Source organism: Methylobrevis albus, assembly GCF_015904235.1.
Lineage (GTDB): Bacteria > Pseudomonadota > Alphaproteobacteria > Rhizobiales > Pleomorphomonadaceae > Methylobrevis_A > Methylobrevis_A albus.
Map to the genome: position 1 here is coordinate 1 of NZ_JADZLT010000056.1, position 198,998 is coordinate 198,998.

Annotated in this window: 175 protein-coding genes and 2 tRNA genes; 59 read left to right on the forward strand and 118 right to left on the reverse strand. The window is 69.6% G+C overall.

The genetic code is table 11. From position 1 onward, the window contains the following. The 5 genes from I5731_RS17455 to chvE form a co-directional block, all read right to left on the reverse strand. The coding region (locus I5731_RS17455; RefSeq protein ID WP_197312702.1) for an aldehyde dehydrogenase family protein at positions 1 to 1,385 on the reverse strand (1,385 nt) is incomplete at its 3' end. 322 nt (positions 1,386 to 1,707) lie between these two features. Further along, entirely contained in the window at positions 1,708 to 2,700 is a 993-nt protein-coding gene (gene araD1, locus I5731_RS17460; protein WP_197312703.1) for an AraD1 family protein, read from the reverse strand. A 167-nt stretch (positions 2,701 to 2,867) separates the two neighbouring features. Then, on the reverse strand, positions 2,868 to 4,064 hold the full coding sequence (gene mmsB / locus I5731_RS17465; protein ID WP_197312704.1) for a multiple monosaccharide ABC transporter permease: 1,197 nt from the start codon (positions 4,062 to 4,064) through the stop codon (positions 2,868 to 2,870). After that, on the reverse strand, positions 4,061 to 5,596 hold the full coding sequence (gene mmsA, locus I5731_RS17470; RefSeq protein ID WP_197312705.1) for a multiple monosaccharide ABC transporter ATP-binding protein: 1,536 nt from the start codon (positions 5,594 to 5,596) through the stop codon (positions 4,061 to 4,063). Before mmsA ends, mmsB begins: the two co-directional genes overlap by 4 nt. 108 nt (positions 5,597 to 5,704) lie before the next feature. Beyond that, positions 5,705 to 6,751 carry a multiple monosaccharide ABC transporter substrate-binding protein gene (chvE, locus tag I5731_RS17475; RefSeq protein ID WP_407941860.1) on the reverse strand — a complete coding sequence of 349 codons (1,047 nt, stop codon included), beginning with the start codon at positions 6,749 to 6,751 and terminating at the stop codon, positions 5,705 to 5,707. A 268-nt stretch (positions 6,752 to 7,019) separates the two neighbouring features. On the opposite strand from chvE, the gene I5731_RS17480 reads away from it, so the two are divergent. Further along, positions 7,020 to 8,009 carry a LysR substrate-binding domain-containing protein gene (locus I5731_RS17480; RefSeq protein ID WP_197312707.1) on the forward strand — a complete coding sequence of 330 codons (990 nt, stop codon included), beginning with the start codon at positions 7,020 to 7,022 and terminating at the stop codon, positions 8,007 to 8,009. A gap of 31 nt (positions 8,010 to 8,040) precedes the next feature. On the opposite strand, the gene puuE is transcribed toward I5731_RS17480, so the two are convergent. Next, positions 8,041 to 8,952 (reverse strand): allantoinase PuuE, encoded by a 912-nt coding sequence (puuE, locus tag I5731_RS17485; RefSeq protein ID WP_197312708.1) that lies wholly within the window; start codon positions 8,950 to 8,952, stop codon positions 8,041 to 8,043. A gap of 251 nt (positions 8,953 to 9,203) precedes the next feature. Here puuE and I5731_RS17490 point away from each other — a divergent pair, with 251 nt between their 5' ends. Next, positions 9,204 to 9,443 (forward strand): hypothetical protein, encoded by a 240-nt coding sequence (locus tag I5731_RS17490; protein ID WP_197312709.1) that lies wholly within the window; start codon positions 9,204 to 9,206, stop codon positions 9,441 to 9,443. A 79-nt stretch (positions 9,444 to 9,522) separates the two neighbouring features. Here I5731_RS17490 and pssA read toward each other — a convergent pair whose 3' ends face one another. From pssA to I5731_RS17510, 4 genes are all read right to left on the reverse strand, one after another. Continuing rightward, on the reverse strand, positions 9,523 to 10,413 hold the full coding sequence (pssA, locus tag I5731_RS17495; protein ID WP_197312710.1) for a CDP-diacylglycerol--serine O-phosphatidyltransferase: 891 nt from the start codon (positions 10,411 to 10,413) through the stop codon (positions 9,523 to 9,525). Between the two features lie 4 nt (positions 10,414 to 10,417). After that, positions 10,418 to 11,149: a phosphatidylserine decarboxylase gene (locus I5731_RS17500; RefSeq protein WP_268926592.1), complete on the reverse strand. Its 732-nt coding sequence runs from the start codon at positions 11,147 to 11,149 to the stop codon at positions 10,418 to 10,420. A 96-nt stretch (positions 11,150 to 11,245) separates the two neighbouring features. Next, complete coding sequence (locus I5731_RS17505; RefSeq protein WP_328839108.1) at positions 11,246 to 12,082, reverse strand: tetratricopeptide repeat protein; 837 nt, start codon at positions 12,080 to 12,082, stop codon at positions 11,246 to 11,248. Positions 12,083 to 12,546: 464 nt separating this feature from the next. Then, entirely contained in the window at positions 12,547 to 13,641 is a 1,095-nt protein-coding gene (locus I5731_RS17510; protein ID WP_197312712.1) for a hydantoinase/oxoprolinase family protein, read from the reverse strand. Positions 13,642 to 13,718: 77 nt separating this feature from the next. On the opposite strand from I5731_RS17510, the gene I5731_RS17515 reads away from it, so the two are divergent. After that, entirely contained in the window at positions 13,719 to 14,444 is a 726-nt protein-coding gene (locus I5731_RS17515) for a HisA/HisF-related TIM barrel protein (protein ID WP_197312713.1), read from the forward strand. A gap of 359 nt (positions 14,445 to 14,803) precedes the next feature. On the opposite strand, the gene fae is transcribed toward I5731_RS17515, so the two are convergent. The 7 genes from fae to I5731_RS17550 form a co-directional block, all read right to left on the reverse strand. Then, a complete protein-coding gene (gene fae, locus I5731_RS17520) occupies positions 14,804 to 15,310 on the reverse strand; it encodes a formaldehyde-activating enzyme (protein WP_197312714.1) in 507 nt (168 codons plus the stop codon). A gap of 197 nt (positions 15,311 to 15,507) precedes the next feature. Next, entirely contained in the window at positions 15,508 to 16,350 is an 843-nt protein-coding gene (locus I5731_RS17525; protein ID WP_197312715.1) for a triphosphoribosyl-dephospho-CoA synthase, read from the reverse strand. Positions 16,351 to 16,360: 10 nt separating this feature from the next. Next, positions 16,361 to 17,335, reverse strand: a complete 975-nt coding sequence (locus I5731_RS17530) for a RimK family alpha-L-glutamate ligase (protein ID WP_197312716.1) — start codon at positions 17,333 to 17,335, stop codon at positions 16,361 to 16,363. Then, complete coding sequence (mch, locus tag I5731_RS17535; protein ID WP_197312717.1) at positions 17,319 to 18,293, reverse strand: methenyltetrahydromethanopterin cyclohydrolase; 975 nt, start codon at positions 18,291 to 18,293, stop codon at positions 17,319 to 17,321. The genes I5731_RS17530 and mch overlap by 17 nt, the downstream gene beginning before the upstream one ends. After that, the gene (locus I5731_RS17540) at positions 18,290 to 19,456 is read right to left on the reverse strand and encodes an ATP-grasp domain-containing protein (RefSeq protein WP_197312718.1); all 1,167 of its coding nucleotides are present in this window, start codon (positions 19,454 to 19,456) and stop codon (positions 18,290 to 18,292) included. Before I5731_RS17540 ends, mch begins: the two co-directional genes overlap by 4 nt. Continuing rightward, positions 19,422 to 20,315 (reverse strand): NAD(P)-dependent methylenetetrahydromethanopterin dehydrogenase, encoded by an 894-nt coding sequence (locus tag I5731_RS17545; protein WP_197312719.1) that lies wholly within the window; start codon positions 20,313 to 20,315, stop codon positions 19,422 to 19,424. The genes I5731_RS17540 and I5731_RS17545 overlap by 35 nt, the downstream gene beginning before the upstream one ends. Before the next feature lie 225 nt (positions 20,316 to 20,540). Then, on the reverse strand, positions 20,541 to 21,557 hold the full coding sequence (locus I5731_RS17550; protein ID WP_197312720.1) for a beta-ribofuranosylaminobenzene 5'-phosphate synthase family protein: 1,017 nt from the start codon (positions 21,555 to 21,557) through the stop codon (positions 20,541 to 20,543). 204 nt (positions 21,558 to 21,761) lie between these two features. Between I5731_RS17550 and I5731_RS17555 the strand changes: the two genes are divergently transcribed. From I5731_RS17555 to I5731_RS17615, 13 genes are all read left to right on the forward strand, one after another. Continuing rightward, entirely contained in the window at positions 21,762 to 22,139 is a 378-nt protein-coding gene (locus tag I5731_RS17555; protein WP_197312721.1) for a 4a-hydroxytetrahydrobiopterin dehydratase, read from the forward strand. A gap of 254 nt (positions 22,140 to 22,393) precedes the next feature. Then, a complete protein-coding gene (locus I5731_RS17560) occupies positions 22,394 to 23,473 on the forward strand; it encodes a molybdopterin-binding domain-containing protein (RefSeq protein WP_197312722.1) in 1,080 nt (359 codons plus the stop codon). Next, positions 23,473 to 25,110: a formylmethanofuran dehydrogenase subunit A gene (locus tag I5731_RS17565; RefSeq protein ID WP_197312723.1), complete on the forward strand. Its 1,638-nt coding sequence runs from the start codon at positions 23,473 to 23,475 to the stop codon at positions 25,108 to 25,110. The genes I5731_RS17560 and I5731_RS17565 overlap by 1 nt, the downstream gene beginning before the upstream one ends. After that, a complete protein-coding gene (gene fhcD / locus I5731_RS17570) occupies positions 25,107 to 26,015 on the forward strand; it encodes a formylmethanofuran--tetrahydromethanopterin N-formyltransferase (RefSeq protein WP_197312724.1) in 909 nt (302 codons plus the stop codon). The genes I5731_RS17565 and fhcD overlap by 4 nt, the downstream gene beginning before the upstream one ends. Next, entirely contained in the window at positions 26,015 to 26,821 is an 807-nt protein-coding gene (locus I5731_RS17575; RefSeq protein WP_197312725.1) for a formylmethanofuran dehydrogenase subunit C, read from the forward strand. Before fhcD ends, I5731_RS17575 begins: the two co-directional genes overlap by 1 nt. Before the next feature lie 332 nt (positions 26,822 to 27,153). Then, the gene (folP, locus tag I5731_RS17580; RefSeq protein WP_197312726.1) at positions 27,154 to 28,032 is read left to right on the forward strand and encodes a dihydropteroate synthase; all 879 of its coding nucleotides are present in this window, start codon (positions 27,154 to 27,156) and stop codon (positions 28,030 to 28,032) included. Then, positions 28,029 to 28,397, forward strand: coding sequence for a dihydroneopterin aldolase (gene folB, locus I5731_RS17585; protein ID WP_197312727.1), 369 nt, complete (start codon positions 28,029 to 28,031; stop codon positions 28,395 to 28,397). Before folP ends, folB begins: the two co-directional genes overlap by 4 nt. Beyond that, positions 28,390 to 28,872 carry a 2-amino-4-hydroxy-6-hydroxymethyldihydropteridine diphosphokinase gene (folK, locus tag I5731_RS17590; RefSeq protein ID WP_197312728.1) on the forward strand — a complete coding sequence of 161 codons (483 nt, stop codon included), beginning with the start codon at positions 28,390 to 28,392 and terminating at the stop codon, positions 28,870 to 28,872. Before folB ends, folK begins: the two co-directional genes overlap by 8 nt. An 81-nt stretch (positions 28,873 to 28,953) precedes the next feature. After that, entirely contained in the window at positions 28,954 to 29,679 is a 726-nt protein-coding gene (locus I5731_RS17595) for a (5-formylfuran-3-yl)methyl phosphate synthase (RefSeq protein ID WP_197312729.1), read from the forward strand. Next, positions 29,676 to 30,287: an amino acid kinase family protein gene (locus tag I5731_RS17600; protein WP_197312730.1), complete on the forward strand. Its 612-nt coding sequence runs from the start codon at positions 29,676 to 29,678 to the stop codon at positions 30,285 to 30,287. The genes I5731_RS17595 and I5731_RS17600 overlap by 4 nt, the downstream gene beginning before the upstream one ends. Continuing rightward, entirely contained in the window at positions 30,284 to 30,844 is a 561-nt protein-coding gene (locus tag I5731_RS17605) for a flavoprotein (RefSeq protein WP_197312731.1), read from the forward strand. The genes I5731_RS17600 and I5731_RS17605 overlap by 4 nt, the downstream gene beginning before the upstream one ends. Continuing rightward, entirely contained in the window at positions 30,841 to 32,340 is a 1,500-nt protein-coding gene (locus tag I5731_RS17610; RefSeq protein ID WP_235981890.1) for a DUF6513 domain-containing protein, read from the forward strand. The genes I5731_RS17605 and I5731_RS17610 overlap by 4 nt, the downstream gene beginning before the upstream one ends. Next, positions 32,340 to 32,918 (forward strand): DUF447 domain-containing protein, encoded by a 579-nt coding sequence (locus I5731_RS17615; protein WP_197312732.1) that lies wholly within the window; start codon positions 32,340 to 32,342, stop codon positions 32,916 to 32,918. Before I5731_RS17610 ends, I5731_RS17615 begins: the two co-directional genes overlap by 1 nt. Before the next feature lie 424 nt (positions 32,919 to 33,342). Here the strand turns inward: I5731_RS17615 and I5731_RS17620 are convergent, their stop codons facing one another. After that, entirely contained in the window at positions 33,343 to 35,079 is a 1,737-nt protein-coding gene (locus I5731_RS17620; RefSeq protein ID WP_197312733.1) for a S8 family peptidase, read from the reverse strand. 427 nt (positions 35,080 to 35,506) lie between these two features. On the opposite strand from I5731_RS17620, the gene I5731_RS17625 reads away from it, so the two are divergent. Together I5731_RS17625 and I5731_RS17630 are read left to right on the forward strand one after the other, a co-directional pair. Continuing rightward, positions 35,507 to 36,367 (forward strand): MBL fold metallo-hydrolase, encoded by an 861-nt coding sequence (locus I5731_RS17625; RefSeq protein ID WP_197312734.1) that lies wholly within the window; start codon positions 35,507 to 35,509, stop codon positions 36,365 to 36,367. Next, positions 36,348 to 37,010 carry a FecR family protein gene (locus I5731_RS17630; protein WP_235981892.1) on the forward strand — a complete coding sequence of 221 codons (663 nt, stop codon included), beginning with the start codon at positions 36,348 to 36,350 and terminating at the stop codon, positions 37,008 to 37,010. Before I5731_RS17625 ends, I5731_RS17630 begins: the two co-directional genes overlap by 20 nt. Before the next feature lie 4 nt (positions 37,011 to 37,014). Here the strand turns inward: I5731_RS17630 and I5731_RS17635 are convergent, their stop codons facing one another. From I5731_RS17635 to I5731_RS17645, 3 genes are all read right to left on the reverse strand, one after another. After that, a complete protein-coding gene (locus I5731_RS17635; RefSeq protein WP_197312735.1) occupies positions 37,015 to 38,862 on the reverse strand; it encodes a CHASE2 domain-containing protein in 1,848 nt (615 codons plus the stop codon). Further along, on the reverse strand, positions 38,859 to 39,554 hold the full coding sequence (locus tag I5731_RS17640; RefSeq protein WP_197312736.1) for a Crp/Fnr family transcriptional regulator: 696 nt from the start codon (positions 39,552 to 39,554) through the stop codon (positions 38,859 to 38,861). The genes I5731_RS17635 and I5731_RS17640 overlap by 4 nt, the downstream gene beginning before the upstream one ends. 91 nt (positions 39,555 to 39,645) lie before the next feature. Next, positions 39,646 to 39,888 (reverse strand): hypothetical protein, encoded by a 243-nt coding sequence (locus I5731_RS17645; RefSeq protein ID WP_197312737.1) that lies wholly within the window; start codon positions 39,886 to 39,888, stop codon positions 39,646 to 39,648. A gap of 213 nt (positions 39,889 to 40,101) precedes the next feature. Between I5731_RS17645 and I5731_RS17650 the strand changes: the two genes are divergently transcribed. Continuing rightward, positions 40,102 to 40,404 carry a putative quinol monooxygenase gene (locus tag I5731_RS17650; protein WP_197312738.1) on the forward strand — a complete coding sequence of 101 codons (303 nt, stop codon included), beginning with the start codon at positions 40,102 to 40,104 and terminating at the stop codon, positions 40,402 to 40,404. A 63-nt stretch (positions 40,405 to 40,467) separates the two neighbouring features. On the opposite strand, the gene I5731_RS17655 is transcribed toward I5731_RS17650, so the two are convergent. Further along, positions 40,468 to 40,559 (reverse strand) — tRNA-Ser (locus I5731_RS17655). Positions 40,560 to 40,663: 104 nt separating this feature from the next. Continuing rightward, positions 40,664 to 40,933 (reverse strand): SEL1-like repeat protein, encoded by a 270-nt coding sequence (locus I5731_RS17660; protein WP_197312739.1) that lies wholly within the window; start codon positions 40,931 to 40,933, stop codon positions 40,664 to 40,666. Between the two features lie 396 nt (positions 40,934 to 41,329). Between I5731_RS17660 and I5731_RS17665 the strand changes: the two genes are divergently transcribed. Further along, positions 41,330 to 41,743 (forward strand): DUF2147 domain-containing protein, encoded by a 414-nt coding sequence (locus I5731_RS17665; protein ID WP_197312740.1) that lies wholly within the window; start codon positions 41,330 to 41,332, stop codon positions 41,741 to 41,743. A gap of 46 nt (positions 41,744 to 41,789) precedes the next feature. Here the strand turns inward: I5731_RS17665 and I5731_RS17670 are convergent, their stop codons facing one another. The 6 genes from I5731_RS17670 to fabD all read right to left on the reverse strand — a co-directional run bounded on the left by I5731_RS17670 (position 41,790) and on the right by fabD (position 47,722). After that, entirely contained in the window at positions 41,790 to 42,635 is an 846-nt protein-coding gene (locus tag I5731_RS17670; protein WP_407941857.1) for a DUF2459 domain-containing protein, read from the reverse strand. 126 nt (positions 42,636 to 42,761) lie between these two features. Next, positions 42,762 to 44,048, reverse strand: coding sequence for an endolytic transglycosylase MltG (mltG, locus tag I5731_RS17675; protein ID WP_197312742.1), 1,287 nt, complete (start codon positions 44,046 to 44,048; stop codon positions 42,762 to 42,764). Positions 44,049 to 44,158: 110 nt separating this feature from the next. Then, positions 44,159 to 45,424, reverse strand: coding sequence for a beta-ketoacyl-ACP synthase II (gene fabF, locus I5731_RS17680; RefSeq protein ID WP_197312743.1), 1,266 nt, complete (start codon positions 45,422 to 45,424; stop codon positions 44,159 to 44,161). Positions 45,425 to 45,509: 85 nt separating this feature from the next. Next, positions 45,510 to 45,746 carry an acyl carrier protein gene (locus tag I5731_RS17685; protein ID WP_197312744.1) on the reverse strand — a complete coding sequence of 79 codons (237 nt, stop codon included), beginning with the start codon at positions 45,744 to 45,746 and terminating at the stop codon, positions 45,510 to 45,512. Between the two features lie 253 nt (positions 45,747 to 45,999). Continuing rightward, complete coding sequence (gene fabG / locus I5731_RS17690) at positions 46,000 to 46,737, reverse strand: 3-oxoacyl-[acyl-carrier-protein] reductase (RefSeq protein ID WP_197312745.1); 738 nt, start codon at positions 46,735 to 46,737, stop codon at positions 46,000 to 46,002. 40 nt (positions 46,738 to 46,777) lie between these two features. Next, a complete protein-coding gene (gene fabD, locus I5731_RS17695) occupies positions 46,778 to 47,722 on the reverse strand; it encodes an ACP S-malonyltransferase (protein ID WP_197312746.1) in 945 nt (314 codons plus the stop codon). 360 nt (positions 47,723 to 48,082) lie between these two features. Between fabD and rpsF the strand changes: the two genes are divergently transcribed. The 7 genes from rpsF to gltA all read left to right on the forward strand — a co-directional run bounded on the left by rpsF (position 48,083) and on the right by gltA (position 55,449). Continuing rightward, positions 48,083 to 48,532, forward strand: a complete 450-nt coding sequence (gene rpsF, locus I5731_RS17700) for a 30S ribosomal protein S6 (protein ID WP_197312747.1) — start codon at positions 48,083 to 48,085, stop codon at positions 48,530 to 48,532. Then, on the forward strand, positions 48,532 to 48,777 hold the full coding sequence (rpsR, locus tag I5731_RS17705) for a 30S ribosomal protein S18 (RefSeq protein ID WP_210336353.1): 246 nt from the start codon (positions 48,532 to 48,534) through the stop codon (positions 48,775 to 48,777). Before rpsF ends, rpsR begins: the two co-directional genes overlap by 1 nt. 197 nt (positions 48,778 to 48,974) lie before the next feature. Next, the gene (locus I5731_RS17710) at positions 48,975 to 49,928 is read left to right on the forward strand and encodes a hypothetical protein (RefSeq protein ID WP_197312749.1); all 954 of its coding nucleotides are present in this window, start codon (positions 48,975 to 48,977) and stop codon (positions 49,926 to 49,928) included. Between the two features lie 70 nt (positions 49,929 to 49,998). Continuing rightward, positions 49,999 to 50,556 carry a 50S ribosomal protein L9 gene (gene rplI, locus I5731_RS17715; protein ID WP_197312750.1) on the forward strand — a complete coding sequence of 186 codons (558 nt, stop codon included), beginning with the start codon at positions 49,999 to 50,001 and terminating at the stop codon, positions 50,554 to 50,556. A gap of 331 nt (positions 50,557 to 50,887) precedes the next feature. After that, complete coding sequence (locus tag I5731_RS17720; RefSeq protein WP_197312751.1) at positions 50,888 to 52,375, forward strand: replicative DNA helicase; 1,488 nt, start codon at positions 50,888 to 50,890, stop codon at positions 52,373 to 52,375. A gap of 284 nt (positions 52,376 to 52,659) precedes the next feature. Beyond that, positions 52,660 to 53,811, forward strand: coding sequence for an alanine racemase (alr, locus tag I5731_RS17725; RefSeq protein ID WP_197312752.1), 1,152 nt, complete (start codon positions 52,660 to 52,662; stop codon positions 53,809 to 53,811). A gap of 342 nt (positions 53,812 to 54,153) precedes the next feature. Continuing rightward, positions 54,154 to 55,449, forward strand: a complete 1,296-nt coding sequence (gene gltA, locus I5731_RS17730; protein ID WP_197312753.1) for a citrate synthase — start codon at positions 54,154 to 54,156, stop codon at positions 55,447 to 55,449. 106 nt (positions 55,450 to 55,555) lie between these two features. On the opposite strand, the gene lpxB is transcribed toward gltA, so the two are convergent. From lpxB to pyrH, 12 genes are all read right to left on the reverse strand, one after another. Further along, complete coding sequence (gene lpxB, locus I5731_RS17735; RefSeq protein ID WP_197312754.1) at positions 55,556 to 56,782, reverse strand: lipid-A-disaccharide synthase; 1,227 nt, start codon at positions 56,780 to 56,782, stop codon at positions 55,556 to 55,558. After that, positions 56,779 to 57,630, reverse strand: a complete 852-nt coding sequence (locus I5731_RS17740; protein WP_197312755.1) for an LpxI family protein — start codon at positions 57,628 to 57,630, stop codon at positions 56,779 to 56,781. Before I5731_RS17740 ends, lpxB begins: the two co-directional genes overlap by 4 nt. Further along, on the reverse strand, positions 57,627 to 58,442 hold the full coding sequence (gene lpxA / locus I5731_RS17745; protein WP_197312756.1) for an acyl-ACP--UDP-N-acetylglucosamine O-acyltransferase: 816 nt from the start codon (positions 58,440 to 58,442) through the stop codon (positions 57,627 to 57,629). Before lpxA ends, I5731_RS17740 begins: the two co-directional genes overlap by 4 nt. 8 nt (positions 58,443 to 58,450) lie before the next feature. Beyond that, positions 58,451 to 58,882, reverse strand: coding sequence for a 3-hydroxyacyl-ACP dehydratase FabZ (fabZ, locus tag I5731_RS17750; protein ID WP_197313103.1), 432 nt, complete (start codon positions 58,880 to 58,882; stop codon positions 58,451 to 58,453). Positions 58,883 to 58,929: 47 nt separating this feature from the next. After that, positions 58,930 to 59,982, reverse strand: a complete 1,053-nt coding sequence (lpxD, locus tag I5731_RS17755) for a UDP-3-O-(3-hydroxymyristoyl)glucosamine N-acyltransferase (RefSeq protein ID WP_197312757.1) — start codon at positions 59,980 to 59,982, stop codon at positions 58,930 to 58,932. Between the two features lie 159 nt (positions 59,983 to 60,141). Beyond that, on the reverse strand, positions 60,142 to 62,523 hold the full coding sequence (bamA, locus tag I5731_RS17760) for an outer membrane protein assembly factor BamA (RefSeq protein ID WP_197312758.1): 2,382 nt from the start codon (positions 62,521 to 62,523) through the stop codon (positions 60,142 to 60,144). A gap of 177 nt (positions 62,524 to 62,700) precedes the next feature. Continuing rightward, positions 62,701 to 63,822, reverse strand: a complete 1,122-nt coding sequence (rseP, locus tag I5731_RS17765) for an RIP metalloprotease RseP (protein WP_197313104.1) — start codon at positions 63,820 to 63,822, stop codon at positions 62,701 to 62,703. 149 nt (positions 63,823 to 63,971) lie between these two features. Beyond that, on the reverse strand, positions 63,972 to 65,201 hold the full coding sequence (locus tag I5731_RS17770; RefSeq protein ID WP_197312759.1) for a 1-deoxy-D-xylulose-5-phosphate reductoisomerase: 1,230 nt from the start codon (positions 65,199 to 65,201) through the stop codon (positions 63,972 to 63,974). Next, positions 65,198 to 66,046 carry a phosphatidate cytidylyltransferase gene (locus I5731_RS17775; protein ID WP_197312760.1) on the reverse strand — a complete coding sequence of 283 codons (849 nt, stop codon included), beginning with the start codon at positions 66,044 to 66,046 and terminating at the stop codon, positions 65,198 to 65,200. Before I5731_RS17775 ends, I5731_RS17770 begins: the two co-directional genes overlap by 4 nt. Next, entirely contained in the window at positions 66,043 to 66,810 is a 768-nt protein-coding gene (locus I5731_RS17780; RefSeq protein ID WP_197312761.1) for an isoprenyl transferase, read from the reverse strand. Before I5731_RS17780 ends, I5731_RS17775 begins: the two co-directional genes overlap by 4 nt. Before the next feature lie 163 nt (positions 66,811 to 66,973). Next, entirely contained in the window at positions 66,974 to 67,537 is a 564-nt protein-coding gene (gene frr, locus I5731_RS17785) for a ribosome recycling factor (RefSeq protein ID WP_197312762.1), read from the reverse strand. 107 nt (positions 67,538 to 67,644) lie between these two features. Beyond that, positions 67,645 to 68,361 carry a UMP kinase gene (gene pyrH / locus I5731_RS17790; RefSeq protein ID WP_197312763.1) on the reverse strand — a complete coding sequence of 239 codons (717 nt, stop codon included), beginning with the start codon at positions 68,359 to 68,361 and terminating at the stop codon, positions 67,645 to 67,647. A gap of 273 nt (positions 68,362 to 68,634) precedes the next feature. On the opposite strand from pyrH, the gene hemB reads away from it, so the two are divergent. Continuing rightward, on the forward strand, positions 68,635 to 69,690 hold the full coding sequence (hemB, locus tag I5731_RS17795; RefSeq protein WP_407941861.1) for a porphobilinogen synthase: 1,056 nt from the start codon (positions 68,635 to 68,637) through the stop codon (positions 69,688 to 69,690). A 27-nt stretch (positions 69,691 to 69,717) separates the two neighbouring features. Here the strand turns inward: hemB and I5731_RS17800 are convergent, their stop codons facing one another. The 3 genes from I5731_RS17800 to panC all read right to left on the reverse strand — a co-directional run bounded on the left by I5731_RS17800 (position 69,718) and on the right by panC (position 71,895). Then, complete coding sequence (locus I5731_RS17800) at positions 69,718 to 69,999, reverse strand: DUF1467 family protein (protein WP_235981894.1); 282 nt, start codon at positions 69,997 to 69,999, stop codon at positions 69,718 to 69,720. 98 nt (positions 70,000 to 70,097) lie between these two features. Beyond that, on the reverse strand, positions 70,098 to 70,928 hold the full coding sequence (gene panB, locus I5731_RS17805; protein WP_197312765.1) for a 3-methyl-2-oxobutanoate hydroxymethyltransferase: 831 nt from the start codon (positions 70,926 to 70,928) through the stop codon (positions 70,098 to 70,100). Between the two features lie 115 nt (positions 70,929 to 71,043). Beyond that, the gene (gene panC, locus I5731_RS17810; RefSeq protein ID WP_197313106.1) at positions 71,044 to 71,895 is read right to left on the reverse strand and encodes a pantoate--beta-alanine ligase; all 852 of its coding nucleotides are present in this window, start codon (positions 71,893 to 71,895) and stop codon (positions 71,044 to 71,046) included. A gap of 274 nt (positions 71,896 to 72,169) precedes the next feature. Between panC and I5731_RS17815 the strand changes: the two genes are divergently transcribed. Together I5731_RS17815 and I5731_RS17820 are read left to right on the forward strand one after the other, a co-directional pair. Continuing rightward, positions 72,170 to 73,165 carry an aldo/keto reductase gene (locus I5731_RS17815; RefSeq protein ID WP_197312766.1) on the forward strand — a complete coding sequence of 332 codons (996 nt, stop codon included), beginning with the start codon at positions 72,170 to 72,172 and terminating at the stop codon, positions 73,163 to 73,165. Between the two features lie 28 nt (positions 73,166 to 73,193). Further along, a complete protein-coding gene (locus tag I5731_RS17820) occupies positions 73,194 to 73,631 on the forward strand; it encodes a hypothetical protein (protein WP_197312767.1) in 438 nt (145 codons plus the stop codon). 28 nt (positions 73,632 to 73,659) lie between these two features. Here the strand turns inward: I5731_RS17820 and I5731_RS17825 are convergent, their stop codons facing one another. The 13 genes from I5731_RS17825 to I5731_RS17885 form a co-directional block, all read right to left on the reverse strand. After that, on the reverse strand, positions 73,660 to 74,490 hold the full coding sequence (locus I5731_RS17825) for an amino acid ABC transporter permease (protein ID WP_197312768.1): 831 nt from the start codon (positions 74,488 to 74,490) through the stop codon (positions 73,660 to 73,662). A gap of 5 nt (positions 74,491 to 74,495) precedes the next feature. Beyond that, a complete protein-coding gene (locus I5731_RS17830; protein ID WP_197312769.1) occupies positions 74,496 to 75,290 on the reverse strand; it encodes a transporter substrate-binding domain-containing protein in 795 nt (264 codons plus the stop codon). Positions 75,291 to 75,900: 610 nt separating this feature from the next. Next, positions 75,901 to 77,367, reverse strand: coding sequence for a siroheme synthase CysG (gene cysG, locus I5731_RS17835; protein ID WP_197312770.1), 1,467 nt, complete (start codon positions 77,365 to 77,367; stop codon positions 75,901 to 75,903). Beyond that, entirely contained in the window at positions 77,339 to 80,116 is a 2,778-nt protein-coding gene (locus I5731_RS17840; RefSeq protein ID WP_197312771.1) for a nitrate reductase, read from the reverse strand. Before I5731_RS17840 ends, cysG begins: the two co-directional genes overlap by 29 nt. Positions 80,117 to 80,302: 186 nt before the next feature. After that, positions 80,303 to 80,656 carry a nitrite reductase small subunit NirD gene (nirD, locus tag I5731_RS17845; RefSeq protein ID WP_197312772.1) on the reverse strand — a complete coding sequence of 118 codons (354 nt, stop codon included), beginning with the start codon at positions 80,654 to 80,656 and terminating at the stop codon, positions 80,303 to 80,305. Next, positions 80,653 to 83,100: a nitrite reductase large subunit NirB gene (gene nirB, locus I5731_RS17850; RefSeq protein WP_197312773.1), complete on the reverse strand. Its 2,448-nt coding sequence runs from the start codon at positions 83,098 to 83,100 to the stop codon at positions 80,653 to 80,655. Before nirB ends, nirD begins: the two co-directional genes overlap by 4 nt. A gap of 35 nt (positions 83,101 to 83,135) precedes the next feature. After that, complete coding sequence (locus I5731_RS17855) at positions 83,136 to 83,933, reverse strand: ABC transporter ATP-binding protein (RefSeq protein WP_197312774.1); 798 nt, start codon at positions 83,931 to 83,933, stop codon at positions 83,136 to 83,138. Between the two features lie 26 nt (positions 83,934 to 83,959). Next, entirely contained in the window at positions 83,960 to 84,859 is a 900-nt protein-coding gene (ntrB, locus tag I5731_RS17860; protein WP_197312775.1) for a nitrate ABC transporter permease, read from the reverse strand. Positions 84,860 to 84,930: 71 nt separating this feature from the next. Then, the gene (locus I5731_RS17865; protein ID WP_197313107.1) at positions 84,931 to 86,229 is read right to left on the reverse strand and encodes a CmpA/NrtA family ABC transporter substrate-binding protein; all 1,299 of its coding nucleotides are present in this window, start codon (positions 86,227 to 86,229) and stop codon (positions 84,931 to 84,933) included. Between the two features lie 443 nt (positions 86,230 to 86,672). Next, a complete protein-coding gene (locus I5731_RS17870; RefSeq protein WP_197312776.1) occupies positions 86,673 to 86,936 on the reverse strand; it encodes a hypothetical protein in 264 nt (87 codons plus the stop codon). Between the two features lie 63 nt (positions 86,937 to 86,999). Further along, complete coding sequence (locus tag I5731_RS17875; protein ID WP_197312777.1) at positions 87,000 to 87,449, reverse strand: DNA polymerase III subunit chi; 450 nt, start codon at positions 87,447 to 87,449, stop codon at positions 87,000 to 87,002. A gap of 49 nt (positions 87,450 to 87,498) precedes the next feature. After that, the gene (locus I5731_RS17880) at positions 87,499 to 87,666 is read right to left on the reverse strand and encodes a hypothetical protein (RefSeq protein WP_197312778.1); all 168 of its coding nucleotides are present in this window, start codon (positions 87,664 to 87,666) and stop codon (positions 87,499 to 87,501) included. A 34-nt stretch (positions 87,667 to 87,700) separates the two neighbouring features. Beyond that, on the reverse strand, positions 87,701 to 89,194 hold the full coding sequence (locus I5731_RS17885; protein ID WP_197312779.1) for a leucyl aminopeptidase: 1,494 nt from the start codon (positions 89,192 to 89,194) through the stop codon (positions 87,701 to 87,703). A 279-nt stretch (positions 89,195 to 89,473) separates the two neighbouring features. Here I5731_RS17885 and I5731_RS17890 point away from each other — a divergent pair, with 279 nt between their 5' ends. From I5731_RS17890 to I5731_RS17920, 7 genes are all read left to right on the forward strand, one after another. Then, on the forward strand, positions 89,474 to 90,658 hold the full coding sequence (locus I5731_RS17890) for an LptF/LptG family permease (RefSeq protein WP_268926587.1): 1,185 nt from the start codon (positions 89,474 to 89,476) through the stop codon (positions 90,656 to 90,658). Next, positions 90,655 to 91,746 (forward strand): LPS export ABC transporter permease LptG, encoded by a 1,092-nt coding sequence (lptG, locus tag I5731_RS17895; RefSeq protein WP_197312781.1) that lies wholly within the window; start codon positions 90,655 to 90,657, stop codon positions 91,744 to 91,746. The genes I5731_RS17890 and lptG overlap by 4 nt, the downstream gene beginning before the upstream one ends. After that, positions 91,743 to 94,133, forward strand: coding sequence for an LPS-assembly protein LptD (locus I5731_RS17900; RefSeq protein ID WP_197312782.1), 2,391 nt, complete (start codon positions 91,743 to 91,745; stop codon positions 94,131 to 94,133). The genes lptG and I5731_RS17900 overlap by 4 nt, the downstream gene beginning before the upstream one ends. A 209-nt stretch (positions 94,134 to 94,342) precedes the next feature. Then, positions 94,343 to 95,302, forward strand: a complete 960-nt coding sequence (locus tag I5731_RS17905) for a SurA N-terminal domain-containing protein (protein ID WP_197312783.1) — start codon at positions 94,343 to 94,345, stop codon at positions 95,300 to 95,302. Between the two features lie 72 nt (positions 95,303 to 95,374). Further along, on the forward strand, positions 95,375 to 96,433 hold the full coding sequence (gene pdxA / locus I5731_RS17910) for a 4-hydroxythreonine-4-phosphate dehydrogenase PdxA (protein ID WP_197312784.1): 1,059 nt from the start codon (positions 95,375 to 95,377) through the stop codon (positions 96,431 to 96,433). A gap of 37 nt (positions 96,434 to 96,470) precedes the next feature. Continuing rightward, positions 96,471 to 97,322: a 16S rRNA (adenine(1518)-N(6)/adenine(1519)-N(6))-dimethyltransferase RsmA gene (gene rsmA, locus I5731_RS17915; RefSeq protein ID WP_197312785.1), complete on the forward strand. Its 852-nt coding sequence runs from the start codon at positions 96,471 to 96,473 to the stop codon at positions 97,320 to 97,322. A 137-nt stretch (positions 97,323 to 97,459) separates the two neighbouring features. Then, entirely contained in the window at positions 97,460 to 99,133 is a 1,674-nt protein-coding gene (locus I5731_RS17920; RefSeq protein WP_197312786.1) for a methyl-accepting chemotaxis protein, read from the forward strand. A 28-nt stretch (positions 99,134 to 99,161) separates the two neighbouring features. Here I5731_RS17920 and gmk read toward each other — a convergent pair whose 3' ends face one another. From gmk to I5731_RS17980, 12 genes are all read right to left on the reverse strand, one after another. Beyond that, the gene (gmk, locus tag I5731_RS17925) at positions 99,162 to 99,818 is read right to left on the reverse strand and encodes a guanylate kinase (RefSeq protein WP_197312787.1); all 657 of its coding nucleotides are present in this window, start codon (positions 99,816 to 99,818) and stop codon (positions 99,162 to 99,164) included. A gap of 20 nt (positions 99,819 to 99,838) precedes the next feature. After that, entirely contained in the window at positions 99,839 to 100,723 is an 885-nt protein-coding gene (locus I5731_RS17930) for a YicC/YloC family endoribonuclease (RefSeq protein WP_197312788.1), read from the reverse strand. Positions 100,724 to 100,997: 274 nt separating this feature from the next. After that, positions 100,998 to 103,832 carry a valine--tRNA ligase gene (locus I5731_RS17935; RefSeq protein WP_197312789.1) on the reverse strand — a complete coding sequence of 945 codons (2,835 nt, stop codon included), beginning with the start codon at positions 103,830 to 103,832 and terminating at the stop codon, positions 100,998 to 101,000. A gap of 474 nt (positions 103,833 to 104,306) precedes the next feature. Then, positions 104,307 to 105,683, reverse strand: coding sequence for a cation diffusion facilitator family transporter (locus tag I5731_RS17940; RefSeq protein ID WP_235981896.1), 1,377 nt, complete (start codon positions 105,681 to 105,683; stop codon positions 104,307 to 104,309). 159 nt (positions 105,684 to 105,842) lie between these two features. After that, on the reverse strand, positions 105,843 to 107,930 hold the full coding sequence (gene pbpC, locus I5731_RS17945; protein ID WP_197312791.1) for a penicillin-binding protein 1C: 2,088 nt from the start codon (positions 107,928 to 107,930) through the stop codon (positions 105,843 to 105,845). 268 nt (positions 107,931 to 108,198) lie between these two features. Next, complete coding sequence (locus I5731_RS17950; protein WP_197312792.1) at positions 108,199 to 113,673, reverse strand: alpha-2-macroglobulin family protein; 5,475 nt, start codon at positions 113,671 to 113,673, stop codon at positions 108,199 to 108,201. Positions 113,674 to 113,800: 127 nt separating this feature from the next. Further along, the gene (gene recJ / locus I5731_RS17955) at positions 113,801 to 115,639 is read right to left on the reverse strand and encodes a single-stranded-DNA-specific exonuclease RecJ (RefSeq protein WP_197312793.1); all 1,839 of its coding nucleotides are present in this window, start codon (positions 115,637 to 115,639) and stop codon (positions 113,801 to 113,803) included. Continuing rightward, positions 115,636 to 116,640 (reverse strand): class II fructose-bisphosphatase, encoded by a 1,005-nt coding sequence (glpX, locus tag I5731_RS17960; RefSeq protein WP_197312794.1) that lies wholly within the window; start codon positions 116,638 to 116,640, stop codon positions 115,636 to 115,638. The genes recJ and glpX overlap by 4 nt, the downstream gene beginning before the upstream one ends. Before the next feature lie 158 nt (positions 116,641 to 116,798). Continuing rightward, positions 116,799 to 117,095 carry a hypothetical protein gene (locus I5731_RS17965; RefSeq protein WP_197312795.1) on the reverse strand — a complete coding sequence of 99 codons (297 nt, stop codon included), beginning with the start codon at positions 117,093 to 117,095 and terminating at the stop codon, positions 116,799 to 116,801. Positions 117,096 to 117,245: 150 nt separating this feature from the next. Further along, positions 117,246 to 118,568, reverse strand: coding sequence for a homoserine dehydrogenase (locus I5731_RS17970; RefSeq protein ID WP_197312796.1), 1,323 nt, complete (start codon positions 118,566 to 118,568; stop codon positions 117,246 to 117,248). A gap of 37 nt (positions 118,569 to 118,605) precedes the next feature. Then, entirely contained in the window at positions 118,606 to 119,823 is a 1,218-nt protein-coding gene (locus I5731_RS17975; RefSeq protein ID WP_197312797.1) for an LL-diaminopimelate aminotransferase, read from the reverse strand. 177 nt (positions 119,824 to 120,000) lie between these two features. Further along, positions 120,001 to 120,354 carry a hypothetical protein gene (locus I5731_RS17980; RefSeq protein ID WP_197312798.1) on the reverse strand — a complete coding sequence of 118 codons (354 nt, stop codon included), beginning with the start codon at positions 120,352 to 120,354 and terminating at the stop codon, positions 120,001 to 120,003. Positions 120,355 to 120,620: 266 nt separating this feature from the next. On the opposite strand from I5731_RS17980, the gene phaC reads away from it, so the two are divergent. Further along, positions 120,621 to 122,438 carry a class I poly(R)-hydroxyalkanoic acid synthase gene (gene phaC / locus I5731_RS17985; protein WP_197312799.1) on the forward strand — a complete coding sequence of 606 codons (1,818 nt, stop codon included), beginning with the start codon at positions 120,621 to 120,623 and terminating at the stop codon, positions 122,436 to 122,438. A 30-nt stretch (positions 122,439 to 122,468) separates the two neighbouring features. On the opposite strand, the gene I5731_RS17990 is transcribed toward phaC, so the two are convergent. The 10 genes from I5731_RS17990 to I5731_RS18035 all read right to left on the reverse strand — a co-directional run bounded on the left by I5731_RS17990 (position 122,469) and on the right by I5731_RS18035 (position 129,689). Then, entirely contained in the window at positions 122,469 to 123,563 is a 1,095-nt protein-coding gene (locus I5731_RS17990) for an acyltransferase family protein (RefSeq protein ID WP_197312800.1), read from the reverse strand. Positions 123,564 to 123,848: 285 nt separating this feature from the next. Beyond that, positions 123,849 to 124,061, reverse strand: a complete 213-nt coding sequence (locus I5731_RS17995) for a hypothetical protein (RefSeq protein ID WP_197312801.1) — start codon at positions 124,059 to 124,061, stop codon at positions 123,849 to 123,851. 185 nt (positions 124,062 to 124,246) lie between these two features. Beyond that, entirely contained in the window at positions 124,247 to 124,651 is a 405-nt protein-coding gene (locus tag I5731_RS18000) for a hypothetical protein (RefSeq protein ID WP_197312802.1), read from the reverse strand. A gap of 192 nt (positions 124,652 to 124,843) precedes the next feature. Further along, positions 124,844 to 124,920: transfer RNA gene (locus tag I5731_RS18005), tRNA-Pro, on the reverse strand. A 94-nt stretch (positions 124,921 to 125,014) separates the two neighbouring features. Next, a complete protein-coding gene (locus I5731_RS18010) occupies positions 125,015 to 125,755 on the reverse strand; it encodes a MerR family transcriptional regulator (protein WP_197312803.1) in 741 nt (246 codons plus the stop codon). A 107-nt stretch (positions 125,756 to 125,862) separates the two neighbouring features. Next, the gene (locus tag I5731_RS18015) at positions 125,863 to 126,186 is read right to left on the reverse strand and encodes an integration host factor subunit alpha (protein ID WP_197312804.1); all 324 of its coding nucleotides are present in this window, start codon (positions 126,184 to 126,186) and stop codon (positions 125,863 to 125,865) included. 166 nt (positions 126,187 to 126,352) lie between these two features. Continuing rightward, positions 126,353 to 127,330, reverse strand: a complete 978-nt coding sequence (locus I5731_RS18020; protein ID WP_197312805.1) for a beta-ketoacyl-ACP synthase III — start codon at positions 127,328 to 127,330, stop codon at positions 126,353 to 126,355. Further along, complete coding sequence (gene plsX, locus I5731_RS18025) at positions 127,327 to 128,391, reverse strand: phosphate acyltransferase PlsX (RefSeq protein WP_197312806.1); 1,065 nt, start codon at positions 128,389 to 128,391, stop codon at positions 127,327 to 127,329. The genes I5731_RS18020 and plsX overlap by 4 nt, the downstream gene beginning before the upstream one ends. A 138-nt stretch (positions 128,392 to 128,529) precedes the next feature. Then, positions 128,530 to 129,111: a DUF177 domain-containing protein gene (locus I5731_RS18030; protein WP_197312807.1), complete on the reverse strand. Its 582-nt coding sequence runs from the start codon at positions 129,109 to 129,111 to the stop codon at positions 128,530 to 128,532. 29 nt (positions 129,112 to 129,140) lie between these two features. Beyond that, entirely contained in the window at positions 129,141 to 129,689 is a 549-nt protein-coding gene (locus tag I5731_RS18035; RefSeq protein ID WP_197312808.1) for a ubiquinol-cytochrome C chaperone family protein, read from the reverse strand. A gap of 203 nt (positions 129,690 to 129,892) precedes the next feature. Between I5731_RS18035 and I5731_RS18040 the strand changes: the two genes are divergently transcribed. After that, on the forward strand, positions 129,893 to 130,381 hold the full coding sequence (locus I5731_RS18040) for an outer membrane protein assembly factor BamE (RefSeq protein WP_197312809.1): 489 nt from the start codon (positions 129,893 to 129,895) through the stop codon (positions 130,379 to 130,381). A gap of 118 nt (positions 130,382 to 130,499) precedes the next feature. Here I5731_RS18040 and I5731_RS18045 read toward each other — a convergent pair whose 3' ends face one another. After that, positions 130,500 to 131,174, reverse strand: coding sequence for an invasion associated locus B family protein (locus I5731_RS18045; protein WP_197312810.1), 675 nt, complete (start codon positions 131,172 to 131,174; stop codon positions 130,500 to 130,502). Between the two features lie 295 nt (positions 131,175 to 131,469). Here I5731_RS18045 and I5731_RS18050 point away from each other — a divergent pair, with 295 nt between their 5' ends. The 4 genes from I5731_RS18050 (at position 131,470) to I5731_RS18065 (ending at position 136,602) form a co-directional block, all read left to right on the forward strand. After that, positions 131,470 to 133,374 carry an extracellular solute-binding protein gene (locus I5731_RS18050; protein ID WP_328839151.1) on the forward strand — a complete coding sequence of 635 codons (1,905 nt, stop codon included), beginning with the start codon at positions 131,470 to 131,472 and terminating at the stop codon, positions 133,372 to 133,374. A gap of 52 nt (positions 133,375 to 133,426) precedes the next feature. Beyond that, complete coding sequence (locus tag I5731_RS18055) at positions 133,427 to 135,082, forward strand: AMP-binding protein (protein ID WP_197312811.1); 1,656 nt, start codon at positions 133,427 to 133,429, stop codon at positions 135,080 to 135,082. A 96-nt stretch (positions 135,083 to 135,178) separates the two neighbouring features. Further along, on the forward strand, positions 135,179 to 135,823 hold the full coding sequence (locus I5731_RS18060) for a DsbA family oxidoreductase (RefSeq protein WP_197312812.1): 645 nt from the start codon (positions 135,179 to 135,181) through the stop codon (positions 135,821 to 135,823). An 89-nt stretch (positions 135,824 to 135,912) separates the two neighbouring features. Then, positions 135,913 to 136,602 (forward strand): hypothetical protein, encoded by a 690-nt coding sequence (locus I5731_RS18065; RefSeq protein ID WP_328839152.1) that lies wholly within the window; start codon positions 135,913 to 135,915, stop codon positions 136,600 to 136,602. A gap of 279 nt (positions 136,603 to 136,881) precedes the next feature. Here the strand turns inward: I5731_RS18065 and mfd are convergent, their stop codons facing one another. After that, positions 136,882 to 140,376, reverse strand: coding sequence for a transcription-repair coupling factor (mfd, locus tag I5731_RS18070; protein ID WP_235981897.1), 3,495 nt, complete (start codon positions 140,374 to 140,376; stop codon positions 136,882 to 136,884). A 39-nt stretch (positions 140,377 to 140,415) separates the two neighbouring features. Then, complete coding sequence (locus I5731_RS18075) at positions 140,416 to 140,712, reverse strand: FAD assembly factor SdhE (RefSeq protein ID WP_197312814.1); 297 nt, start codon at positions 140,710 to 140,712, stop codon at positions 140,416 to 140,418. 232 nt (positions 140,713 to 140,944) lie between these two features. Here I5731_RS18075 and I5731_RS18080 point away from each other — a divergent pair, with 232 nt between their 5' ends. Then, positions 140,945 to 142,732, forward strand: coding sequence for a diguanylate cyclase (locus tag I5731_RS18080; RefSeq protein ID WP_197312815.1), 1,788 nt, complete (start codon positions 140,945 to 140,947; stop codon positions 142,730 to 142,732). Between the two features lie 30 nt (positions 142,733 to 142,762). On the opposite strand, the gene I5731_RS18085 is transcribed toward I5731_RS18080, so the two are convergent. From I5731_RS18085 to I5731_RS18105, 5 genes are all read right to left on the reverse strand, one after another. Continuing rightward, entirely contained in the window at positions 142,763 to 143,614 is an 852-nt protein-coding gene (locus tag I5731_RS18085) for an aminotransferase class IV (RefSeq protein WP_197312816.1), read from the reverse strand. After that, entirely contained in the window at positions 143,611 to 144,189 is a 579-nt protein-coding gene (locus I5731_RS18090; protein ID WP_197312817.1) for an anthranilate synthase component II, read from the reverse strand. Before I5731_RS18090 ends, I5731_RS18085 begins: the two co-directional genes overlap by 4 nt. Then, positions 144,186 to 145,595: an aminodeoxychorismate synthase component I gene (pabB, locus tag I5731_RS18095; RefSeq protein ID WP_197312818.1), complete on the reverse strand. Its 1,410-nt coding sequence runs from the start codon at positions 145,593 to 145,595 to the stop codon at positions 144,186 to 144,188. Before pabB ends, I5731_RS18090 begins: the two co-directional genes overlap by 4 nt. 120 nt (positions 145,596 to 145,715) lie before the next feature. After that, complete coding sequence (locus I5731_RS18100) at positions 145,716 to 146,126, reverse strand: carboxymuconolactone decarboxylase family protein (protein WP_197312819.1); 411 nt, start codon at positions 146,124 to 146,126, stop codon at positions 145,716 to 145,718. 116 nt (positions 146,127 to 146,242) lie between these two features. Next, positions 146,243 to 147,070: a cyclase family protein gene (locus I5731_RS18105; RefSeq protein WP_197312820.1), complete on the reverse strand. Its 828-nt coding sequence runs from the start codon at positions 147,068 to 147,070 to the stop codon at positions 146,243 to 146,245. A gap of 202 nt (positions 147,071 to 147,272) precedes the next feature. Here I5731_RS18105 and rimO point away from each other — a divergent pair, with 202 nt between their 5' ends. After that, positions 147,273 to 148,622 (forward strand): 30S ribosomal protein S12 methylthiotransferase RimO, encoded by a 1,350-nt coding sequence (rimO, locus tag I5731_RS18110; RefSeq protein WP_197312821.1) that lies wholly within the window; start codon positions 147,273 to 147,275, stop codon positions 148,620 to 148,622. Between the two features lie 94 nt (positions 148,623 to 148,716). Then, positions 148,717 to 148,989, forward strand: coding sequence for a PepSY domain-containing protein (locus tag I5731_RS18115; RefSeq protein ID WP_197312822.1), 273 nt, complete (start codon positions 148,717 to 148,719; stop codon positions 148,987 to 148,989). A 366-nt stretch (positions 148,990 to 149,355) separates the two neighbouring features. Here I5731_RS18115 and I5731_RS18120 read toward each other — a convergent pair whose 3' ends face one another. After that, positions 149,356 to 151,029, reverse strand: coding sequence for a phosphoethanolamine transferase (locus I5731_RS18120; RefSeq protein WP_197312823.1), 1,674 nt, complete (start codon positions 151,027 to 151,029; stop codon positions 149,356 to 149,358). Positions 151,030 to 151,280: 251 nt separating this feature from the next. Here I5731_RS18120 and I5731_RS18125 point away from each other — a divergent pair, with 251 nt between their 5' ends. The 4 genes from I5731_RS18125 (at position 151,281) to I5731_RS18140 (ending at position 155,177) form a co-directional block, all read left to right on the forward strand. Then, on the forward strand, positions 151,281 to 151,820 hold the full coding sequence (locus tag I5731_RS18125; RefSeq protein ID WP_328839159.1) for a cytochrome b/b6 domain-containing protein: 540 nt from the start codon (positions 151,281 to 151,283) through the stop codon (positions 151,818 to 151,820). Between the two features lie 12 nt (positions 151,821 to 151,832). Next, entirely contained in the window at positions 151,833 to 152,510 is a 678-nt protein-coding gene (locus I5731_RS18130) for a response regulator (protein ID WP_197312824.1), read from the forward strand. Beyond that, positions 152,507 to 153,919 (forward strand): ATP-binding protein, encoded by a 1,413-nt coding sequence (locus I5731_RS18135; RefSeq protein ID WP_235981898.1) that lies wholly within the window; start codon positions 152,507 to 152,509, stop codon positions 153,917 to 153,919. The genes I5731_RS18130 and I5731_RS18135 overlap by 4 nt, the downstream gene beginning before the upstream one ends. A gap of 262 nt (positions 153,920 to 154,181) precedes the next feature. Then, a complete protein-coding gene (locus I5731_RS18140) occupies positions 154,182 to 155,177 on the forward strand; it encodes a TerC family protein (protein WP_197312825.1) in 996 nt (331 codons plus the stop codon). Positions 155,178 to 155,231: 54 nt separating this feature from the next. Here I5731_RS18140 and I5731_RS18145 read toward each other — a convergent pair whose 3' ends face one another. After that, positions 155,232 to 155,939: a glutathione S-transferase N-terminal domain-containing protein gene (locus I5731_RS18145; protein ID WP_197312826.1), complete on the reverse strand. Its 708-nt coding sequence runs from the start codon at positions 155,937 to 155,939 to the stop codon at positions 155,232 to 155,234. 194 nt (positions 155,940 to 156,133) lie between these two features. On the opposite strand from I5731_RS18145, the gene I5731_RS18150 reads away from it, so the two are divergent. Continuing rightward, complete coding sequence (locus I5731_RS18150) at positions 156,134 to 156,931, forward strand: TrmH family RNA methyltransferase (RefSeq protein WP_197312827.1); 798 nt, start codon at positions 156,134 to 156,136, stop codon at positions 156,929 to 156,931. Positions 156,932 to 156,962: 31 nt separating this feature from the next. Here the strand turns inward: I5731_RS18150 and I5731_RS20065 are convergent, their stop codons facing one another. The 3 genes from I5731_RS20065 to I5731_RS18165 all read right to left on the reverse strand — a co-directional run bounded on the left by I5731_RS20065 (position 156,963) and on the right by I5731_RS18165 (position 160,656). After that, on the reverse strand, positions 156,963 to 157,676 hold the full coding sequence (locus tag I5731_RS20065) for a PopZ family protein (protein ID WP_328839163.1): 714 nt from the start codon (positions 157,674 to 157,676) through the stop codon (positions 156,963 to 156,965). A gap of 328 nt (positions 157,677 to 158,004) precedes the next feature. Beyond that, positions 158,005 to 159,375: a TolC family outer membrane protein gene (locus I5731_RS18160; RefSeq protein ID WP_235981899.1), complete on the reverse strand. Its 1,371-nt coding sequence runs from the start codon at positions 159,373 to 159,375 to the stop codon at positions 158,005 to 158,007. Between the two features lie 627 nt (positions 159,376 to 160,002). Then, a complete protein-coding gene (locus I5731_RS18165) occupies positions 160,003 to 160,656 on the reverse strand; it encodes a protein-L-isoaspartate O-methyltransferase family protein (RefSeq protein ID WP_197312830.1) in 654 nt (217 codons plus the stop codon). Positions 160,657 to 160,933: 277 nt separating this feature from the next. Between I5731_RS18165 and I5731_RS18170 the strand changes: the two genes are divergently transcribed. The 5 genes from I5731_RS18170 (at position 160,934) to I5731_RS18190 (ending at position 167,381) form a co-directional block, all read left to right on the forward strand. Next, positions 160,934 to 162,409 carry a cryptochrome/photolyase family protein gene (locus I5731_RS18170; RefSeq protein WP_197312831.1) on the forward strand — a complete coding sequence of 492 codons (1,476 nt, stop codon included), beginning with the start codon at positions 160,934 to 160,936 and terminating at the stop codon, positions 162,407 to 162,409. Between the two features lie 38 nt (positions 162,410 to 162,447). After that, positions 162,448 to 163,734, forward strand: coding sequence for an NAD(P)/FAD-dependent oxidoreductase (locus I5731_RS18175; RefSeq protein ID WP_197312832.1), 1,287 nt, complete (start codon positions 162,448 to 162,450; stop codon positions 163,732 to 163,734). Next, positions 163,731 to 164,606: a DUF1365 domain-containing protein gene (locus tag I5731_RS18180; RefSeq protein ID WP_197312833.1), complete on the forward strand. Its 876-nt coding sequence runs from the start codon at positions 163,731 to 163,733 to the stop codon at positions 164,604 to 164,606. Before I5731_RS18175 ends, I5731_RS18180 begins: the two co-directional genes overlap by 4 nt. A gap of 251 nt (positions 164,607 to 164,857) precedes the next feature. Continuing rightward, the gene (locus I5731_RS18185; protein WP_235981933.1) at positions 164,858 to 166,024 is read left to right on the forward strand and encodes an SAM-dependent methyltransferase; all 1,167 of its coding nucleotides are present in this window, start codon (positions 164,858 to 164,860) and stop codon (positions 166,022 to 166,024) included. Further along, positions 166,011 to 167,381: an MFS transporter gene (locus I5731_RS18190; protein WP_197312835.1), complete on the forward strand. Its 1,371-nt coding sequence runs from the start codon at positions 166,011 to 166,013 to the stop codon at positions 167,379 to 167,381. Before I5731_RS18185 ends, I5731_RS18190 begins: the two co-directional genes overlap by 14 nt. On the opposite strand, the gene I5731_RS18195 is transcribed toward I5731_RS18190, so the two are convergent. The 8 genes from I5731_RS18195 to I5731_RS18225 form a co-directional block, all read right to left on the reverse strand. Continuing rightward, positions 167,359 to 168,141 (reverse strand): SDR family NAD(P)-dependent oxidoreductase, encoded by a 783-nt coding sequence (locus I5731_RS18195; RefSeq protein WP_197312836.1) that lies wholly within the window; start codon positions 168,139 to 168,141, stop codon positions 167,359 to 167,361. The genes I5731_RS18190 and I5731_RS18195 overlap by 23 nt on opposite strands. Before the next feature lie 241 nt (positions 168,142 to 168,382). Further along, positions 168,383 to 169,048 (reverse strand): ChrR family anti-sigma-E factor, encoded by a 666-nt coding sequence (locus I5731_RS18200; protein ID WP_197312837.1) that lies wholly within the window; start codon positions 169,046 to 169,048, stop codon positions 168,383 to 168,385. Between the two features lie 173 nt (positions 169,049 to 169,221). After that, on the reverse strand, positions 169,222 to 170,367 hold the full coding sequence (gene tgt, locus I5731_RS18205) for a tRNA guanosine(34) transglycosylase Tgt (RefSeq protein ID WP_197312838.1): 1,146 nt from the start codon (positions 170,365 to 170,367) through the stop codon (positions 169,222 to 169,224). A 21-nt stretch (positions 170,368 to 170,388) separates the two neighbouring features. Next, entirely contained in the window at positions 170,389 to 171,474 is a 1,086-nt protein-coding gene (queA, locus tag I5731_RS18210) for a tRNA preQ1(34) S-adenosylmethionine ribosyltransferase-isomerase QueA (RefSeq protein ID WP_197312839.1), read from the reverse strand. A 316-nt stretch (positions 171,475 to 171,790) separates the two neighbouring features. Continuing rightward, positions 171,791 to 172,987 (reverse strand): aminotransferase, encoded by a 1,197-nt coding sequence (locus I5731_RS18215; RefSeq protein WP_197312840.1) that lies wholly within the window; start codon positions 172,985 to 172,987, stop codon positions 171,791 to 171,793. 86 nt (positions 172,988 to 173,073) lie between these two features. Then, positions 173,074 to 173,349 (reverse strand): DUF7683 domain-containing protein, encoded by a 276-nt coding sequence (locus I5731_RS20110; RefSeq protein ID WP_456238114.1) that lies wholly within the window; start codon positions 173,347 to 173,349, stop codon positions 173,074 to 173,076. 70 nt (positions 173,350 to 173,419) lie between these two features. Next, positions 173,420 to 173,992 (reverse strand): Imm42 family immunity protein, encoded by a 573-nt coding sequence (locus I5731_RS18220; protein ID WP_197312841.1) that lies wholly within the window; start codon positions 173,990 to 173,992, stop codon positions 173,420 to 173,422. A gap of 69 nt (positions 173,993 to 174,061) precedes the next feature. Beyond that, positions 174,062 to 174,538 (reverse strand): YaiI/YqxD family protein, encoded by a 477-nt coding sequence (locus I5731_RS18225; RefSeq protein ID WP_197312842.1) that lies wholly within the window; start codon positions 174,536 to 174,538, stop codon positions 174,062 to 174,064. Positions 174,539 to 175,169: 631 nt separating this feature from the next. Here I5731_RS18225 and I5731_RS18230 point away from each other — a divergent pair. Both I5731_RS18230 and I5731_RS18235 read left to right on the forward strand, forming a co-directional pair. After that, complete coding sequence (locus I5731_RS18230; protein WP_197312843.1) at positions 175,170 to 176,798, forward strand: fumarate hydratase; 1,629 nt, start codon at positions 175,170 to 175,172, stop codon at positions 176,796 to 176,798. A 752-nt stretch (positions 176,799 to 177,550) separates the two neighbouring features. Continuing rightward, positions 177,551 to 178,156, forward strand: a complete 606-nt coding sequence (locus I5731_RS18235) for a L,D-transpeptidase (RefSeq protein WP_407941862.1) — start codon at positions 177,551 to 177,553, stop codon at positions 178,154 to 178,156. 241 nt (positions 178,157 to 178,397) lie between these two features. On the opposite strand, the gene mce is transcribed toward I5731_RS18235, so the two are convergent. The 18 genes from mce to I5731_RS18325 all read right to left on the reverse strand — a co-directional run bounded on the left by mce (position 178,398) and on the right by I5731_RS18325 (position 197,158). After that, positions 178,398 to 178,802 carry a methylmalonyl-CoA epimerase gene (gene mce / locus I5731_RS18240; RefSeq protein ID WP_197312845.1) on the reverse strand — a complete coding sequence of 135 codons (405 nt, stop codon included), beginning with the start codon at positions 178,800 to 178,802 and terminating at the stop codon, positions 178,398 to 178,400. Positions 178,803 to 178,836: 34 nt separating this feature from the next. Next, entirely contained in the window at positions 178,837 to 180,447 is a 1,611-nt protein-coding gene (locus I5731_RS18245; RefSeq protein ID WP_197313112.1) for a ribonuclease J, read from the reverse strand. A gap of 56 nt (positions 180,448 to 180,503) precedes the next feature. Beyond that, a complete protein-coding gene (locus tag I5731_RS18250) occupies positions 180,504 to 181,304 on the reverse strand; it encodes a biotin--[acetyl-CoA-carboxylase] ligase (RefSeq protein ID WP_197312846.1) in 801 nt (266 codons plus the stop codon). Beyond that, entirely contained in the window at positions 181,301 to 182,731 is a 1,431-nt protein-coding gene (gene nuoN, locus I5731_RS18255) for an NADH-quinone oxidoreductase subunit NuoN (protein WP_197312847.1), read from the reverse strand. Before nuoN ends, I5731_RS18250 begins: the two co-directional genes overlap by 4 nt. Before the next feature lie 130 nt (positions 182,732 to 182,861). Then, positions 182,862 to 184,373, reverse strand: coding sequence for an NADH-quinone oxidoreductase subunit M (locus tag I5731_RS18260; RefSeq protein WP_197312848.1), 1,512 nt, complete (start codon positions 184,371 to 184,373; stop codon positions 182,862 to 182,864). Further along, positions 184,373 to 186,463 (reverse strand): NADH-quinone oxidoreductase subunit L, encoded by a 2,091-nt coding sequence (gene nuoL, locus I5731_RS18265; RefSeq protein WP_197313113.1) that lies wholly within the window; start codon positions 186,461 to 186,463, stop codon positions 184,373 to 184,375. Before nuoL ends, I5731_RS18260 begins: the two co-directional genes overlap by 1 nt. A gap of 2 nt (positions 186,464 to 186,465) precedes the next feature. Next, on the reverse strand, positions 186,466 to 186,774 hold the full coding sequence (gene nuoK / locus I5731_RS18270; protein WP_197312849.1) for an NADH-quinone oxidoreductase subunit NuoK: 309 nt from the start codon (positions 186,772 to 186,774) through the stop codon (positions 186,466 to 186,468). Positions 186,775 to 186,826: 52 nt separating this feature from the next. Beyond that, positions 186,827 to 187,438 (reverse strand): NADH-quinone oxidoreductase subunit J, encoded by a 612-nt coding sequence (locus I5731_RS18275; RefSeq protein ID WP_197312850.1) that lies wholly within the window; start codon positions 187,436 to 187,438, stop codon positions 186,827 to 186,829. A 244-nt stretch (positions 187,439 to 187,682) separates the two neighbouring features. Then, the gene (nuoI, locus tag I5731_RS18280; RefSeq protein ID WP_197312851.1) at positions 187,683 to 188,171 is read right to left on the reverse strand and encodes an NADH-quinone oxidoreductase subunit NuoI; all 489 of its coding nucleotides are present in this window, start codon (positions 188,169 to 188,171) and stop codon (positions 187,683 to 187,685) included. 139 nt (positions 188,172 to 188,310) lie between these two features. Then, positions 188,311 to 189,360, reverse strand: a complete 1,050-nt coding sequence (gene nuoH, locus I5731_RS18285; protein ID WP_197312852.1) for an NADH-quinone oxidoreductase subunit NuoH — start codon at positions 189,358 to 189,360, stop codon at positions 188,311 to 188,313. 15 nt (positions 189,361 to 189,375) lie between these two features. Then, positions 189,376 to 191,463: an NADH-quinone oxidoreductase subunit NuoG gene (gene nuoG, locus I5731_RS18290; RefSeq protein ID WP_197312853.1), complete on the reverse strand. Its 2,088-nt coding sequence runs from the start codon at positions 191,461 to 191,463 to the stop codon at positions 189,376 to 189,378. Beyond that, positions 191,463 to 191,798: a pentapeptide repeat-containing protein gene (locus I5731_RS18295; protein WP_197312854.1), complete on the reverse strand. Its 336-nt coding sequence runs from the start codon at positions 191,796 to 191,798 to the stop codon at positions 191,463 to 191,465. The genes nuoG and I5731_RS18295 overlap by 1 nt, the downstream gene beginning before the upstream one ends. Positions 191,799 to 191,802: 4 nt before the next feature. Continuing rightward, the gene (nuoF, locus tag I5731_RS18300; RefSeq protein ID WP_197312855.1) at positions 191,803 to 193,095 is read right to left on the reverse strand and encodes an NADH-quinone oxidoreductase subunit NuoF; all 1,293 of its coding nucleotides are present in this window, start codon (positions 193,093 to 193,095) and stop codon (positions 191,803 to 191,805) included. Between the two features lie 75 nt (positions 193,096 to 193,170). Next, on the reverse strand, positions 193,171 to 194,325 hold the full coding sequence (nuoE, locus tag I5731_RS18305) for an NADH-quinone oxidoreductase subunit NuoE (protein ID WP_197312856.1): 1,155 nt from the start codon (positions 194,323 to 194,325) through the stop codon (positions 193,171 to 193,173). Further along, on the reverse strand, positions 194,325 to 195,509 hold the full coding sequence (locus I5731_RS18310) for an NADH-quinone oxidoreductase subunit D (protein WP_197312857.1): 1,185 nt from the start codon (positions 195,507 to 195,509) through the stop codon (positions 194,325 to 194,327). Before I5731_RS18310 ends, nuoE begins: the two co-directional genes overlap by 1 nt. Before the next feature lie 12 nt (positions 195,510 to 195,521). Then, on the reverse strand, positions 195,522 to 196,127 hold the full coding sequence (locus tag I5731_RS18315) for an NADH-quinone oxidoreductase subunit C (protein WP_197312858.1): 606 nt from the start codon (positions 196,125 to 196,127) through the stop codon (positions 195,522 to 195,524). A 96-nt stretch (positions 196,128 to 196,223) separates the two neighbouring features. Further along, positions 196,224 to 196,802: a NuoB/complex I 20 kDa subunit family protein gene (locus tag I5731_RS18320; protein WP_197312859.1), complete on the reverse strand. Its 579-nt coding sequence runs from the start codon at positions 196,800 to 196,802 to the stop codon at positions 196,224 to 196,226. Further along, the gene (locus I5731_RS18325) at positions 196,793 to 197,158 is read right to left on the reverse strand and encodes an NADH-quinone oxidoreductase subunit A (RefSeq protein WP_197312860.1); all 366 of its coding nucleotides are present in this window, start codon (positions 197,156 to 197,158) and stop codon (positions 196,793 to 196,795) included. The genes I5731_RS18320 and I5731_RS18325 overlap by 10 nt, the downstream gene beginning before the upstream one ends. Positions 197,159 to 197,712: 554 nt before the next feature. Between I5731_RS18325 and I5731_RS18330 the strand changes: the two genes are divergently transcribed. After that, positions 197,713 to 198,927 carry a threonine ammonia-lyase gene (locus I5731_RS18330; RefSeq protein ID WP_197312861.1) on the forward strand — a complete coding sequence of 405 codons (1,215 nt, stop codon included), beginning with the start codon at positions 197,713 to 197,715 and terminating at the stop codon, positions 198,925 to 198,927. Positions 198,928 to 198,998 lie beyond the last annotated feature (71 nt).

A 198,998-nucleotide genomic window follows, 5' to 3' on the forward strand; every position in this document is an offset into this window, starting at 1 on the left:
TAGCGGCCCTGCTCGCGCGAGCCGAAGCTCGAGCCCTTGCGGCCGCCGAAGGGGACGTGGAAGTCGACGCCGGCGGTGGGGAGGTTCACCATCACCATGCCGGCCTCGGCATTGCGCCGGAAGTGCGTGGAGTACTTCAGGCTGGTCGTGCAGATGCCCGACGAGAGGCCGAACGGCGTGTCGTTGGCAAGCTGCAGCGCCTCGTCGTAGTCCTTGACCCGGATCACGCTCGCGACGGGCCCGAAGATCTCCTCGCGCGAGATCCGCATCGCGTTGGTCGCCTCGGTGAAGAGGGCCGGCTGCAGGTAGAAGCCGGGCGTCTCGCGGTTCAGCCGCTCGCCGCCGAAGGCGAGCGTCGCGCCCTCTTTCCGGCCGATCTCGACGTAATCCTGATCCTGCGCGAGCTGGTTCGGGTCGACCACCGGGCCGATGTGGGTGCCGGCCTTCAGCGCGTCGTCGACGACGAGGCCTTTCAGCTTCTCCGTCACGGCGGCGACGAAGCGGTCGTGGATGCCCTCCGTCACGATGAGGCGCGACGAGGCGGTGCAGCGCTGGCCGGTCGAGAAGAAGGCGCCGTTGACGGCGCAGTCGACGGCGACGGCGAGGTCGGCGTCGTCGAGCACCACCAGCGGGTTCTTGCCGCCCATCTCGAGCTGGAACTTGCGCATATGCTCGACACAGGCCGCGGCGACGCGCTTGCCGGTCGCGACCGAGCCGGTGAAGGTCTGCGCGGTGACGTCGGGGCTGTCCAGCATCGCCTGGCCGACCACCGAGCCCTTGCCCATGACGAGGTTGAGCACGCCCTTCGGCAGGCCGGCCCGGTGGAGAATGTCGACGATGGCCCAGGCGCAGCCGGGCACCAGCTCGGCCGGCTTGAACACCACGGTGTTGCCGTAGGCGAGCGCCGGGGCGATCTTCCAGGCGGGGATGGCGATCGGGAAGTTCCACGGCGTGATGATGCCGACGACGCCGACCGGCTCGCGCGTCACCTCGATGCCGACGCCGGGGCGCACGCTCGGGATCGCCTCGCCGGCGAGCCGCAGCACCTCACCGGCGAAGAAGTCGAACACCTGCGCGGCGCGCACGGTCTCGCCGACGCCCTCGGCCAGCGTCTTGCCTTCCTCGCGCGACAGCAGCCGGCCGAGCTCGTCCTTCCGGGCGAGGATCTCGTCGGCGGTCTTGCGCAGGATCTGGTGGCGCTCGAGGATGCCGGAGCGCGACCACTTCGGAAACGCCGCCTTCGCCGCCGCGATCGCCGCCAGCGCGTCGTCCTTCGACGCCCGGGCGTATTCGCCGACGACGTCGTTGGTGTCCGACGGGTTGATGTTGGCGACACCCTCGCCGCCCACCCACGCGCCGTCGATCAGGTTCTGGTGCAATGTCACGTCAGGATCTCCTCGTGTGTGCCGCGCGGGATGGCCGCGCCTGGCCCACCGTCTCTGTCATTCGTCCGGCCCGCGCAATGGGGGCCGGCATGTCGGGGACCTCGGATCGGATCCCCGTGTGGCCTCCCCCCCTCCCTGTCCCTCCCCCGCTTCGCAGGAGAGGGGACGATCGGCGAGAGGGCCTTCGCAAAACGAAATCCGTGCCGAACCGCAGTGCCAGTGGGAAGACCGCCCTAACCTCCTGCGTCCCCTCTCCTGCGAAGCGGGGGAGGGACAGGGAGGGGGGAGGCCACTCGGCACGGACTCGCCTCGCCCTACCCCCTCAAAGCGCCTTCACCAGCACCCGTGCCTCCTGCGCCACCGCCAGCGGATTGCGCAGCGGCAGGCCGAAGTCGGGGGCGGCGATCTCGAACACGTCGCCGGGCGCCACCTTGACGCCGTCGGCGAACGAAAGGGTCGCGGTGCCGAACATGTGGATGTGAACGTCGCCCGGGCGGCGGAAGACGTCGTACTTGAAGTGGTGGTGCTCGAGGTTGGCGATGGTGTGGGACATGTTCGCCTCCCCCGACAGGAACGGCTTCTCCCAGATCACCGCGCCGCCGCGCAGAATGCGCGAAGTGCCGCGCACGTCCTCCGGCAGCGCCCCGACCAGGATTTCCGGCCCGAACGACGCGTTCCGCAGCTTGGAATGGGCGAGGTAGAGGTAATTGACCCGCTCGGTGACATGGTCGGAGAACTCGTTCGACAGGGCAAAGCCGACCCGCAGCGGCGTGCCGTCGTCGCCGATCACGTAGATGCCGGCGATCTCCGGCTCCTCGCCGCCGTCCTCGGCGAAGGAGGGCGAGACCAGCGCCGCGCCGGGCGCCACCACCATGTCGCCGTTGCCCTTGTAGAACCACTCCGGCTGCACGCCGACGCCGCCGTTCGCCGGCTTGCCGCCCTCGAGGCCCATGCGGAACATCTTCATGGAATCGGTCAGCGCCGTCTCGCCGGCCTCGTCCAGCTTCTTGTGCATGGCGTCGCGGGTCGAGGCCGAGCCGAGGTGGGTGAGGCCGGTGCCGGTGAGGTGCAGGTGCGCCGGATCGGGATGGGCGATCGGCGAGACGAGGCGGCCGTCCTTCGCCGCCGCCTCGAGGTCGACCGCCTCACCGAAGCCGAGGCGCTCGACGAACTCGGCGATGCCGACGCCGCTGCGCGCCGCCTTCTGGGCGAGCGAATAGACCGAGCGTGCGCCCTCGACGACCCGCGCCGTGCGGCCATTGCGGGCGACGACGTGGATCGTGCCGCCGCCGTCGGTGATCTGTGAAAGCAACATGCTGTAGCGCTCCCGTTCTGTCCGGCCGCCGGTTGGCCCGTCGGCCGCCGCCTTTGAAGGCATGGCTTCGCCGTCCGCTCGCGGAGCGGTGGCGCGGGCCCTGCCCGTCTTCGGCGCCTCCTAGATGAGACCGGCGCGACGCGCCGGTCGATGCACGCAAGTCCCCGTCACTTGTTCTTGTGGTAGACGTCGATGAACACGGCGGCGAGCAGCACCAGGCCCTTGATGACCTGCTGATAGTCGATGCCGATGCCGAGGATCGACATGCCGTTGTTCATCACCCCCATGATGAACGCGCCGATCACCGCGCCCATGACCTTGCCGACGCCGCCATAGGCCGAGGCGCCGCCGATGAAGCAGGCCGCGATCACGTCGAGTTCGAAGCCGAGGCCGGCCTTCGGCGTCGCGGTGTTGAGCCGCGCGGCGAAGATCAGGCCGGCGAGCGCCGCCAGCACGCCCATGTTGACGAAGGTGAAGAAGGTGAGCCGGTCGGTCTTGATGCCCGACAGCCGCGCCGCCTTCTCGTTGCCGCCGAGGGCGTAGACCCGGCGCCCGACCGTCGTGCGGTTGGTCACGAAAGTGTAGAACAGGATCAGCGCGAACATCACGACGAGCACATTCGGCAGGCCGCGATAGGTCGCCATCAGGTAGCCGATGTAGAGGATCGCGCCCGCGAACACGACGTTCTTGCCGATGAAGAAGGCGTAGGGCTCGTCCTCGACGCCATGCGCCTGCTGGTTCGAGCGGTGCCGCAGGTTGGCGATCACCAGGGCGGCCGCGAGCAGCGCCGCGATCAGCATCGAGGTGAGGCGCAACGTCTCGCCGCCGAAGACGTCGGGAATGAAGCCCGACGACAGCTTCTGGAAGGTCTGCGGGAACGGGCCGACCGACTGGCCGGCGAGCAGCGCCAGCGTCAGGCCCTTGAACACCAGCATGCCGGCCAGGGTGACGATGAACGACGGGATCTTGTGGAAGGCGATCCAGTAGCCCTGCGCCGCGCCGATCAGGCCGCCGGCGACGAGGCAGATGATTGTCGCGGGAATGAAGTGCACGTTGTACTGCACCATCATCACCGCCGCGAGGCCGCCGATGAAGCCGGCGACGGACCCGACCGAGAGGTCGATGTGCCCGGCGACGATGACGAGCAGCATGCCCAGCGCCATGATGATGATGTAGCTGTTCTGCAGCACCAGATTGGTGAGGTTCACCGGGCGCATCAGCGTGCCGTCGGTCATGATCTGGAAGAAGATCATGATCGCGAACAGCGACAGCATCATGCCGTAGTCGCGGAGATTGTTGCCGAGGAAGCCGGTGTAGGACTTCTTCGCGTTCGGGCCCTTGTCGGCCGCGGCTTCGTTGCTCATGCTGCGCGCTCCCCCGCCTTCACGATCGCCCGCATGATCTTTTCCTGCGTCGCCTCGGCGCCGCTGAACTCGGCGACGAAGACACCTTCGTTCATCACCAGGATGCGGTCGCACATGCCGAGCAGCTCGGGCATTTCGGAAGAGATCATCACCACGGCTTTGCCCTCGGCGGCGAGCTCGTTGATGATCGTGTAGATTTCATATTTGGCGCCGACGTCGATGCCGCGCGTCGGCTCGTCGAGGATCAGCACCTTCGGCTGCGCGAACAGCCACTTCGACAGCACCACCTTCTGCTGGTTGCCGCCGGAGAGGTTCACCGTCTGCTGGAACACGCTGGAACAGCGGATCCGCAGCTTCTGGCGGAAGCTGTTCGCGACTTTCAGTTCCTTGAGGTCGTCGATGACCCCGCCGGAGGAGACGCCGCCGAGGTTGGCGAGCGTCACGTTCTTCTTGATGTCCTCGCCGAGGACCAGGCCGTAGTGCTTCCGGTCCTCGGTCACATAGGCGATGCCGTTGTCGACGGCGCGGCCGATGGTCGAGACGTCGATCTCGCGGCCGTCCATCAGCACCTTGCCGGAAATGCGCTGGCCGTAGGAGCGGCCGAACACACTCATGGCGAACTCGGTGCGCCCTGCCCCCATCAGCCCGGCGATGCCGAGCACCTCGCCGCGGTGGACGGTGAGGTTGATGTTCTTGATCACGCGGCGTTCCGCATGGATCTGGTGATGCACGACCCAGTCGCGCACCTCCAGGATCGGCGCGCCGATGTCCGGCGTGCGCTTCGGGAAGCGGTGGGCCATGTCGCGGCCGACCATGGCGCGGATGACGCGGTCCTCGCTGATCGCCTCGGCGCGGCAGTCGAGCGTGTCGACGGTCGATCCGTCGCGGATCACGGTGATCGTGTCGGCGACCTTCGAGATCTCGTTCAGCTTGTGCGAGATCAGGATCGACGAGATGCCGTGCGCCTTGAATTCCAGCAGCAGGTCGAGCAGCGCGTCGCTGTCGGTCTCGTTGAGGCTGGCCGTCGGCTCGTCGAGGATCAGCAGCTTGACCTCTTTCGCCAGCGCCTTGGCGATCTCGACCAGCTGCTGCTTGCCGACGCCGATGTTGGTCACCAGCGTGTTGGGCGATTCCTTCAGCCCGACCTTGCGCAGCAGCTCCTGCGTGCGCCGGAAGGCGAGGTTCCAGTCGATGATGCCGTGCTTCGCCTGCTCGTTGCCGAGGAAGAGGTTCTCGGCGATCGAGAGCAGCGGCACCAGCGCCAGCTCCTGATGAATGATGATGATGCCGATCTTCTCGCTGTCGGCGATGTCGGCGAAGCGCCGCTCCTCGCCCTCGTAGATGATCTCGCCCGAATAGGAGCCGTGCGGGTAGACGCCGCTCAGCACCTTCATCAGCGTCGACTTGCCGGCGCCGTTCTCGCCGACGATCGCGTGGATCTCGCCGGCCTTCACCGTCAGGTTGACGTTCTCGAGCGCCTTGACGCCGGGGAACGTCTTGGTGATCCCGCGCATTTCGAGGATCGCATTCATGGCCGGGCCTTCACGCCTTCCTGGACAGGGCCCGGCCTTCGCCGGGCGTGACCGGCGGAGCGCCCGCGAGGATGCGCGCGCTCCGCCGTCCGTCTCGTTCGATATCGATTATTCGAACTGGCTGGCCTCGTAGTAGCCGCTGCCGATCAGCACTTCTTCCCAGTTGGAAGCGTCGACGCTGACGGGCTTCAGCAGGTAGGACGGCACCACCTTGACGCCGTTGTCATAGGTCGAGGTGTCGTTGATCTCGGGCTCGCCGCCCGACAGCACCTGGTCGATCAGCGCCGCGGTGACCTTGGCGAGTTCGCGGGTGTCCTTGAACACGGTCGAGGTCTGCTCGCCGGCGAGGATCGACTTGATCGACGGCACTTCGGCGTCCTGGCCGGTGACGACGGGCATGGCCATGTCACCGCTGCCGTAGCCGACGCCCTTCAGCGACGAGAGGATGCCGATCGACAGGCCGTCGTAGGGCGAGAGCACCGCGTCGACGCGCTTGTCGGTGTAGTAGGCCGAAAGCAGGTTATCCATGCGCGCCTGGGCGACGGCGCCGTCCCAGCGCAGCGTGCCGACCTTGTCCATGCCCATCTGGCCGGACTGCACGACGAGCTTGCCGCTGTCGATGTAGGGCTGCAGCACCGACATGGCGCCGTTGTAGAAGAAGAAGGCGTTGTTGTCGTCGGGCGAGCCGCCGAACAGCTCGATGTTGAACGGACCCGCGCCGCTCTTGAGGTCCAGCTTGTCTTCGATCGAAGAAGCCTGGATCACGCCGACCTGGAAGTTGTCGAAGGTCGTGTAGTAGTCGACGTTGCCCGAATCACGGATCAGGCGGTCATAGGCGACGACCTTGATGTCGCTGGCGGCGGCGTTCTCGAGCGCGTTCGACAGGGTGGTACCGTCGATCGCGGCGATGACCAGGACCTTGACGCCCTTGGTGATCATGTTCTCGATCTGGGCGAGCTGGTTGGGGATGTCGTCTTCGGCGTACTGCAGGTCGACGCCGTAGCCCTTTTCGGTCAGCGCCTTCACCATGTTGTCGCCGTCGGCGATCCAGCGGGCCGACGACTTGGTCGGCATCGAGACGCCGATGGTGCCCTTGTCCTGCGCGAAAGCGGATGCGCCCAGCGCGAAGACACCGACGGCCAGCGCCGTCGCAATCGTTTTAAGAACCTTCACGTTCCCTCTCCCCTTGGCTTCACTTCTTGTCGTTCCGGCCGAAGCGATCCCCTGCCCCCGAACGATCGACGAGGTCGATCGCACCATGGGTCGTAGCCGGCGGCTGACCGCCCGCGCTTCGTCGTGGGGCAAATTGAGCGCCGGCGACATAACTGTCAAATTCGCATTTGGCGAGTTATCATGCCAAATCTGGTATGCGTTACCGGCTCTGTCCCCCTGGGGCGGGCCGCCGGGCGAACGGGGGAAAGCGATGCCGCATCGGCACGACGAGAAAATCCACGGCGACGCGGCGCTGTCCTCGCCGTTCGAGGGCGACAAGCTGCTGCGCAGCGGGCTGAAGTTCGCGCATCTGAAAATGATCGTCGCGCTCGACGACAGCGAGCAGGTCAGCGCCGCCGCCTCGGTGCTCAATATCTCGCAGCCGGCGGCGTCGCGGATGATCGCCGAGATCGAGGCGCTGCTCGGGGTCGCGATCTGCGAGCGGCTGCCGCGCGGCGTGGAACTCACCGCCTACGGCCGGGCGTTTGCGCGGCGGGCGCGCTCGATCCTGCTCGAGGTGCGCGAGGCCGACCGGGAGATCCGGGATCTGAAGACGGGACGCGGCGGCTCGGTGTTTCTCGGGGCCGTGACGGCGCCGGCGATCGATCTCGCCGTGCCGGCGATCAACCGGGTCCGGGCCCGCTATCCGCGCATCGACGTCAACATCCAGGTCGACACCAGCATCGTGCTGGCGCGCGAGTTGCTCGCCTCGCGGCACGACTTCATCATCGCCCGCATCCCCGACGACCTCAATCCGCAGCTGTTCGACGCCCGTGTCATCGGCCTCGAGCACGCCTGCCTGATCGTGCGCCGGGGGCACCCGCTGATGCAGTCCGGTACGCTGCGGCTCGCCGAGCTCAACGGCTACGAATGGGTGTTGCAGCCGAGCGGCTCGCTGCTGCGCCGGACGATCGAGGGCCTGTTCCTGATGCAGGGCGTGGCGCTGCCCGAGCGGATCCTCAACACGACGTCGCTGCTGCTGACGATGGTGATGGTCGCGCAGACCGATTCGATCGCCCCGGTCGCCCGCGAGGTGGCGCAGTTTCTCGTCGGCGCCGACGGGATGGCCGGCGCGGTGTCGATCCTGCCGACCGACTTCGAGATCGTGGTGCAGCCCTACAGCCTGATCATGGCGCGCAACCGCCAGCTCTCGCCGGCGGCCAAGCTGCTCTACGACACGATTCTCGACGTGACGGCCTGACCGCCCGGCGCGATGCGCGGCGCCTTCGCCGTCACTTCGGCGGGTGGTGCTTCGACCAGTGCCACGCGATGTCGATGCGCCGCGGCAGCCAGACCTTGTCGTGCGACAGCACGTAGTCGATGAAGCGCGCGAGCGCCGCGGCGCGGCCCGGGCGGCCGGCGAGGCGGCAGTGCAGGCCGATCGACATCATCTTGGGGCTGCCGGCCGCGCCCTCGTCGTAGAGCACGTCGAAGCTGTCCTTCAGGTAGGCGAAGAACTGGTCGCCGGCGTTGAAACCCTGCGGCGTCGCAAAGCGCATGTCGTTGGCGTCGAGCGAATAGGGAATGACGAGGTGCGGCCCGTTCGGTCCCTCGACCCAATACGGCAGGTCGTCGGCGTAGGAATCGGAGGAATAAAGGAAGCCGCCCTCCTCCATCACCAGCTTCTGCGACTGCATCGAACTGCGGCCGGTGTACCAGCCGAGCGGCCGCGAGCCGGTCACCTCGGTGTGGATGCGGATCGCCTCCTCGAGGTGCGCGCGCTCCTCGGCTTCCGAGAAGTCCTTGTACTCGATCCATTTCAGGCCGTGGCTGGCGATCTCCCAGTCGGCTTCCTGCATGGCGGCGACGACGTCCGGATTGCGCTGCAGCGCGGTGGCGACGCCATAGACGGTGACGGGCACCGAGCGCCCGGTGAACAGGCGCCACAGCCGCCAGAAGCCGGCGCGCGAGCCGTATTCGTAGATCGATTCCATGTTCCAGTGGCGCTGGCCGACCCAGGGCTGCGCCCCGACGATCTCGGAGAGGAACGCCTCGGAGGCCGCATCGCCATGCAGCACGTTGTTCTCGCCGCCCTCCTCGTAGTTGAGGACGAACTGCACGGCGACATTGGCGCCGTCGGGCCAGGCCGCATCCGGCGGCGTGCGCCCATAGCCGATCATGTCGCGAGGATAGGTGTCCGACATGCGATTCTCCGTTGCCAGCCTGCGCCGGCAGGATGCTGCGGCGCACCGGGCCTTGGCAAGGTCGTCGGCTGTCTGGGCCGACGTCACGTGGTTGGTCTGTCAGGAAAATTTCCGGCGCGATGAAACCCGGCGGGCGCGGTTGCGTTCAAAGGTATGACCGATAACGGAAAGTGGTTCCTTTATTGGTGTTAACGGTCCGTATACGATTTTCAGCGAATCCTGAACGATACGCAGTTCAGGCGGAGGCGATCATGCCCGTAGCGTCGACGCGTGCCGAGTATCTTTCCAATGCCGCCAGCCCGGCCGAAGTGGCCGAGCAGGGTCGCAGCCGCGGTGAACCCGCGTTGCTCGACCGTCTCGAGGCGATGAAGGTGCATCTTCTCCGCGCTCGCCCGCACAGCGGCAACGACGCCTTGCGCATCCTGCGGGCGGCGTTTCCCGACGCACCGCTCGCCGAGCGCGTCCGCGTCATCGACGGCCTGCCGCGCTGAGGCCCAGCCTATGCCGGGCCGCCTCCGGCCCGGTGCCCCGGTGTAAAACCGGGGCGGACACCACGCGCGTCCCCCGCCTTCAAGGCTTCGACGGATCGTCCGCAGGGCGGATATCGTCATCGTCGTCCTTCGACGAGATGTCCAGCGTGACCTCTTCCTCGCGGGCGCCATGCGCCCGGGCGAGCCTGTTCCAGGCGCGCCAGCCGAAGGGCAGCGCGATCAGGTAGATCGACGTCAGGGTCGCCAGCACCTCGAACGGGTAGTTCACGGCGAGACCCGCGAACAGCACGAAGACGACGAACAGCGGCACGACGAGATCGCGCCGCACGCCGCCGAGCTTCTTGCCCGAGAATGTGGGCACCCGGCTGACCATCAGCACGCCGACCAGCACCGTGTAGAGCGCGACCAGCGGCGCCGCAAAATCGGGCAACACCAGGTCGCGATTGATCAGGCCGACCGTGATCGGCAGCAGCACGGCGATGGCGCCGGCGGGCGCCGGCACGCCGACGAAGAAGTTGCCCTGCCAGGCCGGCCGGTCGGCCGCGAGCAGCATCACGTTGAAACGCGCGAGGCGCAGTGCGGCGGCGATGGCGAACAGAAGGGCCGCGATCCAGCCGATCGAGCGCACTTCGTGCAACGTCCAGCCATAGAGCAGGATGGCCGGGGCGACGCCGAAGTTGACGAAGTCGGTCAGCGAATCGAGTTCGGCGCCGAAGCGCGAGGTGGACTTCAGATAGCGCGCCACCCGGCCGTCCAGCCCGTCGAGCACCGCGGCGAAGACCACCGCGCCGATCGCGAGATCGTAGCGGCCCTCCATCGCGAGGCGGATCGCGGTGATGCCCGAGCAGAGCGCCAGCAGCGTGATGAGGTTCGGCACCAGGTAGCGGATCGGCAGCCGGCCGATGCGGCGGCGGCCACGGCCCTCGGGCTTGGGTTCGAACGGCTCGAACGGCGGGAAAAAGGTGCTCATCGCGTCAGCTCACCCGGACCACGGGCGCGATCGGGCCGCCGGCGAGATCGGCGAGCACGGTTTCGCCGGCATAGGTGTGCTGGCCGACGGCGACCCGCGCGCCCGCCGTTTCCGGCAGGTAGACGTCGACGCGCGAGCCGAAGCGGATCAGGCCGAAGCGGTCGCCGATCGCCAGCGTCTCGCCTTCCCTGACGAAACCGACGATGCGGCGGGCGATGAGGCCGGCGATCTGCACGACGCCGATGTCGAGGCCGGCGGGGGTGGTGATCACCATGCCGCTGCGCTCGTTGTCCTCGCTCGCCTTGTCGAGCTCGGCATTGAGGAACTTGCCCGGCCGGTAGACGATCCGCGCCACCCGGCCCGCGACGGGGGCCCGGTTCACGTGGCAGTCGAAGACGTTCATGAAGACGCAGATGCGCAGGCGCGGCCGGTCGCCGAGGCCGAGCTCCGGCGGCGGCACGACCAGCGCGATATGCGAGACGCGGCCGTCGGCGGGGCTGATCACCAGGCCCGGCGCCACGGGGGTGACGCGGACGGGGTCGCGGAAGAACAGCGCGCACCAGATCGTCAACGCCAGGCCGATCCAGAACAGCGGCGTCACGAACCAGCCGACGATCAGCGTCACCACCGCGAAGATGGCGATGAACTTGTGACCCTCGGGATGGATCGGCGGGATGGCGTTTTCGATCGACTTGAGGATGGACATCGGCTCGGTGCGGTCTCCGCTGTGCGTCAGGGGCCGGAAGCCGGCCGATGCGTCACGTTTGGCATAGAGCCGCCGCGATGGAAAGCCGAACCGGTCCGCGCCCGTCGATCCGTCGCCGGATCGAGGTCACTGCGCGGCGACGGCCGTGCTTTCCTGATTGTCCTCGAGCCAGCGCGACGCCATCGTCATGGCGCGACGGCGCACGTCCTCGCTCGCCAGCGAGAAGGCCTGCTCGTGCAGGTCGCGGATCTCGGCGTCCGGCACGCCGAGAGCGCGGGCCCGCTTCATGGCGACGGTGAGCCACATCAGACCGTGCACGGGGCTCGGCTCGATCTCCGTGCCGAGGGTGAGCAGTTCGCCGAGGCGCACCTGCGCCTTGAGCTGGCCCTTCTTGGCCGCGAGCTGCAGCCAGCGCGCCGCCTGCCGCGGATCCTGCTCCCCGCCACTGCCGGTGAGATACATCTCCGCCAGCTTCAGCTGCGCGGTGGCGTCGCCGAAGTAGGAGGCGGCGTAGGTGAAGATCTCGCGGGCACGGCGGTCGTTGGCGCGGATCGTCGAGTTCTCGATGCCGGTGCGGTAGTAGGAGCCGATCTCGACGAAGGCGCTGGCGATGAAGGGCGCCTGCGGCGACTGCGGCGAATCGTCGGCGTGTTCGGCGACGATCTCGCTGAAATATTCGAAGGCCTGCAGATCGTTCTCGTCGACGCCGTCGCCGCGCGAGTACATGCGGCCGAGCTTCCACTTGGCGGCGGGATGACCGTTCTTCGCGGCGGCCATCAGGCCATCGAGGGCGGCGACCTTGTCGCCGGAGAAATAGGCGCGGGTGCCGTCGCGAAACGCCTCGTCGACCTGCTGCTCGCTCCAGGCGCCGTCCGGCACGGACTTCACGTCGAACGCATACGCCGGTGCGGAGGCCACCAGTCCCACGATCACGGCGATACCGAACTTCCGACCGACACTCACCGATCCAGCCACCATACGCTCGACTTTCAGCATGATCGCTCTGCACTCTCGGGGTCGCGACGCAAAACCGGCGCCCCCTGGTTCCCTACGCGCGTCGGAAAGCGCCGACGCTCGGTCTTTTCCGGTCCTCTCGCCGACCTCGGGTTTCGGTCGGCGCGACCGGTCATCATATCTCCCGAGCCACGATACTCGCGGCGGGTAAACGCGTCGTTGGCACCAAGGCCGGGCCTTCGACCTGGCACCCCCGTCCTGTCCGGACAGTCATGCCCCAGATTTCCGGCATCAATACGGCCATGCCGCAGGACGACGGAAACAGCGTTTCCTCGAGACGTTCTGGAAGCGGATCAGGCGATCGCCCGCTCCGGTGACGAGGACGACGGTCGTGCCGATTTATGGCTGAATAGCGGCGTCGCCCGCCTCCCTCGGGGGCGCGCCGCAGACTTGTCGGCGACGTTGCAGATTTGTCACGCGGCCGTGATCGGCCCGTTGCCGATCAGCGCGACGGCGACGGCCGGGGCACAAGCCGACGGCCATCCGCCGACGTCGGCCGCTGCCGGCAGCAGGGTGCCGAGGTCGAGGTAGGGCCGACCGAGTCGCCGGGCGAGTTCCTCGACCTGGGCGCGGCCGACGCCGCAGCCGACCACGGGTGCCGACGATCCGAGCGACCCGCCCTGCCCGGCCAGCGCCAGCAGCGCCCCATCGTGCATGCGGCGCAATTGCGCCTCCGCGAACCACGCCGCGACGGCGACCCAGGCCGCTTCGTGAACATCGTCAACGTCATGGCCGAGCATGCGGGCAAGCCGGGTCCGGCTTTCCGCCATCGTCTTGCCCTTGCCGTCGGCCGGCGGGTACTGGTCCGCTGCCTCGTCGAGGCGCCCGAGCAGGCGGTTCGCATCGGCCATGGTGGCGAAGTATTCCGCGGCGACGCCGACCCAGCGGCCGGAGACCGGCGCACGCTCGGCCACCGCCATCAGCGGCGTGCGTACCGCGCCGGTGTAGACGAGTTCCCCGGTCGCCATCCGTTCGGCATCGCTGTAGCCACGGGCCGCAGGCCGTCCGCCGACCACGGGAATGATATCTGTCGTGGTGCTGCCCATGTCGATCAGAAGTGCAGTCTGCATGCACTCGCCGACCAGGGTGGCGGTGGCGTGCCAGTTGGCTGAGGCGATGTCGTCGGCATGGCGTTCGGCGGCGTCGGCGCCCGTGAACCCGGCGCGGCCGGCGTAGATCCGGACGTCGGCGCCGAGGCGGGCCGACGCGACCGCCGCGATGGCGGCCACGCCCTCGCGGCGCGAGCCGAAGAGATCGACCAGTTCACCGGTCATGGTGATGCGATGAGTGGCGCCGGGGCCGAAGGCCGGCAGCATGGCGTCAAACGCCTTCTCGAGGTGCTTCAGTCCCATCCAGAGCGGCAACGGCGCCTGCCGCACCGCGACCACCCGTCCGGCCTCGATGCGGGCGGCCTTGAGGTGCGCACCGCCGATGTCCCAGCCGATCACGGCGCCGGGGGCCGGCGGCGCGTCACTGTGGTCTTGTGGTGGCGTCCGCGTCGGTGTCATGCTTCGCCTCGCTCCCGCGCCGGCCGGCGCACCCGTTCCCCGCAGCGCCCGCGAATCGCCCGACGCCGGAGACTTCTTTGCACATCGTTCCGGTGATCGACATCAAGCATGGCCTCGTCGTGCGCGCCCGGCTCGGCGACCGCGCGAGCTACACACCCATCGAAACGCCGCTGAGCCCGTCGCCGGCGCCGCAGGACGTGGTCGCCGGGCTGATGCGGCTCGGCGCCTTCACCCGGCTCTACCTCGCCGATCTGGACGGCATCGAGGGCCGGGGGCGCAACGACGACGTGGTCGCAGGGCTCGCGGCGGCGTGGCCCGGGCTGGAACTCTGGGTCGACAACGGCATCGCCGACGAAGCTGAGGCTGTGGCCTTCGCCGAATCCGGTACGGCGCGGCTGGTGCTCGGCAGCGAGAGCCAGGCGGGGCCGGAGACGCTGACACGGCTCGGCAACCGCGCGGTGCTCTCGATCGATTTTCGCGGCGACACCTATCTCGGCCCGGACGCGCTGCGCGACGACCCGGCGCTCTGGCCGGACGACGTGATCGTGATGACGCTCGGCCGGGTCGGCAGTGGCGCCGGGCCGGATCTCGCCCGGCTCGCTAATTTTCGCGCGAAGGCCGATTCGGCCGGACGTCGGCCTGTGCCCCGATTCTGGGCGGCGGGCGGTGTCCGGGACTTTGCCGACCTCGAGGCGTTGCACGATGCCGGCATCGCCGGGGCGCTGATCGCCACCGCCCTGCACGACGGCCGGATCGGGCCGGCCGAGATCGCGGCGGCGGCGGGTTTGAAACCCGCAGGTTGAGGCGATTCAGTGGGGGCGCGGAGCGCCGGCGCCTCGGCTTTTCCCTCGCCCTTCGAGACAGCCGCTGCGCGGCTTCCCCAGGATGAGGGAAAAGGACAAACGCTTTCAATCAATAGAGAATTTCTCGAAGGCCCATCCTGAGGAGGGCCGTCAGGCCCGTCTCGAAGGACGAGGCCGGGCGCGACATCCCCCGGCACTCACCAGATCGCACCGGCCACGTCCTCTCCCGAAACGAAAGCGGGGCGGCCCATGGGGCCGCCCCGTCGTATTCGTCAGCTTCCGAAGAACTTGGCAAACAACCGCTGGATCAGTGACTGCGGCATCGCCGGGGCATTGGTCTGCCCAGGGTTGTCTCGTATCTATGCACCAAACGGGTGCTTGACACTGTGCCGCTTCTCGGTCGCCTCAGCAGCGGTCGGCAGGCCCTTCACGGCGCGCTCGATCGACAGCTTGGTGGCCTCGTAGTTGTACTGCTGGATCTTCGCGTCGTCCTCGGCTTCCCAATGGATGAACACGCCGACCAGGATGTACAGGTCGTCGGCTTCTTCGATCGGGATGATGCCTTCGGCGACCGAGTCCTGCACGGCGAGCGCAACACCAGCCTGTGCCGGTCCGAACATCTGGACGGCCTGCTTGGCGCCCTTGATGGTGACCTTGTTGAACAGGATCGTGTTGGGCTTGCAGGGCAGGTTCGGCGCGATGACAGCGAGGAGCGACGTGAAGCCGTCCTTGTTGTTCGACAGCGAATTCACGAACGCGACTTCGGCAGCGCTGTTCCGCGGTCCGATCACGAGGTCGATGTGAGCGACCTCGTTGCCGTCGCCGACGAGCGCTTCGCCGAGCAGAACTTTGTTGATCTTCGCCATTTGGTAAAATCTCCCTAAGGAACTTGACAACCTCCCGGTGGCAACTCGGCCACCGTCCCCCCCGTCGGCCCCTATGTTATCTGCGTCTGACCTCAGCCAGACCGGTTTCTCGGACACGAGGTGATCCCAGGCGACGCGGAGCCTAATGCGGCCACTCGCCAGCGGCAAGGGACGGGGGGTAAGTAGTTATACGCACCTCACCTCAGTCGCGCCAGCAGCATGGTGCCGACTGTCAAATCGGCACTGGTGCCCGGGTTTACGCCACGGCGCTTCAGGTCGGCATCGAAGGCCAGCAGAGCCTCTGTGTCGAAGGGATGCAGATATTGCTTAAACGTCTGAAATTCCTTCATTATATCCTCCGCCAACACGGCCCCGTGCTTGCGCGCGACGTGGCTGTCTGGGAAGCCGGAGGTAAAGGAAAAATAGACCGCGGCGATCCGGACGTCCTCCGCGACTGCCCATAATTTAGTCGAATCAAACACTTCCAGCCCGGTTTCGAACAGGTCGAAAAAGCCGGTGACGTATTGTCGCGCGATCTGGTCGCGATGCGCGGCGGCGGCCATTGCCGCGCGCAGATCGACCGTCGGCGGCGCGGCGACGTCGTGCTCGGGCGCGGCGCCGAGTCCCCCCGGCGAGGCGATGCGGATCGCCTCGAACACGAGCGTCGCATCCTCGACGTCGAGGCTGCCGAGCACATCGCCGAGCGCGGCGCGCAGGTCGCCGCCGGCCTCGGCGGCGACCATGATCGGGGCGGCGAGCAGGACGATGCCGAGGTTGGTATTGGTGCCGACGGCAGCCGCCGTCGCGGCGACGGCGTCGCGCACGCGCCGGCCGACGGAAGCGCCCTTCCGGGCGAGATGCGGCGCGGCGGCGGCGGCGCTCACCTCGAAATCGCGCACCGTCATGCGGTGGCCGGGGGCATGGACGTGGACGTTGCCGGGCTTCAGCGCGGTCAGTTCGTCGTGGCAGGCGGCGACGAAGGCGTCCCGCAGCCGCTCGTCGACGTCGCTGGCGGCGGGGGGCGGCGGCGCGTCGGTCATCGCCGCGGGGTCAGCCGGCCGCGACCAGCGCAGGGCGGCTGGCGAGGCCCGCTGCGGCGAGAACGTCGCCGACGAGGACGTCCGCCACGTCGACCGACGCAACGCTCTGCAGGCCCTTCCAGGCCGGCATGCTGTTGACCTCGAGCACCATGAAGCCGCCCTGCCCGTCCGCGATCAGGTCGACGCCGGCAAAGGTCGCGCCGACCGAATCGGCGGCGGCGACGGCGAGGTCGCGGGCCTCGCGCGGCGCGGCGTAGGCGAAGGGCTTGGCGCCCTGGTGGACGTTGGTGATCCAGGTCGCGCTCTCGCGCACCATCGCATCGACGACCCGGCCGCCGGAGACGAACAGCCGGTAGTCGCGGAACACGCCGTCGGCGGGGGCGATGTAGCGCTGGAGGTAGTAGACGCCGCCGATGTCTTCGGGCTCGGGCAGCTCTTCCGGCCGGTCGATGCGGCGGATGCCCTTGCCCTGCGCCCCGAACAGCGGCTTCAGGACCAGCGACCCGGCAGCGTCGGCGACGAAGGCCGCGGCGCGGGGGCGGCTTTCAGTGACGAAGGTCGCCGGGGTCGGCAGGCCCCTCGCCGCGAAGATCAGGCTGGTGGCCGACTTGTCGACGCAGCGCTCGACGGCGCCGGCCGGGTTCCACACCGCGACACCCGACGCCTCCAGCGCGTGCAGCACGCCGAGGCGCATGGTGATCGCCTCGAAGGACCCGGCGGCGATGCCGCGGACGAGCGCGGCGCGTGGCACTTCGTCGTCGAAGCCCGGCACCCGCACGGCCGGACGCGCCGCGGTGTCGAACACCACGTCGCGCAGCGAGGCGATCACGGGCTGCAGGCCGCGGCTGGCGAATGCCGCTTTCAGGCGGCGGAGGTGCCAGTCGCGCCCGTCGGTGAACAGCACCACGCCGCCATGTTCGCCCGCCGGCCGCGTGGCGGCGGCGGGACGGCGCGGGGCCGTGGTCCCGTCAGGAGAAGGACGCATCGAGCAGGTCCAGCGCGACGGCGCCGCCGCGGAAACTGCGGCCGCTGTCGACCGCCGTCACCACCACTTCGGCCGGCGAGAACAGCATCGGGTCGATGGCGTAGAAGTCGCCGTTGAAGCGCGAGAACACCTCGGCGAACGGCGAGCCGTAGTCGCGCGAACCGCTCGACGGCAGCTTGGCGGCGAGCTCGCGGGCCTCGTCCTCGGGGCCGGTGACGTAGAGGTGGACGCGGCCGGCGTAGATGATCGCGTCGTTGGTGCGGCCCATCGCGGTGATGAAGTCCGGCGACGGCGGGCTGAGCGGCGCGATGCCGATGCCGTCGATGACGCGGTCCAGCGGGAAGTGCAGCGTATGCACCTTGTGCAGCGCGACTTCGAGCACGCGGCCAACGACCTGGGTGGCGCCGGCGAGGCTCTGGGTCGGGGCGTAGATGAAGGTCAGCGCGCCGGGGCGGCAGCCGGTGGCGTCCGCCACCTGCTTCACGACGCTTTCGGGCGGCGGGGCGGCGGTCTCGAGCACCAGCACGGCCGTGTCGGCGTTGTCGCGGTAGCCGATGTCGGCGTAGATGTCTTCCTTGGCGAAGGTGGCGCGGGCCGGGCCGGAGCCGAGCGCGAACCAGCCGCCGTCGTCCTCGCCGCCGGCGAGGCTCCAGCCGGCGTACTGGCTGCCGAGACAGGCGACGACGGGGTCGAGCGAGCTCACCTGGATCGCGAACGGCCAGGCCGGCGTCGACGGTGAGGGCACGATCGACACCCGGCCGAGACCGCCGAGGCATATTTCGGTCAGCCGGCGCCCGGCCTCGATCGAGCCGCGCACCGTGGCGCCGGCGTCGATCAGGCGGCAGCCGAGCGGGCCGGTCGAGACGGCAAGGCGCAGCTCGTCCGCCTCGGCTTTCAGCGCTTCGACAAGCGGAGAGGTGAGGCGTCCGACGCTCGGACCGGTCTTGGCAGTCGTCATTCTGGATTTCCCCCGACCATTTCTTCGATCTGCGCCGCTCGCCACCGGACGAGCGCCACCGCTTCCTGTTCCGTATCCGCCGCAGCCAGCGCCGTGGCGATCGGGGCTCCCGCCGGGATTGCATCCCCGGTCCCGGGCCGATCGGCCACCCAGCCGGGCCAATCCACCGCCGGCACCGCGCGAACCGGCCGCCCCGCGAAGGCGACGAGACTCGTCCGGATCGAGCCCCCTTCCACCGGCGGCGGGGGCAGCCCCAGGCCGCGGACGGCCGCGACATGGGCGCCGAACAGCGACACGGCGTTTTCCGTTCCGTTCCCGTCCAGCACGTCGAGCGAGGCGCCCGGCCGCGGATTGAGTTCGATCACCCACCAGCCGCCGGGCCCGACGATGACGTCGAGGCTCGAGAGGCCGACGACACCGAGATCCAGCGCCAGCGTCCGCGCCGCCGCCTCGATCTCGGCGGCCGGCGGCGGTGGCGCGATACCGCCAACGAGGCCGCCGAAGCGAAACGGCTGCGCCGGCGTCGGCGCCACGAGTTGCCGGCACCAGCCGATACTCACCGCAGCCGAGCCGTCGGATACCACCGTGACCGACAGCGGATCGCCGGCAACCTGCGCCTGCAAGTAGTGCCCCGCCGGTGCCGGACCACCGCCGTGCGGCCGGACGTGACTACCCCCGGCGCCGCCCCGGCGCTTCACCAGCCAGCCCGTCCCGCCCCCCGCCATCGCCAGGGCCGGGTGCGGCAGGCCGCGGGCGGCGCAGGCGGCGGCGAAGCCGTCCGGCGACTTCACCCGCTTGACGGTGGCGCCACTCGCCCCGAGCAGCGCAAACCGCGCCGCGATCGCCGCGAGATGGCCCGGCCGATCCTCGAACCCCGGCCCCGCCACGACGCCGATCGGCGCCACCGGCGACCGGTCCGCGAGTTGCTCGAGGGCCGCGATCACGGCCACCCGGCGCAGGCCGCAAGACAGTCCGCCGGGCACCCTTTCGACATCCGCCGCGATCGCTCGCGTATCGGCATCGGCGAAGAGGTCGGCGACGAGGGGCACGTAGCCGGCGCGCCGCGCGGCCGCGGCCAGCGCGCGGCCGGACTGCGCGGCGATCAGGACCGCCGCGCCGTTGCCGTCCTCAGGCGATGAACTTGCGCGCTTCCTCGAAGGCATCGCGGAAATCCAGGGACAGCGGCTTGTCGGTCGAGATCATGCGCTTCAGCAGCAGGTGCTGGGCCTGGTACTTGACGTTGCCGATGGCGAGCGCGCCGAGGGCGAGCCCCTTGCCGGAGCCGACCGGCTCGCCGTTGTCATGCACGCCGACGCCGGCGAGGCCCGCGGGCGGCACGGCGTTGACGTCGGCGGCGATCAGCAGGCCCTTCACGGACGCGACCTGCTCCTCGGTCAGGATCTCCTGACCGGCCGGGCCGGCGGAGAGGATGATGTCGGCGGAGTCGGCGACGGCGGAGCGGGCTTCGTGGTCCGAACCGTCGGCCGGATGCACGTCGACGCCGAAGCGGGTCTTCATGTCGGCGGCGATGCCGGTGACGCGGCGGGTGCCGTCGTAGCCGGCGAGAAAGACCTCGGCGCCTTCGGAGGCGGCGATCACGGCCGCCGAGAAGGCGACGACGCCGGTGCCGCCGAAGATCGCGACCTTCTTGCCCTTGAGGGTGGTCTGAAAGCGATCCTTCAGCAGCTTCTCGACGCAGGCCATCATGCCGGCGGCGGTGGTGAACGAGCCGGCCGGATCGGCGAACAGGTTGACCTCGAACGGCGGCACGAAGGATTCCTTCGCGGCCTGCAGCATGTCGAGCGCCTGAATGGCGTTCTTGCCGGCGAAGAAGATGCCGGTGCGGACCGCGTCGGCCGGCGAGCGCGAGAAGATCGCGTCCTGGACGAGGCCACGGACTTCCTCCGGTGCGACGTCGCGATAGGTGGCGATCACGTCGTATCCGGCATCTGCCGCCATGTTCACGTCGAACGGGCTCATGTGCTTGAGCGGCGTCAGCATGTGCAGGATGTTCTTCGACATTCTTGTTTCCTCGTCGTCTGGCGCAAACGCCCGGCTTCCGGCGCCCGCCCGTGCCCGCCGCGAAACCGCCCGACGAGACCGTCGCCCTTCTGTGGAGGTTCGCACTGAATTGGTTCGGTTCCGACGCCATGGAGCGGCATCGGAAGGCGGAGCCCGCCAGCCCTTCGGCAACCCGTCCGCCGCGGTGGCCGAAGCGAGAAGCACCGCCGCCCGACGCGAGATCCGTCAGGCGAGCGGCGTGATCAATGCTCCGCGGTTTCTGCCTTGTGTGATCAGGAACTGCAAGTCCGATCCTGTGTGACAGTTCATCACAACATAATCGACCAGCGCCCGCGCGGCCTTGGCCGACGGCACGATGGCAAAGCCCGTCGGGCCCCACGAACTCTGCCCGACGCCGGCGGCGCCCGCCGCGCGGCAGAGGCCGAGCACCTCGGTGACGGCGGGACTGACGAAGCGGCGGCCGCCCTGGGCCGGGGCGAAATGGTCGCCGAGCACCTCCTGGATCTCGGTGATCGCGGCGCCGAACTCGCCGATGTCCTCTTCGACCAGTCCGGGCAGCAGCTTCATCATGGTCAGCCGGCAGAGATGCGCGGCGCGCTCGGGCGGCAGCGGCGGCAACGACTTGAAGGCTTCCATCTCGTCGGTGCCGTGCGAGCCGACGAGGCCGGGGTCCATGACGAGCACGATGCGCCAGCCGCGCGGGAAGGCGATGCGCGCCAGCACCGGCGGCACCAGGCTCGACGGCCCCCTGCCGCCATCGACGACGAAGCCGCCGCGCTCGAAGGCGGTGAGGCCGACGCCGGAGCGCGCGCCGCGGTCGAGGTCGGCGGCGACCTTGGCCGCGTCGAATCTTGCGCCGGCGATCCGCGCCAGCGCCGCGGCGACGGCGAGCGCGAGTTGGGTGCCGGAGCCGAAGCCCGCATGCGCCGGGATCGCCCGCTCGACCGTGATCGCCACGTTCTCGGCGATGCGGCGGTCGAGGCCGAGCACCCGGGCGGCCGATTCGGCGTAGCGCGCCACCCGCGCCGCCTCGGCGCCCTCGACCGAGAAGCCGTGCGACAGGCGGACAGTGAGGTCGAGCACCGGTTCGTCGATGGCGACGCCGATCGAGCCGAAGCGCCGGCCGAGATCGCCCGCGAGATCGAGGAGCCCGAGATGCAGGCGCGCGGGCGCCTCGACGCGGACACCCGCGAGTAGCCCAGTCGTGCTCTCCGGCGTCGCGCCGACCTTCAGTTGGTTCATGCTGTCGCAGTCCGTTCCACTTAATTTCCCGACACGCGGCGACCGGGGACCGCTAGAATGGGTCCGACCGACGCGGCCATCCGGCCGGCGAACCGCCCGCTCGCTCCGACGAGCATAGAGCGCCGCGGAGCAGAGAGCGACCTTTCCGCCCCGCGCGACCGTAGAATTCCATCGCCGGGGCGAGCAGAAATCCGGGAGAGAGCGATGAGCGAGACCGTCTACACCCCCGCCGAAGTCGAGGCGCGGCTTGCCGCCGAGCTGCCGCGCTGGCGCTTCGAGGACGGCTGGATCCGGCGGACCTACCGCACCTCGAGCTGGAAGGGAACGCTGATGGTGATCAACACCGTCGGCCATCTCGCCGAGGCCGCCTGGCACCACCCCGACCTCACCGCGTCCTACGCCTGGGTCGAGGTGCGCCTGATGAACCACCATGCCAAGGGCATCACCGACAAGGACTTTTCGCTCGCGAAGAAGATCGAGGAGGTGGTGCAGTGGCAGCCGGGCAAGGAGGACGGCGGGCTGGAGGGCACGCCGCAGAAGGATCTCCGCTTCGCCTACGTGAAGTACGACGACGCGGAGTGAACCCCGCCCTGCGGGCCGGCACCGCCGGCCCGATTGAGGCGATGCGCCGCAGGGGCGGAACGCTATTGTCCCTGACCCGTCCGGCGTGAAATGATCGCTGAGTCGGTCCGTGGGCCATCCCTCAGGTTCCGGTCCGGCGAAGACGACCCTGTCGTTCGCGTGCGGGGCCTTCCGGACACCGGGTCCGGCTCATGCCACTGCGAAGCTTGCGGTTCGCGTTTGCGGATCGCCCGAAATGATTCCCGGGGGAAACTGTGTCGGCCGACACCAAAGAACAACTGGCCGGCCTCGACGAGCGCATTGCGCGCGCCGTCGGCCTACTCGCCAAGGCGAGACTGCCGCTGATTTCAGGATTGGGAGCCGACGTGGACGCCGTCCGCGCCGCCCTCCTGCTTGCCCAGAAGACGGGCGCCGCCGTCGATCACGCCGCGGCCGCCCACATCGCCGTCGAACTGCGCGTCACCGCCGACGCCGGCCACATGGCGACGACCTCGGCCGAAGCGCGCAACCGCGCCGACACCGTCGTCTTCGCCGGCCCCGGCGCCATCGACTTTGCCGACGACAGTGGCCTGTTTGCGACCGCCGAGACGCCCTACGACTGGCGCGGCGACCGCACGGTGCTGTGCCTCGGCACCGGCGGGCGGGTGCCGTCCTCGGTCGCCGCCGTCGCGGCGACGCATCTCGTTGGCGGGCCGCTCGCCGGCCGCCTCGGCGCGCTGAAGGCGATCGTCGCCGGCCGCACCGTCGCCGGCGCCGATGCCGCGCTCACCGCCGCCGCCGAGACGCTGAAGGCGGCCCGGTTCGGTGTCGTGGTGGTCGATCCGGCGGATCTCGACCGCTTCGGCTTCGAGCTGCTGCACGCGCTGGTGAAGGACCTCAACGACACGACGCGCTTCACGACGCTGCCGGTGCCGGCATCCCACCAGGGCCGCGGGGCCAACCTCGTCTCGACCTGGACGACCGGCGGCCGGCTGCGCGTCGGCTTCGGCCGCGGCTATCCCGAGCAGGACGACTGGCAGTTCGACGGCACGCGGCTCGCCGCCGCCGGCGAGGCGGACGTGCTGGTCTGGGTCGGGCCGCTCGGCCCCGGCCTGCCGGACTATGCGACCAACCTTCCGACGATCGCGCTGGTCCCGCCGGGCTCGGGCGCCACCGACTCCGCCGATCACGTCGTGATCGAGGTCGGCGTGCCCGGCGTCGACCACGGCGCCGTGCTGGCCGATACCGTCGTCGACGGCTTCAGCTTCGTCCCGGCGAGCGCCCCGTCCGCGCTGCCGACCGCCGCGGCGATCCTCGCCGCCATCACCGCCGGCCTAGCTACCGGAGCTTCCTGATGCTGATCCGTCTCAAGGGCGGCCGCGTCGTCGATCCGACGCAGGGGCCGTCATCCGTCCGTGACGTCTGGATACGCGACGGCCGCGTCATCGAAGCCCCGCAGGGCGACGAGCCGGCCGACGTCGTGCACGACGTGTCCGGCAAAGTCGTCATGGCGGGCGCCGTCGACGTCCACTCGCACATCGCCGGCGGCAACGTCTCGCTGGCGCGCCAGCTGCTGCCCGAGCTCCACGTCAGCGAGGACCCCGCGTCCGCCGCCCTGCCCTTCGGCACGGCGCGCTGGTCGAGCTGGGAGATCGGCCGACTCTACGCCGAGATGGGCTTCACCACCGTCGTCGAGCCGGCGCTGACGCCGACCGCGGCGCTGCACACCCATCTCGAACTCGCCGACATCCCGATCATCGATCGCGGCGCGCTCACCGTCGTCGGCAACGACGATCATTTCCTGAAACTGCTGCGCGACGGCGAGAGCCGCGACGCGATCCGTGACGCCATCGCCTATCACCTCAAGGCGACGCGCGGGCTCGGCATCAAGGTGATCAACGCCGGCGGCCCGGCCGCCTTCCACTCGGGCCTGCGCACCTTCGACCTCGACGACGTCGTGCCGCATTACGGTGCCACCTCGCGCCGGATCGTCGAGACGCTGCTGACGGCCGCCGCCGACATCGGCATCCCGCATCCGCTGCACCTGCACGCCAACAACCTCGGCGTTCCGGGCGCGGTCGACACGATCAAGGCGACGATCGCCGCGGCCGAAGGCCGGCCGCTGCATTTCGCCCACATCCAGTTCTACGCTTACGGCAAGGACGCCGACGGCGGCATGACCTCGGCGGCGGAAGAGATCTCGGCGGCGATGGCGGCAGCGCCCAACATCACCGCCGACGTCGGCCAGGTGATGTTCGGGCCGACGGTCACCATCTCGCTCGACCTGATGAAGCAGTGGTCCGGCAAGGCCTACGCCTCGCCGAAGAAGTGGACCATCTTCGACGGTGACGCCGAAGGCGGCGGCATCGTGCCGTTCCACTACAAGACGTCGAACTGGATCAATCAGTTGCAGTGGGCGATCGGCCTCGAGCTGTTCCTGCGCTCGGAAGATCCGGCGCGGATGCTGATGACCACCGACCATCCGAACGGCGGCCTGTTCACCTGGTATCCGACCATCCTCGCGCTGCTGATGGACAAGGAACTGCGCGACCGCTGGACCGCGGTGCTGCCCGAGCAGGCGAAGGCCCGCACCGGCCTCATGTCGCTCGAGCGCGAGTACACGCTGGAAGAGGTCGCGACCATGACCCGCTCGGCGCCCGCCAAGCTGCTCGGCCTGCCCGACCGCGGCCATCTCGGCCCGGGTGCCGTCGCCGACGTCTCGGTCTACGACGACAATCCGGACCGGGTGGCGATGTTCACCGGCGCCCGGCTGGTGCTCAAAGACGGCAACCCGGTGGTGCGCGACGGCAAGGCGCTCGGCTGGGCGATGGGCCGCACGCACCAGCTGTCGCCGGACTACGACGGCGCCATGGACCGGCGGATGACCACCTACCTCACCGACCGCTTCGGCGTCGGCCCGTCCGCCTTCGCCGTGCCCGACGCGGCATTCGGCGAACGCGAGAACTTCCAGGTCGAGGCGCTGCTGAAATGACCTCCCCCCTCGTCCTCAACGACGTCATCATCGACGACACCTTCGCCGAAGCCTTCGACATGGCCGCGACCGGCGCGCTGATCACCGCGCCGACCGCGAAATGGGCGGAGATCGCCGCCCGGACCGCGACCGGTTTTGCGACCTCGGTCATCGGCTGCGGCTGCGAGGCGGCGATCGACCGCTACGTGCCGCCGGAGGAGACCCCGGACGGCCGCCCCGGCTACCGGATCCTGATCTTCGCCTTCGATGCACCCGGCCTCGAGGCGCAGCTGATGAACCGGATCGGCCAGTGCGTGCTGACCAGCCCCGGCTCGGCCTGCTTCTCCGGCATGGACACCAAGCGGCGGCTGAAGCTCGGCGCGACGCTGCGCTACTTCGGCGACGGCAACCAGATCGCCAAGAAGCTCGGCAAGACGCGCTACTGGCGCGTTCCCGTGATGGACGGCGAGTTCCTGATCGAGCACACCACCGGCTTCATGGAAGGCGTGGTCGGCGGCGGCAACATCCTGATTCTGGGTCGCAGCTTCGACGAGGTGATCATCGCCGCCGAGGCCGCCGTCGAGGCGGCGTCGGCGATCAACGACGTGATCCTGCCGTTCCCGGGCGGAATCGTGCGCTCGGGCTCGAAGGTCGGCTCGAAGTATGCCGGCCTGCGCGCCTCGACCAACAATGCCTTCTGCCCGGTGCTGCGCGGCGATCCCGGCAGTGAACTCGCGGCCGATACCGAGTGCGTGCTCGAACTCGTCATGGACGGCCTGACGCCCGAGGCGGTCGCCGCCTCGATGAAGGCGGCCATGCACGCCGCCGCGTCGTTCGGTCCGTCGAAGGGCATCCAGCGCATTTCCGCCGGTAACTACGGCGGCATGCTCGGACGGCACCATTTCAAGCTGAAGGACCTCCTCTGATGGGCGCGCTCACCTTCACGCTGCGCGGCGCGGTCCCCGAGCGCCTCGACCTCTCGCCGCTGACGCCCGAGGCGCTCGCCGGAAAGAGCGTCGCGGAGATCGAGGCGATCACCGTAGGCACCACCCGGCTGGCGCCCACCGTCGGGGACCTCTTCACGGTATCGGGCGACGATGCCGCGACGATCCGCTTCGAGGGCGGCTCGGAGCGCTTCGACCGCATCGGCCGGGCGCTGAAGTCGGGCTCGATCCACGTCGAGGGCGACGTCGGCGCGCGGCTCGGCGAGGCGATGGCGGGCGGCGAGATCACCGTCTCCGGCTCGGCGCACGGCCCCTATGCCGCGGCGGCGCTCGCCGGCGGGCGCATCACCATCGAAGGCGACGCCGGCGACTGCGTCGGCGCGGCACTGCCGGCCGCGATGGCCGGCATGACGGGCGGCATCGTGCTGATCGGCGGCACCAGCGGCGCCGCCACCGGCGACCGCATGCGCCGCGGCACCATCGCCGTGCTCGGCGGCACCGGCTCGGAAGCAGGCGCGCGCATGATCGGCGGCACCATCCTCACGAAGAGCTTCGGGGCGAACGCCGGGCTGATGATGAAGCGCGGCACGCTGATCGCCACGTCCGGCAAGGCGCCGTCCGCCACCTTTGTCGATTCCGGCCACTACGACCTCGCCTTCCTCGGCCTGCTCGGACGCTGGCTGGTTGACGAACTCCCCCGCGCCGCCGATCTTCTCCCCTCCCGCGTCCGCCGCTTCCGCGGCGACATGGCGATGCTCGGCAAGGGCGAGCTGATGCTGGGGGGGTGATCGTCTCGATGGGTCTGACGGCGAGCTATTCCGTGGGGCTCACCCCTCTCCCTGTCCCTCTCCCACAAGGGGAGAGGGGACGATCGCTATCTGCGTCGTGCCCGGCTTCAGCATATCAAGGGACCACGGAGATCGGATCCATCTTCTCATCCTGTCCGGCTTGGTCCCCTCTCCCCCTGTGGGAGAGGGACAGGGAGAGGGGTGAGCCCCTATCTCCGCGCTTCGCCGTCGCCAACCCACCCTCGATCGCCACTCCCGCCGCCACCGGTGGCCCGTGCTGGTACGCCGACGATCTCCCATCCGCGTTCCGCGCCTGACCTGACGGATTGCCCATGACGCCTGCCTCCACGCCGCCCATCGCCTGCCTGCCGCATCTCGGCCTGAAGACGCTGGTCATGGGCATCCTCAACGTGACGCCCGATTCCTTCTCCGACGGCGGCCGCTTCGCGGCGGTCGAGAGCGCGCTGTCGCATGCCGCCAACCTGATCGCCGAAGGCGCCGACATCCTCGACATCGGCGGCGAATCCACCCGCCCGGGTGCCACCCCGGTGCCGGTCGACGAGGAAATCCGCCGTGTCGAGCCGGTAATCCTGGCGCTGGCGAAGCAAACCGACGTTCCGATCTCGATCGATACCTACAAGGCGCAGACGGCCGATGTCGCGCTGAAGGCTGGCGCGAAGATCGTCAACGACGTCTGGGGCCTGCAGCGCGATCCGGACATGGCGAAGGTGGTCGCGGACCACGGCGTGCCGGTGATCGTCATGCACAACCGCACGACCATCGATGCCGACATCGACATCATCGAGGACATGAAGGCGTTCTTCGGCCGCTCGATCGAGCTGGCGCTGAAAGCCGGTGTTCCGGAGCGCCACATCATCCTCGATCCGGGCGTCGGCTTCGGCAAGACCTTCCCGCAGCACCTCGCGGCGATCGGCCGGCTGCCGGAGATCCGCATGATGGGCTTCCCGATCCTGATGGGCACGTCGCGCAAATCGCTGCTCGGCATTCTCGCAGACCACAAGCTGGAGCCGAAGGACCGGATTCACGGCACCATCGCGTCGAACGTCGCGGCGATCATGCTCGGCGCCGACATCATCCGCGTCCACGACGTGCGCGCCCATATCGAGGCGGCGCGGGTCGTCGAGGCGATCATGGAGGCCGGCGAGCGGCCGGTGACGCACGCCGCGGCGCAGCCGGAGGGCCGCGCGTGACCGATCGTATCTTCCTCAACCGCCTCGCCGTGTTCGGCTATCACGGCCTGCTGCCGGAGGAAGCGCGGCTCGGCCAGCGCTTCTTCATCTCGCTCGAGGTGCGGATGGACCTTCGCCCGGCGGGCACCGGCGACGCGTTCGACAAGACCGTGAGCTACGCGACGCTCGCCGAGATCGCGCACGAGATCGCCACCATGCGCCGCTTCGAGATGATCGAGGCGCTGGCCGAGGCGATCGCCGGCGACATCCTCGGCCGGTTTCCGGCAATCGATTCGATCGTGGTGAAGGTGGAAAAACCCTCGGCGCCGATCCCCTTCCCGCTCGACAGCGCCGCCATCGAGATCGAGAGGTTCCGTCATGGCTAAGGCCTATCTCGGGCTCGGCGGCAACATCGGCGATGTGCGCTCCGCGATCGCCGCCGCGCTCGATGCGCTGGACAAGGGCGGCGCGACGCTGGTCGCCCGCTCTGGCGACTACGAAACGCCGCCCTGGGGCAAGCTCGACCAGCCGCCCTATGTGAACGCCGCCGCCATCGTCGAGACCGAGCTGACGCCGAAGGGCCTGCTCGCGCTCTGCCTCGACACCGAGCGCGAGCTCGGCCGGATCAGAATCGAGAAATGGGGGCCGCGGGTCATCGACATCGACGTGCTCGCCTACGAGAACGAGGTGATCGAGGACCCGAGCTTTCCCGCGCTCAACGTGCCGCATCCCTATATGCTGGACCGGGCCTTCGTGCTGGTGCCGCTCGCCGAAATCGCGCCGGACCTCGTCGTCCGCAACGTCCGGGTGGCGGATGCGGCCGCGGCGATCGACAGCGGCGGCATCAAGCGGCTCGGTTGAGCCGACTTCCGGGCCGGTCGACAGATCGGCGCCCGGCCACGCGAGCAGACCACGCCCGAACTTGAAAGCCGCAGCAGACCGATGACCGGACCGACTTCGCCCCTCCCGACCACCCGCCTGCTCGTCAGCGTCAGCGACGCCGCCGAGGCGCGGCTGGCGCTCGCCGCTGGCGCGGGGCTGATCGATGCCAAGGATCCGCGCGCCGGCGCCCTGGGGGCACTCGACCCGGCAGTAATCACAGAGATCCGCGATGCGGTCGCCGGTCGTGCCACCGTCACGGCCGTCACCGGTGACCACACCACCATCGAAGCCGCCGTCGCCGCGGCGGAACGCATCGCCGCGACCGGCGTCGACCTCGTCAAGATCGGCTTTCCCGCCGCGCTCGACGGTGCCGCGCTGGCCGACGCGCTGGAGAGCCTCGCCCGCCGGCACCGGCTGGTCGCCGTGCTGTTTGCCGACGAGGAACCCGACTTCGGCTTCATCCCGGTGCTGGCCCTCGCGGGCTTTGCCGGTGTGATGCTCGACACCGCGGGCAAGAGCGGCGGCCTGCGCCGGCATCTGCCCGACCCGGCGCTTGCCGCCTTCGTCGCGCGGGCGCATAGGCGCGGGCTGATGGCGGGCCTTGCCGGATCGCTGCGCGCCGAAGACCTGCCCGTGCTGGCCGCCTTCGGCCCGGACCTGCTCGGCATGCGCGGCGGCGTCTGCGAAGGCTACGACCGGACCCGGCCGCTCGATCCGGTGCGGGTCGCGGAAGCCGCCGGCCTGCTCGCCGCCCCCGCGGCGCTGCTTGCCGGAGGCGTTCGATGACGCCGGCCCGGCCGCTCGCCGTCGTCAAGCTCGGCGGCAGCCTGCTGACCGACCGCGCAGGGCTGGCGGCGATCATCGCCGGGCTCGCGGGCGCGCCGGCCCGCGTCGTGATCATCCCGGGCGGCGGGCCGCTCGCCGACGGCGTGCGGACGGCCCAAGCCGCGGCCGGCTTTTCCGACCGCCTCGCCCATCGCCTCGCCCTGCAGGCGATGGAACAGGTCGCCGACATCCTCGCCGACCTCTTTCCCGCCTGTCGCCCCGTCGCCGACAGCGCAGGGATCACGGCCGCGCATCAAGGCGGCATCCTGTCGGTCTGGCGCAACGCCGCCCACTTCCTGCGGCCGGGCATTCCGGAAAGCTGGGACGTCACCAGCGACAGCCTCGCCGCCGCCCTCGCCCGCGAGCTTGACGCCAACCGACTGCTGCTCGTGAAATCCGCCGCGCCGCCGCCGGGTGACGTCGCCGCGCTCGCCCGCGCCGGCTATGTCGACGCCGCCTTCCCGGGCTTCGCCGCGGCGTTCGGCCGGCCGGTGCACTTTGCCGGTCCGGACGATGTGAGCCGGATTGCGGATCTCCTTACCGACAGCCCCCGGAGGGCCGCCTCGTGAACACCCGCGCCACCCTGCCCCGGCTCGGCTGGGCCCTCACCGGCTCGGGCCACTATGTGCAGGAGACCATCGAGCTGATGCGGCGGATGCCGAAGCTCGACATCTTCCTCAGCAAGGCCGGCGACGAGGTGCTGCGCCAGTACGGCAAGGATCTCTCCGGCATGCAGGAAGGCACCCGCGTGTTTCGCGACGGCGCGGCGAGCGCGCCGCCGGTCGGCAACTTCTACAAGGGCCACTATCACTCGCTTATCCTCGGGCCGGCGACGTCGAACACGGTCGCAAAATGCGTCGCCGGCATCTCCGACACGCTGCCGACCAACGTCTTCGCCCAGGCCGGCAAGCAGCGGGTGCCGGCGATCGTGTTCGCCTGCGACACCCAGCCGATCATGGACACCGAAGCGCCCTCGGGCTGGTTCAAGGTCTATCCGCGCCCGATCGACCTCGAGAACACCGAGAAGCTGAAGACCTTCGCCTTCACCACCGTGGTCGAGACGCTGCCCGAGCTTGAGGCCGCCCTGTTCGCCCGCATGGCCGAGGTCGGCGAGGCGGTGTCATGACGACGGCGGCGCGCGAGCACATCGCCCTGTTGACCGGGCAGCTCGCCGAGGCGCGGCTGACTGGCACCATGAACGAGCTCGGCCGCGACGCGTTCGACTGGACCATCGTCGACGTCGGCGTGAAGGTCGCCGCGCTGATGACCGAGAAGATCATCCGCCGCCGCGTCACCCTGCCCGCCGGCATCACCCGCGTCGTGCTGCCCGGCCGCTGCCGCGCCGATCTCGCTGCGCTGGCCGAGCATTTCGCCGTGCCGGTCGAGCGCGGACCCGACGAGATCGTCGACCTGCCGCGCTATTTCGGCCGCGGCATGCGCCCTCCGGACCTGACGCGCCACGACTTGAGCATCTTCGCGGAAATCACGGAAGCGTCAGAGATTTCCGTCGCCGAGACGGTCGCGAAGGCGCACCGGCTGCGCGCCGCCGGCGCCGACGTGATCGACATCGGCGGCCTGCCGGACACGCCGTTCCCCCATCTCGGCGAGACGGTGCGGGCGCTGAAGGCCGAGGGTTTCCGCGTCAGCGTCGATTCGTTCAGCACAGACGAATTGCGCACCGGCGCCGCGGCCGGCTGCGACTTCCTGCTCAGCCTCAACGAGGAGACCTTGGCGCTGGCGCAGGAGTTTCCCGCCACCGTGCCGGTGCTGGTGCCGGCAAGGCAGGGCGACCTCGAGTCGCTGTTCCGCGCCGCGGCGCAGATGGATGCCTGGGGGCTCCGGTATCTCGCCGACCCGATCCTCGACCCGATCCACTTCGGCTTCGCCGCCTCGCTGGCGCGCTACCACGCCTTCCGCGCGCGGTTTCCGGACGCCGAGATGCTGATGGGCACCGGCAACCTCACCGAACTCACCGAGGCCGACACCTCGGGCATCACGGCGATGCTGCTCGGCGTCTGCTCGGAGCTTTCGATCCGCAACGTGCTGGTGGTGCAGGTCAGCCCGCACACCCGCCGCACCATCGAGGAGCACGACGCGGCGCGGCGGATCATGTTCGCGGCGAAACGCGACCACGCGCTGCCGAAGGGCTACAGCGGCGCCCTCGCCTCGCTGCACGACCGCGTGCCCTATGCGAACACGCCGGAGGGCGTGCGCATTGCGGCGGGTGGGGTGCGCGACCCGAACTACCGCATCGAGGTCGTCGCCGACGGCATCCACGTCTACAACCGCGACCGCCATCTCGTGCACACCGACGCCTTCGACTTCTTTCCCGAACTCGGCGTCGAGACCGACGGCAGCCACGCGTTCTACCTCGGCGCGGAACTCGCCCGGGCGGAGATCGCCTTCGCCCTCGGCAAGCGCTATGCGCAAGACAATCCGCTCGACTGGGGCGCCGCCGCCGATATCCGCACCGAGGACCTGACGCGGCTGCAGGAGGCCGGCCATACGCTGAAGTCGAAGCGGGCGCAGCAGGATGCCGAGCGCGCCGGGGGCGAGGCACCGGACCCGGTGGCTGCCGTGGCCGGCGACGCATCGGATCCGGTGCCCGGAGGCGAAGACTGATGCCCTTCGTGCTGGAAACCATCGTCGCGACCAAGAACGCGGACGGGACGTTCCACGTCCGCCCCTACGGCCTGCACCGCGACGGCTCCGACTGGCTGTTCATGCCGTTCCGGCCGTCGCCGGCGATCGAGAACCTCGCCAGCCACCCCTTTGCCGTTGTCTCAGCGCCCGCCGACGTGCGCGTCCTCGCCGGCTTCCTCACCGGCCGGGCCGACTGGCCGATGCTGCCGGCCGACAAGGTCGACGGCGTCCGCCTCGCCGACTGCTTCGGCCACATGGAGCTCGAGGTCGCCGACTTCACCGACCACGAGCTGCGCCCGCGCTTCCGCTGCCGGGTGGTGCACCAGGCGTCGCACCGGCCGTTCCTCGGCTTCAACCGGGCGCAGGCGGCGGTGCTGGAAGCGGCGATCCTCTCCACCCGGCTCACCATGCTGCCGCGCGAGAAGATCGAGAGCGAACGGGCCTATCTGCAGATCGCCATCGACAAGACCGCAGGTGACGCAGAACGCGAGGCCTGGAACTGGCTGATGGCGAAGATCGACGCGCATTTCGCGAGCGAACCACCGGCTGCTCTATGATGTCGCCCACGGCTTTCCGGTTCGGCGAGTTCCGTCGGACGTCGGGTTTCTCAGCCTCACAGCCGTCATCACCGGCCTTGAGCCGGTGACCCACTCGCCGTCCGGAACGGGATGGCGTTCGCGATGAAACTATCACCATAAAGCAAATTCTTGGATGAAGGATGCCGGACGGCCATTGGTTCGCCGGTTCAAGCCCGGCGATGACGATCGAGAGGTGGTTTGGCGGAACCGAAGTCCGGCGGGCCGAAAGTCCATACCGTGTCCGCGCAGGGCAACATCCCGGCCCGTCAACGCATCGATCGGCAGAATCCGGCACGACCGGACACCATCAGACATCGCCCGACTTTCCGAACGGCCCCCGACTGCCGAAGGCCGGCACCCGTGCGGGCGCCGGCCTCCGATTGTGTGCCGGCTCAGGACCGGATCAGCGCACCACCAGCCGCAGCCGGGCCGTGGCGCGGTCGTCGATCGCGTCGAGGTTCACGATGGTGACGTCGCGGTCGTAGGTGCCGATCGGCAGGCCGAAGGCGGCGAGGTTCGGCTCGAAGCGCAGCTGGAATGAGCCGCCGGCCGGGATGGTGCCGGAGGTCCGGTTCACCGACAGGAAGAACGGCACGTCGCGCACCTCGTAGCGGAACGCGGAGCCGGTGCCGCTGATCGTGAAGGTGCGCGACGCCGGCGAGAAGCTGACGAGGTTGAGCTTGGTGAAGGCCCGCCGCGAGGTCGGCGACACCGAGACGTCGGGGTTCACCGCGATGACGCGGGTCAGCGCCCGGCCGAGATCGATGCGGGGCCGCGTCAGCGTGCCGCCGCGGCGGAAATCGCGGACCTGGACGCCGGTCTGCGCCAGGGCGGTCTGGATGCGGCCGACGGTGGCGGTCGGCACCCGACTGCGGATGTCGGCGAAGGCGGCGGCGACATGCGGCGCCGCCATCGAGGTACCGTTCTTCGGGCTGAAGGCGTTGCCGGGAACCGACGAGGCGATCGCCCGTCCCGGCGCCAGCAGGTCGACCATCTGGCTGATGTTCGAGAAGCTCGAGACGTTGTTGGTGCCGGTATCGACCGACCCGACCGTGACGGCCGAGGAGATGCAGCCCGGCGAGCCGACGGCGTCGCGGAAATCGTCGTTGCCGCTCGAGATGACGGTGGCGACGCCCTTCGAGCGCAGATGGTCGATCTGCGACTTCATCGCGAAGAAGGCAAGATCGCAGTCGCCCTCGAAGCGACCGCCGCCGAGGCTCATGTTGACGGCCGCGATCGGGGCGCCGGTGATGTCGTTGCGGTTGACGCGCTCGATGACGAAGCCGAGGGCGTCGAGCAAATCGACCGGGGAGAAGACGACGCAGGGCGACGGCCGGTCGCCGCACTGCGTGGTGCGCGAGCCGGCCTGGATCGCGACGATCCGCGCCGACGGGGCGACGCCGGAGCGCGGGCCGGTGACGCCGGCGTTGCGTCCGGCGACGATGCCGGCGACGTGGGTGCCGTGGTCGCAGCCGTTTACCGCGGCGATGCAGTTGCGCCCGGCGCCGACGCCGATCTGGCTTTCGCCGCCGTTCGGGCACAGGCTCGAGAACAGCGCCGGCACGTTCGAGGAGAAGCAGGCCTCGCGGATGACCTTGCCGGTGAGAAAGCTGTGGGTGCGGTCGACGCCGGAGTCGATCACCGCCACCGAGCGCCCACGGCCGTCGGCGCCGCTCTGGATCGCCGGGGCGGCGTTGATCTGGGCGAGGCTGGCATTGAGGTTCGGATACATCGGCCGCTCGATCTTGAGGAGCACGACGTCCGGGTTGGCGCTGAGCTTGGCGAACTGGTCCGCAGTCACCGTCGCCGTAAATACCGGCGCGTAGAGGGAGCGCTGCACGGCGAGCTTCTGCGCGGTGGCGCCGGACAGTGCGGCGGGGCCGAAGATCGCGCGCAGCGCCGCCTGATGCGCCTTCTCGAGATCGGCGACGAGGCCGTCCGGCACGGTCGACCAGTGCGGCTTCTGCTTGCCGTCCCACGCGGTGACGAAGTGGACCTCGACCCGGACCGAGCCGCCGGTGGCGAGCGCGGTGCGGATCTCGGGCTCGCCGACGATGGTCGGGGCGGCGACGGCCGGGGCGGCGGCGAGGACGGCGACGGACACGAGGCCGGCGATCGCGAGTTTCTTGAGCGTCTTCATGGCGGCAATCTCCTGTTCGGATCCGGTCCGCATCGGGCCGGTGAAACGGAGATTGCCGGCGCGGCGCCGGCGCCGCTGTTCCCTGGGGCACACCCGGTATGGAAACGGTCGACGCTCTGCCGACGCCCCGGCTTTTCCCTCGCCCTTCGAGACAGGCGCTTCGCGCCTTCCTCAGGACGAGGGAAAAGAACAAACGCTTGCGGTGAAACGAAAAACTCATCGGAGGCCTCATCCTGAGGAGGCCCGCAGGGCCGTCTCGAAGGACGAGGCCGGGCGCACCGACCTCTCTCCGATAGCTAATCCGGACAGTCATGCGCCCGGCACCGCCGTCTTTCCCCCGCCCTGTGCCGCAGGGAACAGCGTCGGCGCGCCCCGAGCGCGATGGTCGGCTCCACGGGCGCAGCCAGCGCCCATCGGAGAGAGACCCATGCAGATCAGGTTCTGGGGCGTTCGCGGCAGTCTGCCGGTCGGCGGGGGTGCGTATCGCCATTTCGGCGGCGACACGGCGTGCATCGAGGTGCAGGCCGGCGGGCACGTGCTGGTGCTCGACCTCGGCTCGGGGGCGCGCCGGCTCGGCCAGCGGCTTGCCGGCTGCCCGCGGCCGGTCACGGTGCTGCTCAGCCATGGCCACTACGACCACGTCTGCGGCCTGCCGTTCTTCGCGCCGCTGCGCCGGCCGAACGGGCCGGTGCGGCTCGCCTCGGCGATCTCCGGCGGCACCCGTGGCTTCGTCCAGCGGCTGCTGGCGCCGCCGCTGTTCCCAGCCGTGCCGGACCTCGTCGACCCGGCCGTGCGCTGCCTCGATCTCGATCCGGCGGGCGTATTCCGGCCGGGCGACGGCATCACCGTCACCACCACGCCAACCCGGCACGACGGCGGCGCCGTCGCCTTCCGGATCGAGCACGGCGGCCGCAGCCTCGTCTACGGCGGCGACCATGAAGCGGGCGACGACGCGGCCGACGCGCGCCTCGTCGCCCTGATGGAGGGCGCCGACGTCGCGATCCTCGACGCCACCGGCGGCGCGCCACATGCAGCGGGCAGCGGCGGCCTTGGCCATTCGTGCTGGACCGATGCGATCGGCCTCGCCCGCCGCGCCGGCGTCCGCCGCGTGGCGCTCACCCATCATCACCCGGATTCCACCGACGCCGGGCTGGCGCGGCTCGATGCCGCCGTGCGGGCGCTGTGGCCGGGAGCCGCGCTTGCCCGCACCGGCCAACTCATCGAAACTGCGCCGCCCCGCGCCGCGCGTCCCCGCGAAGGAGCCTGTCATGCGAATTCGACGGCCTGACCATCTTCCCGCCGGCCGGTTCCCGGCGGCGCGGTTCTCCCGGCGGCGGATCGTCGCCGGGCTCGGCGCGGCCCCCATCGCTGCGGCGCTGCTCGGGACCGGCCCGGCGGCGGCCGCGACGCCCGTCGGCGCGGTCGAGGGCATGGAGGGCTCGGCGTTCGCCCGGGCAGCGGCCGTCCGTCGGCTCAGCGCCCGCGCCGCGATCCTGCTCGGCGACCTCGTCTGGACGGAGGCGCGCTCGCGCCTCACCCTCGGCCTCGACGGCGGCTCGCGCATCCACCTCGGGCCGGAGGCGCAGCTCGTCGTCGACCGCTTCATCGCCACGACCGGCGGCGAACTGCGCTTCGGCGCCGGTGCGCTGGTGTTCGATCGCGACGACGATCTCGACAAGATCGACCTCGAGATCCGCACCGTCTACGGCCAGATCGGCGTGCGCGGCACCCGCTTCTTCGCCGGTCCCTCCAACGGCGTCTTCGCCGTTTTCGTCGAGCGCGGCGCCGTCGCGGTCTCGGCCGGCGGTACGATTCGCCGGCTCGAAGCCGGCGAAGGCGTCGACATGACCGACCCAGCGACGCCGCCCGGCCCGGTCGCGCGCTGGAGCGCCGAGCGCACCGAGGCGGCGTTCCGCTCGGTTTTCGGCTGATCCATCAGCCCTCGGGGGAAAACAGCTCCAGCGGGCCGCGGCCGCGCACGTCGACGCTGCCGAGGCTGCGGAACCGCCGCGCGGGGCAGAGCGCGCGGCAGGCCGGGCCGACGATGATGCCGGTTCCCAGTGTTTTGCCCAGCGCCTCGAGCCGCGCGGCGGTGTTCACGGCGGAACCGTGCGCGGTGTAGTCGAGCTTGTCGCCGGCGCCGACGTCGCCGACCACGGCAATGCCGCTCTCGATGCCGATGCGCGTGCGCCCCAGCGCGAGGTCGCGGACGGAGGGCTCGGCGCGGAACGCCTCGGTCGCCGCCTGGATGGCGAGCCCGGCCGCGACGGCGCGGTCGGCGTGCTCGGCAAGGTCGAGCGGCACGTTGAACAAGGCGTGCACCGCGTCGCCGACGATCTTGTCGACCATGCCGCCGTGGGCGGTGACGATGGCGGTGACGCGGCCGAAATAGGCGTCGAGCAGCGCCACCAGCTCCTCCGCCGGCAGGCGCTCGGCGAGCGCCGTGAAGCCCTCGATGTCGGTGAACAGCGCCGTCACCATGCGCCGTTCGCCGCCGAGCTTGACGAGGTCGGGCCGCGCGACGATACGGGCGACCACTTCCGGCGCGAGGTGCTGCTCGAAGCGCCGGCGGATGCGGGCAGCGGCGCGGCGGGCCTCCAGCCCCAACATCGCCATCGCCGCCCCCGCGCCAGCGAGCACCACCAGCCCCGGCCCGAGCGGATCGAACACCAGGGCGGCGGCGAGGAACGCCGCCAACGCCGCGCCGGCGAGCGTCGCCGCTAGGCCCAGCGCCACCGCCGCCGTTGCCGCCGTGCCGAACGACAGCGCCGCGGTGACGGCCGGCAGCGCGGCGAGGAGGCCCACCAGCGGCTCGGCCCAAAGAGCCGCCGCCGGCCGGCGGGGCGCGGTGCCGGCGAGGATCGTCTCCACGGCGTCGGCCGCAATCTGCACCTGCGGCGTCACCGGGCCGGCCGCGCTCGGCCGGAGCGCGCCGAGGGCGGCGGCGCCGCCGCCGAGGAGAACGATGCGCCCGGCAAATCGGCCGGCCGGCACGTCGCCGCCGAGCACGGCCGCGGCCGACAGGGTGCGCTGCGGCCAGAGCGTGGCCGGCGCCGGCCGGATGCGCAGGTCGGCCGCCGGCGGCAGCGGCACGGCGAGGTCGGCGATGTGCAGCACTTCGCCGTCGACGATGAAGGCGCTGGCGCCGCGCGCCACCCGCACCGCCTCCGCGGCAAGGCCGGCGACGACGGTGTCACCCGCGCGGGCGAGCAGCGGGGCATGACGGACGATGCCGTCGGGATCGGCGGCGAGCGCCGCGAGGCCGATGGCGCCGGCGGCGGCGGCAATCGCCGGATCGGGCTCGACCAGCCCCGCCTCGCGCCACGGCGCCAGCCTCGGGTCGCGCTCACGCACCACGACGGCGGCGGGATGGCGCGGTGGCGGGCCATCCGGCCGGCCGGAGAACAGCGATGCGAGCACCACCGGCGCGGAGCCGACCGCCGCGACGAGCGCGGCATCGTCGGCGCCGGGTACGGCGAACAAGATGTCGACGGCGATTAAGGCCGGGCGATCGGCGGCGATCGCCGCAATCAAACGTGCCGTCATCGCGCGCGGCCACGGCCACGGCCCGAGGGCGGCGAGGCTGTCGGCGTCGATCTCGACCACGGTGACGTCGCCGGGCGCGGCGCTGATCAGGGCGACGACGTCGAGGGTCCGATCGCGCGCGGTGCGGGCCAACCCGCCGGGGTCGGCGGCGAGCAGGACGGCCGCGATCAGCGCCCCGGCGAGGCCGGCGAGGACCGCGCGGCGGCGGGCGACGGGCGGCAGGGCGGCGGCCGTCACGCGCCTCCGCCTTCGCCGATGGCGCGGAGCACGGCGAGGCGGCAGACGACGGCCGCGCCGGTGCGCTTCAGGGCGCCGGCATCCTCGAGCGCGGCGAAGGCGCCGTTCACCCGCGGCCGCGTCGCGCCGATCATGTCGGCGATCTCCGACTGGCTGAGCGGCAGTTCGATCGTCACCGTGCCGCTGTCGCCCGCCTTCTGGGCGCGCGCCAGCGCCAGCAGCATGCGGGCGAGCCGCGCTTCCAACCGGTAGAGCGCGATGCTCTCCATCTGGTCGGTGGTGTCGCGCAGGCGGGCGCAGAGATAGGCAATGCAGGATCGGAGGATCGCCGGCCGTTCGGCGGTGATGCGGTCGAGGTCGGCGCGCGCGATCACGAGACCGGCCGATTCGGTCACCGCCGTCGCGTCGGCGCTGCGCGGACTGCCGTCGAGCACGGCGAGTTCGCCGAGCGACGCGCCGGCCTCGGCGTGGCGCAGGCCGAGTTCGCGCCCGTCGGCCGAGAGGATCGACAGGCGGATGCGGCCGGCGGTGACGAGGATCAGGTCCTGCCCGGGGTCGCCGCGCTGGAACAGCATGGTGCCGGCGGACCAGCTGCGCCGCCGCGCCGCCGCCGCCAGCCGGGCGATGTCGTCGTCCCCTGCCCCGGCGAACAGCGCCTGCTGCCGCAGGACCGCCTCGATCTCCCCCGTCATCGCGCGCCGCGCCTCCCCGGCCCGACGATACAGAGCCGCCGGTGCCGCGTGCAATGGCCGTCGCTCCGCACCGGCGCCGGTGCCCGCCGGCTCAGTCGAGCGCGATCTCCGGCACGTCGCCGCGCCGGGCGATCACGCTCGGCTCGCCGAAGAAGTCGACCTGCGGGTCCTCCTGCTGGCGCAGCACGATGACGCCGCGCGCCCGTAGCATCATCGCATCCGCCGCCCGCATCGCCTCGGCCTCGGAACTGCAGCGGCGCGGTTCACCGGGCGCGAGCGAGCCCCGGGCCCCGGGTCTGAAGGGCGTGACGATGTAGACGGTCGCGGTCGACATGACGATCCTCTCAAGCAGCTTGTTCCTATAATGTTCTCTTTCGGGGTGGAGTCAACGGGTCGTCATGGACCCCGGTGACGAAATCTGTCGCGCCGTCGCGTCATGAGCCGATAGCCTCGGCTCATCGAGTCGCCGCGATCCGGCGACGCTGCAGCCGGCTGACCGGCGGGCGGCGCGGTCCGCTCCCGGCCCGGTCCTTTGGAGAGATGTTCGATGTCCGACGCGCCCCTCACCGTCATCGCGATCGCCACCGCAAAGCCCGGCATGGAGGCGGCGCTGCTGGCGGCGCAGGAGGTTCTGGTGGCCGAGACGCTCACCGAGGACGGTTGCCTGCGCTACGAGTTGCACCAGTCGCTCGACGACGGCCGGGTGCGGATCTTCGTGGAGAGCTGGGCGAGCGAGGCGGCGTGGCAGGCGCACATGGAGGGCGACGCCATCCGGCGCTTCCGGGCGAGCGGCGCCGGCGACCTCGTCGCCGATCTCGCGCTGCACCGCCTGGTGCAGGTGGCGGGCTGACGCGGCAAGACTTGCGACGCCACTTCAACAACGACCGGCAAGAACCGGCAGCGAAAGGGAAAGTGGCGGAGACGGAGGGATTCGAACCCTCGATACCCTTTTGGGGGTATGCTCATTTAGCAAACGAGTGCCTTCAGCCTCTCGGCCACGTCTCCGGCGACGTGGATGGCTAAAGGAACACGGGGCGTTGGTCAAGCACGGGTTTCCCGGCGCCGGCAAAGAGCGGCGGCGACGGTGGGGGTTGCGGCGGCTATGCGGCTCAATGCTGGGTGCTGAGCCATTCCCGGGCGGCGCGCTGGGCGGCGGCGATTTCGGCGGCCGACATGTCGGCGGCGATTTCCTGGCGATAGGCGGCGGCGTCGCGGTTGCCGCGGAAGGCGGCGAGGTTGAGCCACTTGTGCGCGGTGACGAGGTCGGCCTCGACGCTGCGGCCGATCGCGTACATGATTCCGAGCTGGTAGAAGATGTCGGCAGTCGCGGTCTGACCATCGACGACAAACTCATTGGCATTCAATTCAAGCCGGGCCATTGTCCACCTCATTTACTTGGAGACGAAACGTCTTTGTCTTGCTCCGGCCGGTTTTCCCCGGCTCATGACGCAATCTTGCTCCGGCGATTTGAATCGGCCGTTAAACGACGAGCTTAATTTTGCTCGAAGAAAGCTAAAATGAGATCTTAAATTGGCGTCCGGTTTACCATCGATTCCGCGGAGTCGCGCGGAAAGACCGCGTCTGGCCGCGACTCGTGTCTCGGATCGAATCAACCATTGCTTCACCACGCCGTGCGATCGCCCGTTTCGCCGGTTGACGGATCCGGCGGCGGACGCGCCGGGCGCGATCGGATATGATCGGGCGACGAGCGGAGTGACGCCCGGTCGCGGCATGCGGGAGCCGCCGCAGGGCGGCGGTTTTCAGGGAGACGGGAGATGCGGGGTCTCGGGGCTGCTGGGCTTGCCGTGCTGCTGCTGGCGGCGGGTGCCGAATCGGCTGCCGCCGAGCCGGTCGGCGTCTGGCAGCGACCGAGCGGCGAGGCGCACATGGAGATCGCCCCCTGCGGCGCGCATCTCTGCGGCACGCTGGTGCACCTCGACCAGGACTATACCGACGAACTCAATCCCGACCCGGCGCTGCGCGGCCGGCCGCTGCTCGGCACCCGCATCGTGCACGAGGCCGCCGCCACCGACCGTCCCGGTCGCTGGCGCGGGCAGCTCTACAACGCCGAGGACGGCCGCACCTATCAGGGCTTCCTGGTGCTCGAGGCCGCCGACGCGCTGCGGCTCGAGGGCTGCGTGCTCGGCGGGCTGATCTGCAAGGGCGAGACCTGGCAGCGCGTGCGCTGACCGGTGCCGCGAAGGCGGCAGCCCGGGGCCTTGCCGCCCTGCCCGCTCAGGAAGCGCCGGCGCGCCAGCGGAGGTTGGCCATCACGCCCGCCGACAGCGTGTCGGTGATGCGCGAGGTCGGCACCCCTGCGGCGCCGAGCGCATGCGCGATCCAGTGGTTGCAGTTGGTCAGCAGGCTGTAGTTGCCCAGCGCGGTGAAGAACAGGCTGTCGCCATAGCGGCCGGGGCCGATGTTCACCGGCGACCCGGTCTCGTCGACCTGGAAGCTCTCCTCGATGAAGGTCGCCAGCCGGCGAAAGCCGCCCTCGGAGAGCGGCAGCGTCGCGATTCGGGCCCGGCCGAACACGGTCGTCGGCGGGTCGTCGAGGCCGACGACGTGCAGCACGGTCGCGCGCTCGCCGCCGGCGAGGGCAACGCCGGCCTGGATCAGCGTCGCGACGTCGAGATTGCCGCTGGTGCGGTAGAAGTCGGCGTCGCCCCAGCCGATCTCGACCCAGCGATGCGCAAGGAAGCGCTCCGAGATTTCGATCAGCGCGGCATGGTCGTCGGTATAGGCGAACTGGCGCAGCCGGTCGGTCGGCACCACGAGGCCGGTATGCCAGCCGTGATCGACGACGGCGACCTCGATGGTCGCGGCGCCGGCGCGCGGCGGGAACATCACCGGGTCGTTCGGCTCGGCGGTGAAGAAGATCGCGGCGACGACGCCGGCGCCGATGATGAGGACATAGGCGAGCAGTACCCGCGCGGCCCGCACCAGGAACGGTGCCTCGGGCGGCGGAGGCGGCGGCATCTTCGGCCGCGGTGCCCGCTGGCGCGGTGCAGCGGCCGGCCGCTTCGCGCCGGCCCGCGAGGTTCCGCTCCTGGGCTTGCCGCCCGTCGCCGCCTTGGCCATTGCCGTCCCCCTCCGATTCGCACGGCGGCCATTATGCCTGCCGGGAGGTGAAGCAGTGCTGACCTGCCGACGAATGAATGCCGACGCCCGCGCCTTTTCGCGCCCGGCGCACGGCCGGGCGCCGCGTCAAGGCCGCGGCTGCGGCAGCAGCGGTTCGGCGGGGTCGCGCGCGGGCTCGCCGTCGCGCAGGTCGATCGCGTCGGCGGGTGCCGGCTCGCTGCCGGCAGGCTCGGCGTCGGGGAGTTCGTCGAGGGGCACCTGGTCGGTGGCGGCGGCCGCGGCGGCGCGCTCCATCTGGCGCAGCCGGGCGACGTTGCGGTTGTGCTCGGCCAGCGTCTGCGAAAAGGCGTGGCCGCCGGTGCCGTCGGCGACGAAGTAGAGCTCGTCGGTGTTCGACGGGCCGGCGACGGCTTCGAGCGCGGCGCGGCCGGGGTTGGCGATCGGGCCCGGCGGCAGGCCGTTGATGCGGTAGGTGTTGTAGGGCGTCTCGCGGTCGATCTCGCTGCGCCGGATCGGCCGGCCGAGCGAGCCCTGACCACCGACGAGGCCATAGATGATCGTGGGGTCGGACTGCAGCCGCATGCCCTGGCGCAGCCGGTTGATGAACACGCCGGCGACGCGCGGCCGCTCGTCGGCCCGGCCGGTTTCCTTCTCGACGATCGAGGCGAGCGTGACGAGTTCGGCGGGCGAGCTGATCGGCAGGTCCGGCCGGCGCCGCTCCCAGACCGAGGCGAGCGCCGCGTCATGCGCCCGGCGCATGCGCTCGACGATCACCGAGCGCTGGGCGCCGCGGGTGAACATGTAGGTGTCGGGCAGCAGCGAGCCTTCCGGCGGCACCTCGGCCACCTCGCCCTCGAGCAGCGGCTCCTCGCGCAGGCGGGCGATGATCTGCTGGCTGGTGAGGCCCTCCGGCACCGTGAACGGGTGCAGGATCGCCTTGCCCTCGACGAGCAGGTCCATGACCTCCTGCATGCTGATGCCGGCCTTGAAGCCGTATTCGCCGGCCTTCAGCCGCCGCTCGGTCTGGTAGGCGCGGACGCCGGCGCGGAACACCAGCGAACTCGAGATGACCCCCTCGTCCTCGAGCTTGGCGGCGATGTCCGATAGCGACGAATCGGCCTGGATGATCACGCTGCTCTCGGCGGTGAGCGGGCCGGGCGCGCTGAACTCGGACTTGCCCCAGTAGAGCACGCCGCCGACCGCCATGAAGGCGAGCACAATGATCATGATCAGCGCGTTGAGCGCGACCACCACCGGGTGGCGTACGCTGCGCGAGCGCGGCGGCGCGGGGGCCGGCTCGGGGGCCAGCGCCTCGCGCGGGCTCTTGGGATTGACGCGCTTTGACGGCGCGGGCTCTCCCGCAGCACCGCTTTCCGGCGGCTTCTCGCCGTTAGCGTCCGCATTCGAGTCCATGTCGTGCTCCGAAATCGCTCGTCAGCCCCCACCAGACGTTCAAGCCAGTTTGTGGCGAAACCACGGATCCCCGTCCGCGGCGGTCGCGGCGTGCCGTGGCACGCCGGACGTCAGTTTGCGTAGCGCCGGAAGACCAGCGATGCGTTGGTCCCGCCGAAGCCGAAGCTGTTCGACAGCGCGATGTCCACCGTCTTGCGCTTGGCGACGTTGGGCACGAGGTCGATCTCGGTCTCGACCGAGGGATTGGTCAGGTTGATCGTCGGCGGCACGATGCCGTCGCGGATCGTCAGCACCGAGAAGATCGCCTCCACCGCGCCGGCGGCGCCGAGCAGGTGGCCGGTCGCCGACTTGGTCGACGACATCGAGATCCCCGACGCCGCGTCGCCCACCAGCCGCTGTACCGCGCCGAGTTCGATCTCGTCGCCGAGCGGCGTCGAGGTGCCGTGGGCGTTGATGTAGTCGACCTCTGACGGGGTGACGCCGGCGCGGGCCAGCGCCGCCTTCATGCAGCGGTAGGCGCCGTCGCCGTCGAGCGAGGGGGCGGTGATGTGATAGGCGTCGCCGGACATGCCGTAGCCGACCACTTCGGCGTAGATCTTGGCGCCGCGGGCCAGCGCGTGGTCGAGTTCCTCGAGCACGACGACGCCGGCACCCTCGCCCATCACGAAGCCGTCGCGGTCCTTGTCGTAGGGGCGCGAGCCTTCGGTCGGGCGGTCGTTGAAGTTGGTGGAGAGCGCCTTGCAGGCGGCAAAGCCCGCGACCGAGATCCGGCAGACCGGCGATTCGGTGCCGCCGGCGACCATGACCTCGGCATCGCCGAGGGCGATCAGCCGGGCGGCGTCGCCGATCGCGTGCGCGCCGGTCGAGCAGGCGGTGACCACCGCGTGATTCGGGCCCTTGAAGCCGTATTTGATCGAGACGTGCCCGGAGGCGAGGTTGATCAGGCGGCCGGGAATGAAGAAGGGGCTGACGCGGCGGGGACCCTTGTCGCGCAGGGTGTAGCCCGCCTCGACGATGCCCGCGATGCCGCCGATGCCGGATCCGATCAGCACGCCGGTGCGGATCTGGTCCTCGTAGTCGGTGGGGGTCCAGCCGGAATCCGCGACCGCCTGGTCGGCCGCCGCGATGGCGAAGACGATGAAGTCGTCGACCTTGCGCTGTTCCTTCGGCTCGAGGTGCAGATCGGCATTGAACGTGCCGTCGCTGCCGTCGCCGCGGGGAATGACGCAGGCGATCTGGCACGGCAGATCATCCACCTCGAAGGTGTCGATCCGGCGTGCACCGCTCTTGCCGGCAAGGATTCGATCCCAGGTCGCCTCGACGCCGCTGGCGAGCGGCGAGACCATCCCAAGCCCGGTAATGACGACTCTTCTCATAGATCAGGAACTCCGACGGGGGTGGACCCCCGGGCCGGAGACCGGCCGCGGGGGCCGACCCCGCGGGCCGATCGAGGTCAAGTCCTCAGGCGGTCGCCTTGGTGAGGTAGGTGACCGCATCGCCGACCGTCTGGATCGTGTCGGCAGCGTCGTCCGGAATCTCGACGCCGAACTCTTCTTCGAAGGCCATGACCAGCTCGACGGTGTCGAGCGAATCGGCGCCGAGGTCTTCGATGAAGCTGGCCTCGAGGGTGACCTTCTCAGGATCGGCACCGAGGTTTTCGATCACGATCTTCTTAACGCGGTCGGCGATATCGCTCATTTCCAGAAGTCCTCAGTTCGATAGATGGGGCCCAGGGAAGATGTGACCCAGGGCTTGTCGTTTCGCCCGCGGCAGCCGCTTGACGCGCCAGGCGTCGAGGATACGGCGGCTGCAAGCCATTTTCCGGCATTTAACGCTGGAGATTCCGGCGAGTGTTGGCGGCTAGGTAACATACTTCGGTCCCCTTTGCCAGCGGCAGCGGGGGCGTCTTCCAGTCGCTCCGGCAGGACGCCGGGCGATCTGAATTCCTGTGTCAGATCATGGCCATGCCGCCATTCACATGCAAGGTCTGCCCAGTGGTGTAGGCGGCCTCGCGGCTGGCGAGATAGACGACGGCGGCGGCGATCTCGTCGCCGGTGCCGAGCCGGCCGGCCGGGACCTGCGCAAGCGTCGCCTCGCGCTGCTTGTCGTTCAGCACCTCGGTCATCGCGGTTTCGATGAAGCCCGGCGCCACGGTGTTGACGGTGACGTTGCGGGTCGCGACCTCCTGGGCCAGGGCCTTGGTCATGCCGATCATGCCGGCCTTGGCGGCGGCATAGTTACCCTGCCCCGCGTTGCCGGTGACGCCGACGATCGAGGTGATGCCGATGATGCGGCCGTAGCGGCGCTTCATCATGCCCTTCACCGCCGCCCGCGACAGGCGGAACGCCGAAGTGAGGTTGACGGCGATCACCTGGTCCCAGTCGTCGTCCTTCATGCGGATGAAGAGACCGTCGCGGGTGATGCCGGCGTTGTTGACGAGGATGTCGAGCCCGCCCATCGCAGCTTCGGCCGCCGGGACGAGGCCCTCGACCGCCTCGCGGTCCGAGAGATTCGCCGGCACGACGTGCACGCGGTCGCCGAGTTCCGCCGCCACCGTCTCCAGCGCCGCCGCGCGCGTACCCGACAGCGCGACCGTCGCGCCCTGGCCGTGCAGCGCCTTGGCGATGGCGCTGCCGATGCCGCCGCTCGCGCCCGTGACGAGGGCGGTCATGCCGGTGAGGTCGAACATGGCGTTTCCTTTTCGAAGCGGGGACCCGGGACGACGGACCTCAGAGGCCGAGGGCGGCCTTCACGGCGGCGATGTCGTCCGGTGCCCCGGCATTGAGGGTCAGCGCATCCTTGGCGATGCGCTTGACGAGGCCCGACAGTACCTTGCCGGCGCCGATCTCGACATAGCGGTCGACGCCCGCCGAGGACAGCCATTCGACGCTCTCGCGCCAGCGCACCGTGCCGGTGACCTGCTCGACCAGACGGCGGCGGATCTCGTCCGGATCGCTGATCGGGGCGGCGAGCACGTTGGAGACGACCGGCACCACCGGCGCCGACACCGTCACCGCCGCCAGCGCCTCGGCCATGCGGTCGGCGGCGGGCTGCATGAGGGAACAATGGAAGGGCGCGGAGACCGGCAGCAGCAACGCGCGCTTGGCGCCGCGGCCCTTGGCGATCTCCATCGCCCGCTCGACGGCCGCCTTGTGGCCGGAGACCACGACCTGGCCGGGCTGGTTGTCGTTCGCCGCGGCGCAAACCTCGTCGCCGGCCGCCTCCGCCGCCACCGCGACCGCCGCCTCGTAGTCGAGCCCGAGCAGCGCCGCCATGGCGCCCTCGCCCACCGGCACCGCCGCCTGCATCGCGTCGCCGCGAATGCGCAGCAGCCGCGCCGTATCGGCGACGCCGATCGCACCCGCCGCGGCGAGGGCCGAATACTCGCCGAGCGAATGGCCGGCGACATAAGACGCGACATCGGCGAGGCGGACGCCTTCGCTCTCCAGCGCGCGGAGCGCGGCGATCGACACGGCCATCAGCGCCGGCTGCGCATTGGCGGTCAGCTGCAGCGTCGCCTCGGGGCCGGTCCAGATGATGTCGGAGAGCTTCTGGCCGAGCGCCTCGTCGACTTCCTCGAACACCGCGCGCGACGCCGGGTAGGCATCGGCCAGCGCCTTGCCCATGCCGACGGTCTGGCTGCCCTGTCCAGGAAAGACGAATGCCGTCGACATGCTGGTCGCCCTCGTGCAGCTTCGCGCGGGACCGACGTCCGGCGCGCTCGTTGCGGCAGCCTATGCCCGCGCGGCCGCGGGCAAGTCAAGGGCGGGATCGGCTTGCGCCGCCCCACGCGGCTTGCTTTCCGGCGGTTTCCGTGTATAAGCCGCGCCTGTCGCTGAGAGCGACACCCGGCCGGGGGCTGAACGGAAGCTCGCGGTCGCTTTTTCCATTGGAGAAGGCGATTCGCGTGAGGGACCATCGCAAAGGTCCGTCTTCCCGTGTTCCCGCTCTCGAAACGCCAAGACTTCGTCGAGCCTTTCAGCAAGGGCATCGAAGGGGCTCCGCGCCGGGTCTAAACGGAAAGGCAAGATCACATGGCGCTCTACGAGCACGTGTTTCTGGCCCGACAGGACGTGTCGAGCCAGCAGGTCGACGGTCTCGTCGACCAGTACAAGACCATCATCGAGCAGAACGGCGGCAAGGTCGCGAAGGTCGAGAACTGGGGCCTCAAGGCCCTCGCCTATCGCATCCGCAAGAACCGCAAGGCCCATTACGTGCTCATCAACCTCGACGCGCCGCATGCGGCCGTCGCGGAGATGGAGCGCCAGATGCGCATCAACGAGGACGTCCTGCGCTTCATGACCGTTTCGGTCGAGGAGCTCGAGGAAGGCCAGTCGGCGATGCTGCAGAAGCGCGACCGTGACGACCGTCCGGGCGAGCGCGGCGACCGCGGTGAGCGCGGCGGCCGTTTCGGTGACCGTGGCGACCGTGGCCCCCGCCGCGACCGTGGTCCCCGCCGCGACGAAACCGGAGGTAACGAGTGATGGAAATCAGCCAGTCCCCCGCACGCCGTCCGTTCTTCCGTCGCCGGAAGACCTGCCCGTTCTCCGGCGCCAACGCCCCGAAGATCGACTACAAGGACGTGCGCCTGCTGCAGCGCTACATCTCCGAGCGCGGCAAGATCGTGCCCTCGCGCATCACCGCCGTTTCCGCGAAGAAGCAGCGCGAGCTCGCCAAGGCGATCAAGCGCGCCCGCTTCCTCGGCCTGCTGCCCTTCGTGATCAAGTAAGACCGGTCACCACTGCCAACGACCGGCCGCCCGCCCCGACCAGTCGGGTGCGGGCGGCACGGCCACCGGACCGGGACGCTGCGTCGCCCCGCTCCCTCATGCCGGCCCAGCCAGGTTGCGGCCGGTGACAGGATCGAACGTCAAGTTGGGGCGCCCGGTGCGGCGTCTCTAACCGCGACAGGCGGGACAGCGAACCCATGTGGACGAGCCTTGCGATCGGCGTTGCCGGCGGTGTTGCCGCGGCCATCCTGTTCGCCGCCATTCTCGGCGGCGGCGCATTCGCCTTGCCGCTCTCCCTGATCTCCCCGCTGCCCATCGCGATCGTCGGCCTCGGCTGGGGCACCCTGCCCGGGTTCGTCGCCGCCATCGTCGCGATCATCACCGTTTCCAGCGTGATGTCGCCGACCGTCGCCTTCGGCTTCGGCCTGGTGACCGCGCTGCCGATGGCCTACTACGCCTACCTCGCCGGCCTCGCCCGGCCGGCGGACGAGACGGGCACCGGTCCCGCGACCGCGGCCGAGTGGTATCCGATCGGCCGCATCGCCAGCCGCATCGCCTTCGTCACCGCCGCTTCGCTGGTCGTCGTCGGCTTCGTCGGCGGCTTCTCGATCGAGAGCTTCGTCGAGAGCTTCCGCCTGGCGCTCGCCGAGGCGATCGACGACCCGGCCGAAGTCGCCCGGCTGCAGGATGCCGACACCGACGGCATGATCCGGCTCTACGTCAGCCTGATGCCGCTGACGCTGGCGCTGTTCTGGACCGGCATGATGGCGCTCGACCTCTGGCTCGCCGCCATGGTTGTGCGGATTTCCGGCCGCTTCCTGCGCCCGAAGGACGACATCACCGTGCGCTTCCAGCTCGAGCCGTCGCTCGTCGCGGTTTTCGCCGTCGCCGTCGCGGTGTCGTTTGCGCCGGGCGAACTCGGCCTGGTCGCCCGGGCGTTCGCCGGCGCGCTCGCCATGGTGCTGTCGATCGCCGGCTTTGCCGTGGTGCATGTGCTGACGCGCGGCAACGCCGCCCGCGGCATCGTGCTCGCCACGATCTACGGCGTGACGCTGCTGTTCTTCTCGCTGCCGCTGCTGGTGATGACGGTGCTCGGCGCCGCCGACACGCTGCTCGGCCTGCGCCGTCGCAAGCTCGCCGGACCCGACTGAGCCGGCCCCGTTTCCAGTATCCCCGCGTATCCCTGATCAAAGACCAGACGAACCCCAAGGAGTAAGAAACATGGAAGTCATCCTGCTCGAACGCGTCGGCCGGCTCGGCAACATGGGCGACACCGTCCGCGTCCGCGACGGCTTTGCCCGCAATTTCCTGCTGCCGCAGGGCAAGGCGCTGCGCGCCACCAAGGCGAACCAGTCGAAGTTCGAGGCCGACCGCGCCAACCTCGAGGCCCGCAACGCCGAGCGTCGCGGCCATGCCGAGAGCCTCAAGGTCAGCATCGACCAGCGCAGCTTCGTCGTCGTCCGCCAGGCGGCCGAAACCGGCCAGCTCTACGGGTCGGTCTCCGCCCGTGACGTCGCCGACCTGCTCATCGCCGCCGGCTTCGACGTCAGCCGCAGCCAGGTCGACCTTGCCGCCCCGATCAAGGCGATCGGCGTGCATCCGGTCACCGTCGCTCTCCACCCGGAGGTCTCGGCCGTGATCACGATCAACGTCGCCCGCTCCGAGGACGAAGCCTCGCGCCAGGCGCGCGGTGAAGACCTCACCCAGCGCGACGAGGGCTTCGTGCGCGAAGTCGGCTCGATCCTCGACGAGGAAGACACCGAGGAAGACGAGGGCTGATCAGCCCCGTCGGCGGCGATTCGCGCGGCGAACCCGCCCTCCCGTTCCGACACGAAGGGCACCCGCGCGGGTGCCCTTTTTGCTTTTCCGGCTGAGGATTTTTCGTCGCCCGCGGCGGCGTCGCGGCGTTGCCGGATTCGTGTGAGTCAATGCAGCACCGCTCACAGCCCGGGCCTTTTTCGCGGCCCTGTTGATAGCGGGGTAAGCGGCGTAAAATCGGCCTTGCCCTCGGCGGCGCGCGTTAATGTCCGGTCAACCAAACCGGTCCATCACGGTCGCCCGGCGACCATGAACGCGGCCGGCAGCCCATTGGACCAGACCCCGAACATCCATGATCGCACCCGCTCGCAAACTCGAAGATCCGTCGGCGCTGTCGCGCGTCGCCCCGCACAACGTTGAGGCGGAGCGGCAGCTGCTCGGCGCCATCTTGATGAACAACGAGACGTTCTTCCGCGTCTCGGATTTCCTCGAGCCGCCGCATTTCTTCGTCGAGCAGCATCGCCAGATTTACGAGAAGTGCACGCAGCTGATCCGCGGCGGCAAGGTCGCCTCGCCGATCACGCTGAAGAGCTTCTATCCGGCCGACTACCAGATCGCCGACATGTCGGTGACGTCGTATCTGCTGCGCCTCGCCTCCGAGGCGACGACGATCATCAACGCCGAGGACTACGGCCGCACCATCCATGACCTCGCCGTCCGCCGAAACCTGATCCGGATCGGCGAGGACATGGTCAACATCGCCTTCGACGCGCCGATCGACATGCCGCCGCGCACCCAGATCGAGGACGCCGAACGCCGCCTGTTCGAACTCGCCGAGACCGGCCGCTACGACGGCGGCTTCCATACCTTCTCGGAAGCGCTGCGCGACGCCATCGACATGGCCGCCGCCGCCTTCCAGCGCGACGGCCATCTGTCGGGCATCTCGACCGGGCTCGACGACCTCGACCGCCAGATGGGCGGCCTGCAGCGCTCCGACCTGATCGTGCTCGCCGCCCGCCCGGCGATGGGCAAGACCTCGCTCGCGACCAACGTCGCCTTCGCCATCGCCCGCGCCTACCAGGCCGAGGAGCAGCCGGACGGCACGCTGAAGACGGTCAACGGCGGCATCGTCGGCTTCTTCAGCCTCGAAATGTCGTCCGAGCAGCTCGCGACGCGTATCCTCGCCGAGCAGTCGGAGATCTCTTCCTCCGACATTCGCCGCGGCGCGATCGACGAGGACCAGTTCGCCCGGCTCGCCACCGTCGCGCAGGAAATGCAGACGCTGCCGCTCTACATCGACCAGACCGGCGGCATCTCGATCGCCCAGCTCGCCGCCCGGGCGCGCCGCCTGAAGCGCCAGCGCGGCCTCGACGTGCTGATCGTCGACTACCTGCAGCTGCTGTCCGGCACCTCGAAGAGCGCGCAGGGCGGCCGCGTGCAGGAGATCACCGAGATCACCACCGGCCTCAAGGCGCTGGCGAAGGAGCTTTCGGTGCCGATCGTCGCGCTTTCGCAGCTGTCGCGCCAGGTCGAAAGTCGCGAAGACAAGCGGCCGCAGCTGTCGGACCTGCGCGAATCCGGCTCGATCGAGCAGGACGCCGACGTGGTGATGTTCATCTACCGCGATGAGTACTACTTGCAGTCGAAGATGCCGAAGGAAGGCTCGGAAGAGTACTTCAAGTGGCAGGCCGAGATGGAATCGGTGCACGGCGTCGCCGAGATCATCGTCGCCAAGCAGCGCCACGGGCCGACCGGCACCGTCAAGCTGCAGTTCGACAGCCACGTCACGCGCTTCTCGAACCTCGCCCGGGTGGACTACGCGCCGATGCGGATGGAGTAGGTCGAGCGGGGGGTGTGCCGTGTGGCCTCCCCCCTCCCTGTCCCTCCCCCGCTTCGCAGGAGAGGGGACGATGGGCGTGAGGTCTTCTGCACAACTGCGACGGCGCCATGGCGAAACACTGTTGATGGCGGCGCCCTTTCCTCCTGCGTACCCTCTCCTGCGAAGCGGGGGAGGGACAGGGAGGGGGCCGTCCCACGGCAAAGCCTAGGCAGGACAATCGAAGCCCCCTGCCCTCCACAGAATGCGCTGCATCGCGGCACGGGAATCGCTTAGCCTTCCCGACCATGATCTTCGCCCTGCCCGAGACCTCCCCCGCCGAACCGCTCGACCCGTCGCTCGCCGGCGGGCGGCTGACGATCGACCTCGGCGCGCTCGTCGCCAACTGGCGCGATCTCGGGGCCCGCGCGCCCGGCGCGGAGTGCGCGGCGGTGGTGAAGGCGGACGGCTACGGCCTCGGCATCGAGCCGGTGGTCGGGGCACTGTCGGGTGCCGGCTGCCGGACCTTCTTCGTCGCGCTGCCGAGCGAAGGCGCCCGCGCGCGCGCCGTGGCGCCGCACGCCGCGATCTATGTGCTCAACGGCCTGTTCGAGGGCGCGGCGCCGTTCTTCGCCGCGCACCGGCTGCGTCCGGTGCTCGGCAGCACCGACGAGATCGCCGAGTGGTCGGCGTTTCGCAGCGCCCAGGGCGGTGACCTGCCCGCGGCGATCCACGTCGACACCGGCATGAACCGGCTCGGCCTCAGCCTCGCCGAGGCCGCCGAGCTTTCGGGAGACGCCGCGGCGCTCGCCGCCTCCGGCGCCGTGCTGCTCGTCAGCCATTTCGCCTGCGCCGACGCACCCGAGCATCCGCTCAACGCGCTGCAACTCGCGCGCTTCGCCGCCGTCCGCGAACTGTTTCCGACCCTGCCGGCGTCGCTCGCCAATTCGGCGGGGATCTTCCTCGACAAGGCCGCGCATCACGATCTCCTGCGGCCGGGCATCGCGCTCTACGGCGGGTCGGCCGTGGCCGGATCGTCCAATCCGATGCGCGCGGTCGTCACGCTCGAGGCGCGGATCATGCTGGTGCGCGACGTGCCGGCCGGCGACGGCGTCGGCTATTCGGCCGTCTGGCAGGCGCCGCGCGACAGCCGCATCGCCATCATCTCCGTCGGTTATGCCGACGGTTTTTTGCGCGCCGCCGGCTCGCAGACCGGCCGGGCCGGGGCGGCGGCGGCCGTCGAGGGGCACCTTGCGCCGATCGTCGGCCGGGTCTCGATGGACCTGATTGCGCTCGACGTCACGGATCTGCCCGCCGATCTCGCCCAGCGCAGCGCCTTCGCCGAACTCTTCGGCCCGAACGTGCCGATCGACCGCACCGCGGCGCGCGCCGGGACCATCGGCTATGAGTTTCTCACCAGCCTCGGCACGCGTTTCCGCCGGGTTTTCATCGGCCCCTGACCCGCGCCGACGCCTGCCGCCCTCTCGACGTTTTGTGCATGTGCGTTCCCTTGCCGCACTGCACATTTTCCGATAGGCAATTGATACCTAAGGTTCTCGTGCCCGCCCCGAATGCGGCCGCTTCAAGGCGGCGCCGGACACCGGGGAAGGATTTTCGGGGCTCGGCCCTGGTCCGATGCTCCCCTTGTCCCTTCCCGGGCGATCGCGCCACCGGGCGCCGGCAGCCCTCGCCGGAGCGAACGGGAGCCTGGTTCCAGCCGGCGTCGCTGCGGCGCCCGGTCGCCGCGCCACCGTTCCGGACCCCGCGGGACGCAACATCATGAGATCAGGAGGTCGGACCGCATGAGCGAGACAAAATCAGCGTCCCTCACGCTCGGCAACGAGGCCACCAGCCTGCCCGTCAAGCAGGGCACCGTCGGCCCGAGCGTCATCGATATCTCGAAGCTCTACGGCCAGACCGGCCATTTCACCTACGATCCCGGCTTCACCTCCACGGCCGCCTGCGAATCCCGCATCACCTACATCGATGGTGACGAGGGCATCCTGCTGCACCGCGGCTACCCGATCGAGCAGCTCGCCGAGCAGGGTGATTTCCTCGAAACCTGCTACCTGCTGCTCTACGGCGAACTGCCGACGGCGGCGGAGAAGGCGGACTTCGACTACCGCGTCACCCGCCACACCATGCTGCACGAGCAGATGAACCGGTTCTTCTCCGGCTTCCGCCGCGACGCGCACCCGATGGCGGTCATGGTCGGCGTCGTCGGCGCGCTCGCGGCCTTCTATCACGACTCGACCGACATCTCGGACCCGCACCAGCGCATGGTCGCCTCGCTGCGCATGGTCGCGAAGATGCCGACGATCGCGGCGATGGCCTACAAGTATTCGATCGGCCAGCCGTTCGTCTATCCGGACAACAACCTCGACTACGCCGCCAACTTCCTGAAGATGTGCTTCAGCGTGCCGTGCGAGGAATACAAACCGAACCCGATCTTTGCGAAAGCAATGGACCGGATCTTCATCCTGCACGCCGACCACGAGCAGAACGCGTCGACCTCGACGGTGCGCCTCGCCGGCTCCTCGGGTGCCAACCCGTTCGCCTGCATCGCGGCCGGCGTCGCCTGCCTCTGGGGCCCGGCGCACGGCGGCGCCAACGAGGCGGCGCTCAACATGCTGGAGCAGATCGGCACGCCCGACCGCATTCCGGAGTTCGTGGCGCGCGCCAAGGACAAGAACGACCCGTTCCGCCTGATGGGCTTCGGCCACCGCGTCTACAAGAACTACGACCCGCGCGCCCGCATCATGCAGAAGACGACGCACGAGGTGCTCGGCCAGCTCGGTCTCTCCAACGATCCGCTGCTGCAGGTGGCGCTGGAACTCGAGAAGGTCGCCCTGTCGGACGAGTATTTCGTCGAGAAGAAGCTCTATCCGAACATCGACTTCTACTCGGGCATCACCCTGCGCGCTCTCGGCTTCCCGACCACGATGTTCACGGTGCTGTTCGCCGTGGCGCGCACCGTCGGCTGGATCGCGCAGTGGAAGGAAATGATCGAGGATCCGTCGCAGCGCATCGGCCGCCCGCGCCAGCTCTACACCGGCGCGCCGCAGCGCGAATACGTCGCGATCACCGACCGCGTCTGAGCGGCCCGGACTTCAAACGCAAGAACGGCGCGGCAGCCTCGGTTGCCGCGCCGTTCTGCTTTCTGGGACTGCCGAACCCGACGCGCCCGGGCTCCCGGCCGGGCCGTCAGCCCGTACGCGGCGGAATCTCGCCGGCGACGGCGAGGCCCTGGCCGCGGCGGGCCGCGATCCGGAGCACCACTTCGGCGGCGATGTCGCTCGGCTGCCGGTCGCCGGGCAAAGCCATGCGGGTGCGGAGGTCGGCAAAGGCGGTGCGCTGTGCCGCGGCGGCGCCCGTCGCCGGGTCGAGCAGATCGGCGAGCAGCGGCGCCAGGGTGTCCGGGTTGACGTCGTCGTCGAGGAATTCCGGCACGACGTTCGTTCCGAGAATGATGTTGGCGAGCACCATCGATTTTGCCTTGGCGATCGACGGGAACACCGTGGTGAGATCCTTCAGCCGGCGAAAGAACCAGTCGAGCCGATAGGCGACGACCATCGGCACGCCGGCGAGACCGAGTTCCAGCGTCACCGTGCCGGAGGCGGCCAGCGCCGCGTCGGCGCGCGCAAACGCCGCGAACTTCGCCGCCTCGCCACTGACGATCTCCGGCTGCACCGCCCAGTCCGCCGTCGCCGCGCGGATCTCGGCCTCGAGATGCGGCACCGCGGGCAGCACGGCCTCGAAGCGCACGCCGTCGGCGGCGAGCTTTGCCAGCGTCGCGCCGAACGGCTCCAGCAGCCGGCTGATCTCGCTGCGCCGGCTGCCCGGCAGCACGAGCAGCGTCGGCGTCCGCGCCGGGTCGGCGGGGCCACGCGCGGCGGCGGCCTTCAGCTCCGGCCGTTCGGCGAGCGGATGGCCGACATAGGTGCAGGCCGGGCCGCCGAGGCGGGCGTGCACCTCCGGTTCGAACGGCAGGATGGCGAGCAGGTGATCGACATAGCGCGCCATGCGCTCCGCCCGCCCCGGCCGCCAGGCCCAGACGCTGGGGCTGACGTAGCCGACGATCGGGATCGACGGATCGCGCCGCCGCACCCGCTTCGCCACCGCATGGGTGAAGTCGGGGCTGTCGATGATCACCAGGACATCGGGCTTTTCGGCGAGCACCGCGTCGACCGTCTCGTGCACGCGCCGGACGATCGACGGCAATCGCGCCAGCACGGCGGAAAGGCCCATCACCGCGATCTCTTCGAGCGGGAACAGGGAGACGACGCCACGCGCCGTCAGGCGCGTTCCGGCGAGACCGGTGACGGTGAGACCGTCACCGATACGGCCGCGCAGTCCGTCGACGAGGCCGGCGCCGAGCTGGTCGCCGGATTCTTCACCGACGACGACGAATAGCTTCAGGGGTCGGTTCACGGGTCTGAGGTCCGATGGCGGGCAACGAGAAAGACGCCGGCTTCGTCGGCGGTGCGGATCGTGAGCGCGCGGTCGAGAATCAGCACCCGGCCTGCCTCGATGACGATGCCGGCGAGGCCGGCCGCGGCGGCGGCCTCCACCGTGGCGGGGCCGATCGTCGGCATGTCGACCCGAAGGTCCTGCTGGGGCTTGGCCGCCTTGAACAGCAGGCCGGCGCGCCCGCTCCAGCGCAGCCGGCCGCGCTGGTGCAGCTCGCCGATGCGGCGGAGCAACTCGTCGGTGCCCTCGACGCCCTCGACGCCGACGACACGGCCACCGACGGCGACGACGGCCTGGCCGATGTCGAGCCGGCCGAGCATGCCGACCGCCTCGGAGGCGCTGGCGACGTCGTCCTCGAAGCGCCGCGGCACGGCGAGCCGGCCGATCGGGCCGGGACGGGCGACGATCTCGGGCACCACGTCGTGCGCGCCGACGATGCGAAAGCCCCGCTCCTCGAAGAAGCGCACCACGCGTTGCAGCACGGTATCGTCGCCGCCGACCATCATGGCGAGAATGCGCGGCAGGTTGACGATGGCGCCGAAGTCGAGCCGGATCGCGGTGAAGTCGGGCCGCGAAACCGCGCCGCAGATCACGATCTCCTCGACCTTCTCACGCGTGAGCAGTTCGAACAGCCGACCGATCTCGCCCCAGCGCACGCGGTGATGGCGAAATCGGGCGAGTTCGGCGTCGGCTTCGCCGTCGATGCCGAAGATCACCACGTCGCGGCCGTTCGCCGCCGCGCCGCGGGCGACCTCCGCCGGCAACCGGCCGCTGCCGGCGATGATGCCGAGCGGCGCGCTGCCGTTCATTCGGCGTCGGTCTCGCGTTCGCGCGGCGTGGTGATGGCGCGGTCGCCGCCGGCTTTCAGGAAGGCGACGAGACGGCCGACCAGCACGCTGTCGCCGGCGTCCGCCTCGAGCGCCGCAACGCGGGTGGCGAGCACGCCCTCGCCCGCAAACAGCGCTCGATAGGCGGCGCGCAGCGCGTGGATCTCTTCGCGCGGATAGTTGGCCCGGCGCAGGCCGACGAGGTTAAGGCCGCCGAGCCGTGCCCGGTTGCCGATCACCGAGCCGAACGGAATCACGTCGTTCTCGACGCCGCTCATGCCGCCGATGAACGCATGGTCGCCGATGCGCACCCATTGGTGCACGGCCGAGAGGCCGCCGAGGATGACGTTGTCGCCGATGTGGACATGGCCGGCCAGCGTCGCGTTGTTCGCGAAGATGACGTTGTCGCCGACGATGCAGTCGTGCGCGATATGGGTGCCGACCATCAACAGGCAGCGGTTGCCGACCCGGGTCAGCATGCCGCCGCCCTCGGTGCCGGCGTGCAGCGTGGCGTGCTCGCGGATCACCGTGTCGCTGCCGACGACGAGGCGGCTCGGCTCGCCGCGGTACTTCAGGTCCTGCGGCACCGCGCCGACGTTGGCGAAGGGAAACACCTGCGTCCGGGCACCGAGCTCGGTGCGCCCCGTGATGACCGCGTGGCTGTGCACCACGACGCCGTCACCCAGCACGACCTCGGGCCCGATCACCGCGAACGGGCCGATCGAGGCGCCCGCCCCGACGACCGCGCCCGGCTCGACGACGGCCGTGGGATGGACTGCGGCGGAAGACGTCATCGCCGCGGTCACTCGTCCACCAGCATGGCGCTGAGTTCGGCCTCGGCCACCTTGGTGTCCCCCACCCAGGCTTCGCCGGAATACCACCACATATTCGAGCGGTTGCGGGTTTTCTTCATGCGGTACTGGAGGACGTCCCCCGGCCCGACCGGGCGGCGGAACTTCACCTTGTCGACGGTCATGAAGTAGACCACCTTCGGCGAGCCGACCTGCGTCCGCGAGGCGACGCACATGGCACCGGCGGTCTGGGCCATGCCCTCGATCATCAGCACGCCCGGCATCACCGGCCGGTCCGGGAAATGCCCCTGGAACTGCGGCTCGTTGATGGTGACGTTCTTGATGCCGATGCCGGACCGATCGCTGTCGACCTCGATGATCCGGTCGATCAGCAGGAACGGATAGCGGTGCGGCAGGAGTTCGAGCAGCCGCCGGATCTCCATGATCTCCAGCGTCCGCGGTGCGGCGGGTGCCTCGGTGGCGGTGTCAGTCACGTGTTCTCTCCAGTATCCTTGTCCGCAGCCGCGAGCTTGCGCAAAGTCCGAACCTCGCGCAGATGCTGGCGCAGCGGCACGGCGGGCGTCCCCATCCAGCGCTCACCGGCGGGAACGTCGTCGGCGACGCCGCTGTGGCCGGCGACCTGGGCGCCGGAGCCGATGGTGAGATGTCCGGAAATACCGGCCTGACCACCGAGCGCAACAAAATCGCCAAGCCGCGAGCTGCCCGAAATGCCGACGTGGGCGACGATAACGCAATGGCGTCCGATCACCACGTTGTGGCCGATCTGCACCAGATTGTCGATCTTAGTGCCCTCGCCGATGATCGTGTCGCGGTTGGAGCCGCGGTCGATCGTCGTGTTGGCGCCGATCTCGACATCGTCCTGAATCACGACGCGCCCGACCTGCGGCACCTTGAGGTGGCCGCCCGGCCCCATCGCAAAGCCGAAGCCGTCCTGGCCGATCCGCGCCCCCGGGTGGATCGTCACCCGGTTGCCGATCAGGGCGAACAGGATGCTGGCCGCGGGGCCGACGTAGCAATCGCGGCCGATGCGGACGTCGTGGCCGATGACGGCGTTGGAGCAGACCACCGTGCCGCGGCCGATCTCCGCTCGCGGGCCGATGACGGCGCCCGGCTCGACCGTGACGTTGTCCTCGAGCCGCGCCTCGGGATGGACGTGCGCGCCGGGATGGACGCCCGGTTGCTCGAACTGACCGGTCAGCCGCGTCGCCGAGGGGAACAGCGCTTGCGTCACCAGCGCGGCGGCCCGATAGGGCGAGGCGGCGGTAACGATGGTGACGCCCTCGGGCGCGAGCGCGGCGAACTTCGGCGCGCAGATGCAGGCCGCGGCCCGGGTGCGGCGCAGCTCCTCGATATAGCGGGTGTTGTCGAGGAAGGTGACTTCACCCGGCCCGGCATCGCCGATCGGCGCAATGCCGCGGATCTCGACGCCGGCGTCGCCGGAAACGACCTTGCCGCCGACGAGGTCGGCGATCTCTGCCGCGGTCAGCGGTCTCGACGGCCTGAAAAACACGGGATCGGACATGGCGGGGTCTTATGCTGGTTGCGGCGCCGGGCGCCGTGCGGCCGATGCGGTGAAGCGGTTCGGACTATGCAATGCCCGATCCGGCCGCCGGCTGCCACCAAAATGAAACGGCCGCCGCAGAGCGGCGGCCGTGTGGTCGATTGCGGCGGATTTCGCCGATCAGAAGCGGGTACCAGCCGAGAAGCTGAACAGCTGCGTCTCGTCGGCGTCGTCCTTCAGCACCGGATAGGCGACATTGGCCCGCAGCAGGCCGAACGGCGACTGCCAGAGCACGCCGAAGCCGACCGAGGCGCGGATCGACGCATCGTCGCCGATCACGTCCGCACCCGTCGATGCGACGGTACCGCTGTCGACGCCCCAGACCGTGCCGGCGTCGGCGAAGAACGAGCCGAAGAAGCCGTAGTCGGAGGGCAGGATCGGCATCGGGAAGATCGTCTCGACGGTGCCGCCGACGTACATCTCGCCGCCGAGGGCGTAGCCCGAGCTGCGATCACGCGGGCCGATGCCGGCGTTTTCGAAGCCACGGACGAGGTCGCCGCCCATGCGGAAGGTGTCGCGGTAGCTGAGGTCCTGGCCGAGACCCATGACGTGACCCGCCTGGGCACCGACGTGGCCGATCACGCCCCACTCCGGCAGCAGCTCCTGGTAGTAGTCGACCTTCGCGGTCGTGCGCAGGAACTGCGCATCGCCGCCGACGCCGGCGCCTTCCTGGGCGAACTGGGCGTAGATGCCCTCGCGCGGCATCTGGAAGTTGTCGATCGTCGAGTAGGTCAGCGAGTAGCCGAGCGACGAGACGATGCGCGAGCCTTCCTCGATCAGATTCGGGTTGGTCAGGCTGATCGGATCGGTGCCGCTGGTGAAGCGGCCGCCGTTGGCGTCGCCGGCACCACGGATGTCGGTGATCTCCGATTCGAAGATCTTGTAGTTGAGGCCGAGGGTCAGTTCGTCGGTCAGCGGCACGCCGAGGCGCAGGCCACCGCCGGTGATGACCTCATCGAACGGGTGCAGGAGTTCCGAGTCGCCGATCGCGTTGCGATAGACGTCGAAGCCGGCCGACAGCCGCCGGTCGAGGAAGAACGGCTCGGTGAACGACAGGTCGTAGGTCTGGGTGTCTTCGCCGCGACCTGCCGCGACGCGCACCTGCTGGCCGCGACCGAGGAAGTTGCGCTCCGACAGCGAGACCTGGACGATGAAGCCGGCTTCGCTCGAGTAGCCGCCACCGACGGAGATCTCGCCGGTCGGCTGGTCTTCGACCTGCACGTTGACGACGACGCGGTCGGGCTGCGAGCCCTGCTCGGCCGTGATGCGAACGTTGGCGAAGAAGTTGAGGTTCTTCAGGCGGCGCTCGGCCTTGTCGATCAGCACCTGGTTGTAGGCATCGCCTTCGGCGATGTCGAACTCGCGGCGGATGACGTAGTCGCGCGTGCGGCTGTTGCCGACGATGTTGATGCGCTCGATGTAGGTGCGGGCGCCTTCGTCGATGAAGTAGGTGATCGAGATCGTGCGGTTCTCGTAGTCGCGCTCGCCGCGCGGCCGGACCTGGGCGAAGGCGTAGCCCTTGCTCGACACGGCCAGCGTCAGGTCCTCGAGGGTCTTCTCGACTTCCTCGGAGTTGTAGACGTTGCCGGCCCGCGTCCGCGCCGTGCCACTCAACTCGTCGACGTTGAGTTCCGGCAGCGTGGTCTCGACCGAGATGTCGCCGAAGGTGTACTGCGCGCCCTCTTCCACCGTGAAGGTGATGAAGAACGCGTTCTGGTCGCGATCGAAGTCGGCGACCGCCGAGATCACCCGGAAGTCGGCGTAGCCGCGCTTGTAGTAGAAGACGCGCAGCGCTTCCTGGTCGGCGTTGAGCCGGTCGGGATCGTAGTTGTCCGAGGTGCGGAACCAGCCGAACAGGCCGGACTCACGCGACTGGATGACGTCCTGCAGACGGCCGTCGCTGAACGCGGTGTTGCCGATGAAGGAGATCTTGGAGATCTCGGTGCGCGGACCTTCGTCGATGTTGAAGACGAGGGCGACGCGGTTCTGGCCGAGGTCGATCGTCTGCGGCTCGACGGTCGCATTGTAGCGACCGGTGCGGCGGTAGAGTTCCTGGATGCGCTGCGTGTCCGACTGGACCTTCGCCTGGGTCAGCACCGAGCGCGGCTGCAGCTCGACCGTCGCGCCGAGGACGCGGTCGTCGTGGCGGCTGTTCCCCTCGAAGGCGACGCGCGCGATGATCGGGTTCTCGGTCACGGCCACCACGAGACCGCCGGCCGAGCGCGAGATGCGCACGTCGGCGAACAGCCCCGTATCGAACAGTGCCTTGACCGAGGCGTCGATATCCGCGGCGCCGAAGTTCTGGTTGGGCCGGATCGTCAGGTAGGAGATGACGGTTTCGGCGTCGACGCGAGTGTTGCCGGTGACGCTGATGCGGCTGACCACATCGGCATGAGCGGGCGTGGCGCCGATCCCGGGCGTGCTATCGGCCACGACCGGGATCGCGGTGCCTACAACGGCCGCGACGGCCACGACCTTCATCGACTGGGAAAGTGATCGCATGAGATACTCGGACCCGCTGTTCAACTGTCGATCTTCCCGCCCGAAGTGTCCCCGACGGAATCTAGACAGTAGGTTTTTACAGTCTTTCAAACCCCTTGCAAGCGCGCGAGCGCGCTGCACAACAATTCGGACGACCACAGTGGCAAGCGGGCAACGCCCCGGCCCGCCAGCCCTGCCTCACCCGCGCGACACCAGTTGCGTGATGTCGTTCCACGTCGCAAAGACCATCAACATCAAAACGATGGTCATTCCGATCCGAAAGCCGATGCCTTGCGTGCGCTCCGACAGGGGCCGGCCGCGCAACGCCTCGACGGCGTAGAACATCAGGTGGCCGCCATCGAGCAGCGGCACCGGGAACAGATTGATCAGGCCGATGCTGACGGAGAGCATCGCCGCGAGGTTGATCAGCGCGACGAATCCGATGCTCGCCATCTGGCCGGAAAACTGGGCAACGCGGATCGGGCCACCGATCTGGTCGGCAGGCTCCTCGCCGATGACGACGTTGCGGAGGTAGCCCAGCGTCCGGGAGATGATGTAGCCGGTCTCGCTGACACCGGCGGCGACCGCGTCGATCGGACCGAGCTTCACCACTTCCACGTTCTCGCGATTGTGGGTGATGCCGAGCACCGCGAGACGGACGACATTGCCGAACTGGTCAGTCTGGTCGCGCCATTGCGGGGTCGCGGACAGCACGACCCGCTCGCCGCCACGATCGACGCTGACGGCGAGCGTCACGTTGCCGCTGGCGTTGACCGCGCGCTGCAGTTCCGAGAAATCGTCGATCGGGCGACCGTCGACCTCGGTGATGATGTCGCCGACCTGGAAGCCTGCCGCGGCAGCCGGGCTGTCGGGCATCACTTCGTCGACCCGCGGCGGCAGCACGGAGCGTCCGACCAGCGAGAAGAACAGCGCGAAAATGACGATCGCCAGCAGGAAATTCGCGATCGGACCAGCCGCGACGATGGCGGCGCGGCGCCCGACGCTCTTGCTGCGAAATTCGCCGTCGACGAACGGCGCACCATCGGCGCGGCCGCCGGCCGACGAAGCGTCGGCGTCGTCGATGAACTTGACGTAGCCGCCGAGCGGGATCGCCGCGAGGCGCCAGCGCGTGCCGTGGCGGTCATCGAAGCCGAAGAGCTCGGGCCCGAAGCCGATCGAGAACGTCCGGACCTTCACGCCGCAGAGCCGCGCCACGACGAAGTGGCCCAGCTCATGGACGAAGACGACGATGGTCAGCACGAACAGGAACGGCAGGAGATAGCCGAACACCGTGCTGCCTAAGCCTTCGACGATGGACATCGAATCCGCTCTTCCTGCGCACCGAGGACACGATACAAACCTGACGCAGTCGCCGCGGCGGTCCATTGTCCCGGTGGAGGAGACGAATGGCGCGCACCGCGCATCGCTATGATTGCGCCAAATCCTTCACAAATCTTATCTATCGAATCTCAACCATACGAATGGCCGACGACTTCGATGGCTATGTGCCGCGCGGTCCGGTCGAGGTCAAGCGCCGCGGCCAGGCTGGCGGGGCCCTCCGATAGCCCCATGACCTCGCAGCGCTCGAGCGTCGCCTCGACGACGGCGGCGATGCGCGCCCAGCTTATGCGATCCTGCAGGAAAGCCGAAACGGCAATTTCGTTGGCGGCGTTGAGCACGTTGGTCGCCCCGCCGCCCTGCCCCAGCGCCGCTTCGGCAAGGCGCAGGCAGGGGAAACGCTCGCGGTCCGGCGGCTCGAAGGTGAGCTGGCCGATCGCCGCGAGGTCGAGCGCGCGCACCGGCACCGGCATCCGTTCGGGGAAGGCCAGGCAGTGGGCGATCGGCGTGCGCATGTCGGGACTGCCGAGCTGGGCGAGCACGGAGCCGTCGGTGTAGCGCACCAGCCCGTGCACCACGGACTGCGGATGCACGAGCACGGAAAAGCGCTCGGCGGGAAAGCCGAACAGGTGGTGCGCCTCGATTAGCTCGAGCCCCTTGTTCATCATCGTCGACGAATCGATGGTGATCTTGGCGCCCATGCTCCAGTTCGGATGCTTCAGCGCCTCGGCCCGGGTGACGCGCGACAGCTCCTCGCGGCTGCGGGTGCGGAACGGCCCGCCCGAGGCCGTCAGCACGATTTCGGCAACCTGGTCGCGGTTGTGCCCTTCGAGCGCCTGGAAGATCGCGTTGTGCTCGGAATCGACCGGCAGGATGCGGCTGCCATGGGCGTCGGCGGTGCGCATGAACAGGGTGCCGGCGCAGACGAGGCATTCCTTGTTGGCGAGCGCCAGCGTCGCGCCCGATTCCAGCGCGGCGAGCGACGGCTCCAGCCCGGCGGCGCCGACGATCGCCGCGACGGTGATGTCGGTCGGACGGCGCGCCGCCTCGATCACCGCGGTGGAGCCTGCCGCCGCCTCGATGCCGCTGCCCGCGAGGCGGGTGGCGAGTTCGTCGAGGGCGGAGGGATCGGCGATGGCGGCGATCTCGGCGCCGAGCGCCAGCGCCTGCTCGGCGAGCAGCGCGGCGTTGGTGTTCGCCGTCAGCGCGACGACGCGGAAACGCTCCGGCATCCGCTTCAGAAGGTCGATGGTGCTGCAGCCGACCGATCCGGTCGAGCCGAGCACGCTGACCCGTCGCGGCACGCCGGTCCACGCCGGCAGATCCGGCGCCTCGGCCGGACGCGGCACCGGACCGGTCACCAGCGCACCAGCCCGGCGGCGACATCGAGGCCGCCCGAATGGGCGTAGCCGATCGCCGCGGCGAGGACGGCGGCGAACAGCAGCCCGTCGACCCGGTCCATGATGCCGCCGTGGCCGGGGATCAGGTCGCCGGAATCCTTGACCGCGAAGCGGCGCTTCACGGCGGATTCCGCAAGATCGCCGAGTTGGCTCGCGACCGACAGCAGGACGGCGACGAGGGCGGCCGCGAGGGTGACGCCGACGCCGGCGACGGCGAGGACACCGATGCCGACCAGGGCGGCCGAGACGACGCCGCCGGCGGCGCCCGACCAGGTCTTGCTCGGCGAGACCCGCGGCCAGAGCTTCGGCCCGCCGATGAGGCGGCCGGCGAAATAGGCGCCGCTGTCGGTCGCCCAGACGATGCAGAACAGGAACAGGATGGCGACGAAGCCGGCGCCGTCGTCGCCGCGCAGCAGGACGATCAGGATGCCCGGCACGGCGGCGTAGAGCAGGCCGGCGAGCAGCCAGGCGTAGTGGCGTTCGGCGAAGGCCATGGCGGCGGTGAAGCCGCCGATCGCGAGCAGCGCGAAGGCCGCCGCGTCGATCCCGCTCGAGGCGGCGAGGACGCAGAGGCCGCCGGCGACGGGCATCGCCCGCTTGAAATAGGCCGAGCCCGGCATGTCGGTCATGCGGATCCACTCGACCAGCACCAGCGCCGAGCCGGCGGCCACCACCGCCGCGAACAGCAGGCCGCCGATGTAGGCGACGACCACGAAGGCCGCGATCATGACGATGGAACTCAGCACCCGCAACTTCAGATTGCGCGAAAACAGCCGCGGCGCCGCGCCGCCCGGACCCTGCGTCATGCGCCGGCCTTCGCCGACAGCCCGCCGAAGCGGCGGTCGCGGGCGCGGAAATCGTCGAGCACGCGGTCGAAATCCTCGGGCTTGAAATCGGGCCAGAGCGTCGGGACGAAGGCGAACTCCGAGTAGGCCGCCTGCCAGAGCAGGAAGTTCGACAGCCGCTGTTCGCCGCTGGTGCGGATGATCAGGTCGGGATCCGGGATGCCGGCGGTCATCAGGTGGCGCGCGACCGTCTTCTCGTCGATCGATCCCGCGTCGAGCCGGCCGGCCGCGACCTCGGCGGCGAGCGAGCGGACGGCCTCGGCGATCTCGCCGCGGCTGCCGTAGTTGAAGGCGACGACGAGGGTCATGCGGTCGTTGCCGGCGGTCATCGTCTCGGCTTCGGCGATCAGCGCGGCGATGTCGGCCGGCAGCGAGCGGCGCTCGCCGATGACGCGGACGCGGATGCCGGCACGGTGCAGGTCGGCCAGGTCCTTGCGGATGAACATGCGCAGCAGCATCAGGAGGTCGTGCACCTCCTCGGCCGGCCGGCTCCAGTTCTCGGAGCTGAAGGAGAACAGCGTCAAGTATCCGATGCCGCGCTGCCCGGCGTGGCGGATGATGTCGCGCACGGTCTGCACGCCGCGGCGGTGGCCTTCGGTGCGCGGCAGGCCACGCGAGCGGGCCCAGCGGCCGTTGCCGTCCATGATGATCGCGACGTGGGTCGGCCGGCCGCCGCGATTCGCGTCCGCCGTCTGCTCGATCAGTGCGCTCGTTCCGACCGTCATGGCCCTGCCCCGCCCCAGCCTGCTTTCGCCCGGCGCCGGGGATGCCGCCCGCCGATCGAGGCTCGACGCTGCCGTGACTAAATCATTTCCGGACCGACACGCCACCGCCAAGCGCCGTATCCGGGGAACCGGGCCGCGCGACGCGGCAGCGCGGCCGCCAGGATCAAACCTGCATGATTTCCTGCTCCTTGGCGACAAGGAGCTTGTCGATATCGACGATGGCCTCGTCGGTCGACTTCTGGATCCGGTCGGCGAGCACGCGCGATTCGTCCTCGCTCGCCGTGCCGTCCTTTTCCGCCTTCTTCAGAAGGTCCATGCCGTCGCGGCGGACGTGACGGATGGCGACGCGGGCGGCCTCGGCATACTTGTGCGCGAGCTTGACGAGGTCCTTGCGGCGCTCGGTGTTGAGCTCGGGGATCGGCAGCCGCATCGTCGTGCCTTCGACGATCGGGTTGAGGCCGAGGTTCGATTCGCGGATCGCCCGGTCGACGGCGCCGACGAGCTGCTTGTCCCAGACCTGCACCGACAGCATGCGCGATTCGGGCACGCTGATGGTGGCGACCGAGGTGATCGGCATCGAGGCGCCATAGGCTTCGACCATGACCGGCTCCAGCAGGCCGGAGCTCGCCCGGCCGGTGCGCAGGCCCGCGAGTTCGTTCTTGAAGACGCCGATCGTGCTCTGCATGCGGCGCTTCAGGTCTTCGAGATCGGGCTTCTCTGCCGGCATGTTGGTCTACCTTCTTCGTTCGGGGCGCCGCCGCATGTCGCGCAATGGCCGCGACCCGGCTGCGCCGATCGGGGCGCAACGACGGGTCGATCCGGCCGCCGGCGGTCTCAGTCGCTGATGGTCGTCGAGCGGCCACGCCCGGCCAGCACCTCGACGAATGCCCCAGCCTCATGAATGGAAAAGACGATTACCGGAATACCGTTGTCGCGGGCAAGGGCAATTGCCGCCGCGTCCATGACCTGCAGGCCGCGGGCGAGCACCTCCTGGTGCGTCAGCGTCTCGTAACGGGTGGCGGTGGGGTCCTTCTTCGGATCGGCGCTGTAGACACCGTCGACCTGGGTGCCCTTGAAGATTGCGCCGCAGCCCATCTCCGCCGCGCGCAGCGCCGCGCCGCTGTCGGTGGTGAAGAACGGGTTGCCGGTGCCGCCGACGAAGATCACCACGGCGCCGTCCTCGAACGCCTTGCGCGCATCGCGCTGGGTGAAGGTCGAACAGACGACCGGCATCGCCACCGCCGAGAACACGCGGGCGCGGATGCCGTGGCGTTCGACGGCGCTGCGCACGGCGAGGCCGTTCATCACGGTCGCCAGCATGCCGAGATAATCGCCGGTGGTGCGGTCGCCGCCTTCGGCCGCCACCTTGACGCCGCGGAAGATGTTGCCGCCGCCGACGACGACGCCGACCTGGACGCCGAGCTGGTGGGCCTCGACGATCTCGGCGGCGATGCGCTCGACGACGCGGGGATCGATGCCGAACCCCTTGTCGCCCATCAGCGCCTCGCCGGAGAGTTTCAGCAGCACGCGGCGGTAGCGGGGCTCGGTCATCGGCGGGTTCCTCGTGTGGCGGTATCGCGCGCGCCACGGACGGCCGTCGCCGGCCCCGGGCTCGCGCGGGATCTGATGAAGGACGGTCTATCCGACCGCAGGGAGCCGGGCAACCGAACCGGCGGCCGGGCTGATGTGCACGGCCCGCCCTCCGGGACATGGCCCGCGTCCTCCCCCGCGTCCGCCTTCTCCGGCCCGGCGATTTGAAGCGGCCGGATGCCGGTGCTAATGATCGGTCAGCCGTTTCACTCCCAGCAGCCGAAAGCCGAGCCGATGACCTTCCAGCGCGGCACGCCGCCGTTCTCCGCCCTGCCCGCCGTCGGCTCCGTCGATCTTCCGGCGCTGTTGCAGGGCCGCCGCATGCGGCGCAACCGGCGCACCGCCTGGTCGCGCCGGCTCGTCCGCGAGACGCAGCTCGGCATCGACGACCTGATCTGGCCGATCTTCGTGGTGGAAGGCGAGCGCACCCGCCAGCCGGTGCCGTCGATGCCGGGCGTGTTCCGGCTGACGGTCGACGAGGCCGCGGCCGAGGCGCAGCGGGCGTCCGACCTCGGCATTCCGCTGATCGCGCTGTTTCCCTACACCGACCCGGCGCTGCGCGATCCGTTCGGCAGCGAGGCGCTGAACCCGGACAATCTCGTCTGCCGCGCGATCCGCGCCATCCGCGCCGCGGCCCCCGCGATCGGCATCATGACCGACGTCGCGCTCGACCCCTATACCAGCCACGGCCACGACGGCATTCTCGAGGGCGACCAGATCCTCAACGATCCGACCGTCGGCCAGCTCTGCCGGCAGGCGCTGATCCAGGCGGAAGCCGGCGTCGACGTGATCGGCCCGTCCGACATGATGGACGGGCGCATCGGCGCGATCCGGCGCACGCTGGACATGGCCGGTTTCGAGCACGTGCAGATTATGAGCTACGCGGCGAAGTACGCCTCGGCCTTCTACGGCCCGTTCCGCGACGCCGTCGGCACCAACGCGACGCTGGTCGGCGACAAGCGCACCTATCAGATGGATCCGGGCAATTCCGACGAGGCGATCCGCGAGGCCGAGCAGGACCTCGTCGAGGGCGCCGACATGATCATGGTGAAGCCGGGGATGCCCTACCTCGACATCCTGTTCCGGCTGAAGGACACGTTTCGGGTACCGACCTTCGCCTACCAGGTGTCCGGCGAGTACGCGATGATCGAGGCCGCCGCCGCCAACGGCTGGATCGACGGCGAGCGGGCGATGATGGAAAGCCTCAGCGCGTTCAAGCGCGCCGGCGCCGACGGGATCCTGACCTACTTCGCGCCGCGCGTGGCGGCGCGGATCAAGGCCGGGCTCTGACCCGGCCGCCGCGGCGATCTCCCGACGTCAGCGCAGCGAGGGCGGCGTCGGCAGCGGCAGGCTGTCGAGGCCGAAACCGTTGGCCCGCGCCAGCACGAGCGCGCCGAACACGGCGGCGGCGAGCAGCGTGTTGAGGGCGAGCTTCATCGGCAGGCGCGCCAGCATGGGCGCGCCGGGCTCGCTGCCCGGCACCACGGTGCCCGCCTCGCGCTGCGAACGGACGCCGATGGGCAGCACCATGAACAGCGTGACCCACCAGATCACGAAATAGATCGCGATACCGCTGCCGACGCCCATGCTGTCCTCCATCTGCGTTTCCGGCCGGGCGCTGTGCCGTGCCGGTCGACTGCCCCGGATATGGCCGCTCCGGCCCGCACGTCGAGGCCCGAACGATGCGCCGCGGCCGTTCAGTTCTTCGGCTTGACTGCGCCGAAGGTGTGTTCCGGCGCCGGGAAGCTGCGTTCGCGAACTTCCCGGGCATAGGTCTCGACCGCGTTCTCGACGATGCTGCCGAGTTCGGCATAGCGCTTCACGAACTTCGGCTTGAAGTCGGAGAACAGGCCGAGCATGTCGTCGGAGACGAGCACCTGCCCGTCGCAGCCGGCCGAGGCGCCGATGCCGATGGTCGGCACCGGGGACGCCTCGGAAATCTGCCGGGCGATCGGCTCCAGCGTGCCCTCGATGACGAAGGCGAAGGCGCCCGCGTCGACCACGGCTTCGGCGTCCTGAGTGATCTTGCGCACCTCCGCGTCGGTGCGGCCGCGCGAGCGGTAGCTGCCGAAGGCGTTGACGAGCTGCGGCATCAGGCCGATGTGGCCGAGCACGGGGATGCCGCGGTCGACGAGGAAGCGGATGGTGTCCGCCATCTCGGAACCGCCCTCCAGCTTGACGCCGTCGCAGCCGGTTTCGGACATCAGCCGGGCGGCGTTGCGGAACGCCTGCTCGGGCGTTTCCTGGTAGGAGGCGAACGGCATGTCGACGATGACGCAGGCGCGCTTGGCGCCGCGCATCACGGCGCGGCCGTGCGCGATCATCAGGTCCATCGTCACCGGCAGCGTCGACTCGAAGCCGTAGAGCACCATGCCGAGCGAATCGCCGACGAGCAGCAGGTCGACGTGCGGATCGAGCAGCTTGGCGATCGGCGTCGTGTAGGCGGTGAGGCTCACGACCGGCTGCTTGCCCTTCATCGCGCGGATGTCGGTGATGGAAAGCCGGCGCTGAACTCCTGAAACGCTCATGACCTGTCCTTTTCGGGGTCCGGTCGCCGTCGCGCCGGACATCGCTGCGGCTTGTTAGCACGAACCGTCGTTGTTGTGGCGCGGAGCGGCCATTCGCCGGCCCGCTCGGCGCGGCTCAGGCGCCGCCGATCACCCGGTTGTCGAGCAGCCTGGTCGCGCCGAAGCGCACGAAGAGGAGCAGCAGCACCGGGCCGTGGCCGAGCGTCGTCACCGGCTCCAGCGTCGCCGGATCGCGCACGGCGACCACCTCGGCGGTGGCGAGCGGCTCGGCGTCGATGAAGTCGCGCACCGCGGTTTCGAGCGCGGCCGGGTCGGTGAGGCCGCCGCGCACCAGGGCGTCGGCATGGTCGAGCGCCTGCGGCACCCGCACCGCCGCGGCCCGCTCGGCCGCCGTCAAATAGACGTTGCGTGACGAACAGGCGAGGCCGTCGGGCTCGCGCACCGTCGGCACGCCGACCACCTCGGTCGGCATCGCGAGGTCGGTCGCCATGCGGCGGATGATCTGGAGCTGCTGGTAGTCCTTCTCGCCGAAGAAGGCGTGGTCCGGCTGGACGATGTTGAAGAGCTTGCTGACGACGGTGGCGACGCCGGCAAAGTGCCCGGGGCGGACTTCGCCCTCGAGCCGGCCGCCCAGCGTCGGCACGTCGACGACCGTCTGCATCGGTTCGGGATACATGTCCGCGACGCCCGGCGCGAACAGCACGTCGACGCCGGCCGCCACCAGCAGCGCGCTGTCGCGGGCGAGATCGCGCGGGTAGCGCTCGAGGTCCTCGCCGGCACCGAACTGCAGCGGATTGACGAAGATGCTGACGACGACGACGTCCGCCCGCTCGCGGGCGCGGCGCACCAGCTCGAGGTGGCCCTCGTGCAGGTAGCCCATGGTGGGCACGAACCCGATCGTCCGTCCGGCCCGCCGGTCGGGGCCGAGACGCGCGCGCAACGCGCCGATGGTGGTCAGCGTCTCCAGGGCCCTGCCCTCCTTCAACGGCGGGTTCTGTTGGCGGCGCGCCTCGACGGCTGCCGCTTGCCGGGCCTTATAGAGAAGACGCCGGGTTTTTGCCATGCAACATGCGGCGGGCGCGGTGCCGCATGCCGCACAGCCGTGCGTTTTCCGGCGAACCTTGCGGTGCGCTGCGGCGTTGCATAAATCCGTCCGGCCGCGCCCTGCGCCGCCACCCGCCTTTTTTTTCGCGGCGCCCGATTCCGGCGCGACGCGCCCAGACCGCTTCCGGAGTAACCCCATGCAGCAGCGCAAGCTCGGCTCCGCCCTTTCCGTCTCCGCCATCGGCCTCGGCTGCATGGGCATGAGCCACGCCTATGGCGGCCAGGACGAGGCGACCTCGATCGCGACGCTCAGGCGCGCCGTCGATCTCGGCATCACCTTCTTCGACACCGCCGAGGTCTACGGCCCGTTCGTCAACGAGGAACTCGTCGGCAAGGCGCTGCGCGACCTGCGCGACGAGGTTGTGATCGCGACCAAGTTCGGCTTCCGGATCAACACCGACAAGTCGGACGCCGCGGCGATGTCCGGGCTCGACGGCCGGCCGGAGCAGGCCAAGAGCGTTGCGGAAGCCTCGCTGCGCCGACTCGGTACCGACGTGATCGACCTCTACTACCTGCACCGCGTCGACCCGGCGGTGCCGATCGAGGACACCGTCGGCGCGATGGCCGACCTCGTCGCCGAGGGCAAAGTGAAGGCGATCGGCCTCTCCGAGGTCACGGCCGACGAGCTGCGCCGCGCGCACGAGATCCACCCGATCACGGCGGTGCAGAGCGAGTACTCGTTGTGGACGCGCGATCCGGAAATGGGCGTGCTCGCCGCCTGCCGCGAACTCGGCGTCGGCTTCGTGCCGTTCAGTCCGCTCGGCCGCGGCATGCTCACCGGGGCGCTCACCTCGACCGACGCGCTCGGCCCGAACGATTTCCGCCGCGGCCTGCCGCGATTCCAGGGTGAGAACTTCGACCTCAACCGGTCGCTCGTCGCCGCCCTCGATGCCCTCGCCGCCGAAAAGGGCGTGACGCCGGCGCAGCTGGCGCTCGCCTGGGTCCTCAACCAGGGTGACGACATCGTGCCGATCCCCGGCACCCGCAGCGAGGTGCGCCTCGCCGAGAACATCGCCGCGGTCGACATCGTGCTCAGCGAACCCGAACTCGCCCAGATCGCCGCCGTCTTCCCCGCCGAATCCGTCGCCGGCGCCCGCTATGCCCCGACCGCGGCGCCCTACGTGGCGCGGTGACAGAATCGACGGCGGATCGAGAACGGCGATGGTCAGTCAGGAACTGATCGACGAGATCGATGCGACGCTTGCCTCGCAGACTTCGGTTCGCCGGCTCGCACGCGACGACGAGCTCGCCCTGATCGAAAATGTCGCGGCGAAGTTCATCGACGACAAAGACGCGCTGTGGTGGTGGACGTCGCTCAAGTCCCCGTCACAGCGTCATCCCTACCAGCATGACGGCTGGCGGGCGATCATCGGCAAGCTGACGATCGGCAGCCCCTCCGCCATACTGGTGGTGACGGACGACGAGTTCCCGCCATGGCCCGCCTATATCGGCCCGATTCCCGAACTTCTCGAGCTGATCTCGGAGACGAGGAGCTTCGAGTTCATGCTGGTCGGAGACGCCCTCGCGTGGCTGCTCTGCGACTGTCATTCGAATGAAATCGTCTTCTGCGGTGACAGGGAAGACGCGGTCGAGTTGTAGAATTCCGCCGGGCATTGCGCTCGAATTCTCAGCGCTGCTCCGACCGCCGCAACCGGCGTTCCAGCGCGCGGACGGCGAGGGACAGGCTCACGGTCATCGTCAGATAGATGAAGGCGACGATGCTGTAGGTTTCGAAGAACAGGAATGTCGAGGCAGAATAAACCTTGCCGAGCTGGCTGACGTCCTGCACGCCGAGCACCGAGACCAGCGACGAATCCTTCACCATCGCCACGAAATCATTGCCGAGTGGCGGCAGCACGGTGCGCAGCGCCTGCGGCGCCACCACGAGGCGAAAGATCTGGCCGCGGCGGAGGCCGAGGGCGCGCGCCGCCTCGACCTGTCCGCGCGGCACCGCCGCGATGCCGGCGCGAAAAATCTCGGCGAGGAAGGCTGAGTAGCTGAGCACCAGGGCGACGATCGCCCGCCACAGCAGGTCGAAGTCGCGCACCGAGGCCGGCATGGCAACGCCGAGATCAACGAGCGGCCGGATGGCGGCGTTGTAGAGCCAGACGAGGCCGGGGGCGGCGACGAAGGCGACGTAGAACAAGAGCACCAGCACCGGCACGCCGCGCAGGATCTCGACGTAGAACACGGCGAGCTCGCGCAAGATGCGCCACTTCGATTCCGCCGCCAGCGCCACCACGAGGCCGAGCAGCGCAGCCAGCAGAAACGCGACCAGCGAGACGAACACCGTGGTGCGAATGCCGGCGGCGAGCGCGAGGAAGATCGTGCGGTAGCCGTCGTCGGCGGCGATGGCATAGGCGAAGCCGACGGCGAGCCCGATCGCAGCGACCAGCCACCACGGCACGCGCTCGATCAGCGTCGGCGGCGCGCGGCGCCCGTCGCGCGGCGGGGTCATGGGGGTCAGTGGGCGCTCTTGTAGTCGAACAGCCACTTCTGGTTCAGCGCGTCGATGGTGCCGTCGTCCTTCATCGACTGCAGCGCGGCGTTGACCGGGGCGACGAGGTCGGAGCCCTTCTGGAAGATGAAGCCGAACTCCTCGGTGCCGAGCGGGCCGCCGATCACCTTGAACGAGCCCGGCGAGGCGCCGATGTAGCCTTTCGCCGAGGTGCTATCCATCAGCACGGTGTCGACGTCACCGGATTTCAGCGCCTGCACCGAGGCGCCGAAGGTCTCGAACAGCTTTATGCGCGGGTTCTGCTCGTTGCCGTCGAGGACGCTGTAGACGGCGACGTAGAAGTTGGTGGTGCCGGCCTGCGCGCCGACGAGGCCGTCGGCAAAGCCGGCAAAGCTCGCCGCGTCGCTGAAGCGATCCTCGTCGGCCCGCACCAGCATGAACTGCTCGGAGACCATGTAGGCGTCGGAGAAATCGACCTGAGCTTTCCGCTCGTCGTTGATCGTGATGCCGTCCATGCCGACGTCGAACTGGCCGTCGCGCACCGACTGGATCATCGCGTCCCAGCTCGACAGCTTCCACTCGACCTTGAAGTTCAGCCGCTTCGCGATCTCGTTGAAGGCGTCGTATTCCCAGCCGATGCCCTCGCCGGTCGCCGGATCGGCGAAGTTGAGCGGCGTATAGGCGTTCTCGGTGACGGCGACGACGGTGCGCCCGCCGAGATCGGGGAGCTCGGCGGCAAGGGCGGGAGTGGCCGTGAGGAGCGTGGCGAGGGCGGCGGCGGCAAGGCGCATTACGGTCATGGCGGGATTCCGATGGGGCGCCGGCAACCGGCGAGTCGGCCAGAGTGTCGGCCCGGAGCGGGGCGCTCGGCAAGATGGTTTTCGGGGGGGACGAGTGGGTACGGTCGCAGTTGTCCTGGACTGCGTAGGCGAGTTGGCCGGCTGACGACCGGGTGAACTTTGCCTGCGAGTGACGCCCGCCGACGCCTCGGCTTTTCCCTCGCCCTTCGAGACAGCCGCTGCGCGGCTTCCTCAGGATGAGGGAAAAGGACAACTGCCTGAGTTTACGAGCAAAACTCTCGGAGGCCTCATCCTGAGGAGGCCCGGAACGGGCCGTCTCGAAGGACGAGGCCGGGTACGTCGGCCGAAGCGGGGCGCTCGGCAAGATTGATTTCGGGGTGGGTGGCGCTCACGGCTTCAGTTGTCTTGGTCCGCGCAGGCGGACCATCCACGAGAGCCGCACGGCAAAGGGCTGGTCGTGGCCTCGTCGACGAAAACAAGCCAGTGACTCGGAACCGAAAGCACATCTCCCAGCCGCTTCGTGGGTGGTCCGCCTGCGCGGACCATGACGTCACGGGGTGTGATGTCAGTCAGGGTCGGCCCCTCTTCCGGCCATCCCTCAAAGCGCCCCCTACCCCCGCCCCTCCATCCGCTCCACCCCCACCGGCGCGGCCTCCGCCACCACCGCCCCCGGCCGGAACACCTCGCCGATGCCGATCAGCAGCGGCGCCTGCGGGGGGGCGACGGCGCCGCCTGCGAGGTCGGCGAGGATCATGTGGCGGATGCGCTGGTCGGGGCGGGAGACGGATTCGGCGACGACCACCGGGGTCGCCGGCGCGCGGCCCTCGGCGATCAGCCGGCTCGCGAGATCACGCGAGGTGCGGCCGCCCATGTAGACGACCAGCGTCGTCTCCTTGTCGGCGAGGCCGTGCCAGTCGAGCTTTTCCGGCAGGCGGCCGTCGCGGGAATGGCCGGTGACGAAGCGCACCGAATGGGCGAGGTCGCGGTGGGTGAGCGACACGCCGAGGCTGGCGGCGAGCGCGAGGCCGGAGGTGACGCCGGGCACGATCTCGACCGGGATGCCGGCGGCCTGCAGCTCGGAAATCTCCTCGCCGGCGCGGCCGAAGATCATCGGGTCGCCGGACTTCAGCCGCACGACATGGCGGCCCTGGCTGGCGAGCTGCACCATCAGCGCGTTGATGTCCTCCTGTTTGCACGATTCGCGGCCGCCGCGCTTGCCGACAAGCATCCGCTTCGCCTCGCGGCGGGCGAGTTCCAGCACGCCGTCGGAGACGAGGTCGTCGAACAGGATGACGTCGGCGCCCTGCAGCGCGCGCACAGCCTTCAGTGTCAGGAATTCCGCGTCGCCGGGGCCGGCGCCGACGATGGTGACGCGGCCGCCGCCGTGCGCCATGCCACCGGCCGCCGCGTCTTCGATGCGCCGCACGGTCGCGTCGGCGTCGTCGCCGGGGGCGGCGCCGAAGGCGAGGTCGGAGAAGCGCTCCCAGAAGCTGCGGCGCTCGGCGCCGGGCTTCAGGCGATGGGTGACGCGCTCGCGCACAGCGGCGGCGAGTTCGGCCCAGGCAGTCAGCGTCGGCGGCACCAGCGTCTCGATGCGGCGGCGGATCGCCTGGCCGAGGATCGGAGCGGCGCCGTCGGTGGAGATGCCGATCACCACCGGCGAGCGGTTGACGATCGAGCCGAACTGGAAGGCGCAGAAGGCCGGCTTGTCGATGACGTTGTGCGGCACGCCGGCGGCGCGGGCGGCGCAGGCGAAGGCCTGCGCCTCGGCGTCGTCGGCCGCGTCGCAGATCGCGATGGCAGCACCCGCGAAACAGTCGAGCGCCCAGGGGCGGACGTGCAGCACGAAGCGGTCGTCGCCTTCGACGAGTTGCAGCATCTCGGGTTCCGCGTCGGCGGCATAGACTTCGACGCGGGCGCCGGTGGCGGCGACGAGCTCGGCCTTCCAGGCGGCCGCGGCCGTTCCGCCGGCGATCACCGCGCGGCGGCCGTCGAGCCCGAAGAAGACGGGCAGCTTGGCGAGCCGGCCCATGCGGGCCGGCGCGGTCTCAGCCGGCCTTCTGGACGCGATGCGCATCGATGATCCTTCCGATTTCCGAGCGGCAGGAGCCGCAGTTAGTACCTGCCTTGAGCGCCGCGCCGACCGCCGCGACACTGATCGCCGCGCCCGACGTCACCGCCGCGACGATGGTGTTCACACCGACGTCGAAGCAGGAGCAGACGACGGCGCCGGTGTCCGGCTCCGCCGCGCCGCCGCGGCCGGCGAGCAGCCGCAGGCGGGCCCCGGCGCCGCTTTCCCGAGAACTAGCACGATCCGCATCCTCGCCGGAACGCGACACGTCGCATATGGCCGTTGCATCCCCGCGCGCAAGTTCGCCGATCACATAGCTGCGTGACACCGCCACCGGCCGGGGGCCGAGGAACAGCGCGCCGATGAGCCGGCCGGCACGGAAGACGGCGAAGCGGTGGATGCCCGCGGCGGCGTCCTGATAGCGCAGCACCTCGTCGCCCGGCTCCGGTGCGACGAGGCCGGCGAGCAGCTGCTCCGCATCGACCGGTGCGGCGCCGGCGAGTTCGACGCGAAAGCCGCCGCGGGCGCGGGCCAGCGCCCAGTAGTCCGCCGCGATGGTACCCGGCCGCGTCGCGGCCACGGCAAAGCCGTACCAAGACGCGGCGAACGGCGCGACGCGGACCGCCGTCGCCTTCAGGCCGGGCTGGCCGGAGACGGGGTCGGTCGCCGGGGCCACGACGGCGTCGATTCGGGCCGCCGAGGCGGTCTGGCCGGTCCAGTGCATCGGCACGAACACGGCGCCGGGGCGCTGGCGGTCGGTGACCAGGGCCCGCACCACAGCGCTGCCGTGCCGGCTCGCGATCCGCACTAGCCCAGCCGCATCGATGCCGAGCCGGGCGGCGTCGGCCGGGTGGATCTCGGCGAAGGGCTCGGCAATGTGGGCGGTGAGCCGGGCCGTCTTCCCCGTGCGCGTCATCGTGTGCCACTGGTCGCGGATGCGGCCGGTGTTCAGCACCATGTCGAATCCGTTCCCGGCGCCGAGGTCCAGCGGCCGGTGCGGCGTCGGCACGAAGCGGGCCTTGCCGTCCGGCGTGAAGAAGCGACCGTCGGCGAAGAAGCGTTTTGGCGCGGTGTCGCCCGGCTGGGAGGTCACCGGCACCGGCCATTGCACCGGTGCGAGGTCGTCGTAGCCGGCGTCATCGAGGCCGGCGAGACCGCCGATATCGAAGTCGCGGCTGCCTTGGTTGTCCGCGGCGGAGAGCGCGGCGTGTTCGCGGAAGATCGCCCCGGCGCCGTCCCAGCCGAAGGCGTCGGCAAAGCCCATGCGCCGGGCGACCTCGGCGATCTGCCACCAGTCGGGCCGCGCCTCGCCCGGCAACGGCAGGAAGCCGCGCTGGCGCGAGATGCGGCGTTCGGAGTTGGTGACGGTGCCGTCCTTCTCGCCCCAGGCGGCGGCGGGCAGCAGAACGTGGGCGAGCGCCGTGGTGTCCGTTTCGCGCACCACGTCGGAGACGACGACGAAGGGACAGGCGGCGAGCGCGGCGCGCACGGCGTCGGCGTCCGGCAGGCTGACCACGGGATTGGTCGCCATGATCCAGATCGCCTTGATCCGCCCGTCCGCAACCGCCTCGAACATCTCGACGGCCTTGAGGCCCGGCCGATCCGCGATCGTCGGCGCTTGCCAGAAGCGCTGCACCCGCTCGCGCGCGGCCGCGTCGCCGATGTCCATGTGGGCGGCGAGCTGGTTGGCGAGGCCGCCGACCTCGCGGCCGCCCATGGCGTTCGGCTGGCCGGTGACTGAAAACGGCCCCATGCCCGGGCGGCCGATGCGGCCGGTGAGCAGGTGGCAGTTGATGATCGCGTTGACCTTGTCGGTGCCGGTCACCGACTGATTGACGCCCTGGCTGTAGACGGTGACGACCTTCGCGGTGCCGGCGAACCAGTCGAAGAAGGTCTCGATCTCGGCTAGGGCGAGGCCGGTCGCGGCCGGCAGCTCGTCCGGGGAAATCGCCGCCGCGTCGATCGTCTCGGCGAGCCCATTCGTGTGGCGCGCGATGAAGCGGATGTCGGCGGCGCCGACGTCGGCGAGGTGGCAGAGCAGCGCACTGAACAGCGCGACGTCGCCGCCCGGCGCGATGGCGAGTTGGAGGTCGGCGAGTTCGCTGGTCGCAGTGCGGCGGGGATCGATGTTGACGATACGCAGCTCCGGCCGCGCTGCTTTCGCTGCGCTAAGGCGCTGGAACAGCACCGGGTGGCACCAGGCGAGGTTCGAGCCGACCAGCACGACGAGGTCGGCCTCCTCGAGGTCCTCGTAACAGCCCGGCACGGTGTCGCTGCCGAAGGCGCGCTTGTGGCCGGCGACCGAGGACGCCATGCAGAGGCGCGAGTTGGTGTCGATATTGCCGGAGCCGATGAAGCCCTTCATCAGCTTGTTGGCGGCGTAGTAGTCCTCGGTCAGGAACTGGCCCGAGACGTAGAACGCGACGCTGTCCGGCCCGTGCGCGGCGATCGTCTCGGCAAAGCGGCCCGCGACGAGGCCGAGCGCGTCGTCCCACGACGCGCGGGCGCCGCCGATCTCGGGGTGGAGCAGCCGGTCGTCCAGCGACAGGGTCTCGGCGAGCGCCGCGCCCTTCGAGCAAAGCCGGCCGAAGTTCGCGGGGTGCTCCGGATCGCCCGCGACCGAGACGACGCCGTCCGCCGAGGTGGTCGCGAGCACGCCGCAGCCGACGCCGCAATAAGGGCACGTGGTGCGCACGGTGGTCGAGGCCGGGAGCGGGTCGCTGGCGAGGGGGAAGGCGTCGGGGTCGCGTTTCATGGGCGGGGGGCTCGCGGGGCCGCGTTGATGCTGGCGGCGGTGAAAAGCGGTGAGTCCCCCCCTCCCTGACCCTCCCCCTCGAGGGGGGAGGGAACGGACAGGCCGAGGCCGTTGTCGTGTCGTCCCCTCCCCCCTCGAGGGGGAGGGACAGGGAGGGGGGGAGGTTCCGCGATCACAAACATCTCGTCAGACCCCCACCACCACCCCGACATCCAGCAACAACCGTCCCCCCTCGCCCACCCGCACCGGGAACGTCTTCACGCAGCCCTCGTCGGCGCCCTGCGCCTTGCCGGTCGCGAGATTCAGCACCCAGTTGTGCAGCGGGCAGGTGACGAAGTCGCCGTGGACGATGCCTTCGGACAGGGGGCCGCCGCGGTGCGGGCAGCGGTTGTCGATGGCGAAGATGCGGTCGTCGGCGGTGCGGAAGACGCCGATCTCGATCGCGCCGAAGCGCACGACGCGGGCGCCGCGGGCGGGCACGTCGGAGACGTGGCCGATGTCGGTCCAGTCGTGCAGCAGGGATGGGAACGGCGCGTTCATTCGGCGGCCTCCGCGAGGGGGATGCGGGCGATCGGGGCGAACTCGTGGGCGTCGGTGCCCGCGACGCGCTCGGCCCAGGGGTCGGTCTGGAAGAAGGTCTGCGAGTAGACGAAGCGCTCGACCAGCGCCTTGCGGCGGTCGGCGTCGTCGCAGATCAGGTTCCGCACCGTGTCGAGGCCGATGCGTTTCGCCCATTTGTAGATGCGTTCGAGATAGTGGCCCTGCTCGCGGTAGAGCTGCACCAGCGCGAGGCCGTATTCGATCGCCTCGGCCTCGGTATCGACGTGGCAGAGCACCTCGGTGCCCTTGATGTCGAGGCCGGCGGCGCCGGCGAAATGCAGGTCGTAGCCGCTGTCGACGCAGATGACGCCGAAGTCCTTGCAGGTCGCCTCCGCGCAGTTCCGCGGGCAGCCGGAGACGGCCATCTTGACCTTGGCCGGCGTCCACGCCCCCCACATCGCCTTTTCGAGCTTGATGCCGAGGCCGGTGGAATCCTGCGTGCCGAAGCGGCACCAGTCGGTGCCGACGCAGGTCTTCACCGTGCGCACGCCCTTGGCGTAGGCGTGGCCGGAGACCATGCCGGCCGCGTTGAGGTCGGACCACACCGCCGGCAGGTCTTCTTTCCGCACGCCGAGCAGGTCGATGCGCTGGCCGCCGGTGACCTTGACGGTCGGGATCTGGAACTTGTCGGCGACATCGGCGATGGCGCGCAGTTCCGCCGCCGTGGTGACGCCGCCCCACATGCGCGGCACCACCGAATAGGTGCCGTCCTTCTGGATGTTGGCGTGGACGCGCTCGTTGATGAAGCGCGACTGGTAGTCATCAGCGGCCTCGCCCGGCCAGTTGGCGATCATGTAGTAGTTGAGCGCCGGCCGGCACTTGTGACAGCCGCAGGAGGTCTTCCAGTTCAGCTCCTGCATCGCCGCCGGGATCGACTTCAGCTCCTTTGCGACGATCAGGCGGCGCACGTCGTCGTGCGAGAGATCCGTGCAGGTGCACATCGGCTTCACGGCCGAGACCTTGAAGCCGTCGCCGAGGGTGACGGCGAGCAGCTGCTCGACGAGGCCGGTGCAGGAGCCGCACGACGCCGACGCCTTGGTGTGGGCGCGCACGTCGTCGACAGAGCCGAGGCCCTTCGCCGTGATCGCGGTGACGATGGTGCCCTTGCAGACGCCGTTGCAGCCGCAGATTTCCGCACTATCCGGCAAGGCTGCAACGGCCGCCATAGGGTCCAGCGGGGCGCCTCCGGCGTAGGCGCGGCCGAAGATCAGCGTCTCGCGCAGCTCGGTGACGTCGCGGCCCTCGCGCATCAGGTCGAAGAACCAGCCGCCGTCGGCAGTCTCGCCGTAGAGCACGGCGCCGATGATGCGGTTGTCCTTCAGCACGATGCGCTTGTAGACGCCGCGGGCGGCGTCGCGCAGCACGATCTCCTCGCGGTCCTTCGCCTCGGCGAAATCGCCGGCGGAGAAGAGGTCGACGCCGGTGACTTTCAGCTTGGTCGAGGTGACGGAGCCGACGTAGGCGGCGTCCGTGCCGGTGAGGGTCTTCGCCGCCACCTTCGCCATCTCGTAGAGCGGCGCGACGAGGCCGTAGCAGAGGCCGCGGTGCTCGGCGCATTCGCCGACGGCGAGGATCGTTGGGTCGCTGGTGCGCATGGCGTCGTCGACGAGCACACCGCGGTTGACCTCGAGGCCGGCGCTTTTTGCGAGCGCCGCGTTCGGGCGGATGCCGACCGCCATCACGACGATGGCGCACGGGATCTCAGTGCCGTCGTCGAGGCGGACGCCGGTGACGTGGGTGTCGCCGAGGATCGCGTGGGTGTTGGCGCGGGTGCGGATCTCGATGCCGCGCCCGGCGAGCTCGCGCTCCAGCAGGTAGCCGGCCGAGGCGTCGAGCTGGCGCTCCATCAGCGTGGGAGCGATATGGAGCACGGTGACGTCCATGCCCTGCATCCGCAGCCCTGCGGCAGCCTCGAGGCCGAGCAGGCCGCCGCCGATGACGACCGCCCTGCCCCCGCCGGCCGCCGCCCGCCGCATCGTTTCGACGTCGTCGAGGTCGCGGAAGCTGACGACGCCGGGCAGCTTGTGGCCGGGCACCGGGATGATGAACGGCACCGAGCCGGTGGCGATCAGCAGCTTGTCATAAGGCGCGACGATGCCGTCTGCGGTCTCGACGGTCCGCAGGTCGCGGTCGATCGCGACGATCTCGCGGCCCTTGACGAGGTTGATGCGGTTGTCCGCGTACCAGGTGTCGGTATGGGTGACGATCTCGTCGAAGGTCTTCTCGCCGGCGAGCACCGGCGACAGCAGGATGCGGTTGTAGTTCACCCGCGGCTCGGCGCCGAACACCGTGACGTCGTAGGCGGTGGGGTCCGCCTCGATGAGGTGTTCGAGCGCGCGGCCGGCGGCCATGCCGTTGCCGATCACGACCAGTCTCTGTGCCATGGCACCAATCTCCGGAATGAGCCCGTTCGCGGCCGTCAGGCGGCTTCGACGAAGCGGTTGCGCTCGTAGAGGAATTTCAGCACCGCGGAGCGGCAGCGGAGGTAGGTCGGGTCGGTGACGAGATCGAGCCGGCGGCGCGGGCGGGCGAGCGGCACATCCAGCACCTCGCCGATCCGCGCCGAGGGACCGTTGGTGAGCATCACGATGCGGTCGGAGAGCAGCACCGCCTCGTCGACGTCGTGGGTGATCATCAGCACGGTGTTGCCGAGCGTCTGGTGGATCTGCATCACCTGGTCCTGCAGGTGGGCGCGGGTCAGCGCGTCGAGCGCGCCGAACGGCTCGTCGAGCAGCAGCACCTTCGGCTCCATGGCGAGCGCCCGGGCGATGCCGACGCGCTGCTTCATGCCGCCGGAGATCTCCGCGGGACGCTTGTCCTTGGCGTGGCCCATGTGGACGAGCTCGAGGTTGCGCATCGTCCACTCGTGCCGCTCGGCCTTGGAGCGGGTCTTGCGGAACACCTTGTCGACGGCGAGCGCGACGTTCTCGTAGACGGTGAGCCAGGGCAGCAGCGAGTGGTTCTGGAACACCACCGCCCGGTCCGGCCCCGGCTGATCGACGACCTCGCCTTCGAGGAACACGACGCCGGTGGTGGCGTCGGTGAGGCCGGCGACGATGTTGAGCAGCGTGGACTTGCCGCAGCCGGAGTGGCCGATGATCGAGATGTACTCGCCCTTGTCGACGTCGAGCGAGATGCTCTTCAGGACGTTGGTGCTCGCGCTGCCGCGGGTGAACGTCTTGTCGACCTGCTGGATCGAGAGATAGGCCTTGGACATGGGAATCCTCCTCGCATCCGGTCCGGTCAGGACTTGGCGGTGCCGCGGGTGATGCTGTTGGCGATGAGGGCGACGATGCGGTCGAGCAGGAAGCCGGTGATGCCGACGTAGACGAGGGCCAGGATGATGTCGCTCATCATCGAGGAGTTCCACGCGTCCCAGATGAAGAAGCCGATGCCGACGCCGCCGATCAGCATTTCCGCCGCGACGATCGCGAGCCAGGAGAGGCCGATGCCGATCCTGAGGCCGGTGAAGATGTACGGCGCGGCGGCCGGGATCATGATGCGGTGGAAGTATTCGAAGCCGTTTAGGCGCAGCACCCTGGCGACGTTGCGGTAGTCGTCCGGGATGTTGCGGATGCCGACGGCGGTGTTGATGATGATCGGCCAGACCGAGGTGATGAAGATCACGAAGATCGCCGAGGGCTGGCCGTCGCGGAAGGCGGCCAGCGACAGCGGCAGCCAGGCGAGCGGCGGCACGGTGCGCAGCACCTGGAAGATCGGGTCGAGGCCGCGCATCGCCCACTGCGACTGGCCGACCAGCACGCCGAGGCCGACGCCGAACACCACCGCGAAGGCATAGCCGAGCGCGACGCGCTGCAGCGACGCCAGCAGGTGCCAGCCGAGGCCCTTGTCGATGCCGCCGGCGTCGTAGAACGGGTTGGCGATCAGCTCCCAGGTGTCGGTCACCACCTGCGACGGCGGCGGCAGGCTGGCGCCGGGCGACGAGCACAGCATCTCCCAGACGAGCAGCATCAGGCCGAGCACGATCGCCGGCGGGACGACGGCGGTCGCAACGCTACGCAGCTTCGGCGCGAGGGTTTCGGCGAGGGTCGGGCGGGGCAGCGGGAAGGCCACCACGGCGGCGCGGCCGGCGCCGGCCGCGACGGGGGCGGCCTCGGTGGTCTTGAGGGCGGTCTTCGACATGGGATGATCTCCAGGAGCGTCGCGCGGTCGAGGCCCGGCGTCCGTGACGGACGCCGGGACGAAGGTCGCCGTCAGGCGACGCGCTTGATCGAGAGGCTTTCGAGATAGGCGGAGGGGTTTTCCGGATCGAAGCTCTTACCGTCGAAGAAGGTCTCGACGCCGCGGCTGTCGGTCGCCGGCACGTCGGCGATCCCGAGCGTCTTCGCCGCCTCGCGCCAGAGATCGGCCCGGTTCACCGCGGCGACCAGCGCGCCGATGTCGGTTTCGGGCGCGAACTTGCCCCAGCGGATGTCTTCCGCGAGGAACCAGGCGTCGTGGCTCTTGAAGGGGAAGGACGTGTGGTCCTGCCAGAACTTCATGTAGCCGGTGGAGGCAGCCTCGACCTTGCCGTTGCCATAGTCGTATTCGCCCTTGAGGCGGCCGACGATGTCCCGCGGCGGCACGTTGAACCAGGCGCGCTTGCCGACGATGCCGGCGAGTTCTTCCTTGTTCGCCATGTCGTCGCACCACTGCTGCGCTTCCATGACGGCCATCAGGATCGCCTGGGTGGCGACCGGGTTCTTCTCGACGAAGTCGGCGCGCATGCCGAGCGACTTCTCGGGATGCTTCGACCAGATCTCGGCGGTGTTGCAGGCGGTATAGCCGATGCCCTGATTGACGAGCTGGGCGTTCCACGGCTCGCCGACGCAGAAGGCGTCCATGGTGCCAACCTTCATGTTCGCCACCATCTGCGGCGGCGGCACCACGATGGTCTCGACGTCCTTGTCGGGGTCGATGCCGCCGGCGGCGAGCCAGTAGCGCAGCCAGAGGTCGTGCGTTCCGCCCGGGAAGGTCATCGCCACCTTGGCCGGGTTGCCCTCGGCGAGACGCTTGGCGAACGCCTCCTTCAGCACGCCGGCGTCGACGCCGGCCTTGAGCTCGGCGTAGGCGCTGGCGACCGATATCGCCTGGGCGTCGAGGTTGAGGCGGGCGAGGATGACCATCGGCAGCGGCTGGTTGTTCTGCGTCACCTTGCCGGCGGAGATCAGGTAGGGCATCGGCGTCAGGATATGGGCGCCGTCGATGCCGTTGCCCGCCGTGCCGAGCACGAGGTTGTCGCGCGTCGCGCCCCACGAGGCCTGCTTCAGGATCTCCATGTCCGGCAGGCCGTACTTCGCGAAGAAGCCCTTCTCCTGTGCGACGACCAGCGGCGAGGCATCGGTTAGCGCGATGAAGCCGAGCTTGGTGCCGGTGACTTCCGGGCCGGCCGAGGCGGCGAAGGCGCCGCCCGGGAAACCGGCCTTGATCGCCGAGAACAGCGCCGCGGTGCCTGCGGTCGCCGCCGTGCTGGCAAGGAAGCTGCGGCGGGACAGGCCGCCGGTGCTGGACATGTCGGTCTCGTTCTTCGCCATCGTGATCCCCTCTGGTGGCCGCCGGGCGGCTCTGGTCGATGCGGCCCCGCCCGGCGGTCCGGCGTCAGGGCAAAAAAAAACGTCGCCGGCCATCGAGGACACGCTGCACGGGAGGTCGTGCATTGCGTGGCCGAGGGCCTAGCGACGTCATTGTCTGGGATCGCCTCATGGGAGGCGCGTGTCCCAATCGCCGTTGACTGGGACGGCTTCTAGGAATGCACGCGCCGTGCCAATCTGGCGCCGACGCTGGAACTGGAATAATTTCAATCTGTTGATGGCGGATCGGCCGAAAGCCGATCTTCACGACTTGGTGAAAGTCGCGCCGCCCCGGCGCCGAACGATCGTGCAGGTGCCGAAGTTTTGTTCAGGCCCGGGTCGAGCGAACGCGCGGAAATCGCGGGTTGCCGACCGGAATTCCGGGGTTACGCGTAGGGCTTCTTGGCGTGGGAGTCGCCGATGTAGGCGGTGGCGACGGGCATCGGCAGGGGTTCGGGCTCGAAGTTGCCGCCGAAATCGCCGCGGGCGACTTTCAGCCGGATCTCGGATCCATTCTGGTGGATCACCACCGAAATGGCGTCCTTGTCGGCGAAGGTGATGTAGCCGGTCTTGCCCGGCACCAGCCCGTTCTTCGCCTTGTTGCGCAGCGTGTCGCGGACCTTGATCTTGGTCCCGGCGTCCAGACCCATCGCTTCCCCCTCCCCGCATCCGTGTCCCCGGATGTCTGCTTACGGTCCGCAGCCCGCTTCGCCTCAGGCCTTCTTTTCCCAGCCGCCGCGGGCGCCCTGCTGCCAGTAGGTCAGCGCGTGCCCGGCCGCCTTCTGCGTCTTCCAGTGTGCCCGCGCCTCGGCGACTGCCTCGGGGTCGTTGCCGTCGAACAGGAACACGCCGCGGATATAGGGCGAAAGATCGGGCGGCTCGGCGCGGTCGACCAGGAAGCGCACCACCGCGGCGTTGCGGTTGTCGCCGGTCCAGCCGATCAGCACCGGCTGGTCGGCGTCGACGCCGTCGCCGGAAAGGCCGTGCGGCAGGAAGCTGTCGTCGGCAAAGGTCCAGAGCAGCGTGTCGAGGGTGCGGGCGCGCTCCTCCGAGCCGGCCTGCACCGCGACGCGCCAGCCCCGCTCCAGCGACTTTGCCACCAGCTGCGGCAAGGCCGCCTCGAGGGGCTGGCGTTCGAGATGGAAGAACAGGATTTCGGTCATGGCCCCGGTCGTTCGCCTCTCGTGGCGGCGCCGCGTCCGCCGGCGCGGATCAGAAGCCCCACGTCACGTCGGCCGCGACGATGGCGAGCGCCACCGCCACGGTGCCGACGAGGAGTTCACTCGGGCGCGGCCGGCGGCCGGTCGCGATCCGGACCGCCGCCAGCGTCGCGAGGAACGCGACGATGATGACGAACACGATCTTGATCGCGAGCCGCATCGCCGCCGGTCCCCCGTTTGCCTCTCCGCTTGGCTCAGCTCTCGTAGACGTCGCGCACCAGACGGTCGAGCAGGCGCACGCCGTAGCCCGAGCCCCACGAGCGGTTGATCTCGGTGTCGGCGGAGGCCATCGCCGTGCCGGCGACGTCGAGATGCGCCCAGGGGCAGTCGTTGACGAAGCGCTTCAGGAACTGCGCCGCGGTGATCGAGCCGCCGTAGCGGCCGCCGGTGTTCTTCATGTCGGCGAAGCGGCTGTCGATCTGCTTGTCGTAGTCGGGGCCCATCGGCAGGCGCCAGAGTTTCTCGCCGGTCGCCTGACCGGCCTTGTAGAGGTTGTCGGCGAGGGTGTCGTCGTTCGAGAACAGGCCGGCATGCTGGGTGCCGAGCGCCACCATCACGGCGCCGGTGAGCGTCGCGAGGTTGATCATGAACGCCGGCTTGAAGCGGTCCTGCGTGTACCAGAGCGCGTCGGCGAGCACGAGGCGGCCTTCGGCGTCGGTGTTGATGACCTCGATGGTCTGGCCCGACATCGAGGTGAGAATGTCGCCGGGGCGATAGGCGTTGCCGTCGGGCATGTTCTCGACGAGGCCGATCACGCCGATGGCGTTGACCTTGGCCTTGCGGCCGGCGAGCGCGCGCATCAGGCCGGTGACGGCAGCCGCCCCGCCCATGTCGCCCTTCATGTCTTCCATGCCCGACGCCGGCTTGATCGAGATGCCGCCGGTGTCGAACACGACGCCCTTGCCGACGAAGGCGAGCGGGGCGTCCTTCGGCTTGCCGCCGTTCCAGGTCATGATCGCGAGGCGGGCCGGGCGGACCGAGCCCTGCGCGACGCCGAGCAGCGCGCCCATGCCGAGCTTCTTCATGTCCTTGTCGGTCAGCACCTCCACCTCGAGGCCGACCGAGGACAGATCCTCGGCGATCTTCGCAAACTCGACCGGGCCGAGCACGTTCGGGGCCTCGTTGACGAGGTCACGGGCGAGTTCGACGCCGGCCGCCACTTCCTCGGCCTCCGCGTAGGCCTTCTTCGCCTTCGGCACGTCGGTGGCGATCGTCACCTTCATCTTCGGCGCCGGATCGTCCTTCTTCTTGGTTTTGTGCTTGTCCCACTCGTAGAGGCGCAGCCGGAAGCCGAGGCCGAAGTCGGCGACGAGTTCGACGGACGGCTCGGCGATGCCCGGCACCTCGAACAGCACGGTGACCGTCTCGGCGCGCAGGTCCTTCAGCTTGCCGGCGACGACGCCGCCGAGCTTCAGCGCGGCGTCGGTGTCGAATTCCTCGGTCTTGCCGACGCCGACGACCAGCAGGCGGTCGAGCTCGAGGCCGGCGGGGGCGACGATGTCGAGCACCGACTGCGCCTTGCCCTTGAAGTCCGCCGCCTTGATCGCTCGCGCCAGTCCTCCGGCAGAGGCGTCGGCGAGCTGGGTGCCGAGCGGCCCGAAGGTGCCCTCGCCGTCGGTGAACACGACGGCGATCCCGGTGGCCGGGATGCTGGGCTTGGCTATGGCGATGGTCGGCGTCTGCGACATGATGGTTTCCTTAAGCCTTTTCGTTCAATTTGTTCGTCCCGGGAGGCGCATGGCCGGCCGGGACGTGGCCGTCCGATGGGCCGCGCGGCGGGAATCCGGGCGATTGGGATCCGGAGCGTTCGCCGGAAAGTGGCGCGTCGGCGCGCCGACCGCAAGCATCCTCTTGCGGCCGCCGCATTTAGCGGGGACATGTCTCGTCGGGATTCGGCGGTGCGCTCTTCGCAGTTGCGTGAGAGCATGCCGTAGCGGCGGGGGCCGGCGATTGGTTCGGGCGGTGTAATGCGGCGTATCGGCATTTACCTTTTCAGGCAGACGATGGGCTGGAGCATCGCGATCCTCGGCGTGCTCACCGGCATCGTCTGGGTCACGCAGGCGCTGCGCCGCTTCGACCTCGTCACCGCCAAGGGCCAGGCGCTGCTCACCTACCTCGCGATGACGCTGCTCGCGATCCCCTTCCTCGTCTCGATCGTCGCGCCCTTCGCGCTCGTCTTCGCGATGATCATCGTGCTCAACCAGATGCACGCCAACAGCGAGCTGATCGCGATCAACGCCGCCGGCCAGTCGCAGCGTCGCACGCTCGGGCCCTTCCTCGGCGCCGGGCTGCTCGCCAGCCTGTTCGTCGCCTGGATCGCGATGTGGGCCGGTCCGGCCAGCATGCAGAAGCTGCGCGACTACACCACCGCGGTGCGGGCCGACGTGATCGCCAACATCGCCCAGCCTGGACGCTTCGTCGAAATCGACGACGACTTCACGTTCCACATGCGCAACCGCGTCGGTGACGGATCGATCCGCGGCCTGTTCATCTACGATGCGCGCGACCCCGACCTCACCTACACTTACACCGCCGAGCAGGGCCGCTTCATCGAGGCGCTCGGCAAGACGCTGATGGTGATGGAGAACGGGACCATCGAGCGCCGCCGCGCCGATTCCGGCGCCAGCACCTTCGTCGCCTTCGGGTCCTATGCCTTCGACCTCTCGACGCTGCAGCCGGAAGTGAGCGACCGCCCCTACGAGGTCGGCGAGCGCACCTTCGTCCAGCTGATCGAAACGCCCGCCGACGATCCCTACCGGGCCGAGAATGCCGATCGCTTCACCGCCGAAATCCACAACCGCCTGACGACCGGGCTCTATCCCGTGGCGATGGTGCTCGCCGCCTTCTATTTCCTCGGCTTTCCGCGCAGCACGCGGCAGACCCGGTTCGTCGCGGTGATCACCGCCCTCTTCGCCGCCTGTCTCGTCCGGCTCGCCGGCTTCGGCGCTGCGGGCGTCGCCGCCAACAGCGTCGCCGCCGTACCGCTGCTCTACCTGCTGCCGCTGTCGCTGATCACGGTGTTCGCCTTCGCCATCGCCGCCGGCGTCGATCCGCAGCTCTCGCCGCGTCTCGATGGAATCCTGCGCTCGGCCGCGGCGCGCATTGCCGACCGCGTGCGCCGCTCGCCGCTGCCGGGCGGAGGCGCCCGATGATCGGCCGGACGCTGTTCCGCTACATCGCCGGCCTGTTCCTGCGCTGGATCCTCGGCCTGTTCGCCGGGATCATCCTGCTTACGTTCCTGATTGACCTGCTCGAGGTGCTGCGCTCCGCCGCCTCGAAGCCGAACTTCAACCTCGCCTCCGTCGTCGCCGTCTCGGCGCTGCGCATTCCGGCGCTGTCGGAACAGGTGCTGCCGTTCGCCGTGCTGCTCGGCTCGATGGCGAGCCTCGTCAACCTGTCGCGGCGGTCCGAACTCGTGGTCAGCCGCTCGGCCGGCCTGTCGGTCTGGCAGTTCAGCGCGCCGGGGGTGATCGTGGCGCTGGTGATCGGCATCTTCGCGACCACGGTCTACAATCCGATGGCGACCGCGATGAAGGCGCAATCGGACCGCATCGCGGCCGAGGCCGTCGGCCGCGTCAGTTCGATCCTCGGCGACGCCTCGAGCTCGACCTGGCTGCGCCAACACACCGAAGAAGGCGATTCGATCGTGCGCGTGGGCGGTGTCCTCGACGGCGGGCGTGTCATCCTTGCACCAGTCTTCTGGAACTTTGATGCGACGGGGCGTCTGGCCCGCCGCGTCGAGGCCTCGTCGGCCGAACTGGGCGACGGACGGTTCACGCTGACCGACGCGCGCATCTGGGACGTCGAGGGCGAGCCGCGGACCGCGGAACGGCTGGAAATTCCTTCCGCGCTGACGCCGCAGCAGGTCTCCGAGCGGCTGTCGTCGCCGACGGCGGTCTCGTTCTGGCGCCTGCCGACCGTGATTTCGCAGGCCGCGAACGCCGGCCTGCCGCCGTATCGATTCAGCCTGCAATATCATTCGCTTATTGCGCGCCCTGCCCTGCTCGCGGCCATGGTGCTGATCGCCGCCACGGTGTCGCTCGGCAGCAGCCGGATGGGCAACGGTGGTCGGATGATTCTCGGTGGCATCGCTGCAGGCTTCATGCTTTATGTCGGAACTGAAATCTTTCGCGATCTCGGCAGCGAGGGGCTTGTTCCGCCCATGCTCGCCGCCTGGGCGCCTGCCGCCATCGCGTTGTCGCTGGGATCGACGGTCCTGTTGTTCCGGGAGGATGGATGAGACTCGGTACGTCCCTCCCGGACGATCCGTCACCGGCCATTCGCACGAGGCGCCTTTCCGCAGGGGCCTCGCTGCTCGCCGGCGTTTCGCTGGCCGCCATGCTGATCGCGGGCCTGCCGGCCGCGGCGCAGGACGCGTCGGCCAACGGCTCGCTGGGTGACCTGCTCGCCACGCAAGCCGCCACCAGCGACCAGCGCATGGTGCTCGAGGCCGACACCCTCGTCTACGACATCGATACCGAGCAGGTCTCCGCCGTCGGCAACGTCGTGATCTATTACGGCGACTACGTGCTGGTCGCCGAGCGCGTCGAGGTCGATCGCCGGACGCAGATGGTCACCGCCATCGGCTCGGTCGAACTCACCGAGCCAGGCGGCAACATCGTTCGTTCCGAGCGCGTCGAGCTCGCCGACGACCTCAGCCGCGGCGTGGTCGAGGCGTTCGAGGTGGTCACCAGCCAGCGGACGGCGTTCCGCTCGGCACGGGCGACCCGCGAGGGCGACGACGTCACCACGTTCGAGGACAGCACCTACCTGCCGTGCGTCGACTGCGACGGGGTGAAGGGCAAGGAGCCGATCTGGCGCATCAAGGCGCGGCGGATCATCCACAAGCAGGGCGAGCAGACCGTCACCATGCGGGATGCGAGCTTCGAGTTCCTCGGCGTCCCGATCGCCTGGGTGCCCGTGCTGACGCAGCCCGATCCGACGGTGCGCCGCAAGACCGGCTTCCTCGCGCCGAGCCCGGTCTACAACGATGATCTCGGCCTCGGTGTCGTCGTCCCCTACTTCTGGGCGCTGGCGCCGAACATGGACCTGACGTTCCGGCCGGCCGTCTACTCGCGCCAGGGCTTCCTCGCCGACGCCGAGTTCCGCCACCGGCTGATCGACGGCGCCTATTCGATCCGCGTTGCCGGCATCCACCAGTCGGACCCGGACGCCTTCGACGGCACCTCGGGCGACGTGCAGAACCGCGCGGCGCTGTTCTCGACCGGCGAATTCAAGATCAACCAGCGCTGGAAATGGGGCTGGGATATCGCGGTCGCCTCCGACCGCTCGTTCCTCAATGACTACGACCTGCCGAAGGCGAGCAACGACGCGGCGATCTCCGATCTCTACCTGATCGGCGCGGGCAATCGCAGCCGCTTCGAGGCGCATGCCTACGGCATTCTGGTGCAGCAGGAGGACGAGGCCTTCAACGGCGTCGCCCTGCAGCCGCAGGACGTGGACCTGCAGGACAAGCAGCCCTTCGTTCACCCGGTCGTCGACTACTACAAGGTGTTCGACCAGCAGATCGCCGGCGGCGAGGTCAAGCTCGAGGGCAATTTCACCAGCCTGACGCGCCAGGAGGACGATATCTTCGCCTTCGGCGTCGGCGACGAGCGGTTTCGCGGCGTCGGCGGCACGTTCACGCGCGCCAGTGCCGACGTGTCGTGGCGGCGGCGCTTCGTCGATCCGCTCGGCCAGGTGTTCACGCCCTTCGCCGGCGTCAGCGGCGACGTGTTCTACTCGACCCTGCACGACGACAGCACCGCCAACATCGATGAAGGTGCGTTCGGGCGGGTGATGCCGCGGATCGGGCTCGAGTACAGCTATCCGATCCTCGCCCAGAGCGCCCTCGGCACCCAGGTGTTCGAGCCGATCGCCCAGCTCATCGTCCGTCCGGACGAGATGCTGCTCGGCGAGGTGCCGAACGAGGATTCGCAGAGCCTCGTGTTCGACGAAACGTCGCTGTTCGACATCGACAAGTTCTCCGGCTTCGACCGCGAGGAAGGCGGCACCCGGCTCAACGTCGGCCTGCGCAACACGACCAACCTCGCCATCGGCGGCTCGATCAGCGCGCTGATCGGCCAGTCGTTCCACCTCGCGGGGCGCAATTCCTACGCCGCCGACAACGTCTACGGCACCGGTCTCGATTCCGGCCTCGCCTCGGACAAGTCCGATTACGTCGCCGGCCTGTCGATTGCCACCGGCCAGGGCCTGCAGTTCGGCGCCCGCGCCCGCTTCGACGACGAGGATTTTTCCGTGCAGCGGGCGGAAGCCCAGTTGCTCGGCCTGTCGGGTCCGCTGACGGCCTCGCTCACCTACGCCTTCCTGCGCGAGCAGCCCGACCTCGGCATCACGACGAACCGCTCCGAACTGCAGAGCGCGGTCAGCCTGCGCCTCGACGCCAACTGGCGGATCTTCGGGTCGACCCGCTTCGACATCATCAACGACAACTTCGTGCGCGACGCGGTCGGCATCGCCTATGACGACGAGGCCTTCTCGGTGTCGCTGTCCTATGCCGAGGACCGGACGCGCGCCAACGGCGAGCCGATCGACCGGACGGTGTTCCTGCAGCTCGGCTTCCGGACGCTCGGCGACATTTCGGCCAGCGCCGACGTGCTGGACTGACCCGCAAACGGGACGGCGGATGCCGCCCCGATCGCCGGCGTGGCGCGGCCTGCGGCAACATGCTTTTGCCATATCGGCGCTTTACTTGACGTGATCGTCCGTCACGGTCGACACTCGGTGCCTATTCACGGCCCGCGCATTGCGTTAGACCGGAAACACGACCTGAAACGCCATTTCGTTCGTCAACGACAACAACGGTTACCGACAAGATGATTTTCGCTTCCGTCGCGCGCTCGATCCTCCGCCGCTGCAGCGTCGCCGTGATCGCGGTCGCCGTCGCCGCGCCGCTGCTCGGTGCCGCGCCCGTTTTCGCCCAGAGCGGGATCCGGGTCGTCGTCAACGACAGCGCCGTCACCAGTTTCGAGATCGCCCAGCGCGCCCGCCTGATCGAGGTGTCGCAGCGCTTGTCCGGCGCCGCCGCGCAGAAGGCCGCGACCGACGAACTCATCGACGATACGCTGCGGCTGCAGGAAATGAAGCGCGTCGGCATCGCGGTTCCGGATGCGCAGGTCGACTCGGCGATCGCCGAGATCGCCGGCCGGTCCAAGATGTCGCCGGCGCAGTTCACCCAGGCGCTCGGCCAGGTCGGCGTCAACATCAAGACCCTGCGCGAGCGCATCCGGGTCCAGATCGGCTGGGGCCGCCTGATCCGCGCCCGCCTGCAGCAGACGGTGCGGCAGGAGCGCAATGATCTGATCGCGCAGATGCGACGCGAAGAGAACGCCGGAATCGACGTCACTGCCGAAGATTTCGTGCTTCAGCGCGTCATCTTCACCCTGCGCAAGGGTGCACCCGACGCCGAGATCAGCCGGCGCCGCCAGGAAGCCGAGCAGCTTCGCGGCCGCTTCACCTCCTGTGACGCGGGACTCGCCACGGCGAAAACGCTGCGCGAGGTCGCAGTGCTCAACGTCGGTCGGCGGCTCGCGGGTGAGTTGCCGGAAAACATCGCCGCTCTCGTCAAGGAGACCGACGTAGGCCGCCTGACGAAGCCGGTGGTCACGCCGCAGGGCGTCGAGCTCTATGCCGTCTGCGGCAAGCAGACGGTGACCGGCGAGGCCGCCGTGACGGCCGGCGGCATGGACGCCGACCAGCTCAATGCGCAGGGCCAGCAGCTGTCGCAGACCATGATGCGCCAGCTCCGCCAGCGCGCCAGCATCACCATGCGCTGAGGCGCCCCTTCGCGCGCAGACGCCGGGCGGCCCCGCGCCTCCCGGCAAATTTCCTTCGACGGATATCCCCCGATGCCTGCCGGCGCCCGACGCTCCGACCTTCCCGCGCTGCCGCTTGCCGTCAGCATCGGCGAGCCCGCCGGCATCGGCGCGGAGATCGTCGCACAGGCCTGGCTTCGGCGGAGCGCGCTCGCGCTGCCGGCGTTCTATCTCGTCGGTGATGCGGGCTTCGTGGCGCGCCGGCTCGCCCGAGCTGGCCTCGACGTGCCGCTGGCGGAGGTCGAACCCGGCGCCGCGGCCGCGACCTTCGCCCGGGCCCTGCCGATCGTCGGCACCGGCCATCCCCTGCCCGACAGCCCCGGTCGCCCGGATCCGGTCGCCGCGCGCGGCGTGATCGCCGCGATCGAGCGCGGCGTCGCCGACATCGCGGCCGGCAAGGCGGCGGGACTGGTGACGGCGCCGATCCACAAGGCCGCGCTCTATGGCGCCGGCTTCGCGTTCCCCGGCCACACCGAGTTCCTCGGCCATCTCGCGGGCCGCTACTGGCCGGGACGGCCGGCGCAGCCGGTGATGATGCTGGCGGGGCCGGAGCTGCGCGGCGTACCGGTCACCATCCACATTCCGCTGGCGGAGGTTCCGCGGCGGCTGACGACCCAGGCGATCATCGAGACCGGCCGCATCGTCGCGCGCGACCTGACCCGGCGCTTCGGCATCGCCCGGCCGCGGCTCGCCGTCGCCGGCCTCAACCCGCATGCCGGCGAGGACGGGGCGATGGGCGGCGAGGACATCGCGATCGTCGCGCCGGCGATCGCCGCGCTGCGCGCCGAGGGCATCGACGCGACCGGGCCGCACCCGGCCGACACGCTGTTCCACCCGCGCGCGCGCACCGGCTACGACGCGGTGCTCGGCATGTACCACGACCAGGTGCTGATCCCGGTCAAGACGATCGCCTTCGACGAGACCGTCAACGTGACGCTCGGCCTGCCCTTCGTACGCACCTCGCCCGACCACGGCACCGCCTTCGACATCGCCGGCCGCGGCATCGCCCGCCCGGACAGCATGATCGCGGCGATCACCATGGCGGCGGAGATGGCGGCAACCGGGCAGCCGGCCGAGCCGGCGCTGTCATGAGCGCCGCAGGCCCGCTGCACGTGGCGGGACGGCCGCGATGAGCGCGATCGACGACCTGCCGCCGCTGTCCGAGGTGGTCAAGACGCACGGGCTCGACGCCCGCAAGGCGCTCGGCCAGAACTTCCTGTTCGATCTCAACCTCACCGCCCGCATCGCCCGCTCGGCCGGACCGCTCGCCGGGCACACCGTGCTCGAGGTCGGTCCCGGCCCGGGCGGCCTGACCCGGGCGCTGCTCGCGGCCGGAGCGGAGCGCGTCGTGGCGATCGAACGCGACCCGCGCTGCCTTCCGGCGCTCGCCGAAATCGCGGCGCGCTATCCCGGCCGGCTGGAGGTGATCGAGGGTGACGCCCTCGCCATCGACATGGGCGCGCTCGCCGGCGGCCCCGTCCGCATCGTCGCTAACCTCCCCTACAACGTCGGGACGCAGCTCCTGATCGGCTGGCTGTCGCTCGATCCGTGGCCGCCGTGGTGGGCGTCGATGACGCTGATGTTCCAGAAGGAAGTTGCCGAGCGCATCACCGCCGCGGCCGGCGACGACGCCTATGGCCGGCTCGGCGTGCTCGCGGGCTGGCGCAGCATTGCTACGCAGATGTTCGACATCTCGCCGCGCGCCTTCGTGCCGCCGCCGAAGGTGACCTCCACCGTGGTGCACTTCGAGCCGCACCCGGCGCCGCTGCCCTGCCGGCTCGGCGCCCTGGAAGCCGTCACCGCCGCCGCCTTCGGCCAGCGCCGCAAGATGCTGCGCCAGAGCCTGAAGGCGCTCGGCGTCGATCCGATCGCGTTGCTCGCTGCCGTCGAGATCGATCCGACCGCCCGGGCGGAAACGATCCCGGTCGCCGGCTTCGTCGCGCTCGCCAACGCCTTCGACGCCGCCACCGGCCGCGGCTGAGCGCGCAGCCGGGCGATCCCGCTCGTGGTAAACGGGTTTCGCCGAATCTCCATCGAAGTTTACGCAACCGCAACCGTTCACCGACGACTATCGCGCGCAACGGCCGTACTCGGCCTTTCCGACTCGGGGGCTGGGCGATGAAGGTTCAGGGCAAGATTTTCAGTGTGGTCGCCGTGCTGGGCGTGGCGGTGATCGTGACGGGCGCGATCGGCCTCGCGTCGATGAATTCGTTGAACGCGCAGATGGACCGCCTCGACTCGCTCGACCAGCAGGCCTATTTCGCCGAGCGGCTCAACGGCGCGATCACGGCGGTCAACGCTTCGAACCGCGGCATCACCTCGGCGCGCAATGCCGAGGAGAGCGCGGATTACCTGAACGAGATCAAGAAGAACCTCGAGACGCTCAACCAGTCGGTCGCCGACTGGCGCGGCGTCGTCGCCGCCGAGGACATGCCCCTGTTCGAGACGATGGCGCGCGACGTCGGTGCCTATGGTGCCCTGCGGCTCGAGCTCGCCGAATTCGGCGCTCGCGAGGGTGCCGCGGCCGGCATGGCGCGATTGAAGGAGCCCGACGTTCGGGCCAACCGTCAGGCGCTGCAGAAGAGCCTTTCGGAGAACATCGACAAGGTGCGCGGGGCGCTCGATCCACTGCGCGCCGAGAAGGCCGCGAACTACACGACCGCGTTCTGGACCATGCTCGCCTCGGCCGCCCTCGCGCTGCTCGTCGGCGTCGGCATCGCGATCTGGATCGGAACGGCGAAGATGGCCCGGCCGATGACCCGCGTCGCCTCCGCGCTGAAGCAGATGGCGGACGGCAACCTCGCCGTCGCCACCGAGCCGAAGCCGGGCAACGACGAGATCGGCGACCTCTGGCGCACGACGGAGCGCTTCCGCGTCGCCCTCGCCGAGGCCGACCAGCTGAAGCGCGAGCAGGAGGCCACCGAGGCGGCCCGCGCCGCCCAGCGCCGGCAGCTGATGCATCAGGTCGCATCCGACTTCGAACGCGCCGTCGGCGGCATCGTCCAGGGCGTCTCCGCCGCCGCGAACCAGCTCGAAGCCTCGGCCCGCGCCATGGCGCACAGCGCCGAAAGCACCTCCGGCCAGCTCGTCACCGTGGCGAGCGCCTCGGAAGAGGCCTCCGCCAACGTGCAGACCGTCGCCTCCGCCGCCGAGGAACTCAGCGCCTCGGTCGGTGAAATCGGCCGCCAGGTGATGGAATCGGCCCGCATCGCCACCTCCGCCGAAGGCAGCGCCCAGCAGACCTCGTCGAAGGTCGAGCGGCTGTCGGTCGCCGCGACGCGCATCGGCGACATCGTCGGCCTGATCACCACGATCGCCGAGCAGACCAACCTGCTGGCGCTCAACGCCACCATCGAGGCGGCCCGCGCCGGCGAGGCCGGCCGCGGCTTTGCGGTCGTCGCGCAGGAAGTGAAGAACCTCGCCACCCAGACCAGCAAGGCGACCAACGAAATCGCCGGCCAGGTCGCCGAGATCCAGACCTCGACCACCGAGTCGGCGACCGCGATCGGCGCGATCAGCGCGGTGATCAAGGACCTCAACGGCATCGCCACGGCGATCGCCGGCGCGGTGCGCCAGCAGGACGCCGCGACGCAGGAGATCGCCCGCAACGTGCAGGAGGCCTCGCGCGGCACGGGTCAGGTTACGGAGAGCATCGAGACGGTCAGCCGCGCGGCGAGCGACGCGAGTGCCGCCTCGGGTCAGGTGCTGTCGGCGGCCCGCGAACTGTCGCGCCAGAGCGACCTGCTCGGCTCCGAGGTGAACAAGATCCTCTCGACGATCCGCGCCGCCTGATCCTTCCGACCCGGGCGCGGTCGCCGCTTCAGCCGAGCAGTTCGGCGATGAAGTCGGCCACCGCGCCCGAAATCCGTTCGCGCTTCAAGCGCTCGGCGCGCAGGATCGCCTTCAGGTCCGTGAAGGCGCCATCGAGGTCGTCGTTGATGACGACGTAGTCGAAGCGCGGCCATTCCTGCAGTTCCGAGCGCGCGTTGAACAGCCGGCGCTCGATGGCGTCCTCGGGGTCTTCGGCCCGGCGATGCAGGCGCGAGCGCAGCTCGGCCATTGTCGGCGGCAGGATGAAGATCGCCGCGACGTCCTCCTCCATCCGCTCCCTGATCTGCGCCGCGCCCTGCCAGTCGACGTCGAACAGCACGTCGCGGCCGGCAGCCAGCGCCTCCTCGACCTTCGCCCGCGGCGTGCCGTAGTAGTTGCCGTGCACCTCGGCCCATTCGAGCAGGTCGCCGTCCTCGGCCATCGACAGGAAGCGGCGCTTCTCGATGAAATGATAGTGGATGCCGTCGATCTCGCTCGGCCGGCGCGGCCGGGTGGTCACCGACACGGAGAGCTCGATCTCCTTGTCCTGCTCGAGCAGCAGCCGCGACAGCGTGCCCTTGCCGGCGCCGGACGGTGACGAGATCACCATCATCACGCCGCGGCGGGCGAGCCGCGTGTGTCCCGTGGTCTGCACGCCTGCGGTCATGGTGGCCTCGCCTCTCGTCTTCATTCGACGTTCTGCACCTGCTCCTTGAACTGGTCCACCACCGCTTTGAGGGCGAGGCCGATCTCGGTCAGCCGGGTGTCGTTCGACTTGGAGCAGAGCGTGTTGGTTTCGCGATTGAATTCTTGCGCCAGGAAATCGAGCCGCCGGCCGACGGCACCGTCGGCGGCGAGCAGGCCGCGCGCCTGCGCGACATGCGCGCCGAGCCGATCGAGCTCCTCGCGCACATCCGCCTTGGCGGCGATCAGCATCGCTTCCTGGTTCAGCCGCTGCGGATCGAGTTCGGCGCGGCCGAAGAGGGCTGAAAGCTGGTCGGCGAGCCGCGCCCGGATCGCCTCCGGCTGCCGCGCGGGGCAGGCCTCGGCGGCAGCGGCGAGGCTCTCGATCGTGTCGATCTGGCCGGACAGAATGCGGGCGAGCGCCGCGCCTTCCTCGGCGCGCGACGCCTTGAACGCTGTGAGCGCCGTGTCGAAGGCGGCGACCAGCGCCGCGTCGCGCGCCGCCGTGGCGGCTTCGTCGGCGGCGACGGCAACTGGCTCGACCACGCCGCGGACGGCGAGCAGCCCGTCGATCGAGGCCCGGCGCAGGTGCTTCTCGCCCTCATAGCGCTTCGCGGTCTCGACGAGCAGGTCGAGCAGCGTCTGGTTGATCGCATAGCCGCTGGCGGCGCCGTCGCGCTCCAGGGTCAGCGTGCAGTTGACCGAGCCCCGCGCCAGCCCGCCCTGCAGCTTCGCCCGCGCCTGCGCCTCGATCGCCTCGGCGCCCGGCGGCAGCCGCAGGCGCAGGTCGAGCCCGCGGCCGTTCACCGACCGCAGCTCCCAGGCGAAGCGCCACGGGCCGACGTGGCCGTCGTGGCGGGCGAAGCCGGTCATGCTGACGATGGGCATTTTTGCGTTCCGTTCTTCTGTTGTCCGGGCCTGCACCGGACATAGGGCGCAGTCGAAGCGAGGCTTAAAAACCGCCCTCATCCTGAGGAGGCCCGCAAGGGCCGTCTCGAAGGACGAGGGCGGCCCCCATCGTCCGCCAGGTACCGCCCGCGACCGGGCCGCCTCGTCCTTCGAGACGCATCGCCTTCGGCGATGCTCCTCAGGATGAGGCGGGGATGGGTATGGCAGCACGGCGGGATGGCCCCAAGACCAGCCTGCGAAACAGCCCCCGCGCCTACTCCGCCCGCAGCCGCGCCAGCGCCTCCGCCACCTTGTCGCGGCGCTCGGCGTAGCCGTCGCGCTTCTCGCGCTCGGCCTCGACCACCTCTTCCGGCGCGCGGGCGACAAAACTCTCGTTGCCGAGCTTCTTGTCGATGCGGCCGATCTCCTCGCCGAGCTTCACGAGTTCCTTCTCGAGCCGCGCATGCTCGGCGGCGATGTCGACGACGCCGGCGAGCGGCAGGCAGGCGGTCGCCTCGCCGACCACGATCTGCGCCGCCTGCCCCGGCGCCCGGTCGGCGACCGAGACCTCCGAGAGGCGGGCGAGCCGCTTCAGCGCGCCTTCGTGGGTGCCGAGCCGCGCCCGGGTGACGTCGGACGCGCCGACCAGCACCAGCGGCACCAGCGTCGCCGGCGGCACGTTCATCTCCGCCCGCACCGAGCGGATCTCGGTGATCAGCGTCACCAGCCAGTTGATCTCGTCGGCCGCGACGGAGGCGACCACCGGCCGCTCCGGCCAGCGGGTGAGCGCCAGCACGCTCTCGCGCTGCGGGCCGCCGTTTTCGGCGGTGCGCGCCCAGAGTTCCTCGGTGATGAAGGGCATGAAGGGATGCAGCAGCTTCAGAATCTCGTCGATCGCCCACGCCGTCGTCGCCCGCACCTCGTCCTTCGCCGGCCCGTCCTCGGCGGTGAGGATGGGCTTTGCGAGTTCGAGGTACCAGTCGCAGAAGCTGTTCCAGACGAAGCCGTAGGCGACCGCCGCCGCATCGTTGAAACGGTAGGCGTCGACGGCGGCCGCGATGCCTTCGGCGGCCTTCGCCACTTCCACGACGATCCAGCGGTCGATGGTTTCGGTGACGGCGTCCGGATCGAAGCCGGCGGTGCGCACGCAGCCGTTCATCTCGGCGAAGCGCACGGCGTTCCAGAGCTTGGTGCCGAAGTTGCGGTAGCCGGCGACGCGGGCCGGCGCGAGCTTGATGTCGCGGCCCTGGGCGGCCATCGCGGTCAGCGTGAAACGCAGCGCGTCGGCGCCGTACTCGTCGATCAGGACGAGCGGGTCGAGCACGTTGCCCTTCGACTTCGACATCTTCGCCCCCTTCTCGTCACGGACGAGGGCGTGGATGTAGACGGTGTGGAACGGCTCCTCGTCCATGAAGTGGAGGCCCATCATCATCATCCGGGCGACCCAGAAGAAGATGATGTCGAAGCCGGTGACGAGCACGTCGGTCTGGTAGTAGCGCGCGAGCTCGGGCGTCTTGTCCGGCCAGCCGAGCGTCGAGAACGGCCACAGGGCGGACGAGAACCAGGTGTCGAGCACGTCCTCGTCGCGGGTGAGGAAGATCGCGCAGCGCTCCGGATCGCCGGCGAGCAGGCGCGCCTCCTCGTCGGTGAACATGCCGGTCGTCACATAGTGCGCCAGCGCCTCGCCGATCGCCTCGGCCTCGGTCTCGGCGACGAAGATGCGGCCGTCCGGGCCGTACCAGGCCGGGATCTGGTGGCCCCACCAGAGCTGGCGCGAGATGCACCAGGGCTGGATGTTCTCCATCCACTCGAAATAGGTCTTGTCCCAGTTCTTCGGCACGAAGTTGGTGCGGCCGGCGCGGACGCTGGCGATCGCAGGCTTCGCGAGTTCGTGGGCGTTGACGTACCACTGGTCGGTGAGGAACGGCTCGATCGGCACGCCGCCACGGTCGCCGTGCGGCACCATGTGGACGTGCGGCTCGATCTTCTCGAGGAAGCCGGCCTCCTCGAAGATCCGCACGATCAGCTTGCGCGCCTCGAAGCGGTCGAGGCCGTGCAACTGGTCCCAGACCCCGCGCTGCATCTCGGTCGGCTCGAGGCCGGCGAGGAAGTCCTCGTTGCCGTGGAGCACGACCTTGCCCTCGACGTCGAGGATGCTGATCGCGGCGAGGTCGTGCCGGCGGCCGACTTCGAAATCGTTGAAGTCGTGTGCCGGCGTGATCTTGACCGCGCCGGTGCCCTTCTCGGGGTCCGAATACTCGTCGGCGACGATCGGGATCAGCCGGCCGACGATCGGCAGCAGCACCTTGGCGCCATTGGCGACCAGCTCGCGGTAGCGGTTGTCGTCCGGGTGCACCGCGACGGCGGTGTCGCCGAGCATGGTCTCCGGCCGGGTGGTCGCGACGGTGATGTAGTCGCGCATCTCGAACTCGGTCGGGCTGCCGTCCTCGTCCCAGGCGATCGGGGCGGCATAGGTCGCGCCGTCCGCGAGCGGATAGCGGAAGTGCCAGAGGTTGCCCTTCACCTCGGTCTGCACGACCTCGAGGTCGGAGATCGCGGTGAGCAGCTTCGGGTCCCAGTTGACGAGGCGCTTGTCCTTGTAGATCAGCCCCTCGCGGTAAAGCTGCACGAACACCCTGGCGACGGCCTTCGACAGGCCCTCGTCCATGGTGAAGCGCTCGCGCGACCAGTCGCACGAGGCGCCGAGGCGCTGCAGCTGGTTGACGATGGTGCCACCGGATTCGGCCTTCCAGCTCCAGACCTTGTCGACGAAGGCGGCGCGGCCGATGTCGCGGCGGCCGGGCTCCTGGCGCTCGGCGAGCTGGCGCTCGACCACCATCTGCGTCGCGATGCCGGCATGGTCGAGGCCCGGCTGCCACAGCACGTCGCGCCCGCGCATACGCATCAGCCGCACCAGCACGTCCTGCAGCGTGTTGTTGAGCGCATGGCCCATGTGCAGCGAGCCGGTGACGTTCGGCGGCGGGATGACGATCGTGTAGGGCTCGGCGCCGGCTACGGCACCGGCGCCGGCCTTGAACGCACCGGCCGCCTCCCAGGCGGCGGCGACGCGGGGCTCGACGGCGGCGGCATCGAAAGTCTTGTCCAGCATGGGATGTTCGTCTTCGTCTCTGCGGGCGGTATGCATGGGTGTAAAGCCGACCGGCGCCGCCAAGTCAACGCGGGCGACGGGCGGGCCGGGTCGCGCAAGCAAGGCACGGCGCCGGCAACCCCTTCTCCCCTTGCGGGAGAAGGTGGCGCGCAGCGCCGGATGAGGGGGCGGGCTCGCCGCAATCTCAGAGCCCGCGGTGAGGCTCTAACCCCTCATCCGCCCTTCGGGCACCTTCTCCCACAAGGGGAGAAGGGCAAGAGTGCAAGTCTCACAAGCAGATGACTCTGGCGGAAGCCGGGCTGTTGCGTTGGCACGGCGCCGGCACCCCCTTCTCCCCTCGCGGGAGAAGGTGGCGCGGAGCGCCGGATGAGGGGGGCGGGCTCGCCGCAATCTCAGAGCCCGCGGCGAGGCCGCAACCCCTCATCCGCCCTTCGGGCACCTTCTCCCACAGGGAGAAGGGATTTTCCCAAAACCTCACACCCGGACCGGCTCCGGGTGGCCGACGATGCGCAGGATCTCGGGCCATTTCGCACGCACGGCGCGCTCCAGTCCGTCCACCGCCTCGTGCACGACGGCGGTCTTCGTCGCCCCCGGCAGGCGGCAGTGGAAGGCGACGAAGAGGCCGTCGCCGAGGATGCGGACGCGGACGTTGTGCACGTCGGTGATGGCGTGCGGGCCGGCGGCGGCGGCGAGGTCGGCGCGGATCGCCTCGGCGGTGGCGGGATCGGCGGCGGCGCCCGGCAGCAGGTCCGGCATCAGCGATTCCAGATGGGTCTCGACCTCGATGTCGTAGCCGAGTTCGGCGCGGATCGCCTCCTCCACCGCGCTCGCCTCCTCGTGCGCCTCGCCGAGCGGCAGGTCGCCGGCGACCTCGATGTCGAGGCTGATCGAGAGGCGGCCGCCGAGGTCGGCCGCAAGATGCTGGATGGTGACGTGGTGGACCGGGATGCCGACGCGGCTCGCGGCGAGCAGCACCCGCTCGCGCACCGTCTCGTCGTCGACCGCGATCGGACGGGCGTTGAAGACGACGTTGGCGCCGGCGACGTCGGTCTCGACGGCGCGCCGCACCGCGGCTTCCAGCGCCGCGATCCCCTCGAAGCCGAAGGTGCGCGGCACGTCCACGGCGACCTCGACGAAGCTCTTCGGCCCGACGTGGCGCACCCGCACCGCCGCCACGGTGACAACGCCGGGCAGGTCCTCGATCGCGCGGGTGAGCGCCTTGACGAGGCCAGCCGGTACCGCGTCGACCAGTTCGTCGACGGTGTTCTTCATCAGCCGCAGCGCCAGCACGGCGATCAGCACGGCGACCGCGATCGCCGCCGCCGGATCGCCCCACCAGAAGCCGGCGAGCGTGAGCAGGAAGCCGCCGATCACGGCGAAGGAGGAGATGACGTCGGAGCCGAAGTGCAGTGCATCGGCGGCGAGCGCCTTGCTGCCGGTTTCCTTGGCGACGCGCGAGAGCGCACGGGCGCGCCAGGTGTTGATGACGATCTCGACGCCGAGCACCGCGAAGGCGATCCACGAGAGGTTCGGCGGCGGCGCGACTTCGAACAGCCGGCGCACCGCCTCGACCATCACACCGCCGGCGAGCAGCAAGAGCAGCGTCGCCTCGGCGAGCGCGGCGACCGATTCGAACTTGCCGTGGCCGTAGGGGTGATTGTCGTCGGCCGGGCGGTCGGAATAGCGGACGGCGATCAGGGTGATCGCGGTGGCGAGGAAGTCGGTGCCGGAATGGAAGGCGTCGGTGATCAGCGCCAGCGAGCCGATCATCAGGCCGACGGCGAGCTTCGCCCCCGCGAGCGACAGGCTCGCGACCAGCGAGATCAGGGCGACGCGTTCCTTCTTGGTCAAAAGCCCCTCCCGCCTCGATCTCGGCACGGCGTCCACGGTTGGCACCCTGCCGATGCGGCAAGGAACGGTCCGGGGCAATGGCACCGATGCATGGCCGCCGCGCGTCGGGCGCGGCGCAGGACGCAAGCGCATAGCAGAAACCGGGCGGCGATACCCGCCTCAGCGTCCCCCGGCGGGTCTTTCCACGAAGATCTTCACCCGGTCGGCCCGGCCGGCGGCGTCGATCACCGCGATCGAGACGAAGCCGGCGCCCTTCGGCTCGAAGCTCAGCGTGCGGGCGAAGGGATCGGGCGGCAGCGGCTCGCCGTCGACGAACCAGGTGAACGGCGCCGTGCCGCTGCGCACTTTCAGCGGCAGCGGCGCCATCCGGCCACCGGGCAGCGCGAGCTCGATCCGCGCGCCGTCGGGCGGATAGGCGATGTCCGGCCCTGCCCCGGCGGTTGCCCCGGCGGATGCGGGCTCCGCGGCGCGCCGGGAGGCGAAGCGGCGCAGCGGCGGTGGCAAGTCGGCGGCGGCGACAGTGAGCAGGCCCGCCGGCGCCGGCGGCAGCGGCACGGCGCCGCCGGCCCGCACGAAGGCGTCGCGCAGGATCGGCACCGCGACTTCGACACCGACGAGGCCGGGAACCGGCGCGCCGTCGGCCCGCCCCGCCCAGACGCCGATGACGTGGCGGCCGTCGTAGCCGATCGCCCAGGCGTCGCGGTAGCCGTAGGAGGTGCCGGTCTTGATCGCGACGCGGCTCGCGGTGGTGGTGATGCCCGGCCCGCCGGCGAGGATCGCGGTGATGTAGGCGGCCGAGCGCGGATCGAGCACCGGGCGGGCGTCGGCGACCGGGCCGCTTTCGCCCGGCCGGTCGGAGAGGCGCACCGGCATGCCGCCGCGGGCGAGCGCGGCATAGAGCGTCACGAGATCCTCGAGCGTCAGCCCGACGCCGCCGAGGCCGATGGCGAGGCCGGGCGGCGACAGGTCGGACAGCGCCGGCCGCACCCCGGCTCGGCGCATGCGCGCGATCAACCGCGCCGGCCCGACCGCATCCAGCACCTCGACCGCCGGCACGTTGAGCGACAGCTCCAGCGCCCGGCGGATCGGCAGCGTGCCGTGGAAGACGCGGTCGAAGTTTTTCGGCGCATAGCCGGCAAAGCCGGTCGGCCGGTCCTCGACCAGGGTTTCCGGATGCGCGATGCCGGCGTCGAAGGCGAGGCCGTAGATGAAGGGCTTCAGCGTCGAGCCCGGCGAGCGCAGCGCTCGCGTCATGTCGACGAAGCCCTTGCGCGGCTCGTCGAACAGGCCGGCGGAGCCGACCGAGGCGCGGATCTCGCCGGTCGCGTGGTCGGCGACGACGATGGCGATCGAGACGCGGGAGCCGATCGCGGGGGCACGCTCGGTGGCGAGCCGTTCGAGCTCGCCTTGCAGATGCGCGTCGAGCGTCAGCGGGACGACGCTGCCGGGCGCCGCTCCGGCGGCCGCGCGCTCTGCGGACTGAGCCGCGAGAATCGGGAAGTCGCGGCGGCGGGTCGGGATCGGCTCGCGCTCGGCGGCGGCGGCCGCGTCCGCCGTGAGGATGCCGGCGCCGACGGCACGCTGCAGCACGCGGCTGCGCGCGGCGCGGGCGGCGTCCGGGTGGCGGTCGGGCCGGCGCAGTTCGGGCGCCTGCGGCAGGGCGACCAGCAGCGCCGCCTCGGCCGGGGTGAGCCGGCGCGGCTCCTTGCCGAACCAGGCGAGCGATGCGGCGCGGACGCCTTCGAGATTGCCGCCGAACGGCGCCAGCATCAGGTAGGCGTCGACGATCTCGGCCTTGCCATAGCGCCGCTCCAACGCCAGCGCGTCGAGCATCTGGCTGAGCTTGCCTGGCGCCGTGCGGGTGTGGCGCCGCGCGGCGAGCCGGGCGACCTGCATCGTCAGCGTCGAACCGCCGGAGACGATCCGCCCATGCCGCACCAGCTGCCACGCCGCCCGGCCGACGGCGGCGACATCGACGCCGCGGTGGGCCCGGAACCGCCGGTCCTCGTAGGCCTCCAGCATGGCGAGATAGGTCGCATCGACGGTCGCGGCGTTCGCCGGCAGCCGCCAGAGCCCGTCGGCGACGACGAAGGGGCGGAGCAGGGCGTCGTTGCGGTCGACGACGGCGACGGAGGCCGGGGCGACGAGGTCGGGCGCGCGGCGGGTGGCGACGGCCTCGCGCAGCGCGAGCGGTGCCGCGGTGGCGACGAGGCCGAGCAGGATGAGGACGGCGAGGTGGGGTTTCATGGGGGGGTGGGGTGGATTGATCGCGCGGCCTCAGACCGCGGCGGGCTCCCCCCCTCCCTGACCCTCCCCCTCGAGGGGGGAGGGGAAATCAGCGTCTGAACGAGGATAGATGGAACCGCAAGCGCGTTGGCCTGGCTGTCTTCGGATGCACGAGCCTCACCATCCCCTCCCCCCTCGAGGGGGAGGGTCAGGGAGGGGGGGACTATCCGCGACGAACGATCCAACGTTCCGATACTCCCCGTGAGCATCGGCACAACCCCCACCCCCTTCACTGCACCGGCCCGACGATCTCGACCCGCCCGCTGTCGGTCCGCGCCCGCTTCTCCGGCCGGTACATGTCCTCGACGCTCGCCGCCGGGTGGGCGAAGGCGCCGGGGGCGATGGCGCGGACCATGTAGGCGAGCTGGAACTCGGTCGGGTCGCCGCCGGTGCGGTCGAGCGCGGCGACGAAGCGGTCGGCGCGGAACTCGGTGCGGGCGACCGCGGCCTGCAGGTCGAGGCCGGCGAGCGCGGAAACGTCGCCGGCGCTGATCAGGTTCGGGTTGTCGATCGCGAACCCGGCCGGCAACGGATCTGAGACGACCAGCCGTGCCGCGACCTGCTCGGTCGAGGTGACGGTGATCACCGCGACGAGGCGGTCACCGAGCTTGACGGCCGCCGGATCGACGGCGTTGCCGTCGAGGTCGAGGTATTCGCGGACGATTCCATAGCCCTCGCCGCCGGCCGGCTCCGGCACGGCGGGAGCGCCGAGCGCGGTGATGCGGGCCTCGATGCGGCGGTCGCCGCGGTTCTCGATCACGAGCGGCGACGCGGCGAGCTCGATCGCCGAGAGGTTGCGGGTGAAGACGCCGTCGACGGGGCGGCCGTCGATGGCGAGGCGCGGCCGTGCTTCGCCGGTCAGCAGCGCGTTGGCGGCGAGCAGCATCCAGGCCTGTTCCTGGGTGCTGGTGTAGCGGCGGCCGGCCTGGGCGGCGGCGAGCGACGCGGCGAGGTCGCCGAGGTCGACGCCGTCGCTGCGGGTCTCGGAGGCAAGCGTCAGCACGGCGGCGCCGTCGCGCAGGTCGGAGCCGTAGTCGGAGCGCCAGCCGCGGTCGCTCTCGCCCCGCTTCAGCGCCGCGATGGCGGACTGGAAGACCGTCGCCGCGCGCGGGTTGTCGCCGTAGAGCGCGAGCGCCGCGCCGATCTGTGCCCGGGCGAGCGGGGTGGCGAAGTTCTCCAGCTTCGCTTCGCCGTAGTAGCGCAGGTCGCCGATCGAGGCGCGGCCGTTGCGGGCGAGCACATAGAGCGCATAGGCGACGTCCTGGCCACCCCAGCTGAAGTCGGAGGCGTAGGCGATCTGGTTGCGCAGGTTGGTGACCGCGAGGTCGAAGGCGATGTCCGGGACGGCGTAGCCCTTTTCCCGGGCGCGGGTCAGGAAGTCGGTGACGTAGGCGTCGAGCCAGGTGTCGCCGCTGCCCGGCGCCCAGAGGCCGAAGGCGCCGCTCGACGACTGGTTGGCGAGCACGGCGGTGATCGCCTGCTGCACCCGCTCGCGCACCGGCGCCTCGCCGGTGAGGCCGGCGGCGACGATGACATCGTCGAGGTAGACCAGCGGCAGGGCGCGGCTGGTGATCTGCTCGGCGCAGCCATAGGGGTAGCGGTCGAGGGTGCGGACGAGGCCCGGCAGGTCGATGCCGGCGGCGCCACCGACGAGCACGCTCGCCGCGCCGGAGCCCGGCACGAAGTCGGCGAACACGCCGTCGTCGAGGGTGATCGTGCCGGCGGTTTCGAGCGGCAGCGACCAGGAGCGCACCACCGGCGGTTCGTTGGCGCGCACGCCGAGCGTCAGCCGTTTTGTCAGGACCGTGCCGTCCGGCGTCGTCAGCGCGACGTCGATGGTCTCGTCGCCGACCTCGAGGCCGGTGACGGGCACGAGCAGCTGCGTGCGGCCGCCGTCGGCGAGATCGAAGCTGCGCCGGCCGGCGGCGGCGTCGATCTCGACGATGCCGCCGTCCGCCGTGACGGCGATGGACATGGCGCCTGCGGAGCCCTCCAGATGCGTGACGTCGAGCAGCAGGCGCGAGCGGTCGCCGGGCGCGAGGAACGCCGGCAGGCTCGCGTTCACCACCACCGGATCACGCACCAGCACCTCGCGCTCGCCGTGGCCGACGCCGGTCTTCGACCACGCCTGCACCATGATGCGGACGGAGCCGTTGAAATCCGGGATCGGCACCGAAAGCTCGACCTTGCCGTCGGCGCCGACGCGGGTGACGCCCTGGAAGAAGGCGACGAGCTGTTCGGTCGGCGGCGTGCCGGAGAAGCGCGACAGGCCTGAGCCGTCGCCGCCGGAGCGGACCACGCCGCGGCTGCCGATCATGCGGTCGATCAGTTGCCCGTAGAGGTCGCGGATCTCCATGCCGAGCCGGCGCTGGCCGAAGTACCAGCCGTCCGGATCGGGGGTGGCGAAGCGGGTCAGGTTGAGGATGCCGACATCGACGGCGGCGACGGTCACGTAGGCCTCCTCGCCGGCCGGCAGGTTGGCGAGCGTCACGGCGACGGGCAGATCGCTGCGCGGCGCCGGGTCGGCCGGCAGCTCGATCTCGACGGCGAGGCGGCGGTCGCCGGGGTCGACGCCGGCATAGGTGAGGCCGACGGCCCGGCCCGGCATCCGCTTCGCCTCGAGGTCCATCGGGCGGAACAGCGACGCTGTGACATAGGCGCCGGGGCCCCAGGCGTCGGTGACGGGGAACTCGATCGTGGTGCCTTCGAGCGGCACCTCGACGCTCTGCATCGCGATCAGGCGGTCGTCGACCACCTGCACCAGCGCGACGCCGGCGAAGCGCGGCTCGATGCGCGCGCGCACGGTGTCGCCGATCCGGTAGCGCGGCTTGTCGAGCGTCACCTTGATCGCGTCGGGCGTGTCCTCGGCCGCGGGCGCGACGTACCAGCCGGCCTCGAAGCTCATGCTGGCCGGCAGCAGCGCGCCGGAGGGGTCGCGCACGGCGAGTTCGTACTCGCCCCATTCGACCCGCGCCTCGACGCGCGGGCGCTCGCCGGCGGCGACGTCGACGGTGCCGTCGGCAACCCGGGTGCGGACCTTCACCTGCTCGAAGTTCCACTCGCCGTCGGCGCTGTACCACTGGAACTGCGTCTCGACCTTCGACAGCGTCCACGCGAGGCCGCCCGCGGCCGTCGCGGCGCCGTCGGCGCCCACGGCGACGATGGCGATGGTCGCATTGCCGCCCTCGTCCACCGCGCCGTCGAAGGCCGGGTCGAGGCCGATGCGACCTTGCGATGCGGCAACCGGCAGCACCGCCTGGCGCTCGACCGGGCGGCCGGAGGTGTCGAGCACGCGGATGGAGAGCTGGGCCTCCAGCGGCAAGCTGGTCGCCGGCGCCTCGGGGGCGGTGAGCGGCAGCGTCGCCCGGCCCGTCTCATCGGTGGAAACGCCAGAGAGATAGGAGATCGCGGGATCGAAGGTCTCGCCGGCGGTGCCGAAGCGGACGCCCGGGAAGGCGGCGAGGCCGGCGGCGGGGCGGAACAGCACGGTGCCCTCGACGGCGAGCCCCGGCGCCGGGGCGCCGTAGAGGTAGCGCACGTCGAGATCGACGGCGCCGGGCGCCTCGGGATCGAAGCTCTCGCCTTCGGGGGCAAGGTCGAAGGTCAGGCGCTCGGGCACGAAGTCCTCGACGAGGAACATCGCCTCGGCGAGCGACGGCCCCTTCGGATCGGTATAGGCGGCGACGCGCCAGCTGCCGCGCATCGCGCCCTCGGGGAGCGACAGGGCGAGGTCGCGCCCGCCGAGGCCGGCGTCGGCGACCAGCTCGCGGCCGTGCTCGACACCGTCGGGCCGGATGGTGACCAGCGTCAGGGCGACGCCGCCGAGGGCGGTCGCGGTCGGATCGCGCGCCAGCGCCGTGACGTGCACGGTCTCGCCGGGGCGGTAGACGCCGCGCTCCGTCGTCATGAACACGTCGACGGGGGCCGGCGGCGTGCGCCCCTCGACGCCGCGATCGGTGAGGTCGAACGGCGCCTTGTTGAGCGCGAGGAAGGAGTAGTCGCCCGCCTCCGTCTCGGCGACCAGCAGCGCCGGCGCGCTGCCGCCCGAGCCGCGCATCAGGCCGGCGTCGAAGCGGGCATAGCCCTCGGCGTCGGCGGTCGCCTCGCCGAGCACCTCGTCGTTCATGGCGATCAGGCGCAGCTTGGCGCCGCCGACCGGGCCGGCGTTCGCCAGCGACCGGGCGAAGGCGTGCAGGCCGTCGTTGCCGGAGAGGGTCGAGAGACCGATGTCGGTGACGACGAACCACTGGGTGGCGTCGGCGCTCCAGCTTTCCGTCTTGCTCGGCACCCGCGCCGTCAGCACGTAGACGCCGGGCTCGAGGTCGGTGACGAGTTCGCCGACGGGCAGCGTCGTGGTGACGTCGCGGTTGAGGTCGCGCGTCACGTCGACGAAGCCGGTCCAGACCTCCTCGCCGGTCTGCTCGGCGATCTCGCCGGCCTCGTACTGTGCGAGCTGGCGCAGGAAGCGGCCGCGGCCGACCTCGGCCGCGAGCGACCGGTCGCCGACGCGCAGCAGCCGCGCCTCGATGGTGTCGACGTTGACGGAAATGACCGGGATGGTCGCCTCGCCGCCGGCCGGCAGCACATAGGCGCGGCCGACGAAGCGGAGCTGCGGGTCGCGGTCGCGCACATAGATGTCGAGGTCAGCGGCGCGCTCCAGCCGCTCGCCGTCGGCGGCCATGATGCCGGGTCGCAAGGTGACGCGGTAGCGCTCGCCATAGGCGACGCCGTCGACACAGACCTGATTGCCTTCGAGCTCGACCGGCAGGCTCTGGCTGCCGTTGACGGTGACAAAGTCGCCGATGTCACCGGGCGGGGCGGCGAGCGTCTCGGTGAAGACGACGCAGATGCGCGGGCTCGCCGACTTGGTGTCGATGGTGTGTTCGGTGACGCGGAATCCGTGCTCGCCGACGAGCTGGTCCAGCCGGGCCGAGAGCACCGGGTCCGGCCGGATGGCGAGGGCGGCGCGCGCGGCCTTGATCGCCGGGCGCCAGACCTCGGCGGCGGCCATCGCCTCGGAGATCAGCTGCAGTCCCTCGAAGCGCTCGTCGTCGGTGACGGCGCGGAGATAAGCACCCACCGCCCCTGCCCGGCTTTCGAGGCGGATTCGCTCGCGCGTCTCCCAGTCGTCGGTGCTGGCCGAGCCGATGGTGCGGGCGAAGGTCGCCCAGATGTCGAAGCGCTCCGGCGCGAGGCGCAGCGCCTCCTTCAGCCGGTTCGATGCGGCGAGCGGATCGGAGGGGGTGATGGCGGCCGCGTCGGCGAGGATCGCGTCGATGGAGCCGGACACGGACTGGCCGGCGATCTCGCCGGCGAGGCGACGGGCCTCGTCGACGTTGCGCTGGGCGAGGAAGCCGAGTTCGGCGAGGCGGGCGGCTTCGGTATCGGCGGTCGCGACCGTGCCCTCGACGATGCGGCCGGAGACGGCGCCGGCGAAGGCGCGCAGGTCGCCGAAGCTCGATTTCAGGAAGCACCAGCGCGCGCTGGTGTTGTAGGTGAAGGCCCGGCAGGCCGTGTCGGCGATGCAGGCCGCCTCGCAGGCGGAAAGGTCGACCTCTTTCAAGGTGCCGAGGTCCTGGCCGAAATAGTCGGCGCCCTCGGTGGTGATCACCCGCCGCTCGGCGGCGCCGGCCGCCGCCGTGAGGCCTGCGCAGAGCACGACGGCCGCGAGAAGCCGGCCGAACCAAGTCGCCGCGATACCCATGCCACACCCCGTCCCGTCGGCCGCCCGTTGCCCGCGCGGCTGCTTCGTCGTTGCGGGAGAGATTAGCAGAGGGCGACCCGGCCGCGAAGTCGGCACGAGGCACGAGAGGGCGATGCCGGATGCCGGGTCAGCGGCCGCGGGCGGTCGTCGCCGGGTCGGCGGCGTCGAGCAGGCGCAGCTGGCCGCGGGCTTCGCCCTGCCAGTGATCGACGGTGAGCACCGCCGCGACGTGGACCGGGCGGTCGCGCGCGCCGAGCAGGAATTCGCCGAGCGGCCGTTCGGCGGCGCGGAACGCCATCGCCTTGATCCGCGCGCCGTCGCTGGAGGCCAGCGTGACGCGGACATGGCCGTGCCCGGCGGGGTCGGCATAGACGATGCGATGGGCGGGAAACACGAACACCGGCTCGGGCTGGCCGGAGCCGAACGGCCCTGCCCGCTCGAGCATCTCGGCCAGCGCGATGTTGGCGCCGCCGGCGGTGAGCGCGCCGTCGACGAGGAACTCGGTGCCGGTGCGGGCCTCGGCGACGTCGGCAGCGAGGCGGCTTTCGAGAAAGGCTTCCAGCGCCTCGATGCCGCCGGGCGCCACGGTGAGGCCGGCCGCCATGGCGTGCCCGCCGCCCTTCAGGAGCAGCCCCTCGTCGACGGCGGCGCGCACGACGCGGCCGAGGTCGACGCCGGCGACGGAACGGCCGGAGCCGGTGCCGCGGCCGTCGGGATCGAGGGCGATGGCGAAGGCCGGGCGGGCGTGCCGCTCTTTCAGGCGGGCGGCGACGAGGCCGACGATGCCCGGGTGCCAGTCGGCCGAGGCGGCGAGAATCACCGCCGGATCGCTGGTGACGAGGCGGACGGCGACGGTCGCCTCGGCTTCCGCCAGCATCGCCGCCTCGATGGCCTGCCGCTCCTTGTTGAGGGCGTCGAGCTCGGTGGCGATGCGGCTCGATTCCAGCATGTCGTCGCTGGTCAGCAGCCGGGCGCCGAGCGCCGCGTCGCCGATGCGGCCGCCGGCGTTGATGCGCGGGCCGATCAGGAAGCCGAGGTGATAGGGGGTCACCGGGCCGTTGAGGCGCACGACGTCGCAGAGCGCCGCGATGCCGCGGTTGGCGCGGGCGCGCATCACCTTCAGCCCCTGCACCACGAAGGCGCGGTTGAGGCCGATGAGGGGGACGACGTCGCAGATGGTGCCGAGCGCGACGAGGTCGAGCAACGCGAAGAGGTCCGGCTCGCCGCCGCCGGCATAGCGGCCGCGCCGGCGCAGCACGCGGTTGACCGCGACCATGCCGAGGAAGGCGACGCCGGCGGCGCAGAGGTGGCCGAGGCCGGAGAGGTCGTCCTGGCGGTTGGGGTTCACCAGCGCCGCGGTCGACGGCAGGGTTTCGCCGGCCTGGTGATGGTCGAACACCACCACGTCGAGCCCGCGTGCCCGCGCCGTCTCGAAGGCCTCGAAGCTGTGCGTGCCGCAGTCGACCGCGATCATCAGGTCGGCGCGCGCGGCGATCTCCTCGACGAGGCGCGGGTTGGGGCCGTAGCCGTCGACGATCCGGTCCGGAATGACGATCTCGGCCTTGATGCCCTGCGCGGCGAGGAAGCGGCTGACGATGGCCGACGAGGTCGCGCCATCGACGTCGTAGTCGCCGAAGATCACGACCCGCGCGCCGGCCGCTACCGCATCGGCGACGCGCTCCGCCGCGGCCTCCATGTCGCGCAAGGTGCCGGGATCGGGCATCAGCGCCTTGAGGCTGGGCGCAAGGAACGCCGCCGCCTCGTCGACGCCGACGCCGCGGGCGGCGAGCACGCGGGCGACCACCTCGGGCACACCCTCGCGCTGGGCGATCGCCCGGGCGATCGGCGCGGCGGCGGGATCGAGACGGTCGATCCAGGCGCGGTCGGAGACCGAGCGGGCGACGTCGAGCACGAAGCGCCGCGGCGTCGCGGCGCCGGCCGCCGCGCCTGTCCCCAGCCCGGTCATTGCCCGCCGTGCTGGGCGTCGTTGCGATGCACCGCCTTGACCGAGCGGACCGTGCCGCTCGCCGAGCGCATCACGATCGAATGGGTGTGGATGCTGTCGGGCCGGAAGCGCACGCCGGTGAGGAAATTGCCGTCGGTGACGCCGGTGGCGGCGAACAGCACGTCGCCCTTCGCCATGTCCTCGAGGGTGTAGACGCGGCGCAGGTCGTCGATGCCCATCGCCTTCGCCTTGCGCACCTGGTCGTCACCGGAGAACATCAGCCGGCCGAGCATCTGGCCGCCGGTGCAGCGCAGCGCCGCCGCCGCGAGCACGCCCTCGGGCGCGCCGCCGGAGCCGAGGTAGATGTCGATGCCGGTCTCCTCCGGATTGGTCGCATGGATGACGCCGGCGATGTCGCCGTCGCCGATCAGCCGGATCGCGGCGCCGGTGGCGCGGACCTCGGCGATCAGCCGGGCATGGCGCGGCCGGTCGAGGATACAGGCGGTGACTTCGTGCACCGGCACGCCCTTCGCGCGCGCGACAGCGGCGATCATGTCGGTGGCCGGCGCGTCGAGGTCGACGAGGCCGGGCGGGTAGCCGGGGCCGACGGCGATCTTTTCCATGTAGATGTTCGGCGTGCGGAGCAGGCAGCCGGGCTGGGCGAGCGCCAGCAGCGACATCGAGTTGGGCAGGTTCTTGGCACAGACGGTGGTCGCCTCGAGCGAATCGACCGCGATGTCGAGCATCGGCCCCTTGCCGGTGCCGACCTCGTCGCCGACGTAGAGCAGCGGCGCCTCGGTCTCGTCGCCCTCACCGATCACCACGGTGGCGCGCACCGGCAACAGGTTGAGCTCCTCGCGCATCGCCTCGACGGCCGCCTGGTCCGCCGCGCGCTCGTCGCCGCGTCCGCGCAGCCGCGCCGCCGCGATCGCCGCCTGCTCCGTGACGCGCACCAGTTCGAGCGTCAGGAAACGCTCGACCTGCTTCTCGTCGGCGATCTTGAGTTTCTTGGCCGCCGCCATGATGGAAAGTCCCCCGTGCCGCATCGCCGGGTCGTTGCCCGGCCCCCGCCTTCCGGCACGATGCGCGACACCGTTTAGCATGGATCGACCCGTGATCGTCACCCCCGCGCACAAGCCCCGGAACGGTACCGCAACCCGGGTGCGGGAGGGGCTCGCGATCAGAGCGATATCCGGGGCAGCCTCGCGACGATGGCCGGATGGAAGAACGACTGCGACGCGACCGGGTCACGGCGATGGGCGAGCGCGATCAGCGACGCCATCGGCAGGTAGCCGTCGATCTGCTCGGTCGTGTCGAGCGTCTCGACCGCATAGGCAAAGCCGCCCGGCCCGAACAGGGCGACGGTGACCGCCGTGCCCGCCAGTTCCCCGGCCAGAGGCACGTGGAAGACATGGCGACCGACAAAGAAGTCGAGCAGGTCGACAACGACGCAAATGACGAACTTGACCCACCACATGGCCCGCCCCCCGGTGATCAAAGGAGCGGAAGGCGCGCCACCATGGCGACCGTCCCCTCACGAGCCGGTCATGGACAGGAGGGGCGGATTTTTGCGGAGGGACTGAAAGTTCTCTTCAGTTGCCGGACCAACCGGGCGGCGACGCCCGCTTCAGAGATCCTCGATCCGGATCAGGCGCGGCGGGGCAACCGTGTGGCCGTCTTCCTCGATCGCCGCCAGGGCGTCGCGGATCTGCACTTCGGTGGTCGCGTAGGTGATCAGGATCACCGGTTGCGGATCCTCCGGCCGCGCCGCGCCGGGGGCTTCGGCGCGCGGCTTGCGGCGGCGCTGGACGATCGATTCGAGCGAGATGCCCTTTTCGGCCATGCGGCCGGCAATGCTGGCGAGGGCGCCGGGCCGGTCGACGACGTCGAGGTGGACGTAATAGCCGCCCTCGTGCGCCAGCATGCCGGCGGAGACGTAGGGCGCGAGGTCGGCGGCCGGGGTGGCGAACACCGGCGAGATGCGGCCGCGCGCGATGTCGACGACATCGGCGAGCACCGACGAGGCGGTCGCGTTGCCGCCGGCGCCGGGGCCGACCAGCACGATCTCGCCGACGACGTCGCCGTCGATCGCGACCGCGTTGAGCACGCCGTCGGTGCGCGCGACCGGCGAGGATTTCGGCATCATCGTCGGGTGGACGCGCTGCTCGATGCCGGTCTCGGTGCGCCGGGCGACGCCGAGCAGCTTGATGCGGTAGCCGAGTTCGTCGGCGGCTTCGATGTCGGCGAGGGTGATCTCGCGGATGCCCTCGACATAGATCGCGCCGGCATCGATCTCGGTGCCGAAGGCGATGCTGGTGAGGATCGACAGCTTGTGCGCGGTGTCGAAGCCGTCGACGTCGAAGGTCGGGTCGGCTTCGGCGTAGCCGAGGCGCTGGGCTTCGGCGAGGCAGGTCTCGAAGGAGAGCTGCTCGCGCTCCATGCGCGTCAGGATGTAGTTGCAGGTGCCGTTGAGGATGCCATAAACGCGGCTGACCGCGTTGCCGGCGAGCGACTCCTTCAGCGTCTTGATCACCGGAATGCCGCCGGCGACCGCCGCCTCGTAACCGAGCGCCACGCCCTGCGCTTCGGCAAGGCGCGCGAGGTCGAGGCCGGCGGCGGCGAGCAGCGCCTTGTTGGCGGTGACCACCGGCTTGCCGGCGGCGAGCGCCGCGCGGACGCTGGCTTCCGCCGCGCCGCCGGCGCCGCCCATCAGTTCGACGAAGAGATCGATGTCCGGGTCGGCGGCGAGTGCTGCCGGGTCGTCGAACCAGCGCACCTTGCCGAGGTCGAGGCCGCGGTCGCGGCTGCGGTCGCGGGCCGAGACCGCGACGATCTCGATCGGACGGCCGGCGCGTGCGGCGAGGAGACCGCCCTGCCGTTCCACGAGGGAAAAGAAGGACGCGCCGACGGTGCCGAGGCCCGCCAGCCCCAGGCGGAGCGGAGTGCGCATGAAAACCCTTGAAACCCTGAAAAACCAACGCTTCCGATCAGCGCGCGGCGCTGATCGGGATGACGTTGTGCATGGTTTCGTCCGCCGTTTCAAGGAAGCGGCGGATGCCGCGCGCCGCCTGGCGGATGCGCTGCTCGTTCTCGACGAGGGCGATGCGCACGAAGCCGTCGCCGTGCTCGCCGAAGCCGATGCCCGGCGCGACCGCGACGTCGGCCTTCTCGATCAGCAGCTTCGAGAACTCGAGGCTGCCGATCTCGCGGAACTTCTCGGGCAGCGGCACCCAGGCGAACATCGAGGCCTGCGGCACCGGGATCTGCCAGCCGGCGCGGCCGAAGCTGTCGACCAGCACGTCGCGGCGGCGGCGGTAGACGGCGCGCACCTCGTTGATGCACTCCTCCGAGCCGTTGAGCGCCGCGGTCGCCGCCACCTGGATCGGCGTGAAGGCGCCGTAGTCGAGGTAGGATTTCACCCGCGACAGCGCGGCGATCAGCCGCTCGTTGCCGACGGCGAAGCCCATGCGCCAGCCGGCCATCGAGAACGACTTCGACATCGAGGTGAACTCGACGCAGACGTCCATCGCGCCCGGCACCTGCAGCACCGACGGCGGCGGCGTGGTGTCGAAGTAGATCTCCGAATAGGCGAGGTCGGACAGGATGAAGATGTCGTGGCGTTTCGCGAAGGCGACGACGTCGCGGTAGAAGTCGAGGTCGACGACGCAGGCGGTCGGGTTCGACGGATAGCAGAGGATCAGCGCGATCGGCTTCGGCGTCGAGAACAGCACGGCCCGCTCGAGCGCCCTGAAGAATTCCGGGCCCGGCTCGACCGGCACCGAACGGATCACGCCGCCGACCATCAGGAAGCCGAAGGCGTGGATCGGGTAGCTCGGGTTCGGGCAGATGATGACGTCGCCGGGCGCGGTGATCGCCTGCGCCATGTTGGCGAAGCCTTCCTTTGAGCCCAGTGTTGCGACGACCTGGGTATCCGGATTGAGCTTCACGCCGAACCGGCGGCCGTAATAGTTCGCCTGCGCCTTGCGCAGCCCGCTGATGCCGCGCGAGGCGGAGTAGCCGTGCGTATCCGGGCGCTGCACCGTCTCGATCAGCTTGTCGACGATATGCTTCGGCGTCGGCTGGTCCGGATTGCCCATGCCGAGGTCGACGATGTCGGCTCCTGCGGCCCGCGCGCTCGCCTTCAGCCGGTTGACCTGCTCGAAAACGTAGGGCGGAAGCCGCTTGATCTTGTGGAACTCATCCATCGTCTTGATCCGTTGCGTGAAAAGGCCGCGCGGAGGCGTCTGTCTTCGTGCGGGTCGGCCTGTCTAACATCGTTCGTCCTCCCTCGGGAGGCGCGATTTTCGCCGGCGGAGCCTATCGTCGTTTCCAAAACGTCGAAAGTGAGGCCCGGCCTGGTCTCAGGCGCCGCTCCGGCCGCCTTACTGACCGGCCGGGGCGACGGGCGCGAGGCCCTCGGCCTGCTCGAGCAGGAGGCGGGCCTCCTCTTCCTGCTGCTGGCGAATCACCGCCAGCGCCATCGCCGGGCCGAGCCCGTCGTCGGCCCGCGCCGCTGCGCCGGCCTGACCGCGCGCGGCGGCCGTCAGCGAGTCCTGAGTTGCCGCGAGCTGCTCAGGCGACTTGGTGACGATCTGCGACTGCTGCGGCGGGGCGATCATGTCCGGGAAATCGGCGAAGTCCGACGGGCCGCTGGCGCAGGCGCCGAGCACCGCTGCCAGCGCCGCGACGCCGCCGAGCCGGCGGCCGAAAGAGGAGACGACCCGTGCAGTCCACATGCTTGCATCCCCTGCCGGGCGCCCGGCGCATCCCTTGCGACGACAGCCCGGGCGGCCTTCGCCGGCGCCGTGCGCGCGCAGGCCGACCGCGCCGTGATTCTGCACCTGCACAGTAACCGGCGCGTTAAACCGTGGCCATGCCGGCGCCGCCGGGCGGGTGCGGCGGTCTGATCGATTTACCGGCACCGCGGAACGTTCCCGGCTTGGATCGCCGGGCGTATCATGCAAACTGGACGACAAAGAACACAAGTGCCTCCGGGGAAACGATGGCAGACGTCAAGACCGGCTCGACCGAAAGCCCGCTGCTCCGCTACGTGGTCAACAATCCAGACGCGTTCGCCCACAACCTCGCCGCGATCGTCGAGGCTGCCGGCAAGGCGGCCGCAGCCTATCTCGAACCGCGCGAACGCGGCGAGGCCAAGGCCGTGCTGTCCGACGAGATCGCCGAAGTGGTGAAGACGCTGGCGCACGTCGGCGACTACTGGCTGCGCGATCCGGCCCGCCTCGTCGAGGCACAGTCGCGGTTGATGAACGGCTTCATGGACCTCTGGACCCAGTCGTTGCGGCGCGCGACCGGCGAGCCGGCCGAGGACGTCGTGCAGCCGGCTCCCGGCGACAAGCGCTTCGCCGACGCCGAGTGGAAGGAAAACCAGTTCTTCGATTTCCTGAAGCAGGCCTATCTGCTGTCGAGCCGCTGGGCCGAGCAGATGGTGAGCGAGGCGAAGGAGATCGACCCGCACATCCAGCACAAGGCCGACTTCTACGTCCGGCAGATCTCGGCCGCCCTGTCGCCGTCGAACTTCGTGATGACCAATCCCGAGCTCCTTCGCGAGACGCTGGCGAGCAACGGCGAGAACCTTGCGCGCGGGCTCCGGATGCTCGCCGAGGACATCGAGGCCGGCAAGGGCGAACTCCGCATCCGCCAGTCCGATCCGGGCTCGTTCAAGGTCGGCGAGAACCTCGCGACGACCCCCGGCAGCGTGATCTTCGAGAACGAGGTCTGCCAGATCATCCAGTACGAGGCGACGACGGAGAAAGTGCTGAAGCGCCCGCTGCTGATCGTGCCGCCGTGGATCAACAAGTTCTACGTGCTCGACCTCAACCCGGAAAAGTCGCTGATCAAGTGGGCGGTCGACCAGGGCCACACGGTGTTCGTGATCTCCTGGGTCAACCCGGACGAGCGGCTCGCGGCCAAGAGCTTCGAGCACTACATGCGCGAGGGCATCCTCACCGGCGTCGACGTCGCCTGCAAGGTGTCGCGGACCAACGAGGTCAACACGGTCGGCTACTGCGTCGGCGGCACCCTGCTCGCGGTGACGCTCGCCTGGTGCGCCGCGACCGGCGACGACCGGATCAAGAGCGCCACCCTGTTCACGACGCAGGTCGACTTCACCCACGCCGGCGACCTCAAGGTGTTCGTCGACGAGGAGCAGATCCGTATCCTCGAGCAGCGCATGGCGAGCCGCGGCTATCTCGAGGGCTCGAAGATGGCGTCGGCGTTCAATTCGCTGCGCGCCAACGACCTGATCTGGCCCTATTTCATCAACAACTACATGCGCGGCCGCGAGCCGTTCCCGTTCGACCTGCTCTACTGGAATTCGGATTCGACGCGCATGCCGGCGGCGAACCATTCCTTCTACCTGCGCAACTGCTACCTCGAGAACAACCTCGCCAAGGGCATCCTCGAGGTCGCCGGCGAGCGGCTGGACCTCTCGAAGGTGACGGTGCCGATCTACAACCTCGCCACCCGCGAGGACCACATCGCGCCGGCGGAATCGGTCTACCTCGGCTCGCGGCTGTTCGGCGGGCCGGTGAAGTTCGTGATGGCCGGCTCCGGCCACATCGCCGGGGTGATCAACCCGCCGGCGCGCAAGAAGTATCAGTTCTGGAGCGGCGGCCCGGCGGACGGCGACCTCGCCGGCTGGATCGCCGGCGCGACGGAAACCCCCGGCAGCTGGTGGCCGGACTGGGACGGCTGGCTGCGCTCGCTCGACGACCGCGAGGCCAAGGCGCGCCGGATCGGCGGCGGCCGCTACAATCCGATCGAGCCGGCGCCGGGCAGCTTCGTGCGCACCCGCGCCTGACGACCGCGCCCCCCTTGACGAGGACGACCCTCAGTCGGCCGGACGCGGCGGCGTGCGCTCGGTCGCAAAGCCGCGGCCGCGCCGGCGTTCCCACGCGCCGAGGATCGCCCGGTTCGCCGGCTGCTCGATCAGGCGGTAGGAGATCACCGCGCCGATCATCACCACCGAAAGGCCCAGCGTGACATCGGCCAGCGTGCCGGCGAGCGTCGTGCCGAACACCTTCGGGCCGAGGTAGCGCAGCAGCACGGTGCCGACCATCGGGTGGATGATGTAGATGCCGTAGCTGTAGCGCGACAGCGGCTCGAATATCCGGGCGGCGAGCGGGGTCCAGATGGCGGCACGGTCGGCGAGCACGACGACGACGAAGAAGCTGTAGACCATCAGCAGCCGCCCTGCCCCGTCGATGCGTTCGGGCGCGAGGAACATGACGGCTGCCAGCCCGGCCAGCGCCGCGGTGATCACCGGGCGGCGGACCTCGCCGAAATGCGTGCGCGAGATCGCGATGCCGAACAGCACCGACGGCAGGCCGCGCAGCAGGCCGAGTTCGTGCACGTTGAGATCAGTGATCGGCGCACCGACGACGCTGCGCCCGTAGGCGTCGAAGCCGATCACCATGGCGGCGATCAGCCAGAACACGAGACCGCGCGGCAGGTCGGCGATGCGGATCAGCAGCGGCAGCAGCAGGTAGCAGAGCCAGAGCACGCTCAGCGACCAGGCCGCATAGTTGAGCGCCATCGAGCCGCCGACGCCCCAGCTCTGGATCAGCAGCAGGTGCGGGACCGCGTTGTGCAGGTCGTAGCGGGACGGATTGCCGAGATCGACCCAGTGCTCGTAATAGGCAAAGCCGATCAGCAGGAAGAACAGCACCGACAGCGCATAGAGCGGATAGAGCCGCGCCAGCCGGCGCATCAGGAAGCCCGCATGGTCGGGGCGCGTCTTGCTTTCGGCGCGGTAAGACCGCGCGACGAAGTAGCCGGACATCACGAAGAAGATGTCGGTGAAGTAGGCAAATCGGCTGATATAGTAGATCGGGTCGCTTTCGTGGGCGAGCGCGATGTACTCGGAATAATGATAGATCGCGATCCCGAGGCACATCAGGAAGCGCAGGCCGTCGAGGCTTCGCACGCGGGGTGATTTTGCCGTCACTGCTGCATTCCCACCGTGGGCGGGCGCCAATCAGCCCGCGGCCAGCGTGCATCTGTGCCGGCAACGGACATCCGTCGGCGGCTCGATGGCACCTCGGAGGAACGCTAATCCCGCCGCCGCCGCATTGCATCCGCAATCCTGTCGCAGGCGGCGGGAATTACACGCGAGAGTTAACTCAAATTTTCTTCAATTGCGGAAACACGCGACGATTTACCCTGTTCCGGCCAGGGTCGTCAGCCGATTGCCGCGCACAGCGCCGACGGATCAGGATCGCGGCGCGATCAGGTCCTGCAGAACCCGCGCGACATCCTTAGTGACCCGGCGCTTGTAACGGCGGTGCACGAGCTGGCCGTTATGGTAGACGTCCTGCTCGACGTAGAGCATCTGGCCGTCCCAGCGGAGAACGTTGTCGCTCTCGGTCGTCTCGATCACACCCAGGCTCTCGATGAGGTTGCCTTCGAGCGGTCGTCCGAACATGCGTCTCTCCCTCGACTCGCCAGTCTTCTGGTCCTGCGACCGGCTGGATGGCCAGAGCATAGCCGAACCGCATGCGGCGGCAAGCGGGCGCGAACGGAAGCCGGCAAAGAGCTGAAATCGCGGGCGAACGAGCGGTGGGGAGGTGCGTTCCCGCTGGGGCGGCCCTGAGGCGGCCGGAACGCCGCCTACTTCCACCGAACTTCCGGCTCTCCCGCGATCACCTCGACGGTGCATTCATAACTGAGCAGGGCGAAATGCGAGTTTTCTTCGGAACTCACGCCGACTGCCACCAGCCATTTCGAGTTCTGAATTCTCAACATGGGCCACCTTGCGATCTCCGTCCCACCAAGCATGGGGATTTCGATGCCGGCCCCGAACATGTGTCTGCCGCCCATGTCGTCATGAGCGGCAAATGCGTGAACCCTTTCAAACTCGATCCTGAGGGTTTTCAAATCGGGCCCGACGTAAAAATCGCCTTCCACAATGAGGCCAAAATCGCTGTCGGACTGCACTCTCCAGTGTTGACATGGTTCGTCGGGAAGATCGGAAAGCGGCAACCATCTAAGCGCGATCTCGCTTTCGGTGATCATTGTGCCTCCGCACCAGATCGGTCTGGGGCCGCAGTTATATGATCGCACCCCAGCAACCGTGAGTATGGAGGGTTCGCCCCAGCCAAACCGCCTTTGCGCACCACGTCTCGCAATCAGCGAACGCCCCGCTCTCTTCGACGGGGCCTCGCAGCAACCGTTCTGATGAGGCGGTTGCTAAGTCCTTCAAATATATGGTCGGAGCGACAGGATTCGAACCTGCGACCCCTTGACCCCCAGTCAAGTGCGCTACCAGGCTGCGCCACGCTCCGACGCGCAGGGATGTAGCCGGTTCCGACGGCGGCGACAACAGGAAATCGCCGCGAGGCGTCATGCCGTGTGCGGGACAAGCGGCGGAGGCCGCAATCAGCGCGTCTGGTCGAGGACGCGCTTGCACTCTAGCAGTTCGAACAGCGTCGACTGCAGGCGGCGGATGTCGTCGCGCGACAGCGATCCGGAGCCGCCCTGCGCTTCGCCGCCGCGCAGCCGCTCCATGAAGCGGAAGCCGGTCTTGGCGGGGGCGTCGTCGGGCAGGATGCCGGCGGGCAGCGGCTCGTCGAGCGCCGGCAGTTGCGGGCGCCCCGATTCGAACAGCGGGCCGACGAAATCGGAGGTGACGGCCGGACGCTGCACCGGCGGGCGCTGCGGCTCGTAGGCGGGGTCGGGCGCCCAGGGCGCGGCGGCGCGCGGGGCATCCGCCGGATCAACGTCGTCCGGGTCCGGCTGCGGCGCGGGAAAGCGCGGGTCGCGGGGATCGGCGGAGGCGCGCGGCGGCATCGGGGCGATCTCCTCGTCAGGAGCACCGGGCGAGACCGTCTCAGGCAGCGTGCCACCCGGCGTCCGCCAGACCTCCATCACGGCGCGAACGCCCTGCTCCTTCAGAATCCGCTGAACACCCTTGATTGTAAAGCCCTGCCCGTAGAGCAGATGGCGGATGCCGCGCAACAGATCGACGTCGTCCGGACGATAGTAGCGCCGCCCGCCGCCGCGCTTCAGCGGCCGGATCTGCGAAAAGCGGGTTTCCCAGAAACGCAGCACGTGCTGCGGAAGGTCGAGTTCCTCCGCAACTTCGCTGATGGTCCGGAAAGCGTCGGGTGCCTTGTCCAATGACTGACCGTGAATTGCAGGCGGGTTGATTCGCGGCAGTCCGCCGTATCAGGCAGGACGCCCGGCCGTCGGCCGGCCGATGGCCGAGACGGCGCTCGCGGGTGGCGTCAGTCGTCACCGCCCTTGGTGGTGCCGACCGGATCGCCGTTGATGTGATCCTTCAGCACGTTGCTCGGCTTGAACACGAGCACGCGTCGCGGAAGGATCGGCACTTCCTCGCCGGTCTTGGGGTTGCGCCCGACCCGCTCGGTCTTCGAGCGGACGCTGAAGGTGCCGAACGACGACAGCTTGACGGATTCGCCGGAGACCAGGCAATCGGAGACTTCCCGAAGCACGGCCTCCACCAGTTCGGCCGATTCGGCGCGCGACAGTCCGACCTTCTGATACACGGCCTCGCAAAGGTCGGCGCGCGTGACGGTTCTCCCCCCCATGTGCGTCCCTCTTTCCTTGTGCGAATGACCGGCAGACTGCCCCCTGGAGACCGCGAACGGTAAGACGTCCCTCCCTCGCGGTCAACATAATCAACCGTCTAGGACGAATCTCATGGGGTGCAGTGCAGCGTGAGGTCGATCGGGCGAAGGCGAGGCCCGATCTTCGTCACCAGCGCACAAGTACCGCGCCCCAGGTGAAACCGCCGCCCATGGATTCGAGCAGCACGAGCTGGCCGCGCTGGATGCGCCCGTCGCGCACCGCGGCGTCGAGCGCCAGCGGGATCGAGGCGGCCGAGGTGTTGCCGTGGCGGTCGACGGTGAGCACCGTCTTCTCGGCCGCGATGCCGAGCTTCTTTGCCGAAGCCTCGATGATGCGGCGGTTGGCCTGGTGCGGCACGAACCAGTCGAGGTCGTCGGCGGTGATGCCGGCGGCGGCGAAGGCGTCCTCGATCACGTCGGTGACGGCGCCGACCGCGAACTTGTAGACCTCGCGGCCCTCCATGCGGAGATGGCCGACCGTGCCGGTCGTGGACGGCCCCCCGTCGACGTAGAGCTTGTCGCCGTGCCGGCCGTCGGCGCGCAGGTGCGAAGTCAGCACGCCGCGGTCGGCGATGGTGCCCTCGCCGCCGGCGGCCTCGAGCACGACCGCGCCGGCGCCGTCGCCGAACAGCACGCAGGTGGTGCGGTCTTCCCAGTCGAGCAGGCGCGAGAAGGTCTCGGCGCCGATCACCAGCGCCCGCTTCGCCACGCCGGTGCGGATCAGGCTGTCGGCGACGGTCATGCCGTAGACGAAGCCCGAGCAGACCGCCTGCAGGTCGAAGGCCGCCCCGCGCAGGATGCCGAGCTTCGCCTGCACCTGGGTCGCGGTGGCCGGAAAGGTGTTGTCGGGGGTCGAGGTGGCGACGAGGACGAGGTCGATGTCGTCCGGGCCGACGCCGGCGGCGGCCATGGCGCGGGTTGCGGCCGCGACGGCGAGGTCGGACGTCGCCTGCCCCTCGGCGACGATGTGGCGCTGGCGGATGCCTGTCCGCTGCACGATCCACTCGTCCGAGGTGTCGACGAACTTGGCGAGGTCGTCATTGGTGACGATTCGGTCCGGGAGATAGCTTCCGGTGCCGACAACGACCGAACGGGTGACTGTCACGTGATCCTCTCATGCCCGGCGTCGGCCTCGCCGTTCGGGCCGCGGTGATGGAGCCCGAGGTCCTTCTCGATGCTGGCGATCAGGTCGAAACGGGCCATTTCGTAAGCGAGGTCGAGGGCGCTCGCAAAGCCTTCGGCGTCGGTGCCGCCGTGGCTCTTGATGACGATGCCGTTGAGGCCGAGGAAGACGCCGCCGTTGAGCTTGCGCGGGTCCATCTTCTCGCGCAGGCGGGCGAAGGCGCTGCGGGCGAAGATGTAGCCGATGCGCGCCATCAGCGTCCGCCCCATGGCGGCGCGCAGATAGGTGCCGATCTGCTTGGCGGTGCCCTCGGCCGTCTTCAGCGCGATGTTGCCGGCGAATCCCTCGGTGACGACGACGTCGACCTTGCCCTGGCCGATGTCGTCGCCCTCGACGAAGCCGCCGTAGCTGATGGTGGGCAGCGGGGTGTCGCGCAGGATCGCGCCGGCCTTGCGCACTTCCTCGAGGCCCTTGACCTCCTCGACGCCGATGTTGAGCAGGCCGACGGAGGGGCGGTCGATGTGGAACAGCGCCCGCGCCATCGCTCCGCCCATGACGGCGAAATCGACCAGTTGCTGCGCGTCGGCGCCGATGGTCGCGCCGACGTCGAGCACGATGGATTCGCTGCGCAGCGTCGGCCAGATCGCGGCGATCGCCGGTCGCTGCACGTGTGCCATCGGACGAAGGCAGAATTTCGCCATCGCCATCAGCGCACCGGTGTTGCCGGCCGACACCGCGACGGCGGCCTCGCCGGTCTTCACCGCCTCGACGCTGCGCCACATGCTTGAGCGGCCGCGGCCGCTGCGCAGCGCCTGGCTCGGCTTTTCGTCCATCGCGATAGTGACTTCGCAGTGGCGCACGTCGGCCTTGCCGGCGAGCCGCGGATGCGCGGCGAGCACCGCCTTGACCGCCGTCTCGTCGCCGAACAGCAGGAAGCGCACGTCCGGTCGCCGGATCGCCAGCAGTTCGCATCCGGCGATCACGACGGTCGGGCCGTGGTCGCCCCCCATCGCATCGACGGAGATAGTCGTCGTCTGGGCCATGCCTTGCCGCGATCCAGTTCTGCTTGCGATCCCGCCGCCTCGAAGCGCCGCGAACATACCCTCTTCCGGGCGTGACTCAAGACCCCGCGCCCGCGCGGCGGACCCGCTCCGACGCGGATCCGGCGTGCCGTAGCCGATTCAGCGCTCGTCGTCGCCGCGTTTCAAGGCCGCAAGGCCGGCGAAGGGATGCGGCCGCTCGGGCTCGGTGCCGTCATCCTCGATCCGCGGCTCGAAGCTGGCGCCCGGGGCGCGCGGATAGGGATCGAGGCCGAGCGCCACGTGCTCGGCGACGAGGTGGCCGAGGTCGATGCTGTCGCCGTGGAAGGGCTCGGGCGGGTCGGCCGCCTCGGCGTCGATCTCGATCTCGTCGTCGTCCTGCGGCTCGATTTCCGCCGCCGGCAGCATGCGCAGGTCGACGGTCTCGTCGATGTCCTGCGCCACCGGATCGAGCGTCACGACGCAGGCCTGCGTCGCGCGGGCCCGGACCGTGCCGGTGATCTTGATGCCGTTCGCGCGCCACGGCGCCACCACGAGGTCGGCCTTCAGCGCCTCGAGGCCGAGGATGTCGAGGTCGGCGGCGAGCGCCGCCAACTCCTCGGCCGAGGCGGTGAGCACGACGGGCGTGCCGCGCGCCGGCAGGCCGTCGATGGCGAAGGGACGGCGGAACGGAAACTGCGGCGGCCGCGATGGCGTGCTGCTGCCCGTGCTGTTGGCGGTCATGGCGAACACCCCGAAATCAGGACTTGAGGTCAAAGACCCGCCGGCGTGGCGGCGGACGGTTCGGGAAAGGCCACCCGGCCGGCGAGCAGCCCGGCGGTCGGCTGCGCCGCGAGCTCGGCGGCGGTGGCGGCGACGAGCCGGGCGAGCCCTTCGGCGCCCGGCGCCTCGACACCGTCATAGACATTGCGCACCAGCGCCTGCCGCAGCGCCTCGCGGTCGTCGGCGGCGAGCGCAGCATCATAGGCCGAGAGGCGGCCGTAGAAGGCGGCGGAGATCTTCTTCATCCGCTTCGGCACGCCGAGGTCGCCGATGCCCATCTCGCGCAGCGTGCGGTCCATGTCGGCAAAATAGGCTTCGGCCAGCGCCCGGCCGGTGTCGCGCTCCGCCGCCCCCTCGGTGCCGAGCCGGCGCACGACCAGCGCGGTGTGCAGCAGCACGAGCTCGAAGCGGCCCTCCACCACGTCGGCGACACCGAGGTCGGCATAGAGCGCCGGCCGCCGGGCCGCTGCGACGGCGGCGGCGTAGAGTTCGGCGGCCGCCGACGCGGCCGTGTCGCGCTTGAACAGACCGAACAGCATCGGACCTGGATCCTCCGGCGCGGCCGCAGACGCCGGCCGCAATTCAACCACAAGAAACTGGTGACTCGCCCGGCCGGATCGACGATGACCGGCGGCGACGCGCCGCATCGACCGTGGCGGGCCGCGAGGGGCGTTGCTTTGTGACCTAACGCACGCTACCCAAGTTGCCAAGCTCGGAAGCGGGACGCAGGCAGGAGACCTTCATGAACAAGCGTTTTTCGGAGCCGCTCGACATTGCGCCCCGGCGCGCCCGGCCCGGAACCGCATCCCGGCGGGCCGTCGTGCTCGCAGGGCTCGCGCTCGCCGCGACGCTCGCGGCCTGCTCGCGTCCGCCGGTGCAGCACGGCTGGGTGATGCCGCTCGATGCGATCGAGCAGGTGCCGATCGGCTCCAGCCAGGAGCAGGTGCTCCTCGTTCTCGGCACGCCGTCTACCACCTCGGCGCTCGACGGCACGGCCTACTACTACATTTCCCAGGCGATCTCCGAAGGCGCCTTCACGGGCCGCCGGATCACCGACCAGCGCGTGCTCGCCGTCTATTTTGATGCGAACAACACGGTGCGCGAGATCGGCAACTACGGCCTGCAGGACGGCAAGGTGTTCGACTTCATCTCGCGCCGGACCCGCACGACCGGCCGCGACGTCACCTTCATCGGCCAGTTGCTCGGGGCGAACCTCGCACCGGGCTTCTGAGCCGGCGCCGCCGCCCCTCGCGGTATCGAGACGAAAGAGCCCCGGCGCCGCAACGCCGGGGCTCTTTTTCGTTGGAACAGGCAGCCCGGAGGCGCGTCGCCGCGCCCCGCGCCGGGCGTCACTGCGCCTCGGACTGGTCCTGCGCGTTCTTCTGCGCGTCGATCAGCTTCTGCTGCGCTTCCTTGGCCTTGCGCTGCAGCTCTTCCTGCAGGCGGGCCTGCTCGCGCTGCATGGCGGCGGTGTCGAGCGGGGCGCCGTCATAGGCGGCGGTGAAGCCCGACAGGCTGAGCTGGAAGCTGACGCCCTTGCCCTGCTGGTTCAGCGTGGTGAGCACCAGGTTGTTGCCGCGCTTCAGGCCGTTGACGAAATCGTCGTTGATCACCAGCTCGGCGAAGCAGGCGTTCGGGAAGCAGATCGTGTACTTCGCCGCTTCCTGCTTGTTCTTGTCGGTCTGCACGCGCATGCCCGGCTGGATCAGCATGCCGACCGGCACCTGCACCAGCAGGATCTTGCGCGACTCGCCCTTGACTTCGCGAATGCCGGCCGAGGCCATGAACTGCCCGGACTCGGTGCGCAGTTCACGCTGCACGAAGCAGATTTCCTTCTTCGACGTCTGGTCGTTGCCGCAGACCTTGACCCAGCCCGACGACGTGCCGCCGGCGGCGGCATTCGCGGCGGGGGCCGGGGCGTCCTGCGCCAGTGCGGGCGCCGCCAGAAGCCCGGCCGATACGGCCACGGCCACGGCCGCCGTCTTGAGATGCGCGCCGGCCCGGCCGAAATCGATGATCGACATTCGAATTGATCCCTTGGTGTCGTTTTCTGCTGGGCGCCTCACCGGCGGTCGCCCCGAAGTCCGCCGGGCGCCCGCCGAGCTGCTCGCAGTTCTGTCGCCGCGAAAATCCGCCGCGACCCGCCCCGACGCGCCTCTCCTGACCGGAAATTGGGGCGAGACGGTGGCCTCGCGGCGCCTGTCATATCGGGTGTGGACAAGGATTTGAAGCGGGATGACGCCGTGTCGCCGGCTCCGGGTGCCACATGATATCCTGAAATGCGAATCAGGCTTGCGAATCCAGAGGATAGACCCACCCGTGCCGACAGTGCCGCCCACCCGACCGTCCCGCTCCGGCCCGCATGGCGCGGCCGGCTGGACGCGGCGCGGCGTCGTCGGGCTTTCCGCGCTGCCGCTGCTCGACCTGCTGCGCTTTCCCGTCGCCCTCGCCGCGGAAGATCCGGCGGACGACGCCGTCACCGGGCACGGCATCGCGATGCACGGGACTCCGGCGCTCGCCGCGGACTTCGCGCACCTGCCCTATGTCGACCCGTCGGCGCCCAAGGGCGGGCGTATCGCCTATGGCTTCGTCGGGACCTTCGAGAGCCTCAACCCCTTCATCGTGCGCGGCAATGCCCCGCGCGGCATCGCCGATGCGATCATCGGCAACAACGTGTTCGAGACGCTGCTGGTGCGCTCCGCCGCCGAGCCATTCACGCTGTACGGCCTGATCGCCGCCGCGGTCGAGACGGCGGACGATCGCTCCTGGATCGCCTTCCGCGCTCATCCCGAGGCGCGGTTCTCCGACGGCAGTCCGCTCACCATCGACGACGTGATCTTCTCGGTCGAGCTGCTCGGCACCAAGGGCCGGCCGATCTACCGCGACCGCTTCCGCCGCATCGTCGCCACCGAGCGCCTCGGCAGCGACGGCGTCCGATTCCGCTTCGAAGGCGGCGCCGACCGCGAGCTTGCGATGCTGATCGGGCTGATGCCGGTGCTCTCGAAGGCGAAGGTCGACCCGGAGACCTTCGACCAGTCGAGCCTGACGCCGCTGCTCGGCAGCGGGCCCTATACGATCGCCGAGGTGCGCCCCGGCCAGCGCCTCGGCCTTGCCCGCAACCCGGACTACTGGGCGAAGGACCTGCCGATCAAACGCGGCTTCGACAACTTCGACGAGATCCGGATCGAGTATTTCCGCGACGGCAACTCGCTGTTCGAAGCCTTCAAGAAGGGCGACGTCGACGTCCACTTCGAAACGGACGCCGGGCGCTGGGCGGAGGGTTACGACTTCCCGGCCGCCCGCGCGGGTGCCGTGGTGCGCGACAGCTTCGTCAGCGGCATCCCGAAGGGCATGAACGCCTTCGTCTTCAACACCCGCCGCAAGCCGTTCGACGACCCGCGCGTGCGCGAGGCCTTCACCTATCTGTTCGACTTCGAGTGGGTGAACCGCAACCTCTACTTCGGCGCCTATACTCGCACCTCGTCCTTCTTCGAGGCCTCGGGCCTGTCGGCGGTCGGGCAGCCGGCGACCGACGCCGAGCGCGCGCTGCTCGCGCCGTTCGGCGATGCCGTGCTGCCCGAGGTGATGGACGGCAGCTATCGCCCCCCCGGCAGCGACGGATCGGGCCGCGACCGGGCGAACCTGCGCAAGGCGCTCGATCTGTTGCAGTCCGCCGGCTTCCGGCTCGCGGGCCGCAGCCTGCTCGGCCCGGACGGACAACCGTTCTCCTTCGAGTTCCTCGTCAACGCCCGCGAGCAGGAACGCCTCGCCATCGCCTTTCGGCCGATGTTGCAGCGGCTCGGCATCGACATGCAGGTGCGCTCGGTCGATTCGACCCAGTACTGGGACCGGCAGAAGCAGTACGACTTCGACATGCTGCAGATGCTGTGGACCGCGTCGCTGTCGCCGGGACGCGAACAGCTCAACCGCTGGTCCTCGGAGGCCGCCGACGTCGACGGCACGTTCAACTTTGCCGGCGTCAAGAACCCGGCGGTCGACGCGATGATCGACGCCCTGCTCGCCGCGACCAGCCGCGAAGACTTCGAGGCCGCCGTGCGCGCACTCGACCGGGTGCTGATCTCCGGCCGCTACGTCATCCCGCTGTTCCACCTCGCCGAGGACCGCATCGCCCATTGGGTACGGGTCACCGGCCCGCCGCCGCAGCAGCCGTCGGGGTTCCAGACGCCGACGTGGTGGTTCGATCCGGACGCCCCGAAGCCCTGACCGACCGCCGCCCCCCGAGACACCGACGGCCCACCCAACCGGACGCGACAGCATGATCCTCACCTCCGACGAGCGCAGCCGGGCCTTCCTCGCCGCCGGCCTCTGGGGCACGGCGACCCTCGACGGCATCTTCGACGCCGCGGCCGCCGCCGCGCCCGACGCGCCGGCCTTCGCCGACGGCGGGCCCGAGCCGGTGCCGGGGGCGGCCGCCCGCTACGACCGCGCCGGGGCGATGGCTCGGATCGACGCGCTGGCGGGCTTCTTCGCCGGGATCGGGCTGAAGCCGGACACGGTGGTGGGCGTGCACCTGCCGCCGATGGCCGAGGCGGCGATCGTCGTGCTCGCCGCCTGGCGTGCCGGCCTTGTCGTCGCGCCGCTCGACCTCGGCTGGTCCGACGCCGAGATTTCGGCGGCGATCGATACCGCCGGCATCCGCGCCATCGTCACCGCCTCGATCGTCGACGGGCGTGACTGCGGCAGCCGGATGCGCGACGTCGCCGCCGCGCATTTCGCGATCCGCTTCGTATTCGGCATCGGCGAAGACCTCGCCGACGGGCTGATCGACCTCGGGCTGGTGCTTTCCGACATCACCGGCGAGAGCGCGATGCCGGAGGTGGTGCGCCGCGGCAATCCGGCCGACCACATCGCCGCGCTCTCCTTGGTCCAGCGCGACGGGCGCCTGCTGGTCGTCCCGTCCAGCCACAACCACCTGATCGCCGCCGCGCGCGCCCATGCGGGTGCCGCAGGCATCGAGGCGGGCGCCGCGATCGCCACCACGCTGGCGCCGGCAGGGCTCGCCGGCCTCGCGGGCGGGCTCGCCACGGCGATCACGGTGGCGGGACGGCTCGATTTCCACCACGTCGCGCGCCTCTCCCGCCTCGCCGCCGACTGCGCCGCCAGCCGGCCCGATCATCTGCTGCTGCCCGAGGTGCTCGCCGCCCCGCTCGGCGAGTTCGCAAGCGACACCCTGCCCGCGCTGTCGCTCGTCTCCAGCGGCGTGCAGCCGACCCGCGGCACGGTGCCGGCAGGGGTCCGCGTCGCTGATCTTTCGACGCTCGGCGGCCTGCTGCTGCTGTCGACGCCGCGGAACGGCGAGCGCGCATCGCCGTGGCCGCTGCTGCAACAGGCCGCCTCCCGCCCGGCCGGGCCGGCCGCGCCGTCCGCGGTCGAGATCCTGCTCCGGCCGCGCGTCCGGGCCGGCGACCGGCGCCAGACGGCGGTCACCGGCGACATCCTGCTGCGCGGCGCCCTGGTGCCCGACGCGCCGTGGCCGGAGCCCGCCGCCGGCGGCAGCGGCCTGGTGCTGCCGGTCAACGGCGACGGCCTGCTCCGCACCGGCCTCACCGGCGAGGCGACCGGCGACGGCACCGGGGTGCGCATCGCCGAGCCCGGGCCGGAGGCGATCGTCGTCGCCGGCCAGCGTTTCGAGGCGACCGCGCTCGACGCCCGCTTTGCGACCTTCCCCGGCATGCTCGACGCGGCTGCGTTCGGCGTCGCCGACCCGCTGCTCGGCACCCGCATCGGCCTTGCCTTCGTGCGCCGGCCGGGCGGCGACTGCTCGCCCGAGCGGATCGCGCAGTTCCTCTCCGAAACAGGCGCCGCGGCACTCGAGGCGCCGTCGCTGCTGGTCGAGGTCGACACGATCGCGCGCGGCGGTGACGGCCGGGTGCTGAGCCGCGACGTCTTCCGCGGCTCGATCGCCGCCTGAGGCGACAGACGGCCCTCCCCTCAGCGCCGCCCGAACGGTGACGCGCCCCTTCCCCGACGCAGGCCGCGCGGCGCTGCGTCCAGCGCGGACGATGCCATGACCGCCCCTGCCGTCACCGTCGATGTGTTCAGCGACGTCGTCTGTCCGTGGTGCTTCCTCGGCAAGCGCAACCTCGAAGCGGCGCTGCCGCTGCTCGGCGACCTCGCGGTCGAGGTGCGCTGGCGGCCGTTTCAGCTCGATCCGACGATCCCGCCCGAGGGCAAGGACCGGACGCGCTACATGCTGGACAAGTTCAAGGATCCTGCGCGGATCGAGGCGGCGCACCACCGGCTGGAAACCCTCGGTGCCGATCGCGGCATTGGCTTTGCCTTCGACCGCATCAAGATCGCGCCGAACAGCCTCGACGCGCACCGGCTGATCCGCTGGGCCGCCGAGAGTGGCCGGCAGTCGGAGGTGGTCGAGGGGCTGTTCTCGGCGTTCTTCGAAAAGGGACACGACCTGTCGCTGCCCGAGACGCTGGTCGCCGTCGCCACCGACGCCGGGCTCGATCCCGATGCCGTCGCCGCCGATCTCGCCAGCGACCGCGACGTCGAAGCGGTGCTGGCCGAGATCGCCTATGCGGGCCGGCTCGGCATCACCGGAGTGCCCTGCTACGTGCTCGCCGGCCGCTATGCGGTCTCCGGCGCGCAGCCGCCCGAGGTGCTGGCCGACGCGATCCGGCAGGCGGCGCAGCCCGCCTGAGGATCTCCGGGGCGTCCACGACGGGCGACGCGCTGCGCATTTCTCCGGCGATGCGGGTATGGTCGCGGGAAGCCAGCGGGAGATCCGACGTGCGCCTGATCGACTTCAGTTCCTGGGAAAGCGTGCTGACCACCGTGCTCGGCCTCGCCCTGTTCGCGTTGATCGGTGTCGGCATTCGCGTCCTGATGTTGCTGACGATCCAGCAGCGGCAACAGCGGATGAACCGGCAGATCAACGAGCGCCTGAAGACGCTGATCGCCGCCTACCGGACGCTGGGCGGCTCGTTCACCGGACAGCTCACCGTCAATCCGCTGCATCTTCGCGACCAGCGTGGCGCGCTCGAGGACGGGCAGCCGGCGCCGTCCGATGCGCCCGGTGGCACGACGTCGGACCGGCCGCGCCGGATTCGCGACGCCGTCGAAGCGGCGTTGTCCGATATCCTGCTGCTCGGCACCGAGGAGCATGTGCGCCTTGCCGGGCAAGCCGCGGGCGACATGGCGGCAGGACGGCCGATCCACACGGCGGAACTCGTGATTTCGCTGCGCAACTACATCCGCAAGGCGCTCGATCTCGACCCCATCCCCGAAAGCGTGACGATCCCGCTGCAGGGCCCGACGCGGCCGCAGGCGAGCGGGAGCCGCGGTGGCCGGGGCGACGGGAATCGCGACGGCGGCGGCGGACGCGCCGGAGGTGGGGCTGGCGGAGCCGGCGGCGGTGGTCTCGGACCCGGGATGGGCATGGGCGCCGGCGGCGCGGACGGCCCTGCGACCGGCAGCTAGGACCGGACGCCCGCCGGGGCCGTCATTGACCCGGATCAAAGACGCCGCGGCAGGGATCGGCAGGATGGGCGAGCCAACTCAAGGAGGGCCCTGCCATGCCGATGGAAACCATGATCTTCGTCGCCGGTGTTCTTGCCACCTTCGCACTGTTCGCCGCCGGTCTCGGCTATGCGAGCGTCGTCGCGAACAGCGCAAAGCGCTGACGCCGGCGAGACGTGGCTGACGACGCGCCGGATCGCCTTCTCCCCGGTGCGGGAGAAGGCCCTGCCCCGCCCCGGCTCAGGCCGCCTTCGGCTTCACCTCGTCGACCATCCGCACCAAGCGGACAAGTACCGCGGCGGTGCCCTTGAGGCGCTGGTCGGGGTCGGGCCAGTCGCGCGACAGCACGATCTTGTGGTCGGGGCGGATCTTCGCCAGCACGCCCTGCTCGCCGATGTAGCGCACCAGCGCCGCCGGGTTCTCGAACTGGCCGCCGCGGAAGGCGATGACGATGCCCTTCGGGCCGGTGTCGACCTTCTCGACATTGGCGCGCCGGCACAGCGCCTTGATCAGCACGATCTTCAGGAGATGCTCGACCTCGGTCGGCAACGGGCCGAAGCGGTCGATCAGCTCGGCGCCGAAGGCGTCGATGTCGGCCGTCTCGGTGAGGTCGGCGAGGCGGCGGTAGAGGTCGAGGCGGAGCTGCAGGTCCGGGACGTAGCTGTCCGGGATCATCACCGGCGTGCCGACCGAGATCGTCGGCGACCACTGGTCGTCGGTCAGGCTGTCGTCGCCGGTCTTCAGCGAGGCGACGGCCTCCTCCAGCATCTGCTGGTAGAGCTCGTAGCCGACTTCCTTGATATGGCCGGACTGCTCCTCGCCGACGAGATTGCCGGCGCCGCGCAGGTCGAGGTCGTGGCTGGCGAGCTGGAAGCCCGCGCCGAGCGTATCGAGCGACTGCAGCACGCGCAGCCGCCGCTCCGCCGTCGCGGTCAGCTTGCGCTCGGCCGGCACGGTGAACAGCGCGTAGGCGCGGGTCTTCGAGCGGCCGACGCGGCCCTTCAGCTGATAGAGCTGCGCGAGGCCGAACATGTCGGCGCGGTGGATGATCAGCGTGTTGGCGGTCGGGATGTCGAGGCCGGATTCGACGATCGTCGTCGAGAGCAGCACGTCGAAGCGGCCTTCATAGAAGGCGTTCATGATGTCTTCGAGCTCGGTCGGCGCCATCTGGCCGTGCGCGACGGCGACGCGCACCTCCGGCACGGTGCGCTCGAGGAACTCCCGCTGGGCGGCGAGGTCGGAGACGCGCGGGCAGACGTAGAACGCCTGGCCACCGCGGTAGCGCTCGCGCAACAGCGCCTCTCGGATCACCAGGGGATCGAACGGCGAGACGAAGGTGCGCACCGCGAGGCGGTCGACCGGCGGCGTCGCGATCAGCGACAGCTCGCGCACCCCGGTGAGTGCCAGTTGCAGGGTGCGCGGGATCGGCGTCGCCGACAGCGTCAGCACGTGCACGTCGGACTTCAGCTCCTTCAGCCGCTCCTTGTGCTTCACGCCGAAGTGCTGCTCCTCGTCGATGATCAGCAGGCCGAGGTCGCGGAAGCCGATGCTTTTGGCCAGCAGCGCATGGGTGCCGACGACGATGTCGACGGTGCCGTCCTTCAGGCCCTCGCGGGTGCGGGCGAGGTCCTTGGCGGGCACGAGGCGCGAGGCCTGCTCGACGCGGACGGGCAGGCCGCGGAAGCGCTCGGAGAAGGTCTTGAAGTGCTGGCGTGACAACAGCGTCGTCGGCACCACGACCGCGACCTGCTTGCCCGACAGCGCCGCGACGAAGGCGGCGCGCAGCGCCACCTCGGTCTTGCCGAAGCCGACGTCGCCGCAGACGAGGCGGTCCATCGGCCGGCCCGACTGCAGGTCCTCGATGATCGCCTCGATGGCGTTCAGCTGGTCCTCGGTCTCGTCGTAGGGGAAGCGGGCGGCGAACTCGTCGTAGATGCCCTCGGTCGGCGACAGCACCGGCGCGGTCTTCAGCAGGCGTGCGGCGGCGGTCTTGATCAGCTCGCCCGCGATCTCGCGGATCCGCTTCTTCATCTTCGCCTTGCGCGCCTGCCAGGCGCCGCCGCCGAGGCGGTCGAGCGGGACCTCCTGCTCTTCCGAGCCGAAGCGGGTCAGGAGGTCGATGTTCTCGACCGGCAGGTAGAGCTTGGCTCCCTCGGCGTAGAGGATCTCGAGGCAGTCGTGCGGTGCGCCGGCGGCCTCGATGGTGCGCAGGCCGAGGAAGCGGCCGATGCCGTGGTCGACGTGGACGACGAGGTCGCCTTCCGAGAGGCTCGCGACCTCGGTCAGCGCGTTCTTCGCCTTCTTGCGCCGGGCGCCGCGCACGAGGCGGTCGCCGAGCACGTCCTGCTCGCCGACGATCACCACCTGGTCGGTCTCGAAGCCCGATTCGATGCCGAGCACGGCGAGGCCGAGGACGTGGGTCGGCAGCGCCAGCGCCGCGTCCAGCGTCGCGACCGGATCGGCCTTCTGCACGCCGTGGTCGGCGATCACCTGCGCGAGGCGCTCGCGCGAGCCCTCGGACCAGCAGGCGAGCACGATGCGCTTGCCGCGGTCGCGCACCTCGCGGAAATGCTTCACCAGCGCGTCGAAGACGTTGACGTCGCCGGTGGCGCGCTCGGCGGCAAAGCTGCGGCCCTGCTTGCCGCCGAAGTCGAGGATCATCGTGCCGGTGTCGGGCACCTGGAACGGCGTCAGCCGCGCCACTTCGCGCGCCGCGAACACCGCCTTGATCTCGTCGGGGCCGAGATAGAGCCCGGCCGGGTCGACGGGCTTGTAGGGCGCAGCCCCGGTCTGGCCGGATCTCAGCGCCTCGGCGCGCGCCTCGTAGTGATCGCGCACCGTGGTCAGCCGCTCGCCCATCGCCTCTTCGGCGAGCGGATCGAGCACGTATGGCGCGCCGGCGGTGTAATGGAACAGCGTTTCCAGCCCGTCGTGGAACAGCGGCAGCCAGTGCTCGACGCCGGCATAGCGCCGGCCCTCGCTCACCGCCTCGTAGAGCGGATCGTCGCGCGTCGCGCCGCCGAAACGGGTGATGTAGGCCTGGCGGAAATGCTTGATCGACGCCGGCGTCAGCGTCACCTCGCTCATCGGCACGAGGTCGACGCGGCGGAGCTGGCCGATGGTGCGCTGGCTCTCGGGATCGAAGCTGCGGATCGATTCCAGCGTGTCGCCGAAGAAGTCGAGGCGCAGCGGGGCGTCGGTGCCGGGGGCGAACAGGTCGACGATGCCGCCGCGCACGGCGTATTCGCCGGTGTCGCGTACGGTGGAGACGCGGGCAAAACCGTTGTCCTCGAGCCAGCCGGTCAGCCGGCCCATGTCGACGCGGTTGCCCGGCGCGGCGCTGAGCCCTTGCGCGGCGGCGATGGACCGGGGCACGACGCGCTGCACGAGGGCGTTCGAGGTCGTCAGCAACACGAAGGGCTTTTCGCCCTCCTGCATCGCGGCGAGGCGCGACAGGGTCGTCATGCGCCGCGCGACGAGGGCCGGGGTCGGCGAGACGCGGTCGTAGGGCAGACAGTCCCAGGCCGGAAACTCGACCACCTCCATGCCGGGGGCGGCGAAGGCGAGCACGCGGGCCGTCTGCGCCAGCCGCTCGCCGTCGCGCGCGACGAAGACGGCGCGCAGGCCGCCGCCGCTGCCGAGCAGCCGCGCCAGCGCCATCGCCTCGGCGCCGTCCGGCACGTTGGCGACGATCAGGCTGCGGAACTCCTCGAAGAGGTCTCGGGCGTCGGACAAGCGGGTTCTCTTCCGTACCGGTCAGGGCGCAGCGCGCCGTCAGCCGTTGTTCAGCGGGTTCTCGACGTGGAAGCGGCGCAGCGCCGCCAGCATCGGCCCGTCGTGCTCGGGCGGCACCGGCTTGGTGCCGATGAACCAGGCGTGCAGGTCGGCGTCCTGGGCTTCCATCAGGTGTTCGAGGGCGTCGATCTCGGCGTCGTCGAACGTGCCGAGCTTGGCGTCGGCGAAGCGGCCGAGCACCAGGTCCATCTCGCGCATGCCGCGATGCCAGGCGCGGAACAGCAGCCGTCGCCGCCGCGGCGGCAGGTCGGCCGATGAAAGTGTCGATCCCGTCATCACTACCTCGTCGCCGGCCGTATCAGGGGTCACACCGGCCCCTGCGATCCGACCGCGCTTTCTAGATCAAGAGTGCCTCGCCTGTACATGGGGCGCGCGGCCAGCCGGTTCGCGGGCCGGCGGGAAGAAATGGCTTTTCCAGCACTTCTACTCAAATGCGATGCAATCCCGAAAGCGCCCGGCAAGTGCGTCCGCGCTAGTCTCAGGCGGGCTGGGGACAAAGGAAGATCATTTGACTCGGGCCGTATCGTTCCTCGTCACGTCGGCGGCTGGGGGGCTTCTGTTCACGCTCTTCGGCTGGTTCGGCATCGTGCTGAGCCGCGAGGTCGGCGTCGTCGCCGTGCTCTGGCCGGCGAACGGCGTGCTGATCGTGATGGTCGCGATGCTCGGGGCGCGCTCGCTGCTGCCCGCCGTGACCGGGCAGTTTCTCGCCAACATCCTGATGCAGTTCGCTTATGGCGACGCGCCGACCATCGCGTTCGGGCTCGCGGCCGCCAACGCGGCGGAGACGGCGACCGCGGCGTTCGTTCTGCTGCGCTGGCGTGAGTGGACACCCCCCATCGCCACTCCGGCCCAGCTCGGCATCGTGCTGGTGGCGGTCACTGCCGGAGCCGCGATCGGGGCGCTGATCGGCGGCCCCGTGCTGGCGACGGCCTTCGGCATGGAGTTGTACACCGGCGTCGCGACCTGGTTCGCCACCGATATCATCAGTGCCCTAATGGTCGTTCCTGCTCTCCTCGCCATCGACGGCCGCAAGGTAACGGCGTTCCTCGCGGCGCCCCGGTGGGCCATCGATCGCAAGTTCGCCGTCGATCTCGGCATCGGCGGTGCGCTGCTGCTGCTCGCCTACCTCAACATGGACGCGCCGATCACGCCGGTGGTCGAGACCTTTGCGCTGCCGCTGCTGTGGATGTCGCTCCGGGTCGGGCTGCTCGGCACCACGGCGATGGCGTCGATCGTCGGCCTGCTGGTGACGATGCGCATGAACGCCGGCGGCGTCGAACTGGTGCCGGGGCTCTCCGCCGGAACCGGCGTGCAGCAGGCGCAGATGGTGCTGGTGCTGATCACGCTGCCGTCGCTGTTCGCCGCGGCGGCGGTCGAGAACGCCAGCCGGCTCTATCATCGTCTCGCGGCGAAGGAACGCCAGCTCGCCCTCGCGCTCGACGGCGCCAACGAGGGGCTGTGGGACTGGAACCTCGACACCGACGAGGTCTTCTTCAGCGACCGGTTTCATTCGATCGTCGGCTACGCCCCCGGCGAGCTGCCGGGGCACGTCTCGACCTGGCACCGGCTGAGCCTGCCGGAGGACAAGGAGAAGATAAAGCTCGTCATGGCCGAGCACTTCGGCGGGCGCCTGCCGACCTACCAGGCCGAGCAGCGGCTGCGGCACAAGGACGGGCGCTGGATCTGGGTGCTCGACCGCGGCAAGGTCGTCGACTGGGATGCTTCGGGCCGGCCGCTGCGGATGGTCGGCACCCTGTCCGACATCTCCTATCGCAAGTCGCTCGAGGCCGAGCTGACCGAACGCGCCAACGTCGACGCGCTCACCGGCGTCTTCAACCGCGCCTATCTCGAACGGGCCGTGGCCGAGCGCTTCGAGCGCGGGCTGGTGCCGTTCCACATGCTGCTGATCGACCTCGACAATTTCAAACCCGTCAACGACACCTTCGGCCATGCGACCGGCGACGGCGTGCTCGTCACCGCCGCGCGGCGCCTGCGCGACATGGTGCGCGGCAACGACGTCGTCGCCCGGCTCGGCGGCGACGAGTTCGCGGTGCTCTTGGAGCCCGACGCGCAGGTCTCGCCGATGACGGTCGCCTCCCGCGTCATCCAGCGGCTCAGCCAGCCGATCGCGCTCGAGGACGAGGAACTGCGCCTCGGCGCCAGCATCGGCATCGCCTCGGCGCCGGCCGACGGATCGTCGTTCACGGCGATCTACCGGGCGGCCGACGCGCGGCTCTACGACATCAAGCGGGCGACCGCAGAGCGGAAGTCGCCGGAACGCTCCGGCACACGCTGACCAGCCCCCTTGCCGGCCCCGGCTGCCGTCTCACGAGACGAGCGGTTCTCCGCCCGCCGCCACCGCGTCGACGCCGCGTTGCAGCAGCGCGAGCGCCGCGGCCGCGATCCCCGCGCGGTCCTCGACCGCGCGCCCGTCGATCGCGGTGACCGGCGTCACCAGCCGCAGTGAATTGGTCGAGAACACCGCGCTCGCCGCGGCGAGGTCGGCGGGGGACAGGCTGCGCTCGGCGACGGCCAGACCGGCGATGCGGCCGGCGGCGAGCAGTTCGGCGCGGGCGATGCCGGGCAGCACGCCGTCTTCCACCGGCGGCGTCGCGAGGACGCCGTCCACCACCGCGAAGAGGTTGCCGGCGCTGGTGCAGGCGACCCGCCCCGCGGTGTTGAGGAGCAGCGCGTCACCGGCCCCGGCGTCCACCGCCTCGGCGAGTGCGAGCACATTGTCCATGTAGGCGAGCGACTTGACCCGCGAGAGCGGCGACTGCTCGTTGCGGCGGATCGCGGACGTTGCAAGCGTGACCGGACGGAAGACGAGGCCGGTGTCGAAGGGCGCGATGCTGCCGAACACCGTCGGCTGCGGCACGGCGGGAAGCGCGAGGCCGCGGGCACCGGCGCCGCGGGTGACGGTGACCCGCAGCGCCGCCCGGCCGGGCTCCGTCGCGGCGAGCGCGAGGACCGCCGCCCGCACCTCGTCCAGCGGGGCCGCGAAGCGCAGTACGGCGGCGCCGGCGGCGAGACGGCCAAGGTGCTCGTCCAGCCGGTGCGGCCGGCCACGGGCGACGAGGATCGTCTCGAACAGCCCGTCGGCGAGGGTGAGGCCGCGGTCGCCGGCGGCGATCGCCAGCAGCGGCCCGTCCTGCAACCGGCCGTCCGCCCAGATCACGACCGCCCCGTGGTCAGGCTGAGGAAGTTCGCGAGCATGGCGTGCCCGCTCTCGGTGAGGATCGATTCGGGGTGGAACTGCACGCCGAAGGTCGGATGCTCGCGGTGCTGCAGCCCCATGATCTCGCCGTCTTCCGAGCGGGCGGTGACGGCGAGCGGGCCGTCTGGATCGTCGATTTCGACGATCAGCGAATGATAGCGGCCGACGCGGAGCGGGTTGGGCAGGCCGTCGAAGATGCCGTGGCCGTCGTGGGTGATCATCGAGGCGCGGCCGTGCAGCGGCCGCTGCGCCCTGACGACGCGGCCGCCGAAGACGTCGCCGATGCACTGGTGGCCGAGGCAGATGCCGAGGATCGGCACGGTGCCCGACATCGCCTCCAGCAACGGCGACGAGATGCCGGCCTCCTTCGGCGTGCACGGCCCCGGCGACAGCACAATGGCGCGCGGCTTCATCGCCGCGACCTCGGCGACGGTGACCGCGTCGTTGCGCAGCACGACGGTCTCCTCGCCGAGCTCGCGCAGGTAGCGCGCGACGTTGGCGACGAAGGAATCATAGTTGTCGACGACGACGATCACGAGGCCGTCCCTCCCGCCGCGTCGGTCGCCGGCGGGCGGAACGCCTCGAACAGGCGCGCCCCCTTCGCCAGCGTCTCCTCGTATTCCGCCGCGGGTTCCGACAATGCCGTGATGCCGCCGCCGGCGTGGAAGGTCGCGAGGCGGCCGCGGAAGGTCACGGTGCGGATCGCGATGCTGGTGTCGGAATTGCCGTCGAAGCCGAAGTAGCCGATCGAGCCGCAGTAGACGCCGCGGCCGTGCCGCTCGATTTCGGCGATGATCTCCATGGCGCGGATCTTCGGCGCGCCGGTGATCGAGCCGCCGGGGAACGCGGCCTTCAAGAGGTCGGTCACCCCCTGCCCGTCCTCGAGGATGCCCGAGACGACCGAGACGAGATGGTGCACCGAGGCATAGGTCTCGAGGCCGCACAGCGCCGGCACGTGCACGGTGTGCGGCCGGCAGACGCGCGAGAGATCGTTGCGCAGCAGGTCGACGATCATGATGTTCTCGGCGCGGTCCTTCTCCGAGGCGAGCAGTGCCTCGGCGATGCGCGCGTCCTCGGCCGGGTCCGGCGAGCGCTTGGCGGTGCCTTTGATCGGCCGGGTCTCGACGCGGCCGTCATAGACCTGCACGAAGCGCTCGGGCGACGAGGAGGCGACGACGAGGTCGCCATAGTCGAGGAAGGCGCCGAAGGTCGCGGCGTTGACGCTGCGCAGGCGCTGGTAGAAGGCGAAGGGGTCGAAGCCTTCGGGCAGGTCGGCGGCGAAGCGCTGCGCGATGTTCGCCTGGAAGATGTCGCCGGCGAGGATGTACTCGATGGTGCGGGCGATCGCCGCCTCATAGGCCGGCCGCTCGAAGTTGGAGCGCCAGTCGAGCACGGCGGTGGCGGCGCCGGCGAGCGGTGCCGGCGGCTCGGCGAGGCGCTGGCGGAACAGCTTGGCGCGGTCGATGGCGCGGTAGGCGCGTGGCAGCGGATCGATCTCCGGCCAACCGGTCGAGAACAGCCAGCTGCGTTTTTCGCGGTGGTCGAAGGCGAGCACCACGTCATAGAAGTGCAGTTCGAACTCGGGCACGCCGGTCTCGGGCAGCTCCGGCTCCGGCAGGCGTTCGAGGCGGGCGCCGAAATCATAGGAGACGAAGCCCGCGGCGCCGCCCTGGAACGGCGGCAGGCCGAGGCGTTTCGGCTGGCGATAGAGCTCCAGCTTCTCCTTCAGCACATCGAGCGGATGGCCCTCGACCGGCTCGCCGTTCCACGTCGTCCGGCCGGCGACGGATTTCAGCGTCGCGAACGGATCGGCGGCCACGAACGAGAAGCGCCCGAGCGTCGGGTGGCTCATCGCGCTGTCGAGGAAGGTGAGGTTCGGCATTCCGCGCAGGCGGGCGGCGACGTCAGCCGGGTCGCGGGCGTCGATTTCGCTGACGTGCATCGTGACTGTTCGTCCCGGTTTTCGGCGCCGCGGCACGGGGGATGCCGGCCGGATGGTCCGCTATCCCATGCCTTTCCACGCCTGTCGAGAGGACGGCGGGTCGCGGTGCGCCGGCCCGGGTCAGCGGGGCTCCGGCGGGCTCCGGAAAGCCTCGTCGACCGGCACCTGCAGCGCCGTCACCATGCGGTTGGTCTCCGACGCCATGCCGACGACGGCGACGAGTTCCATGATCTCGGCCTCGCTGACGCCCTTGGCGCGGGCCGCCGCCGTGTGCGAGCGGATGCAGTATTCGCAGCCGTTGGCGATCGAGACGGCGACGTAGATCAGTTCCTTGGTGCGCGGGTCGAGGGCGCCCGGCGCCATCACGACCTTGATGCTCTCCCAGGTGCGTTGCAGCAGCGCCGGGTCGTGCGCCAGCGCGCGCCAGAAGTTGTTGACGAAGTCGGTGTTGCGGACGGCGCGGATATCGGCGAACACCGCGGCCGCCTCCGGCGAGAGCTGGTCGTCGGAGAGGATCGTGACGATCGACATGGGGCTTGCTCCTCGGGTGGGTCGGCGGTCGTCACCGGGGCCGGGCGTGCCCGCGAAGGCGCCGCAGCGGCCGCCGGCCCTGCCGGGCGAACGGCCGCTGCGGAGGTCTCACCCGATCAGCCGATGGCGATGGCGCGGGTCGGGCCGCCGGTGCCGCCGCGGAACTTCGGTGCGCCGACGATCAGCGTCGCGCCCTTCGCCGGCAGGGCGGCGAGGTTCGATGCGCCTTCGAGGCCCCAGCGGCCGGAGGGAAGCCAGGCGTAGTGGGTGGCGAAGTCCGGCGACGGGCCGAAATCGAGCGACAGCGTGTCGACGGCGATGCCCACCGCCTCGCCGCTCTCGATCAGCGCCTGCACCGCCTCGACGTGGAAGCCGGGGAAATGCATCGCCTTCTTGTCGTCGGCGTTGCGGAACTTCGGCGTATCGACGAAGGCGTCCCAGCCGGACAGCATGGCGACGCAGGCGCCCTGCGGCAGCGGGCCGTTGGCGTCGGTCCAGGCCTTGAGGTCTTCGGGGGTCAGCTGCGCGTCGGCGTTGGCGGCGGCCTTCTCACGGATATCGATGATGACGAGCGGCGCGACCAGCTTCTCGACCGGGATCTCGGCGACGCTGTCGCCATCGGCGGAGAAGTGCAGCGGCGCGTCGAGGTGGGTGCCGGTGTGCTCGTTGACGCGAATTTCGAACAGGTTGAAGCCGTTCTTCGAGAACTCGAACTTCTGTTCGGGGAAAAACTGCTGCTCGCCGAAGAAGGTCGGGAAATCGGGGTGCAGTTCATGGGTGAGATCAACCGGCTTTCCGGTGATCGACAGGCTCTGGGCGGCGGCCGGCAGGGCGCCGAGCGGCGCCACGGCGCCAGCAGCCGCGACCGCGGCGGCCCCACGGAAGAAGGAGCGGCGCGACAGCATCCGTTCCTTGACGGTTTCCACGACGCAATGATGGCACATGCCCCGAACCCCTTCCGACACAAGGGCGCCCCCGCGGCGCCTCGAGGTCAGTTTTTCTCAAGCGCGTCGTCCGCACAAGCGCCGTAAAAGTCGGGAATCTTGCGCATGCGCTTGACGCGCGGGTGCGCCCGCGCCATCGATCGCCGCAACGAGAGAACGGCTTTCCGCCCTGCGACGCGGTCGGCCCAGTCCACGGTGACCCATGTCTGCAGAGCTTATCCCCGCGGTGGCCGAACCCGCCGCCGCGCCGAAGATCTCCTTTGTCAGCCTCGGCTGCCCGAAGGCGCTGGTCGATTCCGAGCGGATCATCACGCACCTGCGCTCGGAGGGCTACGAGATCGGCCGCAAGCACGACGGCGCCGACGTCGTCATCGTCAACACCTGCGGCTTCCTCGACAGCGCCAAAGCCGAGAGCCTCGCAGCGATCGGCGACGCGATGAAGGAGAACGGGCGCGTCATCGTTACCGGCTGCATGGGCGCCGAGCCCGAGCAGATCCGCGAGCGCTTCCCGGACGTTCTGGCGATCACCGGGCCGCAGGCCTACGAGAGCGTGATGAGCGCCGTGCACCAGGCGGTGCCGCCGCAGCACGATCCCTTCGTCGATCTCGTGCCGCCGCAGGGCATCAAGCTGACGCCGCGCCACTATGCTTATCTCAAGATTTCAGAGGGTTGCAACAATCGGTGCACCTTCTGCATCATCCCCAAGCTGCGCGGCGACCTCGTCTCGCGGCCGGTGGTCGACGTGCTGCGCGAGGCGGAGAAGCTGGTGAAGGCGGGCGTTCGCGAGTTGCTCGTGATCAGCCAGGACACGTCGGCCTACGGCGTCGACATCCGCTACCAGCCGGGGATCTGGCAGGAGCGCGAGGTGCGTGCGCGGTTCTACGACCTCGCCCGCGAACTCGGCGACATGGGCGTCTGGGTGCGCCTGCACTACGTCTACCCCTATCCGCACGTCGACGAGGTGATCGAGCTGATGGCGGCCGGCAAGGTGTTGCCCTACCTCGACATTCCGTTCCAGCACGCCTCGCCGACGGTGCTGAAATCCATGCGCCGCCCGGCGCACCAGGAGAAGACCGCAGCACGCATCGCGAAGTGGCGCTCGATCTGCCCCGACCTCGCGGTGCGCTCGACCTTCATCGTCGGCTTCCCCGGCGAGACCGAGCAGGACTTCGAGGAATTGCTCGCCTGGCTGACCGAGGCGAAGCTGGAGCGGGTCGGCTGCTTCAAATACGAGCCGGTCGATGGTGCCACCGCCAACGACCTCGGCCTCCCCGCCGTGCCGGAGGAGGTCAAGGAGCGCCGCTGGCACCGGTTCATGGCGCACCAGCAGGCGATCTCGGCCAAGATCCTGAAGGGCCGCGTCGGGCGCCGCGTCAAGGTGATCGTCGACGAGACCTCCGGCACCTCCGCCAAGGGCCGCACCCAGTGGGACGCGCCGGAGATCGACGGCGCCATCCACCTTGTCAGCCGCCGCCCGATCCGCGCCGGCGAGATCGTGACGGCGAAGATCGACGCGGCGGACGCCTACGACCTGCACGGCACCGTCGTCTGATCGTCGCGGCCGACAGCCGAACGATAGCCGACGCATGAGAAGACCTCCTGGTGCAGCGGACACCGTCCGCCCGACTGCTGCCCAGGAGAACCCCATGAAAACGCTCGTTACCGCCGCCGTCCTCGCCTCCGCCCTGCTCACCGCGCCCGCCTCCGCCGGCGGCGACTGCACGACGGAGCCGAAGGACAAGTGGATGTCGGAAGAGGCCATGAAGGCGAAAGCCGCCGAGCTCGGCTACGAGAAGATCAAGGTCTTCAAGGTGAGCGGCACCTGCTACGAGATCTACGGCTGGAACAAGGAAGGCAAGAAGGCCGAGGTGTACTTCAACCCGGTCACCGGCGACGTCGTCGAAGCCGAGATCGACTGACGAGGCGCCCTGCCCCCTTTACCGAGAATCGAAACGGCCACCATCTCGGTGGCCGTTTTCGTTTGGAGGGGTGAGAGTATCGCGCGGCTGCCCGGTCGGGTGAATGGCGGGGACCGAGGCACCCGGCCTCGTCCTTCGAGACGGCCCGTCCCGGGCCTCCTCAGGATGAGGCCTACGAGGGATTTTCTCGTTTGATTGCAGAGGATTATCCTTTTTCCTCATCCAGAGGAAGGCGCAACGCGCCTGTCTCGAAGGGCGAGGGAAAAGCCGAGGCGTCGTCCCCTTTGGCCCCTAACGCGCTGGACCAATGTTGCTTCCGGACCGGCCTCTACTCGCGATCAGGCTGTGCCGGAGGGGACAGCCGTGTCAGCCCGTGGCGGCGGGCCGGCAGCTCGCCGCGAGGTCGTAGGCACGGTCGTAGAGGCTGGTCTTCACCGCCATCAGGCCGAGCAGCGTGTGAAACAGCGCATCGTGGCTGGTCGGCTGCTGCGCGTGCTCGGCGAGGCAGGCGCGGTCGAGGCCGCTGGTCGTCGCGAAGGCGTCGGAGACCCACATCACCATCGGCACGGTCTTCTGCACGTCGGGCGCGATGGCATAGGGCATGCCGTGCAGGAAGAGGCCATATTCGCCGAGCGACTCGCCGTGGTCGGAGACGTAGAGCATCGCGGTGTCGCGGTCGGTGCGCGCCTTCAGGAAGGCGATCGTTTCGGCGAGGAAATGGTCGGTGTAGCGCAGCGCGTTGTCGTAGCTGTTCACCACCGCCTCGACCGGACAGCTGCCGAGGTCGCCGGTATCGCAGGTCGGCGTGAACACGCGGTCGGCGTTGCGGTAGCGCTCGAAGTAGGCCGGGCCGTGATTGCCGAGCTGGTGCAGCAGCACGATCATGTCGCCCGGCACGGCATCGATGCGGGCACCGAGACCCTGCAGCATGATCTCGTCGAGGCAGCGCCCGTCGCGGCAGATCGCGGGGTCGCCCTCGCCCGGCATCTGCTCGGCCGCGAGCCCGTCGCAGACGCCCTTGCAGCCCGACTGGTTATCGCGCCACAGCACGTCGATGCCGGCGTGGTCGAGCACGTTGAGCACCGACTCGTGCGAGCGGATCGCGTCCTCGTCATAGGCGCGCCGGCCGTAGGGCGAGAACATGCACGGCAGCGAGACCTCGGTCGCGGTGCCGCAGGAACCGACGGCGGGGAAGTTGACGACGTCCGGCATCGCGGCGAGCTCCGGTGTCGTCTGGCGGGCATAGCCGTTGAGGCCCCAGTTGGCGGCGCGAGCGGTTTCGCCGACCACGAACACCAGCAGCCGGGGCCTCCGCCCTTCGGCAGCCGGCGTCGCCGCCGTGGCGTCGCGGCCGATCGCGGTCTTTGCAACGGTCGCGTCCCGCCCGTCGTCCGCCAGCGCCTTGCCGGTCGCGACCAGCACGCTCACCGGCACCAGCATGTGGTGGGTTTCCTTGTGGTTGCGCGATGTCGCGAAGATGTCCTTGGAGAACGGCAGGCCGGCGACGAGGATGACGGCGAGCGTCGCGGCGATCCAGAGCAGCCGGCGCCGCAGCGCCGTGCCGATCGGCGCCTTGCACACCGGCGTCAGCCACATCACCACGATCGGCAGGCCCGCATAGGCGGCGAGCGCCATGAACAGGCCAGGCGTCAGCAACTCGCCGGCTTCCTTGTGGTCGGTATGGACCACCGCCCGCATCATCGCCGTGTCGAACACCGTGCCGTAGTGCGCCATGTAGTAGGCCGGCACCGGGCTGATCGCGATCAACAGCGTGAGCAGCGGCTTCACCGTCCAGCGGTTGGCCAGCACCAGCAGGATGAGCAGGTGCAGACCGGCGAGGACCGTGACCGTGGCGGCGATGAAGCCGACGTCATAGAGGCTGGTGACGTCGCGCCCTTCGAGGAAGCGGGCGAGGAAGCCGCGATTCGATCCGAACACCAGCAGCAGCGTGGCGGCGAGCGCGATCAGTTCCACCGAGACGGCCGGGAGGGTGAAGCGGGCGGCGGGGCGCGCGGCCGGCGCGGAGTCGAACGTGGACATCGTGATGAGAGCCTTTGAACGGGAGGCGCATCGGGACCGGACGTCGGCGGTCCCGGCGACGTCCGGTCCCCCGCGGAGCCGGTTGGGTCCGATCTCTCGCTGGCGCATCCCTAGATCGTCCGGTTCGGCTGTCGTTTCCCTGTCGAAGCCGGCTTCCGCTCCACCCACGGCGGACAGCCGGTCGACAGTGCCCCTGCGCCAAGGTCTGCCGATGTTTGCCGGCACCGCCGGCATCGGCGCGGGAGGCCAATGTGATCGAGCAGGAACGGTTCGAAGCGACGACGGTCAGGGTATGGGACCCCGTCGTCCGCATTTTTCACTGGACGATGGTTACAGGCTGCGTCCTCAACCTTTTCGTCCTCGACGACGGCAAGTCGGCGCATCGCTACGTCGGTTACACCTTGGCGGCGGCGCTCGCGGTGCGGCTGGTCTGGGGCTTTGCCGGCACGCGCCACGCGCGGTTCTCGGATTTCGTGGCCGGCCCGCGGACGACCGCCGCGTATCTTTCCGCGCTCGTGCGCGGCGAGGAACCGCGCTACATCGGGCACAACCCGGCCGCGGCCGTGATGATGCTGACGCTGATGGCGCTGGTCGCCGCGACCGCGACGACCGGCTGGATGAGCGGCCTCGACGCCTTCTGGGGCGAAGAATGGCTGGAAGAGCTGCATGGTGCGCTCGCCAACGGCATCATGGTTCTCGCGGGCCTGCACGCGATTGCCGCGCTTTTCGAATCGTGGCGCCATCGCGAGAACCTCGTCTGGTCGATGGTGACCGGACGCAAACGCGCCTGAGGCGGACGGCACATGCGATTGCTTCTGGTCGAGGACAGCGCGCGGCTGGCGGAACTGCTGCGTGAACGCGTGCACGAGGCCGGCTGGCGGCTCGACCACGTCGCCAGCATCGCCGACGCCGAAGAGGCGGTCCGCGGCACGGAGCACGATCTCCTGCTGCTCGATCTCGGCCTGCCCGACGGCGACGGCCTCGATCTCATCCGCCGGCTGCGCCGTTCCGGCGTCACCACGCCGATCCTGATCCTGACGGCGCGCGGCAGCGTCGACGAACGAATCGCGGGGCTCGACGCCGGGGCCGACGACTATCTGGTGAAGCCGTTCAACCACGGCGAGTTCCTCGCGCGCTGCCGGGCGATGCTGCGGCGGACGCCGCAGGCGGCCGCGCCGGTGCTGGCGGTCGGCGGCCTCAGCTACGATCCGGCGACGGCGCGGTTCGGCACCGCGGCCGAGGAGATCCACCTGCCGCCGCGCGAGCGCGCGCTCGCCGAGGTGCTGATGCGCGAAGCGGGGCGCGTCGTGCCGAAGCGCAAGCTGGAGGCGACCCTTTCCGAATACGGCGAGGAGCTTTCGACCAATGCGCTGGAACTCGCGGTGTCGCGGCTGCGCAAGCGGCTCGACGGCATCGACACCGGCATCGCCATCGAGACCATCCGCGGGGTCGGCTACATGCTGCGCAGCCTTTCGCCATGAGCGGCGATCCTACCGAAGCCGCCGCTGCGATGGGCCGTGACCGGCGCCAGCGATCACCGTCGCTGCTGCGGATCGTCGCCCTCCGCATCCTCCTGTTCGGCATGCTGGCGATGGGGATCGAGGTCGCGATCGTCTTTGCGGAATACTGGTTCGACGATCCGAACCTCGGCCGCAGCCTCATCGAGATCGAGGCCGAAGCCCTGGCGCACGGCCTCGTCGAACGCGACGGTCGCCTCGCCTACGTGCTGCCGGCCGATGCCCGGACGCGCTACCGGACCGGTGGCCCCGACCTCGACGAGGACGGCGGCCAGGGCTATTTCGCCCGGATCCGCACCCTCGACGGCACCGTGCTGTTCTCCAACTGCGGCGAGGAATGCACCGAGCATTTCCTGCCGCTGACGGTGAACCCGCCCTCGTTCTGGCAACGGTCACTCTCGCCCGGCAAGCCGCTCGATGTCGTCGGCGGGCAGTCGGTCGACATCGGCGGCCGGCGTGTCGCGATCGAACTCGCCGTCCTGCGCGATCCCGATCACCGGGTGCTGCAGGTGATCCTGCACGAGGTGTTCGACCACATGGTCGTGCCGATGACGCTGATGCTGACGCTCGTCATCGGCGCCTCGATCTGGTCGGTGCGCTCGGCGCTGCGGCCGGTCGCCGCCGCGGCGCGGCAGGCGGAGCTGATCGATCCGCGCGATGCCGGCGCGCGGATCCCGACTGCGGGCATGCCGCGCGAGGTCGCGGTGCTGGCGGCCGCCGTCAACCGGGCATTCGGGCGCGTCGGCGAGGTGATCCGCGGCCAGAGCCTGTTCGCGTCGGCGATCGCGCACGAGATCCGCACGCCGGTGGCGATCGTGAAGCTCGAACTCGAGCACATCGACCATCCGCGGGCGAAGAAGGCGCTCGCCGATCTCGACGGCCTGACCCATGTGCTGGAGCAGCTCACCGCCCTCGCGCGCCTCGACGCCGTCGACGTCGGCGCCATGCGGCCAGTGGCGCTGGGCGAGCTCAGCGCCGCGACCATCGAATCCATGGCGCCCTATGTCTACGACCGCGGCAAGACCATCACGCTGGTCGACCGCGGCGGCGGCGAGGTGCGGGCGATCGCCGGGCTGATCGAGAACCTGATTCGCAATCTCGTTGAAAACGCCGTCCGCCACACCCCGCCCGGCACCGCCATCACCGTCACCGTGGGTCCCGGCCCGGAACTATCCGTCGCCGACGACGGCCCCGGCCTGCCGGACGACGAGCCGATCGATCTTGGCCACGAGGCAGTGTTGAAGCGGGCCGGCGGGCTCGGCATCGGCCGCAAGATCGTGCAGCGCATCGCCGAGATCCACGGTGCGACCCTCGAAACGACGTCGAGCCGGGCGGCCGGCACCTGCGTCCGGCTGGTCTTCCCGGTGGTCTGACAGCACGGCGGCGTCGGCCTCCCTGTCTTCGCATCGCCCCGGCCGGGCCCGTGTGCAAGGCACAAAAATTCTTCCGCGCCGCCCTTGCGATGCCTCCGGGCCCATCCCACCTCAAACCCGCGGGCCGGGCCCCTCTGACAGCGCATGTCCCTTGCTGGGGCTGGCGACGTGATGTCGGACCGCATCGAGTGAGCTCGATGTCAGGGTCCGTGCCGTCTGCCGCCACCTTTGCGTCGGGCTCCTTCACCGGATGAGGGAGCAAATGCAGCAATTTTTCGTTCAGGACATTCTCGGCCAACCGCTCTGGATGTGGCTCGGCTTTGCCGGCCTCGTCGGCGCCCTTCTCGCTTTCGATCTCGGCGTGCTTCACCGCAAAACACGCGAGATCGCCGTGCGTGAGAGCCTGATGCTCTCCGCCTTCTACATCGTCCTCGGTCTCGGCTTCGGCGGCTTCGTCTGGTTGCAGCTCGGGGCGGAGTCGGCCGCCGAGTACATCACCGGCTTCGTGGTCGAGAAGAGCCTCGCGATGGACAACGTGTTCGTCATCGCGATCATCTTCGCGTTCTTCGCCATCCCGCGCGAGCTGCAGCACCGCGTCTTGTTCTGGGGCATCCTCGGCGTCATCGTGCTGCGCGCGCTGATGATCGGCTTCGGCGCGGTCATCGTCAGCGAATTTGCCTGGGTGCTCTACGTCTTCGCCGCGTTCCTGATCTTCACCGGCATCAAGATGCTGGTCTGGCATGAAGGCGAAACCGACCTTGCCGGCAATCCGCTGCTGCGCTTCCTGCGCCGCCACCTCAACGTCACCGACAACCTGCACGGTGACCGCTTCTTCGTGCGGCAGCAGAACACGGAGACGGGCAAGGTGAAAATCTTCGTCACGCCGCTGTTCCTGGCGCTGGTGTTCATCGAGATCGCCGACGTGATCTTCGCGGTGGACTCGATCCCGGCGATCTTCGCGATCACCACGGACCCGTACATCGTCTACACCTCGAACATCTTCGCGATCCTCGGCCTGCGTGCGCTCTATTTCGCGCTCGCCGCGATCCTGCACCGCTTCCGCTACCTGAAGCCGGCGCTGGCGATCCTGCTGGTGTTCATCGGCTCCAAGGTGTTCGTGGCCGACCTGCTCGGCTGGCAGAAGTTCCCGGCCGAGTGGTCGCTCGGCATCACCGTCGCGATCCTCGCCATCGGCGTCGGCGTGTCACTCTGGCGCACCCGGTCGGATGCGAAGACGCTGCGCACCGACGCGGCCTGACGGTTCACCACGCGAAGAAGGACGGCCGGCCCCGCGGGGCCGGCCGTTTTCGGTTCAGCGGGCGCGCTGGTTGAACAGCACCTTCTGCGCTTCCTTGTCGTCGGCGAGGTTCATCTGCTCCTCGGGCGGCGCGGCGATCGCCATGCCCTTCTCCACCGCTGGCCGGGCCAGCATCCGCTCGTACCAGGCCTTCACGTTCGGAAACTCGGCGAGGTCGATGCCCTGGCGCTCATAGGGCTTCACCCAGCCGACGATCGCCATGTCGGCGATCGAATAGTCGCCGGCGACCCATTCCTTGCCTTCGAGCTGGCGGTCGAGCACGCCGTAGAGGCGGTGCGTCTCGTCGCGGTAGCGCATGATCGCATAGGGGATCTTCTCGGGCGCATACTGCGAGAAGTGGTGGTTCTGGCCGAGCATCGGGCCGAAGCCGCCCATCTGCCACATCAGCCACTTCTCGACCTCGACCCGGCCGCGTTCGTCGGCGGGCAGGAAGCGGCCGTGCTTGCGGGCGAGGTAGAGCATGATTGCGCCCGATTCGAAGATGGCGATCGGCGTGCCGTCCGGACCGTCGGGATCGACGATCGCCGGCATCTTGTTGTTCGGCGAGATCGCCAGGAACTCGGGCTTGAACTGGTCGCCCTTGCCGATGCGGACGAAGTGGACGTCGTAAGGCAGGCCGAGCTCTTCGAGCAGGATCGAGATCTTCCAGCCGTTGGGCGTCGGCCAGTAATAGAGATCGATCGGCTTGGCGGTATCTGACATGGGGAGGAAACTCCGGTGACGGAGAGCCGCCGGGAGGCGGCCGCGGGGATGACAACGAAATACCCAGTTGGCCCCGCCGCGCAAGCCGCCCACGCCTCACGCCCCCGTGATGCCGGCAGGCAGGACGGCGCTGCCGCGCGCCGCGAAATCCGCTATCACCGCGCCAGCCGCGCCCTCCGGAGACCGCCGCGCCGATGCCGCTTGTTCACGTCACCGACCCGGCCGATCCGCGGGTCGCGCCCTATCTCGACATCCGCGACCGCGATCTCGCCGGGCACGGCGGCTTCTTCGTCGCCGAGGGCGAGGTCGTGGTGCGCCAGCTCGTCACGGCGTCGCGGTTCCGGCCGCACTCGCTGCTGCTCGCCGAGAAGCGCGTCGCGGCGCTCACCGATGTCATCGCCGCGTTGCCGGCCAGCGTCCCGGTGTTCGTCGCGGCGCAGGCGGTGATGGACCGTATCGTCGGCTTCCCGATTCACCGCGGGATCCTCGGCCTCGGGCTGCGCGGCGCCGCGCCGCTTGCAGCCGACCTGATCGCCGCCGCACCGCCCGTCATTGTCTGCGCCGCCGGCATCGCCAACCACGACAACATCGGCGGCATCTTCCGCAACGCGGCCGCCTTCGGCGCCGGCGCCGTGCTGATCGACGGGGCGAGCTGCGATCCGCTCTACCGCAAGGCGATCCGGGTCTCGGTCGGCGCCGCGCTCAGGGTGCCGTTCGCGCGAGTCGAGAGTGTCGCGGCGATGCTCGACCTGCTGGAGGCCGCCGACTACCGGGTGGTTGGGCTGTCGCCTGCCGGGTCGCTGCCGCTGGCGCGGCTGGTTCCGCCGCCGCGGGTCGCGCTGCTGCTCGGCAGCGAGGGACCGGGCCTGCCGGCGGACGTGCTCGCCCGGACGATGGCGGTGCGGATCGACATGTCGGGCGGGTTCGACAGCCTCAACGTCGCGACGACCAGCGGCATCGCGCTCTATCACCTGACCCGTGCCGGGGTCTGACCGGGCGGCACGCGGCACGGCTGCCGGGGCGTCAGCGGGCGCGGGTGATGCGCTCGATTTCGGCGCGCACCATGCGGTCGACGAGCCCGGGCAGGTTCTCGTCCAGCCATGCCTTGAGCATCGGCCGCAGCATGTCGGCGACGAGGTCTTCGATGGTGCGGGGATGGCTCGCCAGCAAGGTCGTGGTGAGCGAGCCGAAGGCGGCCTGGATCGAGGCATCGACTTCGGGCGACAGCAGCCGGTCGCCGGCGGGCTCCGCCGGCCGGGCCTGGCGCGGCGGCAACGGCGGCGGCAGCGGAGCCGGCTCGTCCTCTTCCTCCTCGACCGCCATCGCGGCGAAATCGTCCTCCGGTTCCGGAGCGAGCATTTCGTCGGGCTCCGCCTCCGCGAAGGGATCCGGATCGGCGAAGGCGACGTCGGCGAGGTCGGGATCGAAGCCCTCGACGATGCCGAGGTCGTCGTCGGTGACGGCGAACTCTTCGGTGAGTTCGAGCACGTCGTCGGCCGTATCCTCGGTGTCGTTGCCGGCGCTCGCGAACAGGCGGTCGAGGTCGTCCTCGGAGACGGTGTCGTCCTCGTCGGCGGGAGGTGGCGGCGGTGGCGGTGCCTTGGCGGCGACGGGGGCGGCCGGCGGCGGCGCGGGCCGTTCGGGGGCCGCGGCCTTCGGGGCGGGGGCTGGCGCGGCGGTCGGCGCCGGACCGTCGTCGGCGATGATCCGGCGGATCGAAGCCAGGATCTCCTCCATCGACGGTTCCTGGGATGCACCCGCCTTCGCCATCGTCCACCCTCTTCCGCGCTTCGGCCCCGCGCCGCGCTGCCGAAGCCGCCGCGACGGCGACCGCGCAACGCCGCGCGATTCGCACCAGTTTCCGAAGTATAGGCGGAGCGGGCCGCAACGCGAATGCCACTCGGCGTGCCACCGGCGACTTATCCCCGGAAGCAGGCCCGCGGCGGGCGCCCTGCCGGCGATGAGGGCCGGCCCGTCCCGCTCACGCGCGCTGATGGCGCAGCTGGCTTCCCGTCAGGATACCGGCGCCGGCCTGCCTGCTTCCGTCAGTCGGTGCCGCCGGAGGTCAGCGGCCGTCGGGCGTGCGCAGGCCGCCCCACTTGTCGCGAACCTGCTTGTAGTGCGTCTCGGGCTTGTAGGCGGCGACCTTGAGGCCGAGCTTCGTCGAGGACAGCTGGCCGACGGTGGAGAGCACGGTGTAGCCGGCGACGACGATGTCGCGCTGCGCCTGCACCTGCGAAACCTGCGCGTCGACGAGATCGGTCTGGGCGTTGAGCACGTCGAGCGTCGTGCGCTGGCCGACGCGCTGCTCGTCGATCACGCCCTCGAGGGCGAGGCGGTTGGCATCGACCTGCGACCGCGCGGCAATCGCCTGCGCCCGGGACGCCTCCAGCCCACCCCAGGCGGCGACGACCGCGGCCTGCACCTGATCGCGGGTCGCGTCGACCTCGATCATGCGCTGGCCGTAGGTTTCCTTCGCCTGGCGCACGCTGGAATAGACCGAGCCGCCCTCGTAGATCGGGATGGTGATCTGGCCGACGATCTCGCCGCTGGTGCCGCCGACCGACGACGTGTCGCCGCCGACCCACGAGCGCTGTGCCGTCGCCTGCAGCGAGATGGTCGGCAGCAGTTCGCCCTCGATCACCTTGACGTTGTAGGCGGCCACATCGGCCGAGTGGACCGACGCGATGATCGCCGGGTGGTCCTTGCGGCCGCGTGCCAGCGCTTCCTCGAACGACTTCGGCAGCAGCTTGTCGATGACGCGGCCGGGCTGCAGGTTGCGCGGATCGCGGCCGATGATCTGGCGATAGACGCCGCGGCTCGACTGCACGTTGGCGCGGGCGAGGCTGAGCGCCGACGAGGCGGCGGCGAGCGCGGCATCGGACTGGGCGACGTCGGTGCGGGTGCCCTCGCCGACCTGGAAGCGATCGCGCGCCGCTCGGACCTGCTCGTTGAGGAAGGTGATGTTGCTCTCGCGCAGGTTGACGATCGCCTCGTCACGAATGACGTTCATGTAGGCTTCGACCGCGTCGAGCAGCACGTTCTGTTCGGTGTTGCGCAGGCTTTCGCGTGCGGCACGCACCGAGGCCTCGGCAGCCTGCACCGAGTTTTCTGTGCGGAAGCCGCGGAAGATCGGCTGGGTGATCGTGATGCCGACGCCGGCCTGGCGCGATTCGCGGCTGCCGCTCACCGAACCCGACGGGTTGAGCACCGACGCGCTGCCCGAAATGTTGGCGGTGATCTGCGGCCGGTAGCCCGACAGCGCTTGCGGCACCGATTCGTCGGTCGCCCGGGTCGAGGCCCGGGCGGCGTTCAACGTCGGGTTGTTCGAATAGGCTGCGGACAGCGCCTCGAGCAGGGACTCAGCCGAAGCTGCGACCGGAGCGAGCAGCGCGGCGAGCGCGACCGAAATGGAGAGTATCCGTCTCGCGTGCAACGTCTCACCTCTTCCGTCGTGAATCATCGGGAGCCGGCAACGCCGGCGACGCCCCTGAGGACGCTCTTGGAGATCGAGCGGTACCCAGCACGGATGAGAAAGTAAACTGTCCGGACGGTTTTTGGCGTGGACGGCGCCGGGTCGATCGCAGATTGCGCCCCAACTATGGCAACCGGGCAACAGCTGCCGGGTCGGCGCGCCGGTTTGATGCAGAATGCAAAGGGACGCCGTCGGTCCTCTTCACCGCGCCTTGCACAAGGAAACCATCACAAACAATTGATTCAAATGACGCAATTTCGTTCGGCGCGGCGCGTTTTGCCACGAGGCGGCGGTCGAGCTGCCGGCAGCAGCAAGGGATCGGGCGCTGCTCCCGTCAAAGGACGCCCCTCGCCGTCGTCATCCCGCGAAAGCGGGGATCCACGTCGCAGGAGGCGTGGAGGACGTCGGAGACCCATCACCCCGCGGCGCTTTGGATCCCCGCTTTCGCGGGGATGACGGACGGAAAGGTTGAGTGACCAAGCGACTCGCGCAAGGCGCGGCGGCGTCACGTCGAGCGGCCCACCCTGCCCCGCCACACCGCAGAAACGTGTGTCGTCTCGTGCGGAACGGGCCCGTCGTTCAAAGCCCTCAGAAGACGAAGGCTGGCTCGCGGGCGAAGCCCGGCAGCAGATGCGCGGCGGCGTTCATGATGACGCGGCCGCTGAGGTCGGGGCCGGAGCGGACGTAGAGCATCGCCCGCGCGGAGCCGCCTAGCCCCTCGATCACGACGAGGCGCCCGCCATCCTTCAACTGCGCCGCGATCTTGTCGGGGAACACCTCGACGGCGCCCTCGATGACAATGACGTCGTAGGGACCCTCGGCGGCGAGGCCGTCCTTGAGAGCGCCCTCGACCACGGCGACGTTGTCGAAGCCCAGCGTCTGCAGCACGTCGCCAGCGGTGTTCGCGAGCTCGGTGCTCTCCTCGACGGCGACGACGGAGCTCGCCAGCCGGGCGATCAGCGCGCTCGAGTAGCCGGTGGCGCAGCCGACGTCGAGCACGACGTCCGACGCGCCGATCTCGGCGGCCTGCACCATCTTGGCCAGCACCATCGGCTGCAGCATCGCCCGGCCGCCGGCGAGCACCACGTCGCGGTCGAGATAGGCGAGCGGCTTCAGGCTGGCCGGAACGAAGGCCTCGCGCGGGATCGCCAGCATCGCGGCGATGATGCGATGGTCGGTGACGTCGTTCGGCCGAATCTGGCCGTCGACCATCTTGGTGCGAGCCGCCGCGTAGTCGACCATCAGCGCTGTTCCCCTCGTGCGGGACGGGCGGCGGGCCTGCGGCGCACGACCGCGCCGGACCCCCGCGACGTCACGGTGAGCATGCTCTTCCCATATCGCCGCGCGGGACGGGTGACAAGGCCGGCAAAACGCGGCCCGGACCGCGGCAATCCGGCCTTGTCGCTTGTTTCAACGAAAGATTCCGTCGCGGCGAAACCGGTGGTGACGATCCTGCGTATCGAAGATCACGACGGGCAAGGGGCCCTGGGAGCCGCGAACGGTGGCGGAGGACAGCGAGATGCCGAACGATCGCCCGACCGATAGCCGCGTTTCCGGCGACGCCCCTGTCGTGGTCTGGTTCCGCGATGACCTGCGCCTCGGCGACAATCCGGCCCTTACCGCCGCCCTGCGCACCGAACGGCCGGTGCTGGCGCTGTTCGTGTTCGAGGAAGGGGGCGACGGCCCCCGCCCGATCGGGTCCGCGACGCGCTGGTGGCTGCATCATTCGCTCGCCGAGCTCGGCGCCGACATCGAAAAGCGTGGCGGGCGGCTCGTGCTGCGCCGTGGTCCCGCCCGCGACGTGGTTCCGGCGGTGATCGGCGAGGCGGGTGCCGCCGAGATCCACTGGAACCGCCGTTACGAGGGCGGCGCGATCGCCACGGACAAGGCCCTGCGTGAAGCATTGCTCGCCGAGGGCATCGCGGTGCACAGCCACAACGGCAACCTGATCGCCGAGCCGTGGACCGTGCAGAAGGGCGACGGCGGCTGGTTCAAGGTGTTCACGCCGTTCTGGCGCGCGCTGCGCCAGACCGTCGGCACGCCGCGGGATCCGTACCCGGCGCCGCGCAAGATCAAGGGCTTCGAGGGCGCGCTCGCGTCCGACGATCTCGATGCCTGGGGCCTGCTGCCGACGAAGCCCGACTGGGCCGGCGGCCTGCGCGAGACGTGGGAGCCCGGCGAGGCCGGCGCGCGGCGGCGGCTCGCCGGCTTCCTCGACGACGGCATCGCCCGCTACAAGGCCGAGCGCGACCAGCCGGCCGCGGGGGCGAGTTCGATGCTGTCGCCGCACCTTCGCTTCGGGGAGATCAGCCCCGTATCGATCTGGCATGCCGCGACGGCGCGCAGCGGCCACGACGCGGCGACCGAGAAGTTCCTCTCCGAAATCGGCTGGCGCGAGTTTTCCTACAACCTGCTGTTCCATTTCCCCGATCTGGCGACGCGCAACTTCCAGAGCCGCTTCGACGAGTTTCCCTGGACCAAGGGCGGCGAGGACGACATCGCAGCCTGGCAGCGCGGGCGGACCGGGGTGCCGATCGTCGACGCCGGCATGCGCCAGCTCTGGCAGACCGGCGTGATGCACAACCGGATCCGCATGGTCGCCGCCTCCTACCTCGTCAAGCACCTGCTCGCCGACTGGCGCATCGGCGAGGCGTGGTTCTGGGACACGCTGGTCGATGCCGACATCGCCAACAACCCGGCGAGCTGGCAGTGGGTGGCCGGCTCGGGCGCGGACGCGGCGCCGTACTTCCGGGTGTTCAATCCGGTGCTGCAGGGCCGTAAGTTCGACGCCGACGGCGCCTATGTCCGCCGCTTCGTGCCGGAACTTGCCGGGCTTCCCGATCGTTTCATCCACGCGCCCTGGGAAGCGCCCGCCGACGTGCTGAAGGCCGCCGGCGTGCAGCTCGGCCGCGACTATCCCCACCCGATCGTGCCGCTCGACGAAGGCCGCGACCGCGCACTGCGCGCGTTCGAGGCGCTGCGCGACGCGGCCTGACCCTGACCTCCGACCTTTCGCCGCCAAGAAGGATACGCATGCGCATCGCCGTCATCGGCACCGGTATCGCCGGGAATGCCGCAGCCCTCGGTCTGTCCAAGCACCATGAGGTGGTGCTCTTCGAGACCCGGCATCGTGCCGGCGGCCACAGCGCCACGGTCGACATCAACTACGACGGCGCGATGATCGCGGTCGACACCGGCTTCATCGTCTACAACGAGCTTAACTATCCGCTGCTCACCGCCCTGTTCGCGCATCTCGGCATCAACACCGAATCCAGCGACATGAGCTTCGGCGTCTCGATCGGCCGCGGCCGCACCGAGTGGTCGGGGGCGTCGCTCGCCGCCGTCTTCGCGCAGAAGCGCAACATCGCCCGGCCGCGCTTCCTCTGGATGCTGCGCGAGATCGTGCGCTTCAACCGCCAGTGCCTCGCCGACCTCGACGCCGGCCGCCTCGCCGGCCTGTCGCTCGGCGACTACCTCGCGCAGCGCCGCTTCGGAAGGAGCTTCGTCGAGGACTATCTGGTGCCGATGGGCTCGGCGATCTGGTCGACGCCCGATGCCGCGATGGCGGATTTTCCGGCCGAGAGCTTCGTGCGCTTCTTCCGCAACCATCGCCTCGTGCACTACGAGCGCCCGGTCTGGCGCACGGTGTCGGGCGGCAGCCGCAACTACGTCGAGCGGCTCCTGCATTCGATCGACGCCGAACTCCGGCTCGGCGACGGCGTCGTCGGCGTGCGCCGTGAAGCCGACCACGTCAGTGTCCGCACCCGCTCGGGCCTCGTCGACCGCTTCGACCACGTCGTGTTCGCGTCGCACACCGACCAGACGCTGGCGATGATCGAGAACCCCACAGTCGACGAGATCGGTCTGCTCGGCGCGATCCGCTACCGGCCGAACCAGGTCTATCTCCACCGCGACGTCGCGCTGATGCCGAAGCGCCGCGCGGTCTGGTCGTCGTGGAACTACCTGCGTGAGGAAGAGGGCGGCGCGGCCTCCGTCACCTACTGGATGAACCGGCTGCAGAACCTCTGCCCGAACCGACCGCTGTTCGTCAGCCTCAATCCGGCGACGCCGCCGCGCGACGACCTCACCTTCGGCGTCTTCGAATACGACCACCCGCAGTTCGATGCCGACGCGCTGGCGGCACAGGCGGCGCTGCCGACGATCCAGGGCCGCAACCGCTCGTGGTTCTGCGGCGCCTGGACCGGCTTCGGCTTCCATGAGGACGGGCTGCGCTCGGGTCTCGCCGTCGCCGAGGCGCTCGGCGGCGCCGTGCCGTGGGCGGTGCCGCAAGCCCAGGTCGCGGCCGAGGCGGCCGAATGACGGAACGCATCCCCACCGCGGCCACCGCCAACGGCCCGCCGCCGGACGCTGCCGCCGGGCTCTATGTCGGCCAGGTGATGCACCAGCGGCTGCGCCCCTTCGGCCACCGCTTCGCCTACCGGGTCGCGAACCTCGTCGTCGACCTCGACCGCCTCGGCGACGCGGACCGGCTGTGCCGGCTGTTCTCGGTGGGGCGCTTCAACCTGTTCTCGTTCTCGGAACACGACCACGGGCCGCGCGACGGCAGCAGCCTGCGCGGCTGGATCGACGGTCTGCTCGCCGAGTCCGGGGTCGCCGCGCCGGCGCGGGTGCTGCTCGTCTGCTATCCGCGCGTTCTCGGCTACGTCTTCGACCCGATCTCGGTCTACTTCGCCTACGACGCCGCCGGGGCGGTCGTCGCGGTCGTCTACCAGGTTCACAACACCTTCGGCGAGACGCACACCTATGTCGCGCCGGTGCGGCCGGGCGAAGCCTCGCCCGCCGGCATCCGGCAGGCGCGCGACAAGCTGTTCCACGTCTCGCCCTTCATGCCGATGGACCAGCGCTACGGCTTCAGCCTGCTGCCGCCGGGCGAAGGTATGCGTATCCGGATTCTCGAGACCGACGCCGACGGGCCGATCCTCGCCGCCACCTTCGCCGGCCGCTTCCGGCCGATGACCAGTGCCGGCGTCCTGAAGGTGTTCGCCGCCCTGCCCTTCCAGTCGATCAAGGTCGTCGCCGGCATTCACTACGAGGCGGCGCGGCTCTGGCTGAAGGGGGCCACCTACCACATGCGTCCGGCGCCGCCCGCTCCGGTGAGCCATGCGCCGGCTTCACGGGACGGCGGGCCGTTCCCGCCACGCGAAATCTTGCGCACGAGGCCGCAATCGTGATGACATCCATTGAACTTGCGACCGGTGACGCTGTTTTGGACACGCGGGAAGGGACAACGCCCGGGATCAGGGACAACGAGAGGGAACTCGACGGGGTCAGGGACTTCAGCACCATGATCGAACCGACCGCTTCCATTTCGGCCTACGCCCCTACCCCCGGCGCCTCCCCGGCGATACCGGACACCGACGAGCGACCGCTCCCGGCCGTACTGACCTCCGCCAACGAATCCACGCTTCTCGCCGGGCTGCCCATGCTGGTGCGCCGGGCCGTCAGCCTCGTGCGCGACCTCGAACAGGGTTCGCTCGACGTGACGATGCCGGACGGGCGCAGCTTCCGGATCGAGGGCCGCACTGCCGGGCCGCACGGCGTGCTGGTGGTGCACGACTACCGCGCCGTGCGCCGCATCATGGAGGCCGGCGACATCGGCGTCGCCGAGGGCTTCATGGCCAGCGAATGGTCGAGCCCGGACGTCACCGCCTTCCTCGAACTCTTCGCCGTCAACCGCGCCTTCATGGAGGAGACCCTCGGCCGCCGGCCGCTGGTCAAGCTCTTCATGAAGCTGCGCCACTGGCTGAACGAGAACACGCGCCGCGGCTCGCAGCGCAACATCTCGGCGCACTACGACCTCGGCAACGCGTTCTATTCGGCCTGGCTCGACCGGACGATGACCTACTCGTCGGCCCTGTTCCACGAGGGCGTCGAGGATCTCGCCACCGCGCAGACGGCGAAGTATCGCCATCTCGCCGAGCGCACCGGCATGGAGAGCGGCCATGACGTGCTGGAGATCGGCTGCGGCTGGGGCGGCTTCGCCGAGTTCGCGGCGAAGGAGATCGGCTGCAAGGTCACGGGGCTGACGATCAGCCGCGAGCAGTATGATTTCGCCTGCAAGCGGGTGTTCGAGGCCGGGCTCGCCGACAAGGTCGACATCAAGTTCCAGGACTACCGCGACGAGGCCGGCCGCTACGACCGCGTCGCCTCGATCGAGATGTTCGAGGCGGTCGGCGAGCGCTACTGGCCGACCTATTTCGAGAAGCTGCGCGAGTGCCTGAAGCCGGGCGGCATCGCCGGCATCCAGGTGATCACGATCCAGGACCGCGCCTTCGAGGCCTATCGCCGCGACCCGGACTTCATCCAGCGCTACGTGTTCCCCGGCGGCATGCTGCCCTCGCCCGGCATCCTCGACCGCGTCTCCTCGGCTGCGGGCCTCAACCGGGTCGGCGAGCGGATCTTCGGGCTCGACTATGCCCGCACGCTGGCGCTGTGGCGCGACCGCTTCCGCGAGACCTGGCCGAGCCTCGAGCCGCTCGGCTTCGACGCGCGCTTCAAGCGGCTCTGGGAGTACTACCTCCACTACTGCGAAGCGGGCTTCCGCGCCGGCAACGTCGACGTGCGCCAGATCGTCTATGCCCGCGGCTGACGCGACCGCCGGGCCGACGGCCCGGCGGCTCGCGGCCTACGCCCTGCCCGCCCTGCCGCTCGCGGTGCTGACGCTGCCGCTCTACATCGTCGTGCCGACGCACTACGCCGCCGACCTCGGGCTGTCGCTCGCGGCGGTCGGTCAGGTGCTGCTGTTCGTGCGGCTGTTCGATGCCGTCAGCGATCCGCTGATCGGCTGGGCCGCCGACCGCTACCGGCCGCGCTTCGGCCGGCGGCGGACGTGGTTCGCGGCGTCGATCCCGCTCACCGTGCTCGCCGTCTGGATGGTGTTCGTGCCGCCGGAGGGGGCCGGCATTCTGTGGCTCGGCGTCTGGGCGGCGCTGCTCTCGCTCGGCACCACCGCCAGCCTGATCCCCTACTGGGCGTGGGGCGCGGAACTCGCCACCTCCTATGCCGGCCGCAGCCGCGTCGTCGCCTGGCGCGAGGGCATGGTGGTCGCCGGCACGCTGATCGCCACGGCGGCGCCGGCCGCCGTGCAGGCGCTCGGCGGCTCGCCGACCAGCGGCGGCCTCGTCGCGCTCGCCGGCTTCGTGCTGCTGGTGTTGCCGCCGACGGCGCTCGCCGCGGTGCTGGTGGTGCCGGAGCCGCGCGACTACGGCAAGGCGCGGCTGGGCTTTCGCGACGGGCTCTGGCATCTCCGGCGCAATGCGCCGTTCCTCAGGCTGCTCGCCGCCTTCGTGCTGAACGGTTTCGCCAACGGCCTGCCGGCGACGCTGTTCCTGTTCTACGTCGGCCAGGCGCTCGGCACGCCGGATGCCGCCGGTCCGCTGCTGTTCCTCTATTTCCTTTGCGGCATCGCCGGCATCCCGCTCTGGCTGCTGCTGACGCGGCGGCTGGCGAAGCACCGGGTCTGGTGCGGCGCGATGCTGATGAACTGCGTTGTCTTCGCGCTGGTGCCGCTGGTCGGGCCGGGCGACGTCTGGCTGTTCGCGGCGATCTGCGTCGTCACCGGCGTCGGCCTCGGCGCCGATCTGGTGCTGCCCGCCTCGATGCAGGCCGACGTCATCGACGTCGACACCGCGACGTCGGGCGAACAGCGCACGGGGGTCTACGTCGCCGCCTGGGGCCTCGCGACCAAGCTCGCGCTGGCGCTCGCGGTCGGCCTCGCCTTCCCGCTGCTCGGCGCCGCCGGCTTCGACACCGCGGCGACGACCCAGTCGGCCGGGGCGATCACCATGCTGACCAGCCTCTACGCCCTCGTGCCGGTGGCGGCAAAGCTCGGCGCTGTCGCGCTGATGTGGGGCTATCCGGTGGACGCCGCCGCGCAGGCCGAGCTCCGCGCCCGGATCGAGGCCGGCCGCGCGGCGGACGCCGTCAGCGCTTCGACCAGCCCGTGAAGCGGTTCACGGCCCAGAAGTAGAGCGGATAGGGCAACAGGTTGACGACCTTCAGCCCGTAGGTGAAGCGGCGCGGGAAGGTGATCTCGAAGCCGCCACCTGCGATACCGGCGCGGATGCGCTGCGAGGCGGTCGCCACCGTGACGATGAACGGCATCGGGAACGGATTGTCCGCCGTCGCCGGCGTCTCGACGAAGCCCGGATGCACGACCTGAATGCGGACGCCGAGCTTGTCGAGGTCGAATTTCAGGCTCTCGGCGAGATTGGTGAGGCCGGCCTTGGTGGCGCCGTAGGCCGCCGACGTCGGCAGGCCGCCATAGCCGGTGACGGACGAGACGATCACCAGCTGGCCCCTGCGCCGCGCGCGCATCCGCTGCAGCACCGGCACCAGCGCGTTGACGGTGCCCGACAGGTTCACGTCGAAGGATTTCCGGAACGGCTCGACCTCGAGATCGTCGGCGGTGACCGAGAGGTAGACGCCGGCGTTGAGGATCGCGAGGGCGATCGGCCCGTGCCCGGCCTCGAGCCGCGCGACGATATCGGCCATCGCGGTGGTGTCGGTGACGTCGCCCGGCATCGGCAGGATCTTGCCCGCGGGCGCCTCGGCGGCGAGAGCGGCGAGGTCATCGGCCTTGCGGGCGGTTGCGGCGACGGTCCAGCCGTCGCGGGCGAGGTCCAGCGCCAGCGCCCGGCCGATGCCGCTGCTCGCCCCGGTGATCCAGGCGATGCCGTCGGTCGGCGTGGCGCGGTAGAGGGGCATGGTGGGGCTCCGGGGGTTGGTTGGACTGTGCCGTGCGGCCTTCCCCCCTCCCTGTCCCTCCCCCGCTTCGCAGGAGAGGGGACGAAGGAGGTCAGGGCGTCCGCTTCATCGGCGCTTCGGTTCGGCGAGACGGCTGTGTTGCAAAAGCCTTGTCCCCTATCGTCCCCTCTCCTGCGAAGCGGGGGAGGGACAGGTAGGGGGGAGCCCCAAGGCACGGCGCCGGCAAAATCTCAGCCCGCCCTCATCCCCGGATCAGCGGGTTGAACAGCCGGCCGATCGGGCCGGTCAGGCGCAGCGGGGCGTCGGTGATCGCAAGGCAGATGCAGTCGCCATCGGCGTCGGCGACGGGGCGGTGGTCGACGGTGTCGTCGGCGATGGCGATGTCGCCGGCCTCGTAGTGGCCGATGCCGTCGGCAAAGCCGCCTTCGAGGACGAGCGTCACTTCGGCGCCCTCGTGGGTGTGCACCGGCATCGCCTGGCCGGCACGGATCCACATCAGGCTGGTGCGGCAGCCGTCGAACTCGCCGAGCTTCAGCTCGCGGAAGCCGGGCAGCACCTTCTTCCAGCGCGACGGATCGCTGTCGCCGCCGAGGAAGCGGCGGATCGCGGCCGGCATGCGGGGACGCTCGGACTCCACCTCGGGCTCTGACATCGTCGGAGCGATCGGTGCGTCGTCCTCGCCGAGGTTGAAAATCGCGGCGAGGCGGCGATCGCGGTCGGAAAGGCCGGCCGGCTCGGCCGACTCCAGCGTGCGCCCGGCCATCGCCTCGAGATCGGCGACGAAGCCACGGTTTCGCGTCGAGATTTCCAGATGCGCATCGACGAGCAGCTGCAGCGGCAGCGGCAGCGTCCCGAGGGCATAGCCCGCGAACAGCGCGTCCAATTCGTCGGCCCGGCTCGGCAGCATTCCCGATGATGTCCTGCGTTTCACGTCGATCCCGCCGGTGCACCGCCGCCTTGGGCTGTCATACCGGCATTTAGCGGACTGTACGGCGGCCGGGCAAGATCGGATCACGCCGACGTGCGGTCGCAGCCCTGCCACACGGCAGCCCCGCGCGGAATGCGGATCTGGTTTCCGCCTCAGCCGATCGGCGCAAGGTCCCCGCGCGCCCAGCCGGCCTTGGTCTCGGCGACGAAGTCGGCGTAGCGCCGCGCCTCGATCGCGTCGCGGATGCCCAGCATCAGGCTCTGGTAGTAGGCGACGTTGGCCCAGGTCAGCAGCATCGCGCCCAGCGCCTCGCCGGTGCGCACCAGGTGGTGCAGGTAGGCGCGCGAGTAGTCGCGCAGCGCCGGGCAGTCGCTGGACTCGTCCAGCGGCCGCGGGTCGTCGGCGTGGCGGGCGTTCTTCAGGTTGATCTTGCCGAAACGGGTATAGGCGAGGCCGTGGCGGCCGGCGCGGGTCGGCATCACGCAATCGAACTGGTCGATGCCGCGCGCCACCGATTCGACGATGTCGTCCGGCGTGCCGACGCCCATCAGGTAGCGCGGCTTCGCCTCGGGCAGCAGCGGGCAGACGATGTCGAGCATCGCCAGCATCACTGCCTGCGGCTCGCCGACCGCGAGGCCGCCGACCGAGTAGCCCTCGAACGGCATGGCGGAGAGTTCGCGCGCCGAGGTTGCGCGCAGATCCGCATCGTCGCCGCCCTGGACGATGCCGTAGAGCCCCTGCCCCAGCCCCGGCCCGCCCATCGCCTCGAACTTCTGCCGCGAGCGCGCCGCCCAGCGCAGCGACAGCCGCATCGCCCGGTCGATCTCCGCGCGGCTCGCCGGCAGGCGCAGGCACTCGTCGAGCTGCATCTGGATGTCGGAACCCAGCAGGCCCTGGATCTCGATCGAGCGTTCCGGCGACATTTCGTGCTTGGAGCCGTCGATGTGGCTCTGGAAGGTGACGCCCTGTTCGGTGAGCTTGCGGATCTGCGCCAGCGACATGACCTGGAAGCCGCCGGAATCGGTCAGGATCGTGTGCGGCCAGTTGGCGAACCTGTGCAGCCCGCCGAGCTTCGCCACCCGCTCCGCCGTCGGGCGCAGCATCAGGTGGTAGGTGTTGCCGAGCACGACGTCGGCGCCGGTGGCGCGCACGTCGTCCATGAACATCGCCTTCACCGTGCCCTGCGTTCCGACCGGCATGAACGCCGGCGTGCGCACCACGCCATGCGGCGTCGTGATCGTGCCGCGGCGGGCGCGGCCATCGGTGGCGAGCAGGTCGAAGGCAAAGGGTGCGGTCATCGGGTCTTGGGTATCCGCTGGTCAGGATTTGCGGGCGGGGAACAGCAGCGAGGCATCGCCGTAGGAGTAGAAGCGGTAGCCGTCCGCGATCGCATGGGCATAGGCCGCCCGCATCGTCTCCAGCCCGGCGAAAGCCGACACCAGCATGAACAGCGTCGAGCGCGGCAGGTGGAAGTTGGTCATCAGCGCGTCGACGGCCCGGAAACGATAGCCCGGCGTGATGAAGATATCGGTCGCCGCGGCATAGGCGCCGATCACGCCGTCCTCGCCCGTGGCGCTCTCGAGCAGCCGCAGGCTGGTGGTGCCGACGGAGACGATCCGCCCGCCGCGGGCGCGAACCGCGTTGAGTTCGGCCGCGGTCTCGGCCGAGACGTGGCCGATTTCGGCGTGCATGCGGTGATCGGCGGTGTCGTCGGCCTTCACGGGCAGGAAGGTGCCGGCGCCGACGTGCAGCGTCACGAAGTGGCGCGAGACGCCGCGGGCGTCCAGCGCCGCGATCAGCTCGGGCGTGAAGTGCAGCCCCGCGGTCGGGGCGGCGACGGCGCCCTCCTCGCGGGCGTAGACGGTCTGATAGTCCTGCCGGTCGGCGTCGTCCTCGGGCCGGCGGGCGGCGATATAGGGCGGCAGCGGGATGTGGCCGACGGTGCCGAGCGCCGCGTCGAGATGCGGGCCGGCGAGGTCGAAGGCGAACTCGGTCTCGCCTGCCTCGCCCTTATCCGTCACGGTCGCGTAGAGCCGCCCGGCGAGGCAGGTGCCGTCCGCCGCGATGCCGAAGCGGACGCGGTCGCCGAGGGCGAGCTTGCGCGAACCCTTGACGAAGGCGCGCCAGCGATCGGGCGCGACGCGCATGTGCAGCGTCGCGGAAATCACCGGCCCCGGCTCCTCGCCGCGCCAGCGCACGCCTTCGAGCTGCGCCGGGATCACGCGGGTGTCGTTGAACACCAGCGCATCACCGGGGCGGAGCTCGTCCGGCAGGTCGCGCACGCCGCGATCGCTCAGGGCTTCGCCCGGCCGCACCACCAGCATGCGCGCCGCATCGCGCGGCCGCGCCGGTCGCAGCGCGATCCGCTCGGGCGGCAGGTCGAAATCGAAGATGTCCACGCGCACGGGCGTCGATGTCCTTGTCGGTTTGCGGGCGGGCGCAGGCGGCGCTTGATACACCGGGCGGGATGGGGGCGAAAGCGGGGTGTTCGGTTGCGGCGGGGCCGTTACCCCTCCCGACCCCGCCTCCGGCGGGGCACCCCTGCTCCAGGGCCACGTGTCTCCTCCGCCTGCGAAGCAGCCCCACAAGGGGAGGGATTCGCCTGCAAAAACCGAGCAAGGGAAACATCCCTCCCCCTCGTGGGGAGGGTGGCCCGGCGGAGCCGGGTCGGGAGGGGTAACGGCCTATCCTAGTTCTCAAATCCTCGTTGTCGCCTTGTCCCTACCCCAACACCCGCAACCGTGCCGGCACCTCGGCCAGCGCCGCCTCGTCCACGTTCGCAACCGCAATCCGCACGAACTGCTCCTGCCCCGGGCCGAACCAGCTGCCCGGCAGGCAGAGCAGGCCGGCCTCGCGAGCGAGGCGCTCGGTGACCACCTCGGCCGGCAGGTCGAAGGGATGGCGCACGAAGGCGAAATAGGCGCCGAGCGAGCCGATGGTCCAGTCGGGTGCCGCCTGCATCGCAGCGACGAAGGCGTCGCGGCGGCGGCCGATGGTGGCGCGGCTCGCCGCGCGCCAGTCGGCGAGACCCGGCATCGCCGCGGCGAGGCCCGCCTGGGCGGCGCGCGGCGCGCAGATCTGGATGCAGTCGAGCACCTTGGCGATCTCGGCGATGGTGCGCGCATCCGCGACCACGGCGCCCAGCCGGTGGCCGGGAATCGCGAAGGCCTTGGAGAAACTGTAGAGCTGCACCACCGTGCCGCGCCAGACGGGCGCCGTGAACAGGTCGTGCGGCGCGCCGGCGTCCGGCCCGAGGAAATCGCGATAGGTCTCGTCGAGCACGAGGGCGATGCCCGTTTCGGCGCAGAGCTCGGCAAAGGCGCGGATGGTGGCGGGCGGGTAGATCGCGCCGGTCGGGTTGTTCGGCGTCACCAGCACGATCGCCCGGGTGCGCGGCCCGATCAGCGCGCGCGCACCCTCCGGCGCCGGCACGAAGCCGTGCTCGAGGCGCGCCGGCAGCGGCACGGCGCCGATGCCGAGCATGTCCAGCGTCATCTTGTGGTTGAAGTACCACGGCACCGGCAGCAGTACCTCGTCGCCGGCGCGCGCCAGCGCGATCATCGTCGCGAAGAAGGCCTGGTTGCAGCCGGCGGTGATCGCGACGTCGGCGATGTTCGGCGCCACCGCGCCGCCGCCGTAGATCGTTGCCATCTCGGAAATGAGCGCCGCGCGCAACGCCGGGTCGCCGACGATCGGCCCGTAGGTCGCCCCGCCCGGCTCCCCGGCGGCCTTCGCCAGCGCGGCGAGCAGCGCGGGCGCCGGCGGATCACCGGGCACGGCCTGCGAGAGATTGATCAGCGGCCCTTGCCCGCCGCCGTAGCCGGCGATCCAGGCCTGCGCGGCAGGGATCGGCGGCGCGTCGGTGCCGGCGACGAGCGGATTGACGAAATGGCTCGCAGTCCGGACGCTGATGGTCATCGTACTGGTCTCCCAAGGCCTACGAAACCCATGTCAAGCTCACTTCAACATCAGGAATTCCGATCAAATTGGACATGCAGAATCACTCACTCTTTCGCGCCGAAGCAACTAAAGAAGTATACATAAGAGTCAAAATCGAATATCAATTCTTCTCCACTCTCACAAAAGTACAAACCGTAAAAATGGTGATAATTACTTGAAGTTATTTTGTAGACACTGACCATTTCGTAATCGTCGGACTCTCCAAATTCATCATCGTAGATTTTCTTTATTTTTGATATATCAGGCACATTTATAGGTATCTCGCGAATAAGAGAATCCCTGTTTTTCTTAAATACATCAATGTATCTTTCAAGCTTCATCAGGCAACTCCAATGGTTTTTTGTCGATCTGCAGACTCTGATAAAGATGAAAATGCACAAATTATCAAATTTATACAGGGTCTAATTTACTTGCAATTGAATACATGTTTCGAAACTCATTGCTCCAATTTAGCAAAATACTGTAGAAGCTGACAGCATCCAGCCACACTTCGCGGATCGTTTCTACCATTTGATCGCGAGTTTGCGTATTGACGAAGGCAACGAGCCGGACCCTGTCGCCGACGTCGAACTGGAGAACGTGACTTCCGTCATCGAAGGCCTCGTCGCCATCCGGCGCCCATACCACGGCGCTTGAATGAATCGCATCGATGACTGCAGGTCTGGACAAGCCGCAATACCCGGTCCGCGGCGTATTGCGGTACATGGCACCGAGATATGCGTCCGCCACCAGGGCTGCATCGACGTCGGCAAGGGCAGGTAAGACATGCGTTCCGCGCCGACGCAGGCGATTCTCCACCTCCTGAAACGAGCAGCCGAGCATCGTGGCGTCCAGCGCCCGCACGCCGTAGACCTTTCCCCCGACGTGAAGGACGAAGTACCCGAGGGCGAGTTGCGAGCGGTTCGGGACTGCGCGTGTGATCGCGCTCTCGATGGCAAGAATGCTCACATCACCGACGAGCAAGACCGCATCTCCCCTACCGCGTCTGTAGCAAGAACTCGGATCGCACCGGACAGCCCGCCCCAGGTCGCGTCAAAGCGCCCCGCGTCCGCGCTTCAGCCGTACAATGGCGAGATCGAGCGCCGAGAGGAAGCGGGAGCGATCCTTCGGGCCGAACGGCGGAGGGCCGCCGGTGGTCATGCCGGCCGAGCGCAGCTCGTCCATCAGGTTGCGGGTCGCCAGTGCCATGCCAATGGAATCCTCGGAAAACGGCTTGCCGTAGGGCGAAAGCACGCTGGCGCCGGCCTTGACGCAGCGCGCCGCCAGCGGCACGTCGGCCGTCACCACCACCGCGCCACGGTGGGCATGCGCGGCGATGTGATCGTCGGCGACATCCGGCCCCTGCGCCACGATCACCCGCTCGATCCATGGCTCGCGCGGGACGCCGATCGGCTGGTTCGCGACGACATGAACCTTGAGGCGATGGCGCTCGGCGACCCGGTAGACCTCGTCCTTGACCGGACAGGCATCGGCGTCGACCCAGATCTCGATGGGGAGTTCGTCGGTCATGGCAGGGCGATAGTCCGGCTGGGGGCGAAAGGCAATGAGGGGCGCGCGGGCGGGGGGCCTGCCGGTTTCGATCTCGCAACCGGATCGTAGTTTTGCCCGTGCAAGATCACTCGTCATGGTCCGCGCAGGCGGACCATCCACGACCTGCGGCCGTGCGAAAACAGGCGGCGCCCGGTCGGTCATCCGTTGTCGGACCATGCGGAAGGCGGAAAGGGACGAGCCGTGTGGCCTTCGTGGGTGGTCCGCCTGCGCGGACCATGACCGAGCGCCCAACTGCTGCATACCTTCCCTTTCCGCCGATGCCTCGGCTTTTCCCTCGCCCTTCGAGACAGGCGCTGCGCGCCTTCCTCAGGATGAGGGAAAAGGACAAGCGTCTGCAAATAAAAGAGAAATTCTCGGAGGCCTCATCCTGAGGAGGGCCGTCAGGCCCGTCTCGAAGGGCGAGGCCGGGCGCACCGAGCTTCGCCGCCCTCCGGTCCGCACGGCAACAGTGCAAGCGAACGCGTCAAACGCCCCCATCGCCATCCCTCCCCCGCTAGCGCCAATGGCGGATTGGCGTGCCGCGGCTCGGGGTCTAAAAGGGGCTGATGCAGCGACCGTCCCACCGGCCATCGAGGGAGCTTCGAGCGACATGAACGCGCCGTTCGCCAATGGATACACCGGCCTCTTCCCGCTCGGCCCCGACACCACGCCCTACCGGAAGCTGACGTCGGACTACGTCTCGGTGGCGGAGTTCGAGGGCGAGGAGATCCTCAAAGTCGATCCCGAAGGCCTGCGCCTCCTCGCGGAAGCCGCGTTCATGGACATCAACCACCTGTTGCGCCCCGGCCATCTCGGCCAACTCGCGAAGATCCTCGACGATCCGGAGGCGACCTCGAACGACCGCTTCGTCGCCTATGACCTCCTGAAGAACGCCAACATTGCCGCCGGCGGCGTGCTGCCGATGTGCCAGGACACCGGCACGGCGATCGTGATGGGCAAGAAGGGTCGGCGCGTCTTCACCCGCGGCGGCGACGAGCCGGCGATCGCGCGCGGCATCCTCGACGCGTACGAGAAGAAAAACCTGCGCTATTCGCAGCTTGCGGCGCTGTCGATGTACGAGGAACGCAACACCCGCACCAACCTGCCGGCCCAGATCGACATCTATGAAGAGGGCGAGGACGCCTACAAGTTCCTGTTCATCGCCAAGGGCGGCGGCTCGGCCAACAAGACCTTCCTGTTCCAGTCGACGCCGTCGATGCTGACGCCCGACCGGCTGATCGGCTTCATCCGGGAAAAGATCCTGACCCTCGGCACCGCCGCCTGCCCGCCCTACCACCTCGCCGTGGTGATCGGCGGCACCTCGGCGGAACTGGCGCTGAAGACGGTGAAGCTCGCCTCCTGCCGCTATCTCGACGGCCTGCCGACGATGGGCTCGGAAGCCGGCCACGCCTTCCGCGACCTCGCCATGGAAGAAGAGATCTTCAAGCTGACGCAGGCGACCGGCGTCGGCGCGCAGTTCGGCGGCAAGTATTTCTGCCACGACGTCCGCGTCGTCCGCCTGCCCCGTCACGGCGCCTCGCTGCCGATCGCCATCGGCGTCTCCTGCTCGGCCGACCGGCAGGCGATGGGCAAGATCACCCGCGACGGCATCTACCTCGAGGCACTCGAAACCAACCCGGCGAAGTTCCTGCCCGAGGTCGACGAGGCGGCGCTCGGCGGCGACGTCGTCAAGATCGACCTCACCCGGCCGATGCCGGAGATCCTCGCGGAACTCTCGAAGCATCCGATCCGCACCCGCGTCTCGCTCACCGGCCCGGTGATCGTGGCGCGCGACCTCGCCCACGCCAAGCTGCGCGAGCGGGTCGAGGCCGGCGGCGACCTGCCCGACTATTTCAAGAATCACCCGGTCTACTACGCCGGTCCGGCGAAGACCCCCGCCGGCTATGCCTCCGGTTCGTTCGGGCCGACGACCGCCGGCCGCATGGATGCCTATGTCGACCAGTTCCAGGCGATGGGCGGCTCGATGGTGATGCTCGCCAAGGGCAACCGCTCGAAGCAGGTGCGCGACGCCTGCGCGGCGCACGGCGGCTTCTACCTCGGCTCGATCGGCGGCCCCGCCGCCCGCCTCGCGCAGGACTGCATCAAGAAGGTCGAGGTGGTCGAGTTCCCCGAACTCGGCATGGAAGCGATCTGGCGGATCGAAGTCGAGAATTTCCCGGCCTTCATCGTCGTCGACGACAAGGGCAACGACTTCTTCAAGGAATTGAACCTCGGGTGACGGGCTGTATGGGTCCGGAAGCGTCCCCTGGCCGTGCGGTTCTGCGGAAAGGGCGGCCCTCGCACCCGGCCTCGTCCTTCGAGACGGCCCGTTCCGGGCCTCCTCAGGATGAGGCCTCCGAGAGGTTTCTCGTGCCTTCGCAAACGGATGTCCTTTTCCCTCATCCTGAGGAAGCCGCGCAGCGGCTGTCTCGAAGGGTGAGGGAAAAGCCGGGGCCTCGTGACGGCAAGCTCAGACCGGACAGCCGGGGCCGCGCCTCCGCCCCCCGGGACCTCAGTCGCCGAATCAGTTGCTGCATTGAGCCTGCCGGCGTGATTGACCTTCAAGCCACTGGCGCCCGCCACGCTTGCTCGGCCACCTCGACAACTCGGAAACGAACGCCAACGTGGGTCTTGAGGCGCCGTTTCGACGCCCTGACCCGCTGCTGCGTGGCGCATCGGCCACAGTGCCTCCGCATCGCCGCATCCATGACGAAAACGTGACCGCAGTGCCTTGATCGGGTGGAACCCGGCGGTCAATTTCACATTCGTCATTCACTCTTGCGCGGTAGATTTTCGGTCCAGGCGAGCCGTGCCCGACACGGTAACCGGACGGTAAATCCCGTCGTGACAGGGTGATGCAGGCGTGGCGGTCGCCGGGTTTCCGGGGTGTGGCGCGCCTGCGTCGGTTATGAATTTCTCGGCAAACATCGGTGGTGCGCGGCCGTCCTCCCGGCCCTGCCCCGCCTTCACCGGATCCTGATGCACATGATGATGCGCAAGACCCTGCTTCTCGCCGCGGCGCTCCTCGTCGGTGGCGCGGCTGTCTCGTCGCCGGCCTTCGCGGCGGTCGAGAAGGACTACACCAACTTCTACGACCCGGCCGCCGGCGGCTTCGTCAAGATTCCGAAGGTGCAGCGTGCCCGCGCGTCGGAATCGCCGATCAAGCGCGAGACGATCGCCTACGAGGGTCCCTATGGCGAGGGGACGATCATCGTCAACACCGCCGAGCGCCGGCTCTACTACGTGCTCGGCGACGGCAAGGCGCTGAAGTACGGCATCGGCGTCGGCCGTCCGGGCTTCACCTGGACCGGCGCGCACCGCGTGACCCGCAAGGCCGAGTGGCCGGGCTGGACCCCGCCGCCGCCGATGCGCAAGCGCCAGCCCGACCTGCCCTACCACATGCCCGGCGGCCCGGATAATCCACTCGGCGCCCGCGCCATGTACATCGGCTCGACCATCTACCGCATCCACGGGACCGCTGAGCCGTGGACGATCGGCCAGGCCGTGTCGTCCGGCTGCATCCGCATGGCGAACGAGGACGTGATCGACCTCTACGAGCACGTCGCCGTCGGCGCCCGGGTGGTGGTTCAGCACTGATCGTTTCGAAATGTCGAAAACGAAAACGGGCGGCCGATTGGCCGCCCGTTTTGCGTTGTGATGATGGATGGGCCGTCGCCCCCTCATCCGGCCTTCGGCCACCTTCTCCCGCGAGGGGAGAAGGGAATTTCGACACCCGCTGACCCATTCCCTTCTCCCCTTGCGGGAGAAGGTGCCCGAAGGGCGGATGAGGGGTAGCAGCGCCGGCGGACAACACGCAGCGCCGCCAGAACACGCTCCCTCAAGCCTGCTCCAGCTCCACCAGCGTGCCGTTGAAATCCTTCGGGTGCAGGAACAGCACCGGCTTGCCGTGGGCGCCGATCTTCGGCTCGCCGGTGCCGAGCACGCGGGCGCCGGAGGCCTTCAGCCGGTCGCGGGCGGCGAGGATGTCGTCGACCTCGTAGCAGACGTGGTGGATGCCGCCCGACGGGCTTTTCGCGAGGAAGGCCGCGATCGGCGAGTTCTCACCGAGCGGCTCGAGCAGCTCGATCTTGGTGTTCGGCAGCTCGATGAAGACCACGGTGACGCCGTGGTCGGGCTCGGCCTTCGGCGGCGTCACGGTGGCGCCCAGCGTGTCGCGGTAGAGCGCCGTCGCGGCGCCGAGATCCGGCACCGCGATGGCGACATGGTTGAGGCGTCCGATCATTGTCATCTCCCCCGAAATCCGTCTTCGGGGACCGTCATACGCGGGCGACGACGACCTCGCAAAGTGGCTTCTTGCCCCACCTTTCGTTGACCGCCGCCCGGGCCGCGCGGCGCACCGCCTCGGCGACCAGCGCCTCATCGCGCCGGCGCTGGCGCGGGATGCTCGCCACCGCCCCGTCGACGGCGGCGCCGACGAAGTCGATGAAGAGCTCGCCGCGCTGGTCCTCGTCGGGCAGGCCGAACAGCATCACCACCGGCTCGCCGGCGGTGTCGTTGTTGGCGTCGAGCAGCACCGTGACGGCGACGACGCCGGCGAAGCTGATCTTGCGCCGCTCGGTGACGCCCGAGGCTTCCGGCGTGGTCAGGATGTTGCCGTCCTTGACGAGGATGCCGGAGAACGCCTCGCCGGCGACCTCGGCCTTGCCCGGGCCGAGGCGCAGGATCTTGCCGTTGGCACCGACCACGACCCGCGGCACGCCGCAGGCCTTGGCGAGTTCCGCGTGGGCGGCGAGGTGCAGCGGCTCGCCGTGCACCGGCACCGACACCTGCGGCCGGATCATGCCGTAGAGCCGGCGCATCTCGTCGCGGCGCGGGTGGCCGGAGGTGTGGATCAGCGCGTCGGCGTCGGTGACGATCTTGATGCGCTTGGTGGCGAGCGCGTTCTTGATCGCGCCGACGGCCTTCTCGTTGCCCGGGATGGTGCGCGAGGAGAAGATCACCGTGTCGCCGGCGCTGAGCGCCACGTTGCGGTGCTCGTCGAAGGCGATCTTGGCGAGCGCCGCGCGCGGCTCGCCCTGGCTGCCGGTCACCAGCGCGACGACGCGCTCGGGCGGCAGGTAGCCGTAGGAGTCCTCGTCGCGGAACGGCGGCAGGCCGTCGAGGTAGCCGAGTTCGCTCGCGACGTCGATGCAGCGCCGGATCGCGCGGCCGACGACAATGACCTCGCGGCCGTTGGCGGCGGCGGCGAGCGCGACGGAGCGGATGCGCGCGACGTTGGAGGCGAAGATCGTGACGGCGACCCGGCCCTTGGCGGCCGCGATCACCTCCGAGATGCCCTTGCCGACGTCGCCTTCGCTGGGGCTGGTGCCTTCGCGCGGCGCGTTGGTCGAATCGCAGACCATCGCCAGCACGCCCTCGTCGCCGATCTCGGCGAGGCGGGCGAGATCGATCGGCAGGCCGACGACCGGGTCGAGGTCGATCTTCCAGTCACCGGTGTGCAGCACGGTGCCGACCGGCGTGCGCAGTACCAGCGCGTTGGGCTCGGGCAGCGAGTGGGAGACCGGCACGATCTCGACGTCGAACGGTCCGAGCTGCAGCCGGTCGCCCTGGCGCACGACGGTGACCGGGATCTTGGGCGCACCACGTTCCATGCTGCGCTTGGCTTCGAGCAGCGCGGCGGAGAACGGCGTCATGTAGACCGGCACGCCGAGCTTCGGCCAGAGGTCGTACAGCGCGCCGTAGTGGTCCTCGTGCGCGTGGGTGATGACGAGGCCGACGACGTCGTCGAGGTTCTTCTCGATGAAGCGGACGTCGGGCATCACGAGGTCGATGCCGGGCAGTTCAGGCCCGGCGAAGCTGACGCCGCAGTCGACCATCAGCCATTTTCGCGCCTTCGGCGGACCGAAGCCGTACAGGCCGAGGTTCATCCCGATTTCGCCGACACCGCCGAGGGGAAGGAAGACCAGTTCGTCCGTCGGCTCTGTCACGCGTGACCTCCAGTGGCGCCCGCCCCTGCGGCGGTGCCGAAAAATACGTCGCCCGCCGATATGGTCTCGATCCGGCCGTCGGCAAGCCGAAGCAGCAGCCGGCCGGCGGCGTCGAGCGCCTCGAAACGGCCTTCCAGCGTGCGCGCGGGCATGCGCACCCGGATCGTCTCGCCCAGTCCGCGGGCACGGGCCAGCCAGGCCGCGCGAACCGCCTCGAACCCTTCGAGGCGCCATTCGCCGAGCCGGCGGGCCACCGCCACGGCGAGCACCGCAAATACCTCGTCCGCCGACGCCGGAACACCGATCGCGGCAAGACTCGTTGCGGGATACTCGATTTTTGCCGGGAAGTGGCGACAATTGACGCCGATACCCACGACAACGACGCGGGACCGCCCGTCGTCGGCGCCTTCGAGCAGGATGCCCGCCAGCTTGGCGCCGTCAAAGACGAGGTCATTCGGCCATTTGATGGCGAGCTGGCCGCGCTGCAAGGGCGGAAGCAGTTCCGCAACGGTGTCATGCACACCGAGCGCGATCACCAGCGGCAGTTCACCGAGCCGGTCGGCCCGCACGGGGTCGCGCAGGAGCAGGCTGGCGAAGAGATTGCCCTCGTCCGAGGTCCACACCCGGCCCTGCCGGCCGCGCCCGGCGCTCTGCCGCCGCGCGGTGATCCAGAGGCCGCCGGGCTCGCCGGCGCGGGCGGCATCCAGTGCCGCTGCGTTGGTCGAGGCTGTCTCTTCCAGTTTCAGCACCCGGAAGCCGTCGGGCAGGACCGCCGCCGGCGGCGCGCCAGCGGTCAAAACAGCGACCGCGCCGCCGCCTGTGCGGCATCGCTCAGCGGGCCCGAGACGAGGCCGAAGAAGATGACGAAGGCGGACGAGAGGCCGAGCACCACGCGGAGTTCCGCTGGCATCGCCTTGAACGCCCCGGCCGGCTCGTCGAAGAAGATGATCTTGACGATGCGCAGGTAGTAGTAGGCGCCGACGACGCTGGTGACGACGCCGATGACGGCGAGCCAGTAGAGTTCGGCCTCGACGGCGGCGACGAAGACGAAGTACTTCGCGAAGAAGCCGGCGAACGGCGGGATGCCGGCGAGCGAGAACATGATCATCGCCAGCAGGAAGCCCATCACCAGGTTGTTGCGGGCAAGGCCCGACAGGCCCGAGATCTCCTCGACCATTCCGTCCTCGCGGCGCATGGCGAGGATGCAGGCGAACGCCCCGGCAGTCATCGCGAGGTAGGTGGCGAGATAGATCAGCACGCCCTGCACGCCGGTGGCGGTGCCCGCGGCGAGGCCGACGAGCGCGTAGCCCATGTGACCGATCGAGGAATAAGCCATCAGGCGCTTGATGTTGGTCTGGCCGATCGCGGCGAAGGCGCCGAGCGCCATCGAGGCGATGGCGACGAAGGCGATGATCTGCTGCCAGTCGGTCAGCGCCGGCTGGAACGCATCGATCACGGTGCGCGTCAGCACCGCCATCGCGGCGATCTTCGGGGCAGCGGCGAAGAAGGCCGTCACCGGGGTCGGGGCGCCTTCGTAGACGTCCGGCGTCCACATGTGGAACGGCACCGCCGACACCTTGAAGGCGAAGCCGGCCATCATGAAGACGAGGCCGAAGACGAAGCCGATCGATGCGCCGTCCGCGGTCAGCACGGCCCGGATGCCGGCGAAATCGGTGTGGCCGGTGAAGCCGTAGACCAGCGAGGCGCCGTAGAGCAGCATGCCCGACGAGAGCGCGCCGAGCACGAAGTACTTGAGGCCGGCCTCGGTCGAGCGCAGCTGGTCGCGGTTGATCGAGGCGACGACATAGAGCGCCAGCGACTGCAGTTCGAGGCCGAGATAGACCGAGATCAGGTCGCTCGCCGAGATCATCATCATCATGCCGAGCGTCGCGATGACGATCAGCACCGGATACTCGAAGCGCTCGAACTTCTCGGCGCGGGCGTAGGCGACGGACATGGCGATCGCCACCGCCGAACCGATCAGCACCAGTACCTTCAGGAAGCGGGCAAAGCCGTCCATGACGAAGGCGCCGTCGAAGGTGACGCCGTCGGCGGGCAGCAGCACCATCACCGCGGCGGCGACGATCAGCAGCGCCACCGCCATGCCGGTGACGACGTCGGTCGAGTTCTCGTCCCGGAACACGCCGACCATCAGCAACACGAGCGCGCCGACGCCGAGCAGGATCTCGGGCAGCGCCGGCATCAGAGCGGGAAGAGCGAACATCGGCTGGTCCTTATCGGCGGCTGGGTCGGCGGCTGGGTCGGCGGCTGGCCCCCGGCGGCGACGGCCGCGGCGGCAACGGGTCATCGGGAGGACCGCGGCGGGGGCGAAGCGCGCCCTCGCCGCAGCGGGGTCAGTGGGCGATCGCCGCGGTCTGCGCGGCGGCGTCGATCGCCGCCTGGTAGTTTTTCACGAGCGAGTCGACCGAGGCTGCCGTCGCGTCGAGGATCGGCAGCGGGTAGATGCCGTAGTAGATGACGAGCACCACCAGCGGCACCAGCAGAGCCTTCTCGCGCCCCGAGAGGTCGAGAATGCCCTTCAGGCTGTCCTTGGTGAGTTCGCCGAACACGACCCGGCGGAACAGCCAGAGCGCATAGCCGGCCGAGAGGATGACGCCGGTCGCCGCGAAGAAGGCGACCCAGGTGTTGGCCTCGTAGGCGCCCATCAGCGTCAGGAACTCGCCGACGAAGCCGCTGGTGCCCGGCAGGCCGACGTTGGCCATGGTGAAGATCAGGAACACCGTGGCATAGGCCGGCATGCGGTTGACGAGGCCGCCATAGGCCGTGATCTCGCGGGTGTGCATGCGGTCGTAGACGACGCCGACGCAGAGGAACAGCGCGCCGGAGACGAGGCCGTGCGAGATCATCTGGAAGATCGCGCCCTGCACGCCCTGCTCGTTCAGCGCGAAGATGCCCATGGTGACGAAGCCCATGTGCGCGACCGACGAATAGGCGATCAGCTTCTTGATGTCGTCCTGCATCAGCGCGACCAGCGAGGTGTAGATGATCGCGACGACGGAGAGGGCGAACACCATCGGCGCGAAGTCGGCCGAGGCGAGCGGGAACATCGGCACCGAGAAGCGCAGGAAGCCGTAGCCGCCCATCTTCAAGAGGATGCCGGCGAGGATCACCGAGCCGGCCGTCGGCGCCTCGACGTGGGCGTCGGGCAGCCAGGTGTGCACCGGCCACATCGGCATCTTCACCGCGAAGGAGGCGAAGAAGGCGATCCACAGCCAGGGCTGCATCGCCGCCGGGAACGGGTGCTGCAGCAGCCGGGTGATGTCGGTGGTGCCGGCATCCCAGTACATCGCCATGATGGCGACGAGCATCAGCACCGAACCGAGCAGCGTATAGAGGAAGAACTTGTAGCTGGCGTAGAACCGCCGCTTGCCGCCCCAGACGCCGATGATGATGAACATCGGGATCAGGCCGCCTTCGAAGAAGACGTAGAACAGCACCGCGTCCAGCGCGCAGAAGACGCCGATCATCAGCGTCTCGAGCACGAGGAAGGCGATCATGTACTCCTTCACCCGGTACTCGATCGACCGCCAGCTGGCGAGGATGCAGAACGGCATCAGGAAGGTGGTGAGGATGACGAACAGCACCGAGATGCCGTCGACGCCCATCCGGTAGCTGACGAAGTCACCCATCCAGCGGGCTTCCTCGACGAGCTGGAAGCCGGGGTTGGTGGCGTCGAAGCGGGCCCAGACGAACAGCGACACGAGGAAGGTGAAGACGGTCGTCGTGAGGGCGACCATCTTGATGTTCCGGATCGCCACCTCGTCGTTGGCACGGTTCCAGAGGATCAGGAACACGCCGGCCAGCGGCAGGAAGGTGACGATCGAGAGGAGCGGCATGTCGCCCATCAGTTGGCTCCCCCGTGGAACATCGCCCAGGTGATCAGGGCGGCGACGCCGATCAGCATCGCGAAGGCATAGTGGTAGATGTAGCCGGTCTGCAGCCGGACGACGCGGGCGGTGACGTCCTGCACGCGGGCGGCGATCGCGTCGGGGCCGAGCCCGTCGATGATCCGCCCGTCGCCGACCTTCCAGAAGGTGCGGCCGATCCACTTCGCCGAGCGCACGAACAGGATGTCGTAGAGCTCGTCGAAGTACCACTTGTTGAGCAGGAACTGGTAGAGCGCGTCATGCCGGGCGGCGAGCCGCTTCGGCGCGTCGGGATCACGGATGTAGAACTGCACCGCGACGAGGAAGCCGCCGATCATCGCGACGAGCGGGGCGAGCTTCACCCACAGCGGCACGTGGTGGATCGCCTCGAGGATCGCGTGTTCGCCCTCGCCGAGGTAGAGGGATTCCTTCCAGAAGCCGTGCGCGCCCTCGCCGATGAAGCCGCCGGCGAAGATGATGCCGGCGAGCAGCGCGCCGGCGCTGAGCACGTAGAGCGGGATCAGCATCACCGGCGGGCTCTCGTGCGCATGCTTCATCACCTCGGCCGACGCGCGCGGCTTGCCGAAGAAGGTGAGGAAGGCGAGGCGCCAGGAGTAGAACGAGGTCAGCGCCGCCGCGACGACGGTGAGCGTGAAGGCGTAGCCCGCGAAGGCGTTCTCGCCGACGAACGCCGCCTCGATCACCGCGTCCTTCGAATAGAAGCCGGCGGTGAAGGGGAAGCCGGTCAGCGCCAGGGTGCCGATCGTCATCATCCAGAAGGTGACGGGGATCTTCTTGCGCAGGCCGCCCATCTTGCGCATGTCCTGCTCGCCCGACACCGCATGGATCACCGATCCGGCGCCGAGGAACAAGAGCGCCTTGAAGAAGGCGTGCGTGAAGAGGTGGAAGATCGCGATCGGATAAGCGCCGACGCCGAGCGCGACGAACATGTAGCCGAGCTGCGAGCAGGTCGAATAGGCGATCACGCGCTTGATGTCGTTCTGCACCAGGCCGACCGTGGCGGCGAAGAAGGCCGTCGTCGCGCCGACCAGCGTCACCACGGTGAGCGCGTCGTGCGAGGTCTCGAACACCGGTGACAGGCGGGCGACCATGAACACGCCGGCCGTCACCATGGTGGCGGCGTGGATCAGCGCCGACACCGGGGTCGGGCCTTCCATCGCGTCGGGCAGCCAGGTGTGCAGCAGGAACTGCGCCGACTTGCCCATCGCGCCCATGAACAAGAGCAGGCAGATGATGGTCGCCGCGCTCCACTCCGAGCCGAGGAAGGTGAGCGTCGCGCCCTCGAGCGTCTCGACGTTGGCGAAGATCGCGTCGAAGCTGATCGTGTTGAAGAAGACGAAGACGCCGAAGATGCCGAGCAGGAAGCCGAAGTCGCCGACGCGGTTGACGATGAAGGCCTTCATCGCCGCGGCGTTGGCGGAGGGCTTCTTGTACCAGAAGCCGATCAGCAGATAGGAGGCGAGACCGACGCCCTCCCAGCCGAAGAACATCTGCAGCAGGTTGTCGGAGGTCACCAGCGTCAGCATGGCGAAGGTGAACAGCGACAGATAGGCGAAGAAGCGCGGCCGCGCCGGGTCGTGGCTCATGTAGCCCATCGAGTAGAGATGGACGAGGAACGACACCGAGTTGACGACCACCAGCATGACGACGGTGAGCGTGTCGATGCGGAAGGCCCAGTTGGCGGCGAGTTCGCCGGAGACGATCCAGGTGAGGACCGGCACCGTGAACGCCTCGCGCTCCGAGAAGCCGACGGTGAAGAAGGCGATCCAGGACAGGATCGCGACGACGCCCATCAGCGAGGTGGTGATCAGTTCGGCCGGGCGCGAGCCGGGGGCCGGCTCCTCGTGGTCGCCGTGGCCGTGGTCGTCGGCATGGGCGTCGTGCCCGTGCGCCGCGGCGTGACCGTGACCGTGGCCGTGATCGTGGTGTCCGTGCCCGTGGCCGTGCCCTTCCGGCGCCGGCGGCACCGTGTCCATCGCGCCCTTGAGGGCGATGGCACCGGCGATCAGGAAGCCGATGAGCGGCAGGAAGACGATGAGGGAATACATCATCAGCCCTTCATCATGTTGATGTCTTCCACGGCGATCGAGCCGCGGTTGCGGAAGAAGACGACGAGGATGGCGAGGCCGATGGCCGCCTCGGCGGCGGCGACCGTCAGCACGAACAGCGCGAACACCTGGCCGGTGAGATCGTTGAGGAACGACGAGAACGCGACGAGGTTGAGGTTCACGGCGAGCAGGATCAGCTCGATCGACATCAGGATGATGATGACGTTCTTCCGGTTGAGGAAGATGCCGAGGATCCCGAGCGTGAACAGGATCGCCGCGACCGAGAGGTAATGGGACAGTCCGATGTCCATGACGTCGTGCCCTTGCGTTTCGTTGGGTGAGGTACGAGGCGGCGGTGCCGCCTCAGAGGCCCTTGCCCGTTTCAACCTTGCGGATCTCGATGGCGGTCTCGCGCGTCCGCCCGACCTGGGCGCTGATGTCCTGGCGCTTGACGGCCGGCTTGTGGCGCAGCGTCAGCACGATCGCGCCGATCATCGCGACGAGCAGCACCATGCCAGCGGCCTGGAAGAAGTAGACGTAGCGGGTGTAAAGCACCTGCCCGATCGCCTCGATGTTCGAGACCTCGGCGGGATCTGGGATCGGCATCGAGCCGGTCGCGATCGCCTCGGGCGACAGCACCCAGGCGCCGACCACGAACAGCAGCTCGATCAGGAAGACGATACCGATCAGCACGCCGATCGGCAGGTACTGCAGGAAGCCCTGGCGGAGCTCGGCGAAATCGACGTCGAGCATCATCACCACGAACAGGAACAGCACCGCCACCGCGCCGACGTAAACGACGACGAGCACCATGGCGAGGAACTCGGCCCCGAGCAGCAGGAACAGGCCCGCCGCATTGAAGAACGCGAGGATCAGGAACAGCACCGAGTGCACCGGATTGCGCGACGAGATCACCATCACGGCGGAGGCGATGGTGACCCCGGAGAAGATGTAGAAGAAGAGTGCCTGGATCATCGTGCCACCGTCCCCCGGACGACCGTGCGAGCCGAAAGAAAAACGAACCGGGACGTCATGGTCCACGCAGGCGGACCATCCACGAAGCGGCGGCTGTCCACCGCTCGTCCGCTGCTGTCGATCTCTGGTCCGCCGTGCATCTGCCTGTTCACTTGCCGCGTCCGTTCTCGTGGATGGTCCGCCTGCGCGGACCATGACCTTGTCGCCGTCAGGGAAGGAAAGCCTTCCCTCTCCCCTGCCCGCCTCAGCGGTACGGGGCGTCGATCACCATGTTGCGCGCGATCTCGCGCTCCCAGCGGTCGCCGTTCGCGAGCAGCTTGTCCTTGTCGTAGTAGAGCTCTTCGCGCGTCTCGGTCGCGAACTCGAAGTTCGGGCCCTCGACGATCGCGTCGACCGGGCAGGCTTCCTGGCAGAAGCCGCAGTAGATGCACTTCACCATGTCGATGTCGTAGCGCGTCGTGCGGCGGGTGCCGTCGTTGCGGCGCGGACCGGCCTCGATGGTGATCGCCTGCGCCGGGCAGATCGCCTCGCACAGTTTGCAGGCGATGCAGCGCTCTTCGCCGTTCGGATAGCGGCGCAGGGCGTGTTCGCCGCGGAAGCGCGGGCTCACCGGTCCCTTCTCGAAGGGGTAGTTGATCGTCGGCTTCGGCTTGAAGAAGTAGCGCATGGCCAGGAAGAAGGCCGATACGAACTCCCGGAGGAACAGCGACCTTGCGGCCTGATCAAGTCTCATCGGCAGAACCTCGAACGTCGTTTCTCGGCCGGACGCGGGGAGCGATCGGCGCCGCCAGCTCCCGCGGCAGGGTGCCGGCAGCATGCCCGCGGATCACCGCGGGAATGCGACGGCGCGGTCGGAACCCGCGTGGTCCGGCTCACCCGGCCCAGCCGGTGAGCTGGAGCACGCCGGCGACGATGACGACCATCGCCAGCGAGATCGGCAGGAACACCTTCCAGCCGAGTCGCATCAGCTGGTCGTAGCGATAGCGCGGCACCATCGCCTTCACCATCGCGAACATGAAGAAGCCCAGCATCACCTTCAGTGCGAACCAGACGATGCCCGGCACCCAGTTGAAGGGCGGGAAATCCAGCGGGGGCAGCCAGCCGCCCATGAACAGGATCGCCATCATCGCGCACATCAGGGTGATGGCGACGTATTCGCCGAGCATGAACATCATGTACGGGGTGGAGCCGTACTCGACCATGAAGCCGGCGACCAGCTCCGATTCCGCCTCGACGAGATCGAAGGGCGGCCGGTTCGTCTCGGCGAGCGCCGAGATGAAGAAGATCACGAACATCGGGAAGAGCGGCAGCCAGTACCAGTTGAGGAACGTCAGCCACGGCAGCCCGATCGCCGTCGCGAGCCCGACCTGCTGCGCCTCGACGATGCGCGAGAGGTTCAGCGAGCCGGCGCAGAGCAGCACCGTGATGATGACGAAGCCGATCGAGACCTCGTAGGACACCATTTGGGCCGCCGAGCGCAGCGCCGACAGGAACGGGTACTTCGAGTTCGACGCCCAGCCGCCCATGATGATGCCGTACACCGACAGCGACGAGATCGCGAAGATGAACAGGATGCCGACGTTGATGTCGGCGATCACCCAGCCGGCGTTGACCGGGATTACCGCCCAGGCGAGCAGCGACAGCACCACGGTGACGAGCGGCGCGAGCAGGAAGATGCCCTTCGACGAGCCGGACGGGATCACCGGCTCCTTCAGGACGAACTTCAGCAAGTCGGCGAACGACTGGAACAGGCCCCAGGGGCCGACGACGTTCGGCCCGCGCCGAAGCTGCACCGCCGCCCAGATCTTGCGATCGGCGTAGAGGATGTAGGCGACGCAGACGAGCAGCACGACCATGAGCAGCAGGCTCTGGGCGACCATCACCACCAGCGGCCAGACGTAGGATGACCAGAATCCGTCCATCGGTTCGATTTCCCGTTATTCCGCTGCGGCCTTGGCCTGTCCGCTCGCCAGCGCCGAACACTCGGCCATGATGGCCGAGGCACGGGCGATCGGGTTGGTGAGGTAGAAGTTGCGCACCGGGCTCGCGAACGGTGCCGAGGACGGCGTGCCACCGACGGCGGCGAGGCCCTCGATAGCCGAGGCGTCGGCGACGAGCAATTCGTCGATCGCCGCAAACTCGGGCCGCGCCGCGTAGAGCGCCGCGCGCAGGGCGGGCAGCGAATCGAACGGCAGGCGGTGGCCGAGCACGTCCGACAGCGCCCGGAGGATCGCCCAGTCCTCGCGCGCCTCGCCCGGCGGGAAGGCGGCGCGCAAGCCGACCTGCACCCTGCCCTCGGTATTAACGTATGTGCCGGACTTTTCCGCATAGACCGCGCCGGGCAGGATCACGTCGGCGCGCTGCGCCCCCGCATCGCCGTGGCTGCCGATGTAGACGACGAAGCTGCTGCCGAGCGCCGTGGTGTCGATCTCGTCGGCGCCGAGCAGGAACAGCACGTCGAGCCCGCCGCTGCCGGCGGCCGACAGCATGCCGGCAACGTCGCGGCCGCCCTCGCCCGGCACGAAGCCGAGCTCGAGGCCGCCGACGCGGCTCGCCGCGGTGTGCAGCACCGAAAAACCGTTCCAGCCCTCGCCGATCGCACCGACGTCGACGGCGAGCTTCGCCGCCGCCGAGAGCACCGCGAGGCCGTCCGGCCGGGCGAGCGCGCCTTGGCCGACGAGGATCATCGGTCGCTTCGCCGCCTTCAGCACGTCGAGGAACGCCGCATCGAGTGAGGTGAGCGAATCGGGGCCGGCGCCGAGATAGGTCGCGGGATAGGTGAGGTCGGTGCGCTCGCCGATCACGCCGATCGGGAAGGCGCCCATGCGCCAGCGCTTGCGGATGCGGCTGTTGAGCACCGCCGCCTCGACGCGCGGGTTGGAGCCGATGATCAGCAGGGCGTCGGCGTCCTCGATGCCCTGGATGGAGGCGTTGAAGAGATAGGAGGCGCGGCCGAAGGCGGGATCGAGCGCGGTACCGTCCTGGCGGCAGTCGATGCTGGTGACGCCGAGGGCGCCCATCAGCGTCTTCAGCGCGAACATCTCTTCCACGCTGGCGAGATCGCCGGCGATGGCGCCGATCCGGTCCGGGCTCTTGCCGGCCATCGCCTGCTTCACCGCGGCGAAAGCCTCACCCCAGCTCGCCGGCTGGAAGCGGCCGCCGACGCGGACGTAGGGCCGGTCGAGGCGCTGGGTCTTGATGCCGTCCCAGATGAAGCGCGACTTGTCGGAGATCCATTCCTCATTCACCGCCTCGTTGAGGCGGGGCAGCACGCGCATCACCTCGCGGCCGCGCGTGTCGATGCGGATCGCCGAGCCAACCGCGTCCATCACGTCGACGGATTCGGTCTTGGTGAGCTCCCAGGGGCGCGCCTTGTAGGCGTAGGGCTTCGAGGTCAGCGCGCCGACCGGGCAGAGGTCGATGACGTTGCCCTGCAGCTCCGAGCTCATCGCCTGCTCGAGATAGGTGGTGATCTCGGCATCCTCGCCGCGGCCGATCAGGCCGAGGTCGGTGACGCCGGCGACCTCGGTGGTGAAGCGGACGCAGCGCGTGCAGTGGATGCAGCGCGTCATGATCGTCTTGACCAGCGGCCCGATGTACTTGTCCTCGACGGCGCGCTTGTTCTCGGCAAAGCGCGAGCTGTCGACGCCGTAGGCCATCGCCTGGTCCTGCAGGTCGCACTCGCCGCCCTGGTCGCAGATCGGGCAGTCGAGCGGATGGTTGATCAGCAGGAATTCCATCACGCCCTCGCGGGCCTTTTTCACCATCGGCGTCTTGGTGAAAACCTCCGGCGGCTCGCCGTTCGGGCCGGGACGCAGATCCTTCACCGCCATGGCGCAGGAGGCGGTCGGCTTCGGCGGGCCACCCTTCACCTCGACGAGGCACATGCGGCAGTTGCCGGCGACCGACAGGCGCTCGTGAAAACAGAAGCGCGGCACTTCCGCCCCCGCCTCTTCGCACGCCTGCAGAAGCGTCGCGTCGGGAGAGACGTCGATCACGGTTCCGTCGATGCTGATCTTCGCCATCACTTCGCCTCTTGAGCCGCGGTGTAGGCGGCAATCATGTCCGTCACCGGGATGCCGTCGATGGTCATCCCACTGAGCCGGCTCGCCTCGATCGAGGCCCCGGCGAGATCCACTTGCGTCAGTCTCAGGCCCGCCAGATTGGCGTCGTTGATCCTGAGGCCGGCGAGATTGCAGTCGTCCACCCGCCAGCCGGACATGTTCACGTCCTTGAAGGTGGCGCCCGACAGATTGACGTCCTCGAAGGTGACCCCGGAAAAGTTGACGTCGCGCAGGCCCGACCCGGACAGGTCGGATCTGGTGACGTCGAGCCGGTGCTTCTCCTCGTGGATCTTCACGTCGTCACTCCGCCGCCTGCATCACCTTCGCGCCGTGGTGCGCGTCGATGCGCGCCTCGATCACGTCGCGGAAGTTCTTGATCAGGCCCTGAATCGGCCAGGCCGCCGCATCGCCGAGGGCGCAGATGGTGTGGCCCTCGACCTGCTTGGTCACCTGGAACAGCATGTCGATCTCGCGCTTCTGCGCCTCGCCGGTGACGAGCCGCTCCATCACGCGCCACATCCAGCCGGTGCCCTCGCGGCACGGGGTGCACTGGCCGCAGCTCTCGTGCTTGTAGAAGTGGCTGAGCCGGGCGATCGCCTTGATGACGTCGGTCGACTTGTCCATCACGATCACCGCCGCGGTGCCGAGGCCGGAGCCGAGGCCGCGCAGGCTGTCGAAGTCCATCGGGCAGTCGATGATGCTCTCGGCCTTCACCATCGGCACCGACGAGCCGCCGGGGATGACGGCGAGCAGGTTGTCCCAGCCGCCGCGGATGCCGCCGCAGTGCTTGTCGATCATCTCGCGGAACGGGATGCCCATCTCCTCCTCGAAGGTGGCGGGCTTGTTCACGTGGCCGGAGACGCAGAACAGTTTGGTGCCGGTGTTGTTCGGCTTGCCGAGGCCGGCGAACCAGGCGCCGCCGCGGCGCAGGATGGTCGGGGCGACCGCGATCGACTCGACGTTGTTCACGGTGGTCGGGCAGCCATAGAGGCCGACGTTGGCCGGGAACGGCGGCTTCAGGCGCGGCTGGCCCTTCTTGCCCTCGAGGCTTTCGAGCAGCGCGGTCTCTTCGCCGCAGATGTAGGCACCGGCGCCGTGGTGCACGTAGAGGTCGAAGTCCCAGCCCGAGCCGCAGGCATTCGCCCCGAGCAGCCCGGCCTCGTAGGCCTGGTCGATCGCCGCCTGCAGGTGCTCGCGCTCACGCACGAACTCGCCGCGGACGTAGATGTAGCCGGCGTGCGCGCCCATGGCGAAGCCGGCGATCAGGCAACCCTCGACGAGGTGGTGCGGGTCGTGGCGCAGGATCTCGCGATCCTTGCAGGTGCCGGGCTCGGATTCGTCGGCGTTCACCACGAGATAGTGCGGCCGGCCGTCGCTTTCCTTCGGCATGAAGGACCACTTCAGGCCGGTCGGGAAGCCGGCGCCGCCGCGGCCGCGCAGGCCCGACGCCTTCATCTCGCTGATGATCCAGTCGCGACCCTTCTCGATGATCGCCTTCGTGCCGTCCCAGGAGCCGCGACGGCGTGCGCCGTCGAGGCCCCAGTCGTGGCGGCCGTAGATGTTGGTGAAGATGCGATCCTTGTCAGAGAGCATGTCGTCGAACCTTGAATTCGCTGCCGCCCGTCCAAACGTCCAGAGAACCGCCGCGGCTCGCCGCGGCGGCAGAAATCAGACCGGCCGGTCGCCGTCGGGGTCGGTCGGGCGCCAGCCGCCGGCGAGCTTGCGGGCCTGCTCGACCCACTTGTCGCGCGAGGCGCGCCCGCGGAACGTGCCGAGACGCTGGTCGACCCAGGCGATGTTCTCGTCGTTCCAGCCGGCGATCTGGTCGAAGCGATAGACGCCCATCTCGTGCAGCATGGCCTCGAGCTTCGGGCCGACGCCCCAGATCAGCTTCAGGTCGTCGGCCGGACCCTCCGGCGCCGCCGTCAGCAGTTCGGGACGATGCTCGTCGTCGACCGGGCTGATCGCGCGTTCCTCGGAGATCGGCTCGGAACCCGAGATCTCGGTCTCGTCGCCGTCGCCCGGCTGGGCGCGGACGACTTCCTCGTCGGCGCGGCCCTCGCCGGTCGGGCGGCCGGCATGCTCGTGGCTCGCCTCTTCGGTCGCGGGCGAGACGCCGGCGGTCGCCGCTTCCGGCACCACCGCATCGGCCTCGGCCAGCGTCGGCGCCTCCGGCTCGGCGGCGATCGGCGCTTCGACGGCGGCGGGCTTGCCCTTGTAGAGGTCGGGATCGGTCAGCGTGGTGTCACCGCCCTCGGCGGCCGCGTACCAGCGCCCGTTCTGCGGGCCCGGCGTCGGCATGCCGCCGGCCGCGAAGGTGTCGAGCAGCGCCTCGAAGGTCTCGGGCGTCAGGTCCTCGTAGGTGTCCTTGACGACCTGGACCATCGGTGCGTTCACGCAGGCGCCGAGGCACTCGACCTCTTCCCACGAAAAGGCGCCGTCGGCCGACAGCTCGTGCGCGTGCGGGGCGATGCGCGACTTGCAGATCGCGATCAGCTCCTCGGCTCCGCGCAGCATGCAGGGCGTCGTGCCGCAGACCTGGATGTGCGCCTTGGCGCCGACCGGCTGCAGCTGGAACATCGTGTAGAAGGTCGCGACCTCGAGCACGCGGATGTACGGCATGCCGAGGAAATCGGCGACGCGGCGGATCGCCGGCTCCGAGACCCAGCCCTCCTGCAACTGGACTTGCCAGAGCAGCGGAATTACGGCCGAAGCCTGCCGGCCCGGCGGGAACTTCTTCACCGCGGCAGCAGCAAACGCCTGCGTTTCGGCCGAGAATTCGAAGCTCTCGGGCTGGTCTTTGTAAAGGCGGCGGACGGCCATCAGCGATCGACCTCTCCGAACACGATGTCGAGCGAACCGAGGATCGCCGACACGTCGGCGAGCATGTGACCCCGGCAGAGGAAATCCATCGCCTGCAGGTGGGCGAAGCCCGGGGCGCGGATCTTGCAGCGGTAGGGCTTGTTGGTGCCGTCGGCGACGAGGTAGACGCCGAACTCGCCCTTCGGCGCCTCGACGGCGGTGTAGACCTCGCCGGCCGGCACGTGAAAGCCCTCGGTATAGAGCTTGAAGTGGTGGATCAGCGCTTCCATCGAGCGCTTCATCTCACCGCGCTTCGGCGGCGCGACCTTGCCGTCGGCCGAAGAGATCGGGCCCTTCTCGACGCGCAGCTTCTCGATGCACTGCTTCATGATGCGCACCGACTGGCGCATCTCTTCCATGCGGATGCAGTAGCGGTCGAAGCAGTCGCCGTTCTTGCCGATCGGAATGTCGAACTCGAACTCCGAATAGCACTCGTAGGGCTGCGACTTGCGCAGATCCCACGCCGCGCCCGAGCCGCGCACCATGACGCCCGAGAAGCCCCACTTCCACGCGTCTTCGAGGCTGACGACGGCGATGTCGACGTTGCGCTGCTTGAAGATGCGGTTGTCGGTGAGCAGGCCCTCGATGTCGTCGAGGGTGGCGAGGAACGGGTCGCAGAAGTCCCAGATGTCCTCGATCAGCCGGTCGGGCAGATCCTGGTGCACCCCGCCCGGGCGGAAATAGGCGGCGTGCATGCGGCTGCCGCTGGCGCGCTCGTAGAACACCATCAGCTGCTCGCGCGGCTCGAAGCCCCAGAGCGGCGGGGTCAGCGCGCCGACGTCCATCGCCTGCGTCGTGACGTTGAGGAGATGCGAGAGGATGCGGCCGATCTCGGAGTAGAGCACGCGAATGAGCTGCGCCCGGCGCGGCACCGTGATGCCGGCGAGCTTTTCCACCGCGAGGCAGAAGGCATGCTCCTGGTTCATCGGAGCGACGTAGTCGAGCCGGTCGAAGTAGGGCAGCGCCTGCAGGTAGGTCTTCACCTCGATCAGTTTCTCGGTGCCGCGATGCAGCAGGCCAATATGCGGATCGACGCGCTCGACGACTTCACCGTCGAGCTCGAGCACGAGGCGAAGAACGCCATGCGCCGCAGGATGTTGCGGCCCGAAGTTGATGTTGAAGTTGCGGACTTCTGCCTCGGCCATCGCCGGCGCCCCTCAGTTCGCCTTCGCCTTCTCGTCGCCCGGCAGCACGTAGTCGGTGCCCTCCCACGGCGAGAGAAAGTCGAAATTGCGGAATTCCTGGTTGAGCCGCACCGGCTCGTAGATCACGCGCTTCACCTCGTCGTCGTAGCGAACCTCGACGAAGCCGGTGAGCGGGAAATCCTTGCGCAGCGGATGGCCCTCGAAGCCGTAGTCGGTCAGCAGCCGGCGCAGCTCGGGGTGGCCCGAGAACAGGATGCCGTAGAGGTCGTAGGCCTCGCGCTCGAACCAGTCGGCACCGGGATAGACCGAGGTGATCGACGGCACCGGCGAGACGTCGTCGGTCTCGAGCTTGACGCGGATGCGCGCGTTCTGGCGCGGCGACATCAGGTGATAGACGACGTCGAAGCGCTTTTCGCGCGCCGGGTAGTCCACGCCGCAGACGTCGATGAGGTTCCAGAACTGCAGGCCATGGTCGCCGTAGAGCACGCGCATCACATCGAGGATCGCGGTGCGGCCGACGACGAGGGTCAGCTCGCCATAGGCGACCGACAGGCCGCCCGCATGCTGCGGCAGCGCCTCGCGAATGCGGTCGGCAGTCTCGGACAGGGCTTCGTTCATCGCTCAACTGCCTCGAATGAGGGTCCTGCGGGCCGTTGCCGGCCGGTCCATCGCACCGCGCGGCTGTCCCGCGCGGTGCCGTTCGCCTGTCTTACGTCACCGTTCGATGGTGCCGGTACGGCGGATCTTCTTCTGCAGCAGCAACACGCCGTAGAGCAGCGCCTCGGCGGTCGGCGGGCAGCCGGGGACGTAGATGTCGACCGGGACGACCCGGTCGCAGCCGCGCACCACGGCGTAGGAGTAGTGGTAATAGCCGCCGCCGTTGGCGCAGGAGCCCATCGAGATGACGTAGCGCGGCTCCGGCATCTGGTCGTAGACCTTGCGCAGCGCCGGGGCCATCTTGTTGGTCAGCGTGCCGGCGACGATCATGACGTCGGACTGACGCGGACTGGCGCGCGGCGCGAAGCCGAAGCGCTCTGCGTCGTATCGCGGCATCGACATCTGCATCATCTCGACGGCACAACACGCGAGACCGAAGGTCATCCACATCAGCGAGCCCGTGCGGGCCCAGTTGATGAGGTCGTCGGTCGCGGTGACGAGAAAGCCCTTGTCGGCGAGCTCGTTGTTGATGTCGAGGAAGAAGGGATCGTTGGCGCCGATCGGGCGCCCGGTGGCGGGGTCGATCACGCCTTTCGGAGCGGGGGCGACGAGCGGTGCCTGACCGGTCAGTCCCATTCGAGGGCTCCTTTTCTCCACTCGTAGATGAAGCCGATGGTGAGGACGCCGAGGAAGACGATCATCGACCAGAAGCCGAACAGGCCGATATCGCCGAAGGCGACCGCCCAGGGAAACAGAAACGCCACTTCGAGATCGAAGATGATGAAGAGGATCGCCACCAGATAGAACCGGACGTCGAACTTCATGCGCGCGTCATCGAAGGCGTTGAAGCCGCATTCGTAGGCCGACAGCTTTTCCGGATCGGGGTTCTTGTAGGCGACGATGAAGGGAGCCACCAGAAGCGCGAGGCCGATCACCAGCGCGACGGCCATGAATACGACGATGGGAAGATATTCCCGCAAAAGTCCGTCCATGCTACCCCTGCCCTGCCTTGCCCTTGCGTGGGCCCTGTCCGGGTCCGGTCCCGCCGTCCCGCCCGGCCGGGAGCTGTCCGGCAAAGGCCTGGGGCGACGGTGCTTGGCGTTCTCGGCGCGCCGTCGTCGCGCCACGATTCCGAACTTATCCTGCTGACGGTCGCGGTCAACGGCGCCGTTCGGACCACAGTCCCGGGACGTTTCGTCCGCAACGAGCGGGCGTCGGCCGGAGGCGGGGCGAGGTTCGAGCCGGCTGCGACCGCAGAACCCGCGACCGGCCCGGCGCGCCCTCGACGACGACGCCCGGAGGGCGGGTCGGATCGGCTGCGGCCGGACGACCAAACGCGTCCCGCTGTCGTCGCGAGGACTATCGCAGCCCCTTCTGTTTCGCAAGTGCGTAGAACTATTCGCAACTGCGCGAGCGTCAGGGCTGCCATCCGGGCGGCGCACGGACATGCGCAGCGACGGACAGGGCCCACGAAAATGCTTGCGCGGCTCCGGCCGATTTCCGCTATAGCCGGGGCAATTCCCCTGCTTTTTGGATGCCCTCGGCCATGCGCCTGCCCACCCTCGACGATATCCGCGATGCCGCCCGCCTGATCGACGGACGGGTGATGCGCACGCCCTTCGTCGCCGCCCCGAAGCTGTCGCAGCTGACTCGCGCCGAGGTGTTCGTCAAATACGAGAACATGCAGGTCACCAACGCCTTCAAGGAGCGCGGCGCGCTGGTGAAGCTGATCGGGCTGACCGACGCCGAGCGGGCGCGCGGGGTGATCGCGATGTCGGCCGGCAACCATGCCCAGGCCGTCGCCTACCACGCGGCAAGGCTCGGCATCGCGGCGACCATCGTGATGCCGGTGACGACCCCGCACGTGAAGGTGCAGGCGACCGAGGCGCACGGCGCCCGCGTCATCCTCGAGGGCGAGCTCGTGTCGGATGCGCAGGAGGCCGCCGAGCGCATCTCCGCCGCCGAAGGCATGGTCTGGGTGCACCCCTACGACGACTTTGACGTCATCCGCGGCCAGGGCACCATCGCGCTGGAGATGCTGGAAGACGTGCCAGATCTCGGCATGATGGTGGTGCCGGTCGGCGGCGGCGGCATGATCGGCGGCATGGCGATCGCCGCCAAGGGCATCCGCCCGGACGTCGCGATGATCGGCGCCGAGACGAAGCTCTATCCGGCGATGTGGGCGGCGCTGCGCGGCATCGAGATGCCGTCGGGTGGCAACACGCTCGCCGAAGGCATCGCCGTGCGCAACGTCGGCCACCTCACCACGGCGATCGCGCGCGAGGTGGTCGACGACATCGTCCTCGTCGAGGAGCCGATGATCGAGCGGGCGGTCAACGCCTACCTCACCCTGCAGAAGACCATCGCCGAGGGCGCCGGCGCCGCCGGGCTCGCGGCGATGTTCACCGACCCCGAGCGCTTCCGCGGCAAGAAGGTCGGCCTCGTGCTCTGCGGCGGCAACATCGACCCGCGCCTGCTCGCCTCGGTGCTGATGCGCGAGCTCGCCCGCGAGGAACGCATCGTGGCGATCCGCATGAACCTGCCCGACCGCCCCGGCGTGCTCGGGGACATCGCGACGCTGATCGGCTCGGCGGGCGGCAACATCCTCGAAGTCTCGCACCGCCGCACCGTGCTCGACATCCCGGCGAAGGGCGCCTCGCTCGACGTCACCTTCGAAGCCCGCAACGGCCGCCACGCCGAAGCGGTCTGCGACGCGTTGCGCGCGCGCGGGTACGGGGTGATGCGGCTGCAGAGTTATTGAGGGTCCCTTCTCCCCACGACGGTTTCCCTTCTCGATCTGTCGGAGAAGGTGCCAACGGTTTCCCTTCTCCC

What these genes read in the sequence shown, in the direction of transcription:
- araD1 (WP_197312703.1), bottom strand. Translation starts at nt 2,700, where the DNA reads ATGTTGCTTTCACAGATCACCGACGGCGGCGGCACGATCCACGTCGTC.
- mmsB (WP_197312704.1), bottom strand. Translation starts at nt 4,064, where the DNA reads ATGAGCAACGAAGCCGCGGCCGACAAGGGCCCGAACGCGAAGAAGTCC.
- mmsA (WP_197312705.1), bottom strand. Translation starts at nt 5,596, where the DNA reads ATGAATGCGATCCTCGAAATGCGCGGGATCACCAAGACGTTCCCCGGC.
- I5731_RS17480 (WP_197312707.1), top strand. Translation starts at nt 7,020, where the DNA reads ATGCCGCATCGGCACGACGAGAAAATCCACGGCGACGCGGCGCTGTCC.
- puuE (WP_197312708.1), bottom strand. Translation starts at nt 8,952, where the DNA reads ATGTCGGACACCTATCCTCGCGACATGATCGGCTATGGGCGCACGCCG.
- I5731_RS17490 (WP_197312709.1), top strand. Translation starts at nt 9,204, where the DNA reads ATGCCCGTAGCGTCGACGCGTGCCGAGTATCTTTCCAATGCCGCCAGC.
- pssA (WP_197312710.1), bottom strand. Translation starts at nt 10,413, where the DNA reads ATGAGCACCTTTTTCCCGCCGTTCGAGCCGTTCGAACCCAAGCCCGAG.
- I5731_RS17510 (WP_197312712.1), bottom strand. Translation starts at nt 13,641, where the DNA reads ATGACACCGACGCGGACGCCACCACAAGACCACAGTGACGCGCCGCCG.
- fae (WP_197312714.1), bottom strand. Translation starts at nt 15,310, where the DNA reads ATGGCGAAGATCAACAAAGTTCTGCTCGGCGAAGCGCTCGTCGGCGAC.
- I5731_RS17525 (WP_197312715.1), bottom strand. Translation starts at nt 16,350, where the DNA reads ATGACCGACGCGCCGCCGCCCCCCGCCGCCAGCGACGTCGACGAGCGG.
- I5731_RS17530 (WP_197312716.1), bottom strand. Translation starts at nt 17,335, where the DNA reads ATGCGTCCTTCTCCTGACGGGACCACGGCCCCGCGCCGTCCCGCCGCC.
- mch (WP_197312717.1), bottom strand. Translation starts at nt 18,293, where the DNA reads ATGACGACTGCCAAGACCGGTCCGAGCGTCGGACGCCTCACCTCTCCG.
- I5731_RS17540 (WP_197312718.1), bottom strand. Translation starts at nt 19,456, where the DNA reads ATGCCTTCGAGGAAGCGCGCAAGTTCATCGCCTGAGGACGGCAACGGC.
- I5731_RS17545 (WP_197312719.1), bottom strand. Translation starts at nt 20,315, where the DNA reads ATGTCGAAGAACATCCTGCACATGCTGACGCCGCTCAAGCACATGAGC.
- I5731_RS17550 (WP_197312720.1), bottom strand. Translation starts at nt 21,557, where the DNA reads ATGAACCAACTGAAGGTCGGCGCGACGCCGGAGAGCACGACTGGGCTA.
- I5731_RS17555 (WP_197312721.1), top strand. Translation starts at nt 21,762, where the DNA reads ATGAGCGAGACCGTCTACACCCCCGCCGAAGTCGAGGCGCGGCTTGCC.
- I5731_RS17565 (WP_197312723.1), top strand. Translation starts at nt 23,473, where the DNA reads ATGCTGATCCGTCTCAAGGGCGGCCGCGTCGTCGATCCGACGCAGGGG.
- fhcD (WP_197312724.1), top strand. Translation starts at nt 25,107, where the DNA reads ATGACCTCCCCCCTCGTCCTCAACGACGTCATCATCGACGACACCTTC.
- I5731_RS17575 (WP_197312725.1), top strand. Translation starts at nt 26,015, where the DNA reads ATGGGCGCGCTCACCTTCACGCTGCGCGGCGCGGTCCCCGAGCGCCTC.
- folP (WP_197312726.1), top strand. Translation starts at nt 27,154, where the DNA reads ATGACGCCTGCCTCCACGCCGCCCATCGCCTGCCTGCCGCATCTCGGC.
- folK (WP_197312728.1), top strand. Translation starts at nt 28,390, where the DNA reads ATGGCTAAGGCCTATCTCGGGCTCGGCGGCAACATCGGCGATGTGCGC.
- I5731_RS17595 (WP_197312729.1), top strand. Translation starts at nt 28,954, where the DNA reads ATGACCGGACCGACTTCGCCCCTCCCGACCACCCGCCTGCTCGTCAGC.
- I5731_RS17600 (WP_197312730.1), top strand. Translation starts at nt 29,676, where the DNA reads ATGACGCCGGCCCGGCCGCTCGCCGTCGTCAAGCTCGGCGGCAGCCTG.
- I5731_RS17610 (WP_235981890.1), top strand. Translation starts at nt 30,841, where the DNA reads ATGACGACGGCGGCGCGCGAGCACATCGCCCTGTTGACCGGGCAGCTC.
- I5731_RS17615 (WP_197312732.1), top strand. Translation starts at nt 32,340, where the DNA reads ATGCCCTTCGTGCTGGAAACCATCGTCGCGACCAAGAACGCGGACGGG.
- I5731_RS17620 (WP_197312733.1), bottom strand. Translation starts at nt 35,079, where the DNA reads ATGAAGACGCTCAAGAAACTCGCGATCGCCGGCCTCGTGTCCGTCGCC.
- I5731_RS17625 (WP_197312734.1), top strand. Translation starts at nt 35,507, where the DNA reads ATGCAGATCAGGTTCTGGGGCGTTCGCGGCAGTCTGCCGGTCGGCGGG.
- I5731_RS17630 (WP_235981892.1), top strand. Translation starts at nt 36,348, where the DNA reads ATGCGAATTCGACGGCCTGACCATCTTCCCGCCGGCCGGTTCCCGGCG.
- I5731_RS17640 (WP_197312736.1), bottom strand. Translation starts at nt 39,554, where the DNA reads ATGACGGGGGAGATCGAGGCGGTCCTGCGGCAGCAGGCGCTGTTCGCC.
- I5731_RS17645 (WP_197312737.1), bottom strand. Translation starts at nt 39,888, where the DNA reads ATGTCGACCGCGACCGTCTACATCGTCACGCCCTTCAGACCCGGGGCC.
- I5731_RS17650 (WP_197312738.1), top strand. Translation starts at nt 40,102, where the DNA reads ATGTCCGACGCGCCCCTCACCGTCATCGCGATCGCCACCGCAAAGCCC.
- I5731_RS17660 (WP_197312739.1), bottom strand. Translation starts at nt 40,933, where the DNA reads ATGGCCCGGCTTGAATTGAATGCCAATGAGTTTGTCGTCGATGGTCAG.
- I5731_RS17665 (WP_197312740.1), top strand. Translation starts at nt 41,330, where the DNA reads ATGCGGGGTCTCGGGGCTGCTGGGCTTGCCGTGCTGCTGCTGGCGGCG.
- I5731_RS17670 (WP_407941857.1), bottom strand. Translation starts at nt 42,635, where the DNA reads ATGGCCAAGGCGGCGACGGGCGGCAAGCCCAGGAGCGGAACCTCGCGG.
- mltG (WP_197312742.1), bottom strand. Translation starts at nt 44,048, where the DNA reads ATGGACTCGAATGCGGACGCTAACGGCGAGAAGCCGCCGGAAAGCGGT.
- fabF (WP_197312743.1), bottom strand. Translation starts at nt 45,424, where the DNA reads ATGAGAAGAGTCGTCATTACCGGGCTTGGGATGGTCTCGCCGCTCGCC.
- I5731_RS17685 (WP_197312744.1), bottom strand. Translation starts at nt 45,746, where the DNA reads ATGAGCGATATCGCCGACCGCGTTAAGAAGATCGTGATCGAAAACCTC.
- fabG (WP_197312745.1), bottom strand. Translation starts at nt 46,737, where the DNA reads ATGTTCGACCTCACCGGCATGACCGCCCTCGTCACGGGCGCGAGCGGC.
- fabD (WP_197312746.1), bottom strand. Translation starts at nt 47,722, where the DNA reads ATGTCGACGGCATTCGTCTTTCCTGGACAGGGCAGCCAGACCGTCGGC.
- rpsF (WP_197312747.1), top strand. Translation starts at nt 48,083, where the DNA reads ATGGCGCTCTACGAGCACGTGTTTCTGGCCCGACAGGACGTGTCGAGC.
- rpsR (WP_210336353.1), top strand. Translation starts at nt 48,532, where the DNA reads ATGGAAATCAGCCAGTCCCCCGCACGCCGTCCGTTCTTCCGTCGCCGG.
- I5731_RS17710 (WP_197312749.1), top strand. Translation starts at nt 48,975, where the DNA reads ATGTGGACGAGCCTTGCGATCGGCGTTGCCGGCGGTGTTGCCGCGGCC.
- rplI (WP_197312750.1), top strand. Translation starts at nt 49,999, where the DNA reads ATGGAAGTCATCCTGCTCGAACGCGTCGGCCGGCTCGGCAACATGGGC.
- I5731_RS17720 (WP_197312751.1), top strand. Translation starts at nt 50,888, where the DNA reads ATGATCGCACCCGCTCGCAAACTCGAAGATCCGTCGGCGCTGTCGCGC.
- alr (WP_197312752.1), top strand. Translation starts at nt 52,660, where the DNA reads ATGATCTTCGCCCTGCCCGAGACCTCCCCCGCCGAACCGCTCGACCCG.
- gltA (WP_197312753.1), top strand. Translation starts at nt 54,154, where the DNA reads ATGAGCGAGACAAAATCAGCGTCCCTCACGCTCGGCAACGAGGCCACC.
- I5731_RS17740 (WP_197312755.1), bottom strand. Translation starts at nt 57,630, where the DNA reads ATGAACGGCAGCGCGCCGCTCGGCATCATCGCCGGCAGCGGCCGGTTG.
- lpxA (WP_197312756.1), bottom strand. Translation starts at nt 58,442, where the DNA reads ATGACGTCTTCCGCCGCAGTCCATCCCACGGCCGTCGTCGAGCCGGGC.
- fabZ (WP_197313103.1), bottom strand. Translation starts at nt 58,882, where the DNA reads ATGGAGATCCGGCGGCTGCTCGAACTCCTGCCGCACCGCTATCCGTTC.
- lpxD (WP_197312757.1), bottom strand. Translation starts at nt 59,982, where the DNA reads ATGTCCGATCCCGTGTTTTTCAGGCCGTCGAGACCGCTGACCGCGGCA.
- bamA (WP_197312758.1), bottom strand. Translation starts at nt 62,523, where the DNA reads ATGCGATCACTTTCCCAGTCGATGAAGGTCGTGGCCGTCGCGGCCGTT.
- rseP (WP_197313104.1), bottom strand. Translation starts at nt 63,822, where the DNA reads ATGTCCATCGTCGAAGGCTTAGGCAGCACGGTGTTCGGCTATCTCCTG.
- I5731_RS17775 (WP_197312760.1), bottom strand. Translation starts at nt 66,046, where the DNA reads ATGACGCAGGGTCCGGGCGGCGCGGCGCCGCGGCTGTTTTCGCGCAAT.
- I5731_RS17780 (WP_197312761.1), bottom strand. Translation starts at nt 66,810, where the DNA reads ATGACGGTCGGAACGAGCGCACTGATCGAGCAGACGGCGGACGCGAAT.
- frr (WP_197312762.1), bottom strand. Translation starts at nt 67,537, where the DNA reads ATGCCGGCAGAGAAGCCCGATCTCGAAGACCTGAAGCGCCGCATGCAG.
- pyrH (WP_197312763.1), bottom strand. Translation starts at nt 68,361, where the DNA reads ATGACCGAGCCCCGCTACCGCCGCGTGCTGCTGAAACTCTCCGGCGAG.
- hemB (WP_407941861.1), top strand. Translation starts at nt 68,635, where the DNA reads ATGACCTTCCAGCGCGGCACGCCGCCGTTCTCCGCCCTGCCCGCCGTC.
- I5731_RS17800 (WP_235981894.1), bottom strand. Translation starts at nt 69,999, where the DNA reads ATGGAGGACAGCATGGGCGTCGGCAGCGGTATCGCGATCTATTTCGTG.
- panB (WP_197312765.1), bottom strand. Translation starts at nt 70,928, where the DNA reads ATGAGCGTTTCAGGAGTTCAGCGCCGGCTTTCCATCACCGACATCCGC.
- I5731_RS17815 (WP_197312766.1), top strand. Translation starts at nt 72,170, where the DNA reads ATGCAGCAGCGCAAGCTCGGCTCCGCCCTTTCCGTCTCCGCCATCGGC.
- I5731_RS17820 (WP_197312767.1), top strand. Translation starts at nt 73,194, where the DNA reads ATGGTCAGTCAGGAACTGATCGACGAGATCGATGCGACGCTTGCCTCG.
- I5731_RS17825 (WP_197312768.1), bottom strand. Translation starts at nt 74,490, where the DNA reads ATGACCCCGCCGCGCGACGGGCGCCGCGCGCCGCCGACGCTGATCGAG.
- I5731_RS17830 (WP_197312769.1), bottom strand. Translation starts at nt 75,290, where the DNA reads ATGACCGTAATGCGCCTTGCCGCCGCCGCCCTCGCCACGCTCCTCACG.
- cysG (WP_197312770.1), bottom strand. Translation starts at nt 77,367, where the DNA reads ATGCGCATCGCGTCCAGAAGGCCGGCTGAGACCGCGCCGGCCCGCATG.
- I5731_RS17840 (WP_197312771.1), bottom strand. Translation starts at nt 80,116, where the DNA reads ATGAAACGCGACCCCGACGCCTTCCCCCTCGCCAGCGACCCGCTCCCG.
- nirD (WP_197312772.1), bottom strand. Translation starts at nt 80,656, where the DNA reads ATGAACGCGCCGTTCCCATCCCTGCTGCACGACTGGACCGACATCGGC.
- nirB (WP_197312773.1), bottom strand. Translation starts at nt 83,100, where the DNA reads ATGGCACAGAGACTGGTCGTGATCGGCAACGGCATGGCCGCCGGCCGC.
- I5731_RS17855 (WP_197312774.1), bottom strand. Translation starts at nt 83,933, where the DNA reads ATGTCCAAGGCCTATCTCTCGATCCAGCAGGTCGACAAGACGTTCACC.
- ntrB (WP_197312775.1), bottom strand. Translation starts at nt 84,859, where the DNA reads ATGTCGAAGACCGCCCTCAAGACCACCGAGGCCGCCCCCGTCGCGGCC.
- I5731_RS17865 (WP_197313107.1), bottom strand. Translation starts at nt 86,229, where the DNA reads ATGTCCAGCACCGGCGGCCTGTCCCGCCGCAGCTTCCTTGCCAGCACG.
- I5731_RS17870 (WP_197312776.1), bottom strand. Translation starts at nt 86,936, where the DNA reads ATGGGTCTGGACGCCGGGACCAAGATCAAGGTCCGCGACACGCTGCGC.
- I5731_RS17875 (WP_197312777.1), bottom strand. Translation starts at nt 87,449, where the DNA reads ATGACCGAAATCCTGTTCTTCCATCTCGAACGCCAGCCCCTCGAGGCG.
- I5731_RS17880 (WP_197312778.1), bottom strand. Translation starts at nt 87,666, where the DNA reads ATGCGGCTCGCGATCAAGATCGTGTTCGTCATCATCGTCGCGTTCCTC.
- I5731_RS17885 (WP_197312779.1), bottom strand. Translation starts at nt 89,194, where the DNA reads ATGTCGCAGACGCCGACCATCGCCATAGCCAAGCCCAGCATCCCGGCC.
- I5731_RS17890 (WP_268926587.1), top strand. Translation starts at nt 89,474, where the DNA reads ATGCGGCGTATCGGCATTTACCTTTTCAGGCAGACGATGGGCTGGAGC.
- lptG (WP_197312781.1), top strand. Translation starts at nt 90,655, where the DNA reads ATGATCGGCCGGACGCTGTTCCGCTACATCGCCGGCCTGTTCCTGCGC.
- I5731_RS17900 (WP_197312782.1), top strand. Translation starts at nt 91,743, where the DNA reads ATGAGACTCGGTACGTCCCTCCCGGACGATCCGTCACCGGCCATTCGC.
- I5731_RS17905 (WP_197312783.1), top strand. Translation starts at nt 94,343, where the DNA reads ATGATTTTCGCTTCCGTCGCGCGCTCGATCCTCCGCCGCTGCAGCGTC.
- pdxA (WP_197312784.1), top strand. Translation starts at nt 95,375, where the DNA reads ATGCCTGCCGGCGCCCGACGCTCCGACCTTCCCGCGCTGCCGCTTGCC.
- rsmA (WP_197312785.1), top strand. Translation starts at nt 96,471, where the DNA reads ATGAGCGCGATCGACGACCTGCCGCCGCTGTCCGAGGTGGTCAAGACG.
- I5731_RS17920 (WP_197312786.1), top strand. Translation starts at nt 97,460, where the DNA reads ATGAAGGTTCAGGGCAAGATTTTCAGTGTGGTCGCCGTGCTGGGCGTG.
- gmk (WP_197312787.1), bottom strand. Translation starts at nt 99,818, where the DNA reads ATGACCGCAGGCGTGCAGACCACGGGACACACGCGGCTCGCCCGCCGC.
- I5731_RS17930 (WP_197312788.1), bottom strand. Translation starts at nt 100,723, where the DNA reads ATGCCCATCGTCAGCATGACCGGCTTCGCCCGCCACGACGGCCACGTC.
- I5731_RS17935 (WP_197312789.1), bottom strand. Translation starts at nt 103,832, where the DNA reads ATGCTGGACAAGACTTTCGATGCCGCCGCCGTCGAGCCCCGCGTCGCC.
- pbpC (WP_197312791.1), bottom strand. Translation starts at nt 107,930, where the DNA reads ATGAAACCCCACCTCGCCGTCCTCATCCTGCTCGGCCTCGTCGCCACC.
- I5731_RS17950 (WP_197312792.1), bottom strand. Translation starts at nt 113,673, where the DNA reads ATGGGTATCGCGGCGACTTGGTTCGGCCGGCTTCTCGCGGCCGTCGTG.
- recJ (WP_197312793.1), bottom strand. Translation starts at nt 115,639, where the DNA reads ATGACCGGGCTGGGGACAGGCGCGGCGGCCGGCGCCGCGACGCCGCGG.
- glpX (WP_197312794.1), bottom strand. Translation starts at nt 116,640, where the DNA reads ATGGCGGCGGCCAAGAAACTCAAGATCGCCGACGAGAAGCAGGTCGAG.
- I5731_RS17965 (WP_197312795.1), bottom strand. Translation starts at nt 117,095, where the DNA reads ATGTGGTGGGTCAAGTTCGTCATTTGCGTCGTTGTCGACCTGCTCGAC.
- I5731_RS17970 (WP_197312796.1), bottom strand. Translation starts at nt 118,568, where the DNA reads ATGCGCACTCCGCTCCGCCTGGGGCTGGCGGGCCTCGGCACCGTCGGC.
- I5731_RS17975 (WP_197312797.1), bottom strand. Translation starts at nt 119,823, where the DNA reads ATGGATGAGTTCCACAAGATCAAGCGGCTTCCGCCCTACGTTTTCGAG.
- I5731_RS17980 (WP_197312798.1), bottom strand. Translation starts at nt 120,354, where the DNA reads ATGTGGACTGCACGGGTCGTCTCCTCTTTCGGCCGCCGGCTCGGCGGC.
- phaC (WP_197312799.1), top strand. Translation starts at nt 120,621, where the DNA reads ATGGCAGACGTCAAGACCGGCTCGACCGAAAGCCCGCTGCTCCGCTAC.
- I5731_RS17995 (WP_197312801.1), bottom strand. Translation starts at nt 124,061, where the DNA reads ATGTTCGGACGACCGCTCGAAGGCAACCTCATCGAGAGCCTGGGTGTG.
- I5731_RS18000 (WP_197312802.1), bottom strand. Translation starts at nt 124,651, where the DNA reads ATGATCACCGAAAGCGAGATCGCGCTTAGATGGTTGCCGCTTTCCGAT.
- I5731_RS18015 (WP_197312804.1), bottom strand. Translation starts at nt 126,186, where the DNA reads ATGGGGGGGAGAACCGTCACGCGCGCCGACCTTTGCGAGGCCGTGTAT.
- plsX (WP_197312806.1), bottom strand. Translation starts at nt 128,391, where the DNA reads ATGGCCCAGACGACGACTATCTCCGTCGATGCGATGGGGGGCGACCAC.
- I5731_RS18030 (WP_197312807.1), bottom strand. Translation starts at nt 129,111, where the DNA reads ATGACCGCCAACAGCACGGGCAGCAGCACGCCATCGCGGCCGCCGCAG.
- I5731_RS18035 (WP_197312808.1), bottom strand. Translation starts at nt 129,689, where the DNA reads ATGCTGTTCGGTCTGTTCAAGCGCGACACGGCCGCGTCGGCGGCCGCC.
- I5731_RS18040 (WP_197312809.1), top strand. Translation starts at nt 129,893, where the DNA reads ATGAACAAGCGTTTTTCGGAGCCGCTCGACATTGCGCCCCGGCGCGCC.
- I5731_RS18045 (WP_197312810.1), bottom strand. Translation starts at nt 131,174, where the DNA reads ATGTCGATCATCGATTTCGGCCGGGCCGGCGCGCATCTCAAGACGGCG.
- I5731_RS18055 (WP_197312811.1), top strand. Translation starts at nt 133,427, where the DNA reads ATGATCCTCACCTCCGACGAGCGCAGCCGGGCCTTCCTCGCCGCCGGC.
- I5731_RS18060 (WP_197312812.1), top strand. Translation starts at nt 135,179, where the DNA reads ATGACCGCCCCTGCCGTCACCGTCGATGTGTTCAGCGACGTCGTCTGT.
- I5731_RS18075 (WP_197312814.1), bottom strand. Translation starts at nt 140,712, where the DNA reads ATGACGGGATCGACACTTTCATCGGCCGACCTGCCGCCGCGGCGGCGA.
- pabB (WP_197312818.1), bottom strand. Translation starts at nt 145,595, where the DNA reads ATGCACGTCAGCGAAATCGACGCCCGCGACCCGGCTGACGTCGCCGCC.
- I5731_RS18100 (WP_197312819.1), bottom strand. Translation starts at nt 146,126, where the DNA reads ATGTCGATCGTCACGATCCTCTCCGACGACCAGCTCTCGCCGGAGGCG.
- I5731_RS18105 (WP_197312820.1), bottom strand. Translation starts at nt 147,070, where the DNA reads ATGTGCCATCATTGCGTCGTGGAAACCGTCAAGGAACGGATGCTGTCG.
- rimO (WP_197312821.1), top strand. Translation starts at nt 147,273, where the DNA reads ATGTCTGCAGAGCTTATCCCCGCGGTGGCCGAACCCGCCGCCGCGCCG.
- I5731_RS18115 (WP_197312822.1), top strand. Translation starts at nt 148,717, where the DNA reads ATGAAAACGCTCGTTACCGCCGCCGTCCTCGCCTCCGCCCTGCTCACC.
- I5731_RS18120 (WP_197312823.1), bottom strand. Translation starts at nt 151,029, where the DNA reads ATGTCCACGTTCGACTCCGCGCCGGCCGCGCGCCCCGCCGCCCGCTTC.
- I5731_RS18130 (WP_197312824.1), top strand. Translation starts at nt 151,833, where the DNA reads ATGCGATTGCTTCTGGTCGAGGACAGCGCGCGGCTGGCGGAACTGCTG.
- I5731_RS18135 (WP_235981898.1), top strand. Translation starts at nt 152,507, where the DNA reads ATGAGCGGCGATCCTACCGAAGCCGCCGCTGCGATGGGCCGTGACCGG.
- I5731_RS18140 (WP_197312825.1), top strand. Translation starts at nt 154,182, where the DNA reads ATGCAGCAATTTTTCGTTCAGGACATTCTCGGCCAACCGCTCTGGATG.
- I5731_RS18145 (WP_197312826.1), bottom strand. Translation starts at nt 155,939, where the DNA reads ATGTCAGATACCGCCAAGCCGATCGATCTCTATTACTGGCCGACGCCC.
- I5731_RS18150 (WP_197312827.1), top strand. Translation starts at nt 156,134, where the DNA reads ATGCCGCTTGTTCACGTCACCGACCCGGCCGATCCGCGGGTCGCGCCC.
- I5731_RS20065 (WP_328839163.1), bottom strand. Translation starts at nt 157,676, where the DNA reads ATGGAGGAGATCCTGGCTTCGATCCGCCGGATCATCGCCGACGACGGT.
- I5731_RS18165 (WP_197312830.1), bottom strand. Translation starts at nt 160,656, where the DNA reads ATGGTCGACTACGCGGCGGCTCGCACCAAGATGGTCGACGGCCAGATT.
- I5731_RS18170 (WP_197312831.1), top strand. Translation starts at nt 160,934, where the DNA reads ATGCCGAACGATCGCCCGACCGATAGCCGCGTTTCCGGCGACGCCCCT.
- I5731_RS18175 (WP_197312832.1), top strand. Translation starts at nt 162,448, where the DNA reads ATGCGCATCGCCGTCATCGGCACCGGTATCGCCGGGAATGCCGCAGCC.
- I5731_RS18180 (WP_197312833.1), top strand. Translation starts at nt 163,731, where the DNA reads ATGACGGAACGCATCCCCACCGCGGCCACCGCCAACGGCCCGCCGCCG.
- I5731_RS18185 (WP_235981933.1), top strand. Translation starts at nt 164,858, where the DNA reads ATGCTGGTGCGCCGGGCCGTCAGCCTCGTGCGCGACCTCGAACAGGGT.
- I5731_RS18190 (WP_197312835.1), top strand. Translation starts at nt 166,011, where the DNA reads ATGCCCGCGGCTGACGCGACCGCCGGGCCGACGGCCCGGCGGCTCGCG.
- I5731_RS18195 (WP_197312836.1), bottom strand. Translation starts at nt 168,141, where the DNA reads ATGCCCCTCTACCGCGCCACGCCGACCGACGGCATCGCCTGGATCACC.
- I5731_RS18200 (WP_197312837.1), bottom strand. Translation starts at nt 169,048, where the DNA reads ATGCTGCCGAGCCGGGCCGACGAATTGGACGCGCTGTTCGCGGGCTAT.
- tgt (WP_197312838.1), bottom strand. Translation starts at nt 170,367, where the DNA reads ATGACCGCACCCTTTGCCTTCGACCTGCTCGCCACCGATGGCCGCGCC.
- I5731_RS18215 (WP_197312840.1), bottom strand. Translation starts at nt 172,987, where the DNA reads ATGACCATCAGCGTCCGGACTGCGAGCCATTTCGTCAATCCGCTCGTC.
- I5731_RS20110 (WP_456238114.1), bottom strand. Translation starts at nt 173,349, where the DNA reads ATGAAGCTTGAAAGATACATTGATGTATTTAAGAAAAACAGGGATTCT.
- I5731_RS18225 (WP_197312842.1), bottom strand. Translation starts at nt 174,538, where the DNA reads ATGACCGACGAACTCCCCATCGAGATCTGGGTCGACGCCGATGCCTGT.
- I5731_RS18230 (WP_197312843.1), top strand. Translation starts at nt 175,170, where the DNA reads ATGAACGCGCCGTTCGCCAATGGATACACCGGCCTCTTCCCGCTCGGC.
- I5731_RS18235 (WP_407941862.1), top strand. Translation starts at nt 177,551, where the DNA reads ATGCGCAAGACCCTGCTTCTCGCCGCGGCGCTCCTCGTCGGTGGCGCG.
- mce (WP_197312845.1), bottom strand. Translation starts at nt 178,802, where the DNA reads ATGATCGGACGCCTCAACCATGTCGCCATCGCGGTGCCGGATCTCGGC.
- I5731_RS18245 (WP_197313112.1), bottom strand. Translation starts at nt 180,447, where the DNA reads ATGAACCTCGGCCTGTACGGCTTCGGTCCGCCGAAGGCGCGAAAATGG.
- nuoN (WP_197312847.1), bottom strand. Translation starts at nt 182,731, where the DNA reads ATGTTCGCTCTTCCCGCTCTGATGCCGGCGCTGCCCGAGATCCTGCTC.
- I5731_RS18260 (WP_197312848.1), bottom strand. Translation starts at nt 184,373, where the DNA reads ATGGGCGACATGCCGCTCCTCTCGATCGTCACCTTCCTGCCGCTGGCC.
- nuoL (WP_197313113.1), bottom strand. Translation starts at nt 186,463, where the DNA reads ATGTATTCCCTCATCGTCTTCCTGCCGCTCATCGGCTTCCTGATCGCC.
- nuoK (WP_197312849.1), bottom strand. Translation starts at nt 186,774, where the DNA reads ATGGACATCGGACTGTCCCATTACCTCTCGGTCGCGGCGATCCTGTTC.
- I5731_RS18275 (WP_197312850.1), bottom strand. Translation starts at nt 187,438, where the DNA reads ATGATCCAGGCACTCTTCTTCTACATCTTCTCCGGGGTCACCATCGCC.
- nuoI (WP_197312851.1), bottom strand. Translation starts at nt 188,171, where the DNA reads ATGAGACTTGATCAGGCCGCAAGGTCGCTGTTCCTCCGGGAGTTCGTA.
- nuoH (WP_197312852.1), bottom strand. Translation starts at nt 189,360, where the DNA reads ATGGACGGATTCTGGTCATCCTACGTCTGGCCGCTGGTGGTGATGGTC.
- nuoG (WP_197312853.1), bottom strand. Translation starts at nt 191,463, where the DNA reads ATGGCGAAGATCAGCATCGACGGAACCGTGATCGACGTCTCTCCCGAC.
- nuoF (WP_197312855.1), bottom strand. Translation starts at nt 193,095, where the DNA reads ATGCTCTCTGACAAGGATCGCATCTTCACCAACATCTACGGCCGCCAC.
- nuoE (WP_197312856.1), bottom strand. Translation starts at nt 194,325, where the DNA reads ATGGCCGTCCGCCGCCTTTACAAAGACCAGCCCGAGAGCTTCGAATTC.
- I5731_RS18310 (WP_197312857.1), bottom strand. Translation starts at nt 195,509, where the DNA reads ATGGCCGAGGCAGAAGTCCGCAACTTCAACATCAACTTCGGGCCGCAA.
- I5731_RS18315 (WP_197312858.1), bottom strand. Translation starts at nt 196,127, where the DNA reads ATGAACGAAGCCCTGTCCGAGACTGCCGACCGCATTCGCGAGGCGCTG.
- I5731_RS18320 (WP_197312859.1), bottom strand. Translation starts at nt 196,802, where the DNA reads ATGGGACTGACCGGTCAGGCACCGCTCGTCGCCCCCGCTCCGAAAGGC.
- I5731_RS18325 (WP_197312860.1), bottom strand. Translation starts at nt 197,158, where the DNA reads ATGGACGGACTTTTGCGGGAATATCTTCCCATCGTCGTATTCATGGCC.
- I5731_RS18330 (WP_197312861.1), top strand. Translation starts at nt 197,713, where the DNA reads ATGCGCCTGCCCACCCTCGACGATATCCGCGATGCCGCCCGCCTGATC.